Consider the following 226,335-nt stretch of genomic DNA (forward strand, 5'->3'; position numbering starts at 1 on the left):
TGTCAGGCGACACGACAAACTGCCCCCCTGACGACATGAGGAATTGACCCCCCTCATGGCAGGAGGCCAAGATGGAAGGCAACGTGTTCGAGCAAGCTCCACGATCCGAACGGATCTATTGGAGGCAGGCGATGCAGGCACCGGAGTGTCAGGCGACACGACAAACTGCCCCCCTGACGACATGAGGAATTGACCCCCCTCATGGCAGGAGGCCAAGATGGAAGGCAACGTGTTCGAGCAAGCTCCACGATCCGAACGGATCTATTGGAGGCAGGCGATGCAGGCACCGGAGGACGTGGAGGCGATGCTCAAGCTGGCGTCGCTCGGCTGGGGCGCCAAGCGCATCGCCAACGAGTTGGGTTGCAGTCGCAACACCGTGCGGCGATACCTGCGCCAGGGTGGCTGGCAGCCCTATGAGTCGCCACCGCGGACCGGCCGCTTGACCGAGCATGCCCAGTGGCTTGCCGGGCAATTCCGCCAGCACCGAGGCAACTGCGATGTCGTGCGCCAGGAGCTATTGCGAGTGCACGGCGTCGCAGTCAGCCTGCGCACGGTCGAGCGTGCGGTGGCGCATCTGCGCCGAGAGGTCTTGGCGCAGAGCGTGGCGACGGTGCGCTACGAGACGCCGCCCGGGCGGCAGTTGCAGATCGACTTCGGCACCGTGCGCGTGCCGGTGGCCGACGAACCGCTGAAGGTGCATCTGTTCGTCGCGACGCTGGGCTACTCCCGACGCACCTTCGTCGCCATGTTCCTGCACGAGCGCCAGTCGGCGTGGCTGCAGGGCCTGGAAGGCGCGTTCCGGCACTTCGGCGGCACTACACAGGAGGTGCTTGTGGACAACGCGCGGGCCCTCGTCAGCGAGCACGACTTGCAGACCCGCGAGGTCCGCTTCAACGACCGTTTCCACGCCTTCTGCCGGTACTGGAAGGTGACCCCGCGGGCTTGTGCACCGTACCGCGCCCAGACCAAGGGGAAGGACGAACGCGGCGTCGGCTACGTCAAGCGCAACGCCATCGCCGGGCATCGCTTCGCTTCGACAGAACACCTGCAGGCCCATCTCGCGCGCTGGATGCGGGAGGTCGCCGACCTGCGCGTGCATGGCACGACTGCGGAGCCGCCGGCGCAACGCTTCGAGCGTGACGAGCGCCAGGCGCTTGCGCCGCTTGCCTCCCGGGCTCCATTCCTGCAGGTGCGTGAGCTCACTCGCCGCGTGCACAGCGACGCTTGCATTGAACTGGATACCAACCGCTACAGCGTGCCGTGGAAGCTCATCGCAGAGAGCGTGACCGTCGTCGTCGCCGAACGGCAGGTTCGGGTGCTCTATGCCGGCCAGGAGGTCGCCTGCCACGCACAGAACCCCGGCCGGCGCATCACCGTGATCGAGCGCACACATCTGGCTGGCATCGTCGGCGCGAACCTCGTAGGTGTGAGCTGGATGACCAGGCCACCGGCCGACGGCTCGCCCGCGACCTTGCCGCCGGCAATGCCCGCCGAACTGCTGCGTCCGCTGGCCGAGTACGAGAGCGCGCTCGGAGGCCGCTGGTGACGGCCGCCGGCAAGAGGGCCAAGGCCCCGGCGCTGGAAGTATCGGGCGACCTGGAACCGATGCTGACGCGGTTAAAGCTGACCGCCATCCGCGACCAGCTCGATACGCTGCTCGACCAAGCCGGTCGTGCCGAACTGAACTTGCGCGAGGCGCTGTCGATGCTGTGCGCTGCCGAGGTCGCGCGCAAGGATGAACGACGCATCCAGATGGGCATGTCGATCGCCAAGTTCCCGTGCGTGCGCACCCTGGAGGGCTTCGAGTACGAAGCGCAGCCCTCGGTGGACCCCAAGCAGATCCGCGAACTCGCCACCTCGCGCTGGATCGGCAACGGCGACAGCGTGTTGCTCCTCGGGCCGCCGGGCGTGGGCAAGACCCATCTGGCTGTGGCGCTCGGTCGTGAAGCCATCGTACGCGGCTACTCCACGTTGTTCGTGCCGGCCACCGGACTGGTGACGCAACTGGCCCGTGCGCATGCTGAAGGCAGGCTCGAGGAGAAGCTCGTGCACTTCACCAAGCCCAAGCTGCTGGTCGTCGACGAGTTGGGTTACCTGCCGTTCGAGGCTAACGCCGCGCATCTGTTCTTCCAATTGGTGAGCAGGCGCTATGAACGCGGCTCGATGCTGGTCACCAGCAACCGCTCGGTTGCCGAGTGGGGAGCCGTGTTCGGCGACGCCGTGGTGGCCACCGCGATCCTGCGGCGCTATGAACGCGGCTCGATGCTGGTCACCAGCAACCGCTCGGTTGCCGAGTGGGGAGCCGTGTTCGGCGACGCCGTGGTGGCCACCGCGATCCTGGACCGGCTGCTGCACCACAGTCACGTCATCACGATACGTGGCGACAGCTACCGGCTCAGATCGAAGCGCCGCGCTGGCCTGGTTAACCAGGCCAGCGCGAAAGACGCAGTCACGACAGATTGATCAACAACCCGGGGGTCAGTTCTTCATGTCGCCAGGGGGACCAGGCCAGCGCGAAAGACGCAGTCACGACAGATTGATCAACAACCCGGGGGTCAGTTCTTCATGTCGCCAGGGGGGCAGCTCCTGATGTCGCTTGACAAGCTCGATAAACCCTTTGTTTCACGCGAAGCCGCCCGGATTCTCGCAGTCACGCAGGCCTGGCTGCAAACGTGCATGCCGCACCCGCTGAGTGCCGGCTATCAGCCGGCATAAATCTCACTCACTTGTGCCATTTGCTGCGGACTTCCGATCCGAAGATCCGAGTTTCATCGTTGCGGCAATCGCCGCGCACCTTCATTCAGAAAGGCTCTTTCCATGAGCGTCAAAATTTACGTGGGCAACCTTCCCTTTTCCGTGACCGATTCCATCCTCGAAAGCAACTTTGCCGAGTTCGGCCGAGTTTCTACGGCGAAGGTCATGATGGACCGCGAAAGCGGCCGCTCGAAGGGCTTCGCATTTGTAGAAATGGCCTCTGCCGAGGTTGCTCAAGCCGCCATCACCGCTCTGAACGGGATGTCCGTCGATGGACGCTCGATTGTGGTGAACCTGGCCCGTCCCCGCGAAGAGGGTGGCGGCTCTGGTGGCTATAGCGCAGCTGGTTACGCCACAGCAAAACGTTCGGACGTTGGCTACGGCAATGGCGGCTTCGGTGGTGGTCGTTACTGACCTGGGTCACGTCTTCTGAAAGACCGGCTCCCATGAGCCGGTTTTTTTTCGTCCGCTCGCCAAGCGCTGACTCCATACTTTCCCGGCTCATCATGCCGTTTCGCCATGGGTGCCGTGGAAGCGCGCGTTGGGCTTTTACGCGCGGCAGAGCAGGGATTGAAGGCGCGCAGGCCTGGCAAGAGCAGTGCGCGTCTGCGTCGTATTTACAGCGTTGGCACAAGCCGCACCTCTTGTGCGGGATCCTGATGAAGGATCAGCGCCCAAGTCAGCTCGAAACTCGTCAACGCTTTGTCTGGGAGTGGGCTCGCTTCCAGATGCGCCTGAGAAAACTGCCGCTGCTGCGCCAATTCCTGTGCCAGCAGGGTGGGTTCGGGGTGCGCCTTGATGAGTGCTCTTAACGCTGCGGTCAGCGCCATTTCTGTTCCAAGAAAGTTTGCAGCCGAAGCCATTGTCGTTGCCTCTTCCGGTGTGATCATTTCGTCTTCCCTTTCGGGCTCCGTGTTGAGGACATAGCACTTTACTGTACGAGCGGACGGACACGGTGGAGGCAAGGCTGGTCGCAGGGCACACAGCGCTGCAGCGTGCTGCATGCGGTTGTCTTGCCAGTTGAGGCGCATCGTGAGAGCGCATCCCCGTCGCCTCCTGCGCCGCGGGGCCGCCGGAGATCATCACAAACAGGACTTCCGCGTCGGCCAGCGAGTGAGCTTCTCCGACCCAAGCCTCAGGCGGCCCGGCGGCCCGTCGGAGAAATCGTTCGGCTCAACCAGCGCACGGCAACGGGTCACTGCGACGACCGTGCATGGCGCAGCCGCGCGACGTGCTGCTCGACTTGCTGGCGTATTGCACCGCGCGCAGCATCGATGCGGTCGTTGCGGGCGAACGCACGGCCGACCAGAGCGACGCCATCGCTGAGGCGCTGGGCCTAGACATGGCGGACTGGTGGGCGCCGACCGCCGCGAACTACTTCGGACATGTCAGCAAGGCGAAGGCGCTCGAAGCAGTGCAGGAGGCGACTGGGGAGCACGCCACGCCGGCCTTGGCGACGATGAAGAAGCCCGAGGCCGCAGCGCATTGCGCCCGGAGGCTGGAGGGTACGCGTTGGCTCCCCTCTCCGCTGCGCCCGCTCGCGGCGGCACCACGCCATGGAGAGGGCGAGGCGTAGCCGGCAGGTAGGCGTCTCGATCTCGTCTCTGGTGCCCCTCGGTGCTGGTTTGTCTGTTTTCTTGTTCGGCATGCCGAACATCGAGGGGTTGCCGCGGGGCCCGCCATCGACGATGGCGGGTCTTTTTGTTCCTGTCCGCAGGTTCCCGGTTTTTCTTCGATGCGACGGAGTGACCGGAGGGTTGCGCCGGACCGGCCCGGCAGGGGATCGGATGCGCACGCGGTAAGGGAGGAGGCGGTGAGAGGGCGAACTTGGGATGTCGAAATTGGGACGCAGAACGCAAAGTCCTTGTGCGGCTATGAGGGCAGGATAGACTGCCGTCGGACATTGTTTACTGCAACAGCATTGCGATGACCAGCACTACTCGATCAAGCGTGGTTGGGACCCGGGTGTCGTTCGATACAAGGGCGCGATTTGCCGCGTTGGCTGCGCGTCATCAACTCAGCGAGTCGAGCCTTCTCGCCAAAATGATCGAAGAAGTGCTCAAGGCGAACGGGCCGGTCACACGCGGACCGAGCCTACAACGGGTCTTACCTTCTTCATTTGCCTGCGCTGCAACAGACGATCGCATCACACTGAGACTTCGTCCCGGCGACCGAACATTGGCGGCGGAGCGAGCCAGTGCCCGAGGAATGAAGCCTGGCGGCTACCTGGCCATGTTGGTCCACAACCATGTGCGTTCGGCAGCGGTGCTGCCACCGGGCGAACTGTCTCAGATCAAGGCGGTGGGTGCCCAATTGGCGGCGCTCGGTCGCCAGCTTCGTGTGTTCGGCATGCCGAACAGTCCAACAGGGGGCGCCGCATCCGACGAGTTGGTAAAGGTGATCATGTCGGTTCGTCGCGAGGTCGAGTCGGCACGTGAAGCCACGGCTGTCCTCGTACGCCACAACATCCTCAGCTGGGAGACCAGCGGCGAGCGCGGTCATGGCTAAGCAGATGGTGCGCTTGAGCCGAAGTGGCCGTAGTCCGGCAGGCGCTTCGCGCGATCTGGCGCTGGACATCGTGAGCTATGGCCGACGAGGCCCCGGCGGCAGGCTGCAACTTGGAGCCGATCAGATTGCTCAGATCCAGCGCACTGTGAGCCGTACACCCGAAGTGATGGTGAAAGTATCCGGCGGAGGGCGAGACGTCGGTGGTGTCGAGGCCCATCTACGCTACATCGGCCGGCACGGCAAGCTGCCGCTCGAGACCGACGAGGGGCTGGTACAACAGGGCCGAGGGGCGGCAAGGGAAACCGTGACCGACTGGCAGCTCGAGCTCTGCAGAAGCCAGTACAAGCCGAAACCCGCTCAGGGGGAGAAAGACACACGCGCGAAGCTGGTCCACAACATCGTCCTGTCCATGCCCGCCGGCACGCCGCCGGAAAAGGTGCTGGCTGCGGCGCGCGTGTTCGCACGCGAGAACTTCGCGCTGCAGTATCGCTATGCCATGGTGCTGCACACGGACCAGCCGCATCCGCATGTGCATCTGGTGGTCAAGTGCGAGCACGAGTTCGAGCCCGGCAAGCGCCTCTACATCCGCAAGGAAACGCTGCGGCAGTGGCGCGAACAGTTCGCCGCGCTGATGCGAGAGCAGGGCGTCGCCGCCAATGCGACCCCGCGCCAGCTGCGAGGGCAGGTGCGCAAGCCCTACCGGGACCCGATCCATCATCGGATGCGTGCACTCCGAGCTTTTGCGCAGTTGCCGATCGCCGAGCGCCATGGCCGTCGGGCGCCCAAGCCTTCCACGGTGATGCGCAAGAAGTTGGCAGGCGTGCTTCGGCAACTCAAAGGTGAACGAGATGCTTCCGATGCGGGCGAGGTAAAGATGCGCAGCACCCGGCAAAAGGTGCTGGCGGCCTGGGACGCCACGGCGGAGATGCTGAGGAGACAGGGCGAAGCGGGGTTGGCCGCGCGGGTGGATCGCTTCACTGCGCGCATGCCGGAGGTGCAGACCGATGCACAGCGAATAGCCGGCCGCTGGAGAGAGCAGGCGAGACACCAACCGCTAGGACGCAGCGATATCAAGCGATCGGCGCCAAAGTCCCGTTGAGGTACCGCAAGGCTGCGACTGTGATACTCGCGGCCCTATGTCTGCTTCAGACTGATTGTGTTGAAAAACCCTTCTCGGATCCCGCTCGCGCCATCGATCACAGAGAATTTTTAGCCGCGTTGGCGAAGCGAGAAGACGCGGCGAGCCTTGCGATTCACTTCACGCACTCTTCATTGCCGCAACCGCCAACCCGACGGGCTTTCACCGCACGCCTGGGCAGGCGCATGACTTGGAAGGCGCCGATGTGCTGCTGCGCAACACGCCCGGCGAGGCGGTCATCGCCGACAAGGCCTACGACGCCCAGGCCCGGGTGATCCAGCCTCTGAGCGATGCTGGCAAGACGGTGGTGATTCCGCCCACGCGCTCGCGCAAGGAGCAGCGCGGCTACGACAGGCACCTCTACAAGACGCGCCATCTGATCGAGAACTTCCTCGCACGCCTGAAGCAGTACCGCGTCATCGCCACGCGATACGACAAGACTGCCATCAGCTTCCTGGGCGCCGTTCATCTCGCTGCTGCCGTCGTTTGGCTCAATTGATGACGGGCCCTAGGAAGCGCGCGCGGGCGCACCCGCGCGCAGTCCATCCATGACGAGATCCATAAGTCGCTTCAGGCGTGGTTGCCAGTCGCCTTTGCAGTCGATTTGCCAAATGCCTGCAATCGCCAGAAAAAAGTCATCCGTGGTTACGCCTGAGCGGATGGTTCCGGCTTCCTCGTTGGCCCGAAGAAGGCGTTGAGCAGCGGCAATCACCGGCGCATATCTGGATTCCTCCGAGCACTCTGGCGTCGTGGAAGCCTGGCGCAAGGCATCGGCCAGGCCAGCCTTGGTCATGGCGTACTGGGCAAGACGGTCCATCCACTCCCGCAGCGCCTGTTGCGGCGGGCTGGTCTGGAGCAGTTGGTCGGCGAGATCCGTGACCTGCGTCATCTCGTAGCGATAAACCTCCCAAACCAGTGCGTCTCGACTGGGGAAGTTTCGATAGAAGGTCGCTTGCCCAACGCCGGCTTTCTTCGCGATTGCGCTCAGCGGAACGTCCACTGATCGGGTCAATTCGGCAATCGCCACTTGCAGGATCCGTTCGCGGTTCTGCAGTGCGTCCGAACGCAATTGCGGGTCCATCTTCTGCGGCACTCGTGCTCCCTCTCAAGACTCACTTGCAAAACGGACAGTTGTCCGGTATGGTTCGGTAAGTGGACATGTGTCCGCTTAAGCTCATTTTATCTATTTATCCACATAGGAAATCCATGAAGTTCACAGGCAACACTATCTTGATCACCGGGGGCACCTCGGGAATCGGACTTGGCTTGGCGCTGCGCTTTCATCAGGCGGGCAACAAGGTGATTGTCGCGGGTCGACGCAAAGACCTGCTCGACCAGATCACCACTGAACACCCGGGCATTGAAGCGCTCGAGCTCGACGTCGCAGACGCCGTATCCATCACCCGCGCAAGCAAAACGGTGGCGAGCAAGTACCCCGAACTGAACGTGTTGGTCAACAACGCTGGCATCATGAAGTGGGAAAACCTCATGGAACCGACCTCGCTCCAGATCGCCGAAGACACCGTCACGGTTAACCTCCTTGGCACGATTCGGATGGTCTACGCTTTCTTGCCGCAACTGGTGGGCAAAGACGATGCGGTGATCATGAACGTAACCTCTTCGTTGGCATTCGTCCCGCTACCGGCCACGCCCACCTACAACGCAACCAAAGCCGCCCTTCACTCCTTCACCGAGAGCCTGCGCATCCAGGGAGCCGACGCCTCTCTCCAAGTGATCGAAATAGCGCCACCGGGCGTGCGAACAACATTGCTGGGCCAGCAAAACGACGAGCAGTCCATGCCGCTGGAAGATTTCCTTTCAGAAACCATGACGCTCCTGCGCAACGATCCGGAGGCGCAGGAAATTGTCGTGGAACGCGCCAAGTTCATCCGGTTCGCAGAAGCCAATGGCACGTACGGCAGTGTCCTGGGAATGCTCTCTGCTGTGAGCGCTTCACGCAGCTGAACCACCGGAATCGCGCCGACTCTGGCGACTGCTCGGAGAACGAAAGCACCTATGCCGTAACACTGCGGTTTCGGGCGACGATTTGTTCGTGCGTCAGGGCGGTGCCTGCTGATGCAAACTCCTTCATCAGGGCGTCCCGGTTGCGAGCCGCGCGGTCCCTTTTCGCTGCTTCGACCGCCAGTTCCAAGTCACCAATCGTCAACTCAGTGCAGTACGCAGGCGTCCCTGGCTGTTGGCGCCAGGAGTCCTCGATGCTTCCGGTGTCCAGCGCGTCAAACCCTGTTTGATCGACCAGCTGCCGGGCTGTCTGCGTTGCCTTCGCACCGTCCCCAGCCACGGGGATCGCGAGGCGACCGGGCGCACCTGCTGGCTTCCCTCCCGCTTCAAGGGTCTCGGCCAGAACGGCGTTCCAAGCTTTCACCACGGGACGTCCGATCTGTTCCTGGCTCCATACGCTTTCGGGCTTTCCGCCGTCCACCTCGGCCATCGCGCCATCGCGAAATGGGTAGTAGTTGGACGTATCGATGACCACGACCTCGGGCGCTACGTGCTCGAACAAGTTCGCGAGGCCCCGGTAACTCGCAAAAGGAATCGCAAGGATGATGACCTCGGCGTCGGCGACCGCGTCTTCCTTTGTCACTGGTGTGGCACCGACTTCGTCGGCGAGGTGCCGGATGGTTTGCGGCCCCTTCGAGTTGGCAAGCTTGACCTGATGGCCGCCGGCTGCGAGTTTGCGCGCGAGACGCGCGCCGATATTGCCGGCGCCGATGATTCCGATCTTCATGTGTATTTCCTGTTGCGTGGTTGCGTGGTTGCGTGCCTCGCGCTCAGTCGGCGTATTCGCCGGCGTCCTTGATGACCTTCGACCAGCGGACCTTCTCCGATTCCACGAACTTCCTGTGGCCGGCCGCGGTCAAGCGGTCGTCGTTCACCACGGTGAGGCCCAGCGCCTCTTGACGCCTGATGAGTTCAGGATCCTTCAGGGCGGTGCGAAGCGCCGCGTTCAGCTTTTCCAGCACCGCAGGCGGCGTCCCCTTGGGCGCATACAAGCCGTGCCAGACCTGCACGTCGAAGCCATTGAGCCCGGACTCCGACAGCGTGGGGGTGTCCTTGAGCGACGGCAGCGGCAGCCGCTTCAGACTCGTGATGCCGTAGACCTTGACCTTCTTGCCCTCGATCTGCGGAACGGCGTTGGTGGCCTGCTCGCACATGAGATCGACCTGCCCGCCGATGAGGTCCATCATGGCTGGCGCGGTTCCCTTGTATGGCACCGGGGTCATGGTGGTCTTCAACGCGCTCTGGAACATCAAGCCGCACAGGTGCGACGCGGAGCCCAGTCCTGCATGGGCCAGGTTGACCTTTCCGCCATTCGCGGCGATCCACTTGCGCAAGTCCGCGAAGTTGTTGGCCTCCAGGCTCGGCTTGCCGATCACCACCGATGGGGCTTCATTAATCACGCCCAGCATTTCGAAGTCATCGGGCACCTTGTAAGGGAGCTTGCGATACAACGCGGGCGCGGTCGCCATGCCGATGTGATGCACCAGCAGCGTGTAACCGTCCGGCGCGGCGCGCGCCACCTTGGCCGAGCCGATCGTGCCGCCCGCGCCGGCCGCGTTGTCGACGATCACGGTCTGGCCGAGTGGCTTGCGCAGTGCCTCGGCCAGGTCGCGGGCGATCTTGTCGCTCGGGCCGCCGGTCGCGAATGGGACCACCAGCGTGATGGGCTTGTCAGGAAAGGCTGCGCAGGCCACCGTGGCCGAAGCGAACAGGCCGATGCCAGCGGCGTAGCGCCAGATGTTCTTCATGGTGTTGTCTCCTTGGGCGCCATCTGCTTCAGGCCGAAAGCGCCTGCATCTCGCGGTACAGATCGCCCTTGCCCTCGAAGCCGATCCCGGGCAGGTCGGGCAGGGTCACGAAGCTGTTCTCGACCTTCACGCCATCCGGGAACCCGCCGAATGGCTGAAACAGGTCGGGGTACGACTCGTTGCCGCCGAGGCCAAGGCCGGCCGCGATGTTCAGCGACATCTGGTGCCCGCCGTGCGGGATGCAGCGGCTGGCCGACCAGCCATGTTCCTTTAACATCTCCAGCGTACGCAGGTACTCGACCAGGCCGTAGCTGAGTGCGCAGTCGAACTGCAGCCAGTCGCGGTCCGGGCGCATGCCGCCGTAGCGGATCAGGTTGCGCGCATCCTGCATCGAGAAAAGGTCCTCGCCCGTGGCCATCGGGTTCTTGTAGAAATTGCGCAGGGCCGCTTGCAATTCGAAGTCCAACGGATCGCCCGGCTCCTCATACCAGAAGAGGTCGTACTGCGACAGGGCCTTGGCATAGGCAATCGCGGTTTCCAGATCGAAGCGGCCGTTGGCGTCGACGCAGAGCTTCTGGCCGTCCTGCAGCACTTCCATGATCGAGTCGATGCGGCGCAGGTCCTCGTCGAGCGAGGCGCCGCCGATCTTCTTCTTGACCACCGTGTAGCCGCGATCGATGTAGCTGCGCATCTCGTCCTTCAGCTTCCCATGGTCCTGCCCCGGGTAGTAGTAGCCGCCCGCCGCGTAGACGAAGATCCTGCGGTTGGGCTTGCCGTCGCCATAGCGGTCGGCCAGCAATTGAAACAGCGGCTTGCCTTCGATCTTGGCCACCGCGTCCCACACCGCCATGTCGATGGTGCCGATGGCCACCGAGCGCTCGCCATGTCCACCCGGCTTCTCATTGGTGAACATCGTGTTCCAGATCTTGTGCGGATCGAGGTTCTCGCCGCTGTCGTCGACCAGGGACGACGGGTTCGCCTCCATGATGCGCGGGATGAAGCGCTCGCGCATCAGCTTGCCCTGGCCGTAGCGGCCGTTCGAGTTGAAGCCATAGCCAACGACCGGCTTGCCGTTGCGGATCACGTCGGTGATCACTGCGACGAGGCTCAGCGTCATCTTGCTAAAGTCGATGTAGGCGTTGCGAATGGGCGAGCTGATGGGGATGGTCTTCTCGCGAATTTCGACGATCTTCACGGTTGTCTCCAGATGGGTAAGTGGGAGACCGAATGGTCGGCCGTGCCGTCCTTTTGGGCCAATGTTCAATTTCTCAACTTCTATGCGCTGGACGAACCGGACATGAACCTGATCTGGCTTGACGACTTCCTTGCGTTGGCAGCAACGGGGAACTTCTCGCGCGCGGCGGATGAGCGCCATAGCTCCCAACCCGCATTCAGCCGCCGGATTCGCGCGCTGGAGGAGTGGATCGGCGCCGACTTGTTCGACCGCAGCACGCAGCCCGCCACACTCACCGAAGTCGGCGAATGGTTTGCCGGCGTGGCGCAGGAATTGATCGCAAGGGTGGCACGCGTGCCGGGTGACGCCAGGAAAGTCGCGGAGGCCAGTTCGGTCACCCTGCGCATCGCGTGCACGCATGCGCTTTCCATGACTTTCCTGCCGCGATGGATTCGCAGCCTCGAGTCGAGCATCACGCTGGGGCCGGTGCAGCTCATGTCCGACGTCCTTCAGCGTTGCGAATCGCTGATGCTGCAAAGCAAGGTTCAGTTCGTTCTGAGCCACGCACATCCTGACGCGCATGGTGCGCTCGATGCAGACACGTACGAATCGGCCCGGATCGGCGGAGACATGCTGATCGCGGTGTGCGCACCCAATGACGCCGGCAGGCCGCGGCATCAGCTCTCGCGCAAGGGCGCATCCGCCGTGCCGGTTCTCCTGTACAGCGAGGAATCGGGGCTGGGACGCATCATGCGGGCCCTGGTCAGCCGACGGCTGGAGTCGCTCGATGTCCAAGTCGTCTTCACGGCCCATCTCGCCTCGGTCCTCAGGACGATGGCGCTGGACGGCAGAGGCATTGCATGGCTGCCGCAGACCCTCGTGGAAGAAGACATCAGCCAAGGGCGCCTTGTTGCCGCAGCGAGCAGCGAGTGGGCGGTTCCGCTGGAAATCAGGCTCTATCGGGACAGCGCGCTCTTGGGGAAGGCGGCGAATGAATTCTGGAGTGCTGCGATCAGGGCGTGAGCGGCCTCGTTCTTGTTCCTGATTCGTCGCGACGGAGATAACCGAGCCAGCGGCGATGGCTCGCTCTGCCCCACATTGCGGTCACTCAGCGTCCAGATGCAGAGGACTGAAGAGCCATCGCCGCGGGCGCGCGGATCACGGCGTGCGCCAGCCAACCCGATGCCCGGACGCCGTCGCATCGTGACGCGCATCGTCTTCGGTGTGCAAATAGATGCTGGTCGTGCTGATGTTGGCGTGCCCCAAGTTGTCGCGAACCACTTTCAGGTCGACTTTTTCGCTCAGATGGCTTCCGGCGGTGTGGCGGATCCAGTGCGTCGACGCCTGCTCGAGATGGGCTGCCGCAGCTTCGAAGTCGGAGCCGCGCTGCATCACCCCCTTGACGAGTTCGTTAGATGGGGAACTTTGAGAACCGGCCCACAACGTACCTCGCGAAGGACTTCGAGCCCTTCACGTCGTTCACGAGCCAGCAACCTTTGTACTTCTGCCATTCGGATGGCAATACTTGCGGCGCTCGGCGAGGATGGCTAGAGCGTCTTGGCCGGCGGCGAGAACACAAGTCGGATAACGGACGGGACAACGCGTGCAATGCCTGAATCGGGCCGTTTTGCGCCAGATGTCGGCGCTGGGGCTAGGGAGGCAGGGGGTCTGTGGGCTGCGCGGCCTTGCATTCAATCATTGGTTGTTTCGGTATTCCGGAACAAACGTCTTTAGGCAGTGCGAAAGCGGCATTGTTTCGTGATGCCGAAATTAATTGCGGATTCTCAACCCTTGTCTTATAGTTTCGGAAATACGAAACTATATGGCCCGCACGCTTCCTGAATTCCAGCACAACCTGAGTCCAGCCGTGGCGTCCCTCGAGCAACTCGGCAAGCTCGTGCGAAATCGACGCGCCCAGTCGCGCATGCGCATCGATGACGCGGCGTCCCTCAGCGGAGTCTCCAGCGACTTGCTTTCGCGTTTGGAGAACGGCAAGTCCGTGACCTCGGACAAGCTCATGCTGGTGCTGGAGAGCCTGGGCCTTCGCATGCTCGTCGTGCCCAAGAGTGCCATTCCTGCCGTCGATGCAACGCTTGACCCGTCTGGGGGCGAGGGGCGGTGATGGAAGGGTACATCCTGGACGTCTACGCGGGAGCCGTGCGGGTAGGCACGCTGCGCTATGAGCAGGCCCAGGATGCCTTCCACTTTGACTACGACGCTGCCTGGCGGGCGTTGCCAGGCCGGTACCCGCTCTCGCCCCATCTGCCGTTGCAGGGTGTCGCGGCGCCGCAGGCCATCCGCCGTTTCCTGGAGAACCTGCTCCCTGAAGGCGAGGCGCTTGCTGTGGCGGCCTCCGATGCGCGCGTGGCGCGCAACAACGTCTTCGGGCTGCTTCGCCACCTCGGACATGAGACTGCTGGCGCGCTGAGCTTTGTCGCTGCCGGTCAATTGCCGGCCGAGCAAGAGCCACTGCGCCGGCACCTGCCGCTCGAAGAGCTGCAGGCACGGATCGAGAACCGCGCGAACGAGCCGTTCAACCGGTGGGACGGCAAAGTGCGCATGTCCATCGCAGGGCATCAGGACAAGCTTCTGGTGGCTATCGAAGAAGACCAACTACTCCTGGTCGACGGCGCGTTGTCGTCCACGCACATCCTCAAACCAGAGCCTGTGCGCGAGGGCGCAAGGTGCATGGTGGCCAACGAGCATTTCTGCATGCAGTTGACCAACCGCATCAGCATGCGGCGCTGGAAGGCGCCTGGTGCCGCGCACGTGAGCATCCTGCGGGTGCCGTCGCCGGTCTTGAGCATCCAGCGATTCGACCGCCGCAGGACGCCGGACGGTGTCGAGCGGTTGCACATCATTGATGGGTGCCAGGCGCTGGATCTGTCGGTGAGTGCAAAGTACGAGCGCAACGTGGGGGATCGAGCGGAGGTGCGGCACATTCGCGACGGCGCCAGTTTCGAAAAGCTCGGCACGCTCAGGTCCGGGTTCGTCGAACCCGCGCTGGGCATGCAGCGCCTGGTCCTTTGGGCGGTCACGACGCTGCTTTTCGGCAACAGCGATTCGCACGGCAAGAACATCTCGTTCTTCGTCGACCGCACAGGGCTCACACCGACGCCGCTGTATGACCTGGTGAGCGTCGTGCAGTACGCGGCGTTTCATCACGACCTGGCGATGGCATTCGGGGATGAGTTCGAGCTGGAAGCAGTGCGCTCGTTCGCGCTTGCAGACTTCTGCATGCGCATCGGCATTGATCGCAGGTACTTCGCACGTGAACTGACGCGACTATGTGAGCTCGCACTTCAAGAGGCGCCCGCGCAGGCGGTGGACACTGCGTACACGGGAGAGGAGGTCACCTTCGTGCGAGTCCTTGCTCAGTTCGTGGCCGCCCGAGCGCAGGCTCTGTTGGCCGTGGCGCGCGATATCCCGAAATTCACTGCGGACAATTTCTAGTTGTCGACGTCGCAAGACCAGAGCCGTCGCTCTTTAAGGCACTGCCATGGGGCAGGGGCAGACCCCGGCTTCGGATGAGAATGACCGCTGATTCATCAGCGCACTATTTCAATGAACGACGATTTAGAAGCACGAATTCGCTCCGGCCAGGCGTTGTCCGAATCGATGGGCAACTTCCACGTGACGGGCTGGTCACCCGAGCGCAAGACGGTCCAGGCCGCCTTCACGGTAAGGCGTGAGTATTGCCATACCAACGGCACCATCGCCCAGGGCGGATTCATCACCGCCTGGCTCGATGCCGCCATGGCCCATGCCGTGATGCATGATTCGGAGCACCTGCAGACTGTCTTCAGCCTCGAAATCAAGGTGAGCTTTTATGAAAAGGTCGGCCCGGGTGAGGGGCGGGTCGAAGGACGGGTGATCAAGCGTGGCAAGCGCATTGCGTTCCTGGAAGCTGCGCTCTACAACCCGGAAGGCAAGCTGGCGGCCGAGGCATCCTCGACCGGCATACTGGCAAGCCTCTAGTGCATTGACGCCGATCGCAAGTTGCGTGGGACGGATGGGCCTGCATGGGCGTCGCTCGCTCAGTTGCAAGGTTCGATCACGGCGGCGGAAGCGCGCCTGACCTGCCGCGCCGACATGCAACATTGCTCGAAAGTTCAGCAGTCGCTTGCGAACGGTTGCCGCCAGATTCTTCTCGGTCATGCGGGTCTCAGCACCACAGCAATCAGTGACAGATGCGCAGGGTAGTAGGCGTAGAACACCCATCGACAGCGGCGCAACGGAATATCGACATGCCGCGCGCCCAGGATCAAGGGCAGGACGGCCAGCGCGGAAAAATTGCCGTTGACGACTGAGAGCGAGGCTGCCGCCAGCGCCCACAAGAGCATCCTGACCGCATCGGGACGGCGCGCGAACCCCCAGGCGCCGAGGCAGCAGAGCAGTGCGGGCCACCAGAACTCCACCAGCGCACCTCCTATGAGGAAGGCGATCAATGCCGCGACGCGCGCCACCGCGCCACCGCATTCGAGGAGCCACACGATCAAGGTCGCCAGCCCGAGGGTCACGAGTATGTTCAACGGCCACCAGCCGACAAGGCGAACGAAGGCGGGCGTCGCCAGCAGCGCGAAGACCGCCAGCCGCCTCATGACGCGCAGATGTATGCCGGCTTCAAACGCGCCGGGCCGCGCCAGGTTGGCCATGAGGGCGAAGCCAAAGAGCGGCATCACCATGCGGCCCAGTGCGTAGAGCGTGGGGCTCGCGTCCTGCAGCAGGTACTTGTTGACGTGATCGCCGGTCATGAGCACCAGACCGACCCATTTGAGCGCCTCGAGGGAGCCGCCCGAGATTGACCAGGCCGTCGCGGGCGCCGTGGGGTTCGCCAGGCAGGGCATCGGCACGTCCTCGCACACCAGGGCGGTTCTTTCCGAACTTCTTCGTGCCTTCACTTGTCGGCCGTCGTTCGATGGTGTGGTCCCGCGCCGCCTAGACGCGCTCATGGTTGGGCGCTCCTCGGTCTCTGGCCGAGCGCTTGCGCACAGGCCCCGGTGCGGGATGCGGGCGGCGATCCGGGAGATGGATCGAATGGCCTTGCGCCAGCGCGTCGGCGATGCGTTCGCGGAACAGTTGCACCAGGCGCTGCTGGGAGTCCTGGTCGCTGGTCACACGTGTCGCGTACTGCTCGGCCAACGCCAGGCCGGCAGCCGCGGCGGCCAGTTGTGGATGCTGACGACGGATCTCGGGGGACACCGTTTCGCCGCTTCGTATGCGCATCGCGCGCTCCTCCATGGCGCGAAGGTAGTCCGGTGTCTCGATGCGCCAGACGGCACGTTGCGCGACGATTCTTTTCTCTCCAGTCAGCTCGCCCTGCGCATTGCGCTGCGCCACCAGGACTTTCATCGGACGCGCGCCGTGCCTTGTGAGGACCACCTGTTCTCCGAGGCGAGGTTGCGAAGCGGATTCCGCGAGCGCGCGTTCGAGGTCCGAACCCCAAACCGTGCGATTGCCAGTCTCGGTGCGGACCCTCACGTAGAAGGACATGCGCTGCGCCGGATCGAACTGGTAGGGTGCGGCGGCCGCTGCAACCAGCATCCCTTGAACGGTCGACCTAGGGGCCGTGCGCGGCGATCGATGGTCTTGCGGCATCTCCGCCGGATCATGCGCGGCATCGTGAGCCGCGCCGGGCCCGCGCGCATCATCGCGCGTCATCGCCGCCCTGCGTTCCTCCGTTGCTGTCCGGGTTGCCGGCGACTGGGCGGCGCCCTTTTCACGCGATGGTGGAGACGGCTTCGAGGCGCGCTGCATCTGAAGGATTTCCACCTCCGTAGGTTCGTAGCCTTGGACCTCGATGCCGCGCAACGCGGCTTCGCGCCACACACCCTGCCGGAAGCTCTGGGTGCCCTTGACGGTGAGGGCCCGCCAGCCGCGCGCCTCGGCAATCGCCACCACGCCGTGCAGCACCTCGCGGTTCTCGGTCTGCACGCGGATGCGGGCGCCGTCGTCGATGAAGGCGAGGATGCGGTCCGGAAAGAAGTACCGGTTGTCGACGCGCAGGTAACGGCGTTCGATGGCATCCGGCACGCGGAAATGGCCGCGTCCCGCCCGAGGCGATTCGCCCTGGACGGAGCCGGACTCGTCCTGCGAGGCGGCGCTCGCGATGCCGGACAGCGGCGGGCTTTCGGACGGTTGGTCTGTGGACATCGCGGCTCCTTTCGCATGCGTGCTGTTCGGGGCGAGCTGATTTCAGCCTGGAGCTGAGGGAATCAGTCCAGGATGTGCGCCATGAACTCGTCGGCATGGCGCTTGAGGTCCTCCTCACTGAGCTTCTCGGTGGGAATCTCCACGTCATCGAAGTCGAACGAGAAATCGTCCAGCTTCAGCTCATCGTCGATTGCGCCGCCCGCCACGGTCGCGGCCGTGGGGTTCGCCGGTGACGGCCCACCGTCTTTCGGCGCGGCACCGGTGATGAATCCGGAGCTCATGCCAGCGATGTCTTGCTCGTCATCGGACACGGCGGGCCGAATGGGCGCGGGGATGTCACCGCGCCTGGCCACGTCGAGCTTGGGCACCGGCGGCGGCGGCCGCTCGCGCGGAGCGAAGAACCGGTCGCGAAAGTAGAGGACGCGATGCGCTAGCACGGGCCGCAGCCCTTCGTAGAACAGGAGCATCCGGTCGGAACCGAGCTCCTTGACCTCCTGGGGCAGCAGCAGGCGGCGCGGTTGCTCGCTGATGCTCACCGTCGGTGCCTTGCCCGCCCCGCCCCACATCGGGCGGCTGACGTTCTTCTGCCGGACGGTGTAGGTCCCGAGCTCGCGGGAGATAGCCTCGGCGTCCTCGTACTCCTTGGGCGGGAACACGATGCGTGCGGCCAGCATCTTGCGGATCGACTTGGCGCCCTCAATGCCGTACTTCTCGATCAACTGCGAGTGGGATTGCACGATGACGACGGTGCGCACGTTGTAGCCCGGCAGGAAGGCCGTGGAGTCGGCGATGACCGGGATGCGTCCGAGCGCCGCGAACTCGTCAAGCATCAGGAGCAGCTGGTGGTGAAGCTGCGGGTCGCTTTCGGGGAGCACGCGCGTCTGAAGCCCGATCGCCTGCTGGAAGAACAGGTTCAGCAGCGGCTGCAGCCGGGCGATGTTGTCGGGGTTGATCTGCACGTAGATCGAGATCGGACGCTTGCGCAGATCCCGCAGGTCGAAATCGTTGGCCGAGGTGGCCGCATCGATCATCGGGTTGAGCCACAGGTCCAGGCGGCTGGTGAAGGTCTTGCGGATGCTCGAGGCGGTGGTCGGCGCCAGGTCGATCACGTCGTAGAGACTCTGTACCGCTTCCTGCGACAGCGGATAGCCGGCGCGCTCGCAGGCGTCGATCACGCGCTTCCAGTGCTTCTGGAAGCCCTCCGCATCGCTGGCCATGCCCTGGCGCAGCACCTCGCCCAGCGTGCGCGTGGCGCCCGGGGTCTCGAAGAGGTAGAGGGCGATGCCGAGGAACAGCGACCGGGCCGACGAGCTCCAGAAGGGGTCGCCCGCCTGCGGATCGGGAAAAAGCATCGTGCCGATGCGCTGCAGGTCGTCGATGCAGCGGTAGGGCTGCTCGGACACGTAACCCAGCGGATTCCAGCGTGCCGAGCACTCGCGCTCGGACAACGGATCGAACAGGCGCACCTCCTGTCCATGGGCCGCACGAAAGCCCGCCGTGCGTGTGAAGTTCTCGCCCTTGATGTCGCTGACGATGGCCGAGCCGGGCCAGTTCAGCAGATTGGGGATGACCACGCCGACGCCCTTGCCGCTGCGCGGCGGCGCCTCGAGCTCCACACCCTGCTGGCCGGGCAGCACCAGATAGCGGTTGCCCAAGCGCCCGAGGATGATGCCGTGCTCCTGCAGAAGCCCGGCCCGCGCGATCTCGCGCCGACTCGCGAACCGGGCCTCGCCGTGCAGTGGCCGGCGACGCGGCAGCATGGCGACGCCCACCAGGCCCAGCACCAGGCCTTGGGAGCCCGCCAGCGATGCCACGAGGACGCGGCGCACCTCCGGCCGATCGCCGTAGGCCTGCCAGTAGTCGCGGAGCGTGAGCAGCGTGACTTGCTGCGGTGGCAGTTTCATCGCCATCCGGAACGCGTGGCCTGCGACGTAGACGCCGACGATCACGGCCATCAGCAATGCGACCGCAATCCTGAAGGGACTAGGCGAGCCGTCGGTTCTTGGTGCCAGGGTCATACCAGATCTCCCGCACGATGCGCCGCGGCCGGCCGTCCCGGCGTTCGCGCGCGCACTGCACGACGATGTCCACGCTCATTTGCGCCAATTCCACGCCGTCGCGCGTGCTCATGCCCTGGCCCGCCTGGCTGCGCTTCATCAACTGCGCCAGCGCCACGAAGGCCATCGCCGCGCTGTCCGCATGCACGCTGGTGATCGAGCCGGGGTGGCCGGTGTTCACAGACACCAGGTAGTCGTAGACCTCTTCGCCGGTCCGCAACTCGGACACGAAAACGCGGTCGGGGCGCTGCCGCTTGGCACCGGCGAGCAGTTGGCCGGGCGTGACGTCGGCTCGCCCCTGGGCGCCTTGCGAGTAGAAAAGCCGCACGTGGTTGGGCTGATTGCGCAGCGACAGTTCCTTCACGTCCTCGATCGTGATCAGACGGTCCTCAGGTGGCACCTCGAGGATCAACGCCTTGCCGACCGTGGTCTTGCCCGAGCCAGTGGCACCGGACAACAGGATGTTCTTGCGCCACTGCACCGCACGGCGCAGGAATGGCACGAACTCGCGACATGCGAGAAGCCCCGCCAGTTCCCGGTCCTCCGGTGCCAGGGTGTCCAGATCGGTTGGCCGCAGCTGGCAGGCGGGGACGCTGCATGTCGGCTCGAAGACGTCCAGACCCGCCAGCTCTTCGAGGCTCCAGAGCGTGTCGGACGGACGCCGGATCGTGATCGAGACGTTCCGCTCCAGCGTCGCCGGCGGCAGCACGATCTGGATTCTTTCGCCGCCCGGGAGGGTGGCGGACAGGAGCGGCTCGTTGGCCGAGATGCGCTGGTGCGTGAAGTTGGCCACGAGCTTGGCGATGGCCATGCACCAGTCGAAGCTCGCGAACGGCAACTCCTCGCGCAGCCAGCCCGACTGCCGTTCCACGAAAGCCACGCCGGGCTCGTTGATGCAGATCTCGGTGACCTCGGGATCGTCCAAGAGACGGCCGAGCGGACCGAGGAAAAGAACAAGGGACGAGGGCGGCTCCGCGGGTGCCGCGGCGGTGACGGAGCTGGTCGCCAATGGCAGGTCGCCGGTGGCGGCGCAGCGCTCGCGTTCAGGGATCGGTTGGGTCGTTTCGAAGCGCATAGACGCTCCTGAAATCCACATCGCGTGCGACCAGGATCTGGATTCGCTCGCCCTGGTTCTTGATGACGGTCGGCGGAATCGACACGGTGCTGCGCAGCACCTCCGTCATGACGTCGCGGCTGCCCTGCGGACCGAGCACCAGGCCGCCGCCGCTGCCGACCCTGGTGCCGCTTTGCTGTTGGGCGGCGATCGCCTGCGTCGTGCCGTCGATCATCGAGATCAGGACCGCGGCACCGAAGCGATCCCAGAAGTGCGTGTCGACGAAACCGGGCAACCCGCTGCGTCCCAGTTCGTCGGTTCCGGGGGAGGCAAGCTGGACCACGACGCCCGTCGGGGTGCGCGCTTCGTTCCACACGATGAAGACGCGGCCCTGTCCCTGCCGCGGCGTTCCGCGCTGCTCGCCCACGTACTTGGTGCCACGCTCCAGCAGCACGACCTTGCCGTCAGCCCCGTAGATGTCGCTGGCGCCGATGCAGGTGGTCATGCCCTCGTAGGTGGAGTCGATGGCGGTCTCCAGCGTGCAGTCGATGAATGCACCCTTGGGCAGAAGCATGCGCCGTGTGGGCAGGGTCTGGGCAAGGACCGCCGGGGTCGGCGTCGGCCGTAGGCTCGCGGCAAGTTGACCGCTGCCGGATGCGGCCGAGCCGGCGCCAGGCGGCTGCAGCGCGCCGAACAGCTGGGACATGCCTGGCACGCCGCCGGCGGGCAGCACTGCTGGATTTGCGAACGCGTGCGGTGTCGAAATGCCCGAGGGCTGGGCGGACTGCGCGCGCCGAAGCACCGGGGTGCCCAACTGCCGTTCCAGCGCGATCTGCTCGGGCGTCTTGTGCGGGGTGCCCGCGTTGACGGCCGCGGTCGACGGGGCGGGGGGCGTGCCGGCGATGGGCGGCGCCTCCGGCGGTGTTTTCGGCGGATCGATGCGGCCGAGCGGTGGCACCTTCATCTCGCCGCCGGCGCGCGCCGAGGCCGCCTTTCTCGCGGCCTCTTCGGCCTCGCGGGTCTTGGCGTACTGCGTGTTGTAGTACCAGAACAGGAAGCCGCCGCCGAGGAGAATGATCACAGCCAGCGCCAGGAACCCGCTGATGCGCGACTGGACAGAGCGCTCGCGATTGACTGACGGCATGGCGCGTTCGCCTCGGACCGTGGCGCGCTCGTCGGCGATGCGGGATGCGGCGCTTCCGGTGGCCGCCTCGGTTTGTCCAGACAGGATCTCCCCGGTGCCGGGGTCGATCTCGGATGCCTCGGAATGCGTCGGCGGATCCATTCGGGCGCCGCGGCGAGGCTGGTCGATCCAGGTCACGGCCGCTCTCCCGTCGTGGTGCGCCGCACATCTTCTGCGCTCGTGTGGGTCAGGGTGCGCGCGCCGCCGCCGACGAACGACCGGTTGACCACGCATCCGACCAATCCACCGCGCCGCAGCACGAAGCGACGCGCCACGCGGTGGATCACGACCTCATCCGCGTCGACGTTGAAGTTCAGCAGCGATTCGGAACCATCGTCGTTTTGCACGAACATGGCGGGAAAGTCTGATTGCGCCTGGAAGCGTAGTCGCGTTTGCACGCCGTCGTCGTGGGCGCTTTCGGGCCTGAGCGATTCGCTGCCGCAGAACCAGTAGTCGGCATTGCGCGGGCGCTTAAAGGCCTCTTCGTTCATGCGCGCTTCGGTCCGGCGTCTTTCCTGATCCGCTGCCGCGGCGCGGGCATCGTCCTCCGGGTAGGTGAAACGAATCGAGTACACCATGCGCTTGGTCGCTGCGCCCGCGGGCGCGACGGAAGACACGATGAAGTCGAAGTGGTAGGCCCGCCGGTTCGTGAGGAGGGTGAAGTTGGTCGAAGCGCGCGCTTCCTTAGGCTTGATAAAGAAGTGGTTGCGTTCGGCGCCGACATCGAAGGCACCGTTGTCGCCAGCGCCGAGGTTCACGAACTCCTCGCCTTCGGCAAACTGCAGATGGATCTGGTAGCCCACATAGCCTTGCAGCGTGACGACGTCCTCGGGATCGTAGGCAACCACACGCACTCGGGCATCGACTTTGCCGATGGGCGGCAAGGTCGCAGTTCGGCCGTGCGGCGCGGCAAACGCAAGGCTAGCCGCCAATCCGATCGCGAAGGCGAACCTGCGGTGCGTGCGCCAGGGCGTCATCGCGCCTCCTTCGTACTCGGTGCAGCGCTGGCCGGAGCGACCTCGGGCTCGCGGCGATATTCGACGACGCGAAAGCCCAGTGGATTGAGCGATCGCATCTTGTTGTCCGTCGACGGCGCGACATAGGCGAACTCGATCGTGGCGACCCAGTGGCTGGTCTGCTCCTCGCCGGTGCCGCCTGCGCGCGTCGAGCGGGCGAAGCGGACCTGTGCCAGCTTGTCCTTCCCGCTCTCCAGCTTGAGGAAGGTGACCGATCGCACCTGCGCGCGGATGGACGTGCCATCCTTGTAGGCGTTCAGAGGTGAGGCCGGGTTGTCGGCGGCCCACGAAACGGCCCACTCCTGGTTCAACCGAGGCGAGTTCTGCGAGGCGACCAGTTCGTAGTCCGCCTCCGCGGTGCCATAGAAGTAACGCTCGCGCGCGATTACGTAGTTTTGCAGCAGGTTGCGAGTCACCACCTGCTCGATGTCGGTCGTGCCCTCGTAAGTGGGAACGATGTCAACGATCCCGCTGCTGTTGTCGACACGGATGAGAACGGGAACGGGCTGCTTCAGCGGCGTGAGCCCGCTGACGGCCGCGACCGAGAGCACCGCGACCAGTGTTGCCGCTGCGGCCACGGTCCAGGCGATCTTGTTTGATCGCTCCGCGCGGCGCGCGCGGTCGAGTTCCCAGCTCTGGGCCTCGCTCAGGTAGTTTTCAAGGGCGGCGGTCCGGCGCATGGATCGCTCCTGATTCGGAAACACCATTCGGGATGTTGATCGGTGTGAGCGGCCCTTCGCAATCCGGCGGCGTCGGCGGGCGAGTGCCACATCCCGCAAGAAGAAGGGCAAGCAGAGAAAGGATGATCGAAGGCTTCATCTGCACGCTCCTCGCTAGCGATTGCGCGAGAGGCCCGGTATGACCTGCTCTCTCGGAAGCACAGTGCCGCCGCGACGCGCGGCCCCGACACTTGCCATCGAGGCCACGCCAGCACCAACGCGATTGCCTGCCAAGCGGCGGAACGAATCCCAGCGGCTGTGCGGTTCCCGCCGTAGGCCGTCCAGCACGCCGCGACCGAACTCGTAACTCGTACGCTTGGCCCCGCCAAGCCCCCAGCGAAGCGCGCCGCTGACGACCCCATGGGTGCTCAGCGCGACCCCGCTCGCCAACCCGGCAGCGATAGACATAACTTGACGCATTATCAGAAAGACCAACGCCGAGGCAATGCACACTCTGGCGCCCTCTGCAATCGTGATCGCGCCGCCAAGAGATGCCGTGTTCTGCGTATAAGAGCGGAGAACACTTAACAAAAGTGCTGCCGCGAACGTCGCAAGAATGCTAACAAGCGCGTAGTTGGCAAGTTGAGCTACCCAGGCCTCGAAGAAGCGCTTGGTAGCGTCAAAGAACAGAAGCACGATAAAAATCGGGCCCAATGCGAGGATCAAGGCAAGAGCGATCTTAGAAAGAGCTAACAGAAATGCGGTCGCGACAACGGTTAAACCAACGAGAAGGTAGACGAGGAAGCCTGCGAGATAGTAAGCAAAGTTTGCATTTAGCACGCTTCCTTTGCTAAGCAATTGCTCTGCTGTTAGGTTACCGTCAATCCATATCTGGTCTACGACAGACACAGTTGAAGCGGCCCCGAGGATTGCAGCAGCAAGCTGGTCGGGACTTCGGGTGAAGGTATCGACAGCGACATCGTTGTAGGCCCAAAGGCGCAGGCCAACGCCGAGCACGATGGCGATGACAAGGATGCGTTTGACGCCTTCCCAGAGCGGTTCTTGGATCCGTCCAGTAAATGAGAGATATCCCCAACTCATCACGTAGATGGTCGCGAGCGTTATTGCTGCGGGCTCGATTGCGGATGCAACCCGAGTGGCATTCGCACTCACGTAGGTGGCCAATTGCCCGTTGAGCCAAGTGAAAAACTGCTCAAAAAATCCCATACGACCTCCACTACCGTCTACCGCCTAGATCCGGCTGGAGGGGAACGGGCTTCAGATCCTTGATGCTGCCAATGCCATGCAAGGTCTTGCGCTCTACATCCTCTTCCCGAGGTGCTGACGGCGTTGCAACCGGAGGAACCGCCTCGTTCGAAGGCGTTGATTGTTCGATCGTGGCATGGTTGATGTAGTGGTACATCCCGATGCCAGCGACGGCGGCGATGGCGCAGAGCGCCACATAGGTCTTTGTGCTCTTTAACATCTCGCCCCTTCTGCAGATCTAATAGCTCACCCGCGACATGGCCCGCACGCTGCCGACGTCTGTGGCCGCACGCTCTCGCAGGCGCTGCTGCTGGGCCGCTTCCTCGGCTCTTGCAATCTGGTAGAGACTCTGCAGCTTCGTCTGCTCATTGGTGAGCATGTTCTGCTCAGCCTGGATCCTTGCCTGCAAGTCCTGGATCGCCTTGGGATCCTGTGCAGAAGCGATGCGACTGATGAGCAGTTGCAGCGCCGAGAAACGCTGGCTGGTGTTCTGGTACGCGTTCTGGGTCATGCCGTTGAGCAGCGCTGCCGATTGCCGCCCTTGCTCGACGATTTGACGCAACTCCGGACTGAGCGTCTCCATCTGCGTTCCTGAGAGGATGCTGTTGGCCTTCATGATCGATTGCACTTGGCTGGCCAGCCCCGCATAGCCGGCCGACGTGCCGTTGAGCGTGTTCATCAGCTCGCCATAGCTGGGAGGCAAGTAGTTGCGCGCGAGCTCCGAGGTGGGTAGTAACTGCTCCATGCCGCGACTTCCCGTCATCGCGTTGTGGGTCTGGGTCAGCTGGTCCTTGGATTCCTTCAGTTGGTCGTATTGCTTCTGCATCCCGGAGATCTGCTGCTGCCAGTACATGACCTGCTGAATCAGGTTGGCGACGGCCGTGACGTCGATCACCGGGATACCGGCTTTGGCGTGCAGCGGTGCCAGCGAAGCCGCCGCAAGGAGGAAGGCAACAAGGAATCTATGCACGGGAGTTCTCCTGGTGTGAGAGCGAACGGGAGGGGCGTTCGGCCAGCGCCTTGCGGAAGCGCGCGAGCCATTGGTCGGGGTCCGGTCCGAAGGTCGCGATGCACTCGCGCATGAGGCGGACATTGCTCGTGCGCCCGGAAATGACGTGCAGCGCGTCATCGAAGCCTTGCAGATCGAGCTGCGCGACCACGCTGACATGGTTCTGCTTGATGAGAAATTGCCGAGAGCCAGGCTCGAGTTCCTGCTTGATGAGCACGAACTCCCTGTCAGTCAGGTTGAAGCCCTGGGTGTACTCGTCGTAGTCCGCCTCCGGATTGGGGAACACGATCTTCGTGGGCGTCTGCTCGACGATCGCACGCGCAATGCTGGAATCGAGCACATGGCTGATGCTCTGGGTGAAGGTGGCGATGTTCGCGTTCTTCTTGCGCCAGGTCTCCAGGCCGTTCTTGGCAAACTTCGCGAAGGCCGGGTCGCTCAGGAGCTTGGCGAATTCGTCCATCCAGCACACCAGCGGGCGCCCATCCACCATCCGGTTGACCAGATGAAAGAGGTACATGGTCAGCGGCGCGCGCACGACTTCGTTGTCGAGGAAGTCGGTCACGTCGAAGCCGACCAGGGCGTGCCGGGCCAGCAGCGGGGCCACGTCGTCGCGATCGTTGTCGAAGACCCAGGCATAGTCGCCGCGCTCCGAGGCACACCATCTGCGAAGGCGCGCGTGCATCCCCTCGGGGTCCGTGATGTCGAGGAAGGCGACCAGACGGGACAGGCGCCTGAAGGGTGGATCGAGCCTCAGGGTGCCGTGCAGCGCCTGGTCGAGGTCGTCCTCCTGACGGACGCTCAAGGTATCGGTCGGCGTGCGCATGACGAGGCGCCTGAGCCAGTGCCGCATGAACTCGACGTTGTCGGTGACCGCATCGTCGAGCTGCAGCGGATTGCAGCCGGTCGGCACGCCGTTCTTGAGCGAGAGGTACTGGCCGCCCAGCGCTCGCACGAGGATGTGCAGGCCTTCGTCCTTGTCGAAGATGACCTGCGTGGCATCGAGTCGATTGCAGATCGCCACCATGCAGAAACCCAGCAGCGTGGTCTTGCCGGTACCGACCGGCCCGACTCCGGTGATGTGCCCCACGTCCCGGCGGCTGCCGCCGTCTGGGCTGCGCGGGTCGCTTGCATGCAGCGAGAAGTAGTAGGGCGAGCCGGCACGCGTCATGAACATGGCCAGCGCGTCGCCCCAGTAGTTGCCTGTGGCGCGGCCGGTCGGGAAATTGTGGAAGGGCGACATCGCGGCGAAGTTGCGGCTGGTCACGGGTGCCTTGCGGCTGCGGTAGCCGAAGTTTCCCGGGAGTTGCGCCCAGAACGCAGCCTCCAGCGCGAGGTCCTCGCGCGCCACCACCATTCCCGTGTCGCCCAGCAGGTAGCGGGCACGAGCCACGTTGTCGTTGAGCTGCTTGAGGCGGGGCCGGCCTTCGGCCTCGCCGACGCCGTCGTAAGTGTCGGCCAGCACGTGCAAGCTGAAGTGGTGGTCGCCCATCACGAAGCGGTTGCTCATCAGGTCGTCCAGCGCGTCCTTGAGCTCCTCGGCCTGCGAGACCGCCAGGTCGCCGGCGGCCGCCATCCGGTGATGCTGGCGGCTCATCATGTCGGTCGCCGTGCTCTTGGCCAAGAAGGTGAAGCTTTGCGTGAGCACGAAGGGGAAGGGGGCGGTCAGCAGCGCGCTGAACATGCCCGGGGCCGTGGGCGTGGGGTACTCCTTGATGCCGAGGAAGGCGCCGATCCGCGTCTGGGTGCCCGTGCGGTATTCCATGGCTTCGTTGCCGAAGAATGGCCGGGTGGTGGCCAGAACCTCGTTGAGGGGTGAGCGCGGCAGCGGCATGCGCTGCCATTCCCCGTTGACCAGCAGGCCGTGGAATTCCATCAGGGAAGAGAACAGCACATCCTCTTCGTGCAGCCGATAGATGCCCAATGTTTCGGGGTCGTAGCGCTCCAGAGCCGCGAGCAGCTCCTGGCGCAGCTTGCTGCAGGCATCGAGGGCATCGCGCAGTTCCGCCTGGGCACCCTCCGGGTCCGCGCGCCTGAACAGCCGCAATGCGGCATTGCCGATGCGGGTCGGCTGCGGCCGGAAGACGATCGACAGGTACAGCTCGTTGACCATCAGCCGCTCACCGGCCATCTTGCGGCGGTACCGCTGCTCGATTTCGTCGGCGAAGCCGGGAACCGTCCGCCCGCCCGGATAGCCTGTCTCGCGACGCCGGATCACGTGGGTCCACAGGGCCAGGTTGGGCGAGGCGATGTTGCGCAGCAGGACATTGAGGCGCTCGTGCCAGCTGTTGATGTCATCGTCGTCCGCGCTTTCGAAGCTCGTGCCGCCCAGGCGCAGCGTCTGCACATAGTCGCCCGCGCGCGTCCGGGCCACATGCTCGTCCACATGCGAAGACAGTGGGATCATGGTTGCGGCGCCGGCTTCGCGGCGCAGCGTGTGCTCGGAGCGTGACAGCAGCTTCATGGCGATGCCCTGTCAGACCACCGCCACGGGCCAAGTCCGCATGCGGCGGCGCCCGTGCCAATCAGGCATGTCCAGCGCCAGGGGGCTGTACGAATTCGCACGCCAGAACCGCAGGTTGCCGCCGAGCATGGCGGGCAGGCGCGTGCGGCCCCACAGCTGCAGCAGGTCGAAGAAGCGCGGCTCGTACAGGCAGACCAGGTAGAGCACCCCGTGGATCGGCACGAAGGCCAGCAGCCACGCGAGGCTCTTGGTCACGATGAACGACTCGGTCGTGACCACGATGTTGAACATCATGGCTGAGTAGGTGACGCCCCAGACCATCGACGGCCGTGTCATGCCGACGAACAGAGGATCCGCGGCGATGCCTTGGTTGCGACTCACGGTTCGCTCTCCCTTACACCCCGAACAGGCCCCGAATCCAGGAGACGATCTGTGGGCCACCGAAGACCAGCACGGTGCCGATCACGACGGCGACCATCCACCACCAGCTCAGGCGGCCAAACCAGGCCATGGCGCCGGAGACCATCACGGCGACCGCCGCCAGCGGCGTCAGGATGGCGACGAGTTGCTGCTGGGTCGCGTTGGCGCCGGTGGCAAACGGGCTGCCGGCCCAGGCGGCTCCCGCGGGGGCGACGGCGAGCAGGGCGATGAGCAGGCATCCGATCCATCTGGTTCGGACGCCAAATCGCGCTGCGGGCCGGATGTGGTGGATCGAGCATGCGGTCATGGCGAGACTCCAGTGGCCGAGGAAGATCCCGCGGGCACTTGCCCGGACGGGGGCGCGAGAGAAACTGAAGCCGACGGGTCAATGCGCCGGCTGCCGCCGTAGACGTCCCACCAGGGCGTCGGTGCCGCTCGCTTGCCGGCGGCGGCAGGGCCCTTGGTGGCCTGAGCGGCCAAGGCCTCGACCGCCGCGGTCCGGGTGGAGGTACGCGAGGCGGACGCGATCTCTCGCTGGATGGCTGCGATGTCGCCGAACGTGCGAACGCGCTGCGCCTCGGCTTCGGTCGCCGCCTGCATATCGGACGCAGCGAGCCGCTCAGCCTTACGGCGCGCGAGATCTTCCAATTGCGCTTGCGACTTCCGGAGCTCTTCGCGAAGGATCGCGATGCGGTCGTGGTCGCGCGCTGCCTGCTGCTGTGGACTGACGACTTGGGATGTGTCGAGCTCGGCCTGTGCCCACAGGGCGCAGGCGTGCGTCATCAAGCCAGCGACAACAAGCACGGGAGGCCAGGCCGCGTGTCGGCCTTTGTCGGTCGCGTTCCTGCGTTGAACATCGAGTGCTTGCATGTGGCGCAATGTCCGCCTCCGCGCATGCTTGTGTCGACTATTGTTTTTGACAGTGGCATCGCAAAGCGTGGGGCGGCGATATTCGTGAGCGACGCGGCATGGCGATCCATCATGGCCAACGCGGCAGGGTCGGCCTGCGCCGGAATGGCCCTGTCGCAGGTTTCGGCGGCAGCCGCGCAGCGTGCCATGTGGTGTAGAGGACCCGCATGGTTCGCGTCGAGGCCTGAGGAGCAAGTCATGGGCAACGTGGTCATCTTCGGCAACCAGAAAGGTGGCGTCGGCAAGTCGACCCTGGCGGTGCTGTACGCATGCTGGCTGGCCGAGATGCGACGCCAGTCGGTGTGCCTGATCGATCTTGACGCGCAGGCCAACAGCTCGAAATCGCTGCGCAGCTCCTCGGCGATCGCCGAGGCGGTGGAACTCTTCGGAGGGGACATGGGCCCGATCATCCCGGCCCGCGCGCAGACCGTTGCCCTGGTGCCGGGCAGCAAAAAGCTGGCCGACGTCGAACTCGCGAAGGCGGAGGTCGTGATTCCCACATTTCGCAGGAACGTGATTCGCCTGGCGCAGGAATTCGACGCAGTCGTGATCGACACGCCGCCGGTGCTGGGCTTGCGCATGAGCGCGGCGCTGATTGCTGGCCATGCCGTGGCCTGCCCGATCGAGCTGGAGGAGTACAGCATCGACGGCGTCGCCGACATGCTCAGAACCATCTTTGGCGTCAGACAGCGCTACAACCCGCAACTGCGGCTGGCGGCCATCGTTTTGAACCGGTTCAACCCGCATTCGTTGCGGCAGAAGGCTGCGATGCAGGATCTGGCCTTGAACTTCCGGGAGTTCGTAGTACCGGCACGGATCTCGACCCGCTCTGCCATTCCCGAGGCGCTGGCTGCGGGCGTGCCGGTGTGGCGACTGCCCAAGAGCGCGGCCCGCGAGGCTAGTCTCGAGGTGATGCGGGTGTTCGAGTTGCTGCAGCAACGCATCGACGCCTCGAGCATGCCGGTGCGTGCGGACGAGCAGCCATGAATGCGCCTGACGGGCTGGACCTGAGTGTGCTGTCGCAGTTCAGGGCGGCCGATCTGCTCACGGGCGAAGCGGCCTGTGCGGGCATGGGCACACCGATGCAGGTGGCGCTCGACCGCATCGACTTCGACCCTCGCCAGCCACGCCGTCGCATCCCGAGCGAACGCATCGAGGAACTTGCCGCATCGATCCGAGAGCATGGCGTGCTGGAGCCGGTATCGTTGCGTTGCCATCCCGAACATGCGGACCGGTACATCGTCAACCGCGGCGAACGCAGGGTGCGCGCCGCGCGCCGGGCAGGGCTCGCCACAGTCCCGGCATTCGTGGACGAGCGGGTAGACCCGTTCGCCCAGGTCGCGGAGAACCTGCACCGCGAGGACATGTCGCCATTCGATCTGGCCTCCTTCATCGCCGAACGGGAAGGGGAAGGCCATTCGCGCGCCGAGATCGCGCGCCGGTTGGGCAAACCGCGTTCCTTCATCACCGAGGCCGCTCGGCTCAGCGACGCACCGCCGCAATTGCGGCAGGCGGTGGAGGACGGGCGGGTCGGGGGGGACGTGCGATTGCTCTACGAGTTGGTGGCCATCGCCAGCGATCGTCCGCACGAACTTGAGGAACTGCTGGCGCGGGGCGAGCCGATCGGACGTGCGCAGGCAAGACATCGCCCGCCGTCGTCCCAGTCCCTCGGGGGCTCGACGCCAGCGGGCCCCGGGAGCGAGCGCGCCAGGGTCAACAGTGCCGGCCGCACGGTGCTTGTGGTGGAGCACGGCGGACGGCGCGGATCGCTGCGCATCAAGGCGAAGGATGGCGACGTCGGCGAGGTCCGCTTCGGCGACGGCACGCGTGCCTTGCTGCCGCTGACAGACTTGCGGCTGGTGTGCTGGGCCACAGAAGACTAGCGATGCGGCGGTCGGTCGACGAGCCATTGGCGCCCGACGCGCGGGCGCGCCGCGGCGGGCCGTCCGGCAATGGGTAGGCGCATTTGCGCGTGGTAGGACATGGGCCTGCTAGGCCGCGCCCGCACCTTTCATCGTGGCGTGCCGCCGTCGGTATTCGCGCGGCGTCATCTGCAGGTCGCGAACGAACGCCCTGCGCATCACCTCCTGGGACCCGTAACCGCATTGCCCTGCGATGGTCTTGAGGGGAAGTGGGCTTGTCTCAAGAAGGCGGCGGGCGGTGTCGAGGCGCATCTGCTGTACGCCCCGTCCAGGCGACAGACCGGTCGCGCGTTCGTAGAAGCGTGCGAAAGAGCGTGCGGACATGTGGACCTCCTGCGCCAATCGGGCGACGCTGAGGTTCTCCTGCAGATGCGCCGCGATCCACTGATGCAGCGTGCCGATCCGCGCGTCGATCGCAGGCGGCTCGGTTGACACCCGGCGACGGCGCGGCATGCCGTAGCGACGGCTGCGTGGCCCGGCAAGGCGCGCGGCGAGCATGTCCGCGAACGCGGCACCTCGGTCCTCTGCGATCCACGACAGCGCCAGGTCTTCTCCCTGGTCCGGTTCGATGACGCGCCAGCCATGCGCTTTGGTGCAGGCCGCGGGCGGGTCTGCACGCTGCCCACGGTGCGGTGCCGGCGGCGCGGCGCGGCCTCGTCGCCGCACGGCGTGGATGTCTGGCGCACGCGGCAGCAAAGCTCGAGCGCCCAGGACGGCGCAGCGGCTCAGACGCCTCCGGTTCCGGGATAGCCATTCGCGCAGGCGCCGCACGCCTGCCGGCCCCGCCGAGCCCGGATCGGGTTCTCCACTGATGAAGAGCGTGCTCGCCCGACCCACGAGCCAGCGCGGCAATGCACGCGTCGAGAGTGCCACGCCACTTGAACTCAGGGCCTGGCCGTCCGTTGCCGAGGCCAATCGAACGTCGTAGCCGACGAGCTTGCCGCGTGTCCTGCGCAAGGCGGCATTGGCGGCCTCGAATACCGCGAGCACGCGGATGATGTCGAGAAGAAGGAATCCGGGAAGCAGCAGGAACCAGACCTTGTGCATCATGAGGAGCCACCGTAAGGAGGATCAATCAGGAATCTCACGACGCTGCGCCGCAACGCGCCAGTGCGCGAAGCGGGGGGCTCGCGAGATTGGCAGAAATGGTGGTGAATTTTGCCTCCGGGCTCGGCCAGGCGCTTCTAGACTGTCGCACCCTTGCCTCCATCACATGCTGAGTGGCCGCCGGGTGCTAGCAGCCGGCCGACCCCGCGCGGGTCGGTTCAAAGGCTGGAGCCGCTGGCCTTCTCGCCTGGCGGGCTCCACACCGGGAGCCTCGACTGTGCTCGAGAAAAAGGTGGGGGTGCCGACGACGCAGGAAGCGCACCTATGAACGAGTGGACCCAGGATGTTCTCGGTCGGTTGAGCCAGGCAAGCGAGCCTTCTGAGGTGCTCGCGCAGATCAGTGTGGCAACCAGGCACCTCGGCTTCGAGCACTGCGCCTACGGGCTGCGCACGCTCGTGCCCTTCACCCGGCGGAAGACCTTGATGTTCAGCACGTACGACGAACGGTGGAGTCACCGTTACATCAACGCCGGATACCTGCAGCTCGATCCCACGGTCGCTCACGGCGTGCACAGCGGCACGCCCGTGGTCTGGAGCAACGAAGTCTTTCGGGACGCACCGCAGATGTGGGATGAGGCGCGCTCGTTTGGCCTGCGCGTCGGATGGGCGCAATCGGTCTTCGAGCCCGACGCGCGGATCGGCATGCTGACGCTTGCCAGGTCGGGCGAACCGCTGACGGCAGCGGAGATGCTCGCCAAGGATCCGTGCCTGCAGTGGCTGGTGCATACCGCCCACCGCGCGTTCTGCGGCCTCCTGGGAGGTAGCCCGCTGGAGGGGCTCGAATCCCTCACGAAACGGCAGGTGGAGGTGCTGCGCTGGACTGGCGATGGCAAGACGAGCGACGAGATTGCATCCATCCTTTGCATCTCGAAACCCACGGTCGAATTTCATCTGCAAAACGCAATGGCCAGATTGGGCGTGCCCACCAAGAGCTCGGCCGCAGCATTCGCTTCTCGGCTCGGGCTCCTGAACTGAGTGGAGGGTCGCAGGGGGCGCGCCAGCCCGGCTGCGGGGGACTCAACCGACCGCGTCGGCGTGCCGGTCTTGGCGCGGACACCAGCCCGTGTCCACGTCGATGAAACAGGCAAAGAGATGCTGGCCCTCGATCAGCACCGGCGGCGCCGCGCGGTGCACGGACAGGCCCGCGCGACGCAGGATGCGCTCTATGCCCAGTGGCGAGGCGCTGATGAGCCGCCGTCCTCCATGCTTGGCGACGGTCCGCATCGCGACGCGCAGCATGCCCAGCGCGAGCGACCAGCCATGTAGACTCTCGCCCGCGCCGAGCCGCATCCAATCGGCAGCGGCAAATCGCGACAGTTCCCAGACGTCAGGCGAGCACGGCGCGGGCGTGTCGCCGAGCAGTTGAGGAAAGACACTGGCGAGCAGATAGGGCCTGTGCGTGGGCAAGAGGCGGCTCGTGCCGACAATCTCCCCGTCCGTATTGCGCGCGATCAGATAGATGGTGTCCTTCCGGTCAAATTCGTCCAGCTCCAGCCGACCGCGCGTATCGAGCTTCCAGCCCAGCTTCTCGACGAAAACCTCGTGCCGGTAGCGCGCCATGTCGAAAAGCACGTCCGCCGCAAAGGAGTCGATCGTTCCCGTAATGATCTCCATGAGGTCACCTCGTTGAATGAGGCCCGCATTACAGCGTGATGACAGGCGCCGGGAAACTGTCAGAGTTGATAGGGCGGTGAACGTCGCGACGAACGCTCTATCCAGCGCCTGCGAACCATGGCGGTCGGAAAGTTCGGTCTTTTTACCTACGGCCGCCGGGCGGTCCAGACGGTGAAGGCACCGGCCGCGACGATCAGCAGCACGCCGACGGCGGCCTGGGGCCGAGGCAGGTCGCCCCAGACCGCGTATCCCAACAGCAAGGCCCAGACGATCAGGCTGTAGCGAAAAGGTGTGACGACCGAGAGATCGACGCCGCGGCAGGCGACGATGAGCGCATAGTTGCCCAGCGCCGCGCAACCCGCAGCCGCCGCGAGCATGCCGAGCTCGTAGCGCGTGAGCGCCGTCCAGCGTTCCACGAGACCCAGCAGCAGGCCCGCCAGGCACACGGCGAGCGTGGTCGCGACCGCGATGGTCGACGAAGGGATCGTGGCGGGAATGCGCCGTGTCACCAGGTCGCGCGCAGCCAGCGAGGCGGCACATAACAGCGCGCAGGCAAGACCGGCTGCGGGGACATCCGGCCGCGCGGCCGGCTGGATGACCAGCAGGACGCCGCCAAATCCCGCGGTAGCAGCCAACAGACGCCCGCCACGCCAGGGCTCCCACCGCAGCGCCATCGCCGTGGCGGCGATCATCAGTGGCGCGGTCATCATGAGCGTGCTCACAGTGGCAAGCGGCGCCAGCGACAGGGCGACCACGGAGGCGAGGGCCGTCGTGACCTCGAGTCCGCAGCGCGCCCCCACGAGCGGACGCAGTGCCGTTCGCCAGCTACCGCGCGTGCCCCGCGCGATGGCCAGGATGAAGAGGGTCGCGAACGCACCGCGCACGGCAAGAATTTGCCCGGCCGGCAAGCTTTGCGCGGCCAGCTTCACGAAGACATCGTTGAGGACGTAGCAGCCCATGGCCAGCAGCATGAGCAGAATCCCCCGGCGATTGGCCTGTGCGCTAGCCATTGGTGGACGGTGGCAGCGTCGGAGTCGCGTGCGGAGCCACAGGGTCGAATGGCGGCTCCGGGGACACCGAAGCGCCTGCGATACTTGCATCCGCGGCCGTGCCTGGCCGCGTGCCGAGCGGCGCGCCGCAGCGCCTGAGAACATCCCACAGCGCCTGTGCCTTCAGAACGATCTCGTCGACTTCGGCATCGGGATCGGACATCGCGACGATGGCACCGCCGGCACCGATGGAGATCCGGCCGTTGGCCGATACCAGCGTGCGGATCACGATGTTGAGCTGGGCCGCCCCGTCGAGCGACAGATAGCCGATGCTGCCCGAGTAGATCCCGCGAGCTGCCTCCTCGAATTCGTCCAGGATTTTCATCGTGCGCACCTTAGGCGCACCTGTCATGGAGCCGCCGGGGAACGCGGCGCGCACACAGTCAATAGTCCCCAGGTCCGCTCGCAGCCTCCCGCGGATGGTACTGACCAGTTGGTGCACGGTGGCGTAGGTCTCGAGCGCGAACAGGCTCGGCACGTGAACGCTGTCGATCTCGCACACGCGGTTGAGGTCGTTGCGCAGCAGGTCGACAATCATCAGGTTCTCCGCGCGGGTCTTCTCGTCCGCGACCATGGCGTCTGCGATCGCTTCGTCTTCGGCCGGTGTCGCGCCGCGCGCTGCGGTCCCCTTGATGGGCTTCGATTCCACCTCCCGGTCGCCGGAGATGCGAAGGAAGAGTTCAGGCGAGGCGCACAGCACAGCATAGCCGCCGATGCGCAGGTAGGCCGCATAGGGCGCCGGATTGTGCTTGCGCAGGACCCGATAAACCTCCAGCGGTCGGATGCGTCCTTCGCCGACCAGTTGGTTCGTGAGGCAGACCTCGTAGGTCTCGCCCTGCAGGATCTCGTGCTGGCAGCGCAGGATGAGTTCGCGGTAGGTCGCCAGGTCCACCCGCCAAGCCAATGAATGCAGCTCCCGGGCCGCATCTGCGCCGTCCTCCGGCGCCGCCACCTGTGCGGCTTCGAGCCGCTCGCGCATGGCCTGCATCCAGCGGCGATTTTCATTGCATGGCTCATCCTCATCGAGGCAAACGATCCACACTTGCTGCTCGAGATGGTCGAAGGCAAGAAAGCGGTCGGCGAGGATCCACATCGCGTCCGGAGTGTCCGCGTCGTGAGCGCGTGCACCGTCGAGTTCGCGTTTGAGTTCATAGCCGAAGTAGCCCACGAAGCCACAGGCGAAGTCGAAGGGAAGTTTCGGGCCCGCTGGCGACTGGCCCGGAAGGTGGTCGCGCAGGTAGTCGAAGATGCTCTCGTCCCGCACCTGGACGACGTCGCCCCGGCGCACCATCAGCTCGCGCGGTGCGGTGCGGTAGATCAGTACCTGGGTGCGCGGACCGTTCGCATCGCCCATGAACGAGAAGCGCGCCCGCCCGGCTTCGGCGAGGCTGCTGTCCAGCCAGAAAGCGCAATCGCTGTGCGCGAACGTGCTCATGAACACGGCCTCGGCATCGGACGCGGTGTCGATGCACTCCGCGTGCAGCGACAGCGCCTGCGGGCCTTCAAGGTGCAAGGCGGGGCCGAAGCGATCCCGTGCCTCGCGCCGCGGCGCCTGCGCCAGCCATTCCAGCGTCAGGTCCCTGAAATTGCGCAGCAGCCGCGCGCCGAATTCGGTGCAGATCGACTCCGGATGGAACTGCACCCCCCACCAGGACAGCGAGATGTGGCGCAATCCCATCAACGTGCCGTCGGACGTCCATGCGAGCGGCTCCAGTGAGCAGGGCAGCTGCGTGACCGCGAGGGAGTGGTAGCGCACCGCCTCGAAGCGGTCTGGAATGCCGGCGAAGAGATCGCGCTGCGCGTGCGACACCCGATCGAGACGTCCGTGCATCGGCCGCACCGCCAAGTCGACCCGAGCGCCGCAATGATGGGCGATGGCCTGGTGCCCGAGGCAGACGCCGAGCACGGGTTTGCGGGAACGCTGCAGCGCGTCCGCCGAGATGCCGAGGTCGGCGCGTCGCTGCGGACGCCCGGGCCCCGGCGAGATCACGATGTTGTCGAAGTGCATGCGCTCGACCTCATCCCAGTGCATCTCGTTGTTGCGCAGCACGATCGGCGGTTCACCATTGCAGGCCGCCAGGTACTGGTAGAGGTTGTAGGTGAACGAGTCGTAGTTGTCGATCAGCAGCGTGCGCATGGGATGCTCCTTGGCGGTAGGCAGAGCGGTGCATCGTTGAAGATCCGGACCGGCGTCGCAACTGCGCAATGTGCTAGTTGCTCGGCGTGGACAGCTTGCTGAAGCGGCGCTGCAGATCCCTGGTAGATCAGGGTTCACCCGTCCTTTGCCCTGGACCGATCGTGGTGGGCAGGGCCGTCGCCCACGCGGTCTCGCTGCGCGATGCTTCTCGTCTCATGGCCGGCGCACGAACCCGATACTGCTGTCTGCTCCGGCTGCCGTCAGCCGAGGCCAAGATTGGTTCGATCGACAAGGCGGCAGCCGATATGCGGGTGCTTCGACAATGCGCGGGTGACGGCTGCGGTCCGGGTGAGCAGAAAAGTTGCGGATCGATCTGTTGAAGGTGTGTCGCAGGCGGAATGAGCCGCCTTCGCGAGTCCACTCCGGCTTCCTCGAACAGACGTCGCGTGGACTCGTACTGGATTGCTTCTGTCGCTGCTTGTCGGTGCGTCTGGAGGAAAGCAGAGACGGTCCTTCCACGCCCGCTAAGGGGCGCTCAGTCCAAGCTGGGTTGCGGGCCAGCACAGGTCAGATGCAGCGATGAGAATTTTTGGAAGCGAGACGCCGCGCGCCATCGGGCCATCCCGTCAGTTTTCAGAGGCCTCTCAAAAATCATAGTTGTCTTAGGTTTCATCTCGTCGCACGCTAGAAGCAGATCCATGCGGAAGACGATTTTGGAAAGAAGACTGCCGCTGGATTGAACAGCGATTGTCGAACCCTGCGCAGTGCTCGTTTCACTCTGGCCTGGGCACCAGTTCTGCTTCTATTCGGCTCTTCAAGCGAGGCACTTCATCTCAAACAACGCACGGCTTGAAAGCACGGCACCCATAAAGGATCTGTCATGCAACTCGAACACCACGTTAACGCTCGCGAGCTTGTTCCGCAGACTTTCGGCGCACCCGCGTTCTTTCGCATGGCTGACGTGATTCGCATCACGGCATTGAGTCGCGCCACTGTGTATCGAAGAATCGCCGAAGGCAAGTTCCCCCCACCGGTACATTTAGGGTGCGCCTGTCGGTGGCCGCGCGCAGCGCTTCAGCGGTGGATTGACGATCCGGAAAGTTATTCGAGTACACCCGAATCGCCGATGGCTTGAGCCAGATGCGTGCGCCGATCCGGTCGATCCAATAGTAGCCACACGACGTTGATGCGGACCGCCACGGATGGCCCTCGTCTCGGATGGCCGGAGATACGCAGGCTTCGCTGCTGTGGGTGAGCGGCGAGCTTCTTGCCGCTCTAGGCTGCCTTGAGCGCCAGGAGCTGCGCGCCAGCCGCAAGGTGGTCCAAATAGTCCGCCCAGCGCTGCATCATGTCTTTGCGCTTGTCCATGAATTCCGCCCTGTCGTACGCGGCCCCGAGGGGCCCGCTTTTGCCATGCGCAAGTTGCGCCTCGATCACATCTGGCTGGATGCCATGGAGTTGTTCTGCCATGACGGTGCGGGCCATAGCGCGAAAACCGTGCGCGGTCATTTCGTCATTCGTGTACCCGAGCCTGCGCAATGCGGCATTGACGGTGTTCTCGCTCATGGGGCGCTCACCGGTCCGGATGCTGGGAAAGACATACCTGCCATGTCCGGTCAATGGTTGTACCTCGTTGAAAGCATCTAACGCCTGCGTCGCCAACGGGACGAGATGAGGCCGGCCGTTGATCTTTTCGTGGAGCCTGCGCTTCATGTCCTGGGCTGGGATGGTGAGCATCGCCTTTTCCAGATCGATCCAGGCCCATTCCATCGCCCGGATGTTGCCAGGCCGCTGGAAGAGGAGGGCGGACAGCAGGAGGGCGGCGCGGGTGATGGGTTGGCCGCCATAGCCCTGGATCGCGCGCATCAACTCGCCGACTTTCTCCGGCTCCAATACGGCGGCCATGCTCTTGGTGATCACTGGCCGGAGGGCGCCGTGCAGGTCGGGCGCAGGATTGCTTTCGCATCGACCGGTCTGGACGCCGTAACGAAACACCTGGCCGGCACACTGACGCAAGGTGTGAGCCGTCTCTATGACACCTCGACCTTCGATGCGCTTGAGCGCGTGCAGAAGATCCTTGGCACGGATCGACGCGATGGGTTGTCCGCCGAGATAAGGAAAAAGGTCTTTCTCCATGATGCGCAGCCAACGCTCGGAATAGGAATCGCTCCAGCTGCTGGCCTTGGTGGCGTGGAATTCCCGTGCGAGCGCCTCAAAGGTGTTGGCTGCCTCGGTCGCACGACACTGTTTTTCCGCGCGCTTGGCGGCACTGGGATCCACGCCTTCGGCCAGCAGTTCGCGCGCCTTGTCGCGTCGCTGCCGGGCCTTGGCGAGCGACACGGCGGGGTAGACGCCGAGCGCCAGGGTCTTGGCCTTGCTATGGAAACGATAGTCCATGCGCCAGTACTTGCCCGCTGCCTTAACCCGAAGGTACATGCCGCCGCCATCGGGGTAGCGCTCGCCGATTGCAGTGCCTTTGTGCTTTACGTGCCTCACGAATGTGTCGGTCAGTGGCATGGTGATCCCCGTGCTGTCGGTACCTGGCTTTCGGCCACGTGCGAGTACCTGAAGAAGTACCGACAAATTACGAAGATTCGATGCTACGGCCCGACATCGCGAGAGGCAAAGAAAAACCCGCCGCCCCTGTGAGAAGTGCGAGTTTTGAGGCAGCGTGAAGCTGCATGAAATGCGGGATTGGCCTGCCCGGAGGGGATCGAACCCCCGACAACCTGCTTAGAAGGCAGGTGCTCTATCCAACTGAGCTACGGGCAGATTCCAGGCTGGAGGGATGCCCGGAAAATCAACGACTTAGATGCTTTACCTACAGTCGGCAGCGGCGGATTCTACCGAGTTCCGCGCCTTGACTCGCAGGGCGGGACGGTAGTTCGACGCCACGCGGGAGCCGAATCGGGTTTGATTCGGGAGAGGTCGAATTTCGTAGTCTGGTCGAATCCGCGTGGCGCCAAAGCCGCGCGAGTGGGTTGAACAGACTGTTCAGCTCGTTTCTTGAGCGTTACATTCCATGGAACTATCAAGGGCGATATGAACGAAGATGGTCAAAAAGCACTGCCACTGCTTTACCTGTCGGTTTCAGGGAAATTCCTTATCGCGTTAATTGGTGCCATCGCGTGGATGGGATTTTCAATATGGGCTGCGGAGGCATGGCTGGCCGATTTGAAGCATTACGTTGGTACCGTGCTGGCCATTTTCCTGGTATATGGAATCGCCATTATTCCGGGCTTCATGAATGCCTTCATGGCCATAAGCCTGCTTCTCGACAAGAGGCCGACGCATTCACCGCTGTCCGTCTATCCCCCGATTTCCATTCTGGTTGCCGCTTACAATGAGGAAGCCTCCATTGAGGAGACGCTTGCCAGCATCGGGCGCCAGAATTATCCTGGCGAACTGCAGGTTCTCGTGATCAATGACGGATCCACGGACAACACTTCTCTTATTGTTCAGCGAGCCAAGGATCAGTACCCCTGGCTCACCTTCGTCGATCTGAAAAAAAACGGAGGCAAAGCCCGGGCCCTGAATATCGGATTCAAAGAAGTCTTGCACGACCTGGTCGTTACCGTGGATGCCGACTCTTTTCTGTACCGAGGAGCCCTCGCCAGTATTGTCGAGCGTTACCGAGCCGATCCACCCAATACCCGGGCCGTTGCAGGAAAAATCCTGGTCCGGAACTCGAGGCAAAATTGGATTACCCGCTGCCAGGAGTGGGACTATTTCCACGGTATTGCAGCAATCAAGCGAGTGCAATCGCTGTTTCAAGGCACCTTGGTTGCGCAGGGCGCATTTTCCATCTATGACCGGGCCGCGCTGATCGAGGTTGGAGGGTGGCCTGAGTGCGTGGGAGAGGACATCGTGCTCACGTGGGCCCTGCTGAAAGCCGGGTATCGGGTGGGCCACTGCGAGGATGCGTGCCTGTTTACCAATGTGCCCAGCACCATCAGGCAACTGGTCAAGCAGCGCCAGCGATGGGCGCGCGGTATGACGGAGGCCTTTGTCAAGCACCCGGGAATCCTCTTCAAACCCAGGTTGTCGACATTTTTCATTTATTGGAACCTGTTGTTTCCGTGGCTGGATCTGGCATACACCATCGGATTCATTCCAGGAATAATATTTGCGCTTTTCGGCTATTACTGGATTGTAGGAGTAATGACGCTCGCGCTGATACCGGCAGCATTCGCGTTGAGTTTTTTGATGTTTTCAATCGAACGCAGAATGTTCAAGAAAACGGGCTTGGTCGTGCGAAAGAATATCCAAGGCTTTTTCGTCTATGTGCTCCTGTACAGCCTGCTGCTGCAGCCCGCCAGCATTCTCGGGTATCTGGACGAACTGTTCAGAAAACCCAAGGCCTGGGGGACAAAATGATTGGAGCATTGAGATATTTCATTGCCGTTCTATCCGGGGCCATGGTGCTGGCCGGTCCCTGTAAAGCCGAAGAAGAAAAAAGCAAGGAAAAAACAAGCGACATGGCTTTTGGCACGGAATTTTTCCTGACCAGCGACAGCGATAATTTTCAATCGAGAAGGGTATCGGCCGAATTTTTTCCTGCTTTCGAGAATGCCGATCATTACTTGGGTTTTCGTCTCTCCGACTACCAATACAAGCAAGATAGCTGGCAAAGGGCCGGAAAGAAGATTTCATTTCTAGCCCGTTCGATCGAATCCCGGACTGGCGATGGAGGGGCCCTGGAGGCCGGCCTGTTTCAGCAGGGAGGGCACACGCTGCTGACACTGGACGGCAGTTACCGCCTGTCACCCACGAAGAGTACCGCCGTGGAGTTTCTCGTAACGCGCGACTGGGTGGAAACTCAGAAGTCCCTGGACCGCGGGATCGATTTTTCGTTTGTCGGGGTGGCGGTGGATCAAGGGCTGGGAAGCCATTTGACTCTGGTCGGGCTGCTGGGACAGCAATATTTTTCGGACGGCAACCGAAGGGACCATGCCCGCCTGCGGCTGATCTATCAGCCGTCACTCGACCTGGGGCTGACCTTGCAGGCGCGCTATCGAACGTATCGAAGCACCCATGAGGACGTGGACAGAGCCTATTTCAATCCGAAGAACTACAGCGAGTCGATGCTGGCGATCGGTTGGCGGCACCGCTTCCAGGGATGGATGGCCTCCCTGACGGCGGGATTAGGCAATGAGACGATCAATCACGATTTGAATCAACCAACGAGATTGTTCGACCTGAGCCTTCAAAGTCCGGTCAGGGGCTCGCAGGTATTTCGTTTTGGCGCGGGCTACAGCCGCAGCACTACCTTTTCGGGGCCCAACTACCACTATCGATACCTGCGCGGCGAATGGGTGATCCTTTTTTGAGTGCAAGGCCCGCACCTGAAGCGAACACTGCCGACGGCATACAGGGACACCATCACCCAGAAACGAAAATGCGGACAGCCACTCGAGTGACTGTCCGCATTACGTTTTCTATGGTCGGGGCGAAAGGATTCGAACCTTCGACCCTCTGGTCCCAAACCAGATGCGCTACCAGGCTGCGCTACACCCCGACAAGCCTTCTATTCTAGCCCGGATATTGGCTCTTCTCGGACTTCTCAGCGTTTCTCGTACTGCGTCTTGCCAAAAAGAATCTCGCGCTCCTTGTCGCCGGTGATCGGCTGGCGCAGTTCGGCCAGCACTTTCACGCCGCGCTGCACGGCGGGGCGTGCGGCGATGCCGTCGAACCAAGCCTTCAGGTGCGGGAAGTCGGTGAGGGTGATGCCCTGGTTCTCCCAACTGCGCAGCCACGGAAAGATGGCAATGTCGGCAATCGAATAGCTCTTGCCGGCGATGAATCTGTTCTTAGACAACTGCTTGTCGATCACGCCGTACAGGCGCTTGGCTTCGTTGCTGTACCGGTCGATGGCATAGGCGATCTTCTCGGGTGCGTACAGGCGGAAGTGGTGCGCCTGGCCGAGCATGGGGCCGACGCCGCCCATCTGGAACATGAGCCACTGCAGCACGTCGTAGCGTTCGCGATCGCCGGTGGGCAGAAACTTGCCGGTCTTGCCCGCAAGGTAGACGAGGATGGCGCCCGATTCGAAGAGCGAGATGGGCTTGCCGTCCGGACCGTTGGGGTCGGTGATGGCGGGGATCTTGTTGTTCGGGCTGATCTGCAGGAACTCGGGCGCGAACTGGTCTCCCTTGCCGATGTTCACGGGGTGCGCGTGGTACGGCAGGCCGCACTCCTCCAGCATGACGTGAACCTTGTGGCCGTTCGGCGTGGGCCAGGAATAGACCTCGATGGGCGATGCGGGCATGTCGACTTGCACTCCGTGATGTGATGCGAGTCCGGCAGCATATACGCGGCCTTTCGAACGCGTGCGGGGCGCAAGTGTTTGGCCCGGCTTGGCGGATGGATGCGCGGCTCAGGCCACGGCCGAGGCCTGCGACAGGTGCTGATGGATCAGCGCGACCGCTGCCGCGCCTTCGCCGATGGCGCCACCCACGCGCTTGACCGAACCCGATCGCACGTCGCCCACGGCGAACACGCCCGGCACGCTCGATTCGAGCGCCGCGGCCGGCCGCGCCGGAAAGCCGCTGCTCGCGGCGGTGCCGGTGAGCACGAAGCCGTGCTTGTCGACGGCCACGCCGCAGCCGTCGAGCCATGAAGTCTCCGGCTCCGCACCAACGAACAGGAAGATGTTGCGCGCCGGGCAGTCATGTTCGGCGCCGGTGCTGTGACAGCGCCATGTCGCTCCGGTGAGGCCTTCGTCGGAGCCGCCGTGCAGGCGCACGAGTTCGGTGTGGGGCTGCAGCGAGATGTTGGGCGTGGCCTCGATGCGGTCGATGAGGTAGCGCGACATGCTGGCGGCCAGCGACGGGCCGCGCACGAGCACGTTGACCTTGGCCGCGTGGCGCGAGAGGAAGACCGCGGCCTGTCCTGCCGAGTTGCCGCCGCCGACCAGCGCCACCTCTTGCTGTGAGCAGATCTTCGCCTCGATGGCCGAGGCCCAGTACCAGATGCCGCGGCCTTCGAATTCGGCGAGACGCGGTACTTCCGGCCGCCGGTAGCGCGCGCCGCTCGCAATGACGACGGTGCGCGCGTTGATGGTGCGGCCGTCGGCCAGCACAACGGCCAGGCTGTCGAGGGCGTTGTCGCGCGAACAGTCGAGCGACACCACCTTGGCCGGAATCAGCATCTCGACACCGAACTTCTGCGCCTGCACGAAAGCCCGGCCCGCGAGCGCCTGCCCCGAGATGCCGGTCGGGAAGCCCAGGTAGTTCTCGATGCGCGCGCTGGCGCCGGCCTGGCCGCCGAATGCGCGGCAGTCGAGCACGATGACGCGCAGGCCTTCGGAGGCCGCATAGACGGCGGTGGCGAGCCCTGCCGGCCCGGCACCGACGACGGCCACGTCGAACAGCTCGTTGCGCTCGGCGGTGTCGACCATGCCCAGGCAGCGCGCGAGCGCGTCGTCGGCCGGGTTGACCAGCACCGAGCCGTCTGGGCACACGGCCAGCAGCTTGCTGGCGCCGTATTGCGCAAGCAGCGCGGCGGCGTCGGGGTCTTCGGCGGCATCGACCAGGTGATAGGGGTAGCCGTTGCGGCGAAGAAAGTTCTCCAGCCGTGCCATGTCGGGCGACTGCGGCTGGCCGATCAGCACCGGGCCGCTGGCGCCGGATTCGATCAGCGCCACGCGCCGCAGGATCAGCGCGCGGGTGATGCGCTCGCCCAGGTCGGCTTCGGCCACCAGCAGCGCGCGCAACTGTGCGGGGGATACGAGCAGCGCCTCGACGTCTTCGTCGGCATGACCATCGACCAGGGCAGGGCGGCCGCTCAACTGGCCGACTTCGGCCAGGAATTCGCCCGGCCCCTGCCGCACGATGGGCACGATGTGGCCAAGGCCGTCGCGCTGCGTGACGGCCACCACGCCCTTGAGCAGCACGAACATGCCGGGACCGGTTTCCCCGGCGGTGAAAAGCCGGCTGCCGCGCGCAAACTGCTGCACGGTGCCGAAGCGCGCAATGCGCGCAATCTCGGTGTCGCTGAGGACAGGGAAAGTCTGGTGAAGCCGGCTGCTGTCGGTGCCGTTTGCGTCGAGGGCCATGTGGGGAAACTCCATGTCGCGAATCCACCGCATTAAACGACGAAGCGGCACGGCGCAACACCGTCATGCGCTTGCAATCTTCCTGACATGCCCGCTTCATGGCAGGTGCGGAGACTCCTTCGGCAGAAAGGGTTCCCCATGAAAGAACTGCCCAACCCGACGTTTCCGCTTTCACAGATCGGGCTGCGCGCGGCCTTGTGGCCCGCTCCGGCAACTGGTGTGCCTGCCGTTGCCCGTACGTTGGTGCCCCAGGCGCCTGCTGCCATCCTGCCGCCGGTGGCCGAGTCCAGGCAAGGCATTGCCGTGGGCTGGGCCCGCCACCTGGACGACGTGCGCGCCGCCCAGCGCCTGCGCTACGACGTGTTCGTCGGCGAGATGGGCGCCCGGGTTTCTTCGCCGCTGGCTGGCCACGACATCGACCTGTTCGACGATTTCTGCGAACACCTGCTGGTGCGCGACGAGCTGACGCAGCAGGTCATCGGCACCTACCGCGTGCTCACGCCGGCCCAGGCCCGCCGCATCGGCAGCACCTACAGCGACACCGAGTTCGACCTCACCCGCCTGCGCGACCTGCGCGAGCGCATGGTCGAGCTGGGCCGCAGCTGCGTGCATCCCGACCACCGCCAGGGCGGCGTGATCCTCGCGCTGTGGGGCGCGCTGGCCGGCTTCATGCATCGCAACAAGCTCGACACGATGATCGGCTGCGCGAGCATTCCGATGTCACACAACGGTGTCACGAACGGCGACGCGGCGGCCAGCATCTGGCGCCAGGTGTCGGCCAAGCACATGGCGCCGATCCAGTACCAGGTGCAGCCCCGCCTGCCGCTGCCGGTCGAGCGGCTCGACAGCACGCTCGACGTGGAGCCGCCGGCGCTCATCAAGGGCTACCTGCGCCTGGGTGCCAAGGTGCTCGGCGCGCCGGCCTGGGACCCGGACTTCAACGCAGCCGACCTGCCGATGCTGATGCGCATCGACGATCTGCCGGCGCGCTACCGCAAGCATTTCCTGGGCGCATGAAGCCGGCGGCTGCCCCGTCCCACGACGGGTTGCCCGCCCTGTCTCCGGGCATGATGGAGCCCCACAAGACGGCGGCGGTGGCGTCACGGGAGTGTCATGAGAGCGTCACAAACGATGTCGACACTGTCATATTTCCGCCTACGTGTGCTCCCGTGCCGCTTGCTCCAGAATCAGTTCCCATGCCACTCGCTCCCGCAGACCGGTCGCCAGCCGTCGCGGCGCCCACGTTCACGCTGCTCGACCGCGACCACAGCATCCTGTCATTCAATGAACGGGTGCTCGACTGGGCCCATCGGCCCGAGGTGCCGCTGATCGAACGGCTGCGCTACCTGTGCATCGTCTCATCGAATCTCGACGAGTTCTTCGAGGTTCGTGCCGCCCCACACCTGATCGCGGGCAGCGCCGGCGACCGCAAGGGCACCTACACCGTCGAGTCGTTCGAGAGGCTGGCCGAGGCGGCGCACAAGCTCGTGGCGCGCCAGTACGCGCTGTACAACGACGAGCTGATGCCGACATTCGCCAAGCACGGCATCCACATCATTTCGCATGGAGAGCGCAATCCGGCGCAGCGCAAGTGGGTTGGCGAGTATTTCGAGCGCGAGGTGCGCCCGCTGCTGATCCCGGTCGGACTCGACCCGGCGCATCCGTTTCCGCAGGTGGCCAACAAGTCGCTCAACTTCATCGTGCGGCTGGGTGGCAAGGACGCATTCGGGCGCGAGAACCCGATCCAGATCGTGAAGGTGCCGCGCGTGCTGCCGCGCCTGATCAAGATGCCGGCCAAGGTGTCGGACGGCAAGACGCTGTTCGTGGCACTGTCGAGCGTGGTGCGTGCGCACCTTGCCAGCATGTTCCCGGGGCGCGAGGTAGGCGATTTTTCGCAGTTCCGCGTCACTCGGCATTCCGACTTGGCAGTGGACGAGGAAGACGTGAAGAACCTGCGCACCGCCTTGCGCCAGGGGCTGCAGCATCGCCACTACGGGCAGGCTGTGCGGCTGGAGGTGTCGGCGAGCTGCGCCGAGTCGCTCGCGAGCTTTCTGCTGGCCCAGTTCAACCTGCCGCCGCAGTCGCTGTACCGCGTACACGGGCCGGTCAACCTGGCCCGGTTCACGCAATTGGCCGACTTGCTCGAGGAGCCGCAGTTGCGGTTTCCGCCGTACCCGGCGTCATACCCGGTCACGCTGTCGCCTGCGCAGTCGTTCTTCGAGCGTCTGCAGCGCGGCGACGTGCTGATCCACCAGCCCTTCGAGAGCTTCGAGGGCGTGCTCGCGTTCCTTCGCGAAGCAGTGCTCGACCCGCAGGTGCTGGCGATCAAGCAGACCATCTACCGCACAGGTGCCGATTCCGAGCTGATGGACCTGCTGCGCGAAGCGGTGCGCCGTGGCAAGGAAGTGACGGTGGTGGTGGAGCTGAAGGCGCGCTTCGATGAAGAGGCCAACATCAACTGGGCCGAAATGCTCGAGTCGATCGGTGCACAGGTGGTGTACGGCGTGGTCGGCCTGAAGACGCACGCCAAGATGCTGCTGGTGACGCGGCGCGAAGGCAAGCAGATGCGCCGCTACGGCCATCTGTCCACGGGCAACTACAACCCGCGCACGGCCAGGCTCTACACCGACATCAGCCACCTCACGGCCGACCCGCTGCTGACGGCCGACATGGAAGCGGTGTTCGTGCACATGGCCAGCCAGAGCCGGCTGCCCAAGCTCAACCGCATGTGGCTGGCGCCGTTCGACCTGCACAAGAACATCACGGCGCAGATCGATGCGCTGGGCATGGCTGCCGCGGCGGGCCACCCGACGCGCATCGTCGCCAAGATGAATGCGCTGACCGACGAGGAGATCATCGCCTCGCTGATCCGCGCGGGGCAGAAGGGCGTGAAGATCGACCTGATCGTGCGCGGCGCGTGCACGCTGCCCGCACAGATGCCGGGGCTGACGGACAACATCCGCGTGCGCTCGGTGATCGGGCGTTTCCTGGAGCATTCGCGGGTCTTCTATTTCCGCAACGGCGAGGACGAGTCGCTGTACCTGTCGAGCGCTGACTGGATGAACCGCAACATGATGCGGCGCATCGAGCTCGCATGGCCCGTGACGGACCCCGTGCTGCGCCAGCGGCTGATCGACGAATGCCTGGTGGCTTACCTGCACGACGGGCGCGATGCCTGGGACCTGGGTGCGGACGGCATCTACACGCGCATCGACCACGACACGCATCCGGGCGAGGACGGCGCGTCGCGCGCCATCGAGGCCCACGGTGCGCAGGCGGCGCTCATGAACCGCTATGCATCACGAGGGCATCTGCGCGATGCATCCAGCAACTGACGCACGAAAGGCCATGACCATGGACTTGATCTTCTGGCGCCACGCCGAAGCCGAGGACTGGACTGAGGGTTGCGACGACATGCAGCGCTCGCTCACGCCGCGCGGTGAAAAGCAGGCCAAGCGGATGGCCGGCTGGCTGGACCGCCAGTTGCCGGACGGCACGCGCATCATCTGCAGCCCCGCGCGGCGCTGCGAGCAGACGGCCATGGCGCTGGGCCGCAAGTACAAGCTGCGTTCGGAACTCGCGCCCGACACCACGCCCGAGGCCTTGCTCGGCGCGGCCGGCTGGCCCAACGGCAAATCGGTGGTGCTGATGATCGGCCACCAGCCCTCGGTGGGGCAGGCCATCTCGCTCCTGCTCGGCCTGAAGCAGGACAGCTGCCCGGTGCGCAAGGGTGCGCTGTGGTGGATCCGCACGCGCGAGCGCGACGGCGACGTGCAGACCGTCGTCGTCACGGTGCAGTCGCCCGAACTGCTCTAGGTACCCCGGCCTGCCGCTTTCGGGCAGGCGCTTTGTCATGGTTGCAGGCCGGGCAGGGCGGGGCGCTTGTCTCCCTGGAAAAGGGGCGCACCGCTCATGTGCGCATGCGGCGCAATTTCTACAGTGACTCCACGGCAGCACGCTTGGCCCCGATGAGGGGAACAAAGCATTCCTGCCGGCCACATCACTGGGGAACGTGCATGAAACCGCTCAACCTGACGCCAAGAAGCTTCACGAACCTGCTGCGGGAAAGCGCGGGCATGTCGTTGAAAACGCTGACTCCCCTGCTTGTTGCCGCAGCCCTTCTGTCGGGGTGCGCGACGGACACGCCCCCGCCTGCGCTGCAGGCCCGCCACGATGCCGCCCGGTCGGTGGCGAAGGTCGAGATCATCTACAACCAGGAAGACGAGCTGATCGTCGTGGACGGCGGCGGTTCGGGGCTGACAAGCTTTGCCGGGTTCCTGGGACCCATCGGCGCGCTGCTGGCACTTGGCATCGACACCAACAGCCGGATGACGACAGCCGACCGCACGGACCGGCGCAGCAAGGAGTTCACGGCCGCGGTGAGGAACAGCGGTGTGCCCATGGGGCTCAACAAGTATTTTGCAGAGCGGCTGGCGGCGCGCTTGCGGGACGGTGGCCGCGAGGTGAAGCTGACGCCTTTCATGCGCGCGACCGGAAAGCTCGCCGAGATGCAGGTGCCGGAACTCCAGCCCACCCCCGGCTATAGCACATTGATCCTGCGGATCACGACTGCCTATGGAGCGTCCGATGCGACTTCGAGCTTCAAACCCGTCGTGGCGGTCGAGCAGTTGCTGAGAGACGAGCATCAGGCCGTCATCTACCAGGCAAGCCAGACCTCCGACTTGAGCCAGCCGACCTACTTCCGGTATGACGGCCTGCTCAACGACCCCGCGGTTGCCCAGGAAGGGCTGAGGCAAGGGCTTGCCAAGGTCGTTCAGCCTGCCTATGCCGGCATGTTCGGGGACGACGAACCCCGCGTGGCCCATGTGGCAGCCGGTCGGACGGTCGGCACCGACCCCAAGTAAAGCGGCTCAGGCCCCGCTGAGTTCCACGCGCCAGTTGCTGGTCTTCTGCCAGGCCTGCACTTCCTCGCGCAGGAGGTGTGCGGACTGCGGGTAGGCCTCGGCCCACTCGGGCGCGCAGGCGATCGTGAAAGCCCTGGCGCCCAATGCTGCGAGATGCAGCGCCTGCGGGTCGGGGTCGCGGCGCGCATGGCACAGGATGATCGCGAGCCGAAGCGACAACAGCTGCATGACGAAGGTCTCGTCGTCCAGCACGGTTTCGAGCTTGCGCAGCTTGCCGCGCTGGCCCAGCACCAGCTGGCCGAGCGCGTGCATCTCGTTCACCGCGAAACCGGGCGCGTCGGTGTTGTCGAGGATGTAGGCGCCGTGCTTGTGATAGTCGCTGTGCGAGACCAGTGTGCCGATCTCGTGCAGCTGGGCCGCCCAGCCCAGTTTGCGCAATGCGCGGCCGGCGCGGCTCGACGTGCTGCCGCCGCGTGCGGCGGGGGCGAGCTGCACGAACAGCGACGCGGCCGTATCGCTCACGCGCTTGGCCTGGGCCGCATCGACCGAAAACCGGCTGGCCAGACGGGCCACGGTGGCCGTGCGCATGTCGGCCACGCTCTCGTCGCGTTCCAGCAATTCGTAGAGCACGCCGTGGCGCAATGCACCCTGCGCCACCTTCATCTCCTCGATGCCGAGCAGGTCGAACACCGCGCGCAGCACGCTCACGCCGCCGCCGATCACGGCCTTGCGGTCCTCGCGCATGCCGTCGATGCGAAGCTTGTCGGCGCTGCCGGCCTTGAGCAATCGGTCGAGCAGCCAATCGAGGCCTTCGCGGGTGACGAGGCCCGGTTCGGCGCCCGCGGCAGCGAGCACGTCGCCGACTGCGCCGATGGTGCCCGAGGCGCCGTAGGCCACGTCCCACTGGTCGCGGGTGTAGCTGCCGAGCGCGTCGTCGAGCACGGCCTTGGCGGCCACTTCGGCGGCGCGGAAGGCTGCGGGCGTGAACTGGCCCTCGGCGAAGTGCTTCATCGACCAGGCGACGCTGCCGACGCGGTACGACTCGACCAGTTCGGCCTCGAGCGCGTGGCCGATGATCATTTCAGTGGAACGCCCGCCGATGTCGACCACCAGCCGGCGCTCGCGCTCGGATGCGTCGGTGTGCGGGAGCATGTGCGCCACGCCCTGGTAGATGAGTCGGGCTTCTTCCCGGCCCGGGATCACGTCGATGCCGAAGCCCAGGATGGTGCGTGCGCGCAGCAGGAACTCTTCGCGGTTGCGTGCTTCGCGCAGCGTTTGCGTGGCCACGGCCCGCACCTGCGAGCGCTTGAAGCCGGCCAGCCGCTCGCCGAAGCGGGCGAGGGCGTCCCAGCCGCGCTGCATGGCTTCGGTCGTGAGGTTGCGCGCGCTGTCCAGGCCGTTGCCCTGGCGCACGGTCTCCTTGAGGTATTCGGTGCGGTGGATCTGGCCGTGATCGACCTGTCCGATTTCGAGCCTGAAGCTGTTCGAGCCCAGGTCGACTGCTGCGAGGCGGGTGCCGTTTTGCATGTGGTTCCGAGAAGAAGGCGGGTGTCTTGTTGTGTTTGATCGTAGCGCCGTGACAGCGCGCGCAGCCTTCAGATTCGCGCGACCGCGAGGTTCGCAAGGCTAGGCGCGGCGCATGACGGTTGCGTGACAGCGTCACATGGATCAGGGGGAAGCGTAGGCATTTTCCCTCGACAGAGGGGTGTCACACCGATGTCACACAAGCTTTCTAGAGTCCGTCCAAGCCCAAAAAAGGGACTACTTCTTACTTCTAAAGGAAGCTTCATGAAAACGACGTTCAAATTTGCAACAGCCGGCCTCGTGGCCGCGGTGTTCTCCATTCCTGCCTTCGCCCAGGACGTGACCGGCGCCGGCGCCAGCTTTCCGGCACCGCTGTACGCCAAATGGGCCTCAGACTTCAACAAGGCCACCGGCGTCAAGATCAACTATCAGTCGGTCGGTTCGGGCGCCGGCATCAAGCAGATCGAGGCCAAGACCGTCGACTTCGGCGCCTCGGACGCTCCCCTGAAGGACGACGAACTGCAGGCCAAGGGCCTGATGCAGTTCCCCACCGTCATCGGCGGCGTGATCCCCGTGGTCAACATTCCCGGCATCAAGCCCGGCGAGCTGAAGCTCAACGGCCAGGTCCTGGGCGACATCTACCTGGGCAAGGTCACCAAGTGGAACGACCCCGCCATAAAGGCGCTGAACGGTTCGCTGAACCTGCCTGACGCCGCCATCGCCCCGGTTCGCCGCGCCGACGGTTCTGGCACCAGCTTCCTGTTCACCAACTACCTGAGCAAGGTCAACGCCGAGTGGAAGACCAAGGTCGGCGAAGGCACGGCCGTGAACTGGCCCACCGGCGCGGGCGGCAAGGGCAATGAAGGCGTCGCAGCCTTCGTGAACCGCCTGCCCAACTCGATCGGCTACGTCGAGTACGCCTACGTCAAGCAGAACAAGATGACGTACGCTCAGCTGCAGAACGCAGCCGGCACCTTCGTGTCCCCCGACGACTCGGCATTCAAGGCTGCAGCCGCCGGCGCCGACTGGAACAAGAGCTTCTACCAGGTGCTGACCAACCAGGCCGGCAAGGATGCATGGCCCATCACCGGCGCCACCTTCATCCTGATGCACAAGGTGCAGGACAAGCCGGCCAACGCCACCACCGTGCTCAAGTTCTTCGACTGGGCCTACAAGAGCGGCGACAAGACGGCCGACGACCTCGACTACGTGCCGATGCCCGACGCCGTGAAGGCGACCATCGCCAAGGCATGGGGTGAAGTGAAGGACGCGTCGGGCAAGGCCGTCGCGCTCAAGTAATCCACCCATCAGTCCAGAAGAACGGCGCGCCCATGAGCAACTCCCCGCTCCAGGACGCGCCGCTTTCGTCTTTGCCGGAGCGACCTGTGTCATCCACCTTTCCCGCCGCTGCCACCTCCCTCGACCTCGCGGCCGAGCGCGGTCGTGCCACCGCCCCTCCACCGCCCATGAAGGCGCCGCGCTCCGGCCCGATGGCCGACCGGCTGTTCGGCTGGGCCGCCAAGGGCGCCGCGCTGCTGACGCTCGCGATGCTCATCGGCATCCTGCTGTCGCTGATCGTCGGCGCCTGGCCCGCCATTTCTAAGTACGGCCTCGGCTTCCTCACGAGCAGCGTGTGGGACCCGGTGAAGGAGGAGTACGGCGGTCTGGTCATGATCTACGGCACGCTGGCCACCTCGATCATCGCGCTGGTGATCGCGGTGCCCGTGAGCTTCGGCATTGCGCTCTTCCTCACCGAACTTTCGCCCAACTGGCTCAAGCGCCCGCTGGGCACAGCCATCGAACTGCTGGCCGCGGTGCCTTCCATCGTGTACGGCATGTGGGGCCTGCTGGTGTTCGGCCCGATCCTTTCCACCTGGGTGCAGCAGCCGCTGCAGAAGCTGCTCGGCGGCGTGCCGTACCTCGGCGCGCTGGTGTCCGGCCCGCCGGTGGGCATCGGCATTCTGTCGGCCGGCATCATCCTGGCGATCATGATCATTCCGTTCATCGCCTCGGTGATGCGCGACGTGTTCGAGGTCACGCCGCCGCTGCTGAAAGAGTCGGCCTACGGGCTCGGCTCGACCACCTGGGAGGTTGTCTCCAAGGTGGTGCTGCCCTACACCAAGGCCGGCGTCATCGGCGGCATCATGCTCGGCCTGGGCCGGGCGCTGGGTGAAACGATGGCGGTCACGTTCGTGATCGGCAACATGAACCAGCTCAACTCGCTGTCGGTGTTCGAGGCTGCGAACAGCATCACCTCGGCACTCGCCAACGAATTCGCCGAAGCCGGCGCGGGCCTGCACCAGGCCGCGCTGATGTACCTCGGCCTCGTGCTGTTCTTCATCACCTTCGTCGTGCTGTCGCTCTCCAAGATGCTGCTGGCCCAGATGAAGAAGAGCGAAGGGACCAAGTCGTGAGTACTGCTCAAAACCTCCTGAGCGCCAAAGCGCTCGCCGAAACGCGCCAGGCCAGGTTCGCCGCGCGCAACCGTGTCAACAAGATCGCGCTCACGCTGTCGCTCGCCGCAATGGCCTTCGGTGTGTTCTGGCTGGTGTGGATCCTCTGGGAAACGCTGCGGCAGGGCGTCGGCGGCCTGGCCATCGCCACCTTCACCGAGATGACGCCGCCGCCGAACGAGGCGGGCGGTATCGCGAACGCGATCTTCGGCTCGTTCGTGATGGTGGCGCTGGCCACTTTCGTGGGCACGCCCATCGGCATCATGGCCGGCATCTACCTGGCCGAGTACAACCCCAAGGGCTGGCTCGCCTCGGTCACGCGCTTCGTCAACGACATCCTGCTGTCGGCGCCGTCGATCGTGATCGGCCTGTTCGTCTATGCCGTGGTGGTGGCCTATTTCAAGACCTTCTCGGGCCTGGCGGGTGCGCTGGCGCTCGCGCTGATCGTGATCCCGGTGGTCATCCGCACGACCGAGAACATGCTGCAGTTGGTGCCGCCGGGCCTGCGCGAAGCAGCCTATGCGCTGGGCGCGCCGAAGTGGAAGGTCATCCTGAGCATCACGCTGCGCGCCGCACGCGCCGGTGTGGTCACGGGCGTGCTGCTCGCCGTGGCGCGCATTGCGGGTGAAACCGCACCGCTTCTCTTCACCGCGCTGAACAACCAGTTCTGGACCGCCGACGTGAGCCAGCCGATGGCCAGCCTGCCGGTCACGATCTTCAAGTTCGCGATGAGCCCGTACGAGAACTGGCAACAGCTGGCATGGGCCGGCGTGTTCCTGATCACCGTCGCCGTGCTTGCTCTCAACATCCTGGCGCGGGTCCTGACGCGCACCAAACACTGAATCCAGAAGAAGACAACATGCCAAACACCGTCGCACAACAACCGTCGCGCTCGAAGATCTCGGTCAAGGACCTGAACTTCTACTACGGCAAGTTCCACGCGCTCAAGGGCATCAACCTCGAGATTCCCGAGAACAAGGTCACCGCTTTCATCGGCCCCTCGGGCTGCGGCAAGTCGACCTTGCTGCGCACCTTCAACCGCATGTTCGAGCTCTACCCTGAGCAGCGCGCCGAAGGCACCATTGCCCTCGATGGCGAGAACCTGCTCACATCCAAGCAGGACGTGGCGCTGATCCGCGCCAAGGTCGGCATGGTGTTCCAGAAGCCCACGCCGTTCCCGATGTCGATCTACGACAACATCGCCTTCGGCGTGAAGCTGTTCGAGAATCTCTCGGCCAGCGAAATGGACGACCGCGTCGAGTGGGCCCTGAAGAAGGCAGCCCTGTGGACCGAAGTGCGCGACAAGCTGCAGCAAAGCGGCTCGGGCCTCTCGGGCGGCCAGCAGCAGCGCTTGTGCATTGCGCGCGGCATTGCGATCAAGCCCGAAGTGCTGCTGCTCGACGAACCCTGCTCCGCGCTCGACCCGATCTCCACCGCGAAGATCGAGGAACTGATCGCCGAGCTGAAGAACGAATACACGGTGGTCATCGTGACGCATAACATGCAGCAGGCCGCCCGCTGCAGCGACTACACCGCCTACATGTACCTCGGCGACCTGATCGAATTCGGCGCCACCGAGCAGATGTTCTTCAAGCCGCAGCGCAAGGAGACCGAGGACTACATCACCGGCCGTTTCGGCTAAGGAGACACCATGACCGAGAAACACCTTTCCAGCCAGTTCGACAGCGAACTCAACGCCGTCTCGTCGCGCGTGATGGAGCTCGGCGGCATGGTCGAGTCGCAGATCCACACAGCCGTGTATGCGCTGCTGCAGTTCGACGTAGACGCGGCCGACCGCGTGATGGAGACCGAGCACCGCGTCAACGCGATGGAAATCGACATCGACCGCGAGCTGTCGTCCATCATCGCGCGCCGCCAGCCGACCGCCCGCGACCTGCGCCTGCTGATCGCCATCAGCAAGACCACAGCCAACCTCGAGCGCGTGGGCGATGAGGCCAACAAGATCGCGCGCATGGTCAAGTCGATCATCGAGAGCGGATCGGCCCGGCAATTGCCCACGACCGAGCTGCGCATTGCGGCCGACCTGGCCTCGGGCCTGCTGCGCACCGCGCTGGACGCCTTCGCGCGCCTGGACACGGCCGCGGCGCTGTCGATCCTGAAGGACGACGACCTGATCGACAAGGAGTTCGACGGTTTCGTGCGCAAGCTGGTCACTTACATGATGGAAGACCCGCGCACCATCTCCGCCAGCCTCGATCTGCTGTTCCTGGCGAAGGCGATCGAACGCATCGGCGACCACGCCAAGAACATTGCCGAGTTCATCATCTACATCGTCAAGGGCGCCGACGTGCGGCACACTTCGATGCAAGAGATCGAATCTGCACTTCAATGACAAACCCCCAGGCTTGCCCACTTCGTGTGGCCGCCAACCCCCTTGCAGGGGGCAACGCCCGCGGCCCGGCAAAGCCGGTTCCGCGGCGTTCGCTGGAAGGAATCGGGGTGACCCCCAAGTGAGCAAATAACATGAAAAAACCCCGAGTCCTGATCGTCGAAGACGAGTCCTCGATCGCCGAGCTGATCGCCGTCAACCTGCGCCACAACGGCTTCGAGCCGATCTGGTCGGAAGATGGCGCCGCGGCCCAGCGCGAGATCGACGCCTTCCTGCCGGACCTGATCCTGCTCGACTGGATGCTGCCGGGCCAGAGCGGCCTGCAGCTCGCGCGCCAGTGGCGCAAGGACCCGCGCACCAAGGCCATCCCGATCCTGATGCTGACCGCGCGCGGCGACGAGCCCGACAAGGTGGCCGGCCTCGACGCCGGTGCCGACGACTACATCACCAAGCCGTTCTCCACGCAGGAGATGCTGGCCCGCATCCGTGCGGTGCTGCGCCGCCGCGCGCCCGAAGTGGTCACGGAGCGCGTCGAGATCGGCGAACTGGCGCTCGACACGTCTACCCACCGCGTGACCTGGCAGGGCGGCGCGCTGAAGGTCGGGCCGACCGAGTTCAAGCTGCTCGCCTATCTGATGCAGCATGCCGAGCGCGTGCACAGCCGCGCGCAGCTGCTCGACAAGGTGTGGGGCGACCACGTCTACATCGAGGAGCGCACGGTCGACGTGCACGTCAAGCGCCTGCGCGAGTCGCTGGGCGCGGCCGCGCCGATGGTCGAAACCGTCCGCGGAGCGGGCTACCGGCTGACCGCCCAAGTCACGGTTTGAGCGCCGTGGCGTCCCTTGGCCGCGGGCGCGGATAATCGCCCGCCATGCCTTTTCGAATTGCTACTTTTTTAATAGCGTCTCTCGCAATAGGAGCGGGCGCTGTCGCCATTTTTGGCTGGAAGTTCGGATGGCTGGGCGCATGGCTGGGCGCGGTGCTCTGGCTGGCGCTCGATGCCTGGCGCGCCGAGCGGCTGATGCGGGTGCTGCGCAATGACGCGGCGGGCCTGCCGACGCGGGGAGCGGGCGTGTGGGGCGAGCTGTCGGAGCGCATCCGCAAGCTGCTGCGCGACCGCGAGCAGCAGACGCGGCAAGCCGAAGAGCGGCTGCAGGAGTTCCTGGCGGCTATCCAGGCCTCGCCCAACGGCGTGGTGCTGCTCGACGAGCAGGGCCGCATCGAATGGTGCAACCAGACGGCGGCCAGCCAGTTCGGCATCGACGCCGAGCGCGACCTTGCGCAGCACCTCGCGAACCTCGTGCGCGATCCGGCCTTCGTGGCCTACCTTGCATCGTGGAACTACAGCCGCGACGTGGTCATCGATGCCTCCGGACCCGGCCACTCGCATCAGCGCCCCCACCTGGTGCGGCTGTCGGTGCAGGTGCATCCCTATGCCGGCAACCGCCGCATGCTTCTGACGCGCGACATCACGGCGCTGGAGCAGGCCGAGGCGATGCGGCGTGATTTCGTGGCGAACGTGTCGCATGAAATCCGCACGCCGCTGACGGTGCTGGCGGGCTTCGTCGAGACGCTGCAGAACCTGCCGCTCGATGCAGACGAACGCATGCGCTACCTGTCGCTGATGGGGCAGCAGTCGCACCGCATGGAAACGCTGGTGAACGACCTGCTGACGCTGTCGCGGCTGGAAGGCAGCGCAGCGCCTTCGGGCAACCAGTGGATCCGCATCCGTGCGCTGCTCGCACAGTGCGAAGACGAGGGCCGCGGGCTGTCGGGCCGTGTGGCACCGCAGGGACATCGGCTGTCGTTCACCATCGACGCCGAGTCCGAAGTGTCGGGCGCACCGACCGAGCTGCAGAGCGCGATGTCGAACCTGCTGAGCAACGCCATCCGCTACACGCCCGGCGGCGGCGAGGTGGCGGTGAGCTGGCGGGTGCTGCCTGACGGGCGTGGCGAATACGCAGTGAAAGACACGGGCCCCGGCATTGCCGCCGAGCACATTCCCCGGCTGACCGAGCGCTTCTACCGCATCGACCGCAGCCGTTCGCGCGAGACGGGCGGCACGGGGTTGGGGCTGGCCATCGTCAAGCACATCGCGCAGCGGCACGGCACCGAGCTGCGCATCGAAAGCACGGTGGGCAAGGGTTCGCGCTTTGCGCTGGTGTTTCCCGCAGCGCGCGTGCGGGAAGCGCGCGTGCTGGCCAGGTAGCAAGCGGCTCTTGTCAAGCGCGCTGGCGCATCGTCCAGCGCAGCAGCGCGCCGAACAGCAGGGCCGTCAGCGCCAGCGCCACCGCGCTCATGATCCAGAACGCCAGCGGCGATTGCATGGCCGCCCAGGGGCCAAGGCCGCGGTACGCCAGCAGGTAGCTTCCGCCAAGGCCCAGTCCCCACAGCATCGCGCAATAGATCACCAGCGGCGCCAGCGTGACCCGGTAGCACCGCAGCACGAATATGCAGAAGGTCTGCACCGCATCGGCGAAGTGATACATGGCCACCGCCAGCAGCAGTGCGCCGGCCATCGCGATCACAGCGGGGTTGTCTGAATAGACGTTGGCGAGCTTGTAGCGCAGTGCAGCCATGGCGGCGGCGTAGAACAGGGCGCACAGCGCCGTCAGCTCGAAGCCCAGGCGACAGGCGTGCCGGGCCCTGGCCGCATCCCCGGCACCGAGCCAGAAGCTCACGCGCGCGCTGGTCGCGATGGCCAGCGACAGCGGGGTCATGTAGGTCACGGCCAGCAGGTTCGACGCGATCTGGTGCGCCGCCGCGGCCGCCGTGCCAAGGCGGGCGATGAACAAGGCCATCAGCGTGAACGAGGTCACTTCGACCAGCACCGCCAAGCCGCCTGGCACGCCGAGCCGCGCGAACTTGCGGATCTGCTGCCAGTCGGGCGCCTCGATGCGCTTCCAGAGCCCGTAGTCGCGATAGAACGCGCGGTTGCGCAGCAGCCAGATGGCGCAGCCCAGCATCGCCCAGTTCACGCACAGCGTGGCCCAGCCGCAGCCCACGAGGCCCATGGCCGGCAAGCCCGCGCCGCCGAAGGTGAACCAGATCGACAGCGGCAGCTTCACCACCAGCGAACCGAGCTGCAGCCATGTCACGAGCTGGGGCTTGCCCAGGCTCTGGTTGAGTGTGCTGAACAGGCGAAAGAGCAGCGCCGGCGCCAGTGCAAAGGCCAGCACCGCCAGATAGGCCTCGACCTCGCCGCGCATGGCAGCCGGCACCTGGGTCCACCGCAGGGCCGCGTCCGGCAGCAGCAGGATCGCCATGCCGGCCACGATGGCAATGGCGGCCAGGTAGAGCGATTGCCGCACCGAGCGGCCCACCTCGCCGGCGCGGTCGCCGCCGTGCAGTTCGGCCCAGACCGGCAGCAGCGCCTGCAGCACGCCCATCAGCGAGACGTACACGCTGACGAAGATGGCGGCGCCGACCGACAGGGCGGCCAGTGCTTGTTCGGAGTAGCGCCCGGCGATGATGGTGTCGGCCACGCCGAAGGCCATCACGGCCAGCTGCCCGGCGAGCACGGTTCCCGCGTGCCGCGCGATCAGGGCCCGTTCGCCGCCCCTCACTGCGGCGTGATCTTCTGGTAGAGCAGGAGGTCGTCGGCCGCGCTGCTGGGTCGGCGCAGCGTGCCGGCAAAGCGCCACTGGTCAAAGGGAATGATGGTGTGCAGGCGCTCGATGGTCTCGGGGCTTGCCAGCAGCCACGGGCAATCGGTGCCCAACAGCAGCGGTTGCACGTTGAAGTTGCCGTGATGGCGCAGGGCCGCGATGTGCGGGCGGCTGAGCGCGAGTTCCGCGATGCAGCGCGGCTGGCCGACGCGTTCGGCCACGGCCCGCACCTGCGGCACGTAGCTGCGCGCGTAGTCGATGGGCGGCAGCCACAGCGTCATCAGCAGCATCCAGCACAGCGCCGTACCGCCGGCCGGCAGTACCAGCGTCTTCCAGAGCGCGGCGCGATGCCGTCCCGTACGCCAGCGCACCAGCCAGCACCAGGCGATGGTCGCGGCCGCCGCGAGAGCCACGGCGATGGGAGAGAACTCGGGCACGAAGCCGGGCACCAGCCGCGCCACGCTGGCGGCAGGCTTGGGCGGCACACCGGTCTGCATGGCGATCCAGTAGATCCAGCCGAGCACGGCCAGGCCGCTGAAGAACAGCACGTTGAACCAGTCGATCAGCGCCGCTGCGCTGCGTCTGAAGGTGGGCAGGGCGAAGGCGGCCAGCGTGGCGAACGGGGGCAACGCCAGCAGCAGCGAGCGGTCGGAGTAGTCGGTGGTCCAGGTGGCAGCCAGCGGCACCAGCGCAAACCAGAAGGGCAGCGCGACGTGGCGCGCCGTGAGCTGTCGCCGCCAGCGCCAGAGCGTCCAGATGGCAAGCGGCCAGACCGGCCAGGTGAACCACAGCAGCAGCTTGGCCTGGCTGCGCACGTCGCCCAGCAGCGAACCGCCGAGCACGGTGATCTTCCATGTCGGCAGCTTCAGCCCGAACACGAGCACTGCTGCCAGCACGGTAATGCCGACCATCGCGAGGAGGGCGCCTCGCGTGTAGCCGGGGCCGTTGTCTTCGTCGTTGGGGTTCTCGCGCTCCGACTGCGCGGCGAGCCGGCGCTCGTAGGCGATGTACAGCGCGCTGCCAACGGCCAGCGCAAGCCCCACGGTGGGCGCACCGCTCAGCGTGATGCCGATGGTGCCCACCGTCAGTGCGATCAACGGGCCCGCGCGGCGATAGGGCAGTGCGGCCACGCCGTAGAACAGGTGCGAGGCAAAGAACAGCTGCGCCAGCGCGGGCGTGGTCTCGTGGCCAAGCTGGGCGAGGCCGAGGCAGGCGATCAGCGCCAGCAGGCCGCCGTCGGCAATCGCGCGTGCGTAGTCGGTCGGCCGGGCCTCGCCGCCGAAGGCGAAGGCCACAGGCTGGGCGCGCGCCGTGCGGGCCAGGTAGTACACCGCATACCAGCTGGCCGTGAAGGTACCCCAGAGCAGGAACGCGAACGCGATGCGCACGGCCAGGTCAGGGTTCAGCCACGACGGGGCGATCTTGATGGCCAGGGCGCCGATCCAGTATGGGATCAGCGCGGGCGTTTCGGGGCGCAGGCCCAGCAGCAGGGGGTCGAACCAGCGCGCGATGCCTTCGGTGCTGTGGGCCAGTTCGGCCATGTAGCCGAAGGCCGTGATGTCCGCGCTCTTCCAGGGGCCCCGTCCGACCAGGCCCGGCAGCAGGTAGGCCGCGCACAGCAGAAGCAGTGCAATGCGCGGCAGCCGGCGCACGGCACTCTGGGCAACGATCGCGGGGGTGGGCTGGTTCAAGTGGCGGAAGAAAGCTGAAGTCGGAAAGAAAAAGGGCAGCGCGGTAAACCGGGCTGCCCTCGACGCAAAAGCGCGTGCCTTACTTCGAAGCAGCGCCGGTGGTCTTGCCGAAACGGTTGCGGAACTTCTCGACGCGGCCGCCCATGTTGTCGACCGACTTCTGCGTGCCGGTGTAGAACGGGTGCGATTCGCTGGTGGTGTCGAGCTTGAACAGGGGGAGCTCGCGACCGTCGTCGGTCTTGCCCATTTCCTTGGTGTTCGCGCACGAACGGGTCACGAACTTGAAGCCGTTCGACATGTCGACGAACAGGATTTCGCGGTAATTCGGGTGGATGCCTTCTTTTGCCATGGTCTTTCCTTTTGCGCTGTTGGAATCAATGCGCGGTCGATGCGAGAGCCACCAGCGTGCCAATGATCTGGCGCGCTGCCCTGGGAAATCCAGGAAGCTGGGCGAAGCTGCCCAGCCGCACTTTTCGCGGAGCCCATGATTATCGCATACTGCCCCATTTTCGAGCAAACGGAGCCCTTCCATGACCTCTGCACCTCTGCGCGCCGGCCTCGTCGGCTATGGTTTTGCTGGCCAGACCTTCCACGCGCCCGTGCTTTCGGCCGTTCCGGGGCTCGAACTGGCCGCGGTGGCGAGCTCGCAGCCGCACAAGGTGCATGCCGACTGGCCCGGTGTGGCCGTGGTGCCCGACGTGGCGGCGCTGGTGGCGCGCGCCGACATCGACCTGGTCGTGGTCGCGACGCCCAACGCGCAGCACCATCCGGTCGCCAAGGCAGCGCTGGAGGCCGGCAAGCACGTGGTGGTGGACAAGCCTTTCACGCTCGATGTGGCTGAGGCGAGGGAGCTCGATGCGTTGTCCAAGCGCAACGAGCTTGTCTTGGCGGTGTATCAGAACCGGCGTTTCGATGCCGATTTCCTGACCATCAAGGATGTCCTGGCGTCCGGTGTACTGGGTCGGCCGGTGTACCTGGAGTCGCATTTCGACCGCTTCCGGCCCGAGGTGAAGGCGCGCTGGCGCGAGCAGGCCGTGCCGGGTTCGGGTCTGTGGGTGGACCTGGGCGCCCATCTGGTCGATCAGGCCGTCCAGCTGTTCGGCCGGCCCGACACGCTCCAGCTCGATACGGCCGCCCTGCGTGATGGCGCACTGGTCGAAGACTACTTTCATGCCGTGCTGCGTTACGAGCAGGGTCCGCATGCGCCTCTGCGTGTGGTGCTGCATGCCACGACGCTCGCGGCCCATGCGGCGCCGCGCTACATCGTGCACGGCACGCGCGGCAGCTACGTCAAGCATGGCGTCGATCCGCAGGAGGATGCGCTGCGTGCAGGGCAGCGGCCGCCAGCTGAAGGGTGGGGCGCCGATCCGCTCGACGGCGAACTCACGCTGATCGGCAGCGACGGGGCGCCGCACTTTCGCGCCGTGCCAACGCGGGCCGGCAACTACGTCGATTACTACGCCGCGGTCCGCGACGCGATCCTCGGCCGCGGCCCGAATCCCGTGCCGCCCGAGCAGGCCGTCGCGCTGATGGAGTTGCTCGATATCGGCCGCCAGAGCGCCGCCGAAGGCCGCGCCATCCGCATCGAGCGCCCATGAAAAAAGCGCGTTGACCCGTGGGGGCCAACGCGCTTTTGCGGGAGAGCGTGGTGCTCAGCCGCCGCGACGCATCATGTCGAAGAACTCGACATTCGTCTTCGTCGCCTTCATGTTCTTGAGCATCAGCTCCATCGACTCGATCTCGTCCATGTTGTACATGAGCTGGCGCAGGATGCGGGTCTTCTGCAGGATCTCAGGCGCCAGCAGCAGCTCTTCGCGGCGCGTGCCGCTGCGGTTAAGCTGGATCGAGGGGAACACGCGCTTTTCGTACAAGCGACGGTCGAGGTGGATTTCGGAGTTGCCGGTGCCCTTGAACTCTTCGAAGATCACTTCGTCCATGCGGCTGCCGGTGTCGATCAGCGCGGTGCCGATGATGGTCAGCGAGCCGCCTTCTTCCACGTTGCGCGCGGCGCCCAGGAAGCGCTTGGGACGCTGCAGCGCATTCGAATCCACACCGCCGGTCAGCACCTTGCCCGACGAGGGCACGACGTTGTTGTAGGCGCGGGCGAGGCGGGTGATCGAGTCGAGCAGGATCACCACGTCCTTCTTCAGTTCGACCAGGCGCTTGGCGCGCTCGATCACCATTTCGGCGACGTGCACGTGGCGCGCTGCGGGCTCGTCGAAGGTCGAAGCAATGACTTCGCCCTTCACCGTGCGCTGCATTTCGGTCACTTCTTCAGGGCGCTCGTCCACGAGCAGCACCATCATGTGGACGTCGGGGTAGTTGGCGCTGATCGCGTGGGCGATGTGCTGCATCATCACCGTCTTGCCGCTCTTGGGCGGCGCCACGAGCAGGGCGCGCTGGCCCTTGCCGATGGGGGCGATGATGTCGATGATGCGGCCCGTGATGTTCTCATCGCCCTTGATGCCGTCGCGCTCGAGCTTCATCTGCTCCTTGGGGAACAGCGGCGTCAGGTTTTCGAACATCACCTTGTGCTTGTTCTGCTCGGGCGGACCGTCGTTGACCTTGTCGAGCTTGGTCAGCGCGAAGTAGCGCTCGCCGTCCTTGGGCGTGCGCACCTCGCCTTCGATCATGTCGCCGGTGTGCAGGTTGAAGCGGCGCACCTGGCTCGGCGAGATGTAGATGTCGTCCGTGCTGGCCGTGAAGCTGGTGTCGGGGCTGCGCAGGAAGCCGAAGCCGTCGGGCAGTATTTCGAGCACGCCGTCGGCGAAGACCTGCTCGCCGGCCTTGGCGCGCTTCTTGATAATCGCGAACATCAACTCCTGCTTGCGCATGCGGCCGACGTTTTCGATCTCAAGCGCTTCGGCTTGCTTGAGGACTTCAGACACGTGGAGTGCCTTGAGTTCGTTTAAGTGCATGGAATGACCCCTCGCGGGGTAATCGAACGGAAAACGGGGGGAGGTTGGGTGTGAAGCGAGAGGTGCCTCACCAACCGGGGAACTCGAACCGGTTGCCTGGATAAAGGGCCGGTGATCTGGGGGAGATTATGACAGGAAAAACGCGCCGGCCAACGCATTGCGCGCTGGCCGGTGGAAATCGCTCAGGCGAGCTGCTGGTCGATGAAGGCCGTGAGTTGCGCCTTGCTCATGGCGCCGACCTTGGTGGCGGCCAGTTGGCCGTCCTTGAACAGCATCAGCGTTGGAATGCCGCGGATGCCGAACTTGGCGGGGATGTCGCGGTTCTCGTCCACGTTCAGCTTGGTGATCTTCAGCTTGCCTTCGTAGGTGGCCGACACTTCGTCGAGGATCGGCGCGATCATCTTGCAAGGACCGCACCATTCGGCCCAGTAATCGACCAGCACAGGCTGGCTGGACTTGAGCACGTCGGCCTCGAAGGAGGAATCGGAGATGTGTTTGATGAGTTCGCTGGCCATGTGGGTCCTTGTGCGCAGAGAGTTTCGGTGCAGCTAAAGTGCTGGTCATTGTGACAGAAACCAAGGGGTGGCGTGCCGAGCGGGACGCTATGGCAGCGATAGCCAAAAGCCCTTGCGCGTCACGTCCACGCGCTCTCCAACCCCTCGATAGAACATGAACGAAGGCCACCCCGTCCAGGCCCTGTGGTGCGATCCCGCCGGTGGCATCGTTGCGCGGATCGTCCGCGCGCTGGCCGATCGCCAGCTGCATGCCGCCCGCACCGTGGTACTGGTGCCCTATGCGCAGCTGATGGGCGTGGCGCGCGCCATGTGGGCCCGCTGCGGCAGCCCTGGCTTCGTGCCGCGTTTCGAGACCACCCACAACTGGGCCCGCAGCGCCGGCGGCTTCGTGCCGACCGGCTACGACATCGCGCATGACATGGCGCGCGACCTGGTCACGGCGCAGGCGCTGCTGTCGCAAGCCGGTTTCAGCGCCGAGCGCTTTGCCCTGGCCGGTCGCGTCGTCGAACTGGCGTATCAACTGGCCCCTCTTGCAGCTGCCGTGAGTCCCGAAGAGCGGGGCGGCGAATGGGCGCAACGTGCAGCGGGCGTGGCCGAGGCGGGCAGCGAGTCGGAATGGTTCCGCATCGAGAGCGCGCTGATCCGCATCGCCGTCGCGTGGGCCTCGACCTCGGGCTATGCCACCGATGTGCTTCAACGCGACAGCACGCGCGCGCAGGTCGACGCACTCATCGTGCTCGAAGGCTTCCTGGCCGATCCGCTCACGCAGTCGCTCTGCAAGCTGTGGGGCGACCGCGCTCTTCATCTCTCGCTCGTGCCTTCGGGCGCGCCCACGCAGGCTGCGGTTTCGCACGTCGCCCTCGACCCCGAAGACGAAGCCGAGCTCGCCGCCGCCTGCGTGCTGCGCCACCTCGCCGAAGACCGCGCACCGGTCGCCTTGATCGCAACCGACCGCGCCCTCACGCGCCGCATCAGCGCCCAGCTGAGCGCGCAAGGCATCGTCACGCACGACGAAACGGGCTGGAAGCTGTCGACCACGCGCGCCGCCGCCACGCTGATGAGCGCGCTGCGCGCCTGCGCCCATGACGCCGACAGCGACCAGGTGCTCGAATGGCTCAAGAGCGGCGCCGATGGCGATGCGCCGATCGTGCAACTGCTCGAAGCCCGCTTGCGCCGCGAGGGCCTGCGTGACTGGTTGCCCTGGTGTGCCTTGGTGGCGCGCAGCGAGAAAGCGCAGGACGCCACGTTGCTGTCCTTCACCGAGGCCATCGAGGCGCGCCGCGCGCCCATGGCCCGATCCCGCCCCCTGGCCGATTGGCTGCGCGCGCTGCGCGAGCTGCTGGAAGCCAGCGGCCAATGGGCGCTGCTCGACGAAGACCTTGCCGGCGGCAAAGTGATCGGCGCCCTGTGGCTCGATGCCGGCGCGCACGGCGACGACGACGATTTCCCCGGCGGCCGCCACACGCTGGCCGAATTCACTGCCTGGGTCCGCGATGTGCTGGAAGACGCGAGCTTCGTGCCTCCCGCAGGCGACCAGGCGCCGAAGGTCATCGTGCTGCCGCTGTACCAATTGCTGGGCCGTGCGTTCGGTGCGGTGGTCATCCCCGGCTGCGACGACCGGCGCCTGCCCGCATCGCCCGAGCCGCCCGGCAACTGGAGCGCCGCCCAGCGACTCGAGCTGGGCTTGGCGTCGCGCGAGACGCTCGAAGCCGCACAGCGCGCAGCCTGGGCCGCGGCCCTGCATAACCCGTCGTGCGAGTTGATCTGGCGCCAGTCCGACGCCAGCGGCGAGCCGGTACGGCCCAGCCCGCTGGTGCAGGCGCTGCAGCTCGATCACGCGCTGCAGCCGTCGGCCGATCCGCGCACGCCGCGCGAAGTGGCCGTGCAGCCAACCGGATATCCGACTCCTTCCGGCGCGCTCCTGCCACTGGAGAACATCTCGACCAGCGTGTACGAAGACCTGCGCCGCTGCCCCTACCGCTTCTTCGCGTTGCGGCAGTTGGGCCTGCGCAGCGCCGACGAGCTCGATGCCGAGGTCGACAAGCGCGACTTCGGCAACTGGCTGCATGCCGTGCTTGGCCACTTTCACGAGGCGCTGGTCGAAACCCCGACTCAGGATGCGCAGGAACGCGTCGCGCTCATCGAAGAGGCCGCCCGGCGCGCAACACAGGAGCTCAGCCTGTCCGCGGCCGAGTTCCTGCCTTTCGCCGCAGCCTGGCCCGCGGTGCGCGACGGCTACCTCAACTGGTTGACGGGGCACGAAGCGGGCGGCGCGGTCTTCGTCGAAGCCGAGCCCTGGAAGGAACAGCCCCTGGGCACGCTGCGGCTGATCGGCCGGCTCGACCGCATCGACCGCATGCCCGACGGCCAGGCTTTCGTGATCGACTACAAGACCGAATCGGCAACGGTCAGCAAGGAGCGCGTGAAGGACCCGACCGAAGACACGCAACTGGCCTTCTACGCTGCGCTGGTGGCCGACGACACCTTGCGCGCGGCCTATGTGAACGTCGGGGAAAAGTCCTCCGGCACGCAGACCGTCGAGCAGCCCGCCGTGGTCGAGGCGCGGGATGCGCTGGTGGCCGGCATCATCGACGACTTCACGCGCATCGCGCAGGGGGCTGCACTGCCGCCGCTCGGGGAGGGAGCCGTCTGCGACTACTGCGCCGCGCGCGGCCTCTGCCGCAAGGACTTCTGGGGCAACGAGGCCCCCCGGCTCGGGGGCATTGCGAAATGAACGGCGCTGCCTACGAACACAACGGCCGGCACGTCACGCGCGAGGCCTTCTACACCGTCGCCTGCGACCCGCGCCGTTCGGTCGCCGTCGAGGCCTGCGCAGGCGCGGGCAAGACCTGGATGCTGGTGTCGCGCATCCTGCGCGCGCTGCTCGAAGAGGGCGAGTCTGCCTGCGAGCCGCATGAGATCCTGGCCATCACCTTCACGAAGAAGGCGGCCGGCGAGATGCGCGAGCGGCTCGACCAGTGGCTCGAGGATTTTGCCGAACGGACGCCGGAAGAACTGGTCGGCCAGCTCGTGATGCGCGGCGTCGAGCCAGCGGCCGCATTGGCCGCCGTGCCGCGCCTGAAGGGCCTTTACAGGCGCCTGCTCGAAGGCGGCAGGCCGGTGCAGTTCCGCACCTTTCACGCCTGGTTCGCGGGCCTGCTGCGCAACGCGCCGCTCGCGGTGCTGCGCGAGCTGGGCCTGCCGTCGAACTACGAATTGCTCGAAGACGACGCCGAGGCGCGCGGCCACACGTGGCGGCCCTTCTTCGAGGCCGTCACCGCCGACAAGAACGCGCTGGCCGACTACTACGCTGTCGTCGCTACGCACGGCCGCTCGCAAACGGCCAAGGCCTTGAGCGAGGCTCTGTCCAAGCGTGGCGAGTTCTTGCTCGCCGATGCCAACGAGGTCGTCGACAGCGGGGTGCAGCCCGCCGGTGTGCTGTTCCCCGCGTATGCCGATGCGGCCGATCCGGCCCAGGTGCTGTTCGACACGCCGGCCATCTGCGAGGCGCTCTGGGCTGCCGCGCTGGCACTGGGCCGTGCCAGCGCGCCCACTTTCTCGGCCAAGGGCAGCGAGCTGGAGCAGGCCATCGGTGCACGGCATGCGCAGGGCGTGCTCGATGCGCTGCTGACGCAAAAGGGCGAGGCGCGCAAGTTCAGCGAAAAGCTCGTCGGCCTGGAGCAGGTGCGCATCGCGCAGGGCCATGCCATCGAGCACAGTGCCGCGCAGGCCCAGCACGCGTCGTGGCTTTTTCAGCAGCGCATGGCGCGGCTCACGCGCATCCTGATCGCTACCTTCGCCGAAGTGAAGCGCGCGCACGGCTGGGTCGACATGAACGACGTCGAGCAGGCCGCGCAGCTGCTGCTCGGCCAATCGGCGCTCTCGGGCTGGGTGCAGGAGCGGCTCGACGCGCGCATCGCGCACCTGCTGATCGACGAATTCCAGGACACCAACCCGCTGCAGTGGCAAGCACTCTACGGCTGGCTCAGCGCGTACACCGGGGCGCAGGGCCGCGCGCCGCGCGTGTTCATCGTGGGCGACCCGAAACAGAGCATTTATCGCTTCCGCCGCGCCGAGCCGCAGGTGTTCGTCGCTGCGAAGAAGTTCGTGCGCGAAGGGCTCGACGGCGAACTGCTGAACTGCGACCACACCCACCGCAACGCACAGGCCGTGGTCGGGCTGGTCAACACCGCGATGCTGGCGGCGCAGGAAGCCGGCGAGTTCGATGGCTACCGCGCCCACACCACCGAGCGCGGCGACGAAGGCGAACTGCTCAAGCTGCCGGCCATCGACCGCGACGCACTCGGCGATGCGGCCGATGCGGCACCGGCCGACGACGGCATGCTGCACTGGCGCGACAGCCTCGTCACGCCGCGCGTGCTGCCCGAAGAACAGCTGCTGCAGAAGGAATGCGAACAGGCCGCGCAATGGGTGGCGCAGCGTATCGCCGACGGCACGCCGCCGCGCCAGATCATGGTGCTGGCGCGCCGCCGCAGCAGGCTCTCGGCCATGCAGGACGAATTGCGCCAGCGCCACATTCCCGTGCAGCAGCCCGAGAAGAACGATCTGCACGACGCACCCGAAGTGCAGGACGTGGTCGCGCTGATCGACGCGCTGGTGTCGCCCGCGCACGATCTTTCGCTGGCGCGGGCACTGAAGTCGCCGGTGTTCGGCATCGGTGACGAGGCGCTGGTGCAGCTCGCGCTGCGCCAGCGCGAGCGCGGCCCGGTGAGCTGGTTCGCGTTGATCCTGAAGGACGAGAGTCTGCCGCCGGCGCTGATCGAGGTGGGTGTGAAGCTCAAGAAGTGGCAGCGTTGGCTGATGACGCTGCCGCCCCACGACGCGCTCGACGCGATCTTTCACGATGGCGATCTGCTCGCGAAATTCGGTGCCGCGGTGCCTGCCGCGATGCGCCAGAGCGCGCTGGCCAATCTGCGCGGCCTGCTGTCCGCATCGCTCGACATCGATGGCGCACGCTTCGCGACGCCGTATGCACTGGTGCGTGCGCTGCGCGCGGGCGGCGTGCGGGCACCGACCGTGGCCGCGCCCGATGCGGTGCAATTGCTGACCGTGCATGGCGCGAAGGGACTGGAGGCCGATACCGTCCTCATGCTCGACTGCGACGCGGCACCACCGCGCGCCCAGACCATGGGCGTGCTGGTCGAATGGAAGGGCGGCGACAGCGCGCCGACGCGCTTCGTGTTCCTCGCGAGCGAGAAGACGCCGCCGGCCTGCGCGGCGGCATTGCTCGAAGAGGAGCAGCGCGCACGCCATCGTGAAGAGCTCAATGGCCTTTACGTTGCGACCACGCGGGCACGCGAACGGCTGGTGCTGTCGTCGGTGCGCCCGGCGCGCGCCAACGAAGGCAGCTGGTGGGCGCGATTGGAACCGCTGTGCGAGCCTACTGAAGCCGACGAGCCACTGGTCGCCTTGCCGACCGACTCCGGCGCGGGCAGCTTCTCGATGAAGCGCATGCCTGCGGCGCCCGTGCTGGTCGAACAACCTGCCACCAAGAAAGCGCCAGGTGCCACCGTTGACGCGCGCGCCGCCGCCTTCGGCCAGGCCGTGCACCGTCTGCTCGAATGGGCTGTCCCTGGCGAGCCGCTGCCTGCGGCCCACGTGCGCGCTGCGGCACGCGAATTCATGCTCGATGCGCAGCAGGCGCGCGGTGCTGCCGCGCTGGCTCAGCGCATCCGCGCGGGCGAGGGGGCGTGGGTGTGGGACGATCGCAGGGTCGACTGGCATGGCAACGAAGTCACGCTGGTGCATGAAGGCGAGACCTTGCGCATCGACCGTCTGGTGCGTGAGCGCGACAGCGGCGCCTGGTGGATCCTCGACTACAAATCCGCGGCGCGCCCCGAACGGGACGCCGCGCTGATCGCACAGATGCAGCGCTATCGCGCCGCAGTGCAACATGCCTATCCCGGTGCCACGGTGCGCGTCGCGTTCCTCACCGGGCAGGGCGAACTGGTAAATCTCGAATGACTGTTTCCCCTACCGTCGCCGTGATCGGCGGCGGACCTGCCGGCCTGATGGCGGCTGAAGTCCTGAGCGCGTCCGGCGCGCAGGTGCATGTGTATGACGCGATGCCTTCGGTGGGACGCAAGTTCCTGCTGGCCGGCCGTGGCGGGCTGAACCTCACGCACTCGGAGCCCTTCGACGTGTTCATGACCCGCTTCGGCGAACGCCGCGCGCAGCTCGAGCCGATGCTGGCGCAGTTCGGACCGCAGCAGGTGCGCGAATGGGCGAGCGGCCTGGGCATCGAGACCTTCGTCGGCACGTCGGGGCGCGTGTTTCCGACCGACATGAAGGCCGCGCCGCTGCTGCGCGCGTGGTTGCATCGCCTGCGTGCGGCGGGTGTGCAGTTTCATATGCGGCATCGTTGGATGGGCGATGGGGTTTTCAACATGGCGTCGCTGCGGTTCGCGACGCCGACCGGAGTCGTTACGGCAAAGGCCGATGCGGTAGTGCTGGCGCTGGGCGGCGCAAGCTGGGCTCGCCTCGGCTCCGACGGCGCGTGGGTGCCATGGCTGCAGGCGCAGGGTGTGGAGGTGGCGCCGCTGCTGGCCGCCAATTCCGGTTTCGACGGCACCGGCTGGAGCGAGCATTTCTCCAGCCGCTTTGCCGGGCAGCCCTTCAAGTCGGTCGCGATCTCGTTCACCGACAGCCAGGGGAGGCACTTTGCGCGCAAGGGCGAGTTCGTCGCGACGGCCAAGGGGATCGAAGGCAGCCTGATCTATGCGGCGTCGGCGCTGCTGCGCGACGAGATTGCCGCGAAGGGCAGCGCGACGCTGATGCTGGATCTGCTGCCCGACCGCAGTGCCGAACAGGTATTGGCCGCGGTGACGCACCCTCGCGGCGCGCGTTCGCTCAGCAGTCATCTCAAGAGCCGGCTGGGGCTCGAGGGCATCAAGGCGGGTGTGCTGCACGAGGCCTTGAGCCGCGAAGCAATGCAGGACGCGGCGCAGCTGGCCGCGACGATCAAGGCGGTACCCTTGAAGCTCATCGCGACGCGGCCGGTCGACGAGGCGATCAGCACGGCAGGCGGCGTGCGCTTCGACGCGCTGGATGCGCAGCTGATGTCGAACGCGCTGCCCGGCGTGTTTGCGGCAGGAGAGATGCTCGACTGGGAAGCGCCGACTGGCGGCTACCTGCTGACAGCGTCGATGGCCAGCGGCGCGGCCGCGGCGCGCGGCGTGATCCAGCGGCTCGGCCTGTGAAGGCCCCGTGCCGTTGGATGTTTTTTCGCTGAGGGTTTTGTTGCAGGCCCCGTTTCATTTCGCACGGAATGAAACGAAGCCGCTGAAGAGGTTGACGAGCCTTACCCCTGGCACTGACTACGCAGTTAGGGCTGCTTGGTTCCCCACCTGACCCGGTTGGCCACTTCACCATGCAGGGAGGCCCGTCAAGGATTATTGTAACCCCCCAGGCTGCGCGCACTTCGTGTCGCTTCGCCCACCCCCCTGCTGGGGGCGACACCAGAGGCCCGGCGGGGCCGGTTCCTCGGTGTCTCACGAAAGTGGGGTCTTTTTTGATTGCGGGGTGGGGCCGAGGACCCGCCTCACGCCTTTTAGAATGCCCGCAATGTCTTATCTCGTGCTCGCTCGCAAGTTCCGTCCGAAAACCTTCGGTGAGATGGTCGGCCAGGGGCATGTGGTGCAGGCGCTCGAGAATGCACTGACGACGCAGCGCCTGCATCACGCCTATCTCTTCACCGGCACGCGGGGCGTAGGCAAGACCACCGTTTCGCGGATTCTGGCGAAGTCGCTCAACTGCCAGGGCCCGGACGGGCAGGGCGGCATCACGGCCACGCCGTGCGGTGTGTGCCAGGCCTGCCGCGACATCGACTCGGGCCGCTTCGTGGACTACACCGAACTCGACGCGGCCTCGAACCGCGGCGTGGACGAAGTGCAGTCGCTGCTCGAACAGGCCGTCTACAAGCCGGTGCAGGGGCGCTTCAAGGTCTTCATGATCGACGAAGTGCACATGCTCACGAACACCGCGTTCAACGCGATGCTGAAGACGCTCGAGGAGCCGCCCGAGTACCTCAAGTTCGTGCTGGCCACGACCGATCCGCAGAAGGTGCCGGTCACGGTGCTGTCGCGTTGCCTGCAGTTCAACCTGCGGCCGATGGCGCCCGAGACGGTGCTCGAACATCTCACCGGCGTGCTGCAAACCGAGAATGTTCCGGCCGAGCCTCAGGCGCTGCGCCTGCTGGCGCGCGCGGCGCGCGGCTCGATGCGCGACGCGCTGTCGCTCACCGACCAGGCCATTGCCTTCGGCAACGGCGAACTGCTCGAGACCGGCGTGCGCCAGATGCTCGGCAGTGTCGACCGCGGCCATGTGTTCCGCCTGATCGAGGCGCTCGCGCAGGGCGACGGCAAGACGGTGGTCGAAACCTCCGAGGCGCTGCGCGTCGACGGCATGTCCGCCGCCTCCACGCTCGAGGAAATGACGGCGGTGCTGCAGGCCATGGCCGTGCTGCAGGCCGTGCCCTCGCGGGCGGGGTCGGCCGATGCCGCCACCGACCCGGACGCGGCCGACACTGCGCGCCTCGCCGCGCTGATGCCGGCCGACGAGACGCAACTGCTTTACAGCCTCTGCCTGCACGGCCGCGGCGAGCTGGGCCTGGCCCCCGACGAGTACGCCGCGTTGACCATGGTGCTGTTGCGGCTGCTGGCCTTCAAACCCTCCGACGCGGCTGCTTCGACGGCCTCCACGGAAAAAAAAACTCTGAATGAAGCTGCGGCCGCGGCGCCGCAGGTTCCGGTGCGTGCTGCGGCACCCGCTCCAGTGCCCATGCCGGTGGCTCCGCCCCCGGTCGAAGCCGAAGCGCCTGCTGCGGCACCCGTCCATGCCGCCCCGGTCCCTGCGGGCCATCGCCTCGCGGTGGTCGATGAACCCCGACAGGCCGAATCCCGCCCCGAGGCCAGCGATGCGACCGCCAGGGTCGTCGGCGTGCCCATTCGCGTGCAGCCTCCACCGAGTGTCCGGGACACGCCGCGCCCCGACGAGCCGCGCAGCACATTCACCCCCATTCCGGCCAGCGAAGACGGCGATTTCTGGTACGCCACGGTCTCCGAACTGGTGGCGGCCGAGGCCATCACGGCCCTGGCACGCGAATTGGCGCTGCAGTCGCAGCTGGTGGGCCGCGACACGGACCAGTGGCTGCTGCGCATCGAGCGCGAGACGCTCAACCAGCCGTCGAGCCGCGAAAAGCTGACAGCTGCGCTGAACAACCTCGGCCACAACATCAAGCTCGCCATCGAGATCGGCGGCGTGGTCGACAGCCCCGCGCGCCGCAACAAGCAGGCTGCCGACGAGCGCCAGCGCGTGGCCGAAGAGGCCATCATGAGCGACCCTGAAGTGCAGGCGCTGATGCGCGACTTCGACGCGAAGATCGTTCCCGGAACGCTGAAACCGGCCTGAGCCTCCAACTCTCTTATCCTTCACCCACTTTTCAACCCAACAACCAGGACCAACGATGTTCAACAAAGGACAACTGGCCGGCCTCATGAAGCAGGCGCAGGCAATGCAGGACAACCTCAAGAAGGCCCAGGAAGAACTCGCCCACATCGAGGTCGAAGGCGAATCCGGCGCCGGCCTCGTCAAGGTCGTCATGACCTGCAAGCACGACGTCAAGCGCATCACCATCGACCCCAGCCTGCTGGCGGACGACAAGGACATGCTCGAAGACCTCGTGGCTGCCGCCTTCAACGCCGCCGTGCGCAAGGCCGAGGAAACCAGCGAGCAGAAGATGGGCAAGCTGACGGCCGGCATGCCCGGCCTGCCCCCCGGCATGAAACTGCCGTTCTAAGCGGCCGACATGGCCGACGCCAGTTCGCTCGACGCATTGGTCGATGCGTTGCGCCGCCTGCCCGGTGTCGGCGTCAAGTCGGCCTCGCGCATGGCGTTCCACCTGCTGCAGCACGACCGCGAGGGCGCGCAGCTGCTCGCGCGCGCACTGCAGCAGGCCGCGGGCCATGTGCGGCATTGCGAGCTTTGCAACACCTTCACCGAGGCGCCGATCTGCAACGTCTGCATGGACTCGCGGCGCGACGGGACCAAGCTCTGCGTGGTCGAGACGCCGGCCGACCAGGCCGCGCTCGAGCGCACCGGCGCGTTCCGCGGCTACTACTTCGTGCTGATGGGCAAGCTCAGTCCGCTCGACGGCATCGGGCCGAAGGACATCGGCCTGCAGAAGCTCTTCGACCGCGCGCGCGACGGCACGGTGAGCGAGGTCATCCTGGCTACGAACTTCACGGCCGAGGGAGAAGCCACGGCGCACGTGATCGGCGAAGCGCTGAAGCAGCATGGCCTTACCGTGACGCGCCTTGCGCGCGGCGTGCCGGCCGGCAGCGAACTCGAATACGTGGATCTCGGCACCATTGCGCATGCCCTGGTGGACCGCAGGTAGAGCAGGCATACCGGCATGACGTTCACATTGCTCACTATCGCCTACTGGTGCGTGTTCGTTGCCTGCGGCCTGCCGTACCTTGCGGCGTGGATCGCCAAGGCCGGCAGCTTCGGCCCGCGCGACAACCAGTATCCGCGCGACTGGGCGGCGAAGCAGAGCGGCTGGCGCGCGCGCGCCAACAGCGCGCAGGCGAACAGCTTCGAAGGGCTGCCGTTCTTCATCGGCGCGGTGATCATCGCGCACCAGCTCGGCGCATCGCAGCCGCGTCTCGACATGCTCGCCGCAGCCTACGTGGTGCTGCGCGCGATCTATATCGCGCTCTACATCAAGGGCATGTGCAGTGCGCGCAGCGCTGTCTGGGCACTCGCGTTCCTGGTCAACGTCGCGATACTTTTTCTGGCGCGATGACGCTTCGGCAAAGGCTTCCCCGCGAGGCCTTCGTGCTTACGTAAAAACCCGCACGGGATCACCCCGATGCAGCCGTGTGGTGCGGCCCCTAAGCTCGATTCCGTTCACAAGAATCACCGAGCCCACAGGCACCGTTTCATGCTTTATCGCCGCACCCTCGTTTCAGCTTCCGCCATTGCCGCCGCAACCATCGGGTTGCCGCGTGTCTTTGCGCAGCAGGCGAAGCTGGAGAAGACCAAGGTCTCCATCGCGGTCGGGGGCAAGGCGGCGTTCTACTACCTGCCGCTCACCATCTCCGAACAACTCGGCTACTTCAAGGCCGAGGGGCTCGATGTGGAGATTTCCGATTTCGCCGGCGGTGCGCGCGCGCTGCAGGCGGTGGTCGGCGGTTCGGCCGATGTCTGCTCGGGTGCCTACGAACACACCATCAACCTGCAAGCCAAGAACCAGTTCTTCCAGGCCTTCGTGCTGCAGGGCCGCGCACCGCAGATCGCGGTGGGCGTGTCGACGAAGAACATGGCGGGCTACACCGGCATTCCCGATCTCAAGGGCAAGAAGATCGGCGTCTCGGCGCCAGGCTCGTCGACCAACATGGTCGCCAACCTCGTGCTGTCGCGCGGCGGCCTCAAGGCCAGCGACGTGAGCTACATCGGGGTGGGCGTGGCCGCCGGTGCGCTCACTGCGCTGCGCTCGGGCCAGATCGACGCCATCAGCAACACCGACCCGGTGATGACGATGCTCGAACAGAAGGGCGACGTGAAGATCATCAGCGACACGCGCACGCTCAAGGGCACGCAGCAGGTGTTCGGCGGCACGATGCCGGCGGCCTGCCTGTATGCATCGAGCGAGTTCATCCAGAAGAATCCCAACACCTGCCAGGCGCTGGCGAATGCCATCGTGCACGGGCTCAAGTGGCTGCAGACGGCGGGGCCCGGCGACATCATCAAGACGGTGCCCGAGACCTATCTGCTCGGCGACCGCGCGTTGTACCTCGCATCCTTCGACAAGGTGCGCGAATCGATTGCCATCGACGGCCTCGTGCCGGTCGACGGCCCCAAGACCGCGCTGACCGCGATCGCGAGCTTCGACACTACCGTGAAGGCCGACAAGATCGACCTCGCGAAGACCTACACCAACGATTTTGCTCGGCGCGCGAAAGACAGGTTCAAAGCCTGATTCCGAACGTCCCCGCGACCCGGCCCAGGCCGGGTTTTTTACGCCATGTCCGACCACGCACTCGAACTTCTCTCCATCAGCTGCACCTTCCATTCGAAGGACGATCCAGGCCAGCGCTATACGGCAGTGGCCGACACCACGCTGCGCATCAAGGCGGGGGAGTTCGTCTCGGTGGTCGGTCCCACGGGCTGCGGCAAATCGACGCTGTTGAACGTTGGCGCGGGTTTGCTCGAACCTTCGTCGGGCACCGTGAAGGTCTTCGGGCAGACGCTCGCCGGCATCAACACGCGCGCCGGCTACATGTTCCAGACCGAGGCGCTGATGCCCTGGCGCAGCGCCCTCGACAACGTGATGGTGGGCCTGCAGTACCGCGGGGTGCCGGATGTCGAAGCGCGCCAGCAGGCTGAGGCATGGCTCTCGCGCGTGGGCCTCTCGGGCTTCGGCGACCGCTACCCGCACCAGCTCTCCGGCGGCATGCGCAAGCGCGTGGCGCTGGCACAGACGCTGGTGCTCGACCCCGACATCATCCTCATGGACGAACCCTTCAGCGCGCTCGACATCCAGACGCGCCAGCTGATGGAGAACGAAGTGCTCGACCTCTGGAGCGCGAAGAAGAAGGCGGTGCTGTTCATCACGCACGACCTCGACGAGGCGATTGCCATGAGCGACCGGGTGGTGGTGCTGTCGGCCGGCCCGGCCACGCACCCCATCGGCGAGTTCGCCATTGACCTGGCGCGCCCGCGCGACGTTGCCGAAGTGCGCACGCAACCGCGCTTCGTCGAACTGCACACGCAGATCTGGGAGGTGCTGCGCGACGAGGTGCTCAAGGGCTATGCGCAGCAACTGAGGAAGGCCGCGTGATGCCCCGCCTCGGACTCAACGAGCGCAATGCGCGCTTCTGGCAGCTGGCGTTGCTGGTGGTGATTCTGGTGGCGTGGCACATTGCCTCGCGCAACCAGCAGTTCGCCTTCTTCGTCGGCGAGCCGATCCAGGTGGCGGGCCGCATCTGGAGCTGGTTCCTGCCGTTCGAGGTGCCGCCCAATGCGCTGTTCCCTGACGGGCTCAAGGGCAACGCCGATATCTACCTGCACCTGGGCACCACGCTGCTGGAGACGGTGCTGGCCTTCGGCATCGGCACGGTGCTCGGACTGGCCTGCGGGCTGTGGCTGGCGCTCGCGCCCACGGCGAGCCTGATTCTCGATCCCTATATCAAGGCCGCCAATTCGATGCCGCGGGTGATCCTCGCGCCCATCTTCGCGCTGTGGTTCGGCCTGGGTATCTGGAGCAAGGTGGCGCTGGCCGTGACGCTGGTGTTCTTCATCGTCTTCTTCAATGTCTACCAGGGTGTGCGGGAGGTGAGCCCGGTGGTGCTGGCCAACGCGAGGATGCTGGGCGCCAACCAGCGGCAGTTGCTGCGCACGGTGTACCTGCCGAGCGCGACGAGCTGGGTGTTCTCCAGCCTGCACACCTCGGTCGGGCTGGCCTTCGTGGGCGCGGTGGTGGGCGAGTACCTGGGCTCGGCGCGCGGCGTGGGCTACCTGATCCTGCAGGCCGAGGGCACCTTCGACGTCAACACCGTGTTCGCCGGCATCGTGGTGCTCACGGCCTTTGCGCTGGTGCTCGACGGCATCGTGGGGTTGATCGAGAAGCGGCTCATGAAGTGGCAGCCCAAGACCGGCGAAACCGAGAAGCTGTAGCGCCCTCATGCGATGATCCTGCGCGGCGCCGGAGAGCGCGGCAATGATGTCACAGGGGTAGTAAGCAATGAGCCACGACAACAGGCGGGCCACGACCTTGCGCTCGCGCAACGAGGCTGCCAGGGTCTCGAACGAAGAGCTGTTCTTCGACCTGGTCTATGCGTTTTCCGTCACGCAACTCTCCCACTATCTGCTGGACCACCTCACGCTGCTGGGCGCGTTCCAGACGCTGGTGATGTGGTTCGCGGTATGGCTGGGCTGGCAGTACACGGCCTGGACCACCAACTGGTTCAACCCTGGCGCGCTGCGCATTCGCGGCGTGCTGTTCGCCATCATGCTGCTGGCCATGGTGATGGCCTCGGCGCTGCCGGGCGCCTTCGCGGAGCGGGGGCTGGTGTTCGCGCTGTGCTTCGTCGGCATCCAGGCGGGGCGCACGCTCTGCATGCTGATTGCCATCGGCTCGAACGATCCGCTCACGCCCAATTTTCGCCGGCTGCTGGCCTGGAATTGCCTGGCCGGCGCGTTCTGGATCGCGGGCGGCCTTGCCGAAGGGCAGGCGCGCCTCGCGCTGTGGTTCGTCGGCGTGCTGTGCGAATACATCGCGCCGATGATCGGGCTGCGCTTTCCGGGACTGGGCCGCTCCACGACCGCCGACTGGACCATCGACGGCGGGCACCTCGCCGAACGCTGCCAGTTGTTCGTGATCGTCGCGCTGGGCGAGTCGGTGCTGGCCACCGGCATCGCCTTCGGCCACCATGCCGAATGGCACGGCATCGACCTGTTCGCGCTGCTCGTGGGTTTCTCGGGCAGCCTCGCGATGTGGTGGATGTACTTCGACACCAGCGCGAAGGAGGCGACCCATGCCATCGAGCATTCGCCCGACCCCGGCGGCATCGGCGCCAAGTTCCACTACACGCACGTGATCCTGGTGGCGGGCATCATCGTGTGCGCGGTGGCGGATGAGCTCACGATCAACGAGGGCTCGCACCATGCCGAGCTCAAGTACCTCGGCGCGCTCATCGGCGGGCCGGCGCTGTACCTGTTCGGCAATGCGCTGTTCAAGCGTGTGGTGCGCGGTTTCCTGCCGCAGTCGCACCTTTACGGCTTGGGCCTGCTGGCCGTGCTCGCAGTCTTTGCTCCGCACCTCTCGGTGATGGTGGTAGGCACGCTCACGACGCTCGTCATGATCGCCGTGGCCGCACTCGAAGCCGCGGTGCGCCGCAGGGCATGGGCTGCGGCGGCGGCTCGCTGAACCCGCCCAGCGGGAAAAGCCGTTTCAGCGCTTCTTCTTGGCCGGCGTGCCGCCGCGCTTTTCGCGCACCACCTGCTGCTTGCTGCTGGCAGGCACCTTGACGACATTGGCGCCTCGCGCCGAAGCCTTCACCGGTGCGCCGCGCTTCGCAGATGCCGCCACCGCGTGGCCACGCCCGACCGCCACGCCGGTGCCGGCGCGCGCCGCCACCGTGGCGCGGATCGGCAGGTACACCACCACGCTGAAGCCGCGCTTGAAGGCGTGATTGGGCTTCACGTCGTTCCACTCGGCCACGTTGGCGGGCTTGAGGTTGTAGCGGCGCGCAATGCTGGCTACGCTGTCCGAGCGGCCGGCCTTCACCGTCGTGCGGTGCGTGATGATTTCGGGCTGGAAGCTCAGGTGGCCGCCGTCGGCCACCACGGCCGCCACATCTTCCTTCACGCGGGCGCCGCGCGGCACGATCAGCGTCGAGCCGGCCTTGATGAGCATGCGCGGCGGCACGTTGTTGAGGGCGCGCAGGTCGCTTTCGCTCATGCCGGAGCGCTGGGCCGCGTCAGCCACCGTCATGGTGCTGGGCACGACCCAGGCGGTCCAGCTGGCGTACTGGCCCTGCGAATAGGCATCGAAGTTGCGCTGGAACACGGCCGCGTTGTCCCACGGCAGCAGGATCTGCGGCGTGCCGGCTGCGATCAGCACCGGTTTGTGCGCGGCGGGGTTGAGCGCGCGGAAGTCTTCGAGCCGCACGTCGGCAAGCTTGGCGGCGAGTTCCACGTCGAGGTCGCGCGTGAGCGTGACGGTCTGGAAGTACGGGTGGTTGGCGATCAGCGGCAGCTCGGTGTTGAAGGCCTGCGGATTCGCCACGATGTTCTTCACAGCCTGCAGCTTGGGCACGTACATGCGCGTCTCGGCGGGCATGGTGAGGTCGCTGTAGGTGGTGGGCAGGCCCAGGCGCTGGTTCTTGGCGATGGCGCGGCTCACGCTGCCTTCACCCCAGTTGTAGGCGGCAAGGGCCAGTTGCCAGTCGCCGAACATGCCGTAGAGCTTCTGCAGGTAGTCGAGCGCGGCGCGGGTGGAGGCCAGCACGTCGCGGCGGTCGTCGCGGAAGATGTTCTGCTTCAGGTCGAAGTCGGTGCCGGTGGCCGGCATGAACTGCCACATGCCGGCAGCGCGCGCGCTGGAGATGGCCTGCGGGTTGAACGCGCTCTCGATGTAGGGCAGCAGCGCGAGTTCGGTCGGCATGTTGCGCCGTTCGAGCTCCTCGACGATGTGGAAGATGTACTTGTTCGAGCGCTCCGTCATGCGCTGGATGTAGTCGGGCCGGCTGGAATACCACTGCTCACGATCGCGCACCAGGTCGCTGTCGAGGTTGGGCATCTTGAAGCCACGGCGGATGCGGTCCCACATGTCGGCCGGCGGTGCGAGCGTGACCACGCTCTGCGAATGGGCCTGGCCGGTGGCGAGGGGCGAGAGAGAGTCGCGTGGGTAGATGGGTGCCGCACTGCCCGCGGCGCCGGTGCCGCCGGCCGAGGAAGAAGTGGAGGAGGAACTGTTGTTGTTGCTCGTGCCCGCGCAGCCCGCGAGCACCAGTGAACCTGCAAGGCAGGTGGCAGCGATCAGTTTCATCGGAAGTCGTTTTTCCATTGGCGCAGTGCGGCGAACACGTCGGCCTCGGCTGCATCGGCAGCCAGCTCGGCGTGGGCACGCACCGCTCGAAGGACAGTGGCTTCGCGGCTGCGAAGAAAGGGGTTGACCTGGCGTTCGATTGCCAGTTGCGACGGCAGCGTGGGCTGCCCCTGCGCGCGCAGGCTTTCGCAGCGCGCGTTGTAGTGATCCAGTTCGGCGTTGCCCGGTTCCACCGCCTGGGCAAAACGCAGGTTAGAAAGTGTGTATTCGTGCGCACAGCAGACACGCGTGTCGCCCGGCAATGCGGCAAGCGCATCGAGCGAAGCCAGCATCTGCGCGGGCGTACCTTCGAACAGGCGCCCGCAGCCGCCGGAGAACAGCGTGTCGCCGCAGAACAGCAGCGGCGCATCGCCCCGCGCCGTTTGCGCCGCGGGCAGGAAGTACGCGATGTGGCCGGCCGTATGGCCCGGCACGTCGATGACCTCGAAGCGCAGGCCGAGCACCTCGGCAACGTCGCCTTGCGCCAGCGGCGTGAATGGCTCGGGAATGCGCTCGCGTGCCGGCCCCCACACGGGTGTGCCGGTGGCCTCGTGCAGCGCGGCCACGCCCCCCGTGTGATCGGGATGGTGGTGCGTGACTAGAATCGCGGCCAGCTGCAGCTTGTGGCGCGCCAGCGCATCGAACACCGGTTGGGCATCGCCCGGATCCACCACGATGGCGTGGGATCCGTCGTGCAGCATCCAGATGTAGTTGTCAGCGAAGGCGGGCAGCGGAACAAGGGTCATGAGCGGTCAAATTATAGGTTTGCAGGATTGGTTCGCGACCCCCCCGGGGCGCTACCTTCTGGCTTGGGAGCAGGCCCAGTTCGATCAGGCGGTGGCCGACGTGTTCGGCTATCACGCGCTGCAGCTGGGTGCGGCCGAGGTCGACGGCTTGCGCGCCAACCGCATGCCGCACCGCTGGCTGGCGCTGGACGACCCCGCCCGCGGCGGCAGGGCGACGCTCCTGACCGACTTCGCGGCACTGCCGTTTGCAGCCAACAGCCTCGATCTGGTGGTGATGCCGCACGCGCTCGAACTGAGCCCCGATCCGCACGCCACCCTGCGCGAGGTGGAGCGGGTGCTGGTGCCCGAGGGCCGCGTGGTGATCTGCGGGCTCAACCCGGCCAGCCTCTGGGGCATGCGGCAGCGCCGCGCACACCTCTATCGCCGGCTCGGCATCGGCGACCTGTACTTGCCCGAAGGCGGGGAGTTCATCGGCTACTGGCGCATGCGCGACTGGCTGCGGCTCCTGAGCTTCGAGGTGGAGTCGGGTCGCTTCGGTATCTACCGGCCTGCGGTGCGCAGCGAGGCCTGGCTGGAGCGCTCGCGCTGGATGGATGCCGCCGGCGAGCGCTGGTGGCCGATCTTCGGCGCAGCCTACTTTTTAGTCGCCGTGAAGCGGGTGCGCGGCATGCGCCTGCTGAGCGCCGAGTGGCGCCGCTCGGGCGCCCGCGCCACGGCGCCGGTGCCCATCGCGGGCAAGGTGCACCGCAACGAGGTCGGCAAGAATTGAGAATGGACGAAAACGAATGATGATGAAGAAGGAAAAGCCGGTTTGAACGAAGTCGTGATCTACACCGATGGCGCATGCAAGGGAAACCCCGGCCCTGGCGGCTGGGGCGCGTGGCTCAAGTCGGGCTCCACCGAGAAAGACCTGTTCGGCGGTGAACTCGACACCACCAACAATCGCATGGAGCTGACCGCCGTCATCGAAGGCCTGGCTGCGCTCAAGCGGCCCTGCAAGGTGCTGCTTTACCTCGACAGCCAGTACGTGCGCAAGGGCATCACCGAGTGGATCCGCGGCTGGAAGGCCAAGGGCTGGATGACCGCGAGCAAGCAGCCGGTGAAGAACGTCGAACTCTGGCAGCGGCTCGACAAGCTGGTGAGCGAGGGCGGCCACCAGATCGAGTGGCGCTGGGTCAAGGGCCACTCGGGCGACCCGGGCAACGAGCGCGCCGACATGCTGGCCAACAAGGGCGTGGACAAGGCGCTCGGACGGATCTGAGCGCAGCGGCGGGCTAGATCGCGCCGTCGAACATCATCACGTCTACCTCTTCGCCCGCGGCGATGCTGCCCTGGCCGTGATGCAGCACCACGAGCCCGTTGGCTTCGACCATCGAGCTGAGCACCCCTGAGCCCTGGTGGCTCGCGACGCACACCTCAGGCAACGCGCCCGGCACGGTCTTCACGAAGCCGCGCTGGTACTCGGTGCGGCCCGGTTTCTTGCGGATCGGGCCCGTGCTGCGCGCGCGCAGAAGCGGCGGCGGCGCGGCTGCCGCGTCATGGCAACCCATCATGCGCAGCAGCGCCGGCCGCACGAAGGCCAGGAAGGTCACCATCACGGCCACCGGATTGCCCGGCAGGCCGAACAGCACCGCCGGCTGCGGCGACGCCTCGCGCGGGATCAGCCCCACCGCCAGCGGCCGGCCCGGGCGCATGGCCACGCGCCAGAACGCCATGTCGCCCAGCTGCTGCATCACGTCGCGCGTGTGGTCGGCCGCACCGGCGCTGACGCCGCCGCTGGTGACGATGGCATCGGCCTCGCGCGCGGCGCGCCGCAGCGCGGCGGCGAGCGTGGCCGGATCGTCGCGCACCAGGCCGAGGTCGATCACCTCGCAACCGAGCCGCGCGAGCAGGCCGAACACGGTGTAGCGGTTGCTGTCGTACACGGCGCCTTCGCGTGGCGCGTCGCCGAGGCTCAGGATCTCGTCGCCGGTCGAGAAGTAGGCCACCCGCAGCCGCCGCAGCGCAGGCACGCCCTGCAGGCCGAGGCTCGCGACCATGCCGAGCGCGGCGGGCGACAGGCGTTCGCCCTTGCGCAGCGCGGGCTGGCCCTGCATCAGGTCTTCGCCCGCAAGGCGGCGGTTGTCGCCACGGCGCAGCACCCTGGCCGGAAAGCACACGCGGTCGCCGTCGACCTTGCAGAACTCCTGCGGCACGACGGTGTCGAGGCCCGCCGGCATCATGGCGCCGGTCATGATGCGCACCGCATCGTCCGGGCCCAGCGCGCCGCGCCAGGCGGCCCCGGCCAGCGCCGTTCCCGCCACGCGCAGCGTGACCGAGACGTCGATGGGCGCGTCCTGGGGCAGCACCGCGCCGTCGAAGGCGTAGCCGTCCATGGCGGAGTTGTCGTGCGGCGGCACGCTGATAGGCGAGACGATGTCTTCGGCCAGCACGCGGCCGAGGGCTTCGAGCAAGGAGACGCTCTCGCGTTGCGTGACGACGGCCGAGGCCGTCAGTTGCGCGAGAAAGGCGTGGACGGCCTCGACGCTCAGGTCGATGGCGGCGTCGTAGCCCGAAAGGGCGGAGGCAATGTCTGCGATGCGGCTCATCGGTTTTCGAGGGCGTGCAGTTCGGCCAGGGTGTTCGCGTTGAAGAAAGCGTCGGGCGCGTCGCCGGGGCGGTTGAAGGGCACGTGCACTGTGCGGTGCTGCGCGGTCCACGCGTGGACCTTGCGGCCGCCGGCTTCGGTGTAGCGCTGCAGGCTCTCGCGCAGGTCGGCGCGCAGCAGGCAGAAGACGGGTTGGAGGCGCAGCACCGCCTCGCCTTCGGAGATTTCGGGGGCGTTGACCATCGCGATCTCTGCATCATCGGCGGCCACCGCTTCGGCGAGCCGGGCGGCGAGGTCTGGCGGAAACAGCGGTGTGTCGCAAGGCACGGTCAACAGCCAGGGTGTCGTGCAGTGCTCCAACCCGGTGAGAAAGCCCGCGAGCGGCCCCGGATAGTCCGCGAGGCTGTCGGGCCACACCGGCACGCCGAAGGCTTCGTAGTCGGCGAGGTTGCGGTTGGCATTGACGATGAGCTGGCCGACCTGCGACCCCAGCCGCCGTATCGCATGCAGAGCCAGCGGCTCGCCGTTGAAAAGCTGCAGCCCCTTGTCGACCCCGCCCATGCGAGAGCCGCGTCCGCCGGCCAGCAGAAGCCCCGTGATGTCGACGGGCGCGATGAAGGCGTGCGCGGGCATGGCGACCGCCTGCGTCATCCGCCGATGTAGCTCATCTCGACGCGGCGCGGGGCTTTGCCGCCGGCATCGCCGCTGTCGTTGTCGGGCCCGCGCAGGGCGCGCAGCTCGGAATACCGATCGGCGCGGCCCTGCCAGATGTGGCCGATGGCCGAGGCGATGTCGTCGTCGCTCGCGGTGCCGCGCAGCAGCGGGCGCAGGTCATGGCCGGCGCTGGCGAAGAGGCAGAGGTACAGCTTGCCTTCGGTCGACAAGCGTGCGCGGCTGCAGTCGTGGCAGAAGGCCTGCGTCACGCTGCTGATCACGCCGACCTCGCCCCCGCCGTCGGCATAGGCCCAGCGCTGGGCGGTCTCGCCGGGCGTGGCGGCTTCCAGCGGTACCAGCGGGAATTCGGCATGGATGCGAGCGATGACGTCGGCCGAGGGCAGCACCTCGTCCATGCGCCAGCCGTTGGTGGCGCCCACGTCCATGTATTCGATGAAGCGCAGCACCACCTTGCCGCCGAGGTGCGTGCGGAAGTAGCGAGCCATCGGCAGTATTTCCTGCTCGTTGGTACCGCGCTTGACGACCATGTTGACCTTGATGGGACCGAGGCCGGCGGCCAGCGCCGCGTCGATGCCGGCCAGCACGTCGGCCACCGGAAAGTCGACGTCGTTCATGTGGCGGAACACGGCGTCGTCGAGGCTGTCCAGGCTCACGGTCACGCGCTGCAGGCCTGCGGCCCGGAGCCCGGAGGCCTTGCGCGCGAGCAACGAGCCGTTGGTGGTGAGCGTCAGCGCCAGCGGCTCGCCGGCGGGCGAGCGGATCGCGGCGAGTTGTTCGATGAGGCCTTCGATGTTCTTGCGCAGCAGCGGCTCGCCGCCGGTCAGGCGGATCTTGCGCACGCCGTGCGCGGCGAACAGGCGGGCCAGCCGCGTCATCTCTTCAAAGCTCAGCAGCGCGCTGTGCGGCAGGTACTTGTAGTCCTTGTCGAACACGTCCTTCGGCATGCAGTAGCTGCAGCGGAAGTTGCAGCGGTCGGTCACGCTGATGCGCAGGTCGGTCATGGGCCGGCCCAGGCGGTCGAGCAGCACCCCCGTGGCGGGCACGGCGACGTCCGGCACGGCCACGGCGGGGCGTGCGCGGCCGATCGTGGAGATCGGAATGACGGTATTGCTGCTGTTTTTCATGAAGCGGGTCCGATTTTGCGCCACGGCCCAAGGGCCTGTGAACCTCAGGCTACTTGATCGCCGCCGCACAAACCATGTCCCAGGTCAATGTTCTGCAAAGCGTTTTGTACTTGGGCGGCTGCTGGCCGGCCTTGGCCTCAGCCGTGCTTGACGGCGACAGTCTTGAGCGTGGTGAATCCGTAGAGGGCCTCGAAACCCTTCTCGCGGCCGTAGCCCGAGGATTTCACGCCACCGAACGGCAGCTCGACCCCGCCGCCCGCGCCATAGTTGTTGATGAACACCTGGCCGCTCCTCACGCGCCTGGCCATGCGGAACTGGCGCGATCCGTCGGTGGTCCACACGCCGGCGACCAGGCCGAACTGCGTGGCGTTGGCAAGCGCCACGGCTTCGTCTTCGTCGGCGAAGGCCATGGCTGCCAGCACCGGGCCGAACACCTCTTCCTGTGCGAGCCGGTGATTCACCGGCACGTCGCGCAGCAGGGTGGGCGCCTGGTAGAAGCCGGTCTCGGGCGCTTCGTCGACCACGATGCCTTGCGCCACCATCGGGATGCCGGCATGCTGCGCATCGCTCAAGAAGTCCCATACGCGCTGCTGCTGCGTCTGGCGGATCAGCGGGCCCACGTCGAGGTCCATGGCCGCGGGACCGACGCGCAGCGCCTCGAAGGCATGGCCCAGGCGCTCCAGCAGCGGTTCGTAGATGTCGCGCTGGATCAGCACCCGCGAGCCGGCCGAGCAGGTCTGCCCGGCGTTCTGCACGATGGCATTGATGACCACGGGAATGGCCGCGTCCAGGTCGGCGTCCGCAAAGATGATCTGCGGACTCTTGCCGCCCAGCTCCAGCGTGACCGGGCAGTGCCGCTCGGCCGCCACCTGCTGGATCAGCGTGCCGATCTTCGGGCTGCCGGTGAAGCTGATGTGGTCGATGCCCTCGTGACGAGCGAGCGCGTCCCCCACTTCATGGCCGTAGCCCGCCACGATATTGAGCGCGCCGGCCGGAAAGCCGACTTCGGCCGCGAGTTGCGCCACGCGGATCAGCGAGAGGCAGGCGTCTTCGGCCGGCTTCACCACGCACACGTTGCCGGCCGCCAGGGCGCCGCCCACGCTTCGCCCGAAGATCTGCATCGGGTAGTTCCACGGAATGATGTGGCCGGTGACGCCATGCGGCTCGCGCCAGGTGAAGACGCTGTAGCCGTCCTGGTAGGGGATGGTCTCGCCGTGCAGCTTGTCGCAGGCGCCGGCATAGAACTCGAAATAGCGCACCAGCGCCACGGCGTCGGCGCGCGCCTGCTTCACGGGCTTGCCGCAGTCGCGCTGCTCGATCAGCGCGAGCTCGTCGACGTGCTCGGCGATCTTCTGCGAGAGCTTGTAGAGCAGGCGGCTACGGTCGGCCGCGCTGACCTTATGCCAGACGCCCTCGAAGCAGTCGCGTGCGGCGCGCACGGCGGAGTCGATATCGGCCGCGTTGCTGCGCTGGATTTCGTCGAAAACCTGGCCGTCGGAAGGGTCGATGACGGGCAGGGTGCGGCCGGAAGAGGACGGGACGTGCGCGTTGGCGATGTAGTTGAGCTGCATGGGCGGATTTTGCGCGAAGCGCGCGAATCCCATGGCCCTGCGGCCCGCAATCCTTACTTGGCCGCGCCGGCCTTCGGCAGCGCCTTCACCGCATTCAGCGTGCGCTCCACATGCTTGTCCGGATTCAGATTCTGGTAGTAGTAGGCGACCTTGCCGTCCGGCGAGATCACGTACGACAGGCGGTTGGCGAAGTCGGGCCGCGTCTGCATCAGCGCGTCGAAACCCTGGATCACGGTCTTGCCCTCGTCCGACGCCACCGGAAAGCGGCTCTGGCAGGACTTGACCGAGAACTTCGACAAGGTGCCGATGTCGTCCGCCGAAACGCCGATCACGCTGGCGCCCAGTGCGGCGAACTGGTCCACGGCTTCGGCGAAGGCGTGGGCCTCGATCGAGCAGTCGTTGGAATCGGCCGCCGGAAAGAAGTACAACACCACCGGCCCCTTGGCGAGCGCGTCGGCCAGCGAATAGCGGAAGGTCTTGCCGCCCAGGGCGGCGTTGGCGGTGAACTTCGGCACGGGGTCGCCGATGTCCAGGGCGGCCCAGGCGGGATGCGCCAGGGCTGAAAAAACCGTCATCCAGGCGATGCGATGGAGGTGCGAACGGGCCATGATGTAACTCCGCAGCGATGTGGATCGAATTCTAGGCCGGGCATCGCCAAAAGGGGCCCTTGAAACCGGTGCAGGCCGGCCCGCGTATTGAGCAGAACAATTGAAGAAACGACGGGGAAGAAACACGCCATGGAAGCACCATCATGAACGCCTGCCTCTCGCTCCTGCGCCTCGCGCTCGCCGGCGCCCTGATCGCGGCGCTCGGCGCCTGCGGTTCGCTTCCGCCGGCGCGGGAACGGCCCGCGGAATTTGCCACCTCTGCCGACTCGTCGACCATGCTCGCGAAGATCGCCGCCGCGTCCACGCCGCCCGGCGAGCACTCGGGCTTCAGGCTGATGCCGCTGGGCGTGTACTCGCTCGACGCACGCATCCAGCTGGCCCAGCGGGCCCAGCGTTCGCTGGTGGTGCAGTATTACCAGCTCGAGAACGACGCCGTCGGCCGACTGCTGCTGCGCACGCTGCGCGAGGCGGCGATGCGCGGCGTGAAGGTGCGGGTGCTGGTGGACGACCTGTACACCGTCAAGAGCCAGCAGTTGCTGCTGGCACTGTCCGAGACGCCCAATGTCGACGTGCGCCTGTTCAACCCGTTCTGCTGCGGGCGCAACGGCTTCCTGTCGCGCTTCGCGGCGTCGCCGTGGGAGATTTCGCGGCTCAACCACCGCATGCACAACAAGCTCTTCATTGCCGATGGCGTGATGGCGGTGGTGGGCGGGCGCAACATCGCCGAAGAGTATTTCGTGCTCAGCGAGGCGCAGAACTTCATCGACATGGACGCGCTGGTGATCGGCAAGGTGGTGCCGCAGCTCGAATCGATCTTCGACGCCTACTGGAACAGCGTGCAGGTCTGGCCGATTGCCGACATCGTCACGGGCGAGGGTGGCCGCAAGCCGAACGGCGCCGATTTCGACAGCTGGGTGGGCATGGCCGCACCGCCGCCGAAGATCGTGCTGCCGCCGTCCGACGTCCTCGGCTACGGGCCCATTGCCGAGGAGCTCGACGGCGGCCGCATGGGCCTGCTGTGGGGCGAGGCCCGCGCCATCGCCGACCCGCCCACCAAGCCCGCGACCATGTCCGCCGACCAGGCCATCGCCACCAGTGTGACGATGAAGGTCTGGGCGCTGCTGCTCGACGCCAAGACCGAGGTTGACCTGACCTCGCCGTACCTGGTGCCGGGCGAGCGCGGCATGGAGGCTTTCGAGGACCTGGCCAGGCGCAAGGTCAAGCTCACGCTGCTGACCAATTCTCTGGCCGCCAACGACGAGCCGCTGGTGCACACCGGCTATGCGCGCTATCGCCAGCGGCTGCTCGAAAGCGGCGCCGACCTCTACGAACTGAGCCCGCAGCGCACCAGCGCGGGTGAGCGCTTCGGCATGTTCGGCAAGTCGCTCGGCCGGCTGCATGCCAAGACCGCTGCGATCGACAAGACACGCATCTTCATCGGCTCGATGAACCTGGACCCGCGCTCGGCCAGCCAGAATACCGAGATGGGCGTGGTGGTCGACAGCCCGCAATTGGCGCGCGAGATGCTGCGCGTCATCAACATCAGCAAGCTGCAGAACTCCTACCGGCTGCGGCTGGCCAAGGGCACCGGCACGCTGGAGTGGCTGACGAGCGATGGCGAGAAGGAAATGATCCTGACCTCGGAGCCCGAGTCGGGCTTCTTCCAGCGCTTCTACAACATGCTCATCGCGCCGATCGTTCCCGAGATGCTGTTGTAGCCTCGGGGGATGGCGCAGACCTTCACCTCGTTGTCCGCCCCGCAGGTCATGCTGTGGGGCGTACTTTTTTTCGGCGGCATCTATCTCGGCTTCGGCGGCATCACCTGGCTGTTGACGAACTGCGTGCTGCCGGCGCTGGGCCTCGGGCGCGAACTCGATCCGCGGCCGTTGCAGCCGGGGCAACTGCAGCGCGAGCTGGGGCAGTCGGGCGTGTCGGTGCTGATCTTCGGGCTGGGCATGGTGTTTCCATGGGGGCTGCTGCAGCTGGGCTGGGCGCGGCTCGACGGCGATGCGGGGTGGCGGCAGATCGCGGTCGAGATCGTCGCGCTGGCTTTCTGGAACGACGTGCATTTCTGGATCAACCACCGGCTGCTGCATACGCGCTGGCTGCGGCGCTTTCACGGACCGCACCACCGCTCGTTCGTGACCACGCCTTGGGCCACCTACAGCTTTCATCCCGTCGAGGCGCTGATGCTCGGCAACGTGATCCTGCTGCCGATGGTGGTGCACGACTTCAGTTTCTGGTCGCTGGCGGCGGTGCCGGTGTTCAGCCTGTTCTTCAACTGCATCGGGCATTCGAACTACGACTTCTTCACGGGCGTGTCGTACAGCAACTGGTTCGCGGCGAGCCGCCGGCACCATCTGCACCACGCCGTGCACAACGGCAACTACGGATTTCAATTCACGTTCATGGACCGGCTGTTCGGAACGCGTGTCGCGGCCGATGCAGCCGAGCCGATTCTCCGGGCCTACCGCAAGAAGCATGGCGCAACCACGGCCTGACGCGAGTCGCCACCTGCCGCGGCTGCGTCACTGGCGCGACTGGCAGAGCCTTGCCTATCTCGTCGCGTTGCCTGTGCTGGCTGCGTGGCAGTGGTTCCACGGCTTCGATGTCCTGTTGTATGGGCTGACGCTGCTCCTGACGCTCGGCGTCGGCGTGATCCATCACAACCATGTGCATCTGCGCATGTGGCGCGGGCGCCGCATGAACCGGCTGACGGACTTCTGGATCACGCTGCTGCAGGGGCACCCCACCTTCGTGTTCTGGCCTGCGCACGTGGCCAACCATCACCGGCATCGGCACGGGCCGAAGGACGTGGCGCGCACCTACCGCTTCGGCGGCGACACCAACCACCTGCGGGGTTACCTGCTGCATCCGTTCCAGGCGGTGTGGGTGCTGATGCCGGTGTTCTTCGCGTGGCTTGCTCGGCTGCGGCTGCATAGGCGCGGCGCGTGGCGCTACTGCATGGCGCAGTACGTGCTGTGGCTGGCCAGTTGGGCAGTACTGCTGGCGCTCGATTGGCGCAAGGCACTGGTCTTCGTCATTGCGCCCCAGCTGCATGGCCTGCACTGGCTGCTGGCGACCAACTACCTCCAGCACGCACATGCCGACGGCCGGAAGGCGCCTCGCAAGGAGGCGCAGGGCGATACCCCGGGTAGCCGGCTGAACTACGCCCGCAATTTCGAGGGGCTGGTGAACCCCTTGCTGTTCAACATCGGCCTGCACACCGCACACCACGAGAACCCGCATGCCCATTGGTCCGAGCTCACCCGCCTGCATCGCACGCGCTACCGCGCGCAGGTGGACCCCGTGCTCAACGAGGGCGGGCTGGTGCCGTACATGGTGCGGGTGTTCCTGCTGGGGGCCGTGTGGCCGCGTTTTCGCAGCCGCCCGCTGATGCCTCCCGATTCATCCATCAACTGAACCATGCCCGTCTCATTTCAACGCGTCTACCTCGAAAGCGCCGGCTACTTTATGCCGGGCGAGCCCATTCCCAACGACCGTATGGACGTCTACATCGCGCCGCTCAACCGCATGTCGGAGCGCATCAAGCGGCGCATCCTGGCGGAGAACGGCATCCTCACGCGGCACTACGCCATCGACGAGGAAGGCGTGACCCGCCACACCAATGCGCAACTGGCGGCCGGTGCCATCCGCGACTGCCTGCGGCGGGGTGGGGCGGAGCTGTCGCGCGTGTCGCTGCTGGCCAGCGGCTCGTCGGGCGGCGACACGCTGATGCCGGGCTTCGCCAACATGATCCAGGGCGAACTGGCCGCGCAGCCGATGGAGACGCACTCGGTGCACGGCATCTGCGCGGCCGGCGTGTCGGCGATCCAGACTGCCGCGCAGGGCATCGAACTGGGCGCTCATCGTTCGGCGATGGCGGTGGCGAGCGAGATGCCGTCACGCCTGTTCAAGCGTTCGCGCTTCGCGGCGCGTGGCTACGAGACCGACTTCGACTCGCACTTCCTGCGCTGGATGCTGTCCGATGGCGCGGGCGCCTTGCTGCTGTCCGACGGTACGCCCGCACTGGCCGGCGCACCGGGGCTGCGGCTGAAGCTGAAGTGGGTGCACCAGCGCGCCTTCTCGGGCGACTATCCGGTGTGCATGCAGCTCGGGCTGACCGAAGACCGGGCACGCGGCCACCTCGATTTCGGTTCCTGGGCCGAGGCCGAAGCTGCGGGTGCGCTATCGCTGCGCCAGGACATCCGCCTGCTGCCGCACCTGTTCGACATCGGCATCCACGAGTACGCGGGGCTGGTGCGCGACGGGTGGGTCGATCCGAAGCGGGTCGATCACTTCCTGTGCCACTACTCGTCCGAAAAATTCATTCCGGTGGTCGAGGACCTGATGGCCAAGGCCGACCTGTCGATCCCGCGCGAACGCTGGTGGAGCAACCTCGCATGGCGTGGCAACACCGGCGCAGCGTCGATCCTCGTGATGCTGGCCGAATTCCTGCACACCAAGGCGCTGAAGCCCGGCGAGCAGATCTTCTGCTACGTGCCGGAGTCGGGGCGCTTCATGGCAGCGTACATGCTGCTCGAAGTGGAGGCGGTCGATGCCGTGCCGGTGGTCGTCGCGCCGCGCGCGGCGGCGGCGCCCGACGACGACCTCGTGATCGCGCCCCCGCACGACCCGGCCGCCGCACCCGACGGCCTCGGCGCCTTGTTGACCGAATTGGCCGCCATCTGGCACGACTACCGCTCCCGCGTCTGGCGCACGCCGCTGGTCCGCCAGATCCGCGAGCGCCGCTTTGCCGTGCCCGACTACCTGAACTGGATGGGGCAATGGGTGCCCCAGGTGCGCGAAGGCAGCCTGTGGATGCGCGAAGGCGCCGCCTCGTTGAGCGAGCCGTACCAGGTGCTGGCCTCGCTGATCGGCGTGCACGCGGGGGAGGAGCAGAACGACTTCAACATCCTCTTCAGCGACTACCGCAACGCCGGTGGCACGGTCGAGAAAATCGAGGACCTGCGCCGCAACCCCGGCGGCGAGGCGCTCAATGCCTACCTGCATGGCCTGGCCGCCACGCGCGACCCGATCGGGCTGCTGGGCGCGATCTACATCATCGAGGGCACGGGCCAGCGCATCGTGCCGGCGCTGCTGCCGCTGCTCAAGGCCAGCCTGAAGCTGCCGCCCGATGCCTTCCGCTTCCTCGAGTACCACGGCCATAACGACGAGCATCACCTGAGCCGCTGGCTCACGGCGGTCGAAATGGTCATGGCCGTGGAAGGGCAGGCCCGCGCCGCCCGACAGATTGCCGACACCGCGCGCCACACGGCCGCGCTGTACCTGATGCAGTTCCAGCACATCACCGAACGCAGCCCCCATGGACCGAACACCTGATTTCCTGACCCAGGCGCACGACGAGCGCGACCCCAGCCCCTGGCTGGCGCTGTACCTCGACCAGAGCACGCCGCTGCCCGATGACGTCAAGGCCGCGTGGCTGGCCGATTCGAGTTCGGCCTCGCGCCAGTACCTGCTGCCGTTCCTGCGGCCGATCGCGCGGCTGACGATCATCCTGATCCAGATCGTGAAGGTGTTCGTGCCGCGCAACTGGTCGCATTCGATGTTGCTGCACCGACTTCTCGCCTGGGGGCTGAAGCGCTTTGTTTCGCCGGAGGCCAATTGGCTGATCCTGCGGCACTTTCACCTGGGCTCGCAGGTGCTGGCCTTCATCGGGCGAAACTCGCCGGCCCCGGTGGCGACGAGCCCGCTGGAGCCGGCCGACATCGACGCGCTGAAGGACGAGATGTTCCTGAAGCACGACCTGAACCTGTTCAACTTCGTGATCCGGCTAAACAAGGCGCTGCGCGACAAGGGCGTGGCGCTGTGCAAGGCGGAACAGGCCGATTTCTCGATGATCAGGGAGCCCGGTCCGCGGCTGGAAGACATGCCCCGGGGAAAGCTCAATTTTCTCGACCTGCAAAGCGCGATCGAGCTTTTTACGCCGCTTTACCAGCTGATGCTGACGGACAACGATTTTTGGCGTGCCGCCAACTCCCTGCAGCTGGACGAAACCATCGGCATCTACGCGGCCACGATCCTGGCCGCGCCCGAACACCTCATTCTGGTCAACAACAAGCACCCGCTCGTGCCCCTGTCGACCTTGCGGGCGGGGCATCGGCTGGTGATCCACGGGTTGTCCACCGAAATGCTGCACAGCCTGCTCCAGCGGATGCAGGCGGCCCAGGAAACCGGGGCGCCAGAGACCTCCCCGTGCGAGCAGCCACTTGCATAGGCGTATGCTGCCCCCAGATGCGAACCATGAACACGACCGATAATCCGTCTCCCAAGACCGATCTGGCAGTGACCCACGTGTTGGCACAACTGCTGGAAAAGCTTGAACACAGCGCTGTGCCCGTTGGCGCAGAGCAGTACCGTTCCGTGGTCGAACACCTCGTGCATGAGTTCGAGGATGTCGAGCAGGGCGCCGAACTCGGCCGTCTGCTCGATGCTTATCCGGCCGCGGCCGAGGTGTACGAGAACCTCAATTACCAGCACGCCGGGCTTTGCCGCTCGGCGTTGGACGCTTCCCTGGCTGCTGAAGCCAGTGCCCGGGAAGCCATTGCACGCGCGATACGCCGTGCCGAACCGAACAGCAAGGACAAGACGCATGGCGAAGGGTGAAGTGAAGACGGCGGTGGTGGCGGACGGCCTGCGTTACAAATCGAAAACGCCCGGTTCGCCGTTCCGCGCCTCGGCGTCGTTCAGTGGCGCGACCATGTCGTGCTTCATGTGCGGCAAGCACCGCGTGCGCTCGCAGCTGCGCACCCGTCAGGTGCTGGGCAAGTCCCAGACCGTTTGCGCCCCTTCCTGCAAGGCGCTCGACGAATCCCTCGAATAGGGGGTTGACCGAATCCGGTGGAATGACTCCTGCTAGCACATCGGGGAGGCATTTTGGAGACATTTCCGCGTGCATAAGTCACGGATTGGCCTTCCACATTGTTGCCAATCGCTATACAGTTAGACACAAATGATGCAAGTAATTGCATGAATTCAAAAGTTCTAATTTGTAGCCGATTTCCAATGAATTGCAGCCACGCCGTCGACGCCCCTCGCGGGACATGGAATTCAACGCTTGCAAAGGGGTTCTGCCATGGCTAAGTCGCGCCACGTGGTCATCCAGGTGGTCAAGCGCTCCTCCGGCAGCGCCACCCACCACGTCGAATTCCTGATGGACGACAACTTCGCCGAGCGGCTGCGGCAGTTGCGTTCGCTGGTGCCCCCTCTGGGCAGCCTCAACAAGCAGCGCGACCTCGTGATCGACAAGGTGCGCGTGCGACTGCCCAACGCCATCTGGCGCTCGGGCAACGAGATCGAGATGGACGGGGGCGTGGACGGCTCCTGCATCGTCATTGCCGCGGAAGGCTCGTTCAATTGCGGCGGCAAGGACCGCAAGACGCGCGAGAAGCTCGTGACGTACAACTTCTCGATCGCACGCCTGATCGAACTGCATGCCGAGCGCCCCGAGGGCGAGACCCTCTATATTCGCGACGGCGTGTTCGCCAACGACGAGCCTGCCGAATCGCCGGCCGGCCGCTGGGTCACCTCGATGCACGAACTGGAAATGGTGATGCGCGTGCCGGACGCTCCGTCCGATTTCGACACCCTGCACGACCTGGCGCTGCGCCCCGAACACCAGCAGGTCGGCGGCGGTGCGCCGCAACGCGCCAACTTCTATTGAGCCTTCTTGCCGGTCAACCCGCGGCCGCTGCTTCGGGTGCCGTGCCTATGGGCGTGTACTGCGCGCGGTTGTCCTCCAGCCAGCGCACCGAGAGGCTGCTGTCCTGCTGTATCGGATGGAAGTCCGGGCGCAGGTAGCTACGCCAGCCGGCCAGGTTGCCGCGCAGCAGGCCGTCGCGGCTCAGCAGGATGCGTGCGGCGCTCTTCCAGGTCGACCATTTCCACAGTTGCTTTTCGCGGCGCAGGTTGTCGATGGTCTGGTGCATCAGGTCGCCCAGGAACATTGCCGTAACGCGGCGGAACCAGCGCGTGCGCCATTCGTCGGAGCCGCCCGTGGCCTTGTAGATGTCGAAGGCCACGCTCTTGTGTTCCAGTTCTTCGGCGCTGTGCCACAGCCACATCGTGCGCAGCCGGGGCTCGGCGCCGTCGAGGATCTCGGGGTGGGCCAGCAGCCATTCGGCGAACAGCGCCGTGAAGTGCTCGGTGGCCGCCGTCACCGCCAGCGCGTGGCGCGGATCGGCGTCTTCCATCAGCGCCAGGCGCTTGCCCGCGCGCGCCGTCCAGCCATCCACCAGGCCCTGGCTTTCCAAGTGGTTGTTGAAGAGCGAATGAATGCGCCGGTGCGTGGCTTCCTGGCCGATGAAACCGCGCAAGTCGGCGCGGTGCTTTTCCTGCACTTCCGTCGGCAGCGTGGCAACGGCATCGCGAACCGCGTCGATGAAGAATTGCTCGCCGAAGGGGAAGCTCATCGACAGGGCGTTGAAGAAAGCGGTCGAGAATGCGTCGCCGCCGCACCAGTCGCGGGCAAAGGGCGATTGCAGATCGATCAGAAGGCGGCGGACCACGAGATCAGTCATGAAAAACAAGCCTCGGAAAAAGCGCGGGATGGAAATAGTTGGTACATCTTCGTACCGGCATGCTTCCATGGTGCAATCGAAGATTGGTACTGTCAAGTACCGTGACGTAGGAAAATGTGCCGTTCATGAGTGAAACCATCGAAACAGCCGTCCCTGCCAGGTCAGCCGACGGCATCGGAAGCGAGCACTACACGCGCCTGCTGCAAGGCATGGCGCATGCCGTGGCAGCCAAGGGCTACGCCGAAACCACCATCGCCGACATCGTGCGCGAGGCCGCCGTGTCGCGCCGCACCTTCTACGAACACTTCAGCACCAAGACCGAGTGCCTGATCGCGCTCTACGAGACCGCCAGCCGGCGCGCGCTGCAGGCGGTGAGCGAGGCCTTCGATCCGGTGCAGCCCTGGCATGCGCAGGTGGAGCAGGCCATGACCGCGTACTTCGATTACCTCGCGCAAGACCCTGTGCTGCTGCGCACGCTGTTCGTCGAGATCCTGGGGCTCGGCATGCCCGGCCTCGTGGTGCGGCGCAGGGTGAACGACGAGATCGCCAACTTCATCCAGGTGGCGATCAACAGCGGCAGTGCCGGCGCGGAAGACCCCGGTGTGCACCTGTCGGGACAGATGGCGATGACGGTGGTCGGCGGCATCAACGAACTGGTGCTGCAGGCCATCGAGCAGGATCGAGCAGGCGACCTGCGCGAACTGGTGGCGCCCGCCACGCGGCTGGTGCGGGCCGTGGCGGCCGAGAGCGGGCGCTAGAGCTCGAGGCTCAGGTCGGCGTTGCGCGGAAGCGTTCAGCCCGGCTTTTTCTGCGCGGGGTCGTAGAAGAATTGCTCTTCCGCGATGCAATTGCCTTCCCAGCGCTGCCAGGCGATCTCCTCCATGCGCATCCTGCTGCCGCCCTTGAACGTGAACTCGAAGATCCAATGGATGGCCACATGGTCGCCATTCACCAGCACCGGCCGCACGCAGGTGGAGACCACCATCTCGGTGCGGGCGAGCACGGCGGTTTCCTGCGCCACCAGCGTGCCGCGGCCGCGCCGCGGCTCGGCCTGGTTCTCGCGCATGGTGGCATCTTCGGTGTAGTAATCCTCGATGGCCTTGGCGTGCGCGCCGCCCTCGACGGCGGCGATGAATGATTCGAGTCGTTCGGGCGTGGGCATTTCAGGACTTTACTTTCACTTCGACGCGGCGAGCTTCGGTGGGAGACCCGTCGGCTTGCGATTGCTCGGGCTTGGCGAGTTCGATCTTGTCCGCAGGCGCGCCGGCGGCCTTGAGCGCATCGCTCACCGCCATTGCGCGCTGCTTGGCGAGTTCGGCGTTTTTCGCGAGGTCGCCGCTGGCATCGTGGTAGCCGCTCACGAGCACGGTGCTGCCGCTCTGCACGGCCTTGATGACGTCGGCCAGTGCCTCCTTGGCGTTGGGCGCGATTTCGGCGCTGGCGCTTGCGAAATAGAACTTCACGACGCCGTTCTCGACCTTTACTGCGGCAGCTTCGGCGGCCGATACGGCGCCTGAGGCGACCGCCGCGGCAGGCGTGGATGGGGTCGACGGCGCCATTGCGGCAGGTGCCGTCGCGGCCGGCGGCATCTCGACCTTCGCTGGCACGGCCGCTGCCGCATCGCCGGCATGGAACTTCACCACCAGCGGCACGATGAGCAGCGCCACGATGTTGATGATCTTGATCAGCGGGTTCACGGCCGGGCCGGCGGTGTCCTTGTAGGGGTCGCCCACGGTGTCGCCGGTGACGGCGGCCTTGTGCGTCTCGCTGCCCTTGCCGCCGAAGTGGCCGTCCTCGATGTACTTCTTGGCGTTGTCCCAGGCGCCGCCGCCGGTGCACATGCTGATGGCGACGAACAGGCCCGTGACGATGGTGCCCATCAGCAGCCCGCCCAGCGCCTTCGGCCCGAGCACCAGGCCGACCACGATCGGCACCAGCACCGGCAGCAGCGACGGAATCATCATTTCCTTGATGGCCGCGCCGGTCAGCATGCCCACGGCCTTGCCGTATTCGGGCTTGCCGGTGCCTTCCATGATGCCGGGGATGTCGCGGAACTGCCGGCGCACTTCTTCCACCACCGCACCGGCCGCGCGGCCCACGGCTTCCATCGCCATCGCGCCGAAGAGGTAGGGGATCAGGCCGCCGATGAAGAGGCCGACGATCACCATCGGATCGCTCAGGTTGAAGCTGATGGCCTGGCCGAAGCTCTCCAGCTTGTGGGTGTAGTCGGCAAAGAGCACCAGCGAGGCGAGGCCGGCAGAGCCGATGGCGTAGCCCTTGGTCACTGCCTTGGTGGTGTTGCCGACCGCGTCGAGCGGGTCGGTTACGGCACGCACGCTGTCGGGCAGTTCGCTCATCTCGGCGATGCCGCCGGCGTTGTCCGTGATGGGGCCGTAGGCGTCGAGCGCCACCACGATGCCGGCCATGCTCAGCATCGAGGTCGCGGCCACCGCAATGCCGAACAGGCCGGCGAGCGAGTAGGAAGCCAGGATCGCGATGCACACGAAGATCACCGGCCACGCTGTCGAGCGCATCGACACGCCCAGGCCCGCGATGATGTTGGTGCCGTGGCCCGTGGTCGAGGCCTGCGCGATGTGCTGCACGGGCTTGTACTGCGTGCCGGTGTAGTACTCGGTGATCCACACCAGGGCGGCCGTCAGCGCAAGGCCGACGAAGCAGGCGCCGAACAGCTTGAGCTGGCTGCCGCTCGCAGCGATCGCGTTGTCGGGAATGAGCCAACTGGTGACGAACCAGAACGCGATCAGCGACAGCACGCCCGCCACCGCCAGGCCCTTGTAGAGCGCCGGCATCACATTGACCATGCCCGGCGACGCCTTCACGAAGAAGCAGCCGATGATCGACGCGATGATCGACACGCCGCCCAGTGCCAGCGGATACAGCACCGCGTTGGTGGGGGCCGCGGTAACCATCAGCGCGCCCAGCACCATGGTGGCGATGAGCGTCACGGCGTAGGTCTCGAACAGGTCGGCCGCCATGCCGGCGCAGTCGCCGACGTTGTCGCCCACGTTGTCCGCGATCACCGCCGGGTTGCGCGGATCGTCTTCGGGAATGCCGGCTTCGACCTTGCCCACCAGGTCGGCACCGACGTCGGCGCCCTTGGTGAAGATGCCGCCGCCCAGCCGCGCGAAGATCGAGATCAGCGAGGAGCCGAAGGCAAAGCCGATCAGCGGATTGAGGAGGGCCGAGAGGCCGTGGGCCCCGGCCGGAATGCCGCCGGCGGCCAGCACCCAGTAGAAGACCGACACGCCCAGCAGGCCCAGGCCCACCACCAGCATGCCGGTGATGGCGCCGCCGCGAAACGCGACGTCGAGCGCCGGGCCGATCCCGTGCGTGGCCGCCTGCGCCGTGCGCACGTTGGCGCGCACCGACACGTTCATGCCGATGAAGCCGCAGGCACCCGAGAGCACCGCACCCACGATGAAGCCGACCGCCGTGGTCAGGTCGAGGAAGATGGCGATGAGGATGGCGAGCACCACGCCCACGATGGCGATGGTGCTGTACTGCTTGGCGAGGTAGGCCGAGGCGCCGGCCTGGATGGCCGCCGCGATCTCCTGCATGCGGGCGTTGCCCGGGTCCTTCGCGAGAATCCAACTTCGAGCCCAGAAACCGTAGGCCACGGCCACGAGGCCGCAGACGATCGCCAGTATCAGGGGGGTGTTGCCGATCATGCTTTGCTTCTCCATTCGTTCGTTGTGACTTGTGGAGACGGACAGCATGAGCCCTGCGCGCAACGCGTACGGGACCATGTTCTCCGCCGCGTTGCTTCCTCGAAGCTCGCTGCACCTGGGTGCGGAGCCGATTGGCCAACGCTTGCAATTTACAGGCAAAAACGAGTGCGTGTGCGACGGGCTGGTGACACGGAAAGTAAACTCCGGGTTTGTCCCCATCCCTCTCATACTTTTCAACTACTCGAAAAACGTCATGTCCTTCGACAAAGTTTCCCCCGGCAAGAACGTCCCCGATGCCTTCAACGTCGTGATCGAAATCCCGATGAACGCCGATCCGATCAAGTACGAAGTCGACAAGGAATCCGGTGCGATTTTTGTCGACCGCTTCATGACGACGGCCATGTACTACCCGGCCAACTACGGCTACGTGCCGCAGACGCTGTCGGGCGACGGCGACCCGGTCGACGTGCTGGTGATTGCCCCGTACCCGCTGCTGCCGGGCGTGGTGGTGCCGTGCCGCCCCCTGGGCATCCTGATGATGGAAGACGAAGCCGGCGTCGACGGCAAGGTGCTTGCCGTGCCCACCGACAAGGTGCTGCCGATCTACAGCCACTGGAAGTCGGTCGACGACGTGAACCCGATGCGCCTGAAGGCCATCAGCCACTTTTTCGAGCACTACAAGGACCTGGAAGCCGGCAAGTGGGTCAAGGTGCTGGGCTGGGAAGGCATCGACGCGGCCAAGAAGGAAATCCTGGACGGCATCGCCGCCTACAAGAAGTAGGCCGCTCCAGTTCGAACTGGCGCGTGCGGGTGCAAGGCCCGCAGTCCGGCCTCATTGCAGCCCGGAATGGCAACTCAGGCGGACCTGAAGGGGCTGCGCTCGCCCAGGTGGTCCATGTAGTTCTCGATGCCCGCGCCCTCGCGCTCCAGGAAGCGCTCGACCGCATCGGCGAACGAGGGATGCGCCAGCCAGTGGGCGCTGGTGGTCTTCACCGGCATCAGCGCGCGCGCCATCTTGTGCTCGCCCTGGGCGCCGCCCTCGAAGCGCTGGGCACCATGTTCGATGCACCAGGCCAGCGGCTGGTAGTAGCAGGCCTCGAAATGCAGGCAGTCGACGCGCTCCAGCGCACCCCAGTAGCGGCCATAGGCAACCAGCGGCTTGTCGGGTTGCGTCGAAAGGGCGATCAGGCTGGCGGCCATCGGCTTGCCGTTGCGCTCGGCGACGAACAGCAGCCAGGCCTCGGGCATGGTGCTGGCCATGCGCCGGAAGAAGTCGCGCGTGAGGTAGGGCGGGTTGCCATGCTCGCGGTAGGTGCGTTCGTAGCAGCGGTAGAAGAAATCCCAATCGGCCTTCGAGATGTCGGCGCCGCGCGACCAGCGGAAGCTCACGCCCGCGTCGGCCACTTTGCGGCGCTCCTGGCGGATCTTCTTGCGCTTGTCGTGGGCCAAGCTGGCGAGGAAGGCGTCGAAGTCGGCGTATCCGGTGCCGGCCGTGGATGCCGTGTTCGTCCAGTGGAATTGCACGGTGTTGCGCAGCATCAGGCCGGCTTCGGCGCAGGCGGCGATGTCCGCCTCGGCGCCGAACAGCAGGTGCAGCGACGACAGTTCTTCCTGTTTACACAGCGCGACGAGCCCTTGCACCAGCAATGTGCGGCTCTGCGCGTCGTGCGCCAGCAGCCGCGTGCCGGGCACGGGCGTGAACGGCACGGCGACCACGGCCTTCGGGTAGTAGGCCAGCCCGTGCTGTTCGTAGGCGTTGGCCCAGGCCCAGTCGAACACGTACTCGCCGTAGGAGTGGTCCTTGATGTAGAACGGGCACGCCGCCTGCAACTGCTCACCTTGCCACAGCGTGACGAACTGCGGCACCCATCCGCTGTCCGGCGAGGCGCTGCGGCTGTCGTTCAGCGCCGCAAGGTATTCGTGGCGCATGAAGGGCGAGGGCTCGGCCTCGGCGGCCAGCAGCGCGTTCCATGCTTCCGGGCTCACGTCCGACGGCGACGACAGAACCCGAATGACATAATCGTTCAAGCCTTTTTCTTCCTTCTGTATGACGCTCAAGCTCGCCATCGCGCAACTCAATTTTGTGGTGGGCGACCTCGCCGGCAACGCGAAAAAGATCGTCGACGCCGCGCGTCGTGCCCATGCACAGGGCGCGCGTCTCTTGTTGACGCCCGAACTCTCGATTGCCGGCTACGCAGCGGAAGACCTGTTCCTCCGTCCCGCCTTCACCGAAGCCTGTGATGATGCCGTGAAAGGCATTGCCGCTGCTCTGGCCGACCTCAAAGACATGGTCGTGGTGGTGGGGCATCCGACCGGCGGCAGCCTGCGCAGCCGCTCGGTGGCGGTGCAGATGCGCCACAACGCGGCCAGCGTCATCAAGGAGGGACGCATCCTCGAGACCTACGCCAAGCGCGAACTGCCGAACTACCAGGTGTTCGACGAGCGCCGCTATTTCACGCCGGGGCAGGGTACCTGCGTGTTCGAGGCGGGCGGGGTCTCGGTCGGTCTGCTGATCTGCGAGGACGCCTGGTTCGACCAGCCGGCCGAGCTGGCCCGCGAAGGCGGTGCCGAGATGCTGGCGGTGATCAATGCCTCGCCCTACCACGTGGGCAAGGAAGGCGAGCGCATCGCGCGCATGGCCGACCGGGCGCGTGCCGTGGGGCTGCCGCTGGTGTATGCGCACCTGGTCGGCGGGCAGGACGAGGTGGTGTTCGACGGCGCTTCGTTCGCGCTGCAGGCCGACGGCACCACCGCCATGCAGGCGGAGAGCTTCCGGGAGAAGCTGGTCTTCGCGCAGCTGGAGCGCACCCCACAGGGCAGCGTTGGCTTCGTGGCCGAGCCCGCCGCCATCACACCCCCGCGCGATCCCGAGGCACAGCTCTGGGACGCACTGGTGCTGGGCGTGCGCGACTACGTCGGCAAGAACGGTTTTCCGGGCGCCATCCTGGGGCTTTCGGGCGGCATCGATTCCGCATTGGTGCTCGCCGTCGCGGTCGATGCACTAGGGAAGGACAAGGTGCGCGCGGTGATGATGCCTTCGCCTTACACCGCCGACATCAGCTGGATCGATGCGCGCGACATGGCCGGCCGCCTGGGCGTGCGCTACGACGAGATTTCGATCAAGCACACCTTCGAATCCTTCAAGGATGCGCTGGCAGAGGAATTCAAGGGCCGGCCCGAAGACACTGCGGAGGAAAACATCCAGGCCCGCATCCGCGGCACGCTGCTGATGGGGCTGTCGAACAAGTTTGGCGCCATCGTGCTCACCACGGGCAACAAGAGCGAGATGGCCACCGGCTACTGCACGCTCTACGGCGACATGGCGGGCGGTTTCGCAGTCATCAAGGACCTGCTCAAGACCACCGTGTTTGCGCTGGCGCGATGGCGCAACGCCCACGACCCGTACGGCACGGGGATGGCGCCGATCCCCGAGCGGATCATCACGCGGCCTCCCAGCGCCGAGCTGCGGCCCGATCAGACCGACCAGGACAGCCTGCCGCCCTACGACATCCTCGACGGCATCCTGGCACGCTACATGCAGGACGACGAGGGCATCGACGAGATCATTGCCGCGGGCTACGACCGCGCGGTGGTCGAGCGGGTTGCGCGGCTCATCAGGATCAACGAATACAAGCGGCGCCAGGCGCCAGTAGGCATCCGGGTCACCCACCGAAGCTTCGGCAAGGATTGGCGTTACCCTATCACCAGCAAATTCAACGAAACCGCCGGAGCGCAAAAACCATGAAGCAGATCACCGCCATCGTCAAACCCTTCAAGCTCGAGGACGTGCGCGAGGCCTTGGCCGAAGTGGGCGTTACCGGCCTGACCGTCACCGAGGTCAAGGGCTTCGGCCGCCAGAAGGGGCACACCGAGCTCTACCGCGGCGCCGAATACGTGGTCGACTTCCTGCCCAAGATGAAGGTCGAAGTGGTCGTCAACGAGGCCGATGTGGAACGCTGCATCGAGGCCATCGTCAACTCGGCGCGCACCGGCAAGATAGGCGACGGGAAAATTTTCGTGACGGGCGTGGAGCGCATCGTGCGCATCCGCACCGGCGAAGAAAACGAAAACGCGGTCTAAAAAAGCTCGCCCCCAGGCTGCGCGCACTTCGTGTCGCTTCGCCTACCCCCTACCGGGGGCACTACCTGAGGCCCGGCAACGCCGGTTCCTCGGTGTTTCTGGAAGGGCCCCGGGGCCTGCTTGGATCAGAGGTTTTCGGAGAGTCGGTCTTCGCGCGGGTGGAGCGGCACTTCGGCGCGCAGCGCCGTGAGCAGTTCGGGCACGTCGGTGCCGGTGCGGATCAGTTCCATCTGCCATTCGCCCATGAAGCCCTCGCGCACGCTGTGCGCCAGGAAGCCCAGCAGGCCGTCGTAGTAGCCGGCGGTGTTGAGGATGCCGGTCGGCTTGTCGTGATAGCCGAGTTGGCGCCAGGTCCAGATCTCGAACAGTTCCTCGAAGGTGCCGATGCCGCCCGGCAGGGCGACGAAGGCGTCGGCGCGCTCGCCCATCATGGCCTTGCGCTCGTGCATGGTGTCGACCACATGCAGCTCGTCGCACAGCGGATTGGCCAGTTCCTTATCGACCAGCGCCTTGGGAATGATGCCGACCACGCGGCCGCCGGCGAGGCGGGTGGCCTCGGCCACCGTGCCCATCAGGCCGGTGCGGCCGCCGCCGTAGACCAGTTGGCCGCCATGTTGGCCGATCCATTGGCCGACCGCTTGCGCGGCCTGGGAAAACTCGGGACGCTCGCCGGGGCGCGAGCCGCAATACACGCAGATCGAAAATTCAGGATTCATCCTGCCATCATGCCGCAGCCCGCAGGCCTGCTCATGACATGAAGCGTTGCCACAACGCCGCCGCCCAGATACCCCCGCAGAGCATGAGCGACAGCAGCACCGCGGCGCTGCCCATGTCCTTGGCGCGCTTGGAAAGGTCGTGCCACTCGGGGCCGATGCGATCAATGGCCGCCTCGACGGCGGTGTTGAGCAACTCGACGATCATCACAAGGACCGCACTTCCCGCGAGCAGCGCCACCTCGGTCCAGCCGCGTCCGAGCCAGAAGGCGGCCGGGATCATCACGATCGACATGATGGCTTCCTGGCGGAAGGCGGGCTCGCTCCAGCCGGCGCGCAGGCCGTGCAGAGAGATCAGCGCGGCATGCCAGACCCGCTCGAGGCCCTTGCGGGCTTTCTGTGGATTGACGGCGGGATCGGGGAGCTTGCGCAAGGCACTCATCGGCGACTCATCGGTTTGGAGGTGATGAGCCGTGTACCGGCCCAGGCGTCGTGCCAGAACTGGCGCTCGGGGTGAAAACGCGCCAGCAGCGCCCAGACGGCGACCCAGCCGAAAATCAGGACGGTCGATTCGGCGCCTGACAGCTTGAACGGCGCAATGGCGGCCAGCGGCGGCAGAAACCAGACCCAGCTCAGCAGGTAGCGCCCCAATGCCCGGCGCTGGCTGACGGGCCGTCCGTGTGCGTCGACGATGCGGATGTTCCAGGTCTTCATGGCGAGGGTCTGGCCCTTGGTCCAGAACCAGACGAAGTACACGCCGAACACCACGAAAAGAAAAGCCTGGAAAAGATGGCGCCGCGAATCCATGGCATCGCGCATCTGGCCCAGCGTGCTGAAGAGCCAGCCTGAAACGAACACCACGGCAAACAGCAGCATGCCCTCATAGAGCCAGCAGGCCATGCGGCGCCAGAGGCCCGGCACTATCGATACAGGAGCGTTGGTCGCTGGAGGAGTCTGCGAGGCGGCCTGATCGGAGCCCGACGCCTCGGGAGAGCTGGAAACCATCGGAGCCTCGGGATCAGGGAGCAGAGGGAGGTGCCTCGGCCGCAGAAGACGGCGCCGGTACCTGGGCTTCCGCCGGAACCGGCGCGGGCGTGGCGCTGGTTGTCGCGGGTGCCGCAGGCGTGACGGAAACCGCCGGTGTCGTTGCCGCGGGGGCGCGCTCCAGCGGTGAGGCCACAAGGATCGTTGCGGGCCCGGCTGCGGGCGTCGGTGCCAGCAGGATTCTGGGCGTGTGCTGCCCTGCAGGCGTGACGGCCGGCACTGGCACGAGCTTCTGGGACGAAACCGGCCGCACGGGAATGGCTGCCCCACGTGGCTTGGGCGGGGCGCGTTCTGCAAGCTTGCGCTTTTCTTCCTCGCTCAAGGCTTGGTACTGCTCCCATTTGACCTTGCGCTCGTCGGGTGAAATGCGCTTGACCTCGGCGAAGTTCAGGCGAGCCTGCGCACGTTGCTGGTTGCTCAGGGCGGCCCATTCGATCATGCGGCTGTGCAGGGTGGACTGATCTTCGGTCGACATGCTCGCGTAGTTGCGAGACAGCGCCAGCCATTTCCTTTTCTGGCCGACATTCAGCGTGTTCCAGTGAACGCTTAGCGGCTTGAGGGCCTGCTGCTGCTCGGCCGTGAGTTCGTTCCAGAGTGGCTTTGTGGTCGAGACGGCCTTCGGGCTGGTGGCCGACGCGGAACTTCCCGGGGCCGGGCCCTTGATCGCCGCCTCGGTGTGGGGCTGGGCGTTGGCGAGCGTCAGGCCGAAGGCTGCGACCGCAAGCGCACCCGCCCAAACGACTGCGCCCGCCTGGAGCGGGCGCAACGGACGGGGAGTGTTCACGCTGGAGATGGAATGGCGTCGCATTCGGTCGGTGAAGGTTCAGTCGGAGGCGCTGTCGGCCTTCAGGAATTGAGCGAAACCCGGGTCGGTATAGGCGGCTGGCGGCAGGTCGCCCGTCAGCAGCGCGGAATCCACCTCGGCCAGTTCGCTGGCGCGATCGTCGTCCTGCATCGCGCTGATGGCGATCAGGCCGGCCACGAGCGCGATCAGCGGCACCACGGAGCCGATGCGGGTCCACCAGCTGCCACCCATCGTGAGCGTGTGACCCGACTGCACCGCCACAGGCGCGGTTCGCAGCTGCGGAGGCAGCTTGCGCGCGGCTACGGCCTGCGCGCGCGCCACGCGAAGCCGTTCGCCGATGTCGTGCGGCAACTCCTGATTGCCGGCCGAAAGGCGGGCAACCAGACGCTGGCCGAACTGGTCTTCGGCGATGCTGGAAATTGAGGTTGGAACCTTAGTGTTCATAGCGATATTCCCTTGGCCTTGAGCGCCTTGCTCAGAGCGTGAACGGCTCGCGAACAATGGGTTTTGACGCTGCCCTCGGAGCAGCCCATCGCAGCGGCCGTCTCTGCGACGTCCATTTCCTCCCAGTAACGCATCAGGAAAGCCTCGCGTTGACGGCCCGGCAGTGCTGCGATCTGTTCCTCGATTTCGTGGAAGACCTGGGCGCGGCGGGTCGTGTCTTCGGCGCTCTCCGATTCCCTAGAGTCGGTCGGCGAGACGAAGTTCTCCAGCAGGTCGAAATCTCCGTCGTCGTCGATCGACTCGAAATCGCTGAGGTTGGAGAACAGGGCGCGCCGGGTCTTCTGGCGGCGGAACCAGTCGAGCGTGCAGTTCGACAGGATGCGCTGGAACAGCATCGGCAGCTCGGCCGGGGGCTTGTCGCCGTAGTGCTGCGCCAGCTTCATCATGCTGTCCTGCACGATATCGAGCGCCGCTTCTTCATCCCGCACGTGGTAGACCGAGCGCTTGAAAGCGCGCCGTTCGACGCTTTTCAGGAAGTCGGAGAGTTCTTGTTCAGTGGCCAAGCGAGAGGGGGCGCGAAAGGCGCGCCGCGTGGGAAAGGGGGTCTGGCGATTGCGTACGTCGCGTGTGTGTTTATCGCCGCGGATTATGCCTTTGTAGCTTTACAAGGCAGCTGAAGCGAATCTGAACGCCCGGAAATGCCATAATCCGCCTTGCAAGTCAAAAGGCAAACGGGTCACGGTCCGGCGGAACATCAGTCCGCTCATGGCTTTGGCCTCAAGTCCTGGCGCGGCCCCACAAGGGTTGGCAAGGGGCACCCAAGGTATTTCGTTCCCGAAATAACACAAAGGTTGATCATGGAAATCTCCAAGGCGGAAATCGCTTCCGCAGCAGCCGCGTCCTCAGGCGCAGGCAATACGACGCAAGAACTCATGGGCGCTGAAGTGCTGGTCAAGGCACTGCAGGCCGAAGGCGTCCAGTACGTCTGGGGCTACCCGGGCGGCGCCGTTCTCTACATCTACGACGCGTTCTACAAGCAGGACACCATCCAGCACGTGCTGGTGCGTCACGAGCAGGCAGCCGTCCACGCGGCCGACGGCTATGCGCGCGCCACCGGCGACGTCGGCGTGGCGCTGGTCACCTCCGGTCCCGGCCTGACCAATGCGGTCACCGGCATCGCCACGGCGTACATGGACTCGATCCCGATGGTGATCATCTCGGGTCAGGTGCCAACGGCCGCCATCGGCCTCGACGCCTTCCAGGAATGCGACACGGTCGGCATCACCCGTCCCATCGTCAAGCACAACTTCCTCGTCAAGGATCCGAAGGATCTGGCCATGACGATGAAGAAGGCCTTCCACATCGCACGCAGCGGCCGCCCAGGCCCGGTGGTGGTGGACGTGCCCAAGGACGTTTCCTTCAAGAAGACGCCTTACGCCGGCTATCCCGACAAGGTCGAGATGCGCTCGTATAACCCGGTTCGCAAGGGCCATGGCGGGCAGATCCGCAAGGCGCTGCAACTGCTGCTGGCCGCCAAGCGTCCCTACATCTATACCGGCGGCGGCGTGCTGCTGGGCAATGCCACCAACGAGTTGCGCACGCTCGTCGACATGCTCGGCTACCCGGTCACGAACACGCTGATGGGCCTGGGCGCCTATCCGGCGAGCGACCGCAAGTTCCTGGGCATGCTGGGCATGCACGGCACCATCGAAGCCAACAACGCGATGCAGAACTGCGACGTGCTGCTGGCCGTGGGCGCGCGCTTCGACGACCGTGTCATCGGCAACCCCAAGCACTTCGCGCAGAACGAACGCAAGATCATCCACGTCGACATCGACCCGTCGAGCATCTCCAAGCGCGTGAAGGTCGACATCCCGATTGTCGGCGACGTGAAGGACGTGCTCACCGAACTCATCTCGATGATCCGCGAGAGCACCACCAAGCCCGACGCCGGCGCGCTGGCCGACTGGTGGAAGACCATCGAAGCCTGGCGCTCGCGCGACTGCCTCAAGTACGACCGCGGCAACAAGGACGTGATCAAGCCGCAGTACGTGGTCGAGACGCTCTGGAACATGACCAAGGATGCCGACGCGTACATCACGTCGGACGTGGGCCAGCACCAGATGTGGGCTGCCCAGTACTACCGCTTCGACGAGCCGCGCCGCTGGATCAACTCGGGCGGCCTGGGCACCATGGGCGTTGGCATTCCCTACGCCATGGGCATCAAGCTCGCGAAGCCCGATTCGGAAGTGTTCACCATCACCGGCGAAGGCTCGGTGCAGATGTGCATCCAGGAACTTTCCACCTGCCTGCAATACAACACGCCGATCAAGATCTGCTCGCTCAACAACCGCTACCTGGGCATGGTGCGCCAGTGGCAGGAGATCGAATACTCCGGCCGCTACAGCCACAGCTACATGGACGCACTGCCCAACTTCGTCAAGCTCGCCGAGGCCTATGGCCACGTCGGCATGCTGATCGAGCGTCCACAAGACGTGGAGCCCGCGCTGCGCGAAGCACGCAAGCTCAAGGACCGTACGGTGTTCATGGACTTCCGCACCGACCCCACCGAGAACGTGTTCCCGATGGTGAAGGCCGGCATGGGCATCACCGAGATGCTGATGGGTTCCGAGGATCTCTGATCCGCGGAGCATTTTTCTCTCGCTCAACTTTTACTGACGAATCTATTGCCCGCCAAGCCCACGCATTACCGTGCGCGGGGGAGGGCGGCGAAAAGAGGAGTCATGCAAACATGAAACACATCATTGCAGTGCTGCTGGAAAACGAGCCGGGTGCTCTTTCCCGCGTGGTGGGCCTGTTCTCGGCCCGCGGCTACAACATCGAATCGCTGACGGTCGCGCCCACGGAGGACCCGAGCCTCTCGCGCATGACCATCGTCACGACCGGTTCCGACGACGTGATCGAGCAGATCACCAAGCACCTGAACCGCCTGATCGAAGTCGTGAAGGTCGTCGACCTGACCGAAGGCGCCTACACCGAGCGCGAGCTCATGATGGTGAAGGTGCGCGCGGTCGGCAAGGAGCGCGAGGAAATGATGCGCATGGCCGAAATTTTTCGCGGCCGCATCATCGACGTGACCGACAAGAGCTACACCATCGAACTCACCGGCGACCATGGCAAGAACGACGCTTTTCTGGAAGCGATCGAACGTAGCGCTATCCTCGAAACTGTCCGTACCGGTGCCAGCGGCATCGGCCGCGGCGAGCGCATTCTGCGCGTGTAGGAGGGTGAAGGCGCCCTCAGTTCATCCGTTCATCCACACATGAGGCAAAAGTGATGCGAGGTCTGCTCGGTTTCGACAGGATGGTGACTCCCGCGATCGTCCGGGTGCTCTACTTTCTCGGCCTGCTGGGCGTGATCGTCCTTGCGGGGGCGGCGCTCTACCAGCGCCAGTACCTGCCGGCCTTCACGTTCCTGATCTTCGGTGCCATCGGTGTTCGCATCTACAGCGAACTGCTCATCGTGCTGTTCCGCATCCACGACAGCCTCGTGTCCATCAACCAGCAAATGAAGGACCGGAATTCCTCCGGCCTTTGAGTGAAATTCACCCGCTCTGCGGGTGCTTGAGATTTTTTAGGAGAAATACATGAAGGTTTACTACGACAAAGACGCGGACCTGAGCCTCATCAAGGGCAAGACGGTGGCAATCATCGGTTATGGCTCGCAAGGCCATGCGCACGCGCAGAACCTGAACGACAGCGGCGTCAAGGTCGTGGTCGGCCTGCGCAAGGGCGGTGCTTCTTGGGACAAGGTCGGCAAGGCCGGCCTGCAGGTCGCCGAAGTCGCCGACGCCGTGAAGTCGGCCGACGTGGTCATGATCCTGCTGCCCGACGAGCAGATCGCCAACGTCTACAAGAATGACGTGGCCCCGCACATCAAGGAAGGCGCTTCGCTGGTCTTCGCGCACGGCTTCAACGTGCACTACGGTTTCGTGCAGCCGCGCGCCGACCTCGACGTGTGGATGGTGGCTCCCAAGGCCCCCGGCCACACCGTGCGCAGCACCTACACCCAAGGCGGCGGCGTGCCCCACCTCGTGGCCGTGCATCAGGACAAGACCGGCAAGGCGCGTGACCTCGCGCTGAGCTATGCCACCGCCAACGGCGGCGGCAAGGCCGGCATCATCGAGACCAACTTCCGCGAAGAAACCGAGACCGACCTGTTCGGCGAACAAGCGGTTCTGTGCGGCGGCACGGTCGAATTGATCAAGGCCGGTTTCGAAACGCTGGTGGAAGCCGGCTACGCGCCCGAAATGGCGTACTTCGAATGCCTGCACGAGCTCAAGCTGATCGTCGACCTGATCTATGAAGGCGGCATCGCCAACATGAACTACTCGATCTCGAACAACGCCGAATACGGCGAGTACGTCACGGGCCCGCGCATCGTGACCGACGAGACCAAGAAGGTCATGAAGCAAGTGCTGCGCGACATCCAGACCGGCGAATACGCCAAGAGCTTCGTGCTCGAAGCCGCTGCCGGCCAGCCTGCGCTGATCAGCCGCCGCCGCCTGAATGCGGAGCACCAGATCGAAGTCGTCGGCGAAAAGCTGCGCGCGATGATGCCCTGGATCAAGAAGAACAAGCTGGTCGATCAAACCCGCAACTGATCTTGCCGGCGAGAGGGTGCTTTCGGCACCCATTTCCCAAGGGCCACCCGTCGCGGTGGCCCTTTTGTTTGCAGGGGCCGAAGAGCTCCCCTGAACTACACTGCAAGCCATGCGACTCACAGACATAGATGCTATCGAATGGATAGCGGACCGCGTAGCGCCCACAGGGGACGGAGGCCATTCCAATGCATGACGATACCGTTCCCGACGACGTGCAGCCGCGCAAGCGCCGCAAGGGCATCTACATCCTGCCGAACCTGTTCACGCTCGCGGCGTTGTTCGGCGGTTTCTACTCGGTCGTGATGGCCATGAACGCGCGCTTCGATCTCGCGGCGCTCGGCGTATTTGCCGCGATGATTCTCGACAGCCTGGACGGGCGCGTGGCCCGCATGACCAACACGCAGAGCGCGTTCGGCGAGCAGATGGATTCGCTGTCCGACATGGTGTCGTTCGGCGCCGCGCCGGCGCTCATCGCCTACGAGTGGTCGCTCAAGGGCCTGGGCCGCTGGGGCTGGATCGCGGCCTTCGTGTATTGCGCCTGCGCGGCGCTGCGGCTCGCGCGCTTCAACGTGAACACCGGCGTGGTCGACAAGCGCTGGTTCCAGGGGCTGCCGTCGCCCGCGGCTGCTGCACTGGTAGCAGGCTTCATCTGGCTCGTGGACGAATGGGGCAAGCGTGGCGGGGAGGTGCTGTATCTCTCGTGGACGCAGATCACCTGGGTCACCTTTGCCTTCACGCTGTATGCGGGCCTCACGATGGTCACCAATGCGCCGTTCTACAGCTTCAAGGACATCCAGATGAAGAAGAGCGTGCCCTTCGCAGCAATCGTGCTCATCGCGCTCGGCATCGCGGTCATCAACATCCATCCGCCCACCGTGCTGTTCGGCCTTTTCGTCATGTACGGCCTGAGCGGCTACGTGGTGTACGCGTGGCGCAAGGCCAAGGGCCAGCCGGTGAGCGTGATCAGCACCTCGACCGAAGAGCCCGACGAACGGGGCTTGCATAACTGACGGTGGCTTGTGCTACATTCGCAATCCTCATGACCAAGATTTCGCTGCTGGCCCTACTAGCCCTCCCTCACGGGCGGAGACGGTAGCGCACGCGCAAATCCCTCACCACGGCCCGTTCGCACCAGCAACGGGCCGTTTGTTTTTGGGGTTGCTGGTTGATTACCAACCATCTCAGAGAAATCGACATGCTCAAGCAACCTCAAAGCAAATACCGCGCATTCGCCCCGATCGGCCTCAAGGACCGCACCTGGCCCGATGCCGTGCTGACCAAGGCGCCGATCTGGCTGTCGACCGATCTGCGCGATGGCAACCAGGCGCTGGTCGAGCCGATGGACATCGCGCGCAAGATGCGCATGTTCGAGACGCTCGTGGCCATCGGCTTCAAGGAAATCGAAGTCGGCTTTCCCTCGGCCTCGCAGGTGGAATTCGACTTCGTGCGCAAGCTCATCGAGGAAGACCGCATTCCCGACGACGTAACGATCCAGGTGCTGACGCAGGCGCGCGACCACCTCATCGAACGCACCTTCGAATCGCTGCAGGGCGCACCGCGTGCCATCGTGCACCTCTACAACGCGGTGGCGCCGGTGATGCGCCGCGTGGTGCTCGGCATGGACGAAGACCAGATCGTCGAGCTCGCCAGCAGCCATGCGCGCATGTTCAACGAATTCGCCGCCAGGCAGCCGAAAACGCAGTGGACCTTCCAGTACTCGCCCGAGATGTTCTCCGGCACCGACGTCGTGTTCTCGAAGCGCGTGGTCGATGCGGTAACCGAGGTCTGGGCGCCGACGCCGCAGCGCAAATGCATCGTGAACCTGCCCACGACGGTCGAGCATTCAACGCCGAACATCTTCGCCGACATGATCGAGTGGATGCACCGCAACCTCGCGCGCCGCGACTCGATCGTGCTGTGCGTGCACCCGCACAACGACCGCGGCACTGGCACCGCGGCCGGCGAACTGGCCTTGATGGCCGGCGCCGAGCGCATCGAGGGCTGCCTGTTCGGCAATGGCGAGCGCACCGGCAACCTCGACCTTGTGAACGTCGCGCTCAACCTCTACACGCAAGGCGTTTCGCCCGAGCTCGACTTCTCGAACATCGACGAGATCCGCGCCACCGTCGAGCATTGCAACCAGATTCCCGTGCACCCGCGCCATCCGTATGTGGGCGACCTCGTCTACACCTCGTTCTCGGGCTCGCACCAGGACGCGATCAAGAAGGCCTTCGCCGCGCGCAAGGACGGCGACATCTGGGACATGCCTTATCTCCCCATCGACCCGAAGGACGTGGGCCGCAGCTATGAAGCCGTGATCCGCGTCAACAGCCAGTCCGGCAAGGGCGGCATGGCCTACCTGCTCGAGAGCGAGTACGGCATCGAGATGCCGCGCCGCCTGCAGATGGAATTCATGCAGACCGTGCAACGCGTGATGGACATTGCCGGCAAGGAACTCACCGCCGCCGACCTCTGGCAGCTGTTCGTGCGCGAGTACGGCATCGAGACTGCGCAGGCACTGCAGCACCGCGTGATCGAGGAAGAAGGCGAGGGCGCCAACGCCTCCGTGGTCCTGCGCGGCGACCTGCCGTGGGACGGCGAAACCTATGCCATCGAAGGCCGCGGCAATGGCCCCATCGACGCCTTCACGCAGGCACTGAGCCAGGCCACCGGCCACACGGTGCGTGTGATGGACTATCACCAGCACGCCATCGGCGCCGGCGCCGATGCGAAGTCCGTGGCCTACCTCGAACTGCGCGTGGACGAAAGCCGCACGCTGTTCGGCGTGGGCATCGACGCGAACGTGATCACGGCGTCGCTGAAGGCAATTGTCTCGGGCGTGCAGCGTGCTCGTGCCGTGGGCGCACACGGCGCACAATCGGTGGTTGAAGCCGCCTGACGCTGCCGATGCGCAAGGTGGGAACGAACACAGGAGATCCACGATGACCGACCAACTCATTATTTTCGACACCACCCTGCGCGATGGAGAACAGTCGCCCGGCGCCTCGATGACGCGCGATGAAAAGATGCGCATTGCCAAGCAACTGGAGCGGCTGAAGGTCGACGTCATCGAAGCCGGCTTTCCCGCCAGCTCGAACGGCGACTTCGAGGCCGTGAAGGCGATTGCCAATGCGATCAAGGACTCGACGGTGTGCGGCCTTTCGCGTGCCAACGACCGCGACATCGCGCGCGCAGCCGAGGCCCTCAAGGGCGCGGCCCGCGGGCGCATCCACACCTTCATCGCGACCTCGCCGCTTCACATGGAAAAGAAGCTGCGCATGTCGCCCGACGAAGTGCACGAGCAGGCCAAGCTGGCCGTGCGTTTCGCGCGCAACCAGCTGGCGGACGTGGAGTTCAGCCCCGAAGACGGCTACCGCAGCGACCCGGACTTCCTGTGCCGCGTGCTCGAATCCGTGATCAACGAAGGGGCCACCACCATCAACGTGCCGGACACTGTCGGTTACGCCGTTCCCGAGCTCTACGGCAACTTCATCAAGATGCTGCGCGAGCGCATTCCCAACAGCGACAAGGCGATCTGGTCGGTGCACTGCCACAACGACCTCGGCATGGCCGTGGCGAACTCGTTGGCGGGCGTGAAGATCGGCGGCGCGCGCCAGGTGGAATGCACCATCAACGGCCTGGGCGAGCGCGCGGGCAACTGTTCGCTCGAGGAAGTGGTCATGGCGGTGAAGACCCGCAAGGATTATTTCGGGCTCGACCTGCGCATCGACACGCAGCACATCGTGGCCGCGAGCCGCATGGTCAGCCAGACCACCGGCTTCGTGGTACAGCCCAACAAGGCGGTTGTGGGCGCCAACGCCTTCGCGCACGCCTCGGGCATTCACCAGGACGGCGTGCTGAAGGCGCGCGACACCTACGAGATCATGCGCGCCGAGGACGTGGGCTGGGCGGCCAACAAGATCGTGCTCGGCAAGCTCAGCGGCCGCAATGCCTTCAAGCAGCGATTGCAGGAGCTGGGCGTGGCCATGGAAAGCGAAGGCGACATCAATGCCGCGTTCCTCCGGTTCAAGGAACTGGCCGACCGCAAGTCGGAAATTTTCGACGAGGACATCCTCGCGCTCGTCAGCGCGGAAGAGGTGTCGAACGTTGGTGAGCAGTTTGCTTTCGTTTCTCTCTCCCAGCACAGCGAAACCGGCGAGCGCCCCCAGGCGAAAGTCGTGTTCACGGTCCAAGGCAAGGAAGTCACCGGCGAATCCGACGGGAATGGCCCGGTTGATGCTTCCCTGAAAGCCATCGAGTCGCACGTCAAGAGCGGCGCCGAGATGGTTCTTTACTCTGTCAATGCCATCAGTGGCTCGACGGAAAGCCAAGGAGAGGTTACAGTTCGGTTACAAAACGCAGGGCGGGTGGTCAACGGTGTGGGTGCAGACCCGGACATCGTGGTCGCTTCGGCAAAGGCTTATTTGAGCGCGCTCAACAAGTTACAGAGCCAAGCTGAGAGAGTTGCGGCACAGGGTTAGGTTTTAAGCGATCCTTGATATTCGATTGAAGAAGAGGACGCAAGTAACTGATATTGCGTGCCTTTTTTGATTTCGATACACTGCGGTCCTCGTTTGTCGCCGCTGGAGATTTATAAATGCCTGAAGCCCGTCTCCGCCGAGTTTCCAGCCAGCGGTTTCTACCCGCACTCAAAATGCTCGCCGTTGCGCTGTGCGCCGCGGCGTTTTTGCTGCCTGGCGCCCAGGCCGCGAAGAAAGAAAAACCCGTTGCCAAAGCCACCGTCGCCAAGAAGGCGAAGGGGCCGGTGCCGGTCGAGGTCAAGCGCAACGCATCGTCCAAGACGGCGCGCGCCGGCCGGGCCGAGAAGAATGAAAAGGCGGACAAGGTGGTTCGTGGCGGCCGCAATGTCGTGGCCACCATCCGCAAGAAGAACGGCAAGACCGTGGTGGCTGTGCAGCGCCGCTCGGTGGTTCGTGTCACCGAGGCACCGCGCCAATCTTTCGGCCAGATGGCCGGGCTTCATGGCACCGAGGACGTGCTCGACCTGAAGTCGAGCGTCGCGCTGGTCATCGACCAGGACACGCACGAAGTGCTGTTCAGCAAGAACGACCATGCCGTGCTGCCGATTGCATCGCTCACCAAGCTCATGACCGGCCTGCTCATCAGCGAGGCCCATCTGCCGAACGACGAACTCATCACCATCACGCAGGACGACGTCGACACCGAAAAGCGCAGCAGTTCGCGCCTGACGGTCGGCACCACGCTCTCGCGCGGCGAACTGCTGCATCTGGCGCTGATGTCGAGCGAAAACCGCGCCGCACACGCGCTTGGCCGCACCTATCCAGGTGGCCTGACGACCTTCGTGAGCATCATGAACGCCAAGGCCAAGATGCTCGGCATGAAGGACACGCGCTACGTGGAGCCCACCGGGCTGTCGAGCAGCAACCAGTCGAGCGCGCAAGACCTGGCGCTGCTGGTCAATGCCGCCTACTCCGATGCCACGGTGCGTTCGCTGTCCACCTCGCCTGAATATCAGGTCGAAGTCGGCAACCGTGTGCTGCAGTTCAACACCACCAACCGCCTCGTGAAGAGCCCCGATTGGGAAATCGGCGTACAGAAGACCGGCTACATCTCCGAAGCCGGCCAGTGCCTCGTGATGCAGGCCCGGGTGGCCGGGCGCAAGCTGATCATGGTGTTCCTGGATTCGGCCGGCAAGTTCAGCCGCATCGCCGACGCCGAGCGGGTTCGCCGCTGGGTGGAAGCCACCCATGCCAACGGTTCGCCAGCCGCTTCTTCGCGCAATACCAGCTACCAGGTGGCCGGCTGATCGACTCGCACAGTACGCCAGCCCGCAATGAAAACAGGCCCTTCGCAGGGCCTGTTTGCTTTTGAGGCAGACCTTCTTCTTCTTCTTCGGGTCAACCTGCCGGCGGGGTGCTGCTGCTCGTGGTCGGCGGCGTGATGGCCATCCCGTCCTTGAAGCCCAGCGCGCCCGAGATTTCATTGGCCGTGGCCTGCAGCTTGGGCAGCCAGCCTTCGTCCAGCCGGTCGGCCGGCGCCGAGATCGACAGGCCCGCCACCAGCTTGCCTTGGTCGTCGTAGATGCCGGCAGCCATGCAGCGCACGCCCAGTTCCAGTTCTTCGTTGTCGCGGGCGATGCCGTATTGGCGCGCCTTCGACAGTTCGCGCTCGAGCGCCGGCAACTGGGTGATGCTGTTGCGCGTGTGGCCCGCCAGGCCCGTTCGCGTGGCGTAGCTGCGTACCCGCTGCGGGTCGTCCGCCGCCAGGAACAGCTTGCCCGTCGAGGTCAGGTGCAGGGCGGCACGCCCGCCGATGGCTCGCACCACCTGCATGCCCGAGCGCTCGCTGTAGGAGCGCTCGATGTAAACGATTTCGTCGCCCTGGCGCATGCTCAGGTTGACGGGCTGCTGCGTCAGCTTGTGCAGCTCGCGCATCGGGCCGAGTGCTGCATCGCGCACGTTGAGCCTACCCTTGACCAAGTTGCCCAGTTCCAGCAGGCGCATGCCCAGCCGATAGCTTCCAGCTTCGGGCCGGTCGACGAAGCGGCCGACTGCCAGGTCGTTGAGGATGCGATGCGTGGTCGAAGGGTGAAGCCCGGTTTTTTCGCTGATTTCCTTCAGCGAAATTGCCTCCTCGCGGGATGCCAGGACATCGATCAGCGCGAACATGCGCTCGATCACCTGGATCACGGGAACGGCGGGAATGTCGGATTGGTTTTTTCTCATGGCGCTCTGCGGTGATGACCGGGCGCCATTTTACTTTGTGAAATCGCCCGGTGCCTGCCAGTGTCCGTCAATCAACACTTCATGGGGGGAGAAGCGCGCCTTGTAATTCATTTTCGGGCTGTGTTCGATCCAGTATCCGAGGTAGACGTGCGGCAGCCCCAGCTTGCGGGCTTGCTCGATCTGCCAGAGCACGCTGTAGGTCCCATAACCGGTGGATGTTGTCCCTACGCTCGACACTTCGTGTTCTCGCTGCCCCCCATGGGGGCCGTCCGCTTGCTTGGGGCGGCCCGGCGCGGCGCGGGTATCGGGCTCATAGAAGGTATAGACGGCCGAGATGCCGTCGTTCAGCACGTCGAGGATCGACACCATCCTGAGCGCGCCCGCGCTGCCGTCGGGCAGCGTTTCGCGGAACTCCACCAGCCGGGAGTTCACCCTGCTCTGCAGCAGGAACTGGGTGTACTGGTCGATGCTGTCGTGGTCCATGCCGCCGCCCGCGTGGCGGCCATTCTGGTAGCGCAGGTAGAGCTGATAGTGCTCGGGCATGAAGCACAGCTTGAGCACGCGCGCCTGCAGGCCAGCATGCTGTTTGAGCGCGCGGCGCTGGCTGCGAGTGGGCTGGAAACTGTTGGCCAGCACCCGCAGCGGGATGCATGCGCGGCAGCCGTCGCAATAGGGCCGGTAGGTGAACATGCCGCTGCGCCGGAAGCCGCTGAGCACCAGGTCGGAGTAGGCGTCGTTGTGGATCAGGTGGCTGGGCGTGGCCACCTGCGAGCGGGCCTGCCGGTCCGGCAGATAGCTGCAGGGGTAGGGCGCCGTCGCGTAGAACTGCAGCGTGTGAAGCGGAAGGTCCTTGAGGTGCGTCACGTCGGTGAGAGAGGTCGCGCGGAAAGGAGTTCGGACCAGTATACGGGGTCGAATCGCCAGCGTGGGCCCTCCTGTTGCCGTACCCGCGCCACGTGTGCGACGAAGCGTTTGCGCGCCATCTCGCCGGCGCCGAGGCTCGCGAGATGGGCGGTGTTCTGCTGGCAGTCGATCATTTGGACGCCGGAATGCCGGCACAGCGACACCAGCGCGGCAAGCGCAATCTTCGAGGCGTCCGGCCGGCGCGTGAACATCGACTCGCCGAACACTGCACGGCCCAGCGCGACGCAGTAGAGTCCGCCCGCGAGCTTGCCGTCGATCCAGGTCTCGACGCTGTGGGCGTGGCCGGCCTCGTGCAGATCCGTATAGGCCCTGACCATGTCCGGCACGATCCAGGTGCCCGACTGGCCCAGCCGCGGCGAGCCCGAACAGGCCGCGATGACGGCCGCGAAATCATGGTCGATGCGCACCTCGCACCCAGGAGCCTCCACGAAACGCGTCAGGGTCTTGCGCAGCGACCGGTGCAGCTTGAACTCCGCCACCTGCAGCACCATACGGGGGTCCGGGCTCCACCAGAGAATCGGCTGTTCCTCGCTGAACCAGGGAAAGACGCAGTTGCCATAGGCCTGCATCAAAGTATCGACATCGAGCGCGCCGCCGGCCGCCAGCAGGCCGGGGACGGGGTCGGCCGTGCCCCAGGCCGAGGCAGGGTCGGGCAAGGCGTCTCCGGGTTCGAGCCAAGGCAGTTGTCGCATGGGCATAGGTATACACGGCTTCGCGAAACCGAATCCAGCTGAGTGAGAATCGCCCACCGCCGACGCGCCACAAGGTTCGGCCCGCACGCAGCGGCACCACAAAACCCGCCGGAAACCCTATAGTCCACAGCTTGCAATCGCAGCTTCCACAAGCAGATCAGGCAGCCCGTGCATGCGCCGGGGATGAGCATAAGAGGACCATGTTGACCACTGAACCCAATCCCACACGCTTCGGCAGCGGCCAGGCGGTACGCCGCCTCGAGGACGAGAGCCTTCTGTCAGGCGCCGGACGCTACACCGACGACGTCACGCTTCCCGAGCAGGCGCATCTCGTTTTCCTGCGATCCTCCTATCCGCACGCTCGCATCCTCTCCATCGACACCAGCGCCGCCGCCGCCATGCCCGGCGTGCTGCGCGTGATCACCGGCGCGGAAATGGCCGAGGCCGGCGTCAAGCCCTTGCCGGGCGCCGCTGGCTTCAAGCGTGCCGACGGCAGCGAGAGCGCCAGCCCGCCGCGCTACGCCATCGCGCACGAGCGCGCGCGCTTCGTCGGCGAAGTCGTGGCCGCCGTGGTGGCAGACACCGTGCAGCAGGCGCGCGATGCCGCCGAGTCCATCATGGTCGACTACGAAGACCTGCCCTTGGTGGTCGACCTCGCAAGCGCCACCGCCAGCGATGCACCACTGTTGTGCGAAGAAGCGTCGGGCAACATTGCCGCCGAAATGCGCCACGGCAGCAGCGAGGCCGCGACCGCGGCCTTCGCCAAGGCAGCCCATGTGGTGGCGCTCGACGTGCACAACCAGCGCGTGGTCGCCCTGACGATCGAGCCGCGTTCCGTGCTGGCGGCGCGCGACCCCGAAACCGGCCGCCTCACGATCCGCATGAGCACGCAGATGCCCTCCGGCGTACGCGATTCCGTCTGTGCCGCCATCGGTCTTGCGAAGGAAAAAGTGCGCGTGGTGGTTGGCGATGTCGGTGGCGGTTTCGGCATGAAGACCGGCGCCTACCCAGAAGACATCGCCGTCGCCTTCGCCGCGCTGCAGGTGGACCGCCCCGTGAAGTGGGTGGCCGAGCGCAGCGAGGAGTTCCTGTCGAGCGCGCACGGGCGCGACATCGAGGCGCGCGCCGAAATGGCGCTCGACGCCGACGGCAAGATCCTGGCCCTGCGCATCAAGACGCTGGCCAACGTGGGCGCCTACGCCACCGGCACTGGCGTCGCGATCCAGTTGCTGATCGGCCCCTGGGTGCAGACCAGCGTCTACGACATCCAGACCATCGACTTCCATTTCAAGGCGGTGCTCACCAATACCGCGCCCACCGGCGCCTATCGCGGAGCAGGGCGCCCCGAGGCCATCTTCACCATCGAACGGCTGATGGACGAGGCCGCGCGCCAGACCGGCATCGACCGGATCGCGCTGCGCCGCCGCAATTTCATCCGCCCCGAGCAGATGCCCTACCAGAACCCGATGGCGCAGACCTACGACACCGGCAACTTCGAGTCGGTGATGGACCAGGCGTTGACGCTCGCCGATTGGGAGGGCTTCGAGGCCCGCGCGGCCAACTCGGCCAGCAAGGGCAGGCACCGCGGCCTGGGCATCGCCACCTTCCTCGAATGGACCGGCGGCAATGTGTTCGAGGAGCGTGTCACGGTCTCGGTGCAGGCCGATGGCGTGATCGAGGTGTTTTCCGCCGTCAATGCCATGGGGCAGGGCATTGCCACTTCGCTCGCGCAGCTCGCGGTGGATGCCTTTGGCGTGCCCATCGAGAAGGTGCGCGTGGTGCTCGGCGATACCGACCGCGGCGACGGCTTCGGCAGCGCCGGTTCTCGCTCGCTGTTCACCGGCGGCTCGGCCGTGCGCGTCGGTGCCGAGCGCACCATCGACAAGGCGCGCGAGCTCGCCGCGCAGGAGTTCGAGGCTTCCATCGACGACATCGTCTACAGCCGCGGCGTCTTCAACGTGGCCGGCACCGACCTCGAACTTGACCTCTTTGCGCTTGCCGCCAAGCAGCCCGAGCGAGAAATCTTCGTCGACTCCACCAGCACCGTGGCCGGCCCGACCTGGCCCAACGGCTGCCACATCTGCGAGATCGAGATCGATCCGCCCACCGGCGAAATCAGCGTGGTGGCCTACAGCTCGGTCAACGACGTGGGCCGGGTCATCAACCCGATGATCGTGCGCGGCCAACTCGAGGGCGGCGCGGTGCAGGGTATCGGGCAGGCGCTGTACGAGCAGGTGGTGTACGACAACGAAACCGGCCAGCCCGTCACGGGCAGCCTGATGGACTACGCGGCCCCGCGTGCCGACATCGTCGACACCATGTTCCAGATGGAGATGGACGAATCGACGCCGTGCAAGAACAACCCGCTGGGTGTGAAGGGCGTGGGCGAGCTCGGCACCATCGGCGCCACGCCGGCCATCGTCAATGCGGTGGCCGATGCCTTTGCACGCAATGGCCTCGCCACGCGCGCGCCGCGCCTGCACATGCCGCTGAGCCCGGCGCGCGTCTGGCAGGCCATGCAGACCATCGACTGACCGGGGGGCGACCGCAAGATTTTCCAAGATCGCATCGCCGCGCTCTTCGATGATGACCGCCTGATCCAACTCTGAAAGCGAGGTTTGCCATGGCCACGGTCTACAAGGAATTCATCGTCGAGGCCGATGCGGCCCGGGTGTGGGATGCACTGCGCGACTTCAAGGCGGTGCACACGCGGCTGGCACCGGGTTTTCTCACCGGCTGCACGATCGACGCCGAGGGCGCCCGCATCCTCACTTTCGCCAACGGCCTTGTCGCACGCGAAATGCTGGTCGGCATCGACGACGCCCATCGGCGGCTGGCCTACACCGTCACCGGCGGGCAGGCCGTCCATCACCACGCTTCGGCGCAGGTGTTCGCGGAGGGAGAAGGCCGTTCCCGCTTCGTCTGGATCACCGACGTGCTGCCCGACGCCATGGCGGCCTACATCGAGCCGATGATGGCGCAGGGTGGGGTGGCCATGAAGGCCGCGCTCGAGGGCCGCTCCGCTTCGGCGCCCGCCTAGAAGTCTTCGAGCGGCAGGCCGACGTAGTTCTCCGCCAGCGAGGTAGAGGCGGCGGTCGAGTGCACGAGGTAGTCGAGCTCGGCCTCCTGGATCTTCTGGCCGAAGGCCCCCGTCTCCGGAAAGCGGTGCATCAGCGAAGTGAACCACCACGAGAAGCGCTCGGCCTTCCAGACGCGGCGCAGGCACAGGTCCGAGTAGCGATCCAGTGCCGAGGCCGACTTCTCTGCGTAGAAGATCTCGAAGGCGCGCGACAGGTAGCCCACGTCCGCAGTCGCCAGGTTCAGCCCCTTGGCACCGGTAGGCGGCACGATGTGCGCCGCATCGCCCGCGAGGAACAGCGAACCGAAGCGCATCGGCTCGGCGACGAAGCTGCGCAAAGGCGCAATGCTTTTCTCGAGCGAAGGCCCCGTCACCAAATGCGCGCGAGCCTCGGGGTCGAGTCGTGCGCGCAGTTCGTTCCAGAAGGCCTCGTCGCTCCAGTTTTCCACTCGCTCTTCGGTCGGCACCTGCACGTAGTAGCGGCTGCGCGTGGCGCTGCGCATGCTGCACAGCGCGAAGCCGCGTTCGGTGTTGGCATAGATCAGCTCGTGCGACACCGGCGGCACGTCGGCCAGCACGCCGAGCCAGCCGAAGGGATAGATCTTCTCGTAGGTCTGGATCGCATCCACCGGCACGCTCGCGCGGCTCACGCCGTGGTAGCCGTCGCAGCCGGCGATGAAGTCGCATTCGATCTCGTGCGTCCGGCCGTCCTTCTCGTAGCGCACGCGCGGCTTGCCCGAATCGAAGTCGTGCAGGCTCACGTTCGCGGCGCTGTAGATCGTCGTGAGGCCTTCCGCGGTGCGAGCCTCCATCAGGTCGCGTGTCACCTCGGTCTGGCCGTACACCGTCACCTGCTTGCCGCCCGTGAGGCCGTGCATGTCGATGCGGTGGCGCGCGCCCTTGAACAGCAGTTCGATGCCTTCGTGCGGGAGCCCCTCGGCCTTGGCGCGGCTGTCGACGCCCGCTCGGGCCAGCAGATCCATCGTGACCTGCTCCAGCACGCCGGCGCGGATGCGGCCCAGCACGTAGTCGCCGCTCTGGCGCTCGACGATGATGTTGTCGATGCCTGCCTTGTACAGGAGCTGCCCGAGCAGTAGGCCGGCCGGGCCGGCGCCGATGATCGCGACTTGTGTGCGCATGTTCGTGTCTCCGAGAGGGTTTCGGGAAGCGTAGGGCGCACGCGGCGGTCTGTGGGGGCGCTGCGCGAGGCTCTGTGCGATCATGCGAATGCGTGCGCGATGATCGCGCAACAACTCGACCACAGACGACGAATGACCATCGCCAGAGCCGATTTCATCGAGGGCATCGCCAAGGGAATGGCGGTGCTCGAAAGCTTCGACACCGAACGCCAGCGCCTCAATGCCACGCTGGCCGCCGAGCGCGCCGGCCTCACGCGTGCCGCGGCCCGCCGGCATTTGCTGACGCTGGCGCACCTGGGCTACCTGGAAACCGACGGCAGCTATTTCTGGATGGCGCCGAAGGTGCTGCGCTTCTCGGGCAGCTACCTCGCTTCGTCGCGGCTGCCGCGGGCGCTGCAGCCCACGCTGAACCGGCTTGCGGCGCAGACCGGCGAGTCGTTCTCGGCCGTGGTGCTCGACGGCGAAGAAGCGGTCATCGTTGCGCGCAGCGGCAGCTACGGCACGCCGACGCGCGTGCTGGCCTATGGCCTGCACCTCGGTGCGCGGCTGCCCGCGCATGCCACCTCCACCGGCCGCGTCCTGCTGGCGGCGATGGCGCCGACCCAGTTCACGCAGTGGCTCAAGGGCCGCCACCTGGCACGGCTCACGCCCCACACCGTGACACAGGCGCGGGGCCTGCGGCAGCTGGTGGCGCGGGTGCGCAAGAACGACTATTGCTTTGCCAGCGAGGAACACGAACTCGGCGTGCAGGCGCTGGCGGTGCCGCTGCGTGACATGCAGGGCCACACCGTGGCCGCGCTCAACGTGGTGCTGTCCGGCACCCGCTATCAGGAAGAGACGCTGCAGCGCGAGATGCTGCCGCTGCTGTTCGAGGCGGCGCGCGAAGTCCGCTCGCTCCTCTGATCTGAACTTTCGGCGCCGCCGCGGCCTCGAATCCCGAGAACGGACACACCCATGCGACTCCTCCTCCTCGAAGACGACGTGATGATCGGCGAAGCCGTGCTCGACCTGCTGCGCGCAGAACAATACGCGGTGGACTGGGTGAAAGACGGCGAGGCCGCCGAGTCGGCCCTGCGCACCCAGCAATACGACCTCGTGATGCTCGACCTCGGCGTGCCGCGCCGCGACGGCCTCGAGGTGCTGCGCAACCTGCGCGCGCGCAAGCAGCGCATGCCCGTGCTGATCGCCACCGCGCGCGACTCGGTACAGCAACGCATCGAAGGCCTCGATGCCGGCGCCGACGACTACGTGCTCAAGCCCTACGACCTCGACGAGCTGCTGGCCCGCATCCGCGCCTTGCTGCGCCGCGCGGCCGGGCGCGCCGAGCCGGTGTACGAGCACATGGGCGTGAGCATCAACCCCGCGACGCGGGAGGTGACGGTGGCGGGCCAGCCGGTGGTGCTGTCGGCGCGCGAATGGGCCGTGCTGGAGCCCTTGCTGGCGCGGCCCGGCATGGTCCTGTCGCGCGCCCAGCTCGAAGAGAAGCTCTACAGCTGGAAGGACGAGATCAGCAGCAATGCGGTCGAGGTCTACGTGCACGGGCTGCGCAAGAAGCTCGGCGCCGAACTCATCCGCAACGTGCGCGGCGTCGGCTACATGGTGCCGAAACTGTGACTCGCCCCCAGGCTTCGCGCACTTCGTGTCGCTTCGCCTACCCCCTACCGGGGGCGACGCCTACGGCCCGGCGGAGCCGGTTCCGTGTCGTCCCACGAACGGAGTGCGCATGAAAAAGGTTTGGAGCTCATTGACCGGCTCGCTGCGCGCACGGCTGCTTTGGTTCCTGCTGGTGGCGATCGTGCTCGCCGCGGGGGCGCAGGCGCTCGTCGCCTACCGCACGGTGCTTGCGGAGGCCGACGACATCTTCGATTACCACATGCAGCAGATGGCGCTGTCGCTGCGCGCCGGACTGCCGCCGAGCGCGGCGGTGGGCGGCATCGGCACCGGCGAACAGAACTTCGATTTTGTCGTGCAGGTGTGGACCGCCGATGGTGTGCGCATCTTCGAATCCGCCGAGCAGGCCGCGCTGCCGCAGCTCGCGGTGCTGGGCTTCGCCGACGTGCATGCGCGCGGCACCACCTACCGCGTGTTCTCGATGCAGACGCGCGGGCTGGTGATCCAGGTGGCGCAGGACATGGCGGCGCGGCGCCACATGGCCGGCACGCTGGCCCTGCGCACCATCGCACCCGTCGCGCTGATGGCGCCGCTGCTGATGCTGGTCGTGTGGTGGGTCGTGAGCCGTTCGCTCGCACCGGTGGCGCGCGTGCGCAAGCAGGTGGCGTCGCGGCAGGCCGACGACCTGTCGCCGGTGAGCGAGGAAGGGCTGCCCGAGGAGGTGCGCCCGCTGGTGCAGGAACTGAACCTGCTGTTCGACCGCGTGCGCCACGCCTTCGATGCGCAGAAGCACTTCGTCGCCGATGCCGCGCACGAGCTGCGCTCGCCCCTGGCCGCGCTGAAGCTGCAGGTGCAGGGCCTGCAGCGCGCGCCCGACGGTGCGTCGCGCGACCTGGCCGTGAGCCGCCTGGTGGCGGGCATCGATCGCGCGACGCGGCTGGTCGAGCAGATGCTCGCGCTGGCGCGGCACGAGGCCAGCATGGCGGCCGGCGCGAAGCCGGAGCCGGTCGACCTGTCCGAGGTGGTGCGCCTCGCGGTGTCCGACGCGGTGGCGGCGGCCCAGGCGCGCGGCATCGACATCGGCATCGCGCATGCTGATGCGGCCGTGGTCCACGGCCAGCCCGAGGCCTTGCGCATGCTGCTGCGCAACCTGCTCGAGAACGCGATCAAGTACACGCCGCTGGAGGGCCGCGTCGACATCGGCATCGCCCGGCAAGGCGACTCGGTCGAGCTCACCGTGGATGACAGCGGCCCGGGTCTGCCTCCGGCCGAGCGCGAGCGCGTGCTCGACCGTTTCTACCGCTCCGGTGAAACGCAGGCACCCGGCAGCGGTCTCGGGCTGGCCATCGTCAAGTCGATTGCCGACCTGCATGGCGCGACGGTGGCGCTCGACCAATCGCCGAGCCTCGGCGGCTTGCAGGTTCGTGTCGTCTTCGCTCCCTCTCCCAGAGGGAGCAGGAACGAAGCAGGACTTGGTTTAAGCGGCGCTTAAGTCAGGGGGACGACATTCCTTTCATCGCATTGGCGTCCATACGCCCTGAAAGGAACCGACAAATGAACTCCCGTCTGACTTCGCCCCGCGCCCTGGCGATTGCCCTGGCGAGCGCGGGCGTGATCGGTGCTGTCGGTGCCGGTGCCTACACCAGCGCCCGTGCCGTGGGCACGCCGACCACCAACGCCACCGCCGTGGCGCCCGCGGCCATGGTCACGCTGCCCGACTTCTCGACCATCACCTCGCGCGACGGCCCGGCCGTAGTCAACATCAGCGTGACGGGCACCATGAAGGCGTCCGACGACGAGGCAGCCGAGATGCAGGGCATCGACCCCGAAGACCCGATGTTCCAGTTCTTCCGCCGCTTCCAGGGCCAGATCAACCCGCGCGGCCAGCAGCAACAGCAGCGCGACGTGCCGGTGCGCGCCCAAGGCTCGGGCTTCATCGTCGACCCCAGCGGCATCATCATCACCAACGCCCACGTCGTGAAGGACGCGAAGGAGGTCACCGTCAAGCTGACCGACCGCCGCGAGTTCCGCGCCAAGGTACTCGGTGCCGACGCCAAGACCGACATCGCGGTGCTCAAGATCGATGCGAAGAGCCTGCCCGTGCTCGCGCTCGGCAACACCAAGGACCTGAAGGTCGGCGAATGGGTGCTGGCCATCGGCTCGCCCTTCGGTTTCGAGAACACCGTGACGGCCGGCGTGGTGAGCGCCAAGGGCCGCTCGCTGCCCGATGACAGCTACGTGCCTTTCATCCAGACCGACGTGGCCGTGAACCCCGGCAATTCCGGCGGTCCGCTGCTCAACACGCGCGGCGAGGTGGTGGGCATCAACTCGCAGATCTACAGCCGCAGCGGCGGCTACCAGGGCGTGTCGTTCGCGATCCCGATCGACGTGGCGATCCAGGTGAAGGACCAGATCGTCGCGACCGGAAAGGCTACGCATGGGCGCCTTGGCGTGGCGGTGCAGGAGGTGAACCAGGCCTTTGCCGATTCGTTCAAGCTCGACAAGCCCGAAGGCGCGCTGGTCTCGAACATCGAGAAGGGCGGCCCTGGCGACAAGGCGGGCCTGAAGGCTGGCGACGTGATCCGCAAGGTCGATGGCCAGGCCATCGTCTCTTCGGGCGACCTGCCCGCGGTGATCGGCCAACAGGCGCCGGGCAAGAAGGTCACGCTCGAAGTGTGGCGCCAGGGCGAACGCAAGGAGCTGCAGGCCAAGCTGGGCGATGCGAGCGACAAGCCCGCCAAGGTCGCGAAGGCCGATGCCGACGTGGGGCAGGGCAAGCTGGGGCTGGCGCTGCGTCAATTGCAGCCGCAGGAAAAGCGCGAAGCCTCGGTCGAGAACGGTCTTCTGATCGAGGATGTCGGCGGTCCTTCGGCGCAGGCCGGGGTGCAGGCGGGTGATGTGCTGCTGGCCATCAACGGCACGCCGGCGCAGAGCGTGGAGCAGGTGCGCGACGTGGTGGCGAAGGCGGCCAACAAGTCGGTGGCACTGCTGATACAGCGCGGTGAAGACAAGATCTTCGTGCCCGTGCGGATCGGGTGAGGCTCAAGGAAGTCAACCGAGATTGCAGCAGGAGGGCGGCCCTGGCGCCGCCCGTCCTATATACGAGGGAGGCGGACTACCGCTTTCAATGGCTTGCGCGCCGCCTTGCGGAGCCGCGCTGCCACCAGCCCCAGGTGATCGATCAGTTCCTTCGGCGATTCGATCTCGAAATCGTGAGGCAGGCAGCCGAGCCAGACCGCCAGCGCGTCGAGTGAGTTGGCGCCGGTGGCGATGCGCGTCGAGCCCTCGTCGATGGCCTGCGGCGTGCCGTTGACCCAGCCGAGGTAGGGCTCGAGCGCCTTGGCGGGCGCATGCACCACGACCTGCGCGTGGTGCAGGTAGGGCGAGACCTGCAGCGCGTGCTCCATGTAGGCCGCGACGTCGCCGTGGGGCAGCCGGCGCGGCGTGAAGCGCGCGCCGGTGGGTGCGGGCTCGACGATGCGGTCGAGGCGGAAAGTGCGCCAGTCCTGGCGCACCGTGTCCCAGGCCAGCAGGTACCAGCGCTGCCCCATCTGCACCACGCGGTGCGGCTCCGCCGTGCGTTCGGTGGTGGTGTCGTGATGGTCGCTGTAGCCGAAGCGCAGCTGGAGCCGTTCGGTGCAGGCTTCTGCAAGAAAGGACACGGCCTTCAGGCGCACGGGCGACTTGCTGCGCATCACCGGCACTACCGACACGCGTACGCTGTCGAGCCGGCGGCGCAGGCCCGGCGGCATCAGCTGCTCGAGCTTGGCCAAGGCGCGCATCGAGGCGTCCTCGATGTCGTCCGAGGCGCCGGCCGGGTTGCCCAGGCCGAGCGCGACGGCGATGGCCTCCTCGTCCTCCAGCAGCAGCGGGGGCAGGGCGGTTCCCGCGCCAAGCCGGTAGCCGCCCGCAACGCCTGAGGTGGAGTCGACCGTATAGCCGAGGCTGCGCAGGCGATCCACGTCGCGGCGCAAGGTGCGCTCGGTGACGTCGAGCCGGGCGGCGAGGTTGGCACCCGTCCAGGAGCGTTGCGCCTGGAACAGCGAAAGAAGCCGGATCAGGCGTGCGGAGGCGGAAAGCATGAGCGCATGATGCCTGCGATCGAGGACAGGAAATGTCCGCAATGGGGCGTAGCCTTGGCTTTCCTCTTACCACCGGGACACAGACCCATGAAGAAGACGTACAACGGCAGCTGCCATTGCGGCAAGGTTCGCTTCCAGGCCCTGATCGACCTCGCCGAGGGCACGGGCAGGTGCAATTGCTCGATCTGCACCAAGGCCCGCGAATGGGGTGCGATCGTGAAGCCGGAGGCCTTCACGCTGCTGTCGGGGGAAGAAGACCTGTCGCTCTACCAGTTCAACACGCACAGCACCGAGCACCTGTTCTGCAGGCATTGCGGCATCCGGCCGTTCGGGCGCGGCAACGTGCCCGAGATCGGTGGCGCCTACGTCAGCGTGAGCGTGAACTGCCTGGACGACGCCACGCTGGAAGAGCTGTCGACGGCGCCCGTGCGCTACATGGATGGGCGCAACAACAACTGGTTCGAGCCGCCGGCCGAGACGCGCTACCTTTGAGCGTGGCGAGCGGGGCAACAGGGCGGGGCTTCATCAGCGCGTGTAGTCGCCGCTGGCCTCCGGCTGGAACAGCACCGCGACCACGTGCGCGGTGCTTTCCGTGCCATTGGGCATGTGCCAGCGGGCGAGCGCGCCCGTCTTCATGCCCAGCAGGCCGATGCCGACGGGCGACAGCACTGAGACGAAGCCCGCGCCCGGCTGCGCGTCACCGGGGTAGCAGAGGGTGATTTTCTGGCGCTGCCGCGTGACGGGGTCTTCGACCTCCACCTGGGAGTTCATCGTCACGATGTCCTCCGGGACCTCGCGCGAGGGCAGCACGTCCGCCGCATCGAGGAGTTCGGCGAGCACGGGCGGAAGCTGGTGGCCCGTCAGTTTGCCGAGGCGGACGAAGTCGAGTTCGGTGAGCGTGCGCTCCCCGTGAATGGTTGCAAGCATGAAGCACTCCAGTTGATTGCGGCGCCGTTCTGGATGGAAGAACGAACGGCGTCGCTGCCGCGCGGCGGGTGCCCGGCGGTCAATGGTTCGCGCATCAGGAAGAAGGGTAGCGGACCGCCGGGCTCAGGAAAGTGCGCGGGTGCGTCGCAAGACCGCCGTGGTCGCCGCAAGGGCAGCACCCGCGCGGCGGCCAGCCACTGCCTGGGGCAGGGCTGCGCGGGCAGGGTGTTTGCGGAACACGGACGAGAGGACCATGCGCCCGAGTGTAGGACGTGCCGTGAGGCCATCAAGCAATGGCCTCACGTGCCTTGTCGTTAAGCGCGTGCCGGGCAAAGAAAAAGCCCGCTGTCCAAAAAGACAGCGGGCTTTCCAGAGGCCTTGCGGCTTGTGGTGGCTCCTCGACCTGGGCTCGAACCAGGGACCTACGGATTAACAGACCGGCCAAGGACTCCGCGAGGCACCATCGTACACACAATTGCGCGTTCGACGATCACAAAAGGCGCCGGACTTTGGAGAGACACACCTGTCACCTTTCGACGCAGAAACGTCTATCAGGCGAGGTCCAAATCCAGGTGCACGTTAAGCATCGGAAACTGCACTGCTTTCGCAAGGAGATCTAGTCGAGCCACTTGAGCTTGTGGGCTCGCGGCTGATCGAAGAGCGGCTCCCGCAGCACGTCCTGATAGCCCGTCTTCGTCATTACGGTCACACGGATTCTGGGGTCGTCCTCAACGCCCGACCCAACAATGATGGAGTCGTCGGACTGCAATCCCCGCACCAAAAGGTTGATCTCGGTCCACTCAACCTTGAAGGTCGGCACTCGGCGGTTCAGCAGAAGCCTCGTAGGAAATATGACCTGCACGTCGCCGGGGTTGCCTTCCAGTAGCACGTCCGTCGCCCCGTTGGCGGGTGCCGTTTGAATGCTGTGGATGACCATCTGCCATCTCCACGAGTCGTCACCCTCTTTGCCGGCAGGGCTGAACTGCATGAACAGCTGACAGCAGTTCTTGAGAACGATTTTGACTTCGCGCCAAGTCACTGCTTGGTCTTCGGCATCTTGCATTTCTCTCTCCTCATTTATAGTCCAACGGCCATCGGAGTATCACCCCTGAACTTCGCTTGCACACTCCAGGCATTTCCCAAGGACAACCCATGAAGCTCTCCCGCAACACTCACACCCGTGACCGCTAGGAGAGGCAATTTTCGTCGGCCAGCGGACTGTGCTACGACGGCCGCATGACTGACTCCGCTCAACCCTGGGGATTGCTGGGCCCCGATGGATTGGTTTCGGTCCGGCGCGTCCGCACGCTCAACGTGGGCACCGCGATCCGACAATTCAACGAACTGGCAGTGCCCGGCATGGGCAGCGTCTGGACCGGCCGGCAACTGCTGTGGCCCTTGCTCGGCGTGGCGGCAGCAGCCATCGCGCGAACCTCGATGCACGTGTCGAACATCGAAGCTGCCAATGCGATCGAGGCGCTCGCCTGCAGGATGGGCTTGGCATCGAACGGCTGGCAGCGCGATGCTCGCATCCGCGGAGCGCAGAAACTACGCGGCACCGAGAATCTCACTTTCCAGACGATGCGTCGACCGGGCTTCTACGTCACCCAACCGATGCGCATGTCCGCGGTGCAGCCGCTACTGGCGTTGGGGCTGGTCGAGTCGGAGAGCGAGCGCTTTAACGCTTACCAGCTATCGGAGGCGGGGCGGGCCTTCCTGGACACTTCGTGCGATCCCTATCCCGAGTGCTGGTACAGCCACGGCGTGGTCTCGGCGCTCGCGAAATGGATAACGGGCAGCCCGCCCGCGGTCGCCAACTCCCAGTGCCTGTGCGAAGCGATCACGCCACTCGCCCCCTTGCCAGACCTAGCGGCGCAAACGCTGCGCGAGCAGCTTGCCGGCCGCAGTGACCCGACCTCGCTGCGCCGGCGGGCGGCGCTCGCTTGGGTGCGACGCTGCCAGGATGTACGCCGGCCCGTCGACGACTGGGAAGGGCCGGCGCCCGCGGAGCTCTCGACTGCGCACTGGGCGGACCTGCGGGCCGGCGCGTGCTTCTTTCGTGCTCGCGATGCGGCCATCGGAGTGCTCGATGCCTGCGAGCGCGTCATGGGGCCGGCAGGTGCGCCGCTGTCGCCAGTCGAGCCGTTGCCCGAGACCGTGCGTGATGCGCTCGACGCCGCGCGGGCCGCCGCAGCCGCCTTCCTGGAACTGGTGGAAGGCAGTAACTACCACGCGAGTGGCCTGCAGTTCTGCCGCGAGCTATCAGGTGACGAGCACCCTACAGTGCTGAAGCAGCTCGTCGCCCGTGACGGCCGCGTGCTGCGCCTGAGCGGCAACGAGATCGTGCCCGGCATGGCCTTCGACGGTGGGCCGCAAGAGGCAGAGGCCGAGGCGCAGGACGGCGACGAGGCAACTGCGGACTTCGCGCGCCGCGTTCGACTTCCGGCCGGTACCTCTTTCCGCATACGTAACCTGTTGCTGCTTGACTTGGACCTGCAGGCGAAGATGGGTGGCTGGCTCGTGACGGAGAGCCCTGCATGAGCCGCTACCTTCCTCCTTCGCTGCTGCAGCACTTCGCGTCCCCCGACGATTACGTCGGAACTTTCGGCTGGCTGTGCGGCTATTCCGCCGACGCCAGCTTCCTCGACGCGGCGGCGGAACGCTTCACCCAGCAGGCGGGTGGCCAACGCGGCTACGCAGGCAAGCTGGCGCTGGTGGTTCTGCTTGACCGAGGGCAGCCGCAGATCCTGCCGCATGAAGCAGCCGGCGTGCTGCACGCGCCGCTGCGCGACGCAACGCGCTTCGCGCTGCTGCATGCCAAGGTTGCGCTGCTCGGGTTCCGGCACGTGCAGGCGCCCGAGCGGTGGCGCATGCGGCTGCTCGTCTGCACCGGCAATTGGACGCGCCAGACCCTGGAGCGCAGCCTCGACCTCGCGTGGTCCGTCGAGGTCGGCGCAGAGGACCTCGAGTCGCGCGAGCCGCAAAGCTTGCAGGCTCGCGCCGACGTTGCCGCGGCCTGGGACCTGCTGCAGTGGCTGATGCCCTTGTTTGACCTGCGCGCGCTGGCGGCGGAGCCGCACAGCCTGACCGGCCTCGCGCGTGGCCAGTTCGCGAGCTGGTGCGAAGCTCTGCCCCGACGCAACCTCCCGCGGCCGCGCTTCTTCGATTCGCGCAACCGATCGCTGCTGCGGCAACTGCCGGACCTGGCCCGCCGCCAAGCCGGCGAGGCCGACCGCAACACGCTGGTGCTCGGCTCGGGCTTCTACGAAGGCGGCGAGGGTGGGCAGGCGCCGGTCGCGCTGGTCCGTATCGTCGACGCGCTGAAGGAAGCGGGCATGGTCACCGCCAGCTGCGACGTGAGTGTCATCGTCGAGCCGACCGATTGCCAAGCGGTGGCGACCGCGCTCCCTGCGATGCACCAATTGGGCTGGCGCGTTTGGCCGGCGGGACAGCCCGAATTCCTGGGGCGGCCCGCGCGCAGCCTGCACGCCAAGTTCGTGTTCGCGAGCAGCTACCGGAAGAATTCCAACACCTGCCTGAATGGCTGGTTGTATCTCGGCTCGGGCAATCTTACGGCGCCGGGCTTTCTAAACCCTTGTCCCCGGGGCAACCTAGAGGTGGGCGTAGTGGTCGGGGAGGACTCTCTTTACTGGCACAAGAGCCGCGGCCTGCCCTCAGAGCTATGGGCGGGCAACCGGCTCCCCTTGCAGTGGGAGCGCGAGGTGCTGGATGCGCAGGAACTGCAGGGGGGGCCAGGGATGCCGGATCGGCCGCCCGTTTTCGAGGCGCCTCCGGTGGCTTGGTGTCGTTACTTGTCTGCGCAGGATGGGCTGCCAGCGCGACTGCTGCTCCCCGTGCACGATGTGCCGTTGGAGGTGCTCGACACCGAGTCGAGTGTGTGCACGCCCGTCGGGTCGCTGGAGGTCGCTTGGCCCGGCGCGCCGCAACCGTCAGTGGTCGTGCGATGGCATGAAGGCGGCCTCAGACTGCAATGTAGCATTCCCGTTATCGATGCGGCGGGCCGGATCGCGGCGCTGGAACTGCCGAAGCTGGACCTCGAATCCGCGTGGTGGCAGCTGCAGCAGTTCCCGCAACCGCCCGCCGAGGAGGACACCGGCACGGACGAACGGGAGTTCGAGCCTGGCATGGCGCTGGTTGCGACCGCCAGCCCCGCGGCAATGGACAGCGTGGTGCGCACGATGATGCGCCTCGTCGAAAACATTGCCGACAAGCAGGCCGGCTTGATGCAGGCCGACTGGGATGCGTGGTGCATCAGCCTGGAGCAGGCGCTGCGCCAGGCTGCGGACTGCGTGGCCGTGAAGGCTTTCGCGGCGCAGCTCAGGCTCGATCCGCTGGACGTGCTTCGGCAGGAAGGCAGCTTACCCGCCTTCGCCCGCGATGCGCAGTCGCCGCAGCGCGAGCGCTACCTCGCGGTGTTGGATGCGCTCGCGGCCTGCTGGGGCGTCCAGGGCCTGCCGTCTGTGGGACGACATGGGGGGAAGTGCATTGAACTGGTCTGAAGTCGCATCGCACCTGGAGCAACGGGTTGCTCAGTTGGAGGCACAGGAGCGCGCCGGCGATCCGGTGCGCCTGAACGCAGGACAGCGCGCCAGCCTGCGCGTATTCGGTCAGCGGCTCCCGGAGAACGGCATCGTGCTGGCCGACGAAGTGGGCATGGGCAAGACGCGCATCGCCGTACAGGTGATTGAATCGGTCCTGCGCTGCGGCGGGCGCGTGGCCGTGCTCATCCCCAGCGGCCTGGGCTACCAGTGGCAGCGCGAGCTGGTCGGCGGCGGCTTGGTCACCGAGCACGTACTGCGCGGCATCCTCGGCTACATGGGTGCCTGGAGTGGGGAAGGCGCCGAGCCGTGGAACTCGCGCCAAGTCGTGGTGCTGTCGCACGCCTTCAGCAACTGGCAGATCCGTGGGAACGCCGATGCGCGCCGCTGGATCCTCCTCCCGGCGCTTGTCGCGACGCTGCGCGAGCGCACGGGCCACGTTTCCGGAGCGCGGTGGGTGGCGGATGTACGCAAATTGCCGGCCGGGGAGGGGGCCTTGCGCGCCGCGGCGGCGACCGCGGAGGTGCTGCAGGGGAAGCTGCCACCGGGCGCGCATTCGCTACTGGAGTTCGCGCAGACGACGCAGTGGGCACCGCTGATGCGGCCTTCCGAGTACGCCGCCGGCACCGAGTGCCGGCACATGCTGATGAAGGCCGTGGGGCTTGGTTTCGGCCGCTTCGACCTGGTGATCGTCGACGAGGCGCACAAGAGCCGAGGCAAGGATGCCCGCCTCTCGGTGCTGCTGGGCAAGATGCTGCACATCGACGCCAAGACTCGCTTCGTCGCGATGAGCGCCACGCCGGTAGAGCTGGACGCCGCGCAGTGGCTGCAGACGTTGGGCCGCATCGGTATCCCGGCGACACGCTTGCAGCCCATCATGGTGGCGGTCGATCACTACACCGAAGCGCTGCAGCGGGTGCGCCGCTCCTGGCGCACTAGCGCGGAGGCTCGTAGCGTCTATGCCATGGCGGCCGGCGAATTCCAGCGCAAGCTGGGTGACTTCGTGCTGCGCCGGGACAAGCGCGAGGATGCCGATGTGCAGCTTTACGAGAGGCACGGCGGCCACAACTACCGCGATACCAGTGGCGAGATTCTGGTTGATACGCACACCCTCGATACGCCCTGGAAGCAGGCCGTGTGCGCGGCAGAAGCGCTGTCAGTGATCCGCCGGCGCGGAGATGCGAGCGACAAGCGCCTGCGCCTCACGCTTGCGAGCGGCCATGGCACATGCAAGTTCCTGGACGAGGATGACGCCGAAGAGGCAATCATTGAGGAAGCGATTGAGGCCGAGCGCGCCAGCGGCCTGCAGCCAGAAGAAGCTTCCGAGCCTGCCCTCGCTGCGCATGCGCAGCAGCGGGCCGCTTGGTGGCGCGCATCGCTGCAGGCAAGCTTGCGAGCGGTCGACGAACCCGTGTATGGCCACCCGGCGCTCCTCGCCGCCGTGGGCGCCATCGAGCAACGCACGGGCGAAGGCGACAAGGTTTTGGTGTTCGGCCGCTACTCCCGGCCCATGCAAGCCTTGGAGCAGTTGCTCAACGCGCGGGAGATGTTGCGCCGGCTGGCTGAAGGCCGCTATTGGCCGCAAAGCCGTTTGCGCGAGGGCGGCGATGGCGTCGACCAGTGGCCCGCCGTTCGCGCCGCCCACAAGCAGTGGGCGCAAGAGCGCAGAGCGCCGCACCCCGTTGCTCTGGACCGGATCAATGCGGAATTGGCCGAACAGTTCCGGACCGAACGCAACTTGCGCGAGCGCTTCCGCAATGCTCTGTTGCGCCGCCTGGGCGAAGCGGTCGCCAGCCTGCCGTTCCACGGAAAACTGTGGGTCGGCCTGCAGGCTGCGGCGCAGCGCTCGCAGCTGGGCGAAGACGACGGCCACCCGGTCGCACTGCTGGCCCGCGCGCTGTTGGAGATGACCGCGAATGCCGCAGTTGACATGGGCGCGCAGGAGCTGGGGCGGGAGTTCGTCGCGCTGGTGGATGCGGTGCTGGACAACGATCCGGGCGGCCGCGATGCGGACACCGAGGGCGATTTGGTCGGAAGCTGGGCCGAGTTCCAGAAGCGGCTGGAAGCCGAATACGGCACGCGCACTGGCGAGTTTGCGCGCTTCATGCATGGTCAGACCAAGATCGAGTCGCGCCGCATCATCCAGCAGGCGTTCAATCGCGCGGTGGCCGCGCCCATGGTGCTGATCGCGCAGTCGCTCGTCGGCCGCGAGGGCCTCAACCTGCACGAGGCCTGCCGCGTCGTCGTGCTGCTGCATCCGGAATGGAACCCTGCGGTGGTGGAACAGCAGATCGGCCGCGTCGATCGCGTCGGTAGTCATTGGGCGCGGCAGTTGCGGACGGCCGTGGCGGAAGGGCATCGCGGGGTCAAGCTACCCCGCATCGATGTGCTACCAGTCGTCTTTCGCGGCACCTATGACGAACACAACTGGCGCGTGCTGCGCGAGCGCTGGGATGACCTGCGGGCGCAACTACATGGCGAAGTTATCCCGCCGCACCTCGGCGGCGCGGAGTGCACCGAGGAGGAACGCGCACTTCTGCAAGAACTGGAATGTGCGGCGCCGAACTTCTCTCCGACGGCGCCGTGGCGCACCATCTGAGCACTCCGAGTCGCAGATGAACATCGCCCCGACCCCGCGGCACGTGCAGGCCTTCGGTCGCGCGATCGCCGCCTACCTGTGTACCCGCTGCCACAAACTGAAAAGCTTCCAGTGGCCCATCGCGGAGAAATGTGTGCAGGTGGCCATACGACGCGATCTGCTGCCCGGCATGCCCTTCGGTGGCGGCTTTGCCGAAACTATGCAATTGCGCCAAGCCGTCGCCGTGCGCGCCCGCGAGATTCAGGCGCAGGTGCAACTCCCGCAGCGCCTCGAGCCTCTCGTCGAGCTCGCGAGCTTTGTAATCGCGGACTGGGGCAATCTGAATGGCAACGATCCCAAGACCATCCAGGGCTATGCCGAGCGGTTCACCGGTATCGACGTTCCGTTCGACGAGATTCGTGCCCCTGCGGACCTCCAGGCTGCTGTGTCGTCCCGAAGCCAGCACGGATTGTTCCGCTTCGCGGGCATTGCTAGCTGGTCTAAGTGGCTCAACTTTGTCTGGAACGATTGGGCTCTGATCTACGACTCGCGCATCGCCTTCGCGCTCGATGCGGTTCACTTCATCTGCAGGGTCAATGCGCCGGTCTTCCCGGTGCCAGTGGGCCGCAATCCGCTGTTGGCACATCTCAATGCCCAGAGCTGTGCTGCTTTCGCTTGGCTCGCCAGTTACGCGGGCGCGAAGCCTTCCCGCGACCAGATGAGTGCCTGGATGGCCAACGCAGTGGCACCGGAGAAGGAAGCTTATATCTACTACCTTGCGGTGATGGCGGAAGCGCACCGTCTGCTCTGGCCCGCCAATGAGAGCCGTCCCTTGGTGCATACAGAGATGCTGCTGTTCATGCTTTCGATCGAGGATATCGCGCACGATTTTGCTCGTGAGTTGCTGGTGCGGCTGGGGCCTTCGGCGGCTGAGCCTTGAGCGGGATAGAGCGACGAAGGAGGGGCCGGTCACGTCGGGCCTGTGGGCGACCGAACAGCTCATCAAGGTCAACGCCGCCAGCATACTCTTCAGCTGGCTGCCGCAGGCCCGCCAGGAGCAGATCCGGTTTCTTCAGGTCCGCCCAGGGCTGCGATAGATCGGTCATCTGCCGGCCGGCTGCCGCCGAGCGCAGGTGAGTCACTACGGATCGTGACGCGTCACCAGCCGGAGATGGCGAAGGGCACGATCTTGAGACGGGCGTAGTTCAGGCATCGTGTGGAAGAGCCTGCGAGAGGAGCAGCGCCAAGGACTGCAACGTGCGCGGCTTCTGACAGCGGGAGAGGGCAGTGAAGAACCTGGTCGCGGCGTGGCTGGAGGATCTGACGCCTTGCTGGAGCGGTTGGCTGCTGCGACGGTGAACTATCCTGACGTCAGGCGGCCTGTTTCGCTTCGTGCGCAGCGGTCAACGGCACGACATTACCAGCCGTGTTGAAGGTGACTTCGACACCCTTCGCTCCCATGCCGTACGCCATGGCAGAAAGTGTTGAAATTGCGGAAGCTTGGACCCTCTCTCGCAAGTCTTCTTTCAAGATTCCGGCCTGAGCGACAGCAGTCCTCTTGGCGGCCTCTGTCAGTTCATTTCGCAATTCCAAGCTGAAATCGACGCCTACAACTCCAAAGTATGAGGACTTCTTCTCATCATAGATTCGATGTTCTTTAGGAATTATCTTGGCGTAATGTTCGGGCAAATGAATTTGCACAACGCCGTTCTGATTTGATATCTTTGATTTTCGCAGATCAAATCTGAACTCAACGTCGAACTCACAAATCATCAGTATCTTGCCCGTCGTACTAAAGAAACTCTTCTCGTTAGTTGTCTGAGTGACAACCTCTTTAACGAATGCATTGAGCGCCACCAGCTCGCCCATCTCGCGAATACGTTCAAGAGAAAATGAGACGGTGAGTGAACTGTCCGAGCCTCGACGCCGATCAAGGAGCAGAAAAATCAGCAAAATGCCCATCGCTATGACGACAACGGTTAGCGAGATTGCCAGGAGTTCAGTCATGCTCATGTAGGTCCGTCGTAGAAATGAGGTTTCCGTTTGTATCGCAGATATTTCGGTCGATTATGGCCTGCGCAGCGGCGAGAAGCTCTCCATCGTTGCCCGGCTACCTTTCGAAGCAAGATCACGCGAGCGAAATTCGACTGAATTTTCTGCCGTAAGCGTCTGACAGACCCTTGGCCCAGGGAAGGACCCGCGGGCGCTATTCGCGAATGGGCGGAGATTGATTCCCATCCTCATATTTTCGACGGTGTCCGAAGGCGAGCGGTCAAAGTCATCTATGCTGGGATTCCAGAATTGGCACCTTTCATCAGCAGCAGGTGCACTATCTTTACCTTCGTCTTCACTTGGCCGGCGGCATGGTGACGCCCAAGGTGACGCTCGCTAAAACACTGAAGATCTCGGGCTGCGCCCTGCGCATGATGAATTGGCCAGCCTGACGCAGATCAACGCGGTCGCGATGCCTTAAACACCCCTGAAACGCCCCCGAAACCCCTGGAAGCCCTGTCCAAATAACCCCTCGGAGCCCCGCGAGGCGGTGACGACGCACACGTTGTAGTTTTGCTCACTTCTCCACGCACAGTGACCAGCGCCCTTGAAAATCCTTTGGGGAGCGGGGCCGCCGAACTTCAGCGCATGTGGTTTGGGCGAGGGCGCTGGTGCCAGGTCGTGCAGGTGCGTGGGGTCGCGCGAGGACTGGCCCTGCGCGATGAACTCCGGCGTGCGGTGGTGGGCCGCTATCATCGCTGGCGCCCACTACGCCGTGGTCGCCCCCACGCGGGGAAGAACACATATCTCTGTCCCAATGCCCCTGACCCTCTCCCAACTCGAACGCCACCTTTTCAAAGCCGCCGACATCCTGCGCGGCAAGATGGATGCCTCGGAGTTCAAGGAATACATCTTCGGGATGCTGTTTCTCAAACGCTGCTCCGACGTCTTCGACCAGCGCCGCGAAGAGGTGGTGCAGCGCGAGCTGGACGCCTGCAAGGCCGAGACCGAGGCCCGCAAGAGCGCTGAGCTCAAGCGCTGGTACGGCGATTCCTTTTTTGTCCCGCCCAATTCGCGCTGGGAGTACCTCGTCAATGAAGCCCACCACGACGTGGGCGGGTTCCTCAACCGCGCGCTGGGAGGGCTTGAATCGAACAACTCCAGCTTGGCCGAGGTGCTCGAGCACATCGACTTCACCCGCAAGGTCGGCCAGAGCAAGATCCCCGATAACAAGCTGCGCCAGCTCATCGGCCACTTCAGCCAGTACCGCCTACGCAACGAGGACTTCGAGTTTCCCGACCTGCTGGGCGCGGCCTACGAATACCTGATCAGCGAGTTTGCCGACTCGGCCGGCAAGAAGGGGGGCGAGTTCTACACCCCCCGCTCCGTCGTGCGCATGATGGTGCGGCTCGTGAAACCTGAGCAGCAGCACAGCATCTACGACCCCTGCGTGGGCTCCGGCGGCATGCTGATTTTGGCCAAGGAGTACATCGACGAACATGGCGGGGACGGCCGGCGCGCAGAGCTGTGCGGCCAGGAGGCCAACGGCACGGTGTGGTCGATCGCCAAGATGAACATGCTGCTGCACGGCATCAGCACCGCCGACCTGCGCAATGACGACACCTTGGCCGAGCCGCAGCACGTCGAGGGTGGTGAACTCATGCGCTTCGACCGCGTGCTCTCCAATCCCCCGTTTTCCATCAACTGGGGGACCTCCGACATCGACCGCGCTGGCCAAGCCGTCTGGGCGCCCAAGTTCCGCGCCGAACGCTTCCGCTACGGCGAAGTGCCGCTCGGAGCCAAGAAGGCCGACCTGATGTTCCTGCAGCACATGGTGGCCGTGCTCAAGGATGGCGGCCAGCTTGCCACCGTGATGCCGCACGGCGTGCTGTTCCGCGGTGGCGAAGAGCGCGTCATTCGCGCCGCCATGATCGAGGCTGATCTACTCGAGGCCGTAATCGGCCTGCCTGCGAATCTGTTCTATGGCACCGGCATTCCCGCTTGCGTGCTGGTGATGCGTCAACGTCTGGGCAATCACAGCGGCAAGCCGGCCGATCGACAAGGCAAGGTGCTCTTCATCAACGCCGACCGCGAATACTTCGAGGGCCGGGCACAGAACCACCTGCTGCCCGAGCACATCGAGAAGATCGTCAACACCTTCGAGAGCTTTGCCGAGGTACCGGGCTTTTCGGCCATGGTCACCAACGCCACTTTGCGCGAGAACGACTGCAATCTCAACATCCGCCGCTACGCCGACAACACGCCGCCGCCGGAACCGCACGACGTACGTGCACACCTGTTAGGTGGCGTGCCAAAGGCCGAGGTCGAGGCCAAGACGGCGCTCTTCAATGCGCACGGCCTGGACCCGTTGGCATTGTTCGTCGATCGCAATGCCCGCTACTTCGACTTCCGTCCCGAGCTGTCAGCGCGGCAGGCGGTCAAGGGCGCGGTCGAGACCAATCCCGACCTCTTGGCCCGAGAACAGGCTGTGCAAGACGCATTTGAGGCCTGGTGGCAGGCGCAAGGTGCACGCATCACTGCGTTGGCTGGCGCCACCAGCTTCGTCGGCCTGCGCAACGATCTGCTGCACAGCTTCAGCGCTGCGCTGGAGCCCGTGGGCGTGCTGGGGCGCTTTCAGGTTCGCGGCATCGTGGCCGGCTTCTGGGACGACGCCAAGTACGAGTTCATGACCTTGATGGCGCGTGGCGCCAAGGGCGTGGTGGACGCTTGGCGTACCAGCATCCTCACCGCGATGGACGACGACCAGATCAAGGACAACCCGCTGGAGCACAAGCTGGTCAAGTTTCTGATGGGTAATTTCGTTGAGGCGCTGGCAGAGTTGGAGGCACGCAAGGCAGTGCTCGACAGTCAGATCAAGGCAGCGTCGCCCGACAAAAGCGCGGGCGACGACGGCGAAGAAGCCGAACCCGGTGACGACGAGTTGGTGATCGACGAGGCGCAGATCAAGGAGTGGAAGCGCCAACTCGCGGCGCTGAAGAAGGAGATCAAGGCCGAGGAGCAAGGCTTCGCGCAACGGCTCAATGCGGCGGTCGACGCTTTGGCCGATGCTGAAGCTGCAGCACTGCTATTGGCCATACTGCGCAACGACATGCAAGTGATCCTGGCGCACTATGTTAGCGCGCAGCGGCAGCTGGTTGTTACGACGTTTGAGAACTGGTGGGACAGGTACCGAGTGACGCTCGCTGCGATCGAATCCGAGCGAGACGAAGCAGCCGATTCACTGCGTTCATTCATCAATGGTCTCGGCTATGTTTGAGTTCCGGCCACTCGGTAACGCGGTCGCAAAACAGTTCGGCGGCGGCACACCTTCCCGACAGGTTGCTTCGTATTGGAATGGGCCAATTCCTTGGGCGTCAGTGAAAGATTTCGCGGACGATCGCGACAGAATTCTGGGGACGCAGGAGAGCATTAGCGAGGCGGGGCTTTACGCGAGTGCGAGCAATCTGGTCCCCGCTGGAACGCCGCTAGTTTGCACGCGGATGGCAGTAGGTCGCTCGGCGATCGCGCCTATGGCAATTGCTATCAACCAAGACGTTAAGGCGTTGGCCCCAGCCCGCGAAATCAATTCAGCGTACTTGCTGAGGCTCTTGCAGTATGCGCAGCCAAGGGCGGAGGCTGCGGCGGTGGGGTCGACAGTGAAGGGGATTCGCATACAGGACTATCTGTCGATTCCAGTCCCGATGGCTCCTGCGGGGGATCAGCCACGTATTGCTGAGATACTCCACACGCTCGACACCACCATCCGCCAGACCGAGGCCATCATCGAAAAGCTCAAGCAGATCAAGCAGGGGCTGCTGCACGATCTGTTGACTCGCGGCATCGATGCCAACGGTGAACTGCGCCCGCCGCAGAGCGAAGCGCCGCACTTCTACAAGGAGTCAGTGCTGGGGTGGATTCCGAAAGAATGGGAAGTGCGACACCTTGCGGAGTTGCTTTCAAGTGACGATCCTGCGATGCGCTCAGGCCCCTTCGGCAGCGCACTTCTGAAATCTGAACTCGTCAAGAATGGATTGCCGTTGCTCGGCATCGACAATGTTCATGTGGAGCGATTCGTCACCAACTTCACTAGATTCGTCACTGAGAAGAAGTTCAATGAACTGTCTCGCTATGCGGTTAGGCCGCATGACCTGATGATCACGATCATGGGCACAGTCGGGCGTTGCTGCGTTGTCCCTGAAGACGTTGGTCGCGCGCTCTCATCCAAGCACACATGGACTGTTACTCTCGACAAGGCGAAGTATTCGCCGCTGCTGGCGATGCTTCAGATCAACTACTCCCCATGGATATTGCGCCAAATTGCGAAGGATGAGCAGGGCGGGATCATGGGGGCCATCCGATCGGAGACGCTGAGGACCTTGAGTCTTCCCACCCCCCCCGTCGACGAGCAGCTCGAAATAGAAGCCCGAATGCAGGCCGCCTCAAATCGAATCGACATTGAATCGACAGCATTGCGGAAGTTGCGATTGGAGAAGGTCGGTCTCATGGACGATCTGCTCACCGGCCGCGTTCGTGCGGCACCGCTGCTGATCTGACAAAGGACCGCACATGGGCTGGGAACTGGACACCGTAGAAAAGCCCTTCGTCGAACAGCTCGAGACGATGGGCTGGCGTTATGTCGAAGGCGACCTCGACCATCCCGCCGCCACCGGCCGCACCAGCTTCACCGAGATCATCCAGGAAGCGGCGCTGCGCCGCCAGCTCCACGCCCTGAACCTGCACGAGATCGAGGGTCAGGCTGCCCCTTGGCTCGATGTGGAACGCATCGCCCAGGCCGTCGGCGCCATCACCCGGATCGGCGCCCACCGATTGATGGAAGCGAACGTCGCCGCCACCGAGTTGCTGCTCGGCGGCATCACCGTCGAGGGCCTGCCCGGCTGGGACGGTGGCCGCGGCCAGACCATCCACTTCATCGACTGGCAGCATCCCGAGCGCAACGAGTTCACGGTGGTGAACCAGTACCGCGTGGACTGCCCCCCCGGCTTCGACCGCGGAAAGGCCTTTATCGTCCCGGACCTTGTCCTGCTTGTGAACGGCATCCCCCTCGTGGTCGTCGAGTGCAAGAGCCCCTCGTGCCCCGAGCCCCTGGCCGAGGCGGTGGACCAACTGCGCCGCTACACCAACCAGCGCAGAGCCGACCTTGAGCTGGACGACAACGAAGGCAACGAAAGGCTGTTCCACACCAACCAGTTGCTGATCGTCACCAGCTTCGACGAGGCCCGCGTGGGCAGCATCGGCGCCAGCTTCCGCCATTACGCAGCCTGGAAGACCGTGGTGCCCAGCACCGAGGCCGACGTGGCCACCGCACTGGGCAAGGACGCGCTGTCGGAGCAGGAGCGCCTGGTGGCCGGCCTGCTGGCCCCAGCCAACCTGCTGGACGTGGTGCGCCACTTCACGCTCTTCATGCAGGCGGACGGTCAGTCCGTCAAGGCCGTGTGCCGCTATCAGCAGTACCGCGCCGTGGCCCACGCCGTGGAGCGCCTGCGCACCGGCAAGACCCGCGCGCAGGACGGCGAACACGACCGGCGCGGCGGCATCGTCTGGCACACCCAGGGCTCGGGCAAGAGCCTGACCATGGTGTTCCTGATCCGCAAGCTCCGCACCGATCCCCAGCTGCGCCGCTTCAAGGTGGTCGTGATCACCGACCGCACCGACCTCGAGGTGCAGCTCTCGGGCACTGCGGCCCTGACCGGCGAAACCGTGGATCTCGCCACGTCGGCCGAGGCGCTGCGCGGTCTGCTTCGCCGCAAAGGCCCCGGCCTGGTGTTCGGCATGATCCAGAAGCAGCGCGGCGGCGATGCCTTCGGCGAGCCGGCCCTGACCCGTGAAGACCTGCCGAAGCACAGCGTGCGCGAACCGACCTCGTCCTATCTCAGCGAGGTCCTGAACGACGATGACAGCATCCTGGTGCTGGTCGACGAGGCCCACCGCAGCCAGGCTGGGGACCTGCAGGCAGCCTTGCAGGCGGGCCTGCCCAACTGTGCGCGCATCGGCTTCACCGGCACCCCCATCCTGATGGGGGACAAGAAGCGCACCCACGAGATCTTCGGTGACTTCATCGACCGCTACACCATCCGCGAGGCCGAGGTCGACGGCGCCATCGTGCCGATCCTCTACGAGGGGCGGACTGCGCATGGCGCTGTGAAGGACGGCGCCAACCTCGATGAGCTGTTCGAGGACCTGTTTCGCGAGCACACGCCCGCGGAACTGGAGGCGATCCGCCAGAAGTACGCCACCAAGGGGCAGATTTTCGAGGCCCCGGCCCTGATCGCCGACAAGGCGCGCGACATGCTCGGCCACTACGTGACCAACATCCTGCCCAACGGTTTCAAGGCGCAGGTGGTGGCCTACAGCCGCTTGGCGGTGGTGCGCTATCTCGATGCCTTGAGCACCGCACGCGACGAGCTGCTGGCCCAGGCCGAGCAGCTGAGCGCCGAGGACAAGACCCTCGACGACGAGGCCTTGTGCCGGCGCCCGCCCAGGGTGCAGGCCCAGGTGCAGGCCTGGCGCTACCGGCACACCCTCCGGCACCTGGAGTTCGCGCCGGTGATCTCGGGCAGCAACAACGACGACCCGACATGGAGGCCCTGGACCGACAGCGCGGCCCAGGAGCAGCGCATCACGCGCTTCAAGCAGCCCCTGACCCATGCCGACTCCGCCAAGGGGGACCCCTTGGCCTTCCTGATCGTCAAGTCGATGCTCCTGACCGGCTTCGACGCGCCGATCGAGGGGGTCTTGTACCTGGACCGACCGATCCGCGAGGCCGAGCTGCTGCAGACCATCGCCCGGGTGAACCGCACCGGCCACGGCAAGAAGTTCGGGATCGTGGTCGACTACTACGGCCTGGCGCACCACCTGAAGCAGGCGCTGAACGTCTATGCCGACGAGGACATCGACGGGGCCCTGCAGAGCCTGAAGGACGAGATCCCGGTGCTGCGCGATCGCCACCTGCGGGTGGTGGACCTGTTCCGCCTCCGCGGTGTCGAGAACCTGTCGGACCACGAGGCCTGTGTCGAGGTGTTGAGCGATGAGCGGCTGCGCGCCGAGTTCGCGGTCAAGCTGAAGCAGTTCCTCGACACCCTGGACGTGGTGCTGCCACGCCCCGAGGGGTTGCCCTTTGCCCCCGATGCCAAGCTGCTCGCCTTCATCTACGCCCGCGCCCGCAATCGTTACCGCGATACCCCCGTCCTCGGCAAGGACGTGGGCGCCAAGGTGCGCAAGCTGATCGACGACCATGTGGTGTCGATGGGAGTGGACCCCAAGATCCCCCCGGTGTCGCTGACCGACGCGGACTTCGGCGAAAAGGTCGCGCGCGAGCCGAATGATCGTGCCAAGGCCTCCGAGATGGAGCATGCCATTCGGGCCCACATCCGCGAGAACCTCGACCAGGACCCCGTCGCCTACCGCAAATTGAGCGAACGCCTGCGCGAACTGCTGGACAAGCTGGGCGAGCAGTGGGACGACCTGACCGCCGCCCTGCGGGGGCTCGTCGACGAGATCAGAGCCGGGACGATGGCGGTCGACGATCGCCTGCCCGACCTGCCGGCGCACTATGGGCCGTTTCTTCGCCTGATCATCGATGCCGCGGTCGGCGACCGCGCGGTCGCCGACGACGAACGCAAGAAGCTGGTGGACCTGACGGTGGAGCTCGTCGACATGATCGTGGCCGAGCTCACTCCTACCTTCTGGCGGCCCAACCGCAAGCCGGCGCAGGACGGCCTCGGGGCCCGGATTTTCGAGGTCCTAATGCGATCGCGTTTGATGCCGACTCCGCAGCTTGAGGCGCTGACCGACAAGCTGATGGAGCTGGCGCGCGCCAACCACGACCGACTGAGCAAGGCATGAGCGCCCTGGTGGTCAACGACCTGCGCTTCGAGCTGCGGCGCAGCAGCGCGCGACGGTCGATGGAAATCATCGTAGATCGCAGGGGCGAGCTGGTGCTGTCGGCGCCGCCCGCGGTCGAAGAAACTAAGCTGCGGGACTTCGTGCAGCGCAAGCGCATGTGGATCTACCGGCAGCTCGCCCGCCAGGCTGCCCTGGGACTGCAGGCGCGCCGGAAGGTGTTCGTGGATGGGGAAGGGTTTCCCTACCTGGGCCGCAGCTACCGCCTGCGGTTGGTGGCCGAGTCGGATGCAGCGGTCAAGCTGGTGGGGGGGCGCTTCGTGATGCCGCAGGCGCTGGCCAAGGACGGTCGGGAGCACCTGATCCGTTGGTACTGCAGCCGGGCACGACCGTGGCTCGAGGACAAGGCCAGCGAGTACGCGGCGCGGATGGAAGTCGCGCCGGCGGGGGTGCGGGTGCAGGACCTGGGCTACCGATGGGGCTCATGCGGCAAGGGGGAGTGGCTCTACTTTCACTGGAAGACGATCCTGCTGCCTGCGCGCATCGCGGAGTACGTGGTGGTGCACGAGATGGCGCACCTGCACGAGCCGCACCACACACCGGAGTACTGGCGGCGCGTGGAGCGCGCGATGCCGGATTTCGAGCAGCGCAGGACCTGGCTTGCCATGCACGGTGGCGAGCTGGAAGGGCTGTAGCGATTCGACAGGTGGTCAGGAGCGAACCATGACGGGCGTCGGTTTCCTGGCAGTGGGAACGCCCGGAGTTCAAGGCCCAACCATCCGGAACGCGCGACTTGGACGTGCACACGTCTGTAGGCCGCACCCATTTCCCAGGTATCCCAACGTTCTCTTTTTCGCATAGGGGATAGCCGCACAGTGTTAATTTTAGATACAGTCGTAAAAAGCCAGATCGAAAAGGGCTGGCGAGGTCGCAGCAGGGTGCAGGCCAGCAGATCTGCCAACCGGCGATGCTCTGACGGCCAGAATCCGAACGAAACAAGAAGGACAAAACGCAGTGGGAGGAGCATCAGCGGTCCCGATAATCGATGTCTTCGCTGGCCCGGGCGGTCTTGGCGAGGGTTTTTCCGCACTCACGGATCAAGATGGAGCGCGCGCATTCCGGATTGCACTCTCGGTCGAGAAGGAGCCGGTCGCGTGCGCAACCTTGCAGCTGCGCGCGCTTCGACGACATCTGGCTGGTGCGGGCAAGCTGGATGCGTACTACGCGATGCTCCGTGGCGAGATTGACCGAAGCGAGTTCGATGCATTGCCCATTGTCCAAGAGGCTTTGGCTGAGGTTCGTTCCGAGATCATGAACGCGGAGCTGGGCAAGTGCGACGCCGCACTTGTCGACGCCCGGATTCGGAACGCGCTCGCCGGAGCGACCAACTGGGTGTTGATCGGCGGGCCCCCATGTCAGGCGTACTCGCTTGCCGGGCGGGCTAGGCGCGCCAATGACCTGGCGTTCGAGGCTGACGAGAAACACTTCCTCTACCGAGAATACCTGCGCATCATCAGGGCGCACGCGCCGCCCGTGTTCGTGATGGAGAACGTCAAGGGAATGCTGTCTTCCCATCATGGCGGCCTTCCAATCTTCTCGCGCATCTGCAAGGACCTGGCAGCGCCGGCCCGAGGTCTCTCGTACGAGATCAGGTCGCTCGTAAAGCCGTACGACGTGTCCGGCATGATGCCGGACGACTACATCATCGAAGCAGAGCGATACGGTATCCCGCAGACGCGCCACCGGGTGATCCTGCTCGGTGTTCGTTCCGACCTCTCCAACCGTCATTCCGACTTGCTCGTCGCGAGCGATCGTCCTGTCACGGTGAAGCAGACACTGGCCGGGCTTCCTCGCATAAGGAGCAAGCTGTCACGGGGCACGGACTCGGCGGCGGCCTGGCATGCCGCGGTCCGGAAGGCCTCATCGACTGTGCGTGGTTGGGGCGTGGATGGTGAAAGGCAGGTCGTCGCAGCCATGAGCGCGGCGGCGCAGTTGTCCGCAGACCTCGATGACTCCGGCGCGATGTTCAAGGGCAAACGGTCACCGCTCTCGGGTGCGCCAAGGGATCTGGCCCGCTGGCTCGAGGCGCCAGGTCTTGGCGGCGTCATCCAGCACGAGGCCCGCCAACATATGGCAAGCGACCTGGCACGCTATCTCTTCGCGGCGACTTTCGCACAGGAATTCGGCTATCCGCCCAAGCTTGATGCCTTCCCTGGTGCGTTGCTGCCGGACCACGAGAACGCCCGGGAATCGGTCGAGCGCCGCACGCCGTTTCCGGACCGCTTCCGGGTGCAGTGCGCCGGAGTTCCATCCAGCACGATCGTGTCGCACATCGCCAAGGACGGTCACTACTACATCCACTATGACCCGACCCAGTGCAGGAGCCTCACAGTGCGCGAGGCGGCCAGGCTTCAGACGTTTCCCGAGGACTACTTTTTCGAGGGAACTCGAACGCAGCAGTATGTCCAGGTAGGGAATGCTGTTCCGCCGCTGCTTGCCCGACGCATCGCGGAGGTGGTACACGGGCTCGTCCGCGAGCGACCGAGAAGATCACGGGAACAGCGCAGGAGCCTGGCGGAGAGCAGCGCAGCATGACCAACGCCGCCGAGTCAGTCGCCGACAGCGAATTCGAGCCCAATCCCGAACAGCGGGCGGTTATCGAGGCTGCCGTCGGTGAATGGCTTCTGGTGGTCGCGGGGCCTGGAACCGGCAAGACCGAGGTGGCCGCGATGCGCCTTGTGCACCTGATTCGGGACGGCCTGCAGCCCGCGCAGATCCTGGTGCTCAGCTTCTCACGGAGCGCTGTTGCGACATTGACCCGCCGACTCGCCGCGCTCCGCCTCGCCGACGCCGGGGTTGTCGAGGATCTCCGGCATCTCGCCATACGGACATTCGATTCCTGGGCATTCCGCATTCTGAGGCAGGGGGGCGCAGCAGTTTCCGAACTCCTCGCCCGTCAGCACGACGAAAACATCGTCGCGGCAACGGCGGCCTTCACCGATGGGACGAACGCCGCAATCCGCGAGCGCCTGGCCGGCATCCGGCACGTCATCGTCGACGAGTTCCAGGACTTGCCCGGCGTGCGCGCTGGCATGGTGATCGAACTTCTGTCGAGGTTGAACTCAGGGGAGCATCCCGTCGGGTTCACGGTCCTCGGCGATCCGGTTCAATCCATCTATCGGTGGGCGGCTCGCTCGAGGGGGCAGCAAGAGCCGTCCGATCCCTGGGACGACCTGAAGAGGCGGATGGGCATCGGCCTGCGCGAGGTGCAGCTGACCCGCAATCATCGATCCACCGAGAAGCTGGCAAGCATGGCCACCAGCCTTCGAAAGATCCTGCAAAGCGACCTTCTCACTGCGGAGAAGAAGCTGACCGCGATGCAGCGGTTTCTGGAGCGGCTACCGGCCTCGTCCCACGAAGTGAAGCTGGGTCCCGACTGGCTGGCGAACTTGCCGGAGGGCACCGTCGCGGTTCTCACGCGGAGCAACGGGGAAGCGGTCCGGGTGACGAAGATGCTCTTGGGCGACAGCGTGGAAGGACCGGCAGTTTCAGTCCGGCTTCGAGTCGCTGGTTCGCAACCCATTGCGCCGGCGTGGATCGCCGTGCTCCTTTCGCGGTTCAAGCCGCAGGTCATTTCGCGATCCACATTTGAGATCGTCTATCAGCGGGCAGAGGAGGGCTTGGACCCGCCAGATCGTGCCCTTCTCGGCATGCCACCACGCGAGAGTGCGTGGCGGCGGCTCGCACGGGCCAGCGGCGCGCCGGAACGGACCACATCGATAGATCTTGGCGACCTGCGCGAGCGGCTCGCTTGGCCGGACTCCTTTCCGGATGACCAGCTTTCGGAAAGCGCTGTGGTCTATGTCACGACGATCCATCAGGCCAAGGGGATGGAATTCGACAATGTCGCCTTGCTCGACTCGCGGCCTCGCGATGATGCGCAGCTGGCCGAGGACCCACTCGAGATGGCGAACGTCGGATTCGTTGCCGTCACGAGAGCGGGGAAGGCGCTTGGCCGGATTCCCTCGGAATGCATCTACAAGGCCCCGTACGAATGCGTCCTCCCAAGTGGGAGGAGCCGCTTCCTCTCGTGGGGAAAGCTGACGAACCTGCAGTTCGGCCTTCCTGGCGACATCGATCCTGTCAGCTTTGTGGACCATGAATTCCACGACGGTGTCGAACAGGTCGTTGCCGTGCAGCACGAGCTTGCCGCACGGGTCGCTGCACTCCGGGGGCACAAGGTCATCCTCACGCGGATCGACGCCCCCCACGAGAAGACGCGCGCACGCGATACCCGATACGAGATCTGCCTTCAGGAGGGAGACCGGCAGGGTCTCAGGCTGGCATGCACGTCGCAGCAGGTCACCACGGACTTGCTGGATCTCCTGTGGGACCGGAGGCTGTCCCTGCCGAACAAGATATTCAATCTGCGGATCGGCGAAGTCATCTCGCTGGCTGCCCGCGGCGACGTGGCCCCGACCGTTCCCCAGCCGTGGCAGTCGAGCCGCCTGTGGCTCGGGATCACGCTCTTCGGAACTGGCGACTTCAAGACTTGGAAACGCAATGGCAAATGATCCTTCACGGCAGGAAGAGGTCAGGGCGGCCCTGGCAGATGCGGCCAGCGGCTTGCTCATGGGGCCGCTCCGTTCCGATGAGGTCATCGAGTCTGCACCGATCGACACCTACCTGACGGGCATTCTCTGGCCGCGCGGGGCGCCGGTCGACGGCATCGACGATGACGCCGGGCTGGACTCCGGCAGTGATCCGACATCCGGAGTGGAAACAGCAGTTCCTGGCTACCGGGCGATTCGTCCCTGCTCCATCGGCATCACATTCGCAGTCGGGACGGGCGCGACCGTGATCATCAGCCTGGGTGAAACTTCGAGATACGTTCCCGTGGACATCGGGCAATCCGATCGGGTGCAGGGTGCCGAAGCTGGGCCGGAGCCCGCAGGTGGGCGGAGGCCGACCAATGCATCGGAGGGCGGTTCACCGTCAGTGTCGGGAGAGGGGGCGCCGCAATCCGGCAAGGCCTGGGCTCGACAGCGCCTGGGGTATTCCGTGCGGCTGGGGCCGGAGTCGGCACCCCCCCCACCCAAGCATGAATTCATGGACGCCCAGGGACGCTCTGTCGTCGATCGGCGTCTCTCGGTGCACGTGCGACGGCGGGTGGGACCCGACCAGCACGTCTTGACCGTGACGCTGATCAACGAGGAACTGGACGACGAGAACAACTCCGGGCCCAGGGACGCCCGGTGCCTGTTCCAGGCAGGCCTCGTCGTCGAGGCCGTGGTGGGCGACGCACCCGGCATACAGCCACGAAAGACACCGCCGATCACGAGCAGCGATGAAGACACGCTCACGAATGCGTTGTTGTACCGGGATGTCCGGGAATTTGCTGTCGGTCATGGCATCGCCGCGACTTGGGCGTCCGACCCGGCGGACGTGGTTCGGGAAGTCCGTACCGCCTGGTTGCCCGAGACCCGTGTCTTCGGCACGAGTCCGGATGGTCACGATCTCCTGGCGGCCTTCAGGCGGTCCCACCCCGACGCGCTGAAGGCCGAATTCCTCGGACGCGAATCCGCCCGGGACGCAGTCACCGCATCACTCGGTGCATTCGCAGAGTGCTACGCGCTGTGGATCCAGCAGACGCTCAGGGCACGGCGGGATCAGTTCCATGGCGAACTGCGCCGGGCGGCAGACGCCAACCTCGATCGATGTGCTTCGACCCTGGGTCGGATCCGCGCCGGTGTGGATGTGCTCTGCAAGGACGAGGCTGTATGGGTTGCCTTCGCTCTGGCCAATGCCGCGATGGACCGCCAGTCGCGCTTCCGCGCAAAGGGGCAGGGCGCGAGGCCGCTGGTTTGGCGCCCCTTCCAGCTGGCCTTCATGTTGCTGGTCATTCCCGGACTCGCCGATCCCGCGCTGGACGATCGACAGTGCATGGACCTGCTGTGGTTTCCCACTGGTGGTGGCAAGACGGAGGCATATCTCGCGCTGACCGCGTTCCAGATCTTCCACCGCCGCCTGGCCGACGAGCACCGGAGAGTGGACGGCGGCGTGGATGTGCTCATGCGCTACACGCTGCGACTCCTGACCGTGCAGCAGTTCCAGCGTGCGGCGTCGCTGATCGCTGCATGCGATGCGATGCGCGAGACGGACGGACGTCTTGGACAGGCGCGCATCACCCTCGGGCTCTACGTTGGCAGCGACGCGACGCCCAACAACATGAGCGATGCCCGGGAGGCCCTGGATCAGGAACATGCGGATCAGAAGCCGAAATCCTCACCGCGCCAACTGCTCCGGTGTCCGGTGTGCGGGTCAGAGCTACCGGCCGCGGCCTATCGGGCCGACCCTTTGCAGCCGCGCATCGAGATCTTCTGCAGCCAAGCGGACTGCGAAACCGGCGGGCTGCCCTTGCCTGTGCTGACCGTCGATGCGACGATCTATGCGAACCCGCCTTCGTTGCTCATCGGGACCATCGACAAGTTCGCACAGATTCCCAAACGAACTGACATCCGGAGGATCTTCGGTCTCGACGGCGGACTGCCCCCGGGACTGATCATCCAGGATGAACTCCATCTGATCTCGGGGCCGCTGGGTTCCATGGCAGGCCTCTACGAGGCGAGTGTCGACCTCCTGTGCACCCGAGACGGTGTTCGCCCCAAGGTGATCGGTTCGACCGCAACCATCGGGTATGCGGCGGCCCAGGTGCGTGCACTCTTCGACCGGAGCGTGCTCCAGTTTCCGCCACCGGGCTTCGATGCGTCCGACTCCTTCTTCGCGGTGCGCGATGCGGACGGGCCCGACCGGCTGTACATCGGCATCCCGACGGCCGGCCGCAGTCCGAAGTTCGCCCTGCAGGCGGTGATCGCCGCCCTGTTGCAATCTGCGGCATCGCTGGTCGCGACCGGCAAGGCCGACGACGCCTCGATCGATGCCTACTGGACCTGCGTTGCCTATTTCAACAGCCTGCGCGAGCTGGGTGGCGCCTACGTCCTGATGCAGGACGACGTTCCGCGGCAGATGCAGTTCCTTTCCGGGCGGCTCGGCACGCCGAGGCGTGAGCTCGAGCTCGAACCCGAGGAGCTGAGCAGCCGCCAGTCCTCACGTGAGTTGCCGGGGCTCCTGCATGCGTTGTCCACGACGCTGGCGCAGTTCAGGTCCGACCCATTCGAATACGCGGCACCGAAGGACGCAGTGCTGGCGTCGAACATGATCTCGGTCGGTGTGGATGTCCCCAGGCTCGGGCTGATGGTGGTCAACGGGCAACCCAAGTCGACCGCGGAGTACATACAGGCGAGCAGCCGGGTGGGCCGTGGCATACCCGGTCTCGTGGTCACGCTCTACAACTTCGGCCGGCCACGCGACCTGTCCCACTTCGAGCATTTTCGTACGTATCACAGTGCTCTATATCGCAATGTCGAGGCGACCAGCGTCACCCCCTGGGCACCGCGCGCGCGAGACAAGGCGCTTCATGCCGTCGTTGCCTCGGTGGTACGGCATCTGGTGCCAGGCCTTGAGGGCGACGAGGATGCGGCACAGTTCGATCCGTCCAGTCCTGCGGTCAAGGCGCTTGTCGCGTCGATACTCGCCCGCGTGTCTGCTGCATCGGACAGCATGGAAGCATCGGATACGAAGGACGAGATCGCCGCCGTGCTCGAGGAGTGGGCGCGCCGCAGCCAGGACGCCCGATCATCGTCCGGGCGTCTGCGCTACTGGGAGAAGAAGGCTCCGTTCGGCAGGACGGCGCCTCACCTGATGTGCTCTGCAGAGGAAGGCGCATCAAGGGGAAGTCTCGCGTGGCCGACTCCGAACACGATGCGCGAGGTCGAGCCGTCGACGGCGTTCGTCCTCAAGGTGATTCCACGAAAGACGGGGGGCGCATAGTGGCCACGACCAGAAAACCGTTCCGTGCAGGTTCGCCTTCGAAGAGCGTGACCGCTGCGATCGCGGGGGTCCAGCCTCTGGGCAAGGTGAGGCGATCCCAGACGATCGCGACCTACGGCATCGGGGCGATCATCGATCTCGAGAAGGGTTCCTTCATGCCGATGGGCCTGGAGGACTGGGAAGGCGCAACCCGCCTTCCGTCCCTCACCATCGGGGAGGCACGCCTCCAGGTCCAGCTCGGCGTCAGCCACTTCAGGCTGCCACCCGTGACGGAGGATCTCGGGCACTCGGGTCGCGTCGATCCGGCGCATTCGGCGCCGGCCATACGCTTTCCGGCGTGGCACGAGTGTCCGATGTGCCATCGCATCGGCATAGAGGGCGATCCGTTCCAGCTGGCCGCCGATGGCAGCCGGCTCGAATGCGCAGGGCACTCGGGGCATGTATTCACGACCCCCGTCCGTTTCGTGCTTGCCTGCCGCAAGGGTCATATGGACGAGTTCCCTTGGGCATGGTGGGCGCACAGAAGGCGCAGCGAGGGGATCTGCGATCGGCCGTCGCTGGAGCTCAGGTCGCGCGGGAAGTCGGCCGCTCTTGCCGATCTCCATGTGCATTGCCGGAACTGCAACGCCTCGGAGTCGATGGGCGACGCATTCCGGCCGGAGAGTCTCAAGGGCATGAACTGCCGTGGTGTCCGGCCGTGGCTTCACGACCGGCAGCCGGATTGCGACGCTCCACCCCGGGTGATCCAGCGCGGTGCCTCGAACGCGCATTTCCCTGTCGTCGCTTCGGCGCTTTCGATCCCGCCGGTCTCCGAGGCCACCTTCCAGATTATCGAGGGTAACTGGATGACGCTTGGTGCGCTTCCCGGGGAAGCGGTCGGGCCCGTCCTGACGAGCCTTGCAAATGCATACGGCATTCCGCTGGACGCGCTCATGGCTGCGTACCGCGAGAAGCAGAAGATCGAGGGGATGCAGGGCGAGTTCACCGATGCCGGATCGCGAGCGGAGGAGTACGCGGCCCTGTCGAACGACCGCGACGATCCCGTCGTCGGGGGCATCGTCCCGCAATTCAGCAATGAAGTGTCGGCGCCTCCCGACGCGATCGCCCCGTGGTTCGACCTCGTCGGCGCGGTTTCCCGCCTGCGCGAGGTGAGAGCGCTCGCCGGATTCAGCCGGATCGAACCCTACCCGGTCAGCGGTGAGCGGATCGCGAAGGCCATCCAGGACGGCTTGGTCTCGCCCCTCTCGAAGGCGCCCCGTAACTGGCTTCCTGCCGCAGAGATCCGTGGCGAGGGTCTGTTTCTCCGGTTCAGGAGCGACGCCATCGAAGCGTGGGTCGCAGCGAATCCGGCGCTTGGCAAGCGCGTCCGGGTGCTGGAGGGGCGTTCCGCTGCCGTCGCGCAAGAGCGCGGACATCCCCGCGACTACCGCATCACTGCCAGGCTGCTGCTCGTCCACTCGTTCGCTCATGCACTGATCCGGACGATCTCGATCGACTGCGGATACTCATCCTCGGCGCTGCGCGAGCGGCTCTATGTGGGTGAAGCAGACGAGCTGCGCCCGGCCATGAATGGCGTCCTCATCTACACGGGGTCGCCGGATTCGGAAGGCAGTCTCGGTGGATTGGTCCGTCTGGCAGAACCGGGACAGCTGGAGCGGATCGTGCTCCAGACCATCCGCAACGCGCGCTGGTGCGGGAGCGACCCGGTCTGCCTGGAGGCCGACCCGGCCCAGTCCGGTGATCGCATCAGCGGCGCCGCGTGCCATTGCTGCCTGTTGGTGCCCGAGACGGCGTGCGAGAAGTTCAACCGCGAGCTGGATCGCACGATGCTCGTCGGCTCCCCCGAGTCTTCCGAATTCGGCGACTGGCAAGGCTATTTCGGAAACCAGGCGGACTGACGCGATGGCGACACTGATTCCAGACCAGCCCAAGGACTGCAAGTACGGCGAGCGGATCGTCTATGAGAAGCTTGGCCGGGACCTGGATGCCGACTGGATCTGCATGCACTCTCTCGGTCTGCACGGGCACGAGACAAAGATCTGGGGCGAGGCCGATATCGTCGTGCTCTCGACCAGGGGCTTCTTCTCGCTGGAAGTGAAGGGCGGAAAGGTCGCCTGTCGCAACGGCGTATGGGTATTCGGCGAGCCTGGCGGACTGACGTACGAGAAGCGCGAAGACCCTTGGACGCAGGCCAAGGGGACGATGTTCGCGGTCCGCAAGAGGCTTGTCGAGGCCGACGCGGGATTCAGGGACTTGCTTGACGGCTTCGGCGTCGTCATGCCCATGGAGACCTTCACGACGACGGGCGCGGAGATCGAGCCCGCGGTGCTTCTCGACAAGCGCGAATTCAGGAGGAACCTGGGCTACTACATCGGGCAGCTCCACCGTCATTGGATGGCCACCTACCAGGCCAAGCACGGTCGCACGCCGAGGCTGCCCACGCGGGCAGACATACAGCGGGCCCGGCAGATCCTTCGACCCGATGTTGACTCCGCCTTCAGCCTGGGAAGCTACCTGACGGGTGTCGAGTCCAGACTGGTGCAGCTCTCCCGCGACCAGATTCGCGCATCGCGACGCATGTCAGCCAACCCGCGCACGATCGTGAGGGGCAAGGCCGGCACGGGCAAGACCGTCATTGCTGTCGAGCGGGCGAGGCAGCTTGCCGCCGAAGGGTGCAGGGTTCTCTTCCTCTGCTTCAACCAGCTCCTCGCCGAGCACATCCGCACCGGGATGTCCGCTGATCCTCTGGCGCAGAACATCGACGTGCGACACGTGCACGCGCTATACCGCGATGTCATCGCCAAGGCAGGCATGCTCGATCGGCTTGAGGCCGCACCGAACACGCAGCAACTGTTCGCGGAGGTGTTCCCGCGCACCTTCGTCGAAGCCGCGCTGGAGTGCGGCCTTCCTTCATGGGATGTGCTCGTGATCGACGAGGCCCAGGATCTGCTCACGCCCGACAACATCGACGCCTTCGACCTGATGCTCGGAGACGCAGGAATCAATCGTGGACGCTGGCACATCTTCTTCGATCGCAACCAGAACATCTACGGCGTCGACGTGCAGGATCAGGTAAACAGGCGTCTCGCCGAGGCGCAGCCTGCCTTCGACGACCTGTTCGAGAACTGCCGCAACACCCGCCAGGTCGCCGTGCAGTCATCGATCATTTCCGGCATCGATCTGGCGATCGAAGGTGCACCCGAAGGGCCGGAGTGCGACAACATCTACAGCCGCGATCGGAAGGCGCTGAAGGCCATGCTCGAGGCCACGGTGGCCAGACTCCTCAAACAGGATGTCCGTCCGCAGGACATCGCCATCCTCTCCACCCGGACTCGCGAGAATTCGCTGGTGGCCGATGTCCGTGATTTGGCGAGGGTGCCGCTTGTGGATGCTGCCTCGGCTAAGGATGGCGACATGGTCTTCTCCACCATGCACGCCTTCAAGGGGCTGGAGCGGCTCGTCGTGCTGGCTATCGACCTGGACGGCATGGGCGAACCCGAAAGGTCGATGCTCCACTACGCCGGCCTGTCGCGGGCCCGGGGACTGCTGCATGTCCTGCTGCCCGAAGCGTCCCGCGCCCCGTACGGGAAACAGGCCGGGGCCTTCGCCGCGAGAATGCCCGATCACATGTCCAGCACTCGGGCGTCCTGACAGTCCTGCTCCATGGAAGCGATCCGATCCTTCGAACGGCCGATCCTCGCCCCGCCCCGCGAATTTCGAGTGCGGCACGAAGAGCCGGAAGGGGCAAGCGGGGGGCAACCCGGGAACCATCGGGGGACGTGGTGATGAACGTGGTTCTTCACGGGCAGGCTCGGGCGGCCGGTCAGCAGCCAGAAGTTCAGATGAAAGCTTGAGGAAATCATGCAGAACCAGATCTTCGATTCGCTCGTCGCCAGGCTGGGGGAGCATTTCGGGACGGGTCGTCCGCTCGACAGTGGCACAGGGGTTCAGTTCCGGTCGGCTCGGCGTGGCAAGCTCACCGTCTATCACGCGAATCTCGCCACCGGGAACCAGGCCGAAGTGGCGTTCGAGCCAGTGTCCATGGCCAGGCGGCTCTCGATGTCAGAGGGGGAGATCCGTGCGCTGGTTGCCGAATTCCGGGCTCGGACGGGCCGCGACGTGTGGCCAGACCCGCAGTTCAATTGGCCGCGGGTCGGCTTTGTCGACGCTGCACATGTCGAAGCGATCGTGACCGTCATCGAGAACAATCTCGGGGCCGCTTGATAGGACAAGGGCCACGAATCATGTCCGGGCTCACTCGGTCGCGCTGGTGGCGCAATGCATACCCCTCCGCCGGGCGGTGGGCCGGTTCGCTGTCCTTTGCAAAGTGGAGGGGCTCACGTGATCAGGCTCGCGTTCGCAATCACGACCCGATGACAACGGTGCAGGTGCCATGACGATCGAATTTCACGCCGGGCTGCGTGTTCGCCTGAAGTCGAATCCGGTGCGCGCCGGCGTGCTCTCGGGCGAGAAGACCGGGAACCCGATCTCACCGAGATGGCAGGTGATCTTTCCTGACCGGACCGATTTCGTGCCGGGCCTGGCTTTGGAGCCGGCACCTGAGGAAGGTTCGAACCCCTACGACGACATGCGCAAGCTGCGGTTCGGCAAGCCGCGGGACCTGCGTTCGGCACTTACGCACGCCAGGCTGGGCGGGAAGCTCGCCGACCTGATCTACAGCCTGTACACGACCAACACCGATTTCTACGCCTACCAGTTCAAGCCCGTGCTGTCGTTTCTGGATTCGCCCTCGCGCGGCATCCTGATCGCCGACGAGGTTGGGCTGGGCAAGACCATCGAGGCCGGGCTGATCTGGACCGAGCTGCGCAGCCGTGAGGATGCGCGCCGGTTGCTGGTCGTGTGCCCCGCGATGCTGCAGGACAAGTGGAAGCAGGAGCTGGCGGACCGATTCGGCGTGGACGCGCGCAAATGCGGCGCGCAGGAGGCCGTGGAGGTCCTCGAGCATGCGGCCGGCAATTCGCGGGCTTCCTTTGCGATCATCGCCAGCATGCAGGGGCTGCGTGGCCTTTCCGACTTGCCTGAAGACGATGACGAGGAACAGTCGCTGGCTGCCCGGCTGCGACGGGTCGCCGACGACAGTACCGGCGACGATGCCGCGCTCGACCTGGTGATCGTCGACGAGGCGCACTACATGCGGAACCCGGAGACGCAGACGGCGCGGCTCGGGCAGATCCTGCGGCGCATGACGAACAACCTTGTCCTGCTGTCCGCGACTCCGGTGCATCTCCGCAACTCCGACCTGTTCCACTTGCTGAACCTGGTCGACAGCGACTCGTTCCCGCACGAGTGGTCGTTCGATCATGCGTTGCAGGAGAACGCACCGCTGATCAGGCTGCGTGACCTGCTGCTGCAGGGCAAACCGGACGTCGAGGCGATCGGGGCGACTCTCGATGACGTGAGGGGCTCCGCGGTGGCCGTTCGCAGCGAAGCGCTGCAGTTCCTCCTGGCGTCGCCGCCCAGTGCGGAGACCCTCTCGTCCGTGAGTCATCGCCTGGCACTGGCCGAGCAGATCGACCGGATCAACCCCATCACCAAGGTCGTCACCCGGACACGCAAGCGGGATGTCCACGAGCGCCGTGTGGTGCGTCAGCCTATCGCGTTGCGCGTGGCCATGACGCCGATCGAAGCCGACTTCTACGACCAGGTGACGGCCGCCGTGCGGAAGTATTGCCGGGATCTCGACATGGCCGAGGGCTTCCTGTTGACGATTCCCCAGCGGCAGATGTGCAGTTCCATGGCCGCAGCGTGTCGATCGTGGTCGCGACGCAGCAGCGAACTGGACGATGAGATCGACCAGATCCTCTGGGATGCCTTCGGCGAGGATGCGTCCCTCGATGCCAGGGCCCGAAAGCGTCCGAATGCCGACAGCCTGATCGCCCAGCTTGCGCGCATCGCGCGCGACGTGGGCAACTTCGAGGCCTTGCGCCGACACGATTCGAAGTTCGAAAATCTGCGCGACCAGCTGCTCGCGTACTGGAAGACGAACAGCGGCGCCAAGGTCGTGTTGTTCGCGTACTTCCGTGACACGCTGACTTACCTTGCCGAACGATTCGCGGAAATTGGCATTGACTCGGTCGTGCTGATGGGCGGTATGGACAAGCCGGCCGCTCTCGCACGCTTCCGGGCCACTGACGGGCCGCGCCTGCTGCTGGCATCGGAGGTCGCGAGCGAGGGCATCGACCTGCAGTTCTCCTCGCTGCTGGTCAATTACGACCTGCCATGGAACCCCATGCGGATCGAGCAGCGCATCGGCCGCATCGACCGTATCGGGCAGAAGGCAGCGCGCATCGTCATCCTCAATCTCTTTCTCGGCGGATCACTTGACGAGCGCGTGTACGTCCGCCTTTTCGAGCGCCTCCGGATCTTCGAGCGTGCGCTCGGCAGCCTCGAAGGAATCCTGGGCGAGATGATCCGGGTGATGAGTTTCGACCTGCTGCAACACGACCTGACGGAGGAGGAGGAAGCGGGCGTGATCGAACAGACATGCGTGGCAGTCGAGCAGCGGTCACGGATCGAGGAGAACCTGGAGCAGGAGGCGGGACGTCTGGTGGCGCATGGTGACTACCTCCAGCATCGGATCGCCGCGGCCAGGGAGCTCAATCGGTATGTGACTTCGGAAGACCTGCAGTCGTACGTCGGTGATTTCATCGGCGAGTACTGCCAGGGCGCCCAGCTGGTTCGTGTCGGCGAGGGGGACCCGGCCCTGTGGGAGATCGATCTCGGCCCCCCGGCAAGGGCTGCGTTTGCCGACTTTCTGGAGAAAGAGCGCTTGCAGGGCAAGACGAGGCTTGCGATAGCTGCCAGTGGTCGCCAGCCCTGCGTATTCGAGAACGTCCTCAAGCGGGGCCGGATCGACGCGGAATCGATTTCTCAGTATCACCCGCTTGTCGCGTTCGTGCGTCGGCGACTGGAGGCCGAGGAGCGGCATCGACATGCAGTGGTGTCGGCGGTTCGCCTCCCTGGGGATGCAGTCCGTGGAGTTGGAGCTGGAGTCGGGGTGCATGTGTTCGCGGTCACACGATGGAGCATCAGCGGCGAACAGGACTCGGAGCGCCTCGCGTTCGAGGTCTTCAGGTCGGGAGCGCCCGGCAGCCTCTCCGCCGACGACGCCGAGCGCCTGGTAACGATGGCTGTGATGCAGGGTCTGCCATGGCCGGCAGCTCACGGACAGCTGGATGGCGACACCATTGGTGACTGCTTCGAAACGGTCATGGATGCGCTCGACGGCAGGTACCAGGAATACACGGCCGGCGCAGGGCGGGAGAACCGGGACAGGGTGAGTTTCCAGCTGGACCAGGTCGACAGGCAGGAGGCACGCGAGATCCAGCGTCTGCAGGAAATGATCGGTCGTCTGCGGCAGCAGGGAAAGTTGCGGACGATCAAGGCGAACCAGGGGCGTCTCGCCAAGATCCGCGAAAGGGCAGCCGAGCGTCGGGCGAGGCTGCAGAACCGGAGGGAAGTGCGGCACGAGTCGATGCTCGTCTGTGCGGGGGTTGTACTGATCGATTGAGGACGGGTCAACAAGTCAAGGAGAAGAGGATGAAGAGGTTGGGAACGCAGCTGAGGGATGCGTTGGAGGCCCTCGGACTCGGCGTCCGCAAGGCCGATTCGAGCGAGCCGGGGACCGGCTCCGGTCAACCGCCCGGCAGGCTGGCGCAAAAACCCGACGCGGTGGGGAGGGCGGCGCCGGCAGTGCCACCTCGAGGCGCGACGGGACCCGTGCGTCAGGCCTCCCCCGCGCCGACCACCGGCGGATCACCCGGCGGACGAAATCGCCTGACCACGAAAACGCGGCAACCGGCACTGTCGCCAGTACCAGGGCGAGCGGAGGTCCGGCCGGAACAGGCGGTCGTTGCGAAGCCGCCGCGGCCGAGATCGCGGCTGCTTCGTAGCGGTGACTTTCATCCACATCCGCTTTTCGCCGATGATCCCGCCGACGGCGGTTCTCTACCCGCACTGGGGTACCGTGGAACGGAACGACAGTTGACCATGCAGCCGGAGAACGAGACGGACCTCATCATCGGTCTCGATTTCGGCACTTCCGCAACCAAGGCAGTCATCCGGGATTCATTTGCGGCCACGGGAGTCTTTCCTGTCCCTCTGAATGGCGCGCATCCCGGCATCAATGGCTACCTGCTTCCGACGCGCGTTTTCCGGACCGGCGAAACCTATTCGCTGGAGCAGGGCACGCATCGCGTCGCGAACCTCAAGCTCGGGCTGCTTGCCTGCAGGGCGAAGAGCCCGGTGACGGAATTCAACGACTGCTGTGCTTTCCTTGCATTCGTCATCCGCCGGGCCCGGAGCTGGCTGTTCACAGAGCATGGCGACATCTACCGGCGGCATGCGCTGAACTGGCGCCTGAACCTGGGTCTGGCGGCGCGCTCCTATCAGGACAAGGACACCGTGACCTTGTTCCGGCGGCTGGCCTGGGCTGCAGCGAATCTGGCGGCTGATCCTGGTGCAGACACCATTACCCTCGAGAAGGTCGACCACTACCGTCTCCGCTCGCTCTCGGCAGCCTCGGACGAGCCGGCCGGAGTGGCGGACTTCGACTGGTCGGGCGTGGACGCCGTACCCGAGGTAAGTGCCCAATTGCAGGGCTTCATGTCGTCCGCCCGATGGGACTGGAACTCCAGGCCGGTGATGATGCTGGTCGATGTGGGCGCAGGCACCGTGGATTCCGCGATGTTCCACGTTCGTGCATCGGCCGACGGCGGTGGCGTGCTGACCTTCTACTCGAGCCGGGTTGAGCCCAACGGCGCGATGAATCTGCATCGTGCACGTGTCGACTGGCTGCTATCACTTCTTCCAGATGCCGGCAACGATGAGGCGACAGGCGCACACCTTGCCGCAATCTCGATGCCCACCGACAGGTTGCGCCCCATTCCGGAATCGGTGCGAGAGTACCTGCCTGCCTATCAGCTCGAGGTCATTGGACAGGATGTCGACGAAGACTTCTTCGTCAAACGCTATCGGGCGGAGGTCGCCGGGAGCATCAACGACGCGAAGGTGGGGAAGGGCCTGCCGAGCACGCAACTCCAGCGCGTCCCCTTGCTGCTCTGCGGTGGCGGATCGCGCATGCGCTTCTATGGCCGCATCGGGGAGGCCATCAACACGACGCCAGGTTGGCGGGTCGGCGTCGAGATCGTGCGCCTGCCCGTGCCGCGAGACCTCGTCGACACAGGGTGGCACGCCGACGATTTTGATCGGCTGTCGGTAGCGTATGGCTTGAGCCTCGCGGGTCACGGCGGGACCACGCTCGGCACGATCGTTCGGGCAATTGACGTGCCTGAAATACGACCCTATCTTCCGGCCGAACGGGAAGACAGGTTCGTCTCGAAGGACCAGATGTGAGGGTGCGATTGACCGAAACGGTGTCGAGGGCGGGGCCGGGGTGAGTGATGGTTGACATCGTCGACCGAGCCACGCGCTCGAGAATGATGGCCGCTATCGGCCCCGCCAACACAGCGCCCGAGCTTTCCGTTCGGAGGTACCTGCACGGCACGGGTCTTCGGTTTCGCCTTCATGACGGTCGGCTCCCGGGCAAGCCCGATATCGTCCTTCCTCGCCATCGCGTCGCGATCTTCGTGCATGGCTGTTTCTGGCACCGTCACAGCGGGTGCAGACTGGCCACCACGCCTGCGTCGAATCCCGATTTCTGGGAAAAGAAATTCTGCGGCAATGTGGAAAGGGACGCGGCGAAATCGGCTCTCCTGGAACGCCTTGGATGGACTGTCCTCACCATCTGGGAGTGCGAAGCCCGGGACCCTGTCAGGCTTGACGGGCTGTATTGGTCTATCAGGGCCCAGAGCGCGGAACTTGAATGACAGGATGCGGAAGGGCAGGATGCGCTACTGAAGGCGCTCGCGGATCGGCGATGTCGCGCATCCATTGGAATCCCGCGCCTCGCGGTGCCTGCGGCCGCCATGCAGCGAACGCACGCAGCCCGGCGCCTGCGCCTGGTGGTCGAGACCGCCACGCGGCGCTGTCAGGTGGACCGCCGAGCTGCTAGACGTCGGACGCGGCCTGCGGACTGCGAGCCCAGTTGCGCAGCTGGGCCTCCTGCGCATCGTCGAGGAGCAACTGTTCCCGCCGGCACAGGTCCAGGACGCTGTCCACGAACTTCTGACCCATGGTGTCCTGGGCTACAGGGTTGCTTCCGAATGAGTGCCCTCCGAGCACGATGCCCTTGAGCACGAAGCTCACATCGCTGCGGCTGATTGGGTGGCCCGTGTCTCGGCATCGATCCCGGACCCGCTTACCCGTGTCGGTCAGCAGGAACGGGTGCTCTGAGAGGTCGGCTGCCAGGCAACCGAGCAGGAAGCGAAACTCTGTTGGCGATAGCAGCGGCATGCCTGTCGCAGCATGCACTTGAGTCAAGAGCGGCAACAGGTGGTTGTCAGGCCCCCAATCTTCGGTGGCACCAGTGCGGGACTCGGCCGCTGTCGGCGCGGTAAGACGAGGATCAATCACCCGCCCACTCCCCGCGGACCAATCCACCTTCAACGGCGAGAGGTTCAACGCCTCCATGAATTTGCGAAACGTCCCCTTGCCGCCCCAGTCGGCTGCAATAGGGCCGAACTGGTCGGTGATCAATTGCGCCAGACGCCCGCAGGGCACCGGCCTCCGGGCCTTCGATACCTCGTCCCGAACCAGTTGCGCCACGCCATCGAGCCCGCTTTCTGCGATCTGGGCGGACTTCTGAGTGGACATGACCGTCCGATCCGGCAGCGCGTGGCGTTCTGGATCTGCGACGAGGCCCAGTTCCCAGTTCACCAGGAGCGGTTCGAGCTTCAGCGAGTTCAGCAACCCACGGAAGCTGTTGAAGCCAGCCCAGTTGGCTGCATCGAGCCCCTGCACTTCAACTGGGGCCTTGCTCGCCAGCCAGGCCAGTGCCACCGGCCTGGCCGAATCACTCACGGTCCTGGCGATGAACCTCGCCACGCCACTGGCGACGTCTGCCTGCGACCGCACAGGTGCGACCGGCGCTGGCAGCTCTTCCGCCTCTGACTCGTAAAAGCCAAGTCCGGCACGGACGAACTCATCCTGGTCGATCAAAAGGTCGGCCGACGCCTGGTAGGCGGCCGAGGGGAATCCGATGGCCAGGACGGTTGTGCGCCGATCCCAGCGCCTGAGCTTGCGCAGCACGGGTGTGAAGTCCGCATCGGCCGAGAAGACGATGAATTCGTCATAGTGGACGTCGTGCTGCAGCAGATCGACGATGTCCAACACCATGTGGATGTCAGTGCTGGTCTTGCCCTCGCTGGTCATGGCCGGGCAATCGATGATCTCGAAACCGGCACGGTTGAACGCGGGACGGAAACGCTGGTAGACCTGTGGATTGAGATAGCAACGCCGCACGAGCAGTCGGCGATTGGACCCGGACGGTGCATGAGGCGGCGCGGGCAGCGATTCGGTCAACCACCGAATCCAGGTCAGGGGTTGTGACGCAAACCGATCGGCGACAGCGGGATCAAGCCGGCGCAGGCCCGAAAAGACGTTGTCAAAGTCTACAAACAGGGCGCTCTTCATTGTTCGAATTCTTGGTTTCTCGACGAAGCCGACATCATCGCCGCTTGCTTCGATGGGTGCTACGGTGAAACGTGTGCCGCCCTTTGGTGAGGTCTCGGCGTTGCCCCAATCAACCTGTCGTCATGCTCAGCCTATGAGCGCCACGTGGTCGCCGGTCTAGGCGTGCCAGGACTTCGGCCTCACAATGCCCTCCCATGAAACGCGACTGGGACACCATCCGCTCCGTCCTCGAAGAGATTGAGGGCTTGGGCGAACAGCAGTTCCAGGGAGCCCAGTACTCCTACGGCCAAGACACGCCGCCCGATGAGACCGAGAGGGTGCGACACCTGCTCCTGCTGCGCGATGCTGGGTTCATCCAGGGCGTCCGCTTCGACTCCCTCGGTGGGCCGGGCATTGCATCTCCCGAGTTGACCTGGGAGGGGCACGAGCTTCTGGACATCATCCGATCCAAGACGGTCTGGACCAAGGTCAAGTCGATGGCCAAGGACAAGGGGCTGGAGCTGTCGCTGGATGCAGTGAAGGCCCTGGGCAAGGTGGCGCTTGACCAGGTGATCGGCGGGATCGCGTAGCAGATGCCGGTCTCCTTGCCCGACAATCCCGCCATCGTCGCCGCCATCAAGGCCGCCATCCCGAATCCGCCCGAGTGGTGCTTGTTCTGGCAGTGGTCCTGGGAGTTGACCTGCATGCCTCGCAACGAGTGGGCCGCTTGGGTCCAGGCTGTCGGCGCCATCGTTGCCCTCTACGTCGCCATCAAGGCGCCCCAGTGGCTGGCCGCTCGTGAGCGCAAGCGCATTCGACGTGGGTACTTCGCCGTGATAGGCCTCGACCTACGCACCGGCCGCGTGCTGGCTCAGACCTACCTCAGGGGGCGTGTGCAGTCTCCGGCCTATCGGGTGCCCTTGCACGGCCTCGCGACCGCGCTCCCGGCCCTGGTGGCTGACGAGACCCTGGACACGACGCAGACGGCCGCGCTCTCCGACTGGTACTTGGACGCCACCAGCTTCAACGATTGCCTGGACCTCACGGCGGAGCTGCGACGCGACAAGGGCGCTTGGCGGGGCGAGGTCAGCCGCAACATGCTCAAGGCCGAGCACCTGATCGCAGGCACCGACCCACGCCGGCCAACCCGGTACGACGACGCCATGCTCGTCCTTCGTCAGCACATGACCAAGGCGCTCCGGTATCGCATCGACCGGCATTGGTGGAGGCTCGTGGGTCCAGTGGTCTTCAAGCGGATGCCGAAGGACCAGGTGACGGGCCAGAACCGCTCGAAGGACCTTGAAAACGCATGAACGCGGCATCGGCTTCGCTCAGCCTGGATCAGTGGATTCAGATCGCCAACGCGGTCGGCACATGGGTGGCCGGCCTCGGCACGCTGGCAGCGGTCATCGTCTCGCTGTGGCTTGCGCTCGACTCTCGCCGTGTGCGCCTCAAGACCCGCGTCGGCATCTACTGGCTCATACCCGGAGACGGCACGCAGCGCACCGAGTTCGTCAACTTTGACGTGACCAACGTGGCCGAGAGGCCCGTGACCATTTCATCGGTGGGCTGGGTGATCGGCAGGGGGAAGGCGAGGAGGTTTGCGCTGCAGGACGTCTCGCAGATGCTGGACGACGTGCCCAGGCGATTGGATCACGGGCAGAAGGCGAACTTCGCCACCGAGTTGTCGCGCAGCGCATGGTTGGGCTACATCGCGGACTTTGTACAGGAAAGCCCAATCAAGACCATGCGCGGCACCGTCACCACTTCGGTGGGCACTATTGTCGAAGCAGAGCTGGCACCGGAGTTGGTGCAGCGCATTCAGGTCGTGCTTGACGCGCGTGCTGCCGCTAAGCCGTAGCCGCTGCTGCCTCCGTCGTCCAGCACACGGTTCTTGCCTCCGGCGTGCCGTGTCGCCCACACGGGGCGCATGCGCTCTTGGAGGACGGCGGGGACTCGGCCAGCGTCACCCCTTCGAGTCAGGTCGCATTCGAGCGAGAAACGCGAACACGGCCTGCTCACGGCGCTCTTCACAGTCCACGACGGTGGACACCAGGTGATCGAAGGTTGCCCGATGTATCCCCTTCCTGCGCAGCCTCGCTTCGGCCTTCTCCTGTTTGCGCCACGAGCGACCAATTTCGCCTTCCGATTGGCTCGCATAGGCCACGCTGGCACAGAGCCGGCAGCGAAATGCGCCTCTGCACAGGTAGAGCACCGCCGCGCGCCGACCACAACACGGACAAGCGAACCAGGGACGACATCCTCCGTATGTGCATGCGGTGCGCTCGAGCCTGACCCGATGGTCGCCTGGCCGGCCCTCGGTCGCATAGCGCAGCCACAGGACATCGGACTCGGCGCGCGTGCCGATGATCCCCACTCTTTGGCCAGCGCGGCTCCATCCCGAAGAGCCGGATACACCTGGCGCCAGGAGCCCGGCGCGCTGCAGCATGCGCACGTCTACGCGCAGGCACTGTTCGGCTTTCACCTTCCAGCCAGGCCGGCCGGCTCCGTATCTGATCCCGCCACGTCCCATGTTCGGCGCTCCACAGAATACGAAATCATCAGGCAACTCATCGGCAGCCCTGAAGCATCGCTGGAATTGACCCTAGAAAAATTTCGAGGTCCTGCCCCGCGCCTGTCGAGCAATCTGCGATAGGGCAGAGCAGCGGAGATTCGGCCACTAGTCGCCCTCCTGCAACTCATGACAATCGTCCCATTGCGATCTAAAAGCTGCCTCGGTAGGCTGTCAAAAAGCAAAGCGATAGGCGGGGCAGATGACGACTGAACTCGGATCCGGCGGGCGCTGCGCGGTGATGCCACCCGATTCAGCCATGCTGCCACCTTGGCTGGAGGAGCGAGCCAACATCGTGGAGAGGCTTTTATGGTGAATCATTTTCGCCGCTCCCCACCCTTCTACGACATCCTGCAGATATCGCGCGGCGCAAGCGCTGCCGTCGTTCGTGCGTCCTATCGCGCGCTTGCTCAGAACTGCCATCCCGACAAGAACACCGCCGATCCACAGCGTGCGCATCGAGACATGCAGGCGCTCAACGAAGCATACAAGGTGCTGTCGAATCCCGAACTCCGTTCGAAATACGATTCGGAACTGCGCGAGTTGGATGCCGAGGTAGAGGACGCAGTGCGCCGGACTGGGGACAGGGAGCGACAAGAAGCGTGGAGAGACGGGCAAGCCGCTGGCGCCGCGTCTGCGGCCGCAGCGCGTCCGCCACCGCCACCACCTCCTCCTTCACCTCCTCCTCCACCACGACCGCCGCCGCCGCCGCCACCGCCACCTGCGCCTGCGCAACCGAGGCAACAGGCCGGCCATCGCTACGAGGGGACAGCTGCATCGGCATCGGTCCACCGGGTCAATGCGGACATGGATGGGACCTGGAAACCACGCCGCGTCGTGCCTACGCCATGGCGCGGATGGGTCCTTGGCGGGCTAATCTGGGTGATGGTCTCTTGGGCAGTTATCGAGGTTTTGCCCATCGGCCCCGACGCCCCGCGCGTTTCCACTGGGGCGTCGGGTGCTGCGCCCGCTGCCAAGGGACCGCGCCTCGTGCCGGTGGACCATGACCCGTTCGCCAATGCTGCGCCCAAGGCACCCGCGCCTTCTGCTCCCCCGCCGGCGCTGGCGCCGCGTGAATCGGAGTCAGAGCTGCAGGCCAGAGCGCAATACAACCAGGAACTCGCGCGCCTGGAGCAGCTGGTTCCTCTGATCGACCCTGAACACTCCTTTGCCTTTGATCAGCAATTCGTCCAGGACGTCATAGACCGCAAGAAAGCGGCTTGGAGCATGGGGACCAGTCAGATCGAAGCGCTCGGCGTGGCCTTGCAAGAGGCCTGCCGAGCCGAAATCGAAATCAATGCCGATTGCGCTCGGACCCAAGACGCGAATGCGCAATGCGCCTTGGCGCGTGTGCGAGCCTTTTATTGTTCGAGAGGAAGAAACTAGCAGGGCTGGTTCGCGCCGAGCGATTGATCACCATCCTCCGTCCGCGCGGATGTCGTCGTTTCGGTGCTGAGGAACGCTGGACACCGCTGCGACATCGTCGCTAGCTCTGACGCCAGCCCGGGCCCGAACCCGGAAGCCGTGTGCTCCTGGCATTCCCATCCTGTAGACGCCTTTCCCGCAAGGTGCCTGCACTCGACGCAACGCCGGCGGTCGTCGCCTTCCACATCGCGCAGGTGCAATTGCTCGGCGAGGTCGTCCGCATCGACCTCTCCGAGCCCGCGCCCGAGTAGCGCGGCGCGGCGGCGCACGAAGGTGCTGGCCTCTTCGTCGGTCCACGGCCGCGCGTGACAGGTGTCGGCCTGCTCTCGGGGCAGTCGAAATGGACGCGCAGTTGCGCCCGCGTTGTGCGGCGGTGCGTCATCTCGCGCAGCGATGCAACGCCGCAGTTGCGCACCTGTTGCGTCGGCGGGTGCACGCGGAACCCAGCAACCATGCGGGTTTGCAGCCCGGAGTTGCGCGGGCGTTGCATCGGCGGTTGCATGCTCGGGGGCAGTAGTTGCGTGTTGCGTTTCCTGGGGTACGCAACGTGCAACTTGCCGCTCGACGGCCGCCTTCAGGGCGTCACGCAGCTTCATGACCTCGCCGCCTTGTCGGCCTTGATCAGACCGTTCGCGCGCGCCTTGTTGAGATGCCGGCTCACGCTCGACTTGTTGATGTCCAGCTCGAGCGCAATGTCGTTGGGCCTCAAACCCTCGTTGGCTAGATCCACGACACGCTCGAAGGTCGACGCTTCCACCGTTCTGCAACGCCAGGTGGCGCGATCGTCGGCGACGACCAGTTCGAGCTCGATGCTCTCGGCCTGGTCGCCGACGAGGTTGCGGGCCTTCGAGAACTCCACGACGAACACGGCGCCCTGCTGCGGGTCATAGTCCTTGGGGCGCGAGAGGCCGATCACGACATCCAGCAGGTCTTCGCGCTTGGAGGTGCCGCGCTGCTGTCCGCCCTTGCCAGCGTGATGCACCAGCAGGACCGCGATGCCGCGGCGGCGCAGAGACAGCAGCCAGTCGGCGATGGGGTGCCATGATTCCGCCTCGTTCTCGCGTCCGGAGCGGGCCCAGGCGCTGAGGTTGTCCACTACCACCAAGGCGGTGTCGGTCTCGATCATGGCATCGATGACGGCCTGGCCTTCGTACGTGGACAAGTCAGGCAGCGTGCGCCCCTCGGTCACGAGGTCAGGCGTGAAGATGCGCAGGTAGCCCGGTGCCGGGTCGACATCCGGGCAGTGCATCCACAGGCGCTGCTGTATCACTGCGCCGGGAAGTTCCCCGTCCAGATAGAGCACCTTGCGCGCAGCGGGAGCTTGCCAGCGGGCAAAGGGGCCGCCTGTGGCCACGGCAAAGGCCACGGCCAGGCCGAAATGCGTCTTGCCGACGCCGCGTGGTGCGAAGACCATGGCGAGGTCCTGACTGCACAGCCAGGGCGACAGCAGCGGCTGGCGCGGTTTGAAATCCATCGCGGCCAGCTCGGCCACGTCCACGGCCTGGAGCGGTGGCAGGTCGTCTGCAAGCACGGGATGCGCGGCTTGGATGGCCGTCAGCACCGGGTTGTTTTCACGTACCGCGCTCATTCGGCCACCTCGATCCGGCCAGCCAGCCGGTGCAGGTCATTGAAATCGCTGTCGTGGTCCCCTCGCGGCAGGCCGGTGAAATCGGGCACGGCCAGGAGGCCGCCCACCGCCGCGGCGGCTTGCCTCGCCGCGGTTATGCCGGGATTGCCGGGGGTCTTCCAGTCGTCATCCGCGGCGATGACGAGCGTCAATCCCGGGTACTTGACGCGCAGGGCCAGCGCCACGGGCGTCAGGTTGCCCGAGTTGAAGGCCACGGCCACGGCGCAATTGGTGTCCTCGTGGATGGTGGCCCCGGTGGCGTAGCCCTCGCAGATCACCACCTTGCCGTTCGGGCAACCGAACGCGTGGTAGCCGCCCTTGACCCGCCCGCGCGGATGAAAGCGCTTGACGCCGAAGGGGCTGATGCTCTGCAAACTCAGGAGGCAGCGGTTGTTGTCCCGGATGGGCACGAGCAGCAGGTCGCCGTCGACCCGAATACCGTGAGCGCCAACCCCCTTGACGGTCAGATAGCGGTGCTCCCGAGTCGCCCAGCCAGCCGCTGCCCAGCGCACCAGGGCGCCAGCAGCCGCTTCGGCCTCGCGTTCTCTTTGTTCGGCGAAGTGCAGGCCGGTAATGACGTTGACCTCCCGCGCGAGGGCATGCCGTTTCAGCATCGACGGATCGTGTTCACGATGGCGGATTTCGACATACCCACATCGGAAGCAATGCGCGACGCCACGCCCGTCCTCGTTGATTCGGATGCCCATGGTCTTGTCGCTGGGCTTGCGACCGCAGGACGGGCAGGAAATGCGGTGGTCGCCCGCGGCGAAGTCCGACCAAGAGATCAGTTGCCGGGAACTCGGTAGGGTGAGGATGTTTCGCTTCATGCGGGACCACCCTCCGCTTCATCGGAGACGGCGTTCGATGTTGCCGAGCACGAACAGCCAGCGACCTTTGCCTGCGGGCTGGCACGAGGTGTCAGCCGGGCAGACGCCAGGACCCATTTGCCGGCACCGGCCGGCCGTAGTACAGTCTCGTGAGGGGAGAGCGCAGACATCACTCCTCCTTTGCAGAAAGGAGCCGCTTCACTTCGCCCACGACCTGGTTGGCCGAGCCGACGTTCAGGAGTTGCTGCAACTCGGCGAACATCTCGGCGTGGTCCTTGCCGCGGCTCGTCTCATCCGCGAGCTTTTTCGTGAGCGATGCGAGCAAGCCTTCGAGTTCGCGGATGCGCTGCTGCACTGCCTCCGTTTCGCCGACCGGGTTTTCCTTGCGTTGATCGGAGGACTGCTGTTGCGGATGCGTCGTCCCCGTTGTTTCCGCCAGGCGCGATGCCGGTTTCTCGAGGACCGTCGCCGCATCGCGAGGTTGCCCCGGGTCGGAGAGTGCTGCCGGGCTGGAAATCGGGCGAACAGAAGTTTTCACCTTGTCTGCGGCCCGCTTCAGGGAAAGCTTTCCGGCCCTGACCTCATCCGCCACCTCGGGCATGTCTGCGGCCTCCACCAGCTTTGCCTGCTTGATGGTGCTCTTGGAGAGCCCGGTAATTTTCGCCAGTTCGGCCGTGGACTTCGGAGGATGGTCACCCGGTGACCATCCTCCGTGTTGATTCGATCCCCGTGCGCACCACTCGAAGACCGAGACAATTGCGAACGCACGCTGGCTCGCGGTGAGGTTCCGCCGGGCTGCGTTGGCCGCGATCACGAACTGCTGCGGATCCTGCCCGGCAAACTCGATGCAAGGGCATTCCATGTGGAGTTCCATGGCGGCGCGGTAGCGATGCCGGCCATCGAGAATCTGGCCGTTCAGCAGAACAATCGCATGCAGTACGCCATTGACTGCAACGTTTTCCTTGAGGCACTCGTAGTCTTCCGTGCCCATGTCCGGGAAAACCGCGCACAGCGCGTGAGGCTCGAGACCCGGTTGTGCCAGCGCAGGGGAGGTGGGTACGGCGACACGGTCTGGCGCGCCATCGCTGCCTTCCCGTTGGGCGCTGCTCTTGTCGATCTTGAGGTATTCGGCGCCGGAGCCGGGCAGGGGTGTCGTCGGCGCATTCATGCGGCCTCCGGCGCCGCCACGGGCTGACGGGCGGCAGAGGCCAGTTCAAGAACGCAGGCGTCGAACTTGTCGGGGTTCACCCACAGGCGACCGGCGATGTACAGCAGGGCGCCCGCCGCCACCAGCTGTTCCTTGCGCGGGCGGATGTACCAGCGCAAGGAGTGGATGCCGGAAAAGATAGGTGCCGTGCGCTGCTGGTATCCCTCCAGCGTGAGCAGGCACGCCAGACGCGAATCGGATTCGTCATTCATCGAGAAACTCCTGAATTGACGGGCCTGACAGGACCCGCATCAACACAAATGCGTGTTGAATTCGTGGAGGTTCGCGACTGTGTGCGTTTTACAAAAATTGGCGAAGGCGCGGTTTAGCCAATATTGCGCCGCAGCTGCCGCTTGAAGTCCTTGGGATCGGGCGTCCCGTAGCGCTCGACCCCCTCCCGGTAGAGCTCCTGGCACTTGCTGGCGCCGATTCCCAGGGTCATCCCCACCTCCTCGAACAATGCCTGACCGATCTCCCAGCTCGGATCGGCCTTCAGCGTCGCCATGATCGCGTCGGAAACCTGCCAGATCAGGCGCTTGCGATCGACGATGGCCGCACGGGTTTTCTCGGTGATGCGCGGGACATCGAAGGCCTGGTCCAGCGTTGCCGTCTCGAACTGGAGGAAGGCCTCGAGGCGGTTCAGGACGAGTTGTGCCAGCCACTCCGGCGGGTCAACCCGGCTGACAAGACACAGGTTGAGGGCTTGCAGCACGCCCACCCCGCTGTTCTCGATCCTTTCGCGGTTGTGCTCGAGGACTGCAGCGACGCTCCACTTGTCGAACTCGGGGGAGTCCAGGGGCGGGACCGCGTCGCGCTCGCGCGGCGTCATGTCGGCAAGGGGGTCCACGTCGTGCAGGACCCGCCGGCTTTCCACGGACGGCGGTGCCGCGCGCCGCCTGGGTTTCTTTTCTTCGTTCATGCGTCCCTTCATTGAATGCCTCCGAGAACTCGATTGACGAGCGCGGCCTTGTGGCCGGTCGCCAGATGGCTGTAGCGCTTCGTCACCTGCAGCTGCCGGTGACCGAGCAGGTCGCCGATCTCCAGCAGGGTGGCTCCGTTCTGCGCCAGCATGGACGCGCAAGTGTGGCGCAGGTCGTGGAACCTGAAGTTGCGCACCCTGGCGGCGCGCAGCGCCTCCTTCCAGCGCTCCTCGAATGCGTACGGCTGGGAAGGGTTGCGTGACGAGGCGAACACCCGCGAGGAGGGGGCGGCCCCGGCGCCGAACGACCTGAACAGGTCCGCCACCGCCGGCACCAGCGGCAGGGTCTTGGGGTCGCCGTTCTTACTGCGGCCGACGTAGGCAACGCCGTGCCCGTGGTCGATGTCCTGCCAGCGCAGCCCCAGCAGTTCGCCCTTGCGCGCCCCCGTGGTGAGTGCGGTCAGCACCAGCAGGTAGAGGCGGGGGTAGGGGGAGGCCTTGCAGGCCTCGAGCACGCGGACCCGCTCCTCCTCGGACAGGAAGCGGGTCTGCTCGTTGTGCTCTGCGCGGCGCTCGATGCTGCGGCACGGGTGAACCCAGCCCTTGGGCGCGACGCGGCGCTTGATCGCCCAGGTGAAGACCGCGGCGATGCTGGCGCTGTAACGGTTGATGGTGGCGGGCGCGATCGCCTTGCGCTTGGCCTTGTAGATGGGCTTGCCGGCCGCATCCAGCCCGGCGTAGTAGGTGGCGCGGCACTGGGAAAGCTCCTCGAGCGCGGCATGCACGTGATCGTCGGTCACATCCTGCAGCGCGAGGTGGCCGATGTGGCCCGCCCACCACGACAGGCGCTGCGGGCGCGTCGTGTCGCGGCCGGCGTAGTGCGCCATGTACTGGTTGATCAGCGTTTCGACCGTGATGCCGCCGGCCCGCATCGGGATTGCGGGCAGCGCGCCGGAACGAAAGCCGGAAAAAGAAAGGCCTCCCTCGGGGAGAGGGAAGCCTGTAGAGCCGGTTTGCAGCGCGCTGTCAGACGCACTGCCGTCACCGGCGGACTTGTTCACTGTTGCCATTTCGGGACTCCTTGCGATCTAGGACCCGCCGTTACCGGCGGACTATTCGCGGAGACCTGAAAGGCCCGTCAACTCAAGAGTTTTGGCTCCTCGACCTGGGCTCGAACCAGGGACCTACGGATTAACAGTCCGGCGCTCTACCGACTGAGCTATCGAGGAACAAGCCCTAAATTATATGCAATGGATTTGCCGATCCCGTCGGCTACCCCGATTTTTTGCGTGACGCCGAGCATCCAACGAGACAGCGCAAATGAAAATGCCCCGCTACCTTGTGAGTAGCGGGGCATCCAGAGGCCTTGCGGCTTTGTAGTGGCTCCTCGACCTGGGCTCGAACCAGGGACCTACGGATTAACAGTCCGGCGCTCTACCAACTGAGCTATCGAGGAACAAGCCTTAGATTATAGCGTGCTTTTTGACGGTGCTTCCTCGACCGCGTTCAAAGCGCAACACTCACCCCGAGACGCAGCGTGCGCGGCGCACCCGGGAACAGATAGACGTGGCTGAACTGGTAGGGCGATTCCTTCCAATAGCGGCGGTCGAACAGATTGTCGACGGCCAGTGTCCAGCTCGTGTTCACGCCCCGTACCTTGGCGTCGTAGCGCAGCACCGCATCGACGCGCGTCCACGAAGGCAGCGTGACCGAGCCGTCGGGCAGCACGTTGCGCCGGCCTTCGTACGAAAGCTGCCCCGCGACTTCAAGGCCCGGCACCGATGCGACGCGGTACGCGGCCTGCGCCCGCAGCACCTCCTTGGGCACGTTGGTCGGCGACTCTCCATTGAGCGCCGGGTTCGCGGTGCTCCCGCGCCGCCTGGCATCGATCACCGCGATGCTGCCGCCGATGCGCCATGGCCCCTGGCTCCATTGCGCGCCGGCCTCCAGGCCGCGATGCACCGCGCGCCCGTCGTTGCGCACTTCGCAGTAGGCGCCGCACAGGTCGAGGTTGGTCATCGGCCGCGAGATGTCGAACCACGCGACCTGCCAGCTGAATGCTTCGCTGCCGCCCTTCAGGCCCAGCTCCCATTGGCGCGAGGTCAACGCGGGCAGCGCCTGCCCTGCATTGCTGTACTGCGAGATCCTGTTCGGCACGACCTGCGATTCGACGCCCTTGCCCCAACTCGCATAGGCCAACAGCCCCGGCTGGATGGCGTAGCTCGCCGCGATCCACGGCGTGGTCACGTCCTGCTTGTAGCCGGTCGGGCTCGAGCCATCGTTGCCGATGCTGCTGCGATCGAGCCGCGTGTGGCGCACGCCCAGCCAGGTGGTGAAGCGGTCGTTCCAGCGGATCGCATCCTGCACCGACAATTCGGTCGAGCGTTCGTCGCGGTTGGTCTGCGGCGTGGTGGCGTCGGGGCTCGCCGGCACGATGGCCGTGGCCCAGACGTTGCCGGTGCCGGCGTAGTTGTAGGCCTGGTTGTCGAAGCGATTGCGCACACGGCTTTGCAGCAGCCCGAAGCCGAGTTCGTGCCGCACGCTGCCCGTCATCACGTTGCCCTTGAGGTTGAGGCTGCCCGCGGTTTGCGTGCGGCGCTCGTTGTCGCTGCGGAAGTCGTAGAAGTCGAAGGTGCCGTCGGAGCAATAGCGGTCGTAGTTGCCCTCGGCGCCGCAGCCGAAGGCGTAGGCCAGCCGGTCGTCGCTCTTCAGGCGCTGCTGGCCGATCTGCGCGCTCCAGCGCCAGTCGGCGTTCAACGCCTGGCTGAAGCGCACGGTGCCCGTCAGTGCCTTGAACACCGAGGGCTGCGACCACGGTTGGTTGTTGAGGTTGATGCGCGGATCGACCGGCGCAGGCAGCACGCTGCCCAGCAGGCTGTAGCCGTTCTGGCTCGGCTGCGTCTTGCGGCTTTGCTCGATCTCGAACTCCAGCACCGAGTCGCGCGTGATGCGCCAGTCGGCCGCGAGCGAGAACAGGTTGCGGTTGCCGTCGAGGTTGTGCGTGAGCGGCTTGAGGTTTTCGCTCGCCACGTTGATCCGGTAGCCGAACTGGCGGTCTGGGCCGAAGCGCCCGCCCAGGTCGACAGCGCCGAGCATGCTGCCGCGGCTCGTGGTCTCGATGCGCACCGTGCGCAGGTCCTGTTCGGTCGGCCGCTTCACGACGTAGTTGACCAGCCCGCCCGGCGCGCTGGTGCCGGCCTGGATGCCGCTGGCGCCGCGCAGGATCTCGACGCGCTCCTTGTTGTCGAGCGGGATCGATGTCTCGGCGCTGATCGGCAGGCCCTCGCGCCGGTAGTTGAAGCGGTTGTCGAGCACGAAGCCGCGCACCGTCAGGTAGTCCCAGTAGCCCGCGGAGTTGTAGGCGTCGGTGACCGAGGCGTCGAACTGCGTGAGGTCGGCGAGCCGGCGCGCGCCGCTGTCGCGCAACTGCTTGCCGTCGATCACCGTGGCCGAGAGCGGCAACTCGCGCAGCGGCACGTCGCCGAAGCCGCTGATGTCGGCTTGTGGCGCGGCGGCGCCTTCGGTGATTGTGACCTCGCGCAACGTGCTTTGTTGCGCATGCGCACCGCAGGCAGTGGTGATGAGAACGACAGCCAGTGCGCGTGAAACGGGCGAGAGCGGCCAGGTGGATGAAGGAGAGAGCTTGGAGTTGTTCATTCTGTTCAGTTGCCCGTGGCGGCACTCATGGTCGCCATCCATTGCGCGGCCGTGGCCTCGGGGTCTTCGGCCGCGACCAGCGCGCGCACCACGGCGACGGAGCCGACGCCGGTGGCGAGCACTTCGGGCAGCCGCACGGCGTCGATGCCGCCGATGCCGACCTGCGGATAGCCGCGCAGCAGCTGTGCATAGGCGCCGAGCCGGGCCACACCCTGCGGTGCAGTCGCCATCTTCTTGAGCGTGGTCGGGTACACCGCGCCCATGGCGATGTAGCTCGGGCTCACCTTGTCGGCGCGGGCCATCTCGGCGTAGCCATGCGTGCTGACGCCCAGGCGAAGACCCGAGGCGCGCAGTTGCGCCAGCTCGTCTGGCGAGAGCGCGTCGAGGTCTTCCTGGCCGAGGTGAATGCCATAGGCGCCGGCCGCGATGGCGATCTGCCAGTGGTCGTTGATGAAGAGCAGGGCGCCGGTGCCTTGCACCGCTTCGACGGCCGCCTGCACTTCGCGCTCGATGGCCGCTGCGTCGTCGGACTTGAAGCGCAGTTGCACCGTTGGCACGCCGGCGCGCGCCATGCGGCTGACCCATTGCGCGTCGGGCAGCACGGCGTACAGGCCGAGCCGTTCGGGGCAGGACGGAAATGCATCGCCACGCCCGTCCGGTGGAAACGGCCGCATGCCGAAGTCTTCGGGCGCGTCGGGCCACAGCGCGGCGTCGAAGCTGCCCAGGCGCTGTGTCTGTGCGCGCCATGCATGGGCCAGGCATTCGGCATCGATCTCGATGAAGCCGAGAGCGGTGCTGGCCTGCTTGGCGCCGCGGTAGACGGGGTCGTCCGAAGAGAAGCTGGGCGCGGCCACGGGTGCGGAGGTGATGGCGCCGAAGCGCAACCCGTGGGCCGCGACGATGGCGTGCGCAATGGCGCGGGCGTCGGTCGCGGCGGTCATGGTGCGTGATGCCAGAAGGGCGTGCCGAGCACAGGCGTGCTGGGCTGCGCAGCGTCTTGCGCGGCCATGGCGCCGGCACGGTATGCGGTGCGGCCGGCCTGCACCGCGTCGGCGAAAGCCCCGGCCATCGCGACCGGGTCCTGCGCCAGCGCAACGGCGGTGTTGAGCAGCACGCCGTCGTACCCCCACTCCATCACCTGGCAGGCATGCGAGGGCAGCCCCAGGCCCGCGTCGACCAGCATCGGTACCTTCAGGCGGTCGCGCAGCACCTGCAGCGCGTAGGGGTTGATCGGTCCGCGGCCGGTGCCGATGGGCGCGGCCCAGGGCATCACGGCCTGGCAACCGACGTCGACCAACCGCTGGCACAGCACGAGGTCTTCGGTGCAGTAGGGCAGCACCTTGAAGCCGTCGCGGATCAGCTGCGAAGCGGCATCGACGAGGTTCAGCGTGTCGGGCTGCAGCGTGTAGTCGTCGCCGATCAGTTCGAGCTTGATCCAGGGCGTGTCGAAAAGCTCGCGCGCCATCTGCGCGGTGGCGATCACCTCCTGCACGCTGTGGCAGCCGGCGGTGTTGGGCAGCACCGGCACGGCGAGCTTGCGCAGCAACTCCCAGAAGCCGTTGCCGAGCTCGCTGTTGCCCGAGCCCTGGCTGGCCGTCTGACGGCGCAGCGAAGCGGTCAGCATCGCGGGCTTTGCACGCTTCACCGCGGCTTCGAGCAGGTCGGGCGACGGATAGCGCGCGGTGCCCAGCAGCAGGCGGCTCTGGAAGGTCTCGCCGTAGAGCACCAAGGGATCGTTCGGGGTCATGTTCTTTGTCTCCATCATTCAGCCGCCGGTCACGGGGCGGATCACTTCGATGCGGTCGCCGGGTTGCAGCGCGCGCGCGGCGTATGCCGAGCGCGGCACGAAATCGCGGTTCACGGCCACCGCGAAAGGCGGCGTGGCGTTCAATGCCGCAAGAGCGTCGGTCAGGCTGGCGTGGTCTGGCAGCGCGAAGGGCTTGTCGTTGATCAGGATGTTCATCGTCATGTGTCGGTGGCCTCCATGTCGAAGCTCTTTGCGAGGGCCGAGTGGCCGTGCGCAAGCAGTTCCATCGCGGCGTCGAGCAGTGCGGGCGCGATCATGAAACCGTGGCGGTACAGGCCGTTGATCTGCAGCACGCGCGGCCGTGGCCGGCGGATGGCGGGCAGGTTGTCGGGCAGCGTGGGGCGGCACTGCGTGGCGATCTCGACGATGCGTGCCTCGGCGAAGCCGCTGTGCACGGCATAGGCAGCGCTCAGCAGTTCGAGCGTGGAGCGCACGCTGGCGGGCGACATGTCCTCCGACTCGATCTCGGTCGCGCCGATCACGAACAGCTTGCCGGGCTTGGGCGCGATGTAGAGCGGATAGCGAGGATGCACGAGGCGGGTGGGGCGCTTCAGGTTCACCTCGGGCGCGTGCACGCGGATCACCTCGCCACGCACGCCTCGCAGTGCGTGCCATTGGGGCTTGGCGCCGAGGCCGCGGCAGTCGATCACCCAGTCGGGCTGGCCCGTTGTGCCGGGTGAAAAGTCCGAGGGTGCGCGTGGCGATTGCCAGTGCAGCGTGACGCGCGGGCTGGCCTGCAGCGTGGTGAGCAGCGAAGCCAGCAGGGCGCGGTTGTCGAGCTGGCCTTCGCCCGGCAGGAACAGGCCCTGCGCGAAACGCTGGCCCAGCGAAGGCTCGAGCGCGGCAATCGCTTGCGCGTCGAGCGTCTGCATCGGCGCCAGTTCAGGTACCTGCGTGCCGGTGTTCGCAAGCACGCGCGCCAGCCGTGTGGCTTCGGCGGTGTCCTGCCGGTGCCAGAGCACCAGGGTGCCTTCGCGTTGGAAGAACACGGGTTGCGCAAGCGGGGCAAGCAGCTCGGGCCAGCGCGACAGCGCATGCTGCCCCATGCGCACGACCGACACCGGCGCCACGGCCGATTCGGCCAAGGGGGCGAGCATCGCCGCAGCCACGCGTGCGGCGGCGCCTTCGGCATCGGGACTGCCGGCTTCGAACAGATCGACCTTGCAGCCGGCCTGCGCGAGCGTCACCGCCAGCAGGCGGCCCATGAGGCCTGCGCCGAGGATGGCCGCCGATTGAAAAGGAAGGCTCATGGTCTTGCTCCTTCCCCCTCTGGGGGAAGGCCGGGATGGGGGCAGGCAGAGCGCCAAGTGGATACGCCGCGTGCCCCCACCCCGACCCTCCCCCGGAAGGGGAGGGAGAAAGGCAAGCCCGGTCGCCGATAATTTTCGGCATGACCCCAGCACCCACCCAGCGCTACGCACGCGTGCTTTCCATCGCCGGCTCCGACAGCGGCGGCGGCGCCGGCATCCAGGCCGACCTCAAGACCTTCGCGGCGCTCGGCTGCTACGGCATGACGGCCATCACCGCGCTCACCGCGCAGAACACGCTCGGCGTCTCGGGCATTCACGGCGTGCCGCCCGATTTCCTCAAGGCGCAGATCCAGGCGGTGGTGGAAGACATTGGCGTCGATGCCGTCAAGCTCGGCATGCTGCACGCGCCCGAGGTGGTCGAGGTGGTGGCCTGGGCCATCGACCGCTACCAGTTGAAGAACGTAGTGCTCGACCCCGTGATGGTGGCCACCAGCGGCGACCGCCTGATCGCGGCCGAGACGGTGCAAGTGCTGGTGCGCGAACTGTTTCCGCGCGCCGTGGTCGTCACGCCTAACCTTGATGAAGCCGCCTTGCTGATCGGCCATGCCATCGATGGCGTCGATGCGCTCGACGGCGCCGCCGACGAACTGCTCGCGCTCGGTGCAAAGGCCGTGCTGCTCAAGGGCGGCCACCTGCCGGGCGACGACGTGGTCGATGTGCTGCTGCAATCCGGTGGCGAGCGCAAGCGGCTGGCCTCCAGGCGCATTGCCAGCCGCAACCTGCACGGCACGGGATGCACGCTGTCTTCCGCCATCGCCGCGCATCTTGCGTTGGGCGCGGCGCTGCCCGAGGCGGTCGAACGGGCGCGCGCCTACATCCTCGGCGCCATGGCCGCTGGTGCGAACGTGCAGGTCGGTGCGGGTCATGGTCCCCTCAACCACGGCTTTGCGCCAGTGCCGACGCACCGTTTGCCGGTGAAGGCCGGCTGAGCCACGCGAGAACAAAAGTCACCGCCAGCGTGGGCAGCGCAGAGCCGAACTGCGGCGCCCACCTGGCCAGCGCGTGGTACGCCGCAATGCCCGCGATCCAGATCAGCGCCGCTCCGAAATCGATCTGCCGCGTGCCGGCCAACGACGCCGACTGGCCGCCGCCCAGCCGCCCGATGATCACGCCGTAGAGCGGCACGAACACCGAGCTCAACAGCAGCAGGAAGGGCTCCAGCGTATGCATCGGCAGCACCAGCGCCAATGCGATGCACAGCGCGGCCAGCAGCAGGCCCCAGCGCTTTACGCTCCAGCGCGGCAGCAGGCTGTGCGTGGAGACCGAGCCCGAATAGACATCGCCGTACGCGTTGTCGAGCTCGTCGATCAGGATCAGCCCCAGCGCCACCAGCCCGCCCTGTGCCAGCAGCAGCGCAGTGACCAGACCCGTGCCGGGCTCGGCCACGCTCACCACCATCACGCCCAGTGCGTAGCACCAGATGTTGGCGAGCGCATAGCCGATCCAGGTGCCGCTGAAGGCACTGCCCAGGCCGCCCTTGCCGGTCGTGTTGCGCTTGCCGTGCCGCGCGTAATCGGCCACCAGCGGCAGCCACGAGACCGGCATCGCAATCACGAGATCGAGCGCGCCGAACATGCCCATCGTGCCGTCACCCGGGCGTGCCCAGAAGGCGTCCAGGCCCTTGGCCTGCAGCCGCGCCGCGAATTGCCATGTGAGCCACAGCAGCGACAGCATCACCAGCGGCAGGCCGAAGCGGCTCACGAAGCGCCGCACCAGCTTGACCATTGACCCCGCGAGCAGCGCCAGCAGCACCGCGCCCCACAGCAGTGTGGTCAGCACGCCGCCCCAGGCGGTGCCCAGCGAAGGGCCGATCACCGACTGGCCGATGGCCTGCGTGCCTTCCCGCATGATGACCAGTTCGAAAGTGGTCCAACCCACCAGTTGCACGATGTTGAGCAGCACCGGCAACCGTGCGAAGGCGCTGCCGTAGGTGGCGTGCATCAGGCCGGCGCTGGCGAGGCCGCTCTCGCAGCCCAGCCGCGCGGTCCAGGCCAGCAGGCCGGCGCCGACGCAGGAGCCGAGCACGATGGCAATGGCCGCGTCGCGCGTGCCCACGGCCGGCACCAGGTAGGCGCCGATCTGCATCACCAGCAGGCCCACGCCGAGGCTGAACCAGAGCGAGGCGTGGTCGTGCCAGCCGAACACGCGCCGGGATGCGGGCAGCGGCGTCAGCGCCTCGTTGGCGCCAGGAGCAGTGTCGTCGTCATCGTTTGCCATCCATTTGCTCCAGTGCAAAAGGTTTGGCAGGTGGGCGGGGCCCGAGCGGCGCAGCCGTCACGCGAGAGAACGTGAGAGGCCACCGGACCAGCTTCCCTGCGCGAGGATTGCCTCGAGCCCGCGCCGTTGGAAACGACGCGGGCCCCCGGTGAAACCACCGGACAGGTTCAAAGGGACTTTCTCAGCCGGACGGCAAGCCGCCCAGCACCCCTAGCAATTGCGCCGTGGCGAACCGCGGCGCAGCGCGGAGTTTATCCGCTGCCGGGAAGCCCTCGACGACGGGCGTGCCATTCCAGGGGGTAAACCCGAGGAGCGCACCTTCATCGGCGAGTACCAGGCGCTTATGCCGGGCGCGAAGCAGCCACGCCGAGCAGCTCGTGCAGCCGCGTGCTGGTGGTCGTGTACTGCAGCGGCACGGCCTTGCCCGGGAAGACGATGGCGGTGGCGCCCCAGGCCGCCAGCGTGGCTTCGTGGAAGCCGCAGACGATGAGCTTCTTCTTGCCCGGGTAGGTGTTGATGTCGCCCACCGCGAAAACGCCGCGTTCGCGGGTTTCGTACTTCTCGGTGTTGACGGGCACCTGCTTGCGTTCGAGCTCCAGTCCCCAGTCGGCGATGGGGCCGAGACGCGGGGAAATGCCGAGGCAGGCGACCAGCGCGTCAAGCGGCAGGTCGACGGTCGTTGCGTCGGGCGTGGTGATCTGCAATTGCTTGCCGTCGAAGGCGGTCGGCTGGCCGACCTGGAAGGCGAGCTTGCCCGCGGCCACGAGGGCGCGCATCGAGGCGATGGTGGCTTCGTCGGCCTGGAAGCCGTCGCGGCGATGGACCAGCGTGGCGTGCTTCGCGATGGCCGTGAGCGCAATGGCAGTTTCCAGCGCGATGTCATCGCCGCCATTGACCACCACGGTCTGTCCCGCAAAGCGGTCCAGCGATTCGGGGTGATAGAAGAGAGACGTGCCTTCGAACTGCGCAATGCCTTCGAGCGCGATGTGCTTGGGCACGAAAGCGCCGACACCGGCCGCAATGAACACCGTCTTTGCCAGGAAGGCCTTGCCGGCCGAGGTCGTCAGCAGCAGGCGCCCGTCATCCTGGCGCGCGAGCGTGGCGACCTGCTCGCCGAAATGAAACTGCGGCTTGAATGGCGCCACCTGCTGCAGCAGCGATTGCGCCAGATCGCGCCCGCTGGTCGCGGGCGTGCCGGGAATGTCGTAGATCGGCTTGTCGCCATAGAGCGCCACGCACTGGCCGCCCGCGGCGGACAGCGCATCGACGATCTGGCAGGAGATCTCGAGCAGGCCGAGCTGGAAGGCCTGGAACAGCCCGACCGGACCGGCGCCGATGATGAGCGCGTCGGTTTCGATCGGAGCGGCTTGCATGCTCAGCGCACCAGCTCCCCGACCTTGTCGGTCTTGTCTTTCCAGTCGTCGGCATCAGGCAGCGCCGGCTTGCGCTTGGTGATGCTCTTCCAGCCGTCGGCCAGGGCCAGCTCGGCGTTGATCTTGATGAAGGCGATCTGGTTGGCCGGCAGGTCTTCCTCGGCGTAGATCGCGTTGACCGGGCACTCGGGGATGCAGACCGCGCAGTCGATGCATTCGTCCGGGTCGATCACCAGCATGTTGGGACCTTCGCGGAAGCAGTCGACGGGGCAAACGTCCACGCAGTCGGTGTATTTGCAGCGGATGCAGGCTTCGGAGACGACGTGGGTCATTTGTCTTTTAACGTCAGTTTGATCGGGGAAAACCCCTGATTTTAGGCCCTTGCGGCGGCAGGCTGCACGAGCACGGCGGCAGCGGTCTTGTGGGAGGCCGTATCGACCAGCACCAGCGAGCCCAGGGCGCGCGATTGAGTGAAGGGCAGCACGGCCAGCGGCTGCTGCAGCGCGAGCACCACGTCACCGATGGCGTTGGCCTCCAGCTGCGTTGCCGGCTCCGATTCGAGCGTCGTGATGTTCACGCGGTCGACGATGCGCGCCACTTTGGCCTTGACCCAGCGGTGGCCCTGCAGCGCCCAGTACACGCGGCCCGCGACCAGCGGCTCGTCGTCGAGCCAGGCCACGGTGGCGGTGATCTCGCGCACCGGCTCGAAGGCCTCGGGCGCCAGCAGCCAGTCGCCGCGCGACACGTCGACCTCGCGGTCGAGCACGATGCCGGCGCTGTGGCCCGCATGCACCGACTTCGGCTGGCGCGTATGGCTCAGCACCTGTGCGACCGTGGCGGTCTGGTTGCTCGGCAGCACGGTCACGCGCTGGCCGGGTTCCACATGGCCCGAGGCGACGCGGCCCCAGAACACGCGGCGGCCTTGCGAGGTGTCGGCGGAGGCTGAGAACTTCTCGACCCACTGCACCGGAAAGGCGAAAGGCACGGCCTCGTCCTGCGCCGTCACGGGCAGTTCCTCGAGCAGCTCCAGCAGGCTCGGACCTTCGTAGCCGACCCAGTCGGCATGGCGCGTGGCCACGTTCCAGCCCTTGAGCGCGGAGATCGGCACGATGGCTGCGACCTGCACGCCGGCTGCCTCGGCAAAGGCGTTCAGCGCGGCCGAGATGCGCTCGAAGGCGAGGCCGGCGTCGTCGATGGCGTCGAGCTTGTTGACCGCGAACACGATCGACTGAACGCGCAGCAGGTGGCACAGCAGGGAGTGGCGGCGCGTCTGCGGCAGCAGCTCGCGCTTGACGACGGTGCCGTCTTCCACTTCGGCGGCCCAGGCCAGCTTGGTCGCATCGACCAGCACCACGGCGGCATCGGCGGCCGAGGCGGCCGTGACCATGTTGCGCGTGTACTGCTCATGGCCCGGCGCGTCGCCGATGATGAACTTGCGCTTGGCGGTCGAGAAGTAGCGGTAGGCCACGTCGATCGTGATGCCCTGTTCGCGCTCGGCCGAGAGGCCGTCGGTCAGCAGGGCGAGGTCGGTTTCGCCGCCGCGCTGCACGCCGGCGAGCTGGTCCTGCAGCACGGTCTTGCTGTCGACCAGCAGGCGGCCGATGAGTGTGCTCTTGCCGTCATCGACCGAGCCGCAGGTGATGAAGCGCAGGGCGGTACCGGTGTCGCCGTGAGCGGCAAGTTCTTGGGGGGAGGCTGTCGTCGTCGCGCTCATCAGAAGTAACCGTCTTTCTTGCGTTTTTCCATCGAAGCTTCGGATGTCATGTCGTCCATCCGGGTCGCGCCGCGTTCGCTCACGTCGACCGACAGGGTTTCGAGCACCACGTCGCCCGCATCGGCCGCGAGGCTCTCGACCGGGCAGGTGGTCGTGATGTCGCCCACGGTGCGGAAGCGCACGTCGCGCACCTGCACGGTTTCGCCGTCGCGCGCAGGGGTCAGCCCGGTCACCGGCACCAGCAGGCCGCGGCGCTCGACCACTTCGCGCTTGTGCGTGTAGTAGATCGACGGCAGGCCGACGTGTTCGCGCTCGATGTATTGCCACACGTCGAGCTCGGTCCAGTTCGAGATCGGGAACACGCGGAAGTGCTCGCCGGGAGCGAGGCGCGTGTTGAACAGCGTCCACAGCTCGGGGCGCTGGTCCTTGGGCTGCCATTGGCCGAAGGAATCGCGGTGCGAAAAGATGCGCTCCTTGGCGCGGGCCTTTTCCTCGTCGCGACGGGCGCCGCCGATCAGCGCGTCGAAGCGGAATTCCTCGATGGCTTCGAGCAGCGTCACCGACTGGTGCGCATTGCGCGATTCACCGGGGTGCGCGAGGCGCACGGTGCCGCGCTTCATCGAGTCTTCGACGCTGCGCACGATGAGTTCGGCGCCCAGCTCCTTCGCACGCTGGTCGCGGTAGTCGGTCACTTCGGGGAAGTTGTGGCCGGTGTCGATCATCAGCAGCGGGTAGGGAATGCGGCCGGCGCCGAAGGCCTTTTCCGCGCACTTCAGCAGCACCAGCGAATCCTTGCCGCCCGAGAACAGCAGGGTTGGACGCTCGAAGGCGGCCGCGACCTCGCGCAGGATGAAGACGGTTTCTTCCTCGAGTGCATCGAGGTGCGTGTTGGACAGGCGCGCGGGAGAGTGCATGGGCGGCTGCAGCAGTTCGGTTTCGGTACGGGCGTTCATCGGAGAGGGTGCTGGATGCGGTGAATCGGAGAGACCTTGGCGCTCAGTGCGCAAGATGCAATCCGCACTCGCGGTTGTCTTCGCCCTTGGTGGGGTCCACGTAGTCGAAGTTGTTCGGCAGGCCATGTGCCTCGCAGTATTCGTACAGCTCCTTGGACGACCAGTGCAGCAGCGGCGCGACCTTGATCAGGCCGTCCGGATTGACGCTGACCGGGTCCATCTGCGCGCGAACGGCCGTGTCGGTGGCCCGCAGCGCGGTGAACCAGACCTTGGGCGCCGTCTCGCGCAGCGCGCGGGCAAAGGGCTCCAGCTTCACCTCTTCGGTGAAGGCGGCATGGCGCGGATCGTCGAGCGCCGGGGTCGGGCCCTCCACCGCTTCGCGGTGGGCACGCGAGCGGCGCGGCAGGTAGATGTGCAGATCCAGGCCCAGTTGCTTCGTCACTTCGTCGGCAAAGCGGTAGGTGGCCTCGGTGTTGTAGCCGTTGTCCATCCAGACCACGGGAACGTCGCGCTTGGCGCGCGTGACCATGTGCAGGATCACGGCCTCGAAAGGGCGGAAGTTGGTAGTGATGATCGCGCTCTGGCCCAGGCCGATGGCCCAGTCCACCAGGCCCTCGGCGTTGCGGCCGAGTTCGGCGTTGATTTTGGTGAGGTCCATGCTCATGGCTGAAGGTCCCTTGGGGCTCAGGTGCCGGCCACGAAGTGCGGCGCGGTCTTCACCGCATCGCCTTGGTAGAACGCGGCGAAACGGTCGAACTGGCGCTGCGCGTCGGAGGCGTCCACGCCTTCCTTCAGCACAGCGCTGGAGAAGCCGGTGCGTTCCATCTGTACCAACTGGTCGATCAGCACGTCGCCGGTGGCGCGGATGTCGCCCTTGAAACCCAGGCGGCGGCGCAACAAGAAGGCCTGGCTGTAGGCGCGGCCGTCGGTGAACTTCGGAAAGTTCAGGTCGATGCGCTCGATGTCTTCCAGGCACACCTCGATGGCGAGCGGGTCTGCGTCGTTCGGCAACTGCAGCACTTTCGGGTCGCCGTCGTCCACATGTTCTTCGGCGGCCAGGATGTTCAGGTTCTTTTTCATTCGGAAACCTCCGCGCTACGCGCTACGGTATTCGCCTTGGGAGCGGCCCGGCGGCTCATGCTGCTTCCTCCACCTTGAAACGCGCACCGTTGGCCGCGGCCTTGAACGGGTCATGGCCCACGCGGCGCAGCGTATCGATGAAGTTCTCGCCGCTCTCGCGGGTGTCGCGGTACGCGGTGAGCACGGCCTCGATCACGCCCGGCACTTCGGCCGCCGAGAACGAGGGGCCGACCGCCTTGCCGGCCTGCGGCGTTCCGCTGAGCGCGGAGCCGTCGGAGCCACCGAGGGTGACCTGGTACCACTCCTTGCCGTCCTTGTCGACGCCGAGGATGCCGATGTGGCCGCTGTGGTGGTGGCCGCACGAGTTGATGCAGCCGCTGATGTGCAGGTCGATCTCGCCCAGGTCGTCGAGCTCGTCGAGGTCTTGATAACGCTCGGTGATCGCTTCGGCGATGGGGATGGAGCGCGCATTGGCCAGCGCGCAGAAGTCGCCGCCGGGGCAGGCGATCATGTCGGTCAGCAGGTGCACGTTGGCGCTGGCGAAGCCGGCGGCGCGGGCGGCGAGCCACAGCGCGTGCAGGTCTTCTGCATGCACCCAGGGCAGGACCACGTTCTGGTCGTGCGTCACGCGGGCTTCGCCGGCCGAGAATCGGTCGGCCAATTGCGCGAGCGTGTCGAGCTGGTCGGCCGACGCATCGCCGGGCGCCTGCTTCAGGCGCTTGAACGACAGCGTGACGGCGCGCAGCGCGGGGTTCTTGTGCGGCGCCACGTTGCGCGCCAGCCAGCGGGCGAACATGACGTCGTCGGCGGCCTGGGCGCGCAGCTCGGCGTCGGTCTTCTCGGCGCTTTGCACCACGCGGGTGGCGAGCGTCGGCGGCACGAAAGAGGCGGCCACGCGGTCGAACTCTTCCTGCGTGATGGTGTGCGGCGCGCCGTCGTGCTCGAGGATCTGCTTGTACTCGGCGTCGACGTCGTCGATGTAGCGCTGGCCTTCGGCCTTCACCAGGATCTTGATGCGCGCCTTGTAGATGTTGTCGCGGCGGCCATAGCGGTTGTACACACGAATCACCGCTTCGAGGTAATTCATGATCTGCTGCCACGGCAGGAACTCGCGCAGCACGGTGCCGACGATGGGCGTGCGGCCCATGCCGCCGCCCACCTGCACGCGGAAGCCCACATCGCCAGGGGCGATGTTCTGTGATGCATCGCCGGCTTCGTGTTTCACGAGGTGCAGGCCCACGTCGTGCCAGCCGGTGGCGGCGCGGTCTTCGGTGGCGCCGGTGATGGCAATCTTGAACTTGCGCGGCAGGAACGCGAACTCGGGGTGCAGCGTGCTCCACTGGCGCATGATTTCCGCGTAGGGGCGCGGATCGGCGATTTCGTCGATGGCGATGCCGGCGCGCTCGTCGCTCGTGATGTTGCGGATGCAGTTGCCGCTGGTCTGGATGCCGTGCATGTCGACCGAGGCCAGCAGGTCCATCACGTCGGCCGACTTGGCGAGCGGAATCCAGTTGTACTGGACGTTTTGGCGCGTCGAGAAGTGGGCGTAGTGGGTCGGGAGCTTGTGGCTGCCGAGCAGGCCCTGCGTCTCGATGGCCTTCTTGTAGACCTCGGCTTCGGGCTCGTCGTATTCGCGGGCGATTTTTGCCAACACGCGCAGCTGGCGGCTCGACAGCTCGCCGTAGGGCACGGCCACGCGCAGCATGGGGGCGTAGCGCTGGACGTACCAGCCGTTTTGCAGCCGCAGGGGGCGGAACTCGTCCTCGTGAAGGCGGCCCTTTTGCCAGCGCTCGAGCTGGTCTCGGAATTGGGCGGCTCGTTGATGAACGAACTGTCGGTCGAATTCTGTGTATTGGTACATCGTGCGTGTGTCTTGAAGTGCAGTGCGTCCATCGCCCCAGCAAGAAGCCGAGATTCTGAAAGCCAGCCTTATGGAAACAAACTATTTTTTGGTGCGCGCCTTATGCGGATAAGCTTATTCACCAGCATCCATGCGGGTTGCGGGGCGGTTGGATGCTTATTCCGGATAAGGGCGCCGGTGTCCTGCACGGGCAAGGATAAGCCCCGCGGCGAGGCCGGGATATCCGTGGGCCTGTTTTCCTCTTCGTTTTGGAAGAGGGTGTAGTGCTTTAGCGCAGCATCGACGACATGGCCGAGCAGCAGTTCAGCATGCGCACGGCCGCTTCGACCGTTTCGGCGGTGAAGCGCAGCGTGACGCCATCCAGGCGTTCGAAAGCCGGCCACTGGCAGAACAGGTCGGCCAGCGCGGGCGACTGGGTGCGCAGCGTTACGGTCTGCGGGCCCTCGAAGACGAGCGGCTTCGACCGGGAGCGTGCGGCCAATGCTTCTTCCACACCCGCGCGGATCGCCCGACGCGACTGCTCGGGCGACAGCGATACACCGCTGTTGCACCCCGTGGCCTTCTTGGTTTCCACGAAGGTCGCGTGCGGAAAGAGCGGTCGGTTCTCGGCAATGAACACGTCGTCTCCACTGCTCATCACCACGGGCACGCCGTATTCGCCGGCCAGCGCGCCGTAGAGCCCGGCTTCGCCCAGCTCCTGCCCGCCCAGCGAGATGCTTGCAAAGGCAAAGCTGTTGATCGTGTGCGCCAGGATGCCGCGCCCCTGCGCGCGCGAGTGGTAGCCGACCATGCAGACCGCGTCCACGCCTTCTTCCACGCCTGCCACCATGCTCAGGTAGCGCGGCTTGCCCTGTACCACGCGGGCGCGCGCATCGAGCACGTCGGGCGGCATGTTGCGAAAGCCGCCGTGCGAGTCATTCACCAGCACTTCGGTGGCGCCCGCATCGAAGGCGCCGGCAATCGCCGCATTGGCTTCGTGCGCCATCAGCAGGCGCGCGCGCTCGTACTCGGGGTTACCCGCGCGCACCTGCTCGGGGTGGTAGACGCCGGCGACGCCTTCGATGTCGGTGGAGATCAGGACTTTCATGGGCGTTGCAATCAGGTCAGGCCTGGGAAGAAAAGATGGAGACGGGCAGCAGGTCGCTCAGCGCGGCGCGGTGGTTGCCTTCGCGCCCCGTCACGGCTTCGGCGCGCCACAGCGCATGGATGATCGCCTGTTCGGTGCTGTCGGCCGCGGCCTGGAAGAGGCCGTCGAGCAGCCCGTCGTGCAGCATCGCCACGGCGGGCATCGGCCGCTCGACGCGGTCGGGCACGGTGTAGGCGGTGGAGAAGGCGAGCACGATGTCGCCGCTGCCGTGCCCGAAGACCGAGCCCGTGCGGGCCAGCCCGGCGCCCGCGCGCAGCGCCAGGCGGCGCAGCTGGCGCGCATCGAGCGGCGCGTCGGTGGCGACAACGATGATGATCGAGCCCTTTTCGGGCTCCTTGCATTCGGCCGTGCCATGCGCGGCCAAGCGCTCGCCGACCGCGTGCCCGGCCAGCACCAGCTGCGGCAGGCGCCCGTAGTTCGCCAGCACCAGCGCGCCGACGGTGTGCACCTCGCTGTCGGGGGCCGAGACGCGGCGCGACGCGCTCCCGATGCCGCCCTTGAGCTGGAAGCTCGACATGCCGCGCCCCGCGCCGACCGAGCCTTGTGCGAAGTCGGCGCCGGCGTTGTCGAGCGCACGCAGGTAGTCCGCCTCGCTCACAGCCAGTCGCTGGATGTCGTTGAGGAAGCCGTCGTTGCACTCGAAGACCAGCGGGTTCACCGTCGGCAGCGACCGGCCGCTCTCGGGGTTGTCGGCTACGCAGCGGCGGATCTGCGCCGTGCCCACCGTGCCGACCGAGAAGGTGTTGGTCAGCGCGATCGGCGTCTCCAGCACGCCGAGTTCGGCGAGCTGCACCAGCCCCACGCTCTTGCCGAAGCCATTGAGCACCACCGCGGCCGCCGGCACCTTGTCGCGGAACGGGTCGCCGGCATGGGGCCGGATCACCGTCACGCCCGTCTGCACGCCGTTCTCGCTGAGCGTCTGGTGGCCCACCGTGACGCCCGCGACGTCGGTGATGGCATTGCGCGCGCCCTGGAGCAAGTTGCCGATGAAGGGCAGGGAGGTCGTCGATGGCATGAAGAAGAAGCGAGCTACTGGCGATCGATCTTCGGATCGAGCGCGTCGCGCAATGCGTCGCCCAGCAGGTTGAAGGCGAGCACGGTGAAGAAGATAGCCAGGCTGGGGAACAGCGCCACGTGCGGCGAAGTCACCATGTCGGCGCGGGCCTCGCTGAGCATCGCGCCCCATTCGGGCGTTGGCGGCTGCGCGCCCATGCCCAGGAACGAGAGGCTGGCCGCAGTGATGATCGAGGTGCCCACGCGCATCGAGAAGTACACGACGATCGACGAGATGGTGCCCGGCAGGATGTGCCGCACGATGATGGTCCAGTCCGAAGCGCCGATGCTGCGCTCGGCCTCGATGTAGGTCTGCTGCTTCAGCACCAGCGTGTTGCCGCGCACGAGGCGCGCGAAGGCCGGCACGCTGAACACCGACACCGCCACCACCACGTTGGTCATGCTGCTGCCCAGGATGGCGACCACGCCCAGTGCGAGAAGAATGCCGGGGAAGGCGAACAGCACGTCGGAGATGCGCATCACGATGCGGTCCCACCAGCCTTCGTAGTAGCCCGCGAGCAGGCCGAAGGCCGTACCGACGAAGCCGCCCACCAGCACCGACAGGAAGCCGGCCATCAGCGAGATGCGCGCACCCGCCAAGATGCGGCTGAAGATGTCGCGCCCGAGTGGATCGACGCCGAACCAGTGCGTGGCCGAGGGGCCGGTGTTGAGCATGTCGTAGTCGAAGAAGTTCTCCGGATCGAAGGGCACGATCCACGGTGCGAACACCGCGACGAACACCAGCAGCGCAACGAACACCGCGGCGACGATGCCCACGGGTTGCTTCTTGAAGCGGCGCCAGCATTCGCCCCAGGGCGTGCGGACCTTGCCGGCGGTTTGAACCGCCACGACGGGCGGAGTGATCGAATCGGCAGTCGCGCGGGTAGCTTGCGTCATGGCTTGCTGCTCACTTGTAGCGAATGGTGGGATTGATGTAGCCATACAGCACATCCACCACGAGATTGATCAGGATGAATTCGAGCGAGAACAGCAGCACCAGCGTCTGGATGACGGGGTAGTCGCGCATCTGCACTGCGTCCACCAGCAGGCGACCGAGGCCGGGCCAGTTGAACACTGCCTCCACGAGGATCGAGCCGCCCAGCAGAAAGCCGAACTGCAGGCCCATCATCGTGACCACCGGAATCAGCGCATTGCGCAGCGTGTGCTTGAACACCACGCTGGATTCGCGCACGCCTTTGGCGCGCGCGGTGCGCACGAAGTCTTCCTGGATCACCTCGACGAAGGAGGCCCGCGTGAAGCGCGCCATCACGGCCGCCACGGCCGCGCCCAGGGTGATCGAGGGCAGGATGTAGTGCTTCCAGCTGCTGGCCCCCACCGTGGGCAGCCAGCCGAGCTGTACCGAGAAGATCTGCATCAGCAGCATGCCGAGTGCAAATGCGGGGAAAGAGATGCCCGACACGGCGAGCGTCATGCCCAGCCGGTCCGGCCATTGGTTGCGGAACACGGCCGACACGATGCCAATGCCCATGCCGAAGAACACGGCCCACACCATGCTGGTGATGGTCAGCATCACCGTCGGGAAGAAGCGCTCGCCAATCTCCATCGACACCGGCCGCCGCGTGCGGATCGATGTGCCGAAGTCGCCTTGCAGCATGTGGGTGAAGAAGCTCACGAACTGCTGCGGCAGCGGCTTGTCGAGCCCGAGCTCCTGGCGAACCATGGCCACGGTCTGCTCGTCGGCATCCTGGCCGGCGGCAAGGCGCGCGGGGTCGCCGGGCAGCATGTGGACGAACAGGAACACCAGCACGGCCACGATGAGCAGCGTGGGGATCAGGCCCAGCAGGCGTTTGAGGAAGTAATTCAGCATGGGGTGCGGGAGTCGCGAACGGGCGATGGCGGCGTGCCATCGCCCGGTGCGAACTCAATCAGTTCGAAACAGCGATGGCGTCGATGTTGATGTTGCCGTCAGGCATCACGAATACACCGGAGAGGCGCTTTGCGTGGGCAGACAGGTTCTGCTCGGTGATCATCGGCACGCGCGGCAGGTCCTTGCGGATTTCTTCCTGTGCGGTCTTGTAGAGCGCCGTCCTTTCCTTTTCGTCGACAGTCACCAGCGCCTTGGCCAGCGCGTTGTCCACCACATCGCTCTTGTAGAACGACATGTTGTTCAGCTTGGGCGCCCAGGCCTCCGAGGCGAACAGCGGGCGCAGGCCCCAGTCGGCTTCACCCGTCGACGACGACCAGCCCGTGTAGTACATGCGGACCTTGGCCGTCTTCGGATCGGGCCAGGCGTCGACCTGCTCGGTGCGCTGGCCCACTTCGAGCGCCTGCACCTGCAGCTTGATGCCGATCTGCGCGAGCTGCTGCTGCACGAACTGGATGGTCTTCTGGCTGGTCGTGTTGTTGTAGGCACTCCACAGCACCGACTCGAAGCCGTCGGGATAGCCGGCTTCCTTCATCAGCTCCTTGGCCTTCTTCAGGTCGTAGGGAATGGGCGCCATCTTCTCGGCGTACTTCACGCCCTGCGGCACCACGCCCTGCGCGGGGAAGGCGTAGCCGCCAAACGCGACCTTGGCCAATGCTTCCTTGTTGATGGCGTAGCCGATGGCTTCGCGCACCTTCGGGTTGTCGTAGGGCTTCTGCAGCATGTTGAACGCCAGGAAGCGCGTAATGATCGACGGCGTGGCCACCACTTCGAGCTTCTCGCTCTTCTTCAGCAGGTCGGCCTGTTCATAGGGAATCGGGTAGGCGAAGTCGGCTTCGCCGGTCTGCAGCATCGCGGCGCGCGTGTTGTTCTCGAGCACCGGCTTCCACGAGACGTTGTCGACCTTCGGGTAGCCCTTCTTCCAGTAGCCGTCGAACTTCTTGGCCTTGACGGCTTCGGTCTGCTTCCACTCGACGAACTCGAACGGGCCCGTGCCCACCGGGTGGAAGGCGATGTCCTTGTTGCCCCATTTCTTCAGCGCGGTCGGCGAGATCATGGCGGCCGATGCGTGGGCCAGCGAGTTGATGAAGGGGCCGAAGGGCTCCTTCAGTGTGATGCGCACAGTGGTCGGGTTCACCGCCTCGACCTTGCCGACGCGGTTGAACTGGTTGTAGCGCAACAGCTTGTTGTCCTGATTCAGCACGCGGTCGAGCGTGAACTTCACGGCTTCGGCGTTGAAGTCGGTGCCGTCGTGGAATTTCACGCCGCTGCGCAGCTTGATCGTGTAGACCAGACCGTCCTTCGACACGTCGTAGCTCTCGGCGAGAACGTTCTGCACCTTCAGGTCCTTGTCGAACTGGAACAGGCCTTCATAAAAGGTCTTGGTCACTGCCGTGGTGATGGTCGTGTTGGTGTTGTACGGGTCCAGCGTTTCCGGCTGGTAGCCGATCGACAGCACCACGTCTTTCGCGGCCAGTGCCGTGCCCGATGCGGCCAACGCGGCCAGGCCCAGCAATGCCGATGCCCATCGCAGAGAGGAAGAAGATTGCTTCATGGAAAGAACTCCAGTCGGTTCGAGGAAAAAAGCAGGAGGGCCTGCGGGTTGAAAAAAACGAATTGGCCGCTCAGAAAGCACCGCCAATGGCGTGGCGTGCAACGAAGTGCCCCGGCGCGACCTGCACCAGCGGCGGCACGTCGGGCTCGTCGCCCACCGCGCGGATGGGGCTGGGGATCTCGCCTTCGAGCAGCGCGCGTGGCTTGTGGCGGCGCGACGGGTCGGCCACCGGTACGGCCGCCATCAGCTTGCGCGTGTAGGCATGCTGCGGCGCCTCGAAGACGGCGCGGCGCGGGCCGATCTCGACGATCTGGCCCAGGTACATCACGGCCACGCGGTGGCTGATGCGCTCGACCACGGCCATGTCGTGCGAGATGAAGAGAAAGGCCACGCCCAGCTCGCGCTGCAGGTCAAGCATGAGGTTGACGATCTGCGCCTGGATGGACACGTCCAGCGCCGACACCGATTCGTCGGCCACCACCACCTTGGGGTTCAGCGCGAGTGCACGCGCGATGGCGATGCGCTGCCGCTGCCCGCCCGAGAACTCGTGCGGATAACGCTGCGCCACCTCGGGCGGCAGGCCGACCTTCTGCAGCAGCCAGTCGACGCGCTGCTGCGCCTCGGCACCCTTGGCGATGTTGTGGATCAGCAGCGGCTCCATGATCGAGAAGCCCACCGTCACGCGCGGATCGAGCGAAGCGAACGGGTCCTGGAAGATGAACTGGATATTGCGGCGCAGCGCCTGCAGTTCGCGCGTGGGCAGTTCGCGGATGTTCTTGCCGCCGAATTCGATCGCACCGCTCTGGCTCTCGACCAGTCGCAGCAGCGAGCGGCCTGTGGTCGACTTGCCGCAACCCGATTCGCCGACCAGCGCGAGCGTCTCGCCGGGGTAGAGGTCGAAGCTGATCTTCTCCACCGCATGCACGCGGCGCTTCACGCGGCCGAAGATGCCGCTGCGCACGTCGAAGCGCGTGACGAGGTCGCGCACGCGCAGGATGGGGCCGGCGTCTTCGCGCACGGTGGTTTGCGGCGTGGTGTTGGTGCAGGGCACGGTGTCGGTGCTGCCTTCGGTGCGCAGCAATTCGAACTTGGCCGGCAGATCGGTGCCCTGCATCGCGCCGAGCTTGGGCACGGCCGACAGCAGCGCCTTGGTGTAGGGGTGCTGCGGCGAGGCGAACACAGTATCGGAGTTGCCGGCTTCCACCTTGTCGCCGCGGTACATCACGAGCACGCGGTCGGCAATCTCGGCCACCACGCCCATGTCGTGCGTGATGAAGAGCACGCCCATGCGCATCTCCTTCTGCAGCTCGCGGATGAGCTGCAGGATCTGCGCCTGGATCGTCACGTCCAGCGCGGTGGTGGGCTCGTCGGCAATCAACAGCTGCGGCTTGCACGACAGCGCCATCGCGATCATCACGCGCTGGCGCATGCCGCCCGACAGCTGGTGCGGAAAGCGGTCGAGCACGTTGCGCGCTTCGGGAATGCGCACCAGCTCCAGCATGCGCAGGGCTTCCGCGCGCGCGGCAGAGTCGCTCTTGCCCTGGTGGATGCGGATGGCCTCGGCAATCTGCTCGCCGGCCGTGAACACCGGGTTCAGCGATGTCATCGGCTCCTGGAAGATCATCGCGATGTCCGCGCCGCGGATGTTGCGCATCGTGGTGTCGCGCGCCTGCGCCAGATCGAGCACTTCGCCGTTGCGTCGGCGGAAGGTCATGCGTCCATCGAGGATGCGCCCACCGCCATGCTCCACGAGCCGCATCAGCGCGAGCGAGGTGACCGACTTGCCCGACCCCGATTCGCCCACCACCGCGAGCGTTTCGCCGTGGTCGACGTGGAAGGACAGCTTCTTGACGGCATCGACCGTGCGCTCGGAGGTCGAGAAGCGAACGGTGAGGTCGTCGACGGCGAGAACGCGGCCGTCCGGCAGGGCGAGGGCAGGGGTGGACATGGGAGTGCGAAGAAAAATGGGGCCTGCGGCGTCAGGCGAAGATGGCCGTCTTCGGCGCTTCGTCGCCGCGCGCGTGGGCTCGGTACATGCCTTCGGTGTTGAAGGCCAGGCTCAGGTTGCCGTGGCGATCGACGGCGATCAGCCCGCCGGTGCCGCCGATGGCGGGCAGCGACTGGTGCACCACGGCGTGCGTGGCCGCTTCGAGCGTGGCGCCGCCGTAGGCCATGCGGGCGCATACGTCGTAGGCAGCCGCGACGCGGATGAACATCTCGCCGCTGCCGGTGCATGACACGGCGGCCGTGCGGTCGTCGGCATAGGTGCCGGCGCCGATCAAAGGCGAATCGCCGATGCGGCCGACGCGCTTGTTGGTCATGCCGCCGGTGGAAGTGGCGGCGGCCAGGTGGCCGTGCATGTCGAGCGCGACCGCGCCGACGGTGCCGAGCTTCTTGTCTTCGTCCAGCGGCGGTTTGGTCATGGCGGCGCCCTCGTGGTCGGTGACCACGCGGCCGGTGTCGCGCACGCGGTACAGCTGCTGGCGGCGCGCGTCGGTCGAGAAGAAGAAGGGCTCGACCATCTCCAGGCCGCGGTCGCGCGCGAAGGCCTCGGCACCCGCGCCGGCCAGCAGCACGTGGGCGCCGTCCTCGAGCACGGCGCGCGCGGCGCGCACCGGTCGGCGCACGTGGCTCACGCCGGCGATGGCGCCGGCCGCGAGCGTGGCGCCGTCCATCACGGCCGCGTCGAGCTCGTGCGTTTCGTCGTGCGTGAACACCGCGCCGTAGCCGGCATTGAAGAGCGGGCAGTCTTCGAGCATCTCGACCGCGAGGCAGGTGGCGTCGAGTGCGGACATGCCCTTGAGCAGCGCTGCCTGCGCGGCACGCACGATGGTCTGCAGCGCGTCGTGATACGCCTGCGCCTGCTCAGGGTTGGTCGTCGAGGCGCTGATGGTGCCGGCGCCGCCGTGGATGGCGATGACGGGCGTGACGTTCTTCATCGGGAAGCTTTCTTCTTTTTCTTGCCGGCGCCGGAAGCGACGGCGGCAGGGAGGGAGGGGGTGGAGACTTCGCCGCGCGCATGGCCCTGGCCCAGCCCGCCATGCAGCCACGGGCGCACCGCCTGCAGGATGCGGCCGGCCGACTGCGCCGCGCCGGGCGCGCGCAGGGCGACCGCGCTGGTCAGCGCCTCGATCAGTGCGAGCACGCTGGTCTCGCAGTTGGGGCGGTAGCTGGTTTCGGTCTGGCAATAGAGCACCACGTCGGCCAGCGGCGCGATCGGCGAGCTGGGACGGTCGGTCAGCGCGAGCACCGCGCAGCTTTGGCCGCGCGCGATCTGCGCCAGCGCCACCGTGTCGGTGAGATAGCGCGGAAAGGTCAGGCCGATGAACAAGTCCTGCGGCCCCGAGTGCATCAGCGTGCGCGCCGCGTGGGTGATGCCGCTCACACTGGAGAGCATGCGCACGTCGCTGCACGAACCGTCGAGGCCGTGCTGCAGCAGCCCCGCGAGCCAGGCGCTGGCGCCGAAGCCGCCGATGTAGATCGAGCGCGCCTTCAGGATGCGCTGCACCGCGGCCTCGCAAGCTGCGTAGTCCAGCGACTGGCGCGTGGCCTCGATGTTGCGGCGGCTCTCGTCGAGCGCCGTGGCGAACACCTCGGCCACCGTTGTCGGGCGCTCCAGGTTGCCGCGCAGCCGTTCGACCGGCGCCACCAGCGACTCGAAGCCGCGCACGAGTTCGGCGCGGAAGGTCGCGTAGCCGTCGAAGTCCAGCGCCCGCGCGAAGCGGTTGGCCGTGGCGACCGACACGCCCGCCGCGGCTGCCAACTCGTCGATGGGCAGCGTCGCGACTTGCAGCGGGTGCTCGAGCACGAAGTCGGCCACCTGCCGGTGCGAACGCGTCAGCCGCGGCAGCGCCTGCGCAATGCGCTGGGCCACGGTGGTGCCTGGGGTGTCGACGTTGGTGCTCATGGGGCGGGCGGTGCACCTCGAAGGGTGCGGACGATGAAAATGAATTTACAAATATATGACAGATAAGAAAATTTTCTGTCATTTCTGATCGTAGACGCAAATACCGGGCCAGAAGAGCGGGAGCTTTTGGGGTTTACCCAGGGGTAGAAAAGCCAAGCTCAGGCGGGCTCAGCAGACCCCTTGCACGCCAAGGTCATGCTGCGGCTTGACCCTGCCATGGTGTGAAGGCTGAGACTTTGCGTTTTGGCTCGAAGGAGAACTACATGGAACATTCCACGGCACCGATGGTTGCGGCGCGCTTGTCCCTTGCTGACACGGTTGCGCGCTCCGGTGCGTCCGCGCAATTGCTGCACGACTGCGAATCGCTCGGGCTGCTCGGCGGCACCGGCGCGGACGGCCGCTTCTACGACGAGCGAACCGTGTCGACGCTGCGCTTCGTACGACGGGCGCACACGCTGGGTTTCGACACACCGGAGATCGTCGAGCTGCATGCACTGTGGCAAGACGGGCGCCGCGCGAGCTTTGATGTGAAGCGCGTCGCGCTCGAACGGGCCGACGACCTGGCCCAGCGGATCGAGGAACTCGCGCACATGAAACGCCTGCTGGAGCGCCTGGCCTACTGCTGCGAAGGTAACGAGCGTTCGGAGTGCCCCATCCTGGACGAGCTGGCCGGGCTCGAGGGGTTTGCCGGCTGCGAGGCGCGGCATGGGTGACGCCGGCGCGGGCTCGCCGCGCCGGCCTTCAAACGCTTCCGAAGCGCAAGCCTCTCAACCCGGAATGTTCGGCTCGACCAGTTGGGCCAGCGCAACCAGCGATTCCTGCCAGCCCAGGTAGCACATCTCGGCGGGAATCACGTCGGGGATGCCTTCCTGCACGACGGACATGTCCGTGCCGCAGGACACCGCGGTCAGGGTCACGGTGGTTTTCATCGTGCCTGGAAGGTGGGGGTCGTCGAAGCTGGCGTCGTACGCAATGCGTTGGCCGGGAACGAGTTCCAGGTACTTGCCGCCGAACGAGTGGCTGTGGCCGGTGCCGAAGTTGGTGAAGGACATGCGCCAAGCGCCGCCCACCACGGGCTCCATGGTGTGGACCTTGCCGGTGAATCCGAAGGGCGGCAGCCAGCGCTCGAACGCGCTGGCCTCCACGAAGGCACGATAGAGCCGGTCGGGGGAGGTGCGCAGGACGCGGTGCAGACGAACAGTGTTGGTAGCCATGGTTGCTTTCTCCTGAAGAACAGAGGACGACCCTCTATGTTGACGTCGGATGAGCCCGCTGCGATTCGACATGCCCCAGGGCTAGGAAAAACCCGGGGTCGAAGCGGGTTGCGGGCGAGAGCGCTATTGCGGCGAACTCGTCAGGGTTGGTCGCGATCGGCGCGCAGCATTTTCAGCCGGCGCTCCGCTTCGCCAGCAGGAATCGCCCCTTCCGCCTCCAGCCTCTTGAGCCGTCGTTCGTCCGCACGATTCAGCGCGTCCTTCAGGAGAGCCATCTTGCGCTTCCTGCAAGGATCGCATTCATAGAAGCCCGCGGGACTCGCTGAGAGTTTCATCTTCGCGTCGTACTCTGCGGTGCTGATCCGCCCCGTAGGCTCTATGCCCATGGCGAGGATTCTTCCGTTCTTGAACGTAACGAGCGCGCCCCCTTCGCACCCAGTGGTGTCCGTGTTTTCGGGGTCGTAGGCCCTCCACGAAACCCTGCGCATATGCCGCAGCGCATAGCGGACGTCCTCTTCTGTCAGCACGACGTCGTCGCAGTTCAGGAATTCCTTGTTCTCCCAGGCAGATCGGCGTGAGGGTTCCGTGACTTCCACCTTCTGCACATAGGCGATGGGGTATCGCCTGTCGGCGGCCTTTGCCGGAAGTATCGCGGCCGCAACGACCAGTGCCGCTGCGGTCATGAGAATGTTGGTCTTGTTCATGGTGCTGGTATGGGCAGCTTCCAGTTCGCGCCCTGTGCTTCCGTTGGATTCTTCCTGCTGACCACGGGATGACGAAACACTTCATCCGAAGCAATTTGCATCGAATCCTCGAGCACGCGGACAAGCCACAAGAGGGATTGATTTTGAGCCGCAGTCGGTGTGTCGAAAATGCCGTACTTGCCTCGTATTTTTTCGAGTGGCCATTTCTCCTCGTTGGGAAGTAGCTTCACGCTCGCCGGTAACCTGGCCCTGCCGACCATCTCGATTCCTATGGCCTCCATGTTGCTCGGATAGCGATCGCCAGGTGCCTTGCGCATCTCGATGCGATGCATCCCGTCCACTCCCACCTTCGTGAAATCGCGTGGGTGGCACTTCCCCGCCACCAGGCATCGCGCCTGCAACGGCCCCACATGATTCGTGCGCTGATAGATCGCGCCGTCTGGTAGACGGTCCCATCCTTGTCGATGAGAAAGTGCGCGCCATTCTCCTTCGGCCGCTTGTAGCTGTTCAATGAAGATGCCGAAGTATCGGCATCGGTTTGATGCACGACGATGCCAGTGATCGCACCGGTCCGCCTGCCTCTTTCGATTTCGGGGCTGCGAGCACTTCTGACTCGCGCGTGATTGATCATTCCGTTCGCATCAATTTCGACAAGCATGCGGTTCCTCCTGAAAATAGTTATTTAGTTGTCGATTCCCAAGAAGGCGTGTCTTCCCATCAATTCACGGCCCAGATCACGGCTTCGCGGCGCATGCTACAGCAGGGAATTCAGTGACGGTTGTCAACTGCTCCCAGCCGATTTCCACAAAGCCCACCCGCCTGCAGGGTTCACTGCTTCGTCCAAGAATGGCGCGACGACAAGCCGGTTGCTTGTCGGTTTTCTTCCCGAATCCGCAAGCACTAAGGAGCAGTACTTTGGAATATCGTCATTTGGGCAAATCGGGCCTCAAGGTCCCCGTGTTGAGTTTCGGTACCGGCACTTTCGGTGGCAAGGGGGAGCTGTTCAAGGCCTGGGGCAGCACCGACGTGGCCGAGGCGCGCAGGCTCATCGACATCTGCATCGACGCCGGCGTCAACATGTTCGACAGCGCCGACGTCTATTCGGGCGGCACCGCTGAATCGGTGCTCGGCGAGGCGATCAAGGGCCGGCCGCGCGACCGGTTGCTGATTTCGACCAAGGCCACCTTCCGCAGCGGCGAGGGACCGAACGACGTGGGCTCGTCGCGCCACCATCTCGTGCAGGCCGTCGATGGCGCGCTCCAGCGCCTCGGCACGGACTACATCGACCTGTTCCAGCTGCACGGCTTCGACGCGAGCACGCCGGTGGAAGAAACGCTTTCGACGCTCGACGACCTCGTGCGTGCGGGCAAGCTGCGCTACATCGGCGTGTCGAACTTCTCGGGCTGGCACTTGATGAAATCGCTGGCCATTTCAGAGCGCTACGGCTTCGCGCGCTACGTCGCGAACCAAGCCTACTACTCGCTGGTCGGCCGCGACTACGAATGGGAGCTGATGCCGCTTGCGCAAGACCAGGGCGTGGGCGCCGTGGTGTGGAGCCCGCTCGGATGGGGCCGCCTCACGGGCAAGATCCGCCGCGGCCAGCCGTTGCCCGCCAACAGCCGCCTGCACGCGACGGCCGACATGGGCCCGCCGGTGCCCGACGAACTGCTGTACCGCGTCGTCGAGGCGCTGGAAAAGGTCGGCGCCGAAGTCGACAAGACGGTGCCGCAGGTCGCGCTGAACTGGCTGCTGCAGCGCCCGACGGTGTCGAGCGTGGTGGTGGGCGCGCGCGACGAGGCGCAGCTGCGCCAGAACCTCGGCGCCGTAGGCTGGAACCTCACACCCGCGCAGGTCGCGGAACTCGACGCGGCCAGCGCGACGACGCGGGCTTATCCGTACTGGCATCAGCAGGGCTTTCTTGAGCGCAATCCGAATCCGGTCTAGGCCGGTATGAGGCCCCGTATGCGTCGTGTGGTGATCATCGGAGGCGGGGCGATCGGCTCAGCCATCGCTTATTTCCTGACCCGAAGCCCCGAGGACGAGCCCTTCGAGGTCACGGTGGTCGAGCGCGATTTCTCGTACAGGCAGGCCTCTTCGGCGTTGTCGGCCAGCTCGATCCGTCAGCAGTTTTCCACCGCCATCAACATCGAGATGTCGCTCTACGGCATCGACTTTTTCCGCTCGCTCGGCGAGACCCTGCGCGTGGGTGATGACGTGCCCGACATCGGCCTGGTCGAGCCCGGCTATCTGTACCTGGCCTCGCCGGCCGGGGTCGACGTGCTGCGCGAGAACCATGCGATGCAGAAAGCGCACGCGGTGGACGTGGCGCTGATGACGCCCGGCGAACTGAAGGAGCGCTTTCCGTGGATTTGCACCGAGGGCGTTGCGCTCGCGTCGCTGGGCCTCTCGGGCGAGGGCTGGTACGACGGCTACAGCCTGCTGCAGGCCTTTCGCAAGAAGGCCGCCTCTCAAGGCGTGCGCTATGTGCAGGCCCATGCAACGGGTTTGCGCCGCAACGGCCGCGCCGTGACGGGCGTGCAGCTGGACAGTGGCGTGACCCTGGAAGCCGACGTTGTCGTCAACGCCGCGGGCGCATGGGCCGCCCAGGTTGCCGGGTGGGCCGGCATCGATCTTCCGGTGCGCGGCCGCCGCCGCAGCGTGTTCAGCTTCTCGTGCCCCGAGGCATTGCCGGGTTGCCCGCTGGTGATCGACACCTCCGGCATCTGGCTTCGCCCGGAAGGCCGCCAGTTCATCTGCGGCTTCGCGCCGCGCGAAGACCAGGACCACGACGACATGCCGCTCGACGTCGAGTACGAAGCCTTCGACAGTTTCATCTGGCCGTCATTGGCCGAGCGCGTGCCGGCCTTCGAGGCTATTCGCATGACCGGAGCATGGGCCGGTTACTACGAGATGAACGTGTTCGACCACAACGCCATCCTCGGCCTGCACCCGGACTGCGACAACCTGTACTTCGCCAATGGCTTCTCGGGCCATGGGCTGCAGCAGTGCCCGGCCGCGGGGCGAGGCGTGGCAGAACTGATCCGCTTCGGCGAGTACCGCAGCCTCGATCTCTCGCCGGTGTCTTTCGCGCGCATCCTGGAAAACCGGCCGCTGCTGGAGAAGAACGTCATCTAGGCGGAGCCTGGGGGAGGGCGTACGATCTTCCGCAAAGAGGTGCCCCATGACCGCACAGACGCTGATCGATACCGCCCGCGCGCTCGTCGCCGGAGACAAGGGCCTGCTCGCAATGGACGAGAGCAATGCCACCTGCAACAAGCGCTTTGCCACGCTCGGCATCCCGCAGACCGAAGCGGAGCGGCGCGAATGGCGCGAGTTGATCGTCACCGCGCCGGGCCTGGCCGACAGCATCAGCGGCGCGATCCTGTTCGACGAGACGATCCGCCAGCAGACAAATTCGGGCAAGCCGTTTGCGAAGGCGCTGTCCGACGTTGGCATCGTCCCCGGCATCAAGGTCGACACCGGCGCGAAGCCGCTGGCCGGCCATCCCGGCGAAACCGTGACCGAAGGGCTCGACGGCCTGCGCGAGCGCCTCGCCGAATACGCTGGCATGGGCGCGCGCTTTGCCAAGTGGCGCGGCGTGATCGCCATCGGCGAGGGCTTGCCGACGCGCGCATGCATCGACGTCAACGCGCATGCCTTGGCGCGCTATGCAGCGCTGTGCCAGGAGGCCGGGCTGGTGCCCATCGTCGAACCGGAGGTGCTGATGGACGGTGGCCATTCTTTGGCGCAATGTGCCGAGGTGACCGAAGAGGTGCTGCACCGGACCTTCGCCGCGTTGCGCGCGCAGGGCGTACTGCTCGAAGGCATGCTGCTGAAGCCGAACATGGTGCTGCCGGGGCTGAAGGCGCCCACGCAGGATTCCGTCGAAGCGGTGGCCGAGGCCACGGTCGCCTGCCTGCTGCGCACAGTGCCCGCCGCGGTGCCCGGCGTGGCGTTTCTCTCGGGCGGCCAGCCGGCGCAGTTGGCTTCCGCCCGCCTCAATGAAATGAACGCCCGGTTCAGGCCGCGCGTGCCGTGGGCGCTGGCCTTCTCTTTCTCCCGTGCGGTGCAGCAGCCCGCGCTCGATGCATGGAAGGGCGATGCCGCCAACGCGTCCGCTGCACAGCAGGCGCTGGTGCTTCGCACCCGATCCAACCAGGCCGCGCGCCGCGGGGCACTGGCCACAACGCCCTAGTCGGCCTTAGCCGGCCTTGGCCGCCTTCACCAGCGAAGGCGTAGCCTTGTAGCTCTCCGGGAACAGCTTCTTCAGCTCGTCGATCTTCGGCATGTCGTTGATCGCGATGTAGGGCTGGCTCGGGTGCAGCGTCAGGTAGTCCTGGTGATAGTCCTCAGCCGCGTAGAAGGGCTTGGCCATCTCGACGGTGGTGGCCAGCGGCTTGCCGAAGGTCTTGGCCTGGTTGAGCTGCGCGATGTAGGCCGTGGCGATGCGGGCCTGCTCGGCGTTCTCGGCGAACACGGTGGAGCGGTATTGCGTGCCGGTGTCGGGACCCTGCCGGTTGAGTTCAGTTGGGTCGTGCGCCACCGAAAAGTAGATCTGCAGCAGCTTGCCGTAGCTGACCTGCTGCGGGTCGTAGGTGATGCGCACCGATTCGGCATGGCCGGTGCGCCCCGAGCCGACCTCGTCGTAGCGCGCCGTCTTCGCATCGCCGCCGGCATAGCCTGACACCGCATTGCTCACGCCCTTGACGCGCTGGAACACGCCCTGCACGCCCCAGAAGCAGCCACCGGCGAACACGGCGGTTTCGGTCTTGGCGGCCGGCGGCGCCACGATGTCGGCCGTGGGCGCGGGCACGCGGCGGGCGGTTTCGGCGAACGAGGGCACCGCGTGCCAGACCAGGGCGGCTGCCGCCAGCGTGCCGGCGGTGAGTGCAAGGGATTTCATGAGGGTTCCTTGAGAGAGATTTCAGTGGCTGGGAAACCGGCCGACGCGACATTGACGCCGAATCTGCCGGGCGTCAATGGCGGGTGCGAAGGCGCTTACTTCTTCATTTCGTCCTTGTCCATGCTGTCCTTTTTCATGGCGTCCTTCTTCATCGAGTCCTTCGACATCGAATCCTTGGCCATCGAGTCCTTCTTCATACCGTCCTTCGACATGGAGTCCTTCGTCATCGCGTCTTTCTTCATGCCGTCCTTGGCCATGCCGTCTTTCACCATTTCGTCCGCGGCGAATGCCGAGGCGCCGGCGAAGGCCATGCAGGTTGCGAGCAGGGTTGCAGTGAGCTTGTTCATTTGGAGTTTTCCTAGTGGTTGATGAAGTTTCGTTTTCAGGATCGGCTCGGTTCAGTGAACACGGCCTCGCGCTTTCTTCGGCAGTCGAGCGGCTTCTGCAGCCCCTCAGCTCCCTCCGAACCAGTTGTAGCCCTGGTCTTCCCAGTAGCCACCGGAATAGGTGTTGGTGACGAACATCGCCTTGATGTGCTTCGGGTTCTTGTAGCCAAGCTTGGTCGGCATGCGCAGCTTCATCGGAAAGCCGTACTTGGGCGGCAGGGGCTGTCCGTCGTAGGTCAGCGTCAGCAAGGTCTGCGGATGCAGCGCGGTAGGCATGTCGATGCTGGTGTAGTAGTCGTCGGCGCACTTGAAGCCGACGTACTTGGCGGTGGTGTCGGCGCCGATGTGGCGCAGGAAGTCGGCAAAGCGCACGCCGCCCCATTTGCCGATGGCGCTCCAGCCTTCCACGCAGATGTGGCGGGTGATCTGGTCGTGCTGCGGCATGGCGCGCAGCTCCGCGAGCGTCCAGGCGTGCCTGTCGGCGACCATGCCGGTCACTTCGAGCTTGTAGCTGGCCTCGTCCACCTCGCGCACCTCGTCCTCGCCGTAGTAGGCGTTGAAGGGGAAGGGGCGCGTGATCTCTGCCTCCGAGTAGGTCGGTGCGAGCTGCGTCGGGCTGAAGATCAGGCCCTGCACCTTGTCGTTGAAGCGCGAGATCCTGGTGAGCGCGGCTTCCACCTGCGCGTTGTCGCTGATGCTGCAACCGGTGAGCAGCGAGAGGCCGCCGAGCGTCAGCGAGCGCTGCAGGAAGGCGCGGCGCGAGGGCTGGTCGAGTTGCTTCGCGATCAGCGTGCGGGCTTCGCGCAGCACGGCGTCGCCGTCGATGCCATTCAGGCTGGGGGCTTTGAAGATTTTCATCGGGCTTTGGGCGCGCGGCCGCGGATCATGGTGAGCAGGGTTCGGGGCACCAGGGCGACCATCACGAGGTGCACGGCGACGAAGGCGACGATGGCCGTCATCGCGAAGAAATGGATGCGGCGCGCAAACTCGTAGCCACCCATCAGTTCCCGCAGCACGGGGAACTGCACCGACTTCCACAGCACCAGGCCCGACAGCACGATCACGATCAGGTCGAGCATCACGAACAGGTAAGCCAGCTTCTGCACGCTGTTGTAGTGGCGCGGGTCGGCATGCGAGAGTTGGCCTTTCAGTGCAGCCAGCGCGTCGTGCCAGACGCCGCGGGGCGTCACGGGAAAGAACTTGCGCGCCAGCCGTCCGCTGGCGATGTTGATGGCGAGGTACACGAGGCCGTTGAACACCAGCAGCCACATCGCCGCGAAGTGCCACTGCAGCGCACCGCCGAGCCAGCCGCCGAGCGTGATGACGGTCGGAATGGTGAACGGGAAGAACGGCGACGCGTCGTAGATGCGCCAGCCGCTCGTCGCCAGGATCACCACGGCCAGCGCGTTGAGCCAGTGCGTGATGCGCATCCACAGCGGATGGATGGGGCGGCGATCGGACGCCGCGGCCGGGTCGGCAGGAGGGGCGATGGCTGAGCTGTTCATGGGGTGGATTGTTGGGCGCACCCCGTGGCCGATTCATCACGCAAAGTTCAATTAATCGTGATAACTCCAGAACCCGGATGGCGGGACAATCGAGGCCATGGACACCCCCAAACGCGTGCTGATCGTCGAGGACGACGCCCACATTGCCGAACTCCTGCGCATGCACCTGCGCGACGAAGGCTATGCGGTCGAGCACGCCGCCGACGGCCATGCCGGCCTGCGCGAGCTGGAGCGCGGCAGCTGGGACGCGCTGGTGCTCGACCTGATGCTGCCCGGTATCGACGGCCTTGAAATCTGCCGCCGCGCCCGCGCCATGACACGCTACACACCGATCATCATCATCAGCGCGCGGTCGAGCGAAGTGCACCGCATCCTCGGGCTGGAACTGGGCGCCGACGACTACTTGGCCAAGCCTTTCTCGGTGCTGGAGCTGGTGGCCCGCGTGAAGGCGCTGCTGCGGCGAACCGATGCGCTGGCGCGCAACGCACGCATGGAGTCGGGCAGCCTCACGCTCGGCAACCTCGGCATCGAGCCGCTGGCACGAGAGGTGCGCGTGGACGGCAAGCTCATCGAGCTCACGCCGCGCGAGTTCGACCTGCTGTACTTCTTCGCGCGCAACCCCGGCAAGGTGTTCTCGCGGCTCGACCTGCTCAACCAGGTCTGGGGCTATCAGCACGATGGCTACGAGCACACGGTGAACACGCACATCAACCGGCTGCGCACCAAGGTGGAGGCCGACCCGGCAGAGCCACGGCGCATCCTCACGGTGTGGGGGCGCGGCTACAAGCTGTCGGCCACCGGGAGCGGGGAGGACGTGGCGTGATCGCCTGGGCCACCCTGTCGCGGCGGCTGTCGGCCGTGTTCGCGGTGCTGCTGCTGGTGTGCTGCGGCGCCTCGGTGTGGCTGCAGGTGCGCTCCAACGGCATGCACGAGCAGGAGGTCGTCCAGCGCCTGTCGACCGGGCTGGCGGCGCACATCGCCGAAAACTCCGAGCTGATGAAGCCGGGCGGCCTCGACCAGGAAGCGGTAAAGGACCTGTTCGACAAGCTGATGGCCGTCAACCCGAGCGTGGAGGTCTACCTGCTGGGGCTCGACGGCCGCATCGAGGCGCAGGCCGCGCCGCCCGGACATCTGAAGCGCGACAGGGTCGAACTGGGCCCGATCCGCAAGCTGCTGTCAGGCGCGCCGCTGCCCATTGCAGGCGACGACCCGCGCAGCCTCACAACCTCCAAGGTATTCAGCGCCGCGCCGCTGCGCATGGGCGGGCGCGATGCGGGTTACGTCTACGTGGTGCTGCAGGGCGAGGACCACGACGCGCTGGTCGCCAACGTGGGCGCCGACAACGTGCTGCGCACCACGCTTTGGTCGATGGGGCTGGTGGCGCTGCTCGGGCTGCTCGCGGGCCTCGCGGCCTTTCGCCTCATCACGCGGCCGTTGCGCGAGCTGACGGCAGCGGTGAAGCGCTTCGAGACCGAAGGCATCGCTTCACTCGAAAGCGAAGCGCCCACGCTGGAGCGCCTCTCCAACGGCACTGACGAAATCGCCCAGCTGGGCCAGGCCTTCACGCAGATGACGCGCCGCATCGCCGAGCAATGGCGCGAGCTCACGCTGCAGGACCAGCAGCGCCGCGAGCTGTTCGCCAACATCTCGCACGACCTGCGCACGCCGCTCACGTCGCTGCATGGCTACCTCGAAACGCTGCTGCTCAAGGCCGGCACGCTCAGTGAAGAAGAGCGCCGACGCTACCTGGAGATCGCGCTCGGCCAGAGCCGCAAGGTCGGCCGGCTCGCGCAGGAGGTGTTCGAGCTGGCGCGGCTCGAGTACGGCGTGGTCAAGCCCGAGAAAGAGAACTTCGCGCTGGCCGACCTCGTGCAGGACGTGTTCCAGAAGTTCGAGCTGGCGGCCGAAGCGCGTCATCAACGCCTCGAGCCCGACATCGCACCCGGCCTGCCGGTGGTGTCGGCCGACCTCGGCATGATCGAGCGCGTGCTGACCAACCTGCTCGACAACGCCATCCGCCACACGCCCGAGGGCGGCGAGATCGTGGTTCAGCTGCGGGCGGAGAACGCGGGCGTGGCGGTGCAGGTGAGCGATACAGGCCCGGGCATTCCGGGCGAACTGCAGAAGGCCCTGTTCATGCGCCCGGTTTTCATGAGCGGTTCGCGCACCGACAGCGCCAGCAGCGGTGGGCTGGGCCTCGTGATCGTCAAGCGCATCCTGCAGCTGCATGGCAGCGACATCCGGCTGGTGCAGCAGCCCGACAAGGGCGCGGTGTTCCGGTTTCAGCTGGGCGGTGCGGCGGGGGGCTGAGGCCCAAGCGCCGGCGGCCCCAGCGATGCCCGCTCAGTTCTTGCGGCGCGTGACGACCACCGTCGCTTCGAGGCCCTCATAGGCCTCGGCATCGCCATACCAACTGCCCGAGATCGGCGCCGCCTGCGCCGGGTCGCGCGTGACGCCCACGCGGATCAGTTGGCCGCTGCCCATCAGGTTGTTGGTCGGGTCGAAGGCCAGCCACCCGATGCCCGGCAGGTAGGCCTGCAGCCAGGCGTGCGTGGTGCCGGCGCCGGTCATCGATTCGCCCTGGGCCTGCGCGGTGTTGTCGAGCGCGGCGTCATAGATGTAGCCCGAGACGAAACGCGTCGCGATGCCCAGGCGCCGCGCGGCTTCCATCATCAGCAGTGCGTAGTCGCGGCAACTGCCGCTGCCGAGCGCCAGCGTGACGAGCGGCGTTTGCGTGCCTTCCTCGTCGCGCGCCTTGTATTCGAGGCTCTGGCCGATGTGCGCGTTCATGCGTGCGAGCACCTCGCGCGTGCTGTTGGGCTTGTCGGTGTGCAGGAACTGGTGGGCCCAGCGGATCAGCGTGCCCTGGGCGTCGTCGTCGTGGTGCGGGCGCAGGTAGTGCTCGAGGTCGAGGCGCTCCTGCACCGAGTAGGCAAAGGGCAGGAATTCGGCGGCCGGGTCGAGCGCCAGCTGGTCCTGCTGCGCCGGCACCTGCTCGATGGTGAACGAGCAGACGATGCGCAGCTCGGTCGCTTCGCCCATCGGCTGCACCAGCGCCACGGAGTTGGAGTGCGGGTCTTGAATGAGCCGGGTGAAGGCCTGCGGGCTCACCTGCAGGTCGGTGGCCAGCACGCGCAGGTCATGGCTGTCGCGCGGGCGGAACATCACACGGTGCTGGCCGAAGGTGACCGGCTTCTTGTAGCGGTAGACGGTGGTGTGCTTGATGTCGTACTGGATGGCCATGCGCCGCATTCTCACGCGTTCGCATGACGGGTGGTGGTTTTGCTGCAGGCGTATGCCGCAGAATCGGCGCCCGAAGTGCTGCGCACCTACGGGGACAGCCGGATCGACCACATGCTGGCGGCTCCGGCGCAGAGCGCGGGCTAGTAAATCCGCTGCGTTCCCAGCGCCTTGGCCAGCGTGGCCGGCAAGGGCAGCGGCTCGACATGCCACTGCGCAGCCAGCAGTTCGGCGCACAGCGCAGCGAAGCTCAGGCCGCGCGAACCCAATGCGGTGCAGGCCCAGAGGCCCGGCGTATCCGCGTCGATCGGGCCGACCAGCGGCCGCCGGTCGCCCGAAGCGCAGCGGATGCCGACCCAGGTGTGGACCTTGCCGTGCGCGAATGAATGGGCGAGCGCAGCGGCCGACGCCGGGTGCAGCCGCGCAAGGCGCCCGCGGTTGGCGTCGCTGTCGATCGCGGTCGGGGCGAGGTCCGTGCTGTCGCGGTCGAAGGTCGCGCCGGCCAGCCAGATCGGGGTGCCTTCGGCATCGGGCACGTGTGCGACCAGATGTCCGTCGCCATTGAGGGGCGTGGCGGGCAATTCGATGCCGTCGGCCATATGGCCCCAGGCGACCTGGCCGCGCACCGGCTGCAGGGGCAGTTTGGGGGCGAAGCGGCCCGATTCGAAGCCTGCGCAGATGACCACGCGGTCGGCGTCTGTCAGCAACTCACCGGCCGGGTCGAACAACTGCCAGCCGTTCGCATGGCGCTCCAGCCTCGTCACCTGGCATCCGCTACGAAACTCGACGCCCGGCTGGCGCAGCCAGGCGGCGATCAGCCGGTGCGGCCGCACCCACGCGGCGCGTGCGTGCCAGAGGGCGGGCACATCGACCGGCAGGCCAACCGCCGCCAACCGCCCCGCATTCGCGGGCCACGATTCGTTGGGCCCGTCGTCGCTCCAACCGGCCGGGACGCGCACATCGCCATCGGGCCGGCGCTCCAGCACGCCGCTGGCGCGCCAGTCGCGGCCTTCTTCGAGCAGCCGCGTCATTTCGGTCCACGTAGCGCGGATGCCGGCGCGCGTGAGCCGCGACAGCAGGGCGTCGTCGGGCGACACGTGCGGCGCCAGCATGCCCACGGGCAGCCCCGAAGCCCCTGATGCGGGCCGCTCGGCGGCATCCAGCACCGTGGCTTGCCATCCGCGCCGCGCGAGGCTGGCCGCCACGGCCGCGCCAGCAAGTCCGGCACCAATGACGGCGCAATGGCCCGGCGTGCCGATTCGCTCGGGCATGGGGCCGCGCCGGCGCACTGTCCATGCGGGCGCGAATACGCCGCACAGGCAATCGCGCTTGGGCGGCAGGCCCTGGCGCTTCTCGACCGCGAACCCGAACTGCACGAGCGCATCGCGTACCGCCCGCGCAATGGTCCAGGTGGCGAGGCGCGTGCCCTGCCGCGCAAAGCGTGACACGGCCTTGAGCGTGTCGTCCGACCACATCGCAGGGTTCTGCTGCGGGCTGAAGCCGTCGAGAAAGATGCTGTCGGCCTCGAAGCGCTGGGCGCGCAGCATCGGCTGCACGTCGCCGATGCAGAGGGTGAGCAGCACGCGGCCCTCGTCGAACGCCAGCCGGTGGAAGCCCGGCAGCAGCCCATGCCACTGCGCAGCCAGTTCGCCGGCGAGGGACGCCAGTTCGGGATACGCACCGGCCGCGCGCAGCAGATCGTTAGCCGAGACCGGGTGCGCCTCGACCGAGACGAAGTGCAGCATGCGCGGCCGCGTCGAATCCGAGCGCCACGCCTGCCAGGTTGTCAGGAAATTGAGGCTCAGGCCGAAACCAGTTTCGAGAATCAGCCATTTCGGCTGTCCGGACCACGCTTCGGGCAGGCCGCAGCCGCCCAGGAACACATGGCGCGATTGCGCCAGTGCTCCGGTTTCGGTGTGATAGATGTCGTCGAAGCGTTCGCTTCGCGGAACGCCGTCGGAACGCCAGGCCACTGGCTCAGCGGTCACGGTGCGGCGGGTGCTCAGGCGGCGGGAGGGGGTACGTAGCCTTGCGCCACGTCGGCGCCTTCGCCGAAGAAGTGCTTTTCCATCTGCCGCGCCAGGTACTGGCGGGCGCGCAGATCGGCCAGGTTCAGCCGGTTTTCATTGACCAGCATGGTCTGCTGCTTGAGCCAGGCGGCCCAGGCTTCCTTGCTGACGTTTTCCCACAGGCGCTTGCCCAGATCGCCTGGGTAGGGCGGGAAGTCGAGCCCTTCGGCCTCTTTGCCGAGCTTGATGCACTGAACCATGCGTGCCATTTCGATTGCCTTTGAACGGGAAAAGTGGGGAAAGCGGTTGCTTAGTTGATTTAGCTATTTAGAACTGAGAACTTGGTTGTTCCAGTTTCTATATGTCGTATTGAGAATACGCAGCTTCATTGATATGCCTTTTTAGAGCAAGACACCATGAGCCTTCGCCGCGACTTTATCAAGCTTTCCCTGGGTGCCGGTGCGGCCGGTGCCATGGCCCTGTCGGCGTTGCCGGCGTTCACGCAGCAGGCCCCCACCGCGGCCAAGGGCCCGGTGACGCTGCTGAACGTGTCTTACGACCCGACGCGCGAGCTCTACGTGGACTACAACCAGGCCTTCGCCAAGTACTGGAAGGCCAAGACCGGCCAGGACGTGTCGGTCAAGCAGTCGCACGGTGGCTCGGGCAAGCAGGCCCGCTCGATCATCGACGGCATCGACGCCGACGTGGCCACGCTGGCGCTGGGCGGCGACATCGACGCCATCGTCAAGCATGGCGGCCTCGTCAACGCGGACTGGCAGAAGCGCCTGCCGCACAACTCGGCCCCCTACACCTCGACCATCGTGTTCCTGGTGAAGAAGGGCAACCCCAAGGGCCTGAAGGACTGGGACGACCTGGTCAAGCCCGGCGTGCAGGTGATCACCCCCAACCCCAAGACCTCGGGCGGCGCCCGCTGGAACTACCTGGCCGCGTGGGAGTTCGCCAAGCGCAAGTACGGCAGCGACGCCAAGGCCAAGGAATACATCGGCAGCCTGTTCAAGAACGTGCCCGTGCTCGACACCGGCGCGCGCGGCTCGACCATCACCTTCGTGCAGCGCGGCGTGGGCGACGTGCTGCTGGCCTGGGAGAACGAAGCCTTCCTGGCGCTGAAGGAATTCGGCCCCGAGAAGTTCGAGATCGTCGTGCCTTCCATCTCCATCCTGGCCGAGCCCAGCGTGTCGGTGGTCGACAAGGTCGTCGACAAGAAGGGCACGCGTGCCGTGGCCGAGGAATACCTGAAGTACCTTTACTCCGACGAAGGCCAGGACATCGCCGGCCGCAACTTCTACCGCCCGACGTCGGACAAGGCGAAGGCCAAGTACGACAAGCAGTTCCCCAAGCTCACGCTGGTGACCATCGACCAGGCCTTCGGTGGCTGGGCCAAGGCCGACAAGGAGCATTTCGCTGACGGCGGCTCCTTCGACCAGATCTACACGACCAGGCAGAAGTAAGAAGCCAACCCGCTGCCAAGCCGGCAGTGCAGGGCGCCGTTCGACGAGCGCCGTGGCCCGGCTCGCCCTGAATTTCCGAAGATCAAAAACGAAAGCTTCCCGTGTCCGTTCTCCTGATTGCCGGCAGCCCCTCGACCCCGTCCCGTTCCACCGCCTTGCTCGATGCGGTGGGTGAGCGCCTGGCCCGGCGCCATGCGCGGATCGAGCGGCTCGCCATCCGCGAGCTGCCCGCGCAGGCGCTGCTGCTGGCCGACTGGAACCATCCGGCCATCGTGAACGCGATTGCCAAGGTGGCCGAGGCCCGCGTGGTCGTGGTGGCCACGCCGGTCTACAAGGCAGCCTACAGCGGCGTGCTCAAGGTCTTCCTCGACCTGCTCTCGCAGAACGCGCTCAAGGGCAAGACGGTGCTGCCGATGGCTACAGGCGGCAGCCCGCACCACATGCTAGCGCTCGACTACGCATTGCGGCCCGTGCTGCAGTCGCTGGCGGCGCGTCACATCCTGCCGGGCGTCTACGCCAGCGAATCGCAGATTGCGCTGACGCCCGAGAACGCCTACCAGGTGCACCCCGACCTCGCCGAACGGCTCAACGAGGCCGTCGAGGTGCTGGCCACCGAAGGCCTGAAGCTGCCGGCGACCCACGGCTTCGAGCCGGTACCGTTTTCTCGCGTGCGATGTAGCGTCTGAAAGCACGGGCTCGTCGCGAGCCCGGCTAGTCGACCTCATCCCTCATTCCCGCCGATTTGAAAACCGCCTGCGCGCGGTGCGGGGCAGCCTTTGCCCGACGTTTTGCAACACCAAGGAATCTCTGCATGAACCCCGTTGCCACCGAAGACTCCGTGCTCGACACGACGCCGCGCTCCCTCTGGCACGCACTCGGCGATCTCGCCGTGAGCGCCGTCGTCGTCAGCGCCATTGCGCTGATCGTGAGCTTCATTGCCGCCGCCTGAGCGCGGCGCATTCCACACACAAGCCTTGCCATGACATTGATTTCCGCACCCCGCCGCCGCCTGATCCAGGGCGCCGCCGCAGCCATCGCGCTGCCTTCCTCGTTCGCTGCATTGGCGCAGTCCCCCGCACGCCAGTTCCGAATCGGCCACCAGAAGGGCTATCTCACGCTGCTCAAGGGCCGCGGCACGCTCGAGAAGCGCCTGGCACCGCTCGGCGTGAGCGTGAAGTGGACCGAGTTCACCGCCGGCCCCGTGCAGCTCGAAGCACTGAACGTCGGCTCGATCGACTTCGGCGACGTGGGCGAGGCGCCGCCCATCTTCGCGCAGGCCGCGGGTGCGCCGCTGGCCTACGTGGGCGCGACGGTGCCGCGTCCGCGGGCCGAGGCGGTGCTGGTGCCCAAGGGTTCCGCCATCAAGACAGCGGCAGATCTGAAGGGCAAGAAGATCGTGCTCAACAAGGGCTCGAACGTTCACTACTTCATCGCCAAGCTGGCCGAGAAGCACGGCCTCGCATACGCAGACCTGAACCTGGTCTACCTGCCGCCGGCCGATGCGCGCGCGGCGTTCGAGAAGGGCTCGGTCGACGCGTGGGTCATCTGGGACCCGTTCCTGGCCGCGGCCGAGAAGTCGCTCGACGCGCGCATCCTGGCCGACGCCACCGGCGTGGTCGGCAACCGCGGCTACTACTTCTCGTCGCTCGACTACGTCGCGAAGAACGCCGACGTGCTCGCGATCGCGATCGAGGAAGTCAACAAGGTCGACACCTGGGGCGCCGCCCACAAGGACGAACTGGCCACCGAGCTGGCCGCGCTCTGGGGCCTGCCCAAGGCGGTGGCCGACCTGGCGCAGGGCCGCACGGCCTATGGCACCGGTCCGATCACCAAGGCCATCCTCGCCGAGCAGCAACAGATTGCCGACACCTTCTTTGCGCTGAAGCTGATCCCCAAAAAGATCAACGTACTCGAAGCCGCCGGCGCGGGGGTCGCGTGATGCAGATCTTCTGGTTCCTCCCCACGCACGGCGACAGCCGCTACCTCGGCACGAGCGAAGGCGCACGCCCCATCGACCTGGCCTACCTGCAGCAGATTGCCGGCGCGGCCGACAACCTCGGCTACGAAGGCGTGCTGATCCCGACGGGCCGTTCGTGCGAAGACCCGTGGGTCATCGCGTCCAGCCTGATCGGCTCGACGAAGACGCTCAAGTTCCTGGTCGCGGTGCGGCCCGGCCTGCACCAGCCCAGCCTTGCCGCGCGCATGGCGGCGACCTTCGACCGGCTCTCGGGCGGACGCCTGCTCGTGAACCTGGTGACGGGCGGCGACCAGGCCGAGCTCGAAGGCGACGGTGTCTACCTCGACCATGCGTCGCGCTACGAGCAGTCGGCCGAGTTCATCCGCATCTGGCGCGAGATTCTTGCGCGCAGCCATGGCGGGCAAGGCTTCGACTACGAAGGCCGGCACCTGAGCGTGAAGGGCGCGAAGCTGCTCTATCCGCCGGTGCAGAACCCTCATCCGCCGGTGTGGTTCGGCGGCTCGTCGGCCGCCGCGCACGAGCTTGCGGCCGAGCAGGTCGATGCCTATCTCACATGGGGCGAACCGCCTGCGGAGGTGGCCAGGAAGATCGCCGACGTGCGCAACCGCGCCGCACGCAAGGGCCGCACAGTGGAGTTCGGCATCCGCCTGCACGTGATCGTGCGGGAGACCGAAGACGCCGCATGGAAGGCGGCCGAAGAACTGATCAGCCGCGTGGACGACGAGACCGTGATCCGCGCCCAGGCCGCCTTTGCGCGCATGGACTCCGAAGGCCAGCGCCGCATGGCCGCGCTGCATGCGGGCGGCGCCAGGCGCTCGCGCGCCGAACTGGAGATTTCTCCCAACCTCTGGGCCGGCGTGGGCCTCGTGCGCGGCGGCGCCGGCACCGCGCTGGTGGGCGACCCGAAGACCGTCGCAGCGCGCATCGAGGAGTACGCGACGCTGGGCCTCGACAAGTTCATCCTCTCCGGCTATCCGCACCTCGAAGAGGCTTATCGCTTCGCCGAACTGGTGTTTCCGCTGCTTTCGCGCAAGGCGAAGTCGCGGCTCGCGGGCGGCTCGCTGAGCGGGCCGTTCGGTGAAGTGGTCGCCAATCTCGATGCGCCTTCGCGCCTCGCCTCCCAAAGCTAAGGACCTCCCATGACGGAACAAGTTCAGGAACTGCCGGCAATCGCACCCACCGGAAACACGGCCAACGAAGGCAATGCATTCAAGGCCTTCGGCATCAACGTCGCGAAGCGGCTGGTGCCGTGGCTCGTGCCCGTCGGGCTCGTCGTGTTCTGGCAGATCGCGTCGTCGCTGGGCTGGCTCAGCACCCGCGTGCTGCCGGCGCCGGTCGACGTGGTCAAGGCCGCATGGACGCTCACGGCCTCGGGCGAGTTGTGGACGCACGTGAAGGTCAGCGCGGGCCGCGCGCTCGCGGGGCTCGCCATCGGCGGTGGGGCAGGGCTTGCGCTGGGCCTGCTGACGGGCTCGGTGAAATTCGCCGAGACGCTGCTCGACTCCACCATCCAGATGGTGCGCAACATTCCGGCACTGGCGCTGATCCCGCTGGTGATCCTGTGGTTCGGCATCGACGAGTCGGCCAAGCTGTTCCTGATCTCGGTGTCGGTGTTCTTCCCGATTTATCTGAACACCTTCCACGGCATCCGCAACGTTGACCCGCAGCTGATCGAGATGGGGCGCACCTATGGCCTGTCGCGCTGGCAGCTGTACCGCGAGGTGATCCTGCCGGGCGCGCTGTCGTCGATCCTGGTGGGGCTGCGCTTCTCGCTGGGTCTGATGTGGGTGATCCTGATCGTGGCCGAGACCATCTCGGCGCAGGCCGGCATCGGCTACCTCACGATGAACGCCCGCGAGTTTTTGCAGACCGACATCGTGCTGGTAGGCATCCTGCTGTACGCGCTGCTCGGCAAGCTGGCCGACCTGTTCGCACGCGGGCTGGAGCAATGGTGGCTGCGCTGGCACCCTGGCTATCAGAAGAAGGCGAAGTGAGGGCCGGGAAAACGACGAGGTTCTCGATCGTTCGCATATCCCTCGTCCCGCAGTTTTTCAGAAATTCGAGAAGGAACTTGAGATGACCGCAGTCAAAGACCATCCCGCCATCGCCGGCGGCGTGCGCCTCGAAGCGCGCGGCCTGCACAAGCGCTACGGCGCGCGCGAAGTGCTGCGCAATACCCGGCTGACCATCGAGCCGGGCCAGTTCATCGCCATCGTCGGGCGCAGCGGCTGCGGCAAGAGCACGCTGCTGCGGCTCGTCGCGGGGCTCGAGGCGCCAAGTGCCGGTGGCCTCTACACCGACGGCAAGGCCGTGCACGGCCTGCATGACGACACCCGCATCATGTTCCAGGAGGCGCGCCTGCTGCCATGGCGCCGCGTGCTCGACAACGTGACGCTAGGCCTGCCGAACGATGCGAAGGCGCGCGGCAAGGAAGTGCTCGCGCAAGTCGGCCTGGCCGACCGCGAGAACGAATGGCCGGCGCGCCTGTCGGGCGGGCAACGGCAGCGCGTGGCCCTGGCGCGCGCACTGGTGCATCACCCGCGCCTGCTGTTGCTCGACGAGCCGCTCGGCGCGCTGGACGCGCTGACCCGCATCGAGATGCACCGTCTCATCGAGAACCTGTGGCGGCGCCACCGCTTCACCGCGCTGCTGGTGACGCACGACGTGCAGGAGGCCGTTGCGCTGGCCGATCGCGTGATCCTGATCGAAGACGGCCGCATCGCCCTCGACGAGAACATCGCACTGGCCCGTCCGCGCTCGCAGGGCGACCCTGCCTTCGCGGCCATCGAGAAACGCATCCTCGACAGGGTGCTGCAAAAGCCCGGAGCTCCCGAGGAGGCAGAAAGCAGCACCGACGCCAGCTGGCTCGGTACCCCGGCGCATGCCCTGCGCTGGGCCATCTGAGCCTTCTTTTCCCCGCCTCCGCCTCACCATCCCAAACCCCGTCTTCATTCAACCCGAAAGAGAAACCATCATGTCCATTCAAGCCATCAACGTGCGCAACCAGTTCAAGGGCAAGGTCCGCGAAATCATCCGCGGCGACGTCGTCTCCGAGGTCGATGTCGAAACCGCCTGGGGCATCGTGACCTCGGTCATCACCACGCGCTCGGTCGACGAACTGCAACTGAAGGTCGGCTCCGACGTGGTCGCGCTCGTGAAGTCCACGGAAGTTTCGATCGCGAAACTCTGACGCCCACCCGAACGAAGCACCGGAATCGGCCCGCGCCTGAAGCGCCGGCTGGTGCTTCCGCCGCTCCCGCGGGTGCAGAATTGATTCCCGAATACATCCCGGGAAGAAAAAAATGGCCCATTTCGAAGTGAGCGACATCGTCCGTGCGCTGCACGGCGTGCGCAATGAATGGCGCGATTCGCAGCGGCGCTCCCGCGAGCCCGTCGCGCGCGAGTTGCCATCGCGCGACGCACTCGCGCAGACCGTCGAGTCGCTGAAGGGCGCGCTCTTTCCGATGCGGCTCGGCCCGCCCGACCTGCGCCACGAGAGCGAGGACTTCTACGTCGGCCACACGCTCGATTCCGCGCTGCAGGCCTTGCTGGCGCAGGCGCGGCTGGAGTTGAACTTCAACGCACGCCACGCGCCGCGCCCCGCCAGCGAAATCGACGACACGGCCACCGACGCCATTCGCAAGTTCGCGAACGCGCTGCCCGACCTGCGCCGCGTGCTCGACAGCGACGTGCTCGCGGCCTATCAGGGCGACCCCGCCGCGCGCAGCGTGGACGAGGTGCTGCTGTGCTACCCGGGCGTGCTCGCGATGATTCATCACCGCCTTGCGCACGAGCTCTACAAGCTCGGGCTGCCGCTGCTGGCGCGCATCGTGGCCGAACTGGCGCATGGGCAGACGGGCATCGACATCCACCCGGGCGCACAGATCGACGCAGGTTTCTTCATCGACCATGGCACGGGTGTCGTGATCGGCGAGACGGCCGTCATCGGCAAGCGCGTGCGGCTGTATCAGGCCGTGACGCTCGGCGCCAAGCGCTTCCCGACCGACACCGAGGGCAACCTGCAGAAGGGGCTGCCGCGGCATCCGGTGGTGGAGGACGACGTCGTCATCTATGCGGGCGCGACCATCCTCGGGCGCGTCACGCTCGGCAAGGGCGCCGTCATCGGCGGCAACGTGTGGATCACCGACAACGTGCCTGCGGGCGCGAACGTCACGCAGGCCAGCCTGCAGAATGCGCCGAAGGGCGGTGCCTGAAGGCGTTCGTCCAAGACTTTGCGACGGCCGGCAGGACAGCGGCGCCCGCGTCGATCAGGGCTTCGGCCCGAGGTGCTGCCTGAAGAAGGCCAGCACCTCGGCGTTGAAGGCCGCATGAAAGGCCACGCGGTCGAAGCCGGGCCCGTCGCGGCAGATCTCGGGCATCGCTTCGAGCAGTGCGGGCGTGCAGGGCGCGAGAAAAGCGAAGTGCGCGGCCTTTTCCACCACCCGCCAGTCCGGCGCCACGGGCAGATTGCGGCGAACTGCCGCCACGCTTTCGGGCGTGACGCCATCGCCGCCGTAGGTGGACGCCCAGAGCTGGATCGGAATCGTCACGTTCTTCAGGCCGTTGGCATCGAAGACCATGCTCAGCGGATCGGCGATCACGGCTGCCTTGATGCGGGTGTCGTGAACCAGCGGCGAGGCGAGCAGTTCCTGGAATCTCTGGCGCATCAGCGCGCATGCCGGGCTTTCCGGTGCCGTCGTGCAGGGGGACGAAGGCAAGGGTGGCAGCCGCTCGAAATCCGGGCGCGCGCCAGCGAGCACAAGGCCGGTGTAGCCGCCCCTCGAAAAGCCGTAGAAGCCGATCCGGTCTGCCGCGAGCCTGTCGTGTGCGGGCCATTGCTGGAGCATGTGGTCGATCAGCCGCTTGATGTCGGTCGTCCGCGTGGCGAGCGCGGAGATCTTGTCGCCGGGGCGGCCGCGAACCTGGGCGTTGTCGTCCGAATGGCTGATGGCCGCGACCACGAAGCCTGCGTCGGCCAGTGCTTGCGCCGTGTCGTGATGGCCGAGGTAGGAGCCTCCGTATCCGTGCGACAAGACGATCAATGGCAGCCGGGAGCCTGCGACGGGGCAATCCCGCACACCCTGGATCGCGTACGGGCCGACCTTGATCTCGCCCGCCACCGCGGCGCATGGCGTCCACACGCCGCCGCGCAACGCCGGGCCTTCCTGGTCGGCAGGTATCTCGATGGTGCTGAAGCCCGCGGCCTGGGCGAGCGTCGCCGAGACGCAGAAGACGGCGAGGAAGAGGAAGCGAAGAAGGGGCATGGTGAGTGGGTCCTGCATGAAGATCGGATGTCAGCCTGCCTTGCGGATCGGAATCAGCAGGTCGGTGCGCAGTGCGGCCGGGGCGACCTGGCGCGGCGAGTTCAGATAGTGCTCCAGCGTGGGGCGGTCGTCCGGCTCGTACCCGCTGCCGGGCAGCCATTGCGCGTAGAGCGCGTGCACGGCGGCATTGATACGGGTGTAGGGCCCCGCGAGGCCATGCACGGCGTAGAGGCCGCCAGGAATGTCGAGCAACTCGATCTCCGTTTCGTCGACCAGCCAGGGGTCAGGCGATGCCGCCGCGGCGTAGTACCTGAAGTCGGACGGTGCATCCGGGGCGCCGCAGGAAATGCCAAGCCAGTCCGATACGGCCCGGCCGGCGGCATGCGCGCGCAGCCGCCGGTGGGTATGGGGAATGGTGGAGAACGGCCCGCGATGGCGCAGCGCATGCACTGGCTGCGCGCGGCGTTCGACGATGCGCACGGACGGCGAGGTGCCGGTGCCCCTGTCCTGGAGAGCTGGAGCCGCATCGAGGATCGCCTCGCGCATCTGCCGCTGGAACTCGCGCGGAGCTTGCCCGGCAAACTGGCCAAAGGCGCGCGTGAAAGCCTGCGGGCTCTCGTAGCCCACCGCCAGCGCCACCTGCGTGATGCTCTCGTCGCTGCGCGTCAGCAAGTGCGTGGCGAGCGCCAGCCGCACGCGCCGCACCGTGGCGGCCACCGTTTCGCCTGCGATGCCGTGGTAGACGCGGTGGAAATGAAAGGGCGAGAAATTCGCGAGGCGCGCCAGGTCTTCG

General features: G+C 65.8%; 205 protein-coding genes, 4 tRNA genes, 1 other RNA gene and 3 pseudogenes (1 of these 213 only partly in view). 108 read left to right on the forward strand and 105 right to left on the reverse strand.

The window, feature by feature from the left end; all coding sequences use genetic code 11:
• The first annotated feature begins 277 nt into the window (after positions 1-277).
• The 3 genes from istA (at position 278) to ASC92_RS16660 (ending at position 3,168) form a co-directional block, all read left to right on the forward strand.
• Entirely contained in the window at positions 278-1,546 is a 1,269-nt protein-coding gene (istA, locus tag ASC92_RS16650) for an IS21 family transposase (protein WP_056519078.1), read from the forward strand.
• Positions 1,543-2,463 (forward strand): IS21-like element helper ATPase IstB, encoded by a 921-nt coding sequence (gene istB, locus ASC92_RS16655; protein WP_321164588.1) that lies wholly within the window; start codon positions 1,543-1,545, stop codon positions 2,461-2,463. The genes istA and istB overlap by 4 nt, the downstream gene beginning before the upstream one ends.
• Before the next feature lie 354 nt (positions 2,464-2,817).
• Positions 2,818-3,168: an RNA recognition motif domain-containing protein gene (locus ASC92_RS16660; protein WP_056517900.1), complete on the forward strand. Its 351-nt coding sequence runs from the start codon at positions 2,818-2,820 to the stop codon at positions 3,166-3,168.
• A 203-nt stretch (positions 3,169-3,371) separates the two neighbouring features.
• Here the strand turns inward: ASC92_RS16660 and ASC92_RS16665 are convergent, their stop codons facing one another.
• Complete coding sequence (locus ASC92_RS16665; RefSeq protein WP_157609070.1) at positions 3,372-3,644, reverse strand: hypothetical protein; 273 nt, start codon at positions 3,642-3,644, stop codon at positions 3,372-3,374.
• Between the two features lie 323 nt (positions 3,645-3,967).
• Here ASC92_RS16665 and ASC92_RS28640 point away from each other — a divergent pair, with 323 nt between their 5' ends.
• From ASC92_RS28640 to ASC92_RS16685, 4 genes are all read left to right on the forward strand, one after another.
• Positions 3,968-4,330: a hypothetical protein gene (locus tag ASC92_RS28640; protein WP_056517905.1), complete on the forward strand. Its 363-nt coding sequence runs from the start codon at positions 3,968-3,970 to the stop codon at positions 4,328-4,330.
• Between the two features lie 350 nt (positions 4,331-4,680).
• On the forward strand, positions 4,681-5,262 hold the full coding sequence (locus ASC92_RS29335; protein ID WP_235505855.1) for a hypothetical protein: 582 nt from the start codon (positions 4,681-4,683) through the stop codon (positions 5,260-5,262).
• Complete coding sequence (locus ASC92_RS16680; protein WP_200935997.1) at positions 5,255-6,361, forward strand: relaxase/mobilization nuclease domain-containing protein; 1,107 nt, start codon at positions 5,255-5,257, stop codon at positions 6,359-6,361. Before ASC92_RS29335 ends, ASC92_RS16680 begins: the two co-directional genes overlap by 8 nt.
• 106 nt (positions 6,362-6,467) lie before the next feature.
• On the forward strand, positions 6,468-6,899 hold the full coding sequence (locus ASC92_RS16685; RefSeq protein WP_082519614.1) for a transposase: 432 nt from the start codon (positions 6,468-6,470) through the stop codon (positions 6,897-6,899).
• Between the two features lie 9 nt (positions 6,900-6,908).
• Here the strand turns inward: ASC92_RS16685 and ASC92_RS16690 are convergent, their stop codons facing one another.
• Positions 6,909-7,493 carry a TetR/AcrR family transcriptional regulator gene (locus tag ASC92_RS16690; RefSeq protein ID WP_321164589.1) on the reverse strand — a complete coding sequence of 195 codons (585 nt, stop codon included), beginning with the start codon at positions 7,491-7,493 and terminating at the stop codon, positions 6,909-6,911.
• A gap of 113 nt (positions 7,494-7,606) precedes the next feature.
• On the opposite strand from ASC92_RS16690, the gene ASC92_RS16695 reads away from it, so the two are divergent.
• Positions 7,607-8,365 carry an SDR family oxidoreductase gene (locus ASC92_RS16695; RefSeq protein WP_056517911.1) on the forward strand — a complete coding sequence of 253 codons (759 nt, stop codon included), beginning with the start codon at positions 7,607-7,609 and terminating at the stop codon, positions 8,363-8,365.
• 49 nt (positions 8,366-8,414) lie between these two features.
• Here the strand turns inward: ASC92_RS16695 and ASC92_RS16700 are convergent.
• The 3 genes and pseudogenes from ASC92_RS16700 to ASC92_RS16710 all read right to left on the reverse strand — a co-directional run.
• Positions 8,415-9,173: pseudogene (locus tag ASC92_RS16700) on the reverse strand (NADPH-dependent F420 reductase); the annotation flags it as partial.
• 19 nt (positions 9,174-9,192) lie between these two features.
• Positions 9,193-10,170: a tripartite tricarboxylate transporter substrate-binding protein gene (locus ASC92_RS16705; RefSeq protein ID WP_056517914.1), complete on the reverse strand. Its 978-nt coding sequence runs from the start codon at positions 10,168-10,170 to the stop codon at positions 9,193-9,195.
• A gap of 28 nt (positions 10,171-10,198) precedes the next feature.
• A complete protein-coding gene (locus ASC92_RS16710) occupies positions 10,199-11,365 on the reverse strand; it encodes a mandelate racemase/muconate lactonizing enzyme family protein (RefSeq protein WP_056517916.1) in 1,167 nt (388 codons plus the stop codon).
• 102 nt (positions 11,366-11,467) lie between these two features.
• Here ASC92_RS16710 and ASC92_RS16715 point away from each other — a divergent pair, with 102 nt between their 5' ends.
• Complete coding sequence (locus tag ASC92_RS16715) at positions 11,468-12,367, forward strand: LysR substrate-binding domain-containing protein (protein ID WP_056519085.1); 900 nt, start codon at positions 11,468-11,470, stop codon at positions 12,365-12,367.
• A gap of 135 nt (positions 12,368-12,502) precedes the next feature.
• Here the strand turns inward: ASC92_RS16715 and ASC92_RS16720 are convergent.
• Positions 12,503-12,730, reverse strand: a pseudogene (locus tag ASC92_RS16720) (tyrosine-type recombinase/integrase); the annotation flags it as partial.
• Positions 12,731-13,166: 436 nt separating this feature from the next.
• Between ASC92_RS16720 and ASC92_RS16725 the strand changes: the two are divergent.
• The 3 genes from ASC92_RS16725 (at position 13,167) to ASC92_RS16735 (ending at position 15,322) form a co-directional block, all read left to right on the forward strand.
• Complete coding sequence (locus ASC92_RS16725) at positions 13,167-13,466, forward strand: helix-turn-helix domain-containing protein (protein ID WP_082519615.1); 300 nt, start codon at positions 13,167-13,169, stop codon at positions 13,464-13,466.
• Positions 13,466-14,797 carry a HipA domain-containing protein gene (locus ASC92_RS16730; RefSeq protein WP_056517921.1) on the forward strand — a complete coding sequence of 444 codons (1,332 nt, stop codon included), beginning with the start codon at positions 13,466-13,468 and terminating at the stop codon, positions 14,795-14,797. Before ASC92_RS16725 ends, ASC92_RS16730 begins: the two co-directional genes overlap by 1 nt.
• Positions 14,798-14,908: 111 nt before the next feature.
• Entirely contained in the window at positions 14,909-15,322 is a 414-nt protein-coding gene (locus ASC92_RS16735; RefSeq protein WP_082519616.1) for a PaaI family thioesterase, read from the forward strand.
• 176 nt (positions 15,323-15,498) lie between these two features.
• Here the strand turns inward: ASC92_RS16735 and ASC92_RS16740 are convergent, their stop codons facing one another.
• The 15 genes from ASC92_RS16740 to ASC92_RS16805 form a co-directional block, all read right to left on the reverse strand.
• Complete coding sequence (locus ASC92_RS16740; RefSeq protein WP_235505856.1) at positions 15,499-16,245, reverse strand: TraX family protein; 747 nt, start codon at positions 16,243-16,245, stop codon at positions 15,499-15,501.
• Positions 16,246-16,282: 37 nt separating this feature from the next.
• The gene (locus ASC92_RS16745; protein WP_056517925.1) at positions 16,283-17,497 is read right to left on the reverse strand and encodes an LPD7 domain-containing protein; all 1,215 of its coding nucleotides are present in this window, start codon (positions 17,495-17,497) and stop codon (positions 16,283-16,285) included.
• Between the two features lie 62 nt (positions 17,498-17,559).
• Positions 17,560-19,515, reverse strand: coding sequence for a type IV secretory system conjugative DNA transfer family protein (locus ASC92_RS16750; RefSeq protein WP_056517928.1), 1,956 nt, complete (start codon positions 19,513-19,515; stop codon positions 17,560-17,562).
• Positions 19,481-20,629: a P-type DNA transfer ATPase VirB11 gene (gene virB11, locus ASC92_RS16755; RefSeq protein ID WP_056517930.1), complete on the reverse strand. Its 1,149-nt coding sequence runs from the start codon at positions 20,627-20,629 to the stop codon at positions 19,481-19,483. The genes ASC92_RS16750 and virB11 overlap by 35 nt, the downstream gene beginning before the upstream one ends.
• Positions 20,598-21,929 carry a type IV secretion system protein VirB10 gene (gene virB10 / locus ASC92_RS16760; RefSeq protein ID WP_056517932.1) on the reverse strand — a complete coding sequence of 444 codons (1,332 nt, stop codon included), beginning with the start codon at positions 21,927-21,929 and terminating at the stop codon, positions 20,598-20,600. The genes virB11 and virB10 overlap by 32 nt, the downstream gene beginning before the upstream one ends.
• A complete protein-coding gene (locus tag ASC92_RS16765) occupies positions 21,926-22,768 on the reverse strand; it encodes a TrbG/VirB9 family P-type conjugative transfer protein (protein WP_056517939.1) in 843 nt (280 codons plus the stop codon). The genes virB10 and ASC92_RS16765 overlap by 4 nt, the downstream gene beginning before the upstream one ends.
• On the reverse strand, positions 22,765-23,487 hold the full coding sequence (locus tag ASC92_RS16770; protein ID WP_056517941.1) for a virB8 family protein: 723 nt from the start codon (positions 23,485-23,487) through the stop codon (positions 22,765-22,767). Before ASC92_RS16770 ends, ASC92_RS16765 begins: the two co-directional genes overlap by 4 nt.
• Positions 23,465-23,626 carry a hypothetical protein gene (locus ASC92_RS28905; RefSeq protein WP_162245726.1) on the reverse strand — a complete coding sequence of 54 codons (162 nt, stop codon included), beginning with the start codon at positions 23,624-23,626 and terminating at the stop codon, positions 23,465-23,467. Before ASC92_RS28905 ends, ASC92_RS16770 begins: the two co-directional genes overlap by 23 nt.
• A gap of 14 nt (positions 23,627-23,640) precedes the next feature.
• Complete coding sequence (locus tag ASC92_RS16775) at positions 23,641-24,693, reverse strand: type IV secretion system protein (RefSeq protein ID WP_056517943.1); 1,053 nt, start codon at positions 24,691-24,693, stop codon at positions 23,641-23,643.
• Positions 24,694-24,703: 10 nt separating this feature from the next.
• Positions 24,704-24,952, reverse strand: coding sequence for a hypothetical protein (locus ASC92_RS16780; protein ID WP_056517947.1), 249 nt, complete (start codon positions 24,950-24,952; stop codon positions 24,704-24,706).
• Between the two features lie 18 nt (positions 24,953-24,970).
• Entirely contained in the window at positions 24,971-25,702 is a 732-nt protein-coding gene (locus ASC92_RS16785) for a type IV secretion system protein (RefSeq protein ID WP_056517949.1), read from the reverse strand.
• The gene (locus ASC92_RS16790) at positions 25,695-28,202 is read right to left on the reverse strand and encodes a VirB4 family type IV secretion/conjugal transfer ATPase (protein WP_056517951.1); all 2,508 of its coding nucleotides are present in this window, start codon (positions 28,200-28,202) and stop codon (positions 25,695-25,697) included. Before ASC92_RS16790 ends, ASC92_RS16785 begins: the two co-directional genes overlap by 8 nt.
• 12 nt (positions 28,203-28,214) lie before the next feature.
• The gene (locus ASC92_RS16795) at positions 28,215-28,583 is read right to left on the reverse strand and encodes a type IV secretion system protein VirB3 (RefSeq protein ID WP_056517953.1); all 369 of its coding nucleotides are present in this window, start codon (positions 28,581-28,583) and stop codon (positions 28,215-28,217) included.
• A gap of 13 nt (positions 28,584-28,596) precedes the next feature.
• Positions 28,597-28,929, reverse strand: a complete 333-nt coding sequence (locus ASC92_RS16800) for a TrbC/VirB2 family protein (protein ID WP_056517955.1) — start codon at positions 28,927-28,929, stop codon at positions 28,597-28,599.
• On the reverse strand, positions 28,926-29,492 hold the full coding sequence (locus ASC92_RS16805; protein ID WP_235505858.1) for a hypothetical protein: 567 nt from the start codon (positions 29,490-29,492) through the stop codon (positions 28,926-28,928). The genes ASC92_RS16800 and ASC92_RS16805 overlap by 4 nt, the downstream gene beginning before the upstream one ends.
• Positions 29,493-29,729: 237 nt before the next feature.
• Between ASC92_RS16805 and ASC92_RS16810 the strand changes: the two genes are divergently transcribed.
• Both ASC92_RS16810 and ASC92_RS16815 read left to right on the forward strand, forming a co-directional pair.
• A complete protein-coding gene (locus ASC92_RS16810) occupies positions 29,730-30,518 on the forward strand; it encodes a ParA family protein (protein WP_056517957.1) in 789 nt (262 codons plus the stop codon).
• A complete protein-coding gene (locus ASC92_RS16815) occupies positions 30,515-31,414 on the forward strand; it encodes a ParB/RepB/Spo0J family partition protein (protein WP_056517958.1) in 900 nt (299 codons plus the stop codon). The genes ASC92_RS16810 and ASC92_RS16815 overlap by 4 nt, the downstream gene beginning before the upstream one ends.
• Before the next feature lie 108 nt (positions 31,415-31,522).
• Here the strand turns inward: ASC92_RS16815 and ASC92_RS16820 are convergent, their stop codons facing one another.
• Positions 31,523-32,503, reverse strand: a complete 981-nt coding sequence (locus tag ASC92_RS16820) for a helix-turn-helix domain-containing protein (protein ID WP_235505859.1) — start codon at positions 32,501-32,503, stop codon at positions 31,523-31,525.
• Positions 32,504-32,824: 321 nt separating this feature from the next.
• Here ASC92_RS16820 and ASC92_RS28645 point away from each other — a divergent pair, with 321 nt between their 5' ends.
• Complete coding sequence (locus ASC92_RS28645) at positions 32,825-33,535, forward strand: autoinducer binding domain-containing protein (protein WP_056517960.1); 711 nt, start codon at positions 32,825-32,827, stop codon at positions 33,533-33,535.
• 42 nt (positions 33,536-33,577) lie between these two features.
• Here the strand turns inward: ASC92_RS28645 and ASC92_RS28650 are convergent, their stop codons facing one another.
• The 3 genes from ASC92_RS28650 to pabB all read right to left on the reverse strand — a co-directional run bounded on the left by ASC92_RS28650 (position 33,578) and on the right by pabB (position 37,360).
• On the reverse strand, positions 33,578-34,174 hold the full coding sequence (locus ASC92_RS28650) for an acyl-homoserine-lactone synthase (protein ID WP_056517962.1): 597 nt from the start codon (positions 34,172-34,174) through the stop codon (positions 33,578-33,580).
• A 146-nt stretch (positions 34,175-34,320) separates the two neighbouring features.
• Positions 34,321-35,184 carry a DMT family transporter gene (locus ASC92_RS16835; RefSeq protein ID WP_414820413.1) on the reverse strand — a complete coding sequence of 288 codons (864 nt, stop codon included), beginning with the start codon at positions 35,182-35,184 and terminating at the stop codon, positions 34,321-34,323.
• Positions 35,177-37,360: an aminodeoxychorismate synthase component I gene (pabB, locus tag ASC92_RS16840; protein WP_082519617.1), complete on the reverse strand. Its 2,184-nt coding sequence runs from the start codon at positions 37,358-37,360 to the stop codon at positions 35,177-35,179. Before pabB ends, ASC92_RS16835 begins: the two co-directional genes overlap by 8 nt.
• A gap of 880 nt (positions 37,361-38,240) precedes the next feature.
• Here pabB and ASC92_RS28100 point away from each other — a divergent pair.
• A complete protein-coding gene (locus ASC92_RS28100; protein WP_082519618.1) occupies positions 38,241-38,495 on the forward strand; it encodes a helix-turn-helix transcriptional regulator in 255 nt (84 codons plus the stop codon).
• 140 nt (positions 38,496-38,635) lie between these two features.
• On the opposite strand, the gene ASC92_RS16845 is transcribed toward ASC92_RS28100, so the two are convergent.
• Positions 38,636-39,877, reverse strand: coding sequence for a tyrosine-type recombinase/integrase (locus ASC92_RS16845; protein WP_056517970.1), 1,242 nt, complete (start codon positions 39,875-39,877; stop codon positions 38,636-38,638).
• Positions 39,878-40,055: 178 nt separating this feature from the next.
• A tRNA-Arg gene (locus tag ASC92_RS16850) sits at positions 40,056-40,132 on the reverse strand.
• A 270-nt stretch (positions 40,133-40,402) separates the two neighbouring features.
• On the opposite strand from ASC92_RS16850, the gene ASC92_RS16855 reads away from it, so the two are divergent.
• Both ASC92_RS16855 and ASC92_RS16860 read left to right on the forward strand, forming a co-directional pair.
• Positions 40,403-41,737 (forward strand): glycosyltransferase, encoded by a 1,335-nt coding sequence (locus tag ASC92_RS16855; RefSeq protein WP_056517972.1) that lies wholly within the window; start codon positions 40,403-40,405, stop codon positions 41,735-41,737.
• Positions 41,738-41,745: 8 nt separating this feature from the next.
• Positions 41,746-42,690, forward strand: coding sequence for a hypothetical protein (locus ASC92_RS16860; protein WP_235505860.1), 945 nt, complete (start codon positions 41,746-41,748; stop codon positions 42,688-42,690).
• Positions 42,691-42,801: 111 nt separating this feature from the next.
• Here ASC92_RS16860 and ASC92_RS16865 read toward each other — a convergent pair.
• The 3 genes from ASC92_RS16865 to ASC92_RS16875 all read right to left on the reverse strand — a co-directional run bounded on the left by ASC92_RS16865 (position 42,802) and on the right by ASC92_RS16875 (position 45,416).
• Positions 42,802-42,878: transfer RNA gene (locus ASC92_RS16865), tRNA-Pro, on the reverse strand.
• Positions 42,879-42,923: 45 nt separating this feature from the next.
• Entirely contained in the window at positions 42,924-43,628 is a 705-nt protein-coding gene (locus ASC92_RS16870) for a glutathione binding-like protein (protein WP_056517976.1), read from the reverse strand.
• Between the two features lie 108 nt (positions 43,629-43,736).
• A complete protein-coding gene (locus ASC92_RS16875; RefSeq protein WP_200935998.1) occupies positions 43,737-45,416 on the reverse strand; it encodes an FAD-dependent oxidoreductase in 1,680 nt (559 codons plus the stop codon).
• A 138-nt stretch (positions 45,417-45,554) separates the two neighbouring features.
• Here ASC92_RS16875 and ASC92_RS16880 point away from each other — a divergent pair, with 138 nt between their 5' ends.
• From ASC92_RS16880 to ASC92_RS16895, 4 genes are all read left to right on the forward strand, one after another.
• A complete protein-coding gene (locus tag ASC92_RS16880; protein ID WP_056517984.1) occupies positions 45,555-46,433 on the forward strand; it encodes a GNAT family N-acetyltransferase in 879 nt (292 codons plus the stop codon).
• Positions 46,434-46,612: 179 nt separating this feature from the next.
• Positions 46,613-48,751, forward strand: coding sequence for a polyphosphate kinase 1 (ppk1, locus tag ASC92_RS16885; protein ID WP_235505861.1), 2,139 nt, complete (start codon positions 46,613-46,615; stop codon positions 48,749-48,751).
• Positions 48,752-48,770: 19 nt separating this feature from the next.
• Entirely contained in the window at positions 48,771-49,232 is a 462-nt protein-coding gene (locus ASC92_RS16890) for a SixA phosphatase family protein (protein WP_056519092.1), read from the forward strand.
• Positions 49,233-49,432: 200 nt separating this feature from the next.
• Entirely contained in the window at positions 49,433-50,281 is an 849-nt protein-coding gene (locus ASC92_RS16895) for a hypothetical protein (RefSeq protein WP_056517988.1), read from the forward strand.
• 6 nt (positions 50,282-50,287) lie between these two features.
• Here the strand turns inward: ASC92_RS16895 and ASC92_RS16900 are convergent, their stop codons facing one another.
• Positions 50,288-51,808: a Ppx/GppA phosphatase family protein gene (locus ASC92_RS16900; RefSeq protein WP_056517990.1), complete on the reverse strand. Its 1,521-nt coding sequence runs from the start codon at positions 51,806-51,808 to the stop codon at positions 50,288-50,290.
• A gap of 261 nt (positions 51,809-52,069) precedes the next feature.
• Between ASC92_RS16900 and pstS the strand changes: the two genes are divergently transcribed.
• The 7 genes from pstS (at position 52,070) to phoR (ending at position 58,817) form a co-directional block, all read left to right on the forward strand.
• Positions 52,070-53,104: a phosphate ABC transporter substrate-binding protein PstS gene (gene pstS, locus ASC92_RS16905; RefSeq protein ID WP_056517992.1), complete on the forward strand. Its 1,035-nt coding sequence runs from the start codon at positions 52,070-52,072 to the stop codon at positions 53,102-53,104.
• A 32-nt stretch (positions 53,105-53,136) separates the two neighbouring features.
• Positions 53,137-54,219, forward strand: coding sequence for a phosphate ABC transporter permease subunit PstC (gene pstC, locus ASC92_RS16910; protein WP_082519620.1), 1,083 nt, complete (start codon positions 53,137-53,139; stop codon positions 54,217-54,219).
• Positions 54,216-55,100 (forward strand): phosphate ABC transporter permease PstA, encoded by an 885-nt coding sequence (pstA, locus tag ASC92_RS16915; protein WP_082519621.1) that lies wholly within the window; start codon positions 54,216-54,218, stop codon positions 55,098-55,100. The genes pstC and pstA overlap by 4 nt, the downstream gene beginning before the upstream one ends.
• Before the next feature lie 17 nt (positions 55,101-55,117).
• On the forward strand, positions 55,118-55,900 hold the full coding sequence (gene pstB, locus ASC92_RS16920; protein WP_007836650.1) for a phosphate ABC transporter ATP-binding protein PstB: 783 nt from the start codon (positions 55,118-55,120) through the stop codon (positions 55,898-55,900).
• A 9-nt stretch (positions 55,901-55,909) separates the two neighbouring features.
• Entirely contained in the window at positions 55,910-56,611 is a 702-nt protein-coding gene (gene phoU / locus ASC92_RS16925; RefSeq protein WP_056517996.1) for a phosphate signaling complex protein PhoU, read from the forward strand.
• 131 nt (positions 56,612-56,742) lie between these two features.
• Entirely contained in the window at positions 56,743-57,435 is a 693-nt protein-coding gene (phoB, locus tag ASC92_RS16930) for a phosphate regulon transcriptional regulator PhoB (protein WP_007836652.1), read from the forward strand.
• A 44-nt stretch (positions 57,436-57,479) separates the two neighbouring features.
• Entirely contained in the window at positions 57,480-58,817 is a 1,338-nt protein-coding gene (gene phoR, locus ASC92_RS16935) for a phosphate regulon sensor histidine kinase PhoR (RefSeq protein ID WP_082572405.1), read from the forward strand.
• A gap of 13 nt (positions 58,818-58,830) precedes the next feature.
• Here the strand turns inward: phoR and ASC92_RS16940 are convergent, their stop codons facing one another.
• The 3 genes from ASC92_RS16940 to ASC92_RS16950 all read right to left on the reverse strand — a co-directional run bounded on the left by ASC92_RS16940 (position 58,831) and on the right by ASC92_RS16950 (position 62,256).
• Positions 58,831-60,174, reverse strand: a complete 1,344-nt coding sequence (locus ASC92_RS16940) for an MATE family efflux transporter (protein WP_056517998.1) — start codon at positions 60,172-60,174, stop codon at positions 58,831-58,833.
• On the reverse strand, positions 60,171-61,907 hold the full coding sequence (locus ASC92_RS16945; protein ID WP_056518000.1) for a hypothetical protein: 1,737 nt from the start codon (positions 61,905-61,907) through the stop codon (positions 60,171-60,173). Before ASC92_RS16945 ends, ASC92_RS16940 begins: the two co-directional genes overlap by 4 nt.
• 79 nt (positions 61,908-61,986) lie before the next feature.
• Entirely contained in the window at positions 61,987-62,256 is a 270-nt protein-coding gene (locus ASC92_RS16950; RefSeq protein WP_007836661.1) for a type B 50S ribosomal protein L31, read from the reverse strand.
• A 181-nt stretch (positions 62,257-62,437) separates the two neighbouring features.
• Here ASC92_RS16950 and ASC92_RS16955 point away from each other — a divergent pair, with 181 nt between their 5' ends.
• Positions 62,438-63,505 (forward strand): oxidoreductase, encoded by a 1,068-nt coding sequence (locus ASC92_RS16955; RefSeq protein WP_056518004.1) that lies wholly within the window; start codon positions 62,438-62,440, stop codon positions 63,503-63,505.
• A 54-nt stretch (positions 63,506-63,559) separates the two neighbouring features.
• On the opposite strand, the gene rho is transcribed toward ASC92_RS16955, so the two are convergent.
• Both rho and trxA read right to left on the reverse strand, forming a co-directional pair.
• Positions 63,560-64,825: a transcription termination factor Rho gene (gene rho, locus ASC92_RS16960; RefSeq protein ID WP_007836663.1), complete on the reverse strand. Its 1,266-nt coding sequence runs from the start codon at positions 64,823-64,825 to the stop codon at positions 63,560-63,562.
• Between the two features lie 182 nt (positions 64,826-65,007).
• Positions 65,008-65,340, reverse strand: coding sequence for a thioredoxin TrxA (gene trxA, locus ASC92_RS16965; protein WP_056518006.1), 333 nt, complete (start codon positions 65,338-65,340; stop codon positions 65,008-65,010).
• Positions 65,341-65,494: 154 nt separating this feature from the next.
• Here trxA and ASC92_RS16970 point away from each other — a divergent pair, with 154 nt between their 5' ends.
• Genes ASC92_RS16970 through ASC92_RS16980 form a run of 3 tightly spaced genes read left to right on the forward strand, consistent with a single transcriptional unit; the run spans position 65,495 to position 72,560 of the window.
• The gene (locus ASC92_RS16970; RefSeq protein ID WP_056518008.1) at positions 65,495-68,074 is read left to right on the forward strand and encodes a PD-(D/E)XK nuclease family protein; all 2,580 of its coding nucleotides are present in this window, start codon (positions 65,495-65,497) and stop codon (positions 68,072-68,074) included.
• A complete protein-coding gene (locus tag ASC92_RS16975) occupies positions 68,071-71,325 on the forward strand; it encodes a UvrD-helicase domain-containing protein (protein WP_056518010.1) in 3,255 nt (1,084 codons plus the stop codon). Before ASC92_RS16970 ends, ASC92_RS16975 begins: the two co-directional genes overlap by 4 nt.
• Positions 71,322-72,560, forward strand: coding sequence for a TIGR03862 family flavoprotein (locus ASC92_RS16980; RefSeq protein WP_056518012.1), 1,239 nt, complete (start codon positions 71,322-71,324; stop codon positions 72,558-72,560). Before ASC92_RS16975 ends, ASC92_RS16980 begins: the two co-directional genes overlap by 4 nt.
• Positions 72,561-72,650: 90 nt before the next feature.
• On the opposite strand, the gene ffs is transcribed toward ASC92_RS16980, so the two are convergent.
• Positions 72,651-72,747: signal recognition particle sRNA small type (ffs, locus tag ASC92_RS28105), an RNA gene on the reverse strand.
• Between the two features lie 177 nt (positions 72,748-72,924).
• Between ffs and dnaX the strand changes: the two genes are divergently transcribed.
• From dnaX to ASC92_RS17020, 8 genes are all read left to right on the forward strand, one after another.
• Positions 72,925-74,769, forward strand: a complete 1,845-nt coding sequence (gene dnaX / locus ASC92_RS16985) for a DNA polymerase III subunit gamma/tau (protein ID WP_056518014.1) — start codon at positions 72,925-72,927, stop codon at positions 74,767-74,769.
• 55 nt (positions 74,770-74,824) lie between these two features.
• Positions 74,825-75,157 (forward strand): YbaB/EbfC family nucleoid-associated protein, encoded by a 333-nt coding sequence (locus ASC92_RS16990; protein WP_007836669.1) that lies wholly within the window; start codon positions 74,825-74,827, stop codon positions 75,155-75,157.
• A gap of 9 nt (positions 75,158-75,166) precedes the next feature.
• Positions 75,167-75,757 (forward strand): recombination mediator RecR, encoded by a 591-nt coding sequence (recR, locus tag ASC92_RS16995; RefSeq protein ID WP_056518016.1) that lies wholly within the window; start codon positions 75,167-75,169, stop codon positions 75,755-75,757.
• Between the two features lie 15 nt (positions 75,758-75,772).
• The gene (locus tag ASC92_RS17000; protein WP_056518019.1) at positions 75,773-76,165 is read left to right on the forward strand and encodes an MAPEG family protein; all 393 of its coding nucleotides are present in this window, start codon (positions 75,773-75,775) and stop codon (positions 76,163-76,165) included.
• Positions 76,166-76,303: 138 nt separating this feature from the next.
• Positions 76,304-77,341 (forward strand): ABC transporter substrate-binding protein, encoded by a 1,038-nt coding sequence (locus ASC92_RS17005; RefSeq protein ID WP_056518020.1) that lies wholly within the window; start codon positions 76,304-76,306, stop codon positions 77,339-77,341.
• Positions 77,342-77,386: 45 nt separating this feature from the next.
• The gene (locus ASC92_RS17010; RefSeq protein ID WP_056518022.1) at positions 77,387-78,202 is read left to right on the forward strand and encodes an ABC transporter ATP-binding protein; all 816 of its coding nucleotides are present in this window, start codon (positions 77,387-77,389) and stop codon (positions 78,200-78,202) included.
• Positions 78,202-79,038 (forward strand): ABC transporter permease, encoded by an 837-nt coding sequence (locus ASC92_RS17015; protein ID WP_056518023.1) that lies wholly within the window; start codon positions 78,202-78,204, stop codon positions 79,036-79,038. Before ASC92_RS17010 ends, ASC92_RS17015 begins: the two co-directional genes overlap by 1 nt.
• Before the next feature lie 67 nt (positions 79,039-79,105).
• Positions 79,106-80,290 carry a low temperature requirement protein A gene (locus ASC92_RS17020; protein ID WP_056518026.1) on the forward strand — a complete coding sequence of 395 codons (1,185 nt, stop codon included), beginning with the start codon at positions 79,106-79,108 and terminating at the stop codon, positions 80,288-80,290.
• Between the two features lie 24 nt (positions 80,291-80,314).
• Here the strand turns inward: ASC92_RS17020 and ASC92_RS17025 are convergent, their stop codons facing one another.
• Both ASC92_RS17025 and gloB read right to left on the reverse strand, forming a co-directional pair.
• Positions 80,315-81,913, reverse strand: coding sequence for a transglycosylase SLT domain-containing protein (locus ASC92_RS17025; protein WP_056518028.1), 1,599 nt, complete (start codon positions 81,911-81,913; stop codon positions 80,315-80,317).
• The gene (gene gloB / locus ASC92_RS17030) at positions 81,910-82,698 is read right to left on the reverse strand and encodes a hydroxyacylglutathione hydrolase (RefSeq protein WP_056518030.1); all 789 of its coding nucleotides are present in this window, start codon (positions 82,696-82,698) and stop codon (positions 81,910-81,912) included. Before gloB ends, ASC92_RS17025 begins: the two co-directional genes overlap by 4 nt.
• Here gloB and ASC92_RS17035 point away from each other — a divergent pair.
• A complete protein-coding gene (locus ASC92_RS17035; RefSeq protein ID WP_235505862.1) occupies positions 82,697-83,467 on the forward strand; it encodes a class I SAM-dependent methyltransferase in 771 nt (256 codons plus the stop codon). The genes gloB and ASC92_RS17035 overlap by 2 nt on opposite strands.
• 42 nt (positions 83,468-83,509) lie before the next feature.
• On the forward strand, positions 83,510-83,959 hold the full coding sequence (rnhA, locus tag ASC92_RS17040) for a ribonuclease HI (RefSeq protein WP_056518034.1): 450 nt from the start codon (positions 83,510-83,512) through the stop codon (positions 83,957-83,959).
• 13 nt (positions 83,960-83,972) lie between these two features.
• Here rnhA and glp read toward each other — a convergent pair whose 3' ends face one another.
• The 5 genes from glp to ASC92_RS17065 form a co-directional block, all read right to left on the reverse strand.
• Positions 83,973-85,286, reverse strand: coding sequence for a gephyrin-like molybdotransferase Glp (gene glp, locus ASC92_RS17045; RefSeq protein WP_056518035.1), 1,314 nt, complete (start codon positions 85,284-85,286; stop codon positions 83,973-83,975).
• A complete protein-coding gene (mobA, locus tag ASC92_RS17050) occupies positions 85,283-85,918 on the reverse strand; it encodes a molybdenum cofactor guanylyltransferase MobA (RefSeq protein ID WP_056519098.1) in 636 nt (211 codons plus the stop codon). Before mobA ends, glp begins: the two co-directional genes overlap by 4 nt.
• Positions 85,919-85,932: 14 nt before the next feature.
• Positions 85,933-87,084: a GTP 3',8-cyclase MoaA gene (gene moaA / locus ASC92_RS17055; RefSeq protein ID WP_056518037.1), complete on the reverse strand. Its 1,152-nt coding sequence runs from the start codon at positions 87,082-87,084 to the stop codon at positions 85,933-85,935.
• Positions 87,085-87,221: 137 nt separating this feature from the next.
• Positions 87,222-88,655, reverse strand: a complete 1,434-nt coding sequence (locus ASC92_RS17060) for an aldehyde dehydrogenase family protein (RefSeq protein WP_056519099.1) — start codon at positions 88,653-88,655, stop codon at positions 87,222-87,224.
• Positions 88,656-88,708: 53 nt separating this feature from the next.
• Complete coding sequence (locus ASC92_RS17065; RefSeq protein ID WP_056518039.1) at positions 88,709-89,263, reverse strand: peroxiredoxin; 555 nt, start codon at positions 89,261-89,263, stop codon at positions 88,709-88,711.
• 143 nt (positions 89,264-89,406) lie between these two features.
• Between ASC92_RS17065 and ASC92_RS17070 the strand changes: the two genes are divergently transcribed.
• The 8 genes from ASC92_RS17070 (at position 89,407) to ASC92_RS17105 (ending at position 96,947) form a co-directional block, all read left to right on the forward strand.
• Complete coding sequence (locus ASC92_RS17070) at positions 89,407-90,981, forward strand: phospholipase D family protein (protein ID WP_056518040.1); 1,575 nt, start codon at positions 89,407-89,409, stop codon at positions 90,979-90,981.
• 9 nt (positions 90,982-90,990) lie between these two features.
• Positions 90,991-91,764, forward strand: a complete 774-nt coding sequence (locus tag ASC92_RS17075; protein WP_056518043.1) for a sterol desaturase family protein — start codon at positions 90,991-90,993, stop codon at positions 91,762-91,764.
• Complete coding sequence (locus tag ASC92_RS17080) at positions 91,745-92,686, forward strand: fatty acid desaturase (RefSeq protein ID WP_056518044.1); 942 nt, start codon at positions 91,745-91,747, stop codon at positions 92,684-92,686. The genes ASC92_RS17075 and ASC92_RS17080 overlap by 20 nt, the downstream gene beginning before the upstream one ends.
• Positions 92,687-92,689: 3 nt before the next feature.
• On the forward strand, positions 92,690-94,606 hold the full coding sequence (locus ASC92_RS17085) for a StlD/DarB family beta-ketosynthase (RefSeq protein WP_056518045.1): 1,917 nt from the start codon (positions 92,690-92,692) through the stop codon (positions 94,604-94,606).
• Positions 94,590-95,501 (forward strand): DUF6999 family protein, encoded by a 912-nt coding sequence (locus ASC92_RS17090; protein ID WP_056518047.1) that lies wholly within the window; start codon positions 94,590-94,592, stop codon positions 95,499-95,501. The genes ASC92_RS17085 and ASC92_RS17090 overlap by 17 nt, the downstream gene beginning before the upstream one ends.
• 17 nt (positions 95,502-95,518) lie before the next feature.
• On the forward strand, positions 95,519-95,890 hold the full coding sequence (locus tag ASC92_RS17095; RefSeq protein WP_056518049.1) for a hypothetical protein: 372 nt from the start codon (positions 95,519-95,521) through the stop codon (positions 95,888-95,890).
• On the forward strand, positions 95,877-96,107 hold the full coding sequence (locus ASC92_RS17100) for a hypothetical protein (RefSeq protein WP_007836713.1): 231 nt from the start codon (positions 95,877-95,879) through the stop codon (positions 96,105-96,107). Before ASC92_RS17095 ends, ASC92_RS17100 begins: the two co-directional genes overlap by 14 nt.
• 252 nt (positions 96,108-96,359) lie before the next feature.
• Positions 96,360-96,947 carry a hypothetical protein gene (locus ASC92_RS17105; protein WP_056518051.1) on the forward strand — a complete coding sequence of 196 codons (588 nt, stop codon included), beginning with the start codon at positions 96,360-96,362 and terminating at the stop codon, positions 96,945-96,947.
• 13 nt (positions 96,948-96,960) lie between these two features.
• Here ASC92_RS17105 and ASC92_RS17110 read toward each other — a convergent pair whose 3' ends face one another.
• Complete coding sequence (locus tag ASC92_RS17110; protein WP_056518053.1) at positions 96,961-97,803, reverse strand: metal-dependent hydrolase; 843 nt, start codon at positions 97,801-97,803, stop codon at positions 96,961-96,963.
• Positions 97,804-97,928: 125 nt separating this feature from the next.
• Between ASC92_RS17110 and ASC92_RS17115 the strand changes: the two genes are divergently transcribed.
• Positions 97,929-98,561, forward strand: coding sequence for a TetR/AcrR family transcriptional regulator (locus tag ASC92_RS17115; protein ID WP_056518054.1), 633 nt, complete (start codon positions 97,929-97,931; stop codon positions 98,559-98,561).
• A 35-nt stretch (positions 98,562-98,596) separates the two neighbouring features.
• On the opposite strand, the gene ASC92_RS17120 is transcribed toward ASC92_RS17115, so the two are convergent.
• Entirely contained in the window at positions 98,597-98,965 is a 369-nt protein-coding gene (locus ASC92_RS17120) for a nuclear transport factor 2 family protein (RefSeq protein WP_056518057.1), read from the reverse strand.
• A gap of 1 nt (position 98,966) precedes the next feature.
• Positions 98,967-101,492 carry a sodium-translocating pyrophosphatase gene (locus tag ASC92_RS17125; protein WP_157609072.1) on the reverse strand — a complete coding sequence of 842 codons (2,526 nt, stop codon included), beginning with the start codon at positions 101,490-101,492 and terminating at the stop codon, positions 98,967-98,969.
• Between the two features lie 253 nt (positions 101,493-101,745).
• On the opposite strand from ASC92_RS17125, the gene ppa reads away from it, so the two are divergent.
• Positions 101,746-102,273, forward strand: coding sequence for an inorganic diphosphatase (gene ppa, locus ASC92_RS17130; protein WP_056518061.1), 528 nt, complete (start codon positions 101,746-101,748; stop codon positions 102,271-102,273).
• A 74-nt stretch (positions 102,274-102,347) separates the two neighbouring features.
• On the opposite strand, the gene ASC92_RS17135 is transcribed toward ppa, so the two are convergent.
• Positions 102,348-103,520, reverse strand: coding sequence for a GNAT family N-acetyltransferase (locus tag ASC92_RS17135; RefSeq protein WP_056518063.1), 1,173 nt, complete (start codon positions 103,518-103,520; stop codon positions 102,348-102,350).
• Positions 103,521-103,539: 19 nt separating this feature from the next.
• On the opposite strand from ASC92_RS17135, the gene ASC92_RS17140 reads away from it, so the two are divergent.
• Positions 103,540-105,237, forward strand: coding sequence for an NAD+ synthase (locus ASC92_RS17140; protein ID WP_056518064.1), 1,698 nt, complete (start codon positions 103,540-103,542; stop codon positions 105,235-105,237).
• On the forward strand, positions 105,234-105,572 hold the full coding sequence (locus tag ASC92_RS17145; protein ID WP_056518066.1) for a P-II family nitrogen regulator: 339 nt from the start codon (positions 105,234-105,236) through the stop codon (positions 105,570-105,572). The genes ASC92_RS17140 and ASC92_RS17145 overlap by 4 nt, the downstream gene beginning before the upstream one ends.
• Before the next feature lie 125 nt (positions 105,573-105,697).
• Here ASC92_RS17145 and ASC92_RS17150 read toward each other — a convergent pair whose 3' ends face one another.
• Genes ASC92_RS17150 through ASC92_RS17175 form a run of 6 tightly spaced genes read right to left on the reverse strand, consistent with a single transcriptional unit; the run spans position 105,698 to position 109,141 of the window.
• Positions 105,698-106,288, reverse strand: a complete 591-nt coding sequence (locus ASC92_RS17150) for a TIGR00730 family Rossman fold protein (RefSeq protein WP_056518068.1) — start codon at positions 106,286-106,288, stop codon at positions 105,698-105,700.
• Between the two features lie 31 nt (positions 106,289-106,319).
• Positions 106,320-106,727, reverse strand: a complete 408-nt coding sequence (locus ASC92_RS17155) for a diacylglycerol kinase (RefSeq protein WP_056518071.1) — start codon at positions 106,725-106,727, stop codon at positions 106,320-106,322.
• Positions 106,724-107,290 (reverse strand): RDD family protein, encoded by a 567-nt coding sequence (locus ASC92_RS28655; protein ID WP_056519102.1) that lies wholly within the window; start codon positions 107,288-107,290, stop codon positions 106,724-106,726. Before ASC92_RS28655 ends, ASC92_RS17155 begins: the two co-directional genes overlap by 4 nt.
• A gap of 13 nt (positions 107,291-107,303) precedes the next feature.
• Positions 107,304-108,113, reverse strand: a complete 810-nt coding sequence (locus tag ASC92_RS17165; RefSeq protein ID WP_235505863.1) for a DUF3106 domain-containing protein — start codon at positions 108,111-108,113, stop codon at positions 107,304-107,306.
• A 39-nt stretch (positions 108,114-108,152) separates the two neighbouring features.
• Positions 108,153-108,578: a DUF3619 family protein gene (locus ASC92_RS17170; protein WP_056518073.1), complete on the reverse strand. Its 426-nt coding sequence runs from the start codon at positions 108,576-108,578 to the stop codon at positions 108,153-108,155.
• On the reverse strand, positions 108,575-109,141 hold the full coding sequence (locus ASC92_RS17175) for an RNA polymerase sigma factor (protein WP_042673514.1): 567 nt from the start codon (positions 109,139-109,141) through the stop codon (positions 108,575-108,577). Before ASC92_RS17175 ends, ASC92_RS17170 begins: the two co-directional genes overlap by 4 nt.
• A gap of 294 nt (positions 109,142-109,435) precedes the next feature.
• Here ASC92_RS17175 and ASC92_RS17180 point away from each other — a divergent pair, with 294 nt between their 5' ends.
• From ASC92_RS17180 to ASC92_RS17215, 8 genes are all read left to right on the forward strand, one after another.
• On the forward strand, positions 109,436-111,220 hold the full coding sequence (locus ASC92_RS17180) for an acetolactate synthase 3 catalytic subunit (protein WP_056518075.1): 1,785 nt from the start codon (positions 109,436-109,438) through the stop codon (positions 111,218-111,220).
• A 110-nt stretch (positions 111,221-111,330) separates the two neighbouring features.
• On the forward strand, positions 111,331-111,822 hold the full coding sequence (gene ilvN / locus ASC92_RS17185; RefSeq protein WP_056518077.1) for an acetolactate synthase small subunit: 492 nt from the start codon (positions 111,331-111,333) through the stop codon (positions 111,820-111,822).
• A gap of 53 nt (positions 111,823-111,875) precedes the next feature.
• Positions 111,876-112,136, forward strand: coding sequence for a DUF4282 domain-containing protein (locus ASC92_RS17190; RefSeq protein WP_007834235.1), 261 nt, complete (start codon positions 111,876-111,878; stop codon positions 112,134-112,136).
• A gap of 49 nt (positions 112,137-112,185) precedes the next feature.
• On the forward strand, positions 112,186-113,202 hold the full coding sequence (gene ilvC, locus ASC92_RS17195) for a ketol-acid reductoisomerase (protein ID WP_042579952.1): 1,017 nt from the start codon (positions 112,186-112,188) through the stop codon (positions 113,200-113,202).
• Positions 113,203-113,387: 185 nt separating this feature from the next.
• Positions 113,388-114,212 (forward strand): CDP-diacylglycerol--serine O-phosphatidyltransferase, encoded by an 825-nt coding sequence (gene pssA / locus ASC92_RS17200; protein ID WP_056518079.1) that lies wholly within the window; start codon positions 113,388-113,390, stop codon positions 114,210-114,212.
• Between the two features lie 185 nt (positions 114,213-114,397).
• Complete coding sequence (gene leuA, locus ASC92_RS17205) at positions 114,398-116,101, forward strand: 2-isopropylmalate synthase (RefSeq protein WP_056518081.1); 1,704 nt, start codon at positions 114,398-114,400, stop codon at positions 116,099-116,101.
• A 43-nt stretch (positions 116,102-116,144) separates the two neighbouring features.
• The gene (locus ASC92_RS17210) at positions 116,145-117,683 is read left to right on the forward strand and encodes a 2-isopropylmalate synthase (RefSeq protein WP_056518083.1); all 1,539 of its coding nucleotides are present in this window, start codon (positions 116,145-116,147) and stop codon (positions 117,681-117,683) included.
• Positions 117,684-117,799: 116 nt separating this feature from the next.
• Complete coding sequence (locus tag ASC92_RS17215; RefSeq protein ID WP_056518085.1) at positions 117,800-118,990, forward strand: serine hydrolase; 1,191 nt, start codon at positions 117,800-117,802, stop codon at positions 118,988-118,990.
• A 91-nt stretch (positions 118,991-119,081) separates the two neighbouring features.
• Here the strand turns inward: ASC92_RS17215 and ASC92_RS17220 are convergent, their stop codons facing one another.
• Genes ASC92_RS17220 through aat form a run of 3 tightly spaced genes read right to left on the reverse strand, consistent with a single transcriptional unit; the run spans position 119,082 to position 121,525 of the window.
• A complete protein-coding gene (locus ASC92_RS17220) occupies positions 119,082-119,909 on the reverse strand; it encodes an IclR family transcriptional regulator (protein WP_056518087.1) in 828 nt (275 codons plus the stop codon).
• 30 nt (positions 119,910-119,939) lie between these two features.
• Positions 119,940-120,773 (reverse strand): arginyltransferase, encoded by an 834-nt coding sequence (locus ASC92_RS17225; protein WP_056518089.1) that lies wholly within the window; start codon positions 120,771-120,773, stop codon positions 119,940-119,942.
• Entirely contained in the window at positions 120,770-121,525 is a 756-nt protein-coding gene (gene aat / locus ASC92_RS17230; RefSeq protein ID WP_056519103.1) for a leucyl/phenylalanyl-tRNA--protein transferase, read from the reverse strand. Before aat ends, ASC92_RS17225 begins: the two co-directional genes overlap by 4 nt.
• A gap of 200 nt (positions 121,526-121,725) precedes the next feature.
• Here aat and ASC92_RS17235 point away from each other — a divergent pair, with 200 nt between their 5' ends.
• Both ASC92_RS17235 and ASC92_RS17240 read left to right on the forward strand, forming a co-directional pair.
• Entirely contained in the window at positions 121,726-124,059 is a 2,334-nt protein-coding gene (locus tag ASC92_RS17235) for a xanthine dehydrogenase family protein molybdopterin-binding subunit (RefSeq protein ID WP_235505865.1), read from the forward strand.
• A gap of 89 nt (positions 124,060-124,148) precedes the next feature.
• A complete protein-coding gene (locus ASC92_RS17240) occupies positions 124,149-124,565 on the forward strand; it encodes an SRPBCC family protein (protein ID WP_056518091.1) in 417 nt (138 codons plus the stop codon).
• On the opposite strand, the gene pobA is transcribed toward ASC92_RS17240, so the two are convergent.
• Entirely contained in the window at positions 124,562-125,743 is a 1,182-nt protein-coding gene (gene pobA / locus ASC92_RS17245; protein ID WP_056518093.1) for a 4-hydroxybenzoate 3-monooxygenase, read from the reverse strand. The two genes, ASC92_RS17240 and pobA, sit on opposite strands and share 4 nt — an antisense overlap.
• Before the next feature lie 132 nt (positions 125,744-125,875).
• On the opposite strand from pobA, the gene ASC92_RS17250 reads away from it, so the two are divergent.
• From ASC92_RS17250 to ASC92_RS17265, 4 genes are all read left to right on the forward strand, one after another.
• Positions 125,876-126,646 carry an IclR family transcriptional regulator domain-containing protein gene (locus tag ASC92_RS17250; protein WP_056518094.1) on the forward strand — a complete coding sequence of 257 codons (771 nt, stop codon included), beginning with the start codon at positions 125,876-125,878 and terminating at the stop codon, positions 126,644-126,646.
• A gap of 51 nt (positions 126,647-126,697) precedes the next feature.
• Positions 126,698-127,357: a response regulator gene (locus ASC92_RS17255; protein ID WP_056518096.1), complete on the forward strand. Its 660-nt coding sequence runs from the start codon at positions 126,698-126,700 to the stop codon at positions 127,355-127,357.
• A gap of 109 nt (positions 127,358-127,466) precedes the next feature.
• Positions 127,467-128,846, forward strand: coding sequence for an ATP-binding protein (locus tag ASC92_RS17260; RefSeq protein WP_056518098.1), 1,380 nt, complete (start codon positions 127,467-127,469; stop codon positions 128,844-128,846).
• A gap of 62 nt (positions 128,847-128,908) precedes the next feature.
• Positions 128,909-130,393: a DegQ family serine endoprotease gene (locus tag ASC92_RS17265; RefSeq protein ID WP_056518100.1), complete on the forward strand. Its 1,485-nt coding sequence runs from the start codon at positions 128,909-128,911 to the stop codon at positions 130,391-130,393.
• Between the two features lie 56 nt (positions 130,394-130,449).
• Here the strand turns inward: ASC92_RS17265 and ASC92_RS17270 are convergent, their stop codons facing one another.
• Entirely contained in the window at positions 130,450-131,436 is a 987-nt protein-coding gene (locus tag ASC92_RS17270; protein WP_056518102.1) for a helix-turn-helix transcriptional regulator, read from the reverse strand.
• Between the two features lie 87 nt (positions 131,437-131,523).
• Between ASC92_RS17270 and ASC92_RS17275 the strand changes: the two genes are divergently transcribed.
• The gene (locus ASC92_RS17275; protein WP_056518104.1) at positions 131,524-131,928 is read left to right on the forward strand and encodes a GFA family protein; all 405 of its coding nucleotides are present in this window, start codon (positions 131,524-131,526) and stop codon (positions 131,926-131,928) included.
• A 33-nt stretch (positions 131,929-131,961) separates the two neighbouring features.
• Here the strand turns inward: ASC92_RS17275 and ASC92_RS17280 are convergent, their stop codons facing one another.
• A complete protein-coding gene (locus ASC92_RS17280) occupies positions 131,962-132,363 on the reverse strand; it encodes a GreA/GreB family elongation factor (RefSeq protein ID WP_056518107.1) in 402 nt (133 codons plus the stop codon).
• Positions 132,364-132,979: 616 nt separating this feature from the next.
• Positions 132,980-133,426 (reverse strand): hypothetical protein, encoded by a 447-nt coding sequence (locus ASC92_RS17285; RefSeq protein WP_056518109.1) that lies wholly within the window; start codon positions 133,424-133,426, stop codon positions 132,980-132,982.
• A gap of 173 nt (positions 133,427-133,599) precedes the next feature.
• Between ASC92_RS17285 and ASC92_RS17290 the strand changes: the two genes are divergently transcribed.
• Genes ASC92_RS17290 through ASC92_RS17305 form a run of 4 tightly spaced genes read left to right on the forward strand, consistent with a single transcriptional unit; the run spans position 133,600 to position 140,440 of the window.
• A complete protein-coding gene (locus ASC92_RS17290) occupies positions 133,600-134,904 on the forward strand; it encodes a hypothetical protein (protein WP_157609074.1) in 1,305 nt (434 codons plus the stop codon).
• Positions 134,901-136,883 (forward strand): hypothetical protein, encoded by a 1,983-nt coding sequence (locus ASC92_RS28910; protein WP_056518113.1) that lies wholly within the window; start codon positions 134,901-134,903, stop codon positions 136,881-136,883. Before ASC92_RS17290 ends, ASC92_RS28910 begins: the two co-directional genes overlap by 4 nt.
• Positions 136,870-139,521, forward strand: coding sequence for a helicase-related protein (locus ASC92_RS17300; protein ID WP_162245727.1), 2,652 nt, complete (start codon positions 136,870-136,872; stop codon positions 139,519-139,521). The genes ASC92_RS28910 and ASC92_RS17300 overlap by 14 nt, the downstream gene beginning before the upstream one ends.
• A gap of 16 nt (positions 139,522-139,537) precedes the next feature.
• Positions 139,538-140,440, forward strand: coding sequence for a hypothetical protein (locus ASC92_RS17305; protein ID WP_056518117.1), 903 nt, complete (start codon positions 139,538-139,540; stop codon positions 140,438-140,440).
• A 431-nt stretch (positions 140,441-140,871) separates the two neighbouring features.
• Here ASC92_RS17305 and ASC92_RS17310 read toward each other — a convergent pair whose 3' ends face one another.
• Positions 140,872-141,507 (reverse strand): DUF4230 domain-containing protein, encoded by a 636-nt coding sequence (locus ASC92_RS17310; protein ID WP_162245728.1) that lies wholly within the window; start codon positions 141,505-141,507, stop codon positions 140,872-140,874.
• Between the two features lie 802 nt (positions 141,508-142,309).
• Between ASC92_RS17310 and ASC92_RS17315 the strand changes: the two genes are divergently transcribed.
• From ASC92_RS17315 to ASC92_RS17375, 13 genes are all read left to right on the forward strand, one after another.
• Entirely contained in the window at positions 142,310-144,769 is a 2,460-nt protein-coding gene (locus ASC92_RS17315; RefSeq protein ID WP_056518120.1) for a type I restriction-modification system subunit M, read from the forward strand.
• The gene (locus ASC92_RS17320; RefSeq protein ID WP_082519648.1) at positions 144,762-146,045 is read left to right on the forward strand and encodes a restriction endonuclease subunit S; all 1,284 of its coding nucleotides are present in this window, start codon (positions 144,762-144,764) and stop codon (positions 146,043-146,045) included. Before ASC92_RS17315 ends, ASC92_RS17320 begins: the two co-directional genes overlap by 8 nt.
• A gap of 13 nt (positions 146,046-146,058) precedes the next feature.
• Complete coding sequence (locus tag ASC92_RS17325; RefSeq protein ID WP_056518125.1) at positions 146,059-149,355, forward strand: type I restriction endonuclease subunit R; 3,297 nt, start codon at positions 146,059-146,061, stop codon at positions 149,353-149,355.
• Entirely contained in the window at positions 149,352-150,047 is a 696-nt protein-coding gene (locus ASC92_RS17330; protein WP_056518127.1) for a M48 family metallopeptidase, read from the forward strand. Before ASC92_RS17325 ends, ASC92_RS17330 begins: the two co-directional genes overlap by 4 nt.
• 319 nt (positions 150,048-150,366) lie before the next feature.
• The gene (locus ASC92_RS17335; RefSeq protein ID WP_056518129.1) at positions 150,367-151,947 is read left to right on the forward strand and encodes a DNA cytosine methyltransferase; all 1,581 of its coding nucleotides are present in this window, start codon (positions 150,367-150,369) and stop codon (positions 151,945-151,947) included.
• Positions 151,944-153,926 carry a UvrD-helicase domain-containing protein gene (locus ASC92_RS17340; RefSeq protein ID WP_056518130.1) on the forward strand — a complete coding sequence of 661 codons (1,983 nt, stop codon included), beginning with the start codon at positions 151,944-151,946 and terminating at the stop codon, positions 153,924-153,926. The genes ASC92_RS17335 and ASC92_RS17340 overlap by 4 nt, the downstream gene beginning before the upstream one ends.
• Positions 153,916-157,242, forward strand: coding sequence for a helicase-related protein (locus ASC92_RS17345; protein ID WP_056518132.1), 3,327 nt, complete (start codon positions 153,916-153,918; stop codon positions 157,240-157,242). The genes ASC92_RS17340 and ASC92_RS17345 overlap by 11 nt, the downstream gene beginning before the upstream one ends.
• 47 nt (positions 157,243-157,289) lie before the next feature.
• Positions 157,290-159,140 carry a DUF1998 domain-containing protein gene (gene drmB / locus ASC92_RS17350; RefSeq protein ID WP_056518134.1) on the forward strand — a complete coding sequence of 617 codons (1,851 nt, stop codon included), beginning with the start codon at positions 157,290-157,292 and terminating at the stop codon, positions 159,138-159,140.
• Between the two features lie 4 nt (positions 159,141-159,144).
• Positions 159,145-160,893 (forward strand): nuclease-related domain-containing DEAD/DEAH box helicase, encoded by a 1,749-nt coding sequence (locus tag ASC92_RS17355; protein WP_056518136.1) that lies wholly within the window; start codon positions 159,145-159,147, stop codon positions 160,891-160,893.
• Positions 160,894-161,103: 210 nt separating this feature from the next.
• Positions 161,104-161,466, forward strand: a complete 363-nt coding sequence (locus ASC92_RS17360; protein WP_056518138.1) for a hypothetical protein — start codon at positions 161,104-161,106, stop codon at positions 161,464-161,466.
• A 169-nt stretch (positions 161,467-161,635) separates the two neighbouring features.
• A complete protein-coding gene (locus tag ASC92_RS17365; protein WP_056518139.1) occupies positions 161,636-164,773 on the forward strand; it encodes an SNF2-related protein in 3,138 nt (1,045 codons plus the stop codon).
• A 473-nt stretch (positions 164,774-165,246) separates the two neighbouring features.
• Complete coding sequence (locus ASC92_RS17370) at positions 165,247-166,617, forward strand: hypothetical protein (protein WP_056518141.1); 1,371 nt, start codon at positions 165,247-165,249, stop codon at positions 166,615-166,617.
• A gap of 47 nt (positions 166,618-166,664) precedes the next feature.
• Positions 166,665-167,090, forward strand: coding sequence for a very short patch repair endonuclease (locus ASC92_RS17375; protein WP_056518143.1), 426 nt, complete (start codon positions 166,665-166,667; stop codon positions 167,088-167,090).
• A 181-nt stretch (positions 167,091-167,271) separates the two neighbouring features.
• Here ASC92_RS17375 and ASC92_RS17380 read toward each other — a convergent pair whose 3' ends face one another.
• Positions 167,272-168,795 (reverse strand): NYN domain-containing protein, encoded by a 1,524-nt coding sequence (locus tag ASC92_RS17380; protein WP_056518145.1) that lies wholly within the window; start codon positions 168,793-168,795, stop codon positions 167,272-167,274.
• 194 nt (positions 168,796-168,989) lie between these two features.
• On the opposite strand from ASC92_RS17380, the gene ASC92_RS17385 reads away from it, so the two are divergent.
• From ASC92_RS17385 to ASC92_RS17395, 3 genes are read left to right on the forward strand one after another with little or no spacing between them, the layout of a single operon-like run.
• A complete protein-coding gene (locus tag ASC92_RS17385) occupies positions 168,990-169,364 on the forward strand; it encodes a DUF2513 domain-containing protein (protein WP_056518147.1) in 375 nt (124 codons plus the stop codon).
• A 15-nt stretch (positions 169,365-169,379) separates the two neighbouring features.
• Positions 169,380-170,087 carry a hypothetical protein gene (locus ASC92_RS17390; protein ID WP_157609076.1) on the forward strand — a complete coding sequence of 236 codons (708 nt, stop codon included), beginning with the start codon at positions 169,380-169,382 and terminating at the stop codon, positions 170,085-170,087.
• Positions 170,084-170,635: a hypothetical protein gene (locus ASC92_RS17395; protein WP_056518151.1), complete on the forward strand. Its 552-nt coding sequence runs from the start codon at positions 170,084-170,086 to the stop codon at positions 170,633-170,635. The genes ASC92_RS17390 and ASC92_RS17395 overlap by 4 nt, the downstream gene beginning before the upstream one ends.
• 885 nt (positions 170,636-171,520) lie before the next feature.
• Here ASC92_RS17395 and ASC92_RS29340 read toward each other — a convergent pair.
• Positions 171,521-171,805 (reverse strand): hypothetical protein, encoded by a 285-nt coding sequence (locus ASC92_RS29340; protein ID WP_235505866.1) that lies wholly within the window; start codon positions 171,803-171,805, stop codon positions 171,521-171,523.
• Between ASC92_RS29340 and ASC92_RS29650 the strand changes: the two genes are divergently transcribed.
• Positions 171,704-172,732 carry a J domain-containing protein gene (locus tag ASC92_RS29650; RefSeq protein WP_414820415.1) on the forward strand — a complete coding sequence of 343 codons (1,029 nt, stop codon included), beginning with the start codon at positions 171,704-171,706 and terminating at the stop codon, positions 172,730-172,732. The two genes, ASC92_RS29340 and ASC92_RS29650, sit on opposite strands and share 102 nt — an antisense overlap.
• 631 nt (positions 172,733-173,363) lie before the next feature.
• On the opposite strand, the gene ASC92_RS17405 is transcribed toward ASC92_RS29650, so the two are convergent.
• The 13 genes from ASC92_RS17405 to ASC92_RS17465 form a co-directional block, all read right to left on the reverse strand.
• Complete coding sequence (locus ASC92_RS17405) at positions 173,364-174,359, reverse strand: AAA family ATPase (RefSeq protein WP_056518155.1); 996 nt, start codon at positions 174,357-174,359, stop codon at positions 173,364-173,366.
• Positions 174,356-175,225 (reverse strand): toprim domain-containing protein, encoded by an 870-nt coding sequence (locus ASC92_RS17410; RefSeq protein WP_082519624.1) that lies wholly within the window; start codon positions 175,223-175,225, stop codon positions 174,356-174,358. Before ASC92_RS17410 ends, ASC92_RS17405 begins: the two co-directional genes overlap by 4 nt.
• A gap of 169 nt (positions 175,226-175,394) precedes the next feature.
• Positions 175,395-176,393: a ParB/RepB/Spo0J family partition protein gene (locus ASC92_RS17415; RefSeq protein ID WP_056518159.1), complete on the reverse strand. Its 999-nt coding sequence runs from the start codon at positions 176,391-176,393 to the stop codon at positions 175,395-175,397.
• Positions 176,390-176,644: a hypothetical protein gene (locus ASC92_RS17420; RefSeq protein WP_056518162.1), complete on the reverse strand. Its 255-nt coding sequence runs from the start codon at positions 176,642-176,644 to the stop codon at positions 176,390-176,392. Before ASC92_RS17420 ends, ASC92_RS17415 begins: the two co-directional genes overlap by 4 nt.
• A gap of 113 nt (positions 176,645-176,757) precedes the next feature.
• On the reverse strand, positions 176,758-177,351 hold the full coding sequence (locus ASC92_RS17425) for a hypothetical protein (RefSeq protein WP_056518163.1): 594 nt from the start codon (positions 177,349-177,351) through the stop codon (positions 176,758-176,760).
• An 8-nt stretch (positions 177,352-177,359) separates the two neighbouring features.
• Entirely contained in the window at positions 177,360-178,421 is a 1,062-nt protein-coding gene (locus ASC92_RS17430) for a tyrosine-type recombinase/integrase (RefSeq protein ID WP_082519625.1), read from the reverse strand.
• A gap of 83 nt (positions 178,422-178,504) precedes the next feature.
• Positions 178,505-178,580 (reverse strand) — tRNA-Asn (locus ASC92_RS17435).
• A 151-nt stretch (positions 178,581-178,731) separates the two neighbouring features.
• Positions 178,732-178,807 (reverse strand) — tRNA-Asn (locus tag ASC92_RS17440).
• A 50-nt stretch (positions 178,808-178,857) separates the two neighbouring features.
• Positions 178,858-181,008, reverse strand: a complete 2,151-nt coding sequence (locus tag ASC92_RS17445) for a TonB-dependent siderophore receptor (RefSeq protein WP_056518167.1) — start codon at positions 181,006-181,008, stop codon at positions 178,858-178,860.
• A 5-nt stretch (positions 181,009-181,013) separates the two neighbouring features.
• Positions 181,014-181,949 carry a thiamine phosphate synthase gene (gene thiE / locus ASC92_RS17450; RefSeq protein ID WP_056518168.1) on the reverse strand — a complete coding sequence of 312 codons (936 nt, stop codon included), beginning with the start codon at positions 181,947-181,949 and terminating at the stop codon, positions 181,014-181,016.
• Entirely contained in the window at positions 181,946-182,755 is an 810-nt protein-coding gene (locus tag ASC92_RS17455) for a thiazole synthase (protein WP_056519106.1), read from the reverse strand. Before ASC92_RS17455 ends, thiE begins: the two co-directional genes overlap by 4 nt.
• An 18-nt stretch (positions 182,756-182,773) precedes the next feature.
• Positions 182,774-182,977, reverse strand: coding sequence for a sulfur carrier protein ThiS (gene thiS / locus ASC92_RS17460; protein WP_056518171.1), 204 nt, complete (start codon positions 182,975-182,977; stop codon positions 182,774-182,776).
• Positions 182,974-184,065, reverse strand: a complete 1,092-nt coding sequence (locus ASC92_RS17465; RefSeq protein WP_056518173.1) for an FAD-dependent oxidoreductase — start codon at positions 184,063-184,065, stop codon at positions 182,974-182,976. Before ASC92_RS17465 ends, thiS begins: the two co-directional genes overlap by 4 nt.
• 140 nt (positions 184,066-184,205) lie before the next feature.
• Between ASC92_RS17465 and thiD the strand changes: the two genes are divergently transcribed.
• The gene (gene thiD / locus ASC92_RS17470) at positions 184,206-185,054 is read left to right on the forward strand and encodes a bifunctional hydroxymethylpyrimidine kinase/phosphomethylpyrimidine kinase (protein ID WP_056518175.1); all 849 of its coding nucleotides are present in this window, start codon (positions 184,206-184,208) and stop codon (positions 185,052-185,054) included.
• Here the strand turns inward: thiD and ASC92_RS17475 are convergent.
• From ASC92_RS17475 to ASC92_RS17550, 16 genes are all read right to left on the reverse strand, one after another.
• Positions 184,999-186,342, reverse strand: coding sequence for a purine-cytosine permease family protein (locus ASC92_RS17475; protein ID WP_056518178.1), 1,344 nt, complete (start codon positions 186,340-186,342; stop codon positions 184,999-185,001). The two genes, thiD and ASC92_RS17475, sit on opposite strands and share 56 nt — an antisense overlap.
• A gap of 341 nt (positions 186,343-186,683) precedes the next feature.
• Positions 186,684-187,715, reverse strand: a complete 1,032-nt coding sequence (locus ASC92_RS17480) for an NAD(P)/FAD-dependent oxidoreductase (RefSeq protein ID WP_056518180.1) — start codon at positions 187,713-187,715, stop codon at positions 186,684-186,686.
• Between the two features lie 2 nt (positions 187,716-187,717).
• Positions 187,718-188,047 (reverse strand): ferredoxin FdxA, encoded by a 330-nt coding sequence (gene fdxA / locus ASC92_RS17485; RefSeq protein ID WP_056518182.1) that lies wholly within the window; start codon positions 188,045-188,047, stop codon positions 187,718-187,720.
• Positions 188,048-188,088: 41 nt separating this feature from the next.
• Entirely contained in the window at positions 188,089-189,429 is a 1,341-nt protein-coding gene (locus ASC92_RS17490) for a sulfate adenylyltransferase subunit 1 (RefSeq protein WP_056518184.1), read from the reverse strand.
• Entirely contained in the window at positions 189,429-190,382 is a 954-nt protein-coding gene (gene cysD / locus ASC92_RS17495; RefSeq protein ID WP_007839298.1) for a sulfate adenylyltransferase subunit CysD, read from the reverse strand. The genes ASC92_RS17490 and cysD overlap by 1 nt, the downstream gene beginning before the upstream one ends.
• A 43-nt stretch (positions 190,383-190,425) precedes the next feature.
• Positions 190,426-191,046 (reverse strand): phosphoadenosine phosphosulfate reductase family protein, encoded by a 621-nt coding sequence (locus tag ASC92_RS17500; protein WP_056518185.1) that lies wholly within the window; start codon positions 191,044-191,046, stop codon positions 190,426-190,428.
• Between the two features lie 20 nt (positions 191,047-191,066).
• On the reverse strand, positions 191,067-191,462 hold the full coding sequence (locus ASC92_RS17505) for a DUF934 domain-containing protein (RefSeq protein ID WP_056518187.1): 396 nt from the start codon (positions 191,460-191,462) through the stop codon (positions 191,067-191,069).
• Positions 191,463-191,517: 55 nt separating this feature from the next.
• Complete coding sequence (locus tag ASC92_RS17510) at positions 191,518-193,323, reverse strand: nitrite/sulfite reductase (RefSeq protein WP_056518189.1); 1,806 nt, start codon at positions 193,321-193,323, stop codon at positions 191,518-191,520.
• A 268-nt stretch (positions 193,324-193,591) separates the two neighbouring features.
• Complete coding sequence (locus ASC92_RS17515; RefSeq protein ID WP_056518190.1) at positions 193,592-194,410, reverse strand: M55 family metallopeptidase; 819 nt, start codon at positions 194,408-194,410, stop codon at positions 193,592-193,594.
• A 16-nt stretch (positions 194,411-194,426) separates the two neighbouring features.
• Complete coding sequence (locus tag ASC92_RS17520; protein ID WP_056518193.1) at positions 194,427-195,485, reverse strand: P1 family peptidase; 1,059 nt, start codon at positions 195,483-195,485, stop codon at positions 194,427-194,429.
• Between the two features lie 14 nt (positions 195,486-195,499).
• A complete protein-coding gene (gene gsiD, locus ASC92_RS17525) occupies positions 195,500-196,420 on the reverse strand; it encodes a glutathione ABC transporter permease GsiD (protein ID WP_056518195.1) in 921 nt (306 codons plus the stop codon).
• Between the two features lie 10 nt (positions 196,421-196,430).
• A complete protein-coding gene (gene gsiC, locus ASC92_RS17530; RefSeq protein ID WP_056518197.1) occupies positions 196,431-197,351 on the reverse strand; it encodes a glutathione ABC transporter permease GsiC in 921 nt (306 codons plus the stop codon).
• A 58-nt stretch (positions 197,352-197,409) separates the two neighbouring features.
• Positions 197,410-198,963, reverse strand: a complete 1,554-nt coding sequence (gene gsiB, locus ASC92_RS17535) for a glutathione ABC transporter substrate-binding protein GsiB (RefSeq protein WP_056518199.1) — start codon at positions 198,961-198,963, stop codon at positions 197,410-197,412.
• Between the two features lie 70 nt (positions 198,964-199,033).
• On the reverse strand, positions 199,034-200,911 hold the full coding sequence (locus ASC92_RS17540; protein ID WP_056518200.1) for a dipeptide ABC transporter ATP-binding protein: 1,878 nt from the start codon (positions 200,909-200,911) through the stop codon (positions 199,034-199,036).
• Positions 200,912-200,942: 31 nt separating this feature from the next.
• A complete protein-coding gene (locus tag ASC92_RS17545; protein WP_056518204.1) occupies positions 200,943-201,902 on the reverse strand; it encodes an isoaspartyl peptidase/L-asparaginase family protein in 960 nt (319 codons plus the stop codon).
• Positions 201,899-202,870 carry a MurR/RpiR family transcriptional regulator gene (locus tag ASC92_RS17550; protein ID WP_056518206.1) on the reverse strand — a complete coding sequence of 324 codons (972 nt, stop codon included), beginning with the start codon at positions 202,868-202,870 and terminating at the stop codon, positions 201,899-201,901. Before ASC92_RS17550 ends, ASC92_RS17545 begins: the two co-directional genes overlap by 4 nt.
• A gap of 263 nt (positions 202,871-203,133) precedes the next feature.
• Here ASC92_RS17550 and ASC92_RS17555 point away from each other — a divergent pair, with 263 nt between their 5' ends.
• On the forward strand, positions 203,134-203,583 hold the full coding sequence (locus ASC92_RS17555) for a MerR family DNA-binding protein (RefSeq protein WP_056518208.1): 450 nt from the start codon (positions 203,134-203,136) through the stop codon (positions 203,581-203,583).
• Between the two features lie 54 nt (positions 203,584-203,637).
• On the opposite strand, the gene ASC92_RS17560 is transcribed toward ASC92_RS17555, so the two are convergent.
• From ASC92_RS17560 to ASC92_RS28115, 3 genes and pseudogenes are all read right to left on the reverse strand, one after another.
• The gene (locus ASC92_RS17560) at positions 203,638-204,084 is read right to left on the reverse strand and encodes an SRPBCC family protein (protein WP_056518210.1); all 447 of its coding nucleotides are present in this window, start codon (positions 204,082-204,084) and stop codon (positions 203,638-203,640) included.
• Between the two features lie 140 nt (positions 204,085-204,224).
• Entirely contained in the window at positions 204,225-204,788 is a 564-nt protein-coding gene (locus ASC92_RS17565; RefSeq protein ID WP_056518212.1) for a hypothetical protein, read from the reverse strand.
• A pseudogene (locus tag ASC92_RS28115) lies at positions 204,785-205,419 on the reverse strand (N-acetylmuramoyl-L-alanine amidase). Before ASC92_RS28115 ends, ASC92_RS17565 begins: the two are co-directional and overlap by 4 nt.
• Between ASC92_RS28115 and ASC92_RS28915 the strand changes: the two are divergent.
• From ASC92_RS28915 to ASC92_RS17580, 4 genes are all read left to right on the forward strand, one after another.
• Positions 205,330-205,563, forward strand: coding sequence for a hypothetical protein (locus tag ASC92_RS28915; protein ID WP_162245724.1), 234 nt, complete (start codon positions 205,330-205,332; stop codon positions 205,561-205,563). The pseudogene ASC92_RS28115 and the gene ASC92_RS28915 sit on opposite strands and share 90 nt — an antisense overlap.
• A 140-nt stretch (positions 205,564-205,703) precedes the next feature.
• A complete protein-coding gene (locus ASC92_RS17570) occupies positions 205,704-206,732 on the forward strand; it encodes an aldo/keto reductase (RefSeq protein WP_056518214.1) in 1,029 nt (342 codons plus the stop codon).
• Positions 206,733-206,750: 18 nt separating this feature from the next.
• Complete coding sequence (locus ASC92_RS17575) at positions 206,751-207,923, forward strand: NAD(P)/FAD-dependent oxidoreductase (protein WP_056518215.1); 1,173 nt, start codon at positions 206,751-206,753, stop codon at positions 207,921-207,923.
• A gap of 46 nt (positions 207,924-207,969) precedes the next feature.
• Positions 207,970-208,983 (forward strand): class I fructose-bisphosphate aldolase, encoded by a 1,014-nt coding sequence (locus tag ASC92_RS17580; protein WP_056518218.1) that lies wholly within the window; start codon positions 207,970-207,972, stop codon positions 208,981-208,983.
• A 6-nt stretch (positions 208,984-208,989) separates the two neighbouring features.
• Here ASC92_RS17580 and msrA read toward each other — a convergent pair whose 3' ends face one another.
• From msrA to ASC92_RS17600, 4 genes are all read right to left on the reverse strand, one after another.
• Complete coding sequence (gene msrA / locus ASC92_RS17585) at positions 208,990-209,691, reverse strand: peptide-methionine (S)-S-oxide reductase MsrA (RefSeq protein ID WP_056518220.1); 702 nt, start codon at positions 209,689-209,691, stop codon at positions 208,990-208,992.
• A 95-nt stretch (positions 209,692-209,786) separates the two neighbouring features.
• A complete protein-coding gene (locus ASC92_RS17590) occupies positions 209,787-210,038 on the reverse strand; it encodes a pentapeptide MXKDX repeat protein (RefSeq protein WP_056518222.1) in 252 nt (83 codons plus the stop codon).
• 105 nt (positions 210,039-210,143) lie between these two features.
• Positions 210,144-210,935, reverse strand: coding sequence for a molybdopterin-binding protein (locus ASC92_RS17595; RefSeq protein WP_056518225.1), 792 nt, complete (start codon positions 210,933-210,935; stop codon positions 210,144-210,146).
• Entirely contained in the window at positions 210,932-211,582 is a 651-nt protein-coding gene (locus ASC92_RS17600) for a cytochrome b/b6 domain-containing protein (protein ID WP_056518227.1), read from the reverse strand. The genes ASC92_RS17595 and ASC92_RS17600 overlap by 4 nt, the downstream gene beginning before the upstream one ends.
• 97 nt (positions 211,583-211,679) lie before the next feature.
• On the opposite strand from ASC92_RS17600, the gene ASC92_RS17605 reads away from it, so the two are divergent.
• Positions 211,680-212,405 carry a response regulator transcription factor gene (locus ASC92_RS17605; protein ID WP_056518229.1) on the forward strand — a complete coding sequence of 242 codons (726 nt, stop codon included), beginning with the start codon at positions 211,680-211,682 and terminating at the stop codon, positions 212,403-212,405.
• Complete coding sequence (locus ASC92_RS17610) at positions 212,402-213,892, forward strand: sensor histidine kinase (RefSeq protein ID WP_056518231.1); 1,491 nt, start codon at positions 212,402-212,404, stop codon at positions 213,890-213,892. The genes ASC92_RS17605 and ASC92_RS17610 overlap by 4 nt, the downstream gene beginning before the upstream one ends.
• A gap of 33 nt (positions 213,893-213,925) precedes the next feature.
• On the opposite strand, the gene ASC92_RS17615 is transcribed toward ASC92_RS17610, so the two are convergent.
• From ASC92_RS17615 to ASC92_RS17625, 3 genes are all read right to left on the reverse strand, one after another.
• Positions 213,926-214,825, reverse strand: coding sequence for a transglutaminase family protein (locus tag ASC92_RS17615; protein ID WP_235505868.1), 900 nt, complete (start codon positions 214,823-214,825; stop codon positions 213,926-213,928).
• Positions 214,826-214,965: 140 nt separating this feature from the next.
• Positions 214,966-216,810 (reverse strand): FAD-dependent 5-carboxymethylaminomethyl-2-thiouridine(34) oxidoreductase MnmC, encoded by a 1,845-nt coding sequence (mnmC, locus tag ASC92_RS17620; RefSeq protein WP_056518235.1) that lies wholly within the window; start codon positions 216,808-216,810, stop codon positions 214,966-214,968.
• 14 nt (positions 216,811-216,824) lie between these two features.
• Positions 216,825-217,100, reverse strand: a complete 276-nt coding sequence (locus ASC92_RS17625) for an oxidative damage protection protein (RefSeq protein ID WP_013541095.1) — start codon at positions 217,098-217,100, stop codon at positions 216,825-216,827.
• 147 nt (positions 217,101-217,247) lie between these two features.
• Here ASC92_RS17625 and ASC92_RS17630 point away from each other — a divergent pair, with 147 nt between their 5' ends.
• From ASC92_RS17630 to epsC, 9 genes are all read left to right on the forward strand, one after another.
• The gene (locus ASC92_RS17630) at positions 217,248-218,300 is read left to right on the forward strand and encodes a sulfate ABC transporter substrate-binding protein (RefSeq protein WP_056518236.1); all 1,053 of its coding nucleotides are present in this window, start codon (positions 217,248-217,250) and stop codon (positions 218,298-218,300) included.
• Between the two features lie 101 nt (positions 218,301-218,401).
• Complete coding sequence (gene ssuE / locus ASC92_RS17635) at positions 218,402-218,986, forward strand: NADPH-dependent FMN reductase (RefSeq protein WP_056518238.1); 585 nt, start codon at positions 218,402-218,404, stop codon at positions 218,984-218,986.
• Positions 218,987-219,111: 125 nt separating this feature from the next.
• Complete coding sequence (locus ASC92_RS29100) at positions 219,112-219,249, forward strand: hypothetical protein (protein ID WP_200936000.1); 138 nt, start codon at positions 219,112-219,114, stop codon at positions 219,247-219,249.
• A 30-nt stretch (positions 219,250-219,279) separates the two neighbouring features.
• Positions 219,280-220,239, forward strand: a complete 960-nt coding sequence (locus ASC92_RS17640) for a sulfonate ABC transporter substrate-binding protein (RefSeq protein ID WP_056518241.1) — start codon at positions 219,280-219,282, stop codon at positions 220,237-220,239.
• Positions 220,239-221,408: an FMNH2-dependent alkanesulfonate monooxygenase gene (gene ssuD / locus ASC92_RS17645; RefSeq protein ID WP_056518243.1), complete on the forward strand. Its 1,170-nt coding sequence runs from the start codon at positions 220,239-220,241 to the stop codon at positions 221,406-221,408. The genes ASC92_RS17640 and ssuD overlap by 1 nt, the downstream gene beginning before the upstream one ends.
• 9 nt (positions 221,409-221,417) lie before the next feature.
• Complete coding sequence (gene ssuC, locus ASC92_RS17650) at positions 221,418-222,272, forward strand: aliphatic sulfonate ABC transporter permease SsuC (protein WP_056518245.1); 855 nt, start codon at positions 221,418-221,420, stop codon at positions 222,270-222,272.
• Positions 222,273-222,354: 82 nt separating this feature from the next.
• Entirely contained in the window at positions 222,355-223,182 is an 828-nt protein-coding gene (locus tag ASC92_RS17655) for an ATP-binding cassette domain-containing protein (protein ID WP_056518246.1), read from the forward strand.
• A gap of 70 nt (positions 223,183-223,252) precedes the next feature.
• On the forward strand, positions 223,253-223,468 hold the full coding sequence (locus ASC92_RS17660; RefSeq protein ID WP_007829250.1) for a TOBE domain-containing protein: 216 nt from the start codon (positions 223,253-223,255) through the stop codon (positions 223,466-223,468).
• Positions 223,469-223,580: 112 nt separating this feature from the next.
• Positions 223,581-224,492: a serine O-acetyltransferase EpsC gene (gene epsC / locus ASC92_RS17665; RefSeq protein ID WP_056518248.1), complete on the forward strand. Its 912-nt coding sequence runs from the start codon at positions 223,581-223,583 to the stop codon at positions 224,490-224,492.
• A 54-nt stretch (positions 224,493-224,546) separates the two neighbouring features.
• On the opposite strand, the gene ASC92_RS17670 is transcribed toward epsC, so the two are convergent.
• Together ASC92_RS17670 and ASC92_RS17675 are read right to left on the reverse strand one after the other, a co-directional pair.
• Positions 224,547-225,542, reverse strand: a complete 996-nt coding sequence (locus ASC92_RS17670; RefSeq protein WP_056519108.1) for an alpha/beta hydrolase family protein — start codon at positions 225,540-225,542, stop codon at positions 224,547-224,549.
• A gap of 30 nt (positions 225,543-225,572) precedes the next feature.
• Positions 225,573-226,335, reverse strand: partial view of an AraC family transcriptional regulator gene (locus ASC92_RS17675; protein WP_056518250.1) — the 3' portion only. 92 nt of this gene lie beyond the right edge of the window; 763 of the gene's 855 nt are visible here — the last part of the coding sequence; its start codon lies beyond the right edge, outside the window — the gene reads right to left on this strand; it ends in the stop codon at positions 225,573-225,575.

It is taken from the genome of Variovorax sp. Root411 (assembly GCF_001425205.1).
GTDB lineage: Bacteria > Pseudomonadota > Gammaproteobacteria > Burkholderiales > Burkholderiaceae_C > Variovorax.

Bases quoted from the DNA above. Each gene is read 5' to 3' on its own strand.
- istA (WP_056519078.1), top strand. From the start codon at position 278: ATGCAGGCACCGGAGGACGTGGAGGCGATGCTCAAGCTGGCGTCGCTC.
- ASC92_RS16660 (WP_056517900.1), top strand. From the start codon at position 2,818: ATGAGCGTCAAAATTTACGTGGGCAACCTTCCCTTTTCCGTGACCGAT.
- ASC92_RS16665 (WP_157609070.1), bottom strand. From the start codon at position 3,644: ATGATCACACCGGAAGAGGCAACGACAATGGCTTCGGCTGCAAACTTT.
- ASC92_RS28640 (WP_056517905.1), top strand. From the start codon at position 3,968: ATGGCGCAGCCGCGCGACGTGCTGCTCGACTTGCTGGCGTATTGCACC.
- ASC92_RS29335 (WP_235505855.1), top strand. From the start codon at position 4,681: ATGACCAGCACTACTCGATCAAGCGTGGTTGGGACCCGGGTGTCGTTC.
- ASC92_RS16680 (WP_200935997.1), top strand. From the start codon at position 5,255: ATGGCTAAGCAGATGGTGCGCTTGAGCCGAAGTGGCCGTAGTCCGGCA.
- ASC92_RS16695 (WP_056517911.1), top strand. From the start codon at position 7,607: ATGAAGTTCACAGGCAACACTATCTTGATCACCGGGGGCACCTCGGGA.
- ASC92_RS16705 (WP_056517914.1), bottom strand. From the start codon at position 10,170: ATGAAGAACATCTGGCGCTACGCCGCTGGCATCGGCCTGTTCGCTTCG.
- ASC92_RS16715 (WP_056519085.1), top strand. From the start codon at position 11,468: ATGAACCTGATCTGGCTTGACGACTTCCTTGCGTTGGCAGCAACGGGG.
- ASC92_RS16725 (WP_082519615.1), top strand. From the start codon at position 13,167: ATGGCCCGCACGCTTCCTGAATTCCAGCACAACCTGAGTCCAGCCGTG.
- ASC92_RS16730 (WP_056517921.1), top strand. From the start codon at position 13,466: ATGGAAGGGTACATCCTGGACGTCTACGCGGGAGCCGTGCGGGTAGGC.
- ASC92_RS16735 (WP_082519616.1), top strand. From the start codon at position 14,909: ATGAACGACGATTTAGAAGCACGAATTCGCTCCGGCCAGGCGTTGTCC.
- ASC92_RS16745 (WP_056517925.1), bottom strand. From the start codon at position 17,497: ATGTCCACAGACCAACCGTCCGAAAGCCCGCCGCTGTCCGGCATCGCG.
- ASC92_RS16750 (WP_056517928.1), bottom strand. From the start codon at position 19,515: ATGACCCTGGCACCAAGAACCGACGGCTCGCCTAGTCCCTTCAGGATT.
- virB11 (WP_056517930.1), bottom strand. From the start codon at position 20,629: ATGCGCTTCGAAACGACCCAACCGATCCCTGAACGCGAGCGCTGCGCC.
- ASC92_RS16765 (WP_056517939.1), bottom strand. From the start codon at position 22,768: ATGACGCCCTGGCGCACGCACCGCAGGTTCGCCTTCGCGATCGGATTG.
- ASC92_RS16770 (WP_056517941.1), bottom strand. From the start codon at position 23,487: ATGCGCCGGACCGCCGCCCTTGAAAACTACCTGAGCGAGGCCCAGAGC.
- ASC92_RS28905 (WP_162245726.1), bottom strand. From the start codon at position 23,626: ATGAAGCCTTCGATCATCCTTTCTCTGCTTGCCCTTCTTCTTGCGGGA.
- ASC92_RS16775 (WP_056517943.1), bottom strand. From the start codon at position 24,693: ATGGGATTTTTTGAGCAGTTTTTCACTTGGCTCAACGGGCAATTGGCC.
- ASC92_RS16780 (WP_056517947.1), bottom strand. From the start codon at position 24,952: ATGTTAAAGAGCACAAAGACCTATGTGGCGCTCTGCGCCATCGCCGCC.
- ASC92_RS16790 (WP_056517951.1), bottom strand. From the start codon at position 28,202: ATGAAGCTGCTGTCACGCTCCGAGCACACGCTGCGCCGCGAAGCCGGC.
- ASC92_RS16800 (WP_056517955.1), bottom strand. From the start codon at position 28,929: ATGACCGCATGCTCGATCCACCACATCCGGCCCGCAGCGCGATTTGGC.
- ASC92_RS16805 (WP_235505858.1), bottom strand. From the start codon at position 29,492: ATGCAAGCACTCGATGTTCAACGCAGGAACGCGACCGACAAAGGCCGA.
- ASC92_RS16810 (WP_056517957.1), top strand. From the start codon at position 29,730: ATGGGCAACGTGGTCATCTTCGGCAACCAGAAAGGTGGCGTCGGCAAG.
- ASC92_RS16815 (WP_056517958.1), top strand. From the start codon at position 30,515: ATGAATGCGCCTGACGGGCTGGACCTGAGTGTGCTGTCGCAGTTCAGG.
- ASC92_RS16820 (WP_235505859.1), bottom strand. From the start codon at position 32,503: ATGATGCACAAGGTCTGGTTCCTGCTGCTTCCCGGATTCCTTCTTCTC.
- ASC92_RS28645 (WP_056517960.1), top strand. From the start codon at position 32,825: ATGAACGAGTGGACCCAGGATGTTCTCGGTCGGTTGAGCCAGGCAAGC.
- ASC92_RS28650 (WP_056517962.1), bottom strand. From the start codon at position 34,174: ATGGAGATCATTACGGGAACGATCGACTCCTTTGCGGCGGACGTGCTT.
- ASC92_RS16835 (WP_414820413.1), bottom strand. From the start codon at position 35,184: ATGGCTAGCGCACAGGCCAATCGCCGGGGGATTCTGCTCATGCTGCTG.
- pabB (WP_082519617.1), bottom strand. From the start codon at position 37,360: ATGCGCACGCTGCTGATCGACAACTACGACTCGTTCACCTACAACCTC.
- ASC92_RS28100 (WP_082519618.1), top strand. From the start codon at position 38,241: ATGCAACTCGAACACCACGTTAACGCTCGCGAGCTTGTTCCGCAGACT.
- ASC92_RS16845 (WP_056517970.1), bottom strand. From the start codon at position 39,877: ATGCCACTGACCGACACATTCGTGAGGCACGTAAAGCACAAAGGCACT.
- ASC92_RS16855 (WP_056517972.1), top strand. From the start codon at position 40,403: ATGAACGAAGATGGTCAAAAAGCACTGCCACTGCTTTACCTGTCGGTT.
- ASC92_RS16870 (WP_056517976.1), bottom strand. From the start codon at position 43,628: ATGCCCGCATCGCCCATCGAGGTCTATTCCTGGCCCACGCCGAACGGC.
- ASC92_RS16875 (WP_200935998.1), bottom strand. From the start codon at position 45,416: ATGGCCCTCGACGCAAACGGCACCGACAGCAGCCGGCTTCACCAGACT.
- ASC92_RS16880 (WP_056517984.1), top strand. From the start codon at position 45,555: ATGAAAGAACTGCCCAACCCGACGTTTCCGCTTTCACAGATCGGGCTG.
- ppk1 (WP_235505861.1), top strand. From the start codon at position 46,613: ATGCCACTCGCTCCCGCAGACCGGTCGCCAGCCGTCGCGGCGCCCACG.
- ASC92_RS16890 (WP_056519092.1), top strand. From the start codon at position 48,771: ATGGACTTGATCTTCTGGCGCCACGCCGAAGCCGAGGACTGGACTGAG.
- ASC92_RS16895 (WP_056517988.1), top strand. From the start codon at position 49,433: ATGAAACCGCTCAACCTGACGCCAAGAAGCTTCACGAACCTGCTGCGG.
- ASC92_RS16900 (WP_056517990.1), bottom strand. From the start codon at position 51,808: ATGCAAAACGGCACCCGCCTCGCAGCAGTCGACCTGGGCTCGAACAGC.
- pstS (WP_056517992.1), top strand. From the start codon at position 52,070: ATGAAAACGACGTTCAAATTTGCAACAGCCGGCCTCGTGGCCGCGGTG.
- pstC (WP_082519620.1), top strand. From the start codon at position 53,137: ATGAGCAACTCCCCGCTCCAGGACGCGCCGCTTTCGTCTTTGCCGGAG.
- pstB (WP_007836650.1), top strand. From the start codon at position 55,118: ATGCCAAACACCGTCGCACAACAACCGTCGCGCTCGAAGATCTCGGTC.
- phoU (WP_056517996.1), top strand. From the start codon at position 55,910: ATGACCGAGAAACACCTTTCCAGCCAGTTCGACAGCGAACTCAACGCC.
- phoB (WP_007836652.1), top strand. From the start codon at position 56,743: ATGAAAAAACCCCGAGTCCTGATCGTCGAAGACGAGTCCTCGATCGCC.
- phoR (WP_082572405.1), top strand. From the start codon at position 57,480: ATGCCTTTTCGAATTGCTACTTTTTTAATAGCGTCTCTCGCAATAGGA.
- ASC92_RS16950 (WP_007836661.1), bottom strand. From the start codon at position 62,256: ATGGCAAAAGAAGGCATCCACCCGAATTACCGCGAAATCCTGTTCGTC.
- ASC92_RS16955 (WP_056518004.1), top strand. From the start codon at position 62,438: ATGACCTCTGCACCTCTGCGCGCCGGCCTCGTCGGCTATGGTTTTGCT.
- rho (WP_007836663.1), bottom strand. From the start codon at position 64,825: ATGCACTTAAACGAACTCAAGGCACTCCACGTGTCTGAAGTCCTCAAG.
- trxA (WP_056518006.1), bottom strand. From the start codon at position 65,340: ATGGCCAGCGAACTCATCAAACACATCTCCGATTCCTCCTTCGAGGCC.
- ASC92_RS16970 (WP_056518008.1), top strand. From the start codon at position 65,495: ATGAACGAAGGCCACCCCGTCCAGGCCCTGTGGTGCGATCCCGCCGGT.
- ASC92_RS16975 (WP_056518010.1), top strand. From the start codon at position 68,071: ATGAACGGCGCTGCCTACGAACACAACGGCCGGCACGTCACGCGCGAG.
- ASC92_RS16980 (WP_056518012.1), top strand. From the start codon at position 71,322: ATGACTGTTTCCCCTACCGTCGCCGTGATCGGCGGCGGACCTGCCGGC.
- dnaX (WP_056518014.1), top strand. From the start codon at position 72,925: ATGTCTTATCTCGTGCTCGCTCGCAAGTTCCGTCCGAAAACCTTCGGT.
- ASC92_RS16990 (WP_007836669.1), top strand. From the start codon at position 74,825: ATGTTCAACAAAGGACAACTGGCCGGCCTCATGAAGCAGGCGCAGGCA.
- recR (WP_056518016.1), top strand. From the start codon at position 75,167: ATGGCCGACGCCAGTTCGCTCGACGCATTGGTCGATGCGTTGCGCCGC.
- ASC92_RS17000 (WP_056518019.1), top strand. From the start codon at position 75,773: ATGACGTTCACATTGCTCACTATCGCCTACTGGTGCGTGTTCGTTGCC.
- ASC92_RS17005 (WP_056518020.1), top strand. From the start codon at position 76,304: ATGCTTTATCGCCGCACCCTCGTTTCAGCTTCCGCCATTGCCGCCGCA.
- ASC92_RS17010 (WP_056518022.1), top strand. From the start codon at position 77,387: ATGTCCGACCACGCACTCGAACTTCTCTCCATCAGCTGCACCTTCCAT.
- ASC92_RS17015 (WP_056518023.1), top strand. From the start codon at position 78,202: ATGCCCCGCCTCGGACTCAACGAGCGCAATGCGCGCTTCTGGCAGCTG.
- ASC92_RS17020 (WP_056518026.1), top strand. From the start codon at position 79,106: ATGAGCCACGACAACAGGCGGGCCACGACCTTGCGCTCGCGCAACGAG.
- ASC92_RS17025 (WP_056518028.1), bottom strand. From the start codon at position 81,913: ATGAAACTGATCGCTGCCACCTGCCTTGCAGGTTCACTGGTGCTCGCG.
- ASC92_RS17035 (WP_235505862.1), top strand. From the start codon at position 82,697: ATGAGCGGTCAAATTATAGGTTTGCAGGATTGGTTCGCGACCCCCCCG.
- gloB (WP_056518030.1), bottom strand. From the start codon at position 82,698: ATGACCCTTGTTCCGCTGCCCGCCTTCGCTGACAACTACATCTGGATG.
- glp (WP_056518035.1), bottom strand. From the start codon at position 85,286: ATGAGCCGCATCGCAGACATTGCCTCCGCCCTTTCGGGCTACGACGCC.
- mobA (WP_056519098.1), bottom strand. From the start codon at position 85,918: ATGCCCGCGCACGCCTTCATCGCGCCCGTCGACATCACGGGGCTTCTG.
- moaA (WP_056518037.1), bottom strand. From the start codon at position 87,084: ATGAAAAACAGCAGCAATACCGTCATTCCGATCTCCACGATCGGCCGC.
- ASC92_RS17060 (WP_056519099.1), bottom strand. From the start codon at position 88,655: ATGCAGCTCAACTACATCGCCAACGCGCACGTCCCGTCCTCTTCCGGC.
- ASC92_RS17065 (WP_056518039.1), bottom strand. From the start codon at position 89,263: ATGGCCCGTTCGCACCTCCATCGCATCGCCTGGATGACGGTTTTTTCA.
- ASC92_RS17070 (WP_056518040.1), top strand. From the start codon at position 89,407: ATGAACGCCTGCCTCTCGCTCCTGCGCCTCGCGCTCGCCGGCGCCCTG.
- ASC92_RS17075 (WP_056518043.1), top strand. From the start codon at position 90,991: ATGGCGCAGACCTTCACCTCGTTGTCCGCCCCGCAGGTCATGCTGTGG.
- ASC92_RS17080 (WP_056518044.1), top strand. From the start codon at position 91,745: ATGGCGCAACCACGGCCTGACGCGAGTCGCCACCTGCCGCGGCTGCGT.
- ASC92_RS17085 (WP_056518045.1), top strand. From the start codon at position 92,690: ATGCCCGTCTCATTTCAACGCGTCTACCTCGAAAGCGCCGGCTACTTT.
- ASC92_RS17090 (WP_056518047.1), top strand. From the start codon at position 94,590: ATGGACCGAACACCTGATTTCCTGACCCAGGCGCACGACGAGCGCGAC.
- ASC92_RS17095 (WP_056518049.1), top strand. From the start codon at position 95,519: ATGCGAACCATGAACACGACCGATAATCCGTCTCCCAAGACCGATCTG.
- ASC92_RS17100 (WP_007836713.1), top strand. From the start codon at position 95,877: ATGGCGAAGGGTGAAGTGAAGACGGCGGTGGTGGCGGACGGCCTGCGT.
- ASC92_RS17105 (WP_056518051.1), top strand. From the start codon at position 96,360: ATGGCTAAGTCGCGCCACGTGGTCATCCAGGTGGTCAAGCGCTCCTCC.
- ASC92_RS17110 (WP_056518053.1), bottom strand. From the start codon at position 97,803: ATGACTGATCTCGTGGTCCGCCGCCTTCTGATCGATCTGCAATCGCCC.
- ASC92_RS17115 (WP_056518054.1), top strand. From the start codon at position 97,929: ATGAGTGAAACCATCGAAACAGCCGTCCCTGCCAGGTCAGCCGACGGC.
- ASC92_RS17120 (WP_056518057.1), bottom strand. From the start codon at position 98,965: ATGCCCACGCCCGAACGACTCGAATCATTCATCGCCGCCGTCGAGGGC.
- ASC92_RS17125 (WP_157609072.1), bottom strand. From the start codon at position 101,492: ATGATCGGCAACACCCCCCTGATACTGGCGATCGTCTGCGGCCTCGTG.
- ppa (WP_056518061.1), top strand. From the start codon at position 101,746: ATGTCCTTCGACAAAGTTTCCCCCGGCAAGAACGTCCCCGATGCCTTC.
- ASC92_RS17140 (WP_056518064.1), top strand. From the start codon at position 103,540: ATGACGCTCAAGCTCGCCATCGCGCAACTCAATTTTGTGGTGGGCGAC.
- ASC92_RS17145 (WP_056518066.1), top strand. From the start codon at position 105,234: ATGAAGCAGATCACCGCCATCGTCAAACCCTTCAAGCTCGAGGACGTG.
- ASC92_RS17150 (WP_056518068.1), bottom strand. From the start codon at position 106,288: ATGAATCCTGAATTTTCGATCTGCGTGTATTGCGGCTCGCGCCCCGGC.
- ASC92_RS17155 (WP_056518071.1), bottom strand. From the start codon at position 106,727: ATGAGTGCCTTGCGCAAGCTCCCCGATCCCGCCGTCAATCCACAGAAA.
- ASC92_RS28655 (WP_056519102.1), bottom strand. From the start codon at position 107,290: ATGGTTTCCAGCTCTCCCGAGGCGTCGGGCTCCGATCAGGCCGCCTCG.
- ASC92_RS17170 (WP_056518073.1), bottom strand. From the start codon at position 108,578: ATGAACACTAAGGTTCCAACCTCAATTTCCAGCATCGCCGAAGACCAG.
- ASC92_RS17180 (WP_056518075.1), top strand. From the start codon at position 109,436: ATGGAAATCTCCAAGGCGGAAATCGCTTCCGCAGCAGCCGCGTCCTCA.
- ilvN (WP_056518077.1), top strand. From the start codon at position 111,331: ATGAAACACATCATTGCAGTGCTGCTGGAAAACGAGCCGGGTGCTCTT.
- ASC92_RS17190 (WP_007834235.1), top strand. From the start codon at position 111,876: ATGCGAGGTCTGCTCGGTTTCGACAGGATGGTGACTCCCGCGATCGTC.
- ilvC (WP_042579952.1), top strand. From the start codon at position 112,186: ATGAAGGTTTACTACGACAAAGACGCGGACCTGAGCCTCATCAAGGGC.
- pssA (WP_056518079.1), top strand. From the start codon at position 113,388: ATGCATGACGATACCGTTCCCGACGACGTGCAGCCGCGCAAGCGCCGC.
- leuA (WP_056518081.1), top strand. From the start codon at position 114,398: ATGCTCAAGCAACCTCAAAGCAAATACCGCGCATTCGCCCCGATCGGC.
- ASC92_RS17210 (WP_056518083.1), top strand. From the start codon at position 116,145: ATGACCGACCAACTCATTATTTTCGACACCACCCTGCGCGATGGAGAA.
- ASC92_RS17215 (WP_056518085.1), top strand. From the start codon at position 117,800: ATGCCTGAAGCCCGTCTCCGCCGAGTTTCCAGCCAGCGGTTTCTACCC.
- ASC92_RS17220 (WP_056518087.1), bottom strand. From the start codon at position 119,909: ATGAGAAAAAACCAATCCGACATTCCCGCCGTTCCCGTGATCCAGGTG.
- aat (WP_056519103.1), bottom strand. From the start codon at position 121,525: ATGCGACAACTGCCTTGGCTCGAACCCGGAGACGCCTTGCCCGACCCT.
- ASC92_RS17235 (WP_235505865.1), top strand. From the start codon at position 121,726: ATGTTGACCACTGAACCCAATCCCACACGCTTCGGCAGCGGCCAGGCG.
- ASC92_RS17240 (WP_056518091.1), top strand. From the start codon at position 124,149: ATGGCCACGGTCTACAAGGAATTCATCGTCGAGGCCGATGCGGCCCGG.
- pobA (WP_056518093.1), bottom strand. From the start codon at position 125,743: ATGCGCACACAAGTCGCGATCATCGGCGCCGGCCCGGCCGGCCTACTG.
- ASC92_RS17250 (WP_056518094.1), top strand. From the start codon at position 125,876: ATGACCATCGCCAGAGCCGATTTCATCGAGGGCATCGCCAAGGGAATG.
- ASC92_RS17255 (WP_056518096.1), top strand. From the start codon at position 126,698: ATGCGACTCCTCCTCCTCGAAGACGACGTGATGATCGGCGAAGCCGTG.
- ASC92_RS17260 (WP_056518098.1), top strand. From the start codon at position 127,467: ATGAAAAAGGTTTGGAGCTCATTGACCGGCTCGCTGCGCGCACGGCTG.
- ASC92_RS17265 (WP_056518100.1), top strand. From the start codon at position 128,909: ATGAACTCCCGTCTGACTTCGCCCCGCGCCCTGGCGATTGCCCTGGCG.
- ASC92_RS17270 (WP_056518102.1), bottom strand. From the start codon at position 131,436: ATGCTTTCCGCCTCCGCACGCCTGATCCGGCTTCTTTCGCTGTTCCAG.
- ASC92_RS17275 (WP_056518104.1), top strand. From the start codon at position 131,524: ATGAAGAAGACGTACAACGGCAGCTGCCATTGCGGCAAGGTTCGCTTC.
- ASC92_RS17280 (WP_056518107.1), bottom strand. From the start codon at position 132,363: ATGCTTGCAACCATTCACGGGGAGCGCACGCTCACCGAACTCGACTTC.
- ASC92_RS17285 (WP_056518109.1), bottom strand. From the start codon at position 133,426: ATGCAAGATGCCGAAGACCAAGCAGTGACTTGGCGCGAAGTCAAAATC.
- ASC92_RS17290 (WP_157609074.1), top strand. From the start codon at position 133,600: ATGACTGACTCCGCTCAACCCTGGGGATTGCTGGGCCCCGATGGATTG.
- ASC92_RS28910 (WP_056518113.1), top strand. From the start codon at position 134,901: ATGAGCCGCTACCTTCCTCCTTCGCTGCTGCAGCACTTCGCGTCCCCC.
- ASC92_RS17305 (WP_056518117.1), top strand. From the start codon at position 139,538: ATGAACATCGCCCCGACCCCGCGGCACGTGCAGGCCTTCGGTCGCGCG.
- ASC92_RS17310 (WP_162245728.1), bottom strand. From the start codon at position 141,507: ATGACTGAACTCCTGGCAATCTCGCTAACCGTTGTCGTCATAGCGATG.
- ASC92_RS17315 (WP_056518120.1), top strand. From the start codon at position 142,310: ATGCCCCTGACCCTCTCCCAACTCGAACGCCACCTTTTCAAAGCCGCC.
- ASC92_RS17320 (WP_082519648.1), top strand. From the start codon at position 144,762: ATGTTTGAGTTCCGGCCACTCGGTAACGCGGTCGCAAAACAGTTCGGC.
- ASC92_RS17325 (WP_056518125.1), top strand. From the start codon at position 146,059: ATGGGCTGGGAACTGGACACCGTAGAAAAGCCCTTCGTCGAACAGCTC.
- ASC92_RS17330 (WP_056518127.1), top strand. From the start codon at position 149,352: ATGAGCGCCCTGGTGGTCAACGACCTGCGCTTCGAGCTGCGGCGCAGC.
- ASC92_RS17340 (WP_056518130.1), top strand. From the start codon at position 151,944: ATGACCAACGCCGCCGAGTCAGTCGCCGACAGCGAATTCGAGCCCAAT.
- ASC92_RS17345 (WP_056518132.1), top strand. From the start codon at position 153,916: ATGGCAAATGATCCTTCACGGCAGGAAGAGGTCAGGGCGGCCCTGGCA.
- ASC92_RS17355 (WP_056518136.1), top strand. From the start codon at position 159,145: ATGGCGACACTGATTCCAGACCAGCCCAAGGACTGCAAGTACGGCGAG.
- ASC92_RS17360 (WP_056518138.1), top strand. From the start codon at position 161,104: ATGCAGAACCAGATCTTCGATTCGCTCGTCGCCAGGCTGGGGGAGCAT.
- ASC92_RS17365 (WP_056518139.1), top strand. From the start codon at position 161,636: ATGACGATCGAATTTCACGCCGGGCTGCGTGTTCGCCTGAAGTCGAAT.
- ASC92_RS17375 (WP_056518143.1), top strand. From the start codon at position 166,665: ATGGTTGACATCGTCGACCGAGCCACGCGCTCGAGAATGATGGCCGCT.
- ASC92_RS17380 (WP_056518145.1), bottom strand. From the start codon at position 168,795: ATGAAGAGCGCCCTGTTTGTAGACTTTGACAACGTCTTTTCGGGCCTG.
- ASC92_RS17385 (WP_056518147.1), top strand. From the start codon at position 168,990: ATGAAACGCGACTGGGACACCATCCGCTCCGTCCTCGAAGAGATTGAG.
- ASC92_RS17395 (WP_056518151.1), top strand. From the start codon at position 170,084: ATGAACGCGGCATCGGCTTCGCTCAGCCTGGATCAGTGGATTCAGATC.
- ASC92_RS29340 (WP_235505866.1), bottom strand. From the start codon at position 171,805: ATGCGCACGCTGTGGATCGGCGGTGTTCTTGTCGGGATGGCAGTTCTG.
- ASC92_RS17405 (WP_056518155.1), bottom strand. From the start codon at position 174,359: ATGAGCGCGGTACGTGAAAACAACCCGGTGCTGACGGCCATCCAAGCC.
- ASC92_RS17410 (WP_082519624.1), bottom strand. From the start codon at position 175,225: ATGAAGCGAAACATCCTCACCCTACCGAGTTCCCGGCAACTGATCTCT.
- ASC92_RS17415 (WP_056518159.1), bottom strand. From the start codon at position 176,393: ATGAATGCGCCGACGACACCCCTGCCCGGCTCCGGCGCCGAATACCTC.
- ASC92_RS17420 (WP_056518162.1), bottom strand. From the start codon at position 176,644: ATGAATGACGAATCCGATTCGCGTCTGGCGTGCCTGCTCACGCTGGAG.
- ASC92_RS17425 (WP_056518163.1), bottom strand. From the start codon at position 177,351: ATGAACGAAGAAAAGAAACCCAGGCGGCGCGCGGCACCGCCGTCCGTG.
- ASC92_RS17430 (WP_082519625.1), bottom strand. From the start codon at position 178,421: ATGGCAACAGTGAACAAGTCCGCCGGTGACGGCAGTGCGTCTGACAGC.
- ASC92_RS17445 (WP_056518167.1), bottom strand. From the start codon at position 181,008: ATGAACAACTCCAAGCTCTCTCCTTCATCCACCTGGCCGCTCTCGCCC.
- thiE (WP_056518168.1), bottom strand. From the start codon at position 181,949: ATGACCGCCGCGACCGACGCCCGCGCCATTGCGCACGCCATCGTCGCG.
- ASC92_RS17455 (WP_056519106.1), bottom strand. From the start codon at position 182,755: ATGACCCCGAACGATCCCTTGGTGCTCTACGGCGAGACCTTCCAGAGC.
- thiS (WP_056518171.1), bottom strand. From the start codon at position 182,977: ATGACGATGAACATCCTGATCAACGACAAGCCCTTCGCGCTGCCAGAC.
- ASC92_RS17465 (WP_056518173.1), bottom strand. From the start codon at position 184,065: ATGAGCCTTCCTTTTCAATCGGCGGCCATCCTCGGCGCAGGCCTCATG.
- thiD (WP_056518175.1), top strand. From the start codon at position 184,206: ATGACCCCAGCACCCACCCAGCGCTACGCACGCGTGCTTTCCATCGCC.
- ASC92_RS17475 (WP_056518178.1), bottom strand. From the start codon at position 186,342: ATGGCAAACGATGACGACGACACTGCTCCTGGCGCCAACGAGGCGCTG.
- ASC92_RS17480 (WP_056518180.1), bottom strand. From the start codon at position 187,715: ATGCAAGCCGCTCCGATCGAAACCGACGCGCTCATCATCGGCGCCGGT.
- fdxA (WP_056518182.1), bottom strand. From the start codon at position 188,047: ATGACCCACGTCGTCTCCGAAGCCTGCATCCGCTGCAAATACACCGAC.
- ASC92_RS17490 (WP_056518184.1), bottom strand. From the start codon at position 189,429: ATGAGCGCGACGACGACAGCCTCCCCCCAAGAACTTGCCGCTCACGGC.
- cysD (WP_007839298.1), bottom strand. From the start codon at position 190,382: ATGAACGCCCGTACCGAAACCGAACTGCTGCAGCCGCCCATGCACTCT.
- ASC92_RS17500 (WP_056518185.1), bottom strand. From the start codon at position 191,046: ATGAGCATGGACCTCACCAAAATCAACGCCGAACTCGGCCGCAACGCC.
- ASC92_RS17505 (WP_056518187.1), bottom strand. From the start codon at position 191,462: ATGAAAAAGAACCTGAACATCCTGGCCGCCGAAGAACATGTGGACGAC.
- ASC92_RS17510 (WP_056518189.1), bottom strand. From the start codon at position 193,323: ATGTACCAATACACAGAATTCGACCGACAGTTCGTTCATCAACGAGCC.
- ASC92_RS17515 (WP_056518190.1), bottom strand. From the start codon at position 194,410: ATGAAAGTCCTGATCTCCACCGACATCGAAGGCGTCGCCGGCGTCTAC.
- ASC92_RS17520 (WP_056518193.1), bottom strand. From the start codon at position 195,485: ATGCCATCGACGACCTCCCTGCCCTTCATCGGCAACTTGCTCCAGGGC.
- gsiD (WP_056518195.1), bottom strand. From the start codon at position 196,420: ATGACGCAAGCTACCCGCGCGACTGCCGATTCGATCACTCCGCCCGTC.
- gsiC (WP_056518197.1), bottom strand. From the start codon at position 197,351: ATGCTGAATTACTTCCTCAAACGCCTGCTGGGCCTGATCCCCACGCTG.
- gsiB (WP_056518199.1), bottom strand. From the start codon at position 198,963: ATGAAGCAATCTTCTTCCTCTCTGCGATGGGCATCGGCATTGCTGGGC.
- ASC92_RS17540 (WP_056518200.1), bottom strand. From the start codon at position 200,911: ATGTCCACCCCTGCCCTCGCCCTGCCGGACGGCCGCGTTCTCGCCGTC.
- ASC92_RS17545 (WP_056518204.1), bottom strand. From the start codon at position 201,902: ATGAAGAACGTCACGCCCGTCATCGCCATCCACGGCGGCGCCGGCACC.
- ASC92_RS17550 (WP_056518206.1), bottom strand. From the start codon at position 202,870: ATGAGCACCAACGTCGACACCCCAGGCACCACCGTGGCCCAGCGCATT.
- ASC92_RS17555 (WP_056518208.1), top strand. From the start codon at position 203,134: ATGGAACATTCCACGGCACCGATGGTTGCGGCGCGCTTGTCCCTTGCT.
- ASC92_RS17560 (WP_056518210.1), bottom strand. From the start codon at position 204,084: ATGGCTACCAACACTGTTCGTCTGCACCGCGTCCTGCGCACCTCCCCC.
- ASC92_RS17565 (WP_056518212.1), bottom strand. From the start codon at position 204,788: ATGAACAAGACCAACATTCTCATGACCGCAGCGGCACTGGTCGTTGCG.
- ASC92_RS28915 (WP_162245724.1), top strand. From the start codon at position 205,330: ATGCACGACGATGCCAGTGATCGCACCGGTCCGCCTGCCTCTTTCGAT.
- ASC92_RS17575 (WP_056518215.1), top strand. From the start codon at position 206,751: ATGCGTCGTGTGGTGATCATCGGAGGCGGGGCGATCGGCTCAGCCATC.
- ASC92_RS17580 (WP_056518218.1), top strand. From the start codon at position 207,970: ATGACCGCACAGACGCTGATCGATACCGCCCGCGCGCTCGTCGCCGGA.
- msrA (WP_056518220.1), bottom strand. From the start codon at position 209,691: ATGAAATCCCTTGCACTCACCGCCGGCACGCTGGCGGCAGCCGCCCTG.
- ASC92_RS17590 (WP_056518222.1), bottom strand. From the start codon at position 210,038: ATGAACAAGCTCACTGCAACCCTGCTCGCAACCTGCATGGCCTTCGCC.
- ASC92_RS17595 (WP_056518225.1), bottom strand. From the start codon at position 210,935: ATGAAAATCTTCAAAGCCCCCAGCCTGAATGGCATCGACGGCGACGCC.
- ASC92_RS17600 (WP_056518227.1), bottom strand. From the start codon at position 211,582: ATGAACAGCTCAGCCATCGCCCCTCCTGCCGACCCGGCCGCGGCGTCC.
- ASC92_RS17605 (WP_056518229.1), top strand. From the start codon at position 211,680: ATGGACACCCCCAAACGCGTGCTGATCGTCGAGGACGACGCCCACATT.
- ASC92_RS17615 (WP_235505868.1), bottom strand. From the start codon at position 214,825: ATGGCCATCCAGTACGACATCAAGCACACCACCGTCTACCGCTACAAG.
- ASC92_RS17625 (WP_013541095.1), bottom strand. From the start codon at position 217,100: ATGGCACGCATGGTTCAGTGCATCAAGCTCGGCAAAGAGGCCGAAGGG.
- ASC92_RS17630 (WP_056518236.1), top strand. From the start codon at position 217,248: ATGAGCCTTCGCCGCGACTTTATCAAGCTTTCCCTGGGTGCCGGTGCG.
- ASC92_RS29100 (WP_200936000.1), top strand. From the start codon at position 219,112: ATGAACCCCGTTGCCACCGAAGACTCCGTGCTCGACACGACGCCGCGC.
- ASC92_RS17640 (WP_056518241.1), top strand. From the start codon at position 219,280: ATGACATTGATTTCCGCACCCCGCCGCCGCCTGATCCAGGGCGCCGCC.
- ssuD (WP_056518243.1), top strand. From the start codon at position 220,239: ATGCAGATCTTCTGGTTCCTCCCCACGCACGGCGACAGCCGCTACCTC.
- ssuC (WP_056518245.1), top strand. From the start codon at position 221,418: ATGACGGAACAAGTTCAGGAACTGCCGGCAATCGCACCCACCGGAAAC.
- ASC92_RS17655 (WP_056518246.1), top strand. From the start codon at position 222,355: ATGACCGCAGTCAAAGACCATCCCGCCATCGCCGGCGGCGTGCGCCTC.
- ASC92_RS17660 (WP_007829250.1), top strand. From the start codon at position 223,253: ATGTCCATTCAAGCCATCAACGTGCGCAACCAGTTCAAGGGCAAGGTC.
- epsC (WP_056518248.1), top strand. From the start codon at position 223,581: ATGGCCCATTTCGAAGTGAGCGACATCGTCCGTGCGCTGCACGGCGTG.
- ASC92_RS17670 (WP_056519108.1), bottom strand. From the start codon at position 225,542: ATGCCCCTTCTTCGCTTCCTCTTCCTCGCCGTCTTCTGCGTCTCGGCG.